Below are 228,541 nucleotides of genomic sequence, written 5' to 3' on the forward strand. Positions count from 1 at the left end.
CAGCGGGCTGCGGCAGCTCGCTCTCGGTGGTGCCGCGGCGGGTGTGACGTACGCCCTGGGCAGTCTGTTCGGTGCGGCCGTAGGATGATGGCTCGATCACCTATGCGAGGGACCGCATAAGTAGTCGTTACCCGGCGGTTTCGATTCCTTAACCACTGGGCATGAGCCGTAAGCGCCGCAGGCAATGACGCCTGCTCCGCACTTCTCGCGGCAGATCACGATCTCTGCCGCGAACCCGGGCCGACGGTCATCGATCTGTCCGCTTAGGTCCCGCTTGGGTCCCCCCGCCTTCCACCGCTGAGCGCGGTACCCCCGCCGCGACCCCGTGGTGTCCGCATGTTGGAACGCAGTATCCGGTTCCCGAGAATCGCTCCATCATGTAACCTGCACGAAATTTTGCACCAACAGAGGGCCAACGTCGTCCCTCGGCAGATGTCTCCCCCCTGAGCCTCGAGGCCTGGGAGGGACCCCCCGCCCCGACGACGACGGGAGAGCCGATGCGTACGCCGCGCCAGCCGTCCCAGCACTCCACGAACGACCAGAAGTGGTCCTTCATGGATGCTCGCCCTGCTGCGCAGGGTATGTACGACCCCCGCAACGAGCACGACGCCTGTGGCGTCGGCTTCGTGGCCACCCTCACCGGCGAGGCGAGCCACGCGCTGGTCGAGCAGGCGCTCACCGTTCTGCGCAACCTGGAACACCGCGGTGCCACCGGATCCGAGCCCGACTCGGGTGACGGCGCGGGCATCCTCTCCCAGGTCCCGGACGCCTTCTTCCGCGAGGTGGCCGGATTCGAACTTCCCGCAGCCGGCGCGTACGCGGTAGGCATCGCCTTCCTCCCCGAGGACGGCACGGCCGACGCCGTCTCACGTATCGAGACGATCGCCGCCGAAGAGGGCCTCACTGTCCTCGGCTGGCGCGAGGTCCCGGTCGCCCCCGAGCTCCTCGGCGCCACCGCCCGCTCGACGATGCCCGCCTTCCACCAGATCTTCGTGAGCGACGGCGAGAGCCAGGGCATCGCCCTCGACCGCACCGCGTTCGTGCTGCGCAAGCGCGCCGAGCGCGAGGCCGGGGTCTACTTCCCGTCGCTGTCCGCGCGGACCATCGTCTACAAGGGCATGCTGACCACCGGCCAGCTGGAGCCCTTCTTCCCGGACCTGTCCGACCGCCGCTTCGCCTCCGCGATCGCGCTCGTGCACTCCCGGTTCTCCACCAACACCTTCCCGAGCTGGCCGCTCGCCCACCCGTACCGCTTCGTCGCGCACAACGGCGAGATCAACACGGTCAAGGGCAACCGCAACTGGATGGTCGCCCGAGAGTCCCAGCTCGCCTCGGACCTGTTCGGGGACAAGGGACTTGAGCGGATCTTCCCCGTCTGCACGCCGGACGCCTCCGACTCGGCCTCCTTCGACGAGGTGCTCGAACTCCTGCACCTCGGCGGCCGCTCGCTCCCGCACTCCGTGCTGATGATGATCCCGGAGGCGTGGGAGAACCACGACTCCATGGACCCGGCCCGGCGCGCCTTCTACCAGTTCCACTCCACGATGATGGAGCCCTGGGACGGCCCCGCCTGCGTCACCTTCACCGACGGCAGCCAGGTCGGCGCGGTCCTCGACCGCAACGGTCTGCGCCCCGGCCGCTACTGGGTCACCGACGAGGGCCTCGTCGTCCTCGGCTCCGAGGTCGGCGTCCTCGACATCGACCCCGCCAAGGTCGTCCGCAAGGGCCGCCTCCAGCCCGGCAAGATGTTCCTCGTCGACACCGTCGAGCACCGCATCATCGAGGACGACGAGATCAAGGCCGGCCTCGCCGCCGAGAAGCCCTACGCCGAGTGGCTGGAAGCCGGCGAGATCGAGCTCTCCGACCTGCCCGAGCGCGAGCACATCGTGCACACCCACGCCTCGGTCACCCGCCGCCAGCAGACCTTCGGTTACACCGAGGAGGAGCTGCGGATCATCCTCGCGCCGATGGCCAAGGCCGCCGCCGAGCCGATCGGTTCGATGGGCACGGACTCGCCGATCGCCGCGCTCTCGCAGCGCCCGCGTCTGCTGTTCGACTACTTCACCCAGCTGTTCGCCCAGGTCACCAACCCGCCGCTGGACGCGATCCGCGAGGAACTGGTCACCTCCCTGCGCTCCTCCCTCGGTCCGGCGAGCAACCTGCTGGAGCCGACGGCCGTCTCCTGTCGCAGCGTCACCCTGCCCTTCCCGGTGATCGACAACGACGAGCTGGCCAAGCTCATCCACATCAACGCCGACGGCGACATGCCCGGCATGAAGGCCGCGACGCTGTCCGGCCTGTACCGGGTCTCCGGCGGCGGCGAATCCCTCGCCGCCCGCATCGAGGAGATCTGCACCGAGGCCGACGCCGCCATCGAGAACGGCGCCCGGCTGATCGTCCTGTCGGACCGCCACTCGGACGCCGAGCACGCGCCGATCCCCTCGCTGCTGCTCACCGCCGCCGTCCACCACCACCTCATCCGCACCAAGCAGCGCACCCAGGTGGGCCTGCTGGTCGAGGCCGGTGACGTCCGCGAGGTCCACCACGTCGCCCTGCTCATCGGCTTCGGCGCCGCCGCGGTCAACCCCTACCTGGCCATGGAGTCCGTCGAGGACCTGGTCCGCGCCGGCACCTTCCTCCAGGGCATCGAGGCCGAGCAGGCCATCCGCAACCTGATCTACGCGCTCGGCAAGGGCGTCCTGAAGGTCATGTCCAAGATGGGCATCTCGACCGTCGCCTCCTACCGCGGCGCCCAGGTCTTCGAGGCCGTCGGCCTGGAGAAGGCCTTCGTCGAGAAGTACTTCAACGGCACGACCACCAAGATCGGCGGCGCCGGCCTCGACGTCATCGCCAAGGAGGTCGCCGCCCGGCACGCCAAGGCCTACCCGGCCTCCGGCATCGCGCCCGCGCACCGCGCCCTGGACATAGGCGGCGAGTACCAGTGGCGCCGCGAGGGCGAGCCCCACCTGTTCGACCCGGAGACGGTCTTCCGCCTCCAGCACTCGACGCGCTCCGGCAGCTACGAGATCTTCAAGAAGTACACGGACCGTGTGAACGAGCAGTCCGAGCGGCTGATGACGCTGCGCGGCCTGTTCGGCTTCACCTCGGACCGCCCCTCGATCTCCCTCGACGAGGTCGAGCCCGTCTCCGAGATCGTCAAGCGCTTCTCGACCGGCGCCATGTCGTACGGCTCCATCTCCAAGGAGGCGCACGAGACCCTCGCCATCGCCATGAACCAGCTGGGCGGCAAGTCCAACACCGGTGAGGGCGGCGAGGACGCGGACCGGCTGTACGATCCGGCCCGCCGCTCCAGCATCAAGCAGGTCGCCTCCGGCCGCTTCGGTGTCACGAGCGAGTACCTCGTCAACGCCGACGACATCCAGATCAAGATGGCGCAGGGCGCCAAGCCCGGCGAGGGCGGCCAGCTGCCCGGTCACAAGGTCTACCCGTGGGTGGCCAAGACCCGTCACTCGACCCCGGGTGTCGGTCTGATCTCCCCGCCGCCGCACCACGACATCTACTCCATCGAGGACCTGGCTCAGCTGATCCACGACCTCAAGAACGCGAACCCGCAGGCCCGCATCCACGTGAAGCTGGTCTCCGAGGTCGGCGTCGGCACGGTCGCCGCGGGTGTCTCCAAGGCCCACGCGGACGTCGTCCTCATCTCCGGCCACGACGGCGGAACGGGCGCCTCCCCGCTGACCTCCCTCAAGCACGCGGGCGGACCCTGGGAGCTCGGCCTCGCCGAGACCCAGCAGACCCTGCTGCTCAACGGCCTGCGCGACCGCATCGTCGTGCAGACCGACGGCCAGCTCAAGACGGGCCGCGACGTCGTCATCGCCGCGCTGCTCGGCGCCGAGGAGTTCGGTTTCGCGACCGCGCCGCTCGTCGTCTCCGGCTGCGTCATGATGCGCGTCTGCCACCTGGACACCTGCCCGGTCGGCATCGCCACGCAGAACCCGGTGCTGCGCGAGCGGTTCGCCGGCAAGGCCGAGTACATCGTCAACTTCTTCAAGTTCATCGCCGAAGAGGTCCGCGAGATCCTCGCCGAGCTCGGCTTCCGCACCATCGAGGAGGCCGTCGGCCACGCCGAGAACCTCGACGTGGAGCGCGCCATCACCCACTGGAAGGCGCAGGGCCTGGACCTGTCCCCGCTCTTCTACGTGCCCGAACTGCCCGAGGGCGCGGCGCTGCACCAGGTCATCGAGCAGGACCACGGCCTGGAGAAGGCGCTCGACAACGAGCTGATCAAGCTGGCCGCCGACGCGCTGGCCGCGGACTCCGCGACCGACGCCCAGCCGGTCCGCGCCCAGGTCGCGATCCGCAACATCAACCGCACGGTCGGCACCATGCTCGGCCACGAGGTGACGAAGAAGTTCGGCGGCGCGGGCCTGCCCGACGACACCATCGACATCACCTTCACGGGCTCGGCGGGCCAGTCCTTCGGCGCCTTCCTGCCGCGCGGTGTCACGCTGCGCCTGGAGGGCGACGCCAACGACTACGTCGGCAAGGGCCTCTCCGGCGGCCGGGTGATCGTCCGTCCCGACCGGGGCGCCGACCACCTCGCCGAGTACTCGACCATCGCGGGCAACACCATCGCGTACGGCGCGACGGGCGGCGAGCTCTTCCTGCGCGGCCGCACCGGCGAGCGCTTCTGCGTCCGCAACTCCGGCGCGACGGTGGTCTCCGAGGGCGTGGGCGACCACGGCTGCGAGTACATGACCGGCGGTCACGCGGTCGTCCTCGGCGAGACGGGCCGCAACTTCGCGGCCGGCATGTCCGGCGGTGTCGCGTACGTGATCGACCTCGACCGCGACAACGTGAACGTCGGCAACGTGGACGCCGTCGAGCAGCTCGACGACACCGACAAGCAGTGGCTGCACGACGTCGTGCGCCGGCACGCGGAGGAGACCGCTTCGACGGTCGCCGAGAAGCTGCTCGCCGAGTGGCCCGTGTCCGTGGAGCGCTTCAGCAAGATCATTCCCAGCACCTACAAGGCAGTGCTCGCCGCCAAGGACGCCGCCGAGCGAGCCGGACTCAACGAGTCCGAGATCACCGAGAAGATGATGGAGGCGGCGACCAATGGCTGATCCCAAGGGCTTTCTGAACCACGGCCGTGAGGTCGCCAGGTCCCGGCCGGTCGAGGAGCGTCTCAGGGACTGGAACGAGGTCTACGTTCCGGGCTCGCTGCTCCCGATCATCTCCAAGCAGGCCTCGCGCTGCATGGACTGCGGCATCCCGTTCTGCCACAACGGCTGTCCGCTGGGCAACCTGATCCCCGAGTGGAACGACTACGCGTACCGCGAGGACTGGCAGGCCGCCTCCGAGCGCCTGCACGCCACGAACAACTTCCCGGAGTTCACGGGCCGGCTGTGCCCCGCCCCGTGCGAGTCGGCGTGTGTGCTCGGCATCAACCAGCCCGCCGTGACCATCAAGAACGTCGAGGTCTCGATCATCGACAAGGCGTGGGACACGGGCGACGTCGCCCCGCAGATCCCCGAGCGCCTGTCGGGCAAGACCGTCGCGGTCATCGGTTCCGGTCCCGCCGGTCTCGCCGCCGCCCAGCAGCTCACGCGCGCCGGTCACACGGTCGCGGTCTACGAGCGCGCCGACCGCGTCGGCGGCCTGCTGCGCTACGGCATCCCCGAGTTCAAGATGGAGAAGCGGCACATCAACCGCCGCATCGAGCAGATGCGCGCGGAGGGCACCCGCTTCCGCACGGGCATCGAGATCGGCCGCGACCTCAAGGCGACGGACCTGCGCAAGCGGTACGACGCCGTGGTCATCGCCGCCGGCGCGACGACCGCCCGTGACCTCCCCGTCCCCGGGCGGGAGCTGAACGGCATCCACCAGGCCATGGAGTACCTGCCGCTGGCCAACAAGGTGCAGGAGGGCGACTTCGTGGCGCCCCCGATCACGGCCGAGGGCAAGCACGTCGTGGTCATCGGCGGCGGCGACACGGGCGCGGACTGCGTGGGCACCGCCCACCGCCAGGGCGCGGCCTCGGTCACCCAGCTGGAGATCATGCCGCGGCCGGGCGAGGAGCGGAACCCGGGCCAGCCCTGGCCGACGTTCCCGATGCTCTACAAGGTCACCTCCGCGCACGAGGAGGGCGGTGAGCGGGTCTACTCCGTCAACACCACCCACTTCGAGGGCGACGAGGACGGCAACGTCCAGTGGCTGCACCTCGTCGAGGTAGAGTTCACCGGCGGCAAGCTGAACCAGAAGCCGGGCACGGAGCGCAAGATCCCCGCCCAGCTGGTGACCCTGGCCATGGGCTTCACCGGCACGGACGTCGAGAACGGCGTGGTCTCGCAGTTCGGCCTGGAGCTCGACGAGCGCGGCAACATCGCCCGCGACGCCGACTTCGCGACCAACGTTCCCGGCGTGTACGTCGCCGGTGACGCGGGCCGCGGCCAGTCCCTCATCGTCTGGGCCATCGCGGAGGGCCGCTCGGCCGCCCGCGGTGTCGACCGCTTCCTCACCGGAGCGAGCGACCTGCCGGCCCCGATCCGCCCGACGGACCGTTCGCTGATGGTCTGACCCCTGGAACCGTGACCTGACGGTCACTCCAAAAACGTCCCGTACAAAGGCGTACGGAACACGAGACGGCGCCTGCCTCACTGTCCCCGACCGGACGACCTGGCAGGCGCCGCCGCATGCCCGCGTGCTTCCTGGGGGCGGACTCGCCCAGGGGTAGGAGAAGTTCACCGCGGTGCCGTCGGCGCGGGCACCCGTCCTGCCGCGCGGGCAGGGGAATCGGGCATGCGCGAAGGCGGCGGTGCTCGCCGAGGCGGAGGTGGCGAGGCGGAGGTGGCGAGCCAGGCGGGTGCCCGGGCCGAGCCCAGTGCGCCGGGTCGGGCGCGGCGAGCCCGGCGGTCCGACCGTGCCGGTCGGACGCGGCGGGGTCCCGTGCTACGGCACGCGGTAGGTCTCGCCGTACACCTTCCACTCCAGCGGTGTGTGCAGGTCGAGGTTCCCGTCGTACAGGAACTGGCGCTGGGCCGTGTCGATGCGGGTGGTGTCCCGGTCCGGGTTCTTGGACTTCATCGCCTTGCGGCGGATGTCCAGGAAGATGTCGAGGTACGACTTCTCCTCGCCGCCCTCGGACGGGAGGTCCGCCTCGCGCATGGCGCGGTCGCGCAGGCCGTAGAAGCTGTTGTCGCTGGTGCCGGGACCGTGCAGCACCATGGCGTCGTAGTAGATGAACTGGCCGAGCGTGCCGAGGCCGTCGAGCTTGGCGAGCCGGACGGCGGGGTCGAAGTACACCCGGTCGCGTTCGGAGTCCTGGGCCTCGCGGAAGGCGGCGACCGTGGCCTCGTGGCGCCAGGCCGCGGGGAAGCCCGGGTCCAGGCCCTCGTGGGAGTCCGTGCCGTCGACCTCGCGCAGGGCCGGGAGATAGCGGGCGAGCCCGTTGTCCGGGTGCGCCTTGGTGTACCGCTCGACGAGGGTGAGCAGATCGTGGGTGCCGGTGCAGAAGCCGACGATGCCCGCCGTGTAGCCCTGGCCGTCACCGATGTCCTCGACGTAGCCGTACGCCTCGTGCCACTTCAGCGTGGAGTTCTCGGCGCTCGCCACGAGCTGCTGGGCCAGCTCCTTCTTCTTGGGAGCGGCGAGGCCCGGCGGCAGATCGGCGACGACCTCGTCGTCGGCCGCCCGCTCGGCGTCCGCCTTGGCCTTGGCGCGGGCCTGCTGCGACACGGACGCCGGGCGCTTGGCGTCGGCCGTGGCCGGGTGCTCGGGCGTGGCGAGGTAGACCGCCGCCGTGACCAGCACGGGGACGACGGCGAACATCAGGCAACCCGCTCGTTTCATGACGCACAGAGTACGCAGGGACGGCGTACAGGTGTGCAGCCCGGGTAGGCCACACGTGCGCAGGCCCGCTCCACACCGTGCGCCCCTGGATACGCCACGCGTGCGCCCCCGGAGCGCGACAGGCTCGGCGTCCGGAACAGGGCCACCGGACGCTGCCCGCAGCGCGGGCGCGGCGGCCCGTGGAGCCTGCCGCACCCGCCGTCCGTCCCGCTCTCCGGCCCTTGGGGCCGCCGTCCGGGCTCTCCGCCTCCGTCCCCGGGGTGGGCGGCCCGCGCTGCCCACCCGCACCCTCGGGGCATGCCCGCGGCCCCTGCCGCGGAGGGTCCGGCGGCCGCCGCCCGGTGCCGGGCTGCACGGCACCGCTCCGCAGTGCCGGGCTACACGGCACCGCTCCGCAGTGCCGAGACCTTCAGCACCGCGAGAACGACCAGCAGCGTGAGAAGCCCCACGCACACGGCCGCGTGGATCGGCGCCCGCCGGCGGTCCCGGGGAGCGTAGGCGAAGGCCGCTGTGACGACACCGCCCGCCAGCAGGCCGCCCAGGTGGCCCTGCCAGGACGTGAGCCCCGCCGAGATCAGCAGCCAGATCAGCAGGCCCGCCATGAAACGGTTGACGTTCCCCATGTCCGCGCCGAGCCGGCGGGTCATCACGTAGTACGCGGCACCGAGGCCGAAGATCGCGCCCGACGCGCCGACCGCGGCCTCGTCCGGTGCGATCAGCAGCACGAGGACCGAGCCGCCGAGCGTCGACAGCAGATACAGGGAGAGGTAGCGGACCCGGCCGAGCTGGGTCTCGACCATCCTGCCGATGTTCCACAGGGCGAACATGTTCATCACGATGTGCGCGATCCCGAACGTGCCCTCGGTCGGCGGCATGTGCAGGAACGCACCGGTCAGCAGCCGGTACCACTCCCCGTCGACGACACCCTCCGGGTGGTAGTCCGGGGTGTGCACGGCCTGCCAGAGATAGTGCGCCCCGTCCGTGCCCACCAGGCCGGCGCCGAGCATCTCGAAGCGGTCCACGACCGACGAGCGCACCAGCTCGGCCAGATAGGCCAGCACGTTGAGGCCGATGAGGACGTACGTCACCACGGGCACCGTCGAGATCCGGCCGCCGAAGGCGGTGCGGGCCTGCCGGACGGACTTCGCGCCCTCCTTCACACACTCCACGCACTGGTGGCCGACGGCCGCCTCGCGCATGCAGCCGGGACATATGTAGCGGTCGCACCTGGTGCAGCGCACATGGGACTCCACCTTGGGATGGCGGTAGCAGGTGGTGACGGCGGACTCGGACTCCACGGCCGGCTCCTCGGAACACGGGGGCAAGGGAAACAGCGAGCCGGTGGGGACGGCGATGATCAAAATATCCAACCGGCCCGTCGGTCGGGAACGGCAGGGTCCGTGAAGCGGCGGGGCCCGCACCGTGACGTAATCTCGGCGTTCCGAACCCTCGCGCGACGGGAGCCCCGCATGGCCGGAATCAGCCTCACCAAGGTCGAGGAGACCGCGCCCGCGCTGGTCGGCCCGTACAAGAGCGCCGGGGTCTCCCTCACCAAGCACGGGCTGAGCGGGCAACAGGCCGCCGTGTACCTGGTCGTCGACTACTCGGGGTCGATGAAGCCGTACTACGACGACGGCAGCGTGCAGGCCCTCGCCGACCGTGTGCTCGGTCTGTCCGCCCATCTCGACGACGACGGAACCGTCCCGGTCGTCTTCTTCTCCACGGACGTCGACGCGGTCACCGACATCGCGCTCGACAACCACCGGGGGAGGATCGAACGGATCGCGGCCGGGCTCGGACACATGGGCAGGACCAGCTATCACCTCGCCATGGACGCCGTCATCGACCACTACCTCGACAGCGGCTCCAAGGCCCCGGCCCTCGTCGTCTTCCAGACCGACGGGGGGCCGATCAACAAGCTCGCCGCCGAACGGTACTTGTGCAAGGCCGCCCGGCTGCCGCTGTTCTGGCAGTTCATAGGGTTCGGTGACCCGGGCAGCCGGCAGTTCGAGTTCCTGCGCAAGCTCGACGAGTTGGCGGTGCCGCGGAAACGGGTCGTCGACAACGCCGGTTTCTTCCACGCCGGTTCGGATCCGCGGAAGGTGAGCGACGAGGAGCTGTACGACCGGCTCGTCGCGGAGTTCCCGCGGTGGCTGTCGGCCGCGCGGGCCCACGGGATCGTCACATGAGCGCACACCTCCTGCCCGCCGCGGGACGGACCGCCGTGCCCTGGAGGAACGGCGGCGGGGTCACCCGGGAGATCGTCGTCCGGCCCGAGGGCGCGGACATGTCCGGCTTCGCGTGGCGGGTGAGCCTCGCCGACGTCGGCGCCGACGGGCCCTTCTCCTCCTTCACCGGGGTGGACCGGATCCTCACCATGGTCGAGGGCGCCGGGATGGACCTGACCGTCGGGCAGGACCGCCGGCTCGTCGACACCCCGTACGTGCCCCACCGCTTTCCCGGTGACCTGCCCACCGGGTGCCGGCTGCTCGGGGGGCCGGTCGTGAACCTCAACGTCATGTGGAACCGGGGTGGTTCGCCGGTGCCCGGCGTCGACGTGCTGTTCCCCGAGGACGGGGTGCCCGTGCCGGGCGGGCCGGCCGTGCTGGTCGTCGCGCTCGGCGACTCCGCGGAACTCGCGGGGCTGTCCCTCGGGCGCTACGACGCCGCGCTGCTCACGGCGGAGTCCGCCACACTCCGGGGGGTCGGACCCACCGCGTTGATCCGCGTCGGCCCATAGACGTCTTGCGCCCCCTCCGCCCCTACCCGTTCCGCACCGGGGGCGCTGCCCCAAGCCCCGGCTCCTCAGACGCCGGAGGGGCTGGACTTCTCGCGTCCGGCGCTGGAAAGTTCCAGCCCGTCCGGCGATCGAGGACGAGGCCGTCAGGCCGAAGCGGGCCCGGGGGCGCAGCCCCCAGGTACGGGAAGGGAAGGGCGGAGGGGGCGAGGCAACTCCCTTGGCCTGTCGCACCGTTGGCTTCCGGCGAGGGGCGTGCCACCCTGAGGGCCGAGGGGGCGGGCGAATGAGTTTGAGTGAGCGGCGGCGGGCCGAGACGGCCAAGGGGGAGCGGCTGGCCGACTGGGCCGACGGACGGCTGGGCCTCTACACGCTGGCCAAGGCCAATATGCGCAAGGTCTTCCCGGACCACTGGTCGTTCATGCTGGGCGAGGTCTGCCTCTACAGCTTCCTCGTCCTGATCATCACCGGCGTCTATCTCACCCTGTTCTTCGAGCCCAGCGGCGTCGAGGTCGTCTACCACGGCTCCTACGGGCCGCTGAACGGCATCGTCATGACGCGGGCGTACGAGTCCACGCTCGACATCAGCTTCGACGTGCGCGGCGGACTGCTGATCCGGCAGATCCACCACTGGGCGGCGCTCGTCTTCCTCGCCGGGATGCTCGTACACATGATGCGGGTGTTCTTCACCGGCGCGTTCCGCAAGCCGCGCGAGGTCAACTGGCTCTTCGGCTGGACCCTGTTGATGCTCGGCCTCATCACCGGCCTGACCGGCTACTCGCTCCCCGACGACCTGCTCTCCGGCACCGGCGTCCGCTTCGCACAGGGCGCCATCCTGTCGATCCCCGTCGTGGGGACGTACATCTCGTTCTTCCTCTTCGGCGGGGAGTTCCCGGGGCACGACATCATCCCGCGGTTCTTCCCCATCCACGTCCTGCTGCTGCCGGGCATCATGCTGGGCCTGGTGGTCGCCCATCTGATCCTGGTCTTCTACCACAAGCACACGCAGTACCCGGGGCCCGGACGGGACCAGAAGTCGGTCGTCGGCATGCCGTTCATGCCGGTCTACATGGCCAAGGCAGGCGGCTTCTTCTTCCTGGTCTTCGGCGTCCTGTCGATCATGGGCGCGATCGCCACCATCAACCCCGTGTGGGCCTTCGGGCCCTACCGCCCCGACCTGGTGACCACCGGCGCACAGCCCGACTGGTACCTCGGCTTCTCCGAGGGACTGATCCGGGTGATGCCGGGATGGGAGATCAACGCCTTCGGCCACACACTCCAGTTGGGCGTCTTCATCCCCTTCTCGCTCTTCCCGCTCATCATGGCCGCCATCGCCGTCTACCCGTTCATCGAGGCCTGGGTCACCGGCGACCGGCGCGAGCACCACATCCTGGACCGGCCGCGCAACGTGCCCACGCGCACCGCGCTCGGCGTCGCCTGGCTCACCCTGTACGCCGTCCTGCTGGTCGGCGGCGGCAACGACCTGTGGGCCACCCACTTCCATCTGTCGATCAACGCGATCACCTGGTTCGTCCGCGTCGCCGTGTTCGCCGGACCCGCGCTCGCCTACGTCGTCACGAAGAGGATCTGCCTCGGGCTGCAACGCGCCGACCGCGACAAGGTGCTGCACGGACGCGAGTCCGGCACCATCAAGCGCCTGCCGCACGGCGAGTACGTCGAGGTCCACGAACCGCTCACCCCGGCCCAGCGGTTCACCCTCACCCAGCACGAACAGGCCCCGCCGTACGAGGTGGGCCCGCTGGTCGACGCGAACGGCGTGGTCCGCCGGGTCGGCCCGGCCCGGAGGCTGCGCGCCCGGCTGGCGCGCGCCCTGTACGGGCCCGGCACCCGGATCCCGAAACCGACCGCCGAGGAGTACCGGGAGATCACGAGCGAGGACCACCACCACTGAGACCGGCCAGCGCCTCGGCCCTGCACTCGGCCGGGGTGCCCCAGGCCGTCCGCAGGGCGCGGGCCCTGGTGAACCAGAGGGACAGGTCGTACTCGGCCGTGTAACCGATCGCCCCGTGCAGCTGCAACGCCGTCCGGGCCGTGGCGTACGCGGCCTCGCATGCTGTGACCTTCGCGGCGGCCACCTCGGCCGGGGCCATCGACAGGGCGGCCCCGAACAGCAGGGGACGCGCGAACTCCAGGGCGATCGTCGCGTCCGCGAGCCGGTGCTTGACCGCCTGGAACGAGCCGACGGGAACCCCGAACTGGGTGCGCTGCCCGACGTACGCGACGGTCCGGTCGAGGAGCGCGAGACCGACGCCGAGGGCCTGGGCGGCGGTGGCGAGCCGGGCCCAGGTCAGGGCCCGGCGGGCGGCACGGGTGACCTGCGGGCCGGTGGCGAGGAGTTCGCCACCGGCCTCGGGCAGGGCGAGCCGCCGGGAGGGGTCCACGGACGCGCGCACCGGCCCGTGTCCGGGCGCGCGGCGCAGCGTCTCGCCCTCCACGACGAGCAGCGCCGCCGCCGCGTCCGCGTCGAGCGCGTACGCGCCGGCCGGGGCGAACGTCGCGACGCTCTTGCCCGAGGCCAGCCCCGGCAGCAGCCGCTCGGCCGGGCCCGTCTCACCCAGGTCGCCCAGCTCGCTCAGCAGGACGGCCGCGGCGACCGTCTCCACCACCGGGCCCGGCACCGCGTGCCGACCCGACTCCACGAAAGCGACGGCCAGTTCGACGGGCAGGAGTCCCACACCCTCGTACGCCTCCGGGACGGCCAGCGCGAAGACGCCCGCCTCGGCGAGCCGCGACCACAGGGCCCGGCCGGGCGCGTGGTCGCCGGTGGCCCACGCCCGCACGGCCGAGGGAGTGTCCGCGGACGCCAGCATCGCGTCCAGGGAGGCGGCGAAGGCGCGCTGCTCGGCGTCGAGGAGGAAACGCATCAGCGGCGGCCCTTCGGGAGGCCGAGCAGCCGCTCGGCGATGATGTCGCGCTGGATCTCGTTGGTGCCCGCGTAGATCGGGCCCGCGAGCGAGAAGACATGGCCCTCGGACCATTCGGTGTCCGCCAACTCGCCCTCGGGACCCAGCAGATCGAGTGCCGTCTCGTGCAGCGCGATGTCGAGCTCCGACCAGAACACCTTGTTCAGACTGGACTCCGGACCGATGTTCTCGCCCTCGAGGAACCGGGAGGCGTTGGCGTAGGTGAACAGCTGGTAGGCGCGGGCGCCGATCACCGCGTCGGCCACCCTGTCGCGCAGGGCCGAGTCGGACGGATCGCCGTGGGTGCGCCACAACGCGGCCAGCCGGTCGGCGGCCGCCAGGAAACGACCCGGCGAACGCAGCGTCAGCCCCCGTTCGTTGCCCGCCGTCGACATGGCCACCCGCCAGCCCTGCCCCGGCTCGCCGATCACGTCCTCGTCCGGCACGAACACGTCGTCCAGGAACAGCTCGGCGAAGGCCGGCCTGCCGTCCAGCCGGCCGATGGGGCGGACCGTCACGCCCGGCGCGCGCAGGTCGAACATCAGATACGTCAGGCCCTGATGGGGTTTCGGCAGGCCGGGCTCGCTGCGGAACAGGCCGAAGGCACGGTCGGCGAACGCGGCCCGCGACGACCAGGTCTTCTGTCCGCTCAAGCGCCAGCCGCCGTCCGCGCGCACGGCCCGCGAGGTCAGCGAGGCCAGGTCCGAACCCGCCTCCGGCTCGGACCACGCCTGCGCCCAGACCACCTCGCCGGTCGCCATCGGCGGCAGCACACGCTCCCGTTGCTCCGGGGTGCCGTGGTCGAAGAGGGTCGGCGCGAGCAGGCTGACGCCGTTCTGCCCGACCCGGCCGGGCGCGCCCGCCGCGTGGTACTCCTCCTCGAAGTCCAGCCAGCGCACGAGGTCCGCGTCCCGGCCGCCGTACGCCGACGGCCACGACACCACCGACCAGCGGTCCGCCGCCAGTTCGGCCTCCCACCCCCGGTGCGCGGCGAACCCCTCCGCGGTCTCCAGGGAGGGCAGCGGCACCGCCGGGACATGCGCGTCCAGCCAGGCGCGGGCCTCGGCGCGGAACGCCTCGTCGGCGGGGGAGCGGGTGAGATCCATCGACGGCACCTTTCGGCGGCGGACTCCGGACGGAGGTGGGCCCGGACGGCGGTCGGCCCGGACGGCGGTCGGCTCCGGGAGTGACGGCAACCTTCCCTAACAAGTGTTTGGTAGGTTAGCTTGGGGTCATGAGCGACGTCGAGAGTCCGGCGTACATACCCGGGCACGGGCTGCTGAAGGGCCGCACCGCCGTCATCACCGCCGCCGCCGGCGCGGGCATCGGCGGGGCCACGGCCCGCCGGTTCCTGGAGGAGGGCGCGCGTGTGCTGATCAGCGACGCGCACGCACGCCGGCTCAAGGAGACCGCCGGCACCCTCGCCGGGGAGTTCGGCGCCGAGGCGGTCGCCGCCCTGCCCTGCGACGTCACCGAGGAGGACCAGGTCCAGGCCCTCTTCGACACCGCCGCGGAGCTCCACGGCCGACTCGACATCGTCGTCAACAACGCGGGCCTCGGCGGCACCTCACCCCTCGTCGACATGACCGACGAGCAATGGTCGAAGGTCCTCGACGTGACACTGAACGGCACCTTCCGGTGCACCCGGGCCGCGCTGCGACGGCTCAAGGAGCGCGGTGACGGCGGAGTCGTCGTCAACAACGCCTCCGTCGTCGGCTGGCGCGCCCAGTCCGGACAGGCCCACTACGCCGCCGCGAAAGCGGGCGTCATGGCGCTCACCCGGTGCGCCGCGATCGAGGCCGCCGCCTACGGGGTGCGGGTCAACGCCGTCTCGCCCAGCCTCGCCATGCACCCGCACCTGGTGAAGGTGACCACCCCCGAACTGCTGGAGGAACTGACCGCCCGCGAGGCCTTCGGCCGGTACGCCGAGCCCTGGGAGATCGCCAACGTGATCGTGTTCCTCGCCTCCGGCTACTCCTCGTATCTCACCGGCGAGGTCGTGTCCGTGAGCAGCCAGCACGCATAGGACCACAATGACCGTGTGCCTACCAAGAAGAAGCCCCAGGTGACCGCCACCCCGGAGCGCCGCCGCGAACTGCTCGGCACCGCCGCCGAGGTGTTCGCCGAGCAGGGCTACAACGCCACCACCGTACGCAAGATCGCGGACGAGGCCGGGATGCTCGCGGGCAGTCTCTACTACCACTTCGACTCCAAGGAATCGATGCTGGAGGAGATCCTGCGGACCTTCCTCGACGAGCTCTGGGACGGCTACGACACCGTCCTGGACGCCGGACTCGGCCCCCGGGAAACCCTGGAGGCCCTGGTCACCGAATCCTTCCGGGAGATCGACCGGCACCGCGCGGCCGTCGCGATCTACCAGAAGGAAGCCCGGCACCTCGCCGCCCAGCAGCGGTTCGCCTTCCTCGCCGACTCGCAGCGCAACTTCGAGAAGGCGTGGCTGAGCACACTGGAACGCGGTGTCGACGCCGAGGTCTTCCGGGCCGACCTCGACATCCGCCTCACCTACCGGTTCGTGCGCGACACCGTGTGGGTCGCCGCCTCCTGGTACCGGCCCGGCGGTCAGCACAGCCCGGAGGAGATCGCCCGGCAGTACCTGTCGATGGTGCTCGACGGCATCTCCGTCCGCGAGGAGCCGTAAGCGCACCACTCACGTCCGCGAGGGAGTCGTCATGGCCGAGGCCTACATCGTCGAAGCGGTCCGCACGCCCGTCGGGCGGCGCAGGGGAGGGCTGAGCGGAGTCCACCCGGCCGACCTCGGCGCGCACGTCCTCACGGCGCTGGTCGAGCGGTCCGGCGTGGACCCGGCGGCCGTCGAGGACGTCGTCTTCGGCTGCCTGGACACGGTCGGGCCGCAGGCCGGGGACATCGCCCGCACCAGCTGGCTCGCGGCCGGACTGCCCGAGGAGGTGCCGGGGGTGACCGTCGACCGGCAGTGCGGGTCGTCCCAGCAGGCCGTGCACTTCGCCGCCCAGGCGGTCCTGTCCGGCACCCAGGACCTGGTCGTCGCCGGCGGCGTGCAGAACATGAGCCAGATCCCCATCGCCTTCGCCTCCCGCCAGGCCGCCGAACCGCTCGGCCTCACCGAGGGACCCTTCGCGGGCAGCGAGGGCTGGCGGGCGCGCTACGGCGACCAGCCCGTCAACCAGTTCCACGGCGCCGAGCTGATCGCCGCCAAGTGGGGCATCAGCCGCCGCGATCAGGAGGAGTTCGCCCTCCGCTCCCACCGGCGGGCGATCCGCGCCGTCGACGAGGGCCGCTTCGCGCGCGAGACCGTCGCCCACGGCGAGGTCACGGCCGACGAGGGCCCGCGCCGGGACACCTCACTGGAGAGGATGGCGGCACTGAACCCGGTCGTCGAGGGCGGCACCATCACCGCCGCCTGCTCCTCCCAGGTCTCCGACGGCGCCGCCGCGATGCTGCTCGCCTCCGAGCGGGCGGTCCGCGAACACGGCCTGACCCCCCGCGCCCGTGTGCACCACCTCTCGGTGCGCGGCGAGGACCCCGTCCGGATGCTCTCCGCCCCCATCCCGGCCACGGCGTACGCCCTGAAGAAGACCGGCATGTCCATCGGCGACATCGATCTCGTCGAGATCAACGAGGCGTTCGCCCCGGTCGTCCTCGCCTGGCTCAAGGAGACCGGCGCCGACCCGGAGAAGGTCAACGTCAACGGCGGCGCGATCGCCCTCGGTCACCCCCTCGGGGCCACCGGCGTGCGGCTGATGACGACCCTGCTGCACGAACTGGAGCGCACGGGCGGCCGGTTCGGACTCCAGACGATGTGCGAGGGCGGCGGGCAGGCGAACGTGACGATCATCGAACGGCTCTGAGGAACCGACGTCCACCCCTGCCGGCCCGGGCGCTCACCCGTCCGGGCCAGCGGGGGCGTCCCCTGCCGTGAGGGCCTGGTCGCCCGTGCGGGGAAGGGCGTCGAGCGTCGCGCGGGCCTGTGCCATCACCCGATCGACCAGCTCCGCGCACGACGGCAGATCCTCGATCACTCCCGCGACCTGACCCGACGCCATCACCCCGAGATCCGTCCGGCCGTCCACCATCGACGACTTGAGCAGCATCGGCGTGTTCGCGGCGAGCAGGACCTGACTCCACGACAGGTCCCTGCCGTGTTTCATGGCGAGGCCGTCGCTGATCATCCGGGACCAGGAGAGGCCGGAGATCCGCCGGAACCCGGCCGCGCGGCGCACGGCCCGGACGAGGGCCCGCGTGCGGCCCGCCCGCTCCATCGCGTCGACGAGCTCACTGCGGAGCATGCGGTGCGGCAGCCCGTCGACGGCCGTCGTCAGCGTGACGTCCTTGACCGTCGCCGCCAGATACCGCGCCTTCACCGCGTCGGGGACGGTCGAGTCGGAGGTCAGCAGGAAACGCGTGCCCATCGCTATGCCCGCCGCCCCGTAGGCCAGCGCCGCCACCAGCCCCCGCCCGTCGTGGAAGCCGCCCGCCGCCACCACCGGGATGTCCACGGCGTCCACCACCTGCGGCAGCAGCACGCTCGTCGCCACCTCTCCGGTGTGACCGCCGCCCTCGCCGCCCTGCACGATCACCGCGTCGGCGCCCCAGGCGGCCACCTTCTCGGCGTGCCGCCGGGCGCCGACCGACGGCACCACGATCACGCCCGCCTCCTTCAGCTCGGCGATCAGCTCGCGGGAGGGGGCGAGCGCGAACGACGCGACCCGCACGCCCTCGTCGACGATGATCCGCACCCGGTCGCCGGCGTCCCCGGCGTCGGCGCGCAGATTCACGCCGAAGGGCCGGTCCGTACGGGACTTGACCTCCTTCACGGCGTCACGGAGCTGGTCGAGGGTCATCGTCGCGGAGGCCAGGATGCCCAGCGCGCCCGCGTTCGCCGTCGCCGAGACCAGGCGGGGCCCCGCCACCCAGCCCATGCCGGTCTGCACGATGGGATGCCTGACCCCGACGAGCCCGGTCAGCGCGGTCTCCATCAGCACCCGCCCCCGCCCGGACCACCGGGGAGGCCCCGGCCCCGAGTACGGCTGCCGCCGCCGGACGCCTCCCGGTCCTGTGCGGCGCCGGTCCCGCCGGACGGCATCCGGTCCCGTGCGCCGCCGGTCCCGCCAGGTGTCTCCCGGTCTCGTCCGGTGTTCGTCCCGCCAGGCGTCTCCCGGCCTCCCGCGCCGCGCCCCGGGTCGGGTACCTCCCGATCCCGCAGGCTCTTCGGGTCGAGCACCGCGCGGATCAACTCCAGCTCCTCCGCGGTCGGTTCGCGGGTGAACGGGACCTCGTCCGGGATCGTCAGCTCGAACCCCGTGGCCTCCCGGACCTGCTCGGGGGTGACGCCCGGGTGCACGGAGGCCAGCCGCATCGAATGGTCGGGCGTCGCGAAGTCGAGGACGGCGAGGTCGGTCACCACCCGGGGGAGGCGATGGAAGCGGGTGGCGCTCGGCCCCGCGGCGGCGGCCCGGTCGTACCCCACCCCGCACACCATGTCGACCCGCTCCACGAAGACGCGCGGAGAGTGCTTCGGGATCCAGTAACTGGTCGGATTGTTGAGGGTGTTGACCGGGGCCCCGCGCACACCCAGCAGCTGGCGCCGGGGCCGGGACCAGTCGCCGACGCAGGAGATGTTCTGGTTGCCGAAGCGGTCGATCTGGCTCGCGCCCATCATCACGTGCCGCCGCCCGCCGGTCACCGCCGTCAGATGCCCGCGGTACGGCAGCCAGCCCTCGGTGGTGCCGCCGGGGCCGACGAGCAGCGCCTCGCCGTCGGTCAGCAGCAGATCGGGCGAGAAGGTGCTCCGGGCCAGCCGGGCGCCGATGGACGGGATCAGGCCCATGGGGCTGGCGAGCACCTCGCCGTTGTCCCGCCAGGCCTCGGCACAGGCGATCACGCAGTACTCGGCTCGACCGACGCTCACTGGTCCCGCTCCTTCCGCCAGGCCTGGACGGCCCCCTGATAGGCGTGTTCGTCGCCGCCGAGGAAGCGCTCGGCGAACTCGGTGTACGGCGTGGTCGCGTACAGCTTCTGGAAGGCCTCGTCCCGCCCGTAGTCCGGGACGCACGAGGTGAAGTGCGCGCCGCTCGGCGTCTCCACCACACCCGTGACGGCCGACCGCCGGAGCAGCAGGGTCTGCGGCGCGGCCTCCTTGGTCAGCTCCGCCGTGTCGACGATCCGCTCGCAGGAGACGTACGCCGTGTCCGCGGCCTCGCAGAACAGGTCGTCGAAATACGGGTCCGGTCCCAGGTACTGGCCGTTGCCGAGCCGGTCCGCCCGGTTCATGTGGACCAGCGCCGCGTCCAGGCGCAGCGCGGGCATGGCGACCAGCTCCTCCCGTATCCCGGTGGCCGCGTCGGGATAGGGCGAAGTGACCGTCCTCAGCTCCGGGTTGACCCGCATCACGTCCGAGCCGAGCCCCGCGCGCACCGGGAGGAACGGCAGCCGGTTCGCCGCGGCGTGCAGCCCCCACATGAACATCGCCTCGTCGACCTCCGTCAGCTCGAACGCGCCACGCTCACGGGCCGCGCGGTAGTGCGGTTCGAGCGGGATGGAGTCGAGGGTCGCGAAGGCGGTGACCAGGGTGCGGATCCGTCCGGCGGCGGCGAGCAGGCCGACGTCCGGGCCGCCGTACGCGACGACGGTGAGATCGGTGATCCCGGTGCGGAGCAGCGCTCTGACCAGGGCCATCGGTTTGCGGCGTGAGCCCCAGCCGCCGATGCCGAGGGTCATCCCGCTCTCCAGGCGGCCCACGACGTCCCGCACCGACATGGTCTTGTCGCTCACCGGTGGGCCTCCTTGCCGAAGGTGTCGCGGACGCGGTCGGCGATCCCGCTGAGATTGGCCTCGAAGGTGAAGCCCTGCTCGAAGCGGTAGCTGCGGCGCACGTCGACGGGATCGATGCCGTTGATGGCGGCCTTGGCCAGCCGGATGAGATGCCCGTCCTTGGCGGCTATCTCGCGCGCCAGTTCCAGCGCGGCCGCGGGCAGTTCCCCGCGCGGTACGACCCTCCACACCGAGCCGTGGGTGTGCAGCTCGGCCGCGGTCGCCGTGCGCGAGGTGTAGTACAGGGCGCGCATCAGGTGCTGCGGGACGAGACGGGCCAGATGCGTGGCGGCGCCGAGTGCGCCCCGGTCCAGCTCGGGCAGGCCGAAGGTGGCGTCCTCGCTCGCCACGATCGCGTCCGCGTTCCCCACGAGCCCTATGCCGCCGCCCAGGCAGAAGCCGTGCACCGCCGCGACGACGGGGACCTCGCAGTCGTACACCGCGGCGAAGGCCTCGGAGCAGCCTCGGTTGGCGCCGATCAGCGCGCCGTGACCGGTGGTGTCGCGCTGCATCTCCTTGATGTCGACGCCCGCGTTGAAACCGCGTCCCTCGGCGGTCAGGACGACGCAGCGGATCCCGGGGTCGCGGCCGGCCGCGCGCACGGCGTCGGCGAGGTCGAACCAGCCCCGCACCGGCAGCGCGTTCACCGGCGGGTAGTCGACCGTGACGACGGAAATCCCCTTTTCCGGGGACGAGGTGGAGACACCCATGGGCACATCAGCTACCTTTCCACCAAACGTTTGTTAGGTGTCATGCGAAGCTAGCAGCGATCGCAGCCGCGCGGGAGGCCCTGTGGACAACGTGGACACCATGGATCGCCGAGGCGCCGGCGTGGACCTCGGCGGCCGGACCGTCGTCGTCACCGGCGGCACCCGCGGGGTCGGGGCAGGAATCGCGCGGGCCTTCGTGGGGGCGGGCGCGCAGGTCGTGGTCTGTGCGCGCCGACCGCCGGAAGTCTCCCTGGAAAAGGTCGACTTCGTCCCCGTCGACCTGCGCGACCCGGCCGCCGTGCGCGCCTTCTTCGACGCCCTGCCCCGGCTCGACGTCCTGGTCAACAACGCGGGCGGCGCTCCCTACCGGCCCCTCGCCGAGGCGGACGCCGAGCGGCACGCCCGCGTGATCGAGCTCAACCTCACCGTCCCGCTCACCGCGTCGCTCGCCGCCCACGAGCACCTCAGGCGTGCCCGGGGTTCGATCGTGATGATCGGCAGCGTGAGCGGGTCGCGCCCCTCGCCCGGCTCGGCGGCCTACGGCGCGGCCAAGGCGGGACTGGAGAACCTGGCCCGCTCGATGGCCGTCGAGTGGGCGCCGGAGATCCGGGTCAACACCCTGGTCGTCGGCATGGTCCGCACCGAACTGGCCCATCTGCACTACGGCGGCGAGGACGGCATCGCCGCCGTCGCCCGTACCGTCCCGCTGGGCCGCCTCGCCCAGCCGTCCGACGTCGGCGGGGCCGCCGTCTTCCTCGCCTCGGACGCCGCCGCGTACATCAGCGGCGCCTCGATCCTCGTCCACGGAGGCGGGGAGCGGCCCGCCTTCCTGGACGCCGCCACCGCCAACAAGGACCAGCAGGGAGACGTGGGATGAGCGCACGATTGCTGTGTGAGGGGCGGGTCGTGATCGTCACGGGCGCGGGCCGCGGGCTCGGCAGGGCGCACGCGCTGGCGTACGCCGCCGAGGGCGCCCTGCTCGTCGTGAACGACCTCGGCGTCGGCCTCGACGGCACCCCCGGACCGGACAGCCCCGCCCGGCAGGTGGCCGAGGAGATCCGCGCGGCGGGTGGCGAGGCGGTGGCCCACGGCGGCGACATCGCGACGACCGAGGGCGCCGCGTCCCTCGTCCGCACCGCCCTGGAGACGTACGGGCGGCTCGACACGCTGGTCAACAACGCCGGGTTCCTGCGCGACCGGATGCTGGTCAACCTCGACGAGGACGACTGGGACGCGGTGATGCGGGTCCATCTGAGGGGGCACTTCCTGCCCCTCAAGCACGCGGCGGCGCACTGGCGGGCGGAGGCGAAGGCGGGCCGCGCGCCCGACGCCAGGGTCGTCAACACCAGCAGCGGAGCGGGCCTGCTGGGGTCGGTCGGGCAGGGCAACTACAGCGCCGCCAAGGCCGGCATCGTCGGGCTGACGCTGGTCGCGGCGGCCGAGATGGGACGCTACGGCATCCAGGTCAACGCCATCGCCCCGGCCGCCCGCACCCGGATGACCGAGCGGACCTTCGCCGACACCATGACCGCCCCCGGCAGCGGATTCGACGCCATGGCACCCGGCAATGTCTCGCCGCTGGTCGTCTGGCTCGGATCGGCCGCGAGCGCCGGGGTCACCGGACGCGTCTTCGAGACCGAGGGCGGCCGGATCACCGTGATGGAGGGCTGGCGGCCGGGCCCGAGCGCCGACAAGGGGTCCCGCTGGAGCCCGGCGGAGGCCGGCGAAACGGTCCGCAAGCTCCTGACGGAGGCGGAGACTCCGGGGGCGGTGTACGGAACCGGGTAGGGACGGGGGCGGGGCGGGGATTTCGGGTGTACGGCACCCCGCCAGGGAGGGAGAGCGGGAGGGGGAGAGGGAAGGGGAGGCGGGATTCCGGGGCTGCGCTCCGCGGGGGCGGAGGCGGTGAATTCGGGGCGGTACGACGGTGCTTCGGGGGACGCGGGCGGGTGCTCCGGCTCGGTCGACGGCACGCGGTGCGGACTCGGTGAATCCCGTCCTGGGAGCGGCGCGTGACGTCGTGCCGCCCCTGGACGCCCAGAGCTTCAGCGCCTGGGGCGTGCCGCGTCCGCCTCCAACAGAGCGGCGATCTCCGCATGGCCGGTCTCGAGGTCGTCGCCGGCGAAGGGGCGGCCCTCGGCGTCGAGGAACTGGACCTCGACGATGACGCCCTCGGGGGACGGCCGGCGGTGGGTGACCGAGGGGTGGCCGGGGCCGTGCGTGCGGGTCAGGCCCGCCAGGAGTTCGGCTTCGAGGTCGACGCCGAGCAGGCGGCGGGCCTCCGCCAGCGCCTCGGCCCGCGCGCCCGCCCCGTGCGCGAGCAGGGCCCGTACGCAGCCGACGGAGCCCCGGTGCGCGGCCGTCACGAGCGGAGGCTCGCCGGCGGGTCCGGGCCGGTCCGGGTCCGCGCCCGCCGCGAGGAGCGCCTTTGCCACCGAGGTGTGGCCCCCACGCAAGGCCCAGGTCAGGGCGGTTAAACCGAACTCCTCCACGGTGTTCGGGCCGGCCCCGGCCGCGAGCAGGGCGTGGACCACCTCCGTGTGGCCGCCGCAGGCCGCGCCGCACAGCGGGGCGTCCGTGCCCAGGCTGAGGCGGTCGGGGTCGGCGCCGGCGGTCAGCAGCAGCCGTACCATGCCGGGCTGGTCGCTCACCGCCGCCAGGTACAGAGCGCTCTGGCCGTCCTCGTCGACCGCCTCGGCGCTCACCCCGGCGCGCAGCAGCCGTACGACCGCGTCCTCGTCCCCCTCGTACAGGGCGGGGAAGAGACGTGCGGCGGGGTCGTTCGTGCTCATCCTTCGACCCTCGCTCACCAGGGACACGCGAGGCAAAGGCTTTTGGGGTGTTCCGCCTCACCCCGCCCTCGGGGTCATCCCTCCGCACGGGGCGCCCACGAGCGGCACCCCGCCTCTCCGCCGTGATCGGCCGGAGAGTCCTAGGTGTCGCACTCCAGCACCGTCCGGCACAGCGCGCACCGGGCTCGTACCCTGCCGCGCACCGGCACCCTGATGCGCTGGTGGCAGGTCGGGCACGGGAAGGACACGCGCAGCGGGCCGCGGTCGTCGGGCGCGAAGGCGTAGGGGACGCCGGAGTGGTCGGGGGTGCCGTGGTCCTGCGCGTGGCGGCGGTCCCGGGCGTAGCGGCGGCGGCCGGCCCAGCCCGCTGCGGTCAGCGGGGGCTGCTGCTCGTCGCGGCGGGCCCGCGCCATGCCCTTGGCGTACGCGGTGTACGCCTGCGGGCTGGTGAACCACACCGAGGGGTCCTCGCCGAAGACCAGGGCGCGCTTGGCGAGGACGTATCCGAACTCCTCGGGTGTCAGATAGCCGAGCTTCTGCGAGGACGCGGAGTCCTCGCGGTAGGCGTCGAGGAGCAGCCAGCCCGCGCCGAGGTAGGCCGCGGCCGTGTCGGTGAGGATCTCGGTGTCGCGGGTGCCGGGGAACGAGAGGTCGAGGCGGTGCAGATAGACGTGCATCACCTCGTGGGCGAGGGCGGCGCCGATGTCCTTGCGGTGAGTTCGGAAGCGGTCGTTGAGCTCGATGAAGTACTCGGGGCCCGCGGCGAGTTCGACGTGGGCCGCGTGGGTCATCTCACGGAAGCCGACGATCATCCGGGCGTCCGGCAGCCGGTAGTGCCGCACCATCTCGCGGGCCACGCGCTGGGCGCCCAGATGCAGGTCGTCGCCGTCGGCGAAGGCCACGTCCGCGGGGGCCACGCTGGTCGCGAAGGTGTGGATGGTGTCGTACGAGAGCCGTTTGTAGAGCGCGGTGATCGAAGCCCGCACCGTGTCCAGATGCGGGTAGCCGTGCTCGACGGGTCCGCCGTTCGCCACGTCCGCACCCCCAGAAGACGCCGGAACTCCTCTCCACTGTAAGCGGGGTTCCTTCCGGCGGCGGGGGCCGCGGGCCCGGGCGGGGCGGTGTCTGGCCGGATTGCGGCTCTTGCCCGCTCCGGCGGCCGGTCCTCATAATCCCCACCAGCTTGGCAGGAGCATGCCATGAAGCGTTTCTGTGCGTCTGCCGTGCGGACAACCCCCCACGAAAGGAAGCGCGTTGAAGTCTCTCAAGAAATACGGCGTCATCAGAAGACTGCTCACGGTCGGCGCGGTCGCCCTCGCCGCCGTGTCCCTCCAGCCGCTGACCGCGCACGCGGCACCCGCTCCCGTCGTCGGCGGCACGCGCGCCGCGCAGGGCGAGTTCCCGTTCATGGTCCGCCTCTCCATGGGCTGCGGCGGAGCCCTCTACACCAAGAGCATCGTCCTGACCGCCGCGCACTGCGTGAACGGCTCGGGCACCAACACCTCCATCACCGCCACCACCGGCGTCGTGGACCTGCAGAGCAGCAGCGCCGTCAAGGTCAAGTCGACGAAGGTGCTCCAGGCCCCCGGCTACAACGGCAAGGGCAAGGACTGGGCCCTCATCAAACTCGCCAAGCCCGTCGAGCAGCCCACCCTGAAGGTCGCCACCAGCACCGCCTTCAACAACGGCGACTTCACCGTGGCCGGCTGGGGCGCCGCCCGCGAGGGCGGCGGACAGCAGCGTTACCTGCTCAAGGCCACCGTCCCCTTCGTCGACGACGCCACCTGCAAGCAGGCGTACGGCAGCGATCTCGTCCCCGGTGACGAGATCTGCGCCGGATTCGTCGCCCAGGGCGGCGTCGACACCTGTCAGGGCGACTCCGGCGGCCCCATGTTCCGCAAGGACGACACGGGCGCCTACATCCAGGTCGGGATCGTCAGCTGGGGCGAGGGCTGCGCGCGGCCCGGATACCCCGGCGTGTACAGCGAGGTCTCGACCTTCGCGGCCGACATAGCCAGGGCCGCCGCCGGACTCTGACACCCGCCGGACGATCCACCGGCGCCAGCACCGGCGCCGGCAGCACCAGCGCCGGCCACCGGTGCCAGTACGCGCGGCGCCCGCGACACCGGTCGCGGGCGACCGCCGCGCGGTGCCGTACCGGGAGGCGCGGACGCCCGCGGGTGAGCGGGTGGGCCGCGTACGGGGAGCGGCACCGCGCACGGGGAGCTGGCGGGCGGGAAAATGGGTTCGGCGCCCGGCCCCGGCGTTGGCATACTCGCCGCCATGACCAGCCGACACCACCAGCCCGTCCCCGCGTCGTTGCTGATCGGGGCCAAGGACGCCGCCCTGCAACAGCGCCTCGACGACGAACTCACCGCCTTCAACGCGACGGCGACCGGTGCCGGTGACCCCGAGCCGCTCTCGGTCCGGGTGACCGACGCCGACGGAGAACTCGTCGGCGGGCTCACCGCCTGGGTTTGGGGCAGCTGCTGCGCCGTCGACATGCTGTGGGTACGGGCCGACCAGAGGCACGCGGGCTGGGGCAGCAAACTGCTCCGGGCGGCCGAGGAGGAGAGCGTCCGGCGCGGCTGCGCCGAGATGATCGTCTCCTCGTTCACCTTCCAGGCCCCCGACTTCTACCGCGGGCACGGCTACCGGGAGACCGGCCGCACGGACGGCATCCCGGGCGGTCACCAGGACGTGCACTTCCACAAGACGCTCACTGGTGGACAGCCGTAGGGGCGTTCCCGGCCACCGGACGCCCGGCGGAGGTCCATCGGAAACCGACCGGATGTCCGGCGGAGGTCCACCGGAGACCCACCGGATGTCTGGCGGAGGTCCATCGGAGACCCACCGGACGCCCGGCGGAGGTCCACCCGACGCCCGCCCGCCGGCCGAACAGGGCGCCCGGTCCTAGGAGTTCGCCTCACGCGTTCGCGCGGCCCGCAGCCCGCGGCACCGGTGAGACCGGGTCGGGCCTGCGCAGGACCGGCGGCGACAGCACCGCCGACGTCGCGTCCCGCTCACCCGACGCACCCGACGCACCCGACGCACCCGACGCACCCGACGCACCCGACGCACCCGACTCGTTCGCGGCGTCCGGGACCGCCCGGCCGGCCGTCTCGAACTCCAGCACCCACACGTCGTTGACGCCCTCGCGCAGGACCGGACCGGGCACGTACAGCGAACGCTGCGGCCCCACGGACCAGTAGCGGCCCAGATTGAACCCGTTGATCCACACGAACCCCCGCGTCCAACCCGGGAGTTCGAGGAAGGCGTCCCCGGCGCCGCTCACCTCGACCGTGCCGCGGTACAGCCCAGGGGAACCGTCTCCCGGCAGCCCCCCGAACGGCACCCGCCCGACGTCCCCGTCCAGCGCGTCCAGCCGCAGCCCCCGCGCCCGCACCCCGTGCAGATACTGCCGCTCGTGCAGCACACCCCCGGTGATGCCCTTCGACTCGCCCGACCGCGGACCGTAGTTGACCCGCCCGAGCGACTCCACCCACAGCTCCACACGCGCGTGCCCCGCGACCGGCTCCTCGAGCCGCGGCTCGTCCTCCGTGAGCACCCCGGCCCGCACCCCGTCCACGTACACGACCGCCAGATCCCGCAGCCCCCGCACCGACAGCGGGTACGGCTGCCGGGGTCCCGGCACCCTCACCTCGTACTTGACCAGCCCCCGGTCCACGCCCAGTTCCTCGAACGTCGGCGGCACGGCGTACTCCGCCCCGACACCCCCCGCCGCCTCCAGCACGGCGTCCGCCGAGGCCCACCCGTGAAGACCGACCGTCGCGGACGCGCCCAGCCGGGCCGGCGCCGACGGCGGATCGGGCAGCGGGCCCTCCGCGTACGCGGCGAGAACCTCCCGGAAGCGCCAGAACTTCTCGGTCGGGCGCCCGAGTTCATCGATCGGGGCGTCGTAGTCGTAGGACGTGACGTCCGGCTCCAGCGAACCGTCGTGCAGCGCGCCACCGCCCCGGTTGGCGCCCGCCCAGCCCGCGAAGTTGGTCCCGCCGTGCGCCATGTACAGATTGACCGACGCCCCGCACTCCAGGATCTCCCGCAACTCCCTTGCCGCGTCCCCCGGATCGCGTACGACATGACCGGCGCCCCAGTGGTCGAACCAGCCGCACCAGAACTCCATGCACATCAGCGGCCCCACGGGCCGGTGCCGCCGCAGCACCGCGAACGCCTGGCGCGCACCCGAACCGAAGTTCGCCGTCGCCAGGACACCGGGCACCGAGCCGCCCGTCAGCATGTGATCCTCGGGGCCGTCCGACGTGAACAGCGGAACACTCACCCCCTCGGCACGCAACAGCTCCGCCAGCCACCCCAGATACACCCCGTCCGAGCCGTAGCTGCCGTACTCGTTCTCCACCTGCACCATCAGCACCGGACCGCCGCGGTCGACCTGCCGCGACACGATCTCCGGCAGCAGCACACGGAACCAGCGCTCCACCTGCCCCCGGTACTCCGCGTCCCGGGTCCGCGGCCGCCCCGTCAGCCAGTACGGCAGCCCGCCGTTGTCCCACTCCGCGCAGATGTACGGACCCGGCCGCACGATCGCCCACAGCCCCGCCGCGCGCGCCGCGTCCAGGAAACGGCCCAGCGCGGCCACATCCCGCACCTCGCCGGGACGCGGCTCGTGGAGGTTCCACGGAACGTACGTCTCCACACAGTTCAGCCCCAGCGCCCGCAGCATCCCCAGCCGGTGCGCCCACTGCTCCTCGTGCACCCGGAAGTAGTGCAGCGCGCCGGACAGCAGCCGCACCGGGCGCCCGTGCAGCAGAAAATCGGTGTCCCCCACCGCGAACTCGCTCATGGCCACACCATCACCCCTGGCGGCGGGCGCGTCCATGGACAAAGATCGTCGCTGATTGGACGGAACGAAGAGACCGACCGGGCGGGACGAACACGGATGTACCAGACCTGGACGCGCTACCTCACCCCCGGCCCCGTCCACCTCCGCCTCGGCCTCGCCTGCCTCGGCGTCGGCCTCCAGCACGGCGAACTGCCCGCCGTCGGCCCCCGCACCCTCGACCACCACGTCGCCGTCCTGATCAGCGAGGGCAGCGGCTGGTACCGCACCCCCGACGGACGACACCACCCGGTCACCGCGCCCGCCCTGATCTGGCTCACCCCCGGCACCCCCCACCACTACGGGCCCGACCCCGCCTGGGACGAGTGCTTCGTCGACTTCACCGGACCCGCCACCACGACGTACACCGAACTCGGCTTCATCGAACCCGGCCGGCCCGTCGTACCCCTCTCCGACGCGGCCGGCGCCCGCACCGTCGTCGCCCGCATCGCCCGCGCCGCCCGCCGCGGCAACCCCCTCCTCGAGGCCGAGACCGGCGCCGCCGTCCACGAACTCCTCGTCGCCCTGCGCCGCGCCCGCGCCGACCTCGCCCCCGACGGCGACGAAGTCCTCCAGGCCCTCGCCCGCGACGCGTTCAAGCCGATGTCCGTCGCCGACCACGCGGCCCGGCACGGCATGACCCCCGCCGAACTGCGCACCGCCGTCCGCCGCGGCGCCGGACGCAGCCCCAAGGACTACCTCCTCGGCATCCGCCTCGGCCACGCCAAGGAACTCCTCGCCGCCACCGAACTTCCCGTCGCCGCCGTCGCCCGCCGCGTCGGCTACGACGACCCCGCCTACTTCTCCCGCCTCTTCACCCGCCGCGTCGGCACACCCCCCGCCCGCTTCCGCGAACAGCAGCGCCGCACCGCCCCCGGCGACTGGAACGACCGCGTCCCGGACCCCGACGATCCGCCCATGATCGAACCCCGACGGGCCACGTAGGGTTGACTTTCATGACCACCAGCAAGCCCCAGGAAGTCGATCCCGCCGTCAGCACGGAACTCGCCCGGCTGCGCGACAGCATCGACAACATCGACGCCGCCGTCGTCCACATGCTCGCCGAACGCTTCAAGTGCACCCAGCAGGTCGGCCACCTCAAAGCAGCCCACCAGCTGCCGCCCGCCGACCCCTCCCGCGAGGCCCACCAGATCGCCCGGCTGCGCCGCCTCGCCGAGAGCGCCAAACTCGATCCGGCCTTCGCCGAAAAGCTGCTCACTTTCATCATCGCCGAGGTCATCCGGCACCACGAGCGCATCGCCGACGACGCGGGCGGCGACACGGCCGAACCGGCCGACACGGCCGACACGGCCGACACGGGGGAGTGACACCGGCGGACCGCGGCGCGCACCCCGTGCAGCGCGCTCCCGCGCAGTGCACCACCGCGCAGTTCCCGCCGAACACGCCGCGCCGGTCCCCGCCGCCGAGGACCTCCGCCACCACCACGGGCACGCGTCGGACGTCCCTACGGGCATAAGCTGGTACGTCCAAACGAGGGGACGCCGGGCCATGCCGTCGGATGCCAAGATCCTCATCGTCGACGACCACGAGGACACCCTGTACGCCCTGGAAAGCGCCCTGGCCCCGCTCGGCTACCGGGTCGGGCGCGCCACCGGCGGCGACGAGGCACTCAAGGAAGTCCTGCGCGGCCAGGTCGCCCTGCTCCTCCTCGACGTCCGTATGCCCGGCGTCGGCGGCCTCGACGTGGTCCGCTACATGCGGCGCGTCGAACAGACCCAGCACATCCCCGTCATCCTGCTCACCGGCTTCGGCCCGGACACCGAACTCACCGCCACCGCGTTCGCCCTCGGCGTCGCCGACCTCCTCATGAAACCGGTCGACCCCTGGGCCCTGCGCACCAAGGTCCGCTACCTCTACGAAGCCCACCGCCGCCACCAGGCCCTCGAAGAGGAACTGCGCGAACTGCGCGCCCTCGTCAAGGAACACACCCCGGACCCCGCCCTCGCACACCCCGACGCGCACATCCCCGGCCGCCGCCGGTCCCCACAGGACCCGCGCCCACAGGACCCGCGCCCGCCGCGGGACGGCGACCGCATGGAACAGGGCCGCACGCCGTAACCGCAGCCTGTGACCAGGCGGCGACAAAGCGCGTATACCGGACCACCTCTGTGTCCCGTCTGCCGTATCGGGCAGCATGTGCTCATGTCCGTACTGACGCGCGACGAAGCGCAGACCCGTGCCAAGCTCCTCGATGTCCACCACTACGGGATCGAACTCGACGTGACAGGAGGGGACGAGACCTTCGACTCCCTCACCGTCATCCGGTTCACCACCCGCGCCGACGCGGACACCTTCGTCGAGCTGAAGCCCGCCGAACTGCGCTCCGTCACCCTCGACGGCCGGCCCCTCGACCCCAAGACCCTCGACGAGAACCGGCTGCCCCTCAAGGGACTCACCGCCGGCGAGCACGAACTGCGCGTCGACGCCTCCATGCGCTACTCCCGCACCGGGGAGGGCATGCACCGCTTCACCGACCCCACCGACGGCGAGACCTACCTCTACACCCAGCTCTTCATGGAAGACGTCCAGCGCGTCTTCGCCGCCTTCGACCAGCCCGACCTCAAGTCCGTCTTCGAGCTGACCGTCACCGCACCCGAAGGCTGGACCGTCCTCGCCAACGGCGTCACCGAACACCTCGGACACGGCCACTGGAAGGCCGCGCCCACCCCCCTCATCTCCACCTACCTCGTCGCCGTCGCCGCCGGCCCCTGGCACTCCGTACGCACCGAGCACCGCGGCCTCCCCTTCGGCCTCCACTGCCGCCGCTCCCTCGCCCCGTACCTCGACGCCGACGCCGACGAGATCCTCGACATCACCCGCTCCTGCTACGACCGCTACCACGAGAAGTTCGACGAGCCCTACCCCTTCGACTCCTACGACCAGGCGTTCGTCCCCGAATTCAACGCCGGCGCCATGGAGAACCCCGGACTCGTCACCTTCCGCGACGAGTTCATCTACCGCTCCGCCGTCACCGACACCGAACGCCAGACCCGCGCCATGGTCATCGCCCACGAGATGGCCCACATGTGGTTCGGCGACCTCGTCACCCTGCGCTGGTGGGACGACATCTGGCTCAACGAGTCCTTCGCCGAGTACATGGGCTACCAGACCCTCACCGAAGCCACCCGCTTCACGGACACCTGGGTCGACTTCGGCGTAGCCCGCAAGTCCTGGGGCTACGACGCCGACCAGCGCCCCTCCACCCACCCCGTCGCCCCCGACCCCGACTCGGTCCCCGACACCGCGTCCGCCATGCTCAACTTCGACGGCATCTCCTACGCCAAGGGCGCCTCCGCCCTGCGCCAGCTCGTCGCCTGGCTCGGCGAGAAGGACTTCCTCGCCGGCATCAACACCCACTTCGCCCGCCACAAGTTCGGCAACGCCACCCTCGCCGACTTCATCGACAACCTCGCCTCCGCCACCGAACGCGACGTACACGCCTGGGCCGACGCCTGGCTGCGCACCACCGGCGTCGACACCCTCAGGCCCGCGATCACCGAAGCCGACGGCCAATGGCAGCTCACCGTCGACCACGAGGGCAGCCGCCCCCACCGCATCGCCGCCGGCGCCTACGACACCGTCCCCGGCGAGAGCGACCGCCTGGTCCTGCGCGACCGCTTCGAACTCGACGTCCCCCAGGCCGGCCCCGCGGACCCCCGCCCCGGCCGCCGCCCCGACCTGCTCCTCCTCAACGACGGCGACCTCTCCTACGCCAAGGTCCGCTTCGACACCAAGTCCTTCCAGACCGTACGAGCCGCCCTCTCCGGCCTCCCCGACCCCCTCACCCGGGCCGTCGTCTGGAACGCCCTGCGCGACGCCGTACGCGACGGCGAACTCCCCGCCATGGCCTACATCGAAGCCGCCCGCACCCACCTGCCGCACGAGACCGACCTTGCCCTCGTCCAGGGCGTCCTGTCCTTCGCGACCCTCCACGTCGCCGACCGGTTCCTGCGCCCCGAGGAACGCCCCACCGCCCTCGCCACCCTCACCGCCCTGTGCCGCGACCTCATCCGCCGCACCGAGGACGGCTCCCACCCCGGCCTGCGCCTCACCGCCGTACGCCACTTCATCGACGTCGCCGCCCACCCCGACACCATCAGCGCCTGGTTCTCCGAGGGCACCGTCCCCGGCGGCCCCGAGCTCGACCCCGAACTGCGCTGGCGCATCCTCGGCCGGCTCTCCGTCCTCGGCGCCGTCGACGACGCGGTGATCGACGCCGAACTCGTCCAGGACCCCAGCGCCACCGGCCAGGAAGGCGCCGCCCGCTGCCGCGCCGCACTGCCCGACCCGGAGGCCAAGCGCGCCGCCTGGGACGCGATGTTCGCCACCGACGACCTCTCCAACTACCTGTTCACCGCCACCGCCCAGGGCTTCTGGCAGCCCGAACAGGCCGACCTCGTCCGCGCGTACGTCGAGCGATACTGGCCCGACGCCGTCGCCGTCGCCGGACGGCGCGGCCCCGCCATCGCCGAAGCCGCCGGCCGCTGGGCCTTCCCCGCCCACGCCGTCTCACCCGAGACCCTCGCCCTCGGCCAGGCCTGCCTCAGCGACGCCGACCCCATCCCGGCCCTGCGCCGCAAACTCACCGACCAACTCGACGACCTCGCACGGGCCTTGCGGGTGAGGGAGGCCTAGACCCCGGGGAGGCCTGGACCCGGGCCCCTGGACCCAGGGAGGCCTGGAGCCAGGGGGCCCGGACCCCAGGGGAGACCCAACCCCAGGGGCCCCGGCCGCTGCCCCGAACCCCGCTCCCCGAACGCCGGAGAGGCTGACCCGCAGCCTCTCCGGCGTTCGCGTGCACGGCCGTTCAGGCCCGGCCACCCCGAACGACCCCTGCGACAGGGCCCGGCACACCGCCCAACCCCACAATTCCTCCGTACGGCAGTACCCCCACAGGGGGCCGAATCGTTGTCCTTGGCGGGCACACCTGCCCAAAACGCGTACACGCCGGGGACGTACCCCGCCGCGCGTCCACCGGAGGACACCCATGAGCACGCCGCCCCTCGCCTCAGGCCCCCAAGGCCCCCACGCACTGCGGCCCCTGCTCGACACCGTCCTCGACGCGCTCACCCAAGGCACCGCCGCACGCGGCGGACCCCTCCCCGCCGGAGGACCGGAACAGGTCGCCCGGCGCCTCCGAGACGCCGCCGGCGACCTCCTGCCCCAGCACGGCAGCGACGACGCCCTGCACACCCTCGTACGCGCCCTCGCCGAAGGCGCCGCCGACCCCGCCGACCCCCTGTGCGCCGCCCACCTGCACTGCCCGCCCCTCGCCGTCGCCACCGCCGCCGACCTCGCCGCCTCCGTCCTCAACCCGTCCCTCGACTCCTGGGACCAGGCGCCCGCCGCCTCCGAACTCGAAGCACTCCTCACCCAGACCCTCGCCCACGAGGTCCACGGCACCGGCAGCGACGCCCTCGTCACCACCGGCGGCACCGAGTCCAACCAACTCGCCCTCCTCCTCGCCCGCGAGAAGCACGGCAGCGTCCAACTCGTCCACGGAGCCAACGCCCACCACTCCCTCCACCGCGCCGCCTGGCTCCTCGGCCTCCCCGAACCCGTCGTCGTCCCCGCACCCGCCGGCACCCTCGACCCCGCCGCCCTCGACAGAGCCCTCACCGACCTCCACGGCCCACTCCTCGTCGCCGCCACCGCCGGCACCACCGACGCCGGACTCATCGACCCCCTGCCCGGCATCGCCGACCTCTGCGCCACCCACGGCGCCCGCCTCCACATCGACGCCGCCTACGGCGGAGGCCTCCTCTTCAGCGACCGGCACCGCACCAAACTCGACGGACTCGCCCGCGCCGACACCGTCACCCTCGACCTGCACAAACTCGGCTGGCAGCCCGTCGCCGCCGGACTCCTCGCCGTCCGCGACCCCGCCGACCTCACCACCCTCGGACACCGAGCCGACTACCTCAACGCCGACGACGACACCGAAGCCGGCCTGCCCGACCTGCTCGGCCGCTCCCTGCGCACCACCCGGCGCCCCGACATCCTCAAGATCGCCGTCACCCTCAAAACCCTCGGACGGCACGGCATCGGCGCCCTCGTCGACCAGGTCTGCGCCCACGCCCAGGAACTCGCCGACCTCACAGCCGCCCACCCCGGCTTCGAGCTCTACGACCGGCCGGTCATCAGCACCGTCCTGTTCCGGCCCACCGGCGCCACCGACGACACCGTCGCCGCCGTACGCCGCACCCTCCTGAACGAAGGCCGCGCCGTCCTCGGCCGCGCCACCGTCGACGGCCGCCGCTGGCTCAAAGCCACCCTCCTCAACCCCCACACCCGGCCCGGCGACCTGGCCACGCTCCTGAAACTGGTGGAAGGACACACCCCCCGATGAGCCCGACGCCCCACCCCCAGCGCCCCGCCGCCGAAACACCCCGCGACCTGGTGGGCATCGGCATCGGCCCCTTCAACCTCTCCCTCGCCGCCCTCGCCCAGCCCCTCACCGAACTCGACACCGTCTTCTACGAACAACGCCCCGGCTTCGACTGGCACCCCGGCCTCCTCATCGACGGCGCCACCCTCCAAGTCCCCTTCCTCGCCGACCTGGTGACCCTCGCCGACCCCAAGAGCCCCTGGTCCTTCCTCAACTACCTCAAGGACCGCGACCGCCTCTTCCCGTTCTACTTCGCCGAGCGCTTCCACATCCAGCGCGCCGAATACGACGCCTACTGCCGCTGGGTCGCCGACAACCTCCCCGGACTCCGCTTCGGACACCAGGCCGACGCCGTCCGCTGGAACCCCGAACACCAGCTCTTCGAAGTCGACTTCACCGAACTCGACACCGACGGCGAAGCCCAGGCCCTCGGCCGCACCTACACCCGCAACATCGTCCTCGGCGTCGGCACCGCCCCCCACATCCCCGAACCGCTCAAACCACTCGTCGAAGCCCCCGGCGTCCCCGTCATCCACGCCGCCGACTACCTCAAACACCGCGAGCAGTTCCTCACCGCCGAACACATCACCGTCATCGGCGCGGGCCAGTCGGGCGCCGAAGTCTTCCTCGACCTCCTGCGCAACCGCCCCACCGGACACGAGAACATCCACTGGCTCGCCCGCACCGAAGCGTTCGCCCCGATGGAGTACTCCAAACTCGGCCTCGAACACTTCACCCCCGACTACACCCGCTACTTCCACGCCCTCACCGAACCCGTCCGCGACCGGCTCGTCGCCGCCCAATGGCAACTCCACAAAGGCATCGACGCCGACACCATCGCCGCCATCCACGACGAGCTCTACCGCCGCACCCTGCACGGCGGCTGGCCCGACGCCGTCCTCACCCCCGCCGTCACCGTCCGCACCGCCGGACGCGTCGCCACCACCAAAGTCGAACTCCACCTCGAACACGGCCAACAGGGCACCCGCACCCGCCTCACCACCGACGCCGTCGTCCTCGCCACCGGCTACCGCGAACGCCCCATCGCCCCCCTCCTCACCGGACTCGACCCCTACCTCCGCCGCGACCAGGCCCAACGCCCCAGCATCGACGACCAGTTCCGCCTGATGCTCGACCCCTCCGTCACCGGCCGCGTCTACGTCCAGAACGCCGAACTCCACACCCACGGCGTCGGCGCCCCCGACCTCGGCCTCGCCGCCTGGCGCAGCGCCACCATCCTCAACTCCCTCACCGGCAAAGACCCCTACCCCCTCCCCGGCCGAACCGCCTTCACCACCTTCGGCCTGGAACGGACCCCCCGCATCCCCTCCGCCCGCCAGGGCCAGGAAACCCGGACACTCACCCCCCTCGTCCCCCTCATCCCCCTCGTAGAGGGCAGGTGACAGCGGCGGAACAACCCCGGCCCCAACGCCGACGGCGCCGACGCGAAAAACCGCGCCGACGCCGTCAACCCAACCCCGCCCGCCCTAGAACACGGGCGTACCGTCACGCGTCAGCTTCCAGTCCACCGACGCGAACTCCTTCGGGTCCAGCGAACCCTTCGCCGTCACCCACTCCGCGATCCGCGTCCGGATCTCCGTCGACTCCGACCACACCTCGGTCGCCGAAGCCACATGCGGGAACGCACCGCCACCATTGGCACGGTAGTTGTTCACCGCGAACACGAACTGCTGCGCATCGTCCAGCGCCGCACCGTTGTACGACAGATTCTTGATCCGCGAACCCTCGGCCTGCGCGATGTCGATGTCGTACCGCAGCCCCGACACATAGTCGTAGTTGTAGTCCGGACGATTGTTCGCGTTCGTCAGCTTCTCCGTGTCGATCACCGCACCCGCGGCCGTCTGCACGAAGTAGTTCGCCGAGTACTCCAGGTACGCCCGCACCTGCGCACCCGTCATCACCTTCGCCACCAGCGTGTTGTCGTACACGTACAGGCTCGACAGATCCCGGATCGTCACATCCCCCGCCGGGATCTCCGACGTCCGCGAGAACGGCGACGCCTGCGCGATCACCGGCAGCGACGCGTACTGCGTCCCCACCAGCGCCGCCTTGACCACGTCCTCCTGCACCTTGGTGATCAGATCGATGATCGGAGCGTCCTTGTAACGCGCCTCCACCGTCGTCAACGTCTCCGTCGCCGTACCGACCACCTGGTTGACGTACGCCACCACCACATCGTGCTCGTCCTTCAGCAGCCGCGTGATCTTCGGGTCGTCCGCCACCGAATTCGTGTTGCGCACCGACGCAGCCACCGACTCGACCGTCCAGCGCCCCTTCTCGAAGACCAGCTCGAAGTCGAACACCGACAGCCGCTCCGCGTACGCCAGCGGCTCCGACAGCACGACCGTCTTCCCCGACGCCGTGTTCGTGACCTTCAGCTCCGGGATCTCCAGATGCGCGTGACCCACCAGGATCGCGTCGATCCCCGGCACCTGCTGAGCCACCAGCGCCGCCGAGTTCTCCACATACGGCAACTGGTCACCGTACGACGACGTCCCCGACGAACCGGAATGCGCCGACACGACCACCACGTCCGCACCCATCGACCGCAGCTTCGGCACCCACTTCGCCGCCTGCTCCTCCAGCCCCGGGAACGTCAGCTTGCCCTGCACATACGCCTTGTCCCAGATCGCGATACCCGGGTTCGTCAGACCCAGCACCGCCACCTTCACCGGCGGCGCACCATGGACATGGAACTTCTTGATGAAGTACGGAGGGAACGCCGGCTTCAGCGTCTTCGCGTCCAGCGCGTTCGCACCCAACAGCGGGAAACGGCACTGCGACTCGAACTTCCGCAGCGTCTCGATGCCGTAGTTGAACTCGTGGTTCCCGAGCGCCACCGCGTCATAGCCGATCGCGTTCATCGCCTGCGCCATCGGGTGCACCGGACCACCCTTCGCGGTGATCGGATCCACCTTCGCGTAGTAGTACGTCAGCGGCGTGCCCTGGATCGTGTCACCCGCGTCGAGCAGCAGCGTGTTGCAACGCCCCTTCTCCTCACGGATCTCGTTCACCAGCGTCGAGATCCGCGCCAGACCCTGCGCGTTGCCCGCCTTGTCCGAGTACTCCGCGTCCTTGAAGTAGTCCCAGTTGAAGACGTGACCGTGCAGGTCGGTCGTGCCCAGCACCGTCAGCGAGTACCGCTTCACCGGCTTGGCACCACCCTTCGCCTCCGCGGCCTGCGCCGCCGGAGCCGCGCCCGCACCCGCGAGCGCCACCCCCGCACCCGTCACGGCGGACTTCTTCAGGAACTTGCGGCGGTTCAAGGGCATGTCTGGAACTCCTCGGGAAAGGTCGATGACGCGCGTAGATTCTGACCCCAACACCGGCCCCCGCAACAGGCCCAGGAGGTTTCCATTTGATGACCTGACGGCACCACACACCCCCCGCCCAGTGACAGAGTGGGACGTATGACCCCCAACTCGGACCCCGGTTTCCCCTCCACCCCCGACACCCGACCCGAACCAGCCGCCGAACAGACCCCACCCGCCGTCCCCTACGGCACCCCCGACACCCCCCGCATCGCCGTCCGCGGCGAAGCCCACCTCGAAGTCGACCCCGAGATCGCCCGCATCGGCATCTCCATCAGCGCCCGCGGCAAAGACCGCCGCGAAGCCCTCGCCGACCTCACCCGCCGCAACACCCTCGCCCTCGACCTCGTCAAGACCTACGGCGACGCCGTCGAACGCCTGGAAACCGGCGCCTTCACCATCAGCCCCGAACTCGGCCGGCACGGCCGCGGAGAACGCGTCCGCACTTACCACGGACACGTCCACATCAACGCCGAACTCACCGACTTCACCGCACTCGGCGAACTCACCACCGCCCTCGCCGACCTCGACCTCACCCAGGTCGACGGCCCCTGGTGGGCCCTCCGCCCCGACTCACCCGCCCACCGCGACGCACGCCGGCAAGCCGTCCGCGAAGCCGTCCAACGCGCCCGCGAATACGCCGAAGCCCTCGACACCACCCTCACGGCACTCGTCGAACTCGCCGACATCGGCGCCGAAGACACCCACCCCTACGCCCTCGCCGCCCAGTCCACCCGCTCCACGCGCAGATCCGCCTACGGCGGCGGCACCACCGAGGACGAACCCGCCCCCCTCGACCTCGAACCCCAACGCCAGCACGTCCACGCCCAGGTCAACGCCCGCTTCACCATGGCCCCACCCCGGCTCTAGCCACTCACGGAAGAATCACGGAAAGTCACCGGCCGGCTCTGCCAAGCACCCACCGCACGACCGACGGATACTGGACGGAAACCGGACAGATGAACGCACCCACGCGCCCCGGGGAGCCGCTCCCCGCTCATCGGAGCACCCCGGCGCACAATTCAACAGTTGTCAATAACCCTTCACGCAAAGGTTGTTGAGTAGTCATGCGCGACCAATTCTCTACCGACCGGTAAGGCCTAGGCTCGAACCATGCGCCGAGCAAAGATCGTCTGTACATTGGGCCCCGCCACCGACTCGTACGACCAGATCAAAGCCCTGGTCGAAGCCGGAATGGACGTAGCCCGCTTCAACCTCAGCCACGGCACCCACGCCGAACACGAGGAGCGCTACCGGCACGTCCGAAAGGCCTCCGACGAGACCGGCCACAGCGTCGGCATCCTCGCCGACCTTCAAGGCCCGAAGATCCGACTCGGCCACTTCACCGAAGGCCCCGTACTCCTTGAACGCGGAGACACCTTCACCATCACCGTCGAAGAAGGCGCCGAAGGCGACCGCCAGACCTGCGGAACCACCTACGACGGACTGGCAACGGACGTCACTCCCGGTGAACGCATCCTCGTCGACGACGGCAAAGTCTGCCTCGAAGTCACCACCGTCGAAGGACCCCGCGTCCACACCACCGTCGTCGAAGGCGGCATGGTCTCCGACCACAAAGGCCTCAACCTCCCCGGCGTCGCCGTCTCCGTCCCCGCCCTCTCCGAAAAGGACGAAGAAGACCTCCGCTGGGCTCTGCGCACCGGATTCGACGTCATCGCCCTCTCCTTCGTCAGAAGCGGCAAGGACATCGACGCGGTCCACCGCATCATGGACGAAGAAGGCCGCCGCCTTCCCGTCATCGCCAAAGTCGAAAAACCCCAGGCCGTCGACAACATCGACGACATCGTCGCCGCCTTCGACGGCATCATGGTCGCCCGCGGCGACCTCGGCGTCGAAATGCCCCTCGAACAAGTCCCCATCGTCCAGAAGCGCGCCATCAAACTCGCCAAACGCAACGCCAAACCGGTCATCGTCGCCACCCAGATGCTCGACTCGATGATCGACAACTCCCGCCCCACCCGCGCCGAAGCCTCCGACGTCGCCAACGCCGTCATCGACGGCACCGACGCCGTCATGCTCTCCGGCGAAACCAGCGTCGGCAAATACCCCATCGAAACCGTCAGGACCATGGCCCGCATCGTCGAAGCGGCCGAAGAAGACATCCTCGCCAAGGGCCTCCCGCCCCTGACCGAACGCAACAAACCCCGCACCCAAGGCGGAGCCGTCGCCCGCGCCGCAGCCGAAATGGGCGACTTCCTCGGCGCCAAATTCCTCGTCGCCTTCACCCAGTCCGGCGACACCGTCCGCCGCCTCTCCCGCTACCGCTCCCCGATCCCCCTCCTCGCCTTCACCCCCACCCCCGCCACCCGCTCCCAACTCAACCTCACCTGGGGCGTCGAAACCTTCCTCGGCCCCCACGTCGACTCCACCGACGCCATGGTCGACCAGGTCGACGAACTCCTCCTCAAGTACGGCCGCTGCGCCAAGGGCGACATCGTCGTGATCACCGCAGGCTCCCCGCCCGGAGTCACCGGCTCCACGAACCTGGTCCGCGTCCATCACATCGGCGAGGACGACAGCCCCAAGTAGCCGGCGGGCCTTCTCCGTCGCCGGGTCAGTACTTGGGGCCCACGTGGGCGTCCATGAGGGCTACTGAGGCTTTGCGGGCGATGGAGATGTTGCGGGAGTTCGGCTGTTTCCAGTCGACGCCGACCGCGTCGAGTGTGTCGGTGAAGAGGCGCATGATGTCGGACGACTTGTTGGTGAAGAAGTACCGGGGATACTCGTAGCGCTTGGGCTCGCCACCGACAAGTCGTGTGGTCCAGTTGGTGATGCGACACCCGTCGGAGTGGATGAGCCCCCGGACGAATTCCCAGGGGTGGGCATCGACGATGCGCTGCTGCCAGGGCTCCAGGGTGATCTTGCGATCGTGCTTCTTGCCTGGGCCGTGCTGAGGGAACAGGCAGGGCCAGTGCTTGCTGGAGCAGGTGACGTACTGGCAGCCCTGGCTCCGGACGCGGAAGATTTTGTTGTCGGGGCGCATGAGTTGCATCGCTGACGCGCAGGCCTCGATGAGCCCGGGCCACGCGTCGGCACAGGCGATGCGCAGGAAATGGACACCTCGCCGCGAGGTGCTGATGCAGCCGTCTCCTAAGTAGAGCCCCAGAAGATAGGCGTAGGCGGCAGGATCATCCGGTGGTTCAGGGGTGACGCGACACCTGGGGCATGGTCGTGAGCGGTTGCCGCTCAGAGGCTCGATACGTGACTGCCAGGAACGGATCGCGGCTCGGGAGGCGCCGGTCTCCTTGCTCACCGAGTTGAGACTGCGCCCCTGTGCAACGAGTGCCAGCGCTCGCTTGCGTGTGCCCATGTCGTACATATGGCCACTCTGTGGACAGTGCGGGTGCGACACTCAGCAAAAAGCGGATGTTCACCAGAATGGGAACATCCGCTTTCATCTAGCAACCTTGACATCCAAGGAAAAGTACCCCGAGTCGGATTCGAACCGACGCTGTATGGGTTTTGAATCCATTGCCTCTACCGCTGGGCTACCGGGGCTTCCTCTGAAACAGAGAGTAGCGATCACCCGCCGTGCCCTCACCTTACCGCAGCTAGGTAGGCTCTTGGGAGCAGTACCCCGCCCTGAACGAGGAGCCCCCGTGACCGCCCCCGAGTCGCCCCAGCCCGTAGACGCGCCCGACGACGACAAGTCGCACGTGCCTCCGCTGACGACCCGTGTCGTCATCGCCGAGGACGAGGCGCTGATCCGTCTCGACCTCAAAGAGATGCTCGAGGAAGAGGGCTACACCGTCGTAGGTGAGGCGGGTGACGGTGAGCAGGCCGTCGAGCTGGCCCGGGAGCACAAGCCGGACCTGGTGATCCTCGATGTGAAGATGCCGAAGCTCGACGGCATCTCCGCGGCGGAGAAGATCGCCGAGGAGTCCATCGCCCCGGTCCTGATGCTCACCGCGTTCTCGCAGCGCGACCTGGTCGAGCGGGCCCGTGACGCGGGTGCGATGGCGTACCTGGTGAAGCCGTTCAGCAAGAGTGACGTGGTGCCGGCGATCGAGATGGCGGTGTCGCGGTTCGCGGAGCTGAAGGCGCTGGAGGGTGAGATTGCGGATCTCACACAGCGTCTGGAGACGCGGAAGCTGGTGGACCGTGCGAAGTCGGTTCTGCAGACGGAGTACGGCCTGACGGAGCCGGCGGCGTTCCGCTGGATCCAGAAGACGTCGATGGACCGTCGTATGTCGATGCAGCAGGTCGCGGAGGCGGTCATCGAGGACGCCGAGGAGAAGAAGGCGTCGAAGGGCTAGTTCCGCGCCCTGTCGAGGAGAGTGTCGAAGGGCTCTCGTCCGCGTCGTGTCCGCGGATGAGAGCGGACGGAAGAGGCCCGCACCCCTGACGGAGGTGCGGGCCTTTTCGTGCGACCGGTGGGGTCGCGGGGAGTGTCAGTCCTCGCCGAGGTACGCCTTGCGGACGGACTCGTCGTGGAGCAGGTCCTGGCCGGTGCCGGAGAGGACGATGCTGCCGACCTCCATGACGTGTGCCTGGTCGGCGAGGGAGAGCGCCGCCTGGGCGTTCTGCTCGACGAGCAGGATGGTCGTGCCGGACGCCTTGAGTTCGGCGATGGTGGCGAGGATCTTCTGCATCATGATCGGCGAGAGGCCCATGGAGGGTTCGTCGAGCATGAGCAGTTTGGGCTGGGACATGAGGGCGCGTCCCATGGCGAGCATCTGCTGTTCGCCGCCGGAGAGGGTGCCTGCGGCCTGCTTACGGCGCTCTCCCAGGATGGGGAAGAGGTCGTAGGCGCGCTGGATGTCCTTCTCGATGCCCGCCTTGTCGGTGCGGAGGAACGCTCCGAGCTGGAGGTTCTCCGTGATGGTGAGGCGGGGGAAGATGTGGCGTCCCTCGGGGGAGTGTGCGAGTCCGAGGGCGACGATCTTGTGGGCGGGGACGTTGGCGAGGGGCTGGCCGTCGAAGAGGATGCGGCCTCCGCTGGGCTTGAGGAGCCCGGAGAGGGTGCGCAGGGTCGTCGTCTTGCCGGCGCCGTTGGTGCCGATGAGGGTGACGATCTGGCCGGCTTCGACGGTGAAGGAGATGCCCTTGACGGCTTCGATCTTGCCGTAGGCGACCTTGAGGTCTTCGACCTCGAGCAGTGCGGTCACTGGGCGTTTCCTTCCTTGCTGGTGCTGCTGCCCTGTGCGTCGGAGTCGTCGGACGCGGCGGGTGTCTCGGGGGCGTCGGAGTCGTCGGCCTCGGGGGCGTCGGCTGTTCCTTCGGCCTCGGGGGCTTCCTCGGTTTCCGCGGCTTCCGTGGTCTCTTCGGCTTCCTCGGCCGGGGTGGCTTCCGCCGTGTCCTCGGCGTCGGCGGCTTCCTCGGTGTCCGTGGTTACCGCGTCGGGGGTCTCGTCGGCTTTGGCCGCTCCCGCGGCTTCGGCGGCTTCGACCTCGGCGAGTTCTTCTTCGCCGGGGGCGCCCTCGAAGGGGGTGCCGAGGTAGGCGGCGATGACGCGCTCGTCGCCCTGGACGACGTCGGACGTTCCCTCGACGAGCTTTTCGCCCTGGACGAGGCAGGCCACGCGGTCGGACAGGTTGAAGATGAAGCGCATGTCGTGCTCGATGACGAGGACGGCGATGCCCCGGTCGCGGATGGCGAAGACGAGTTCTTCGGTCGCGCGGGTTTCCTGGGGGTTCATGCCGGCGGTGGGCTCGTCCAGGAGGAGGAGGCCCGGCTCGCTCGCCATGGCTCGCGCGATCTCCAGCTTGCGCTGCTCGCCGTAGGGGAGGTTGCGGGAGAGGTGGTCGGCCTTGTGGGCGAGACCGATGAACTCCAGCAGTTCCATGGCGCGTTCGCGGGAGGCCGCCTCCGCCTTGCGGAAGCCGGGGCCGCGGAGGAGGGCGGACCAGAGGCCTTCCTTGGTGCGGGTGTGGCGTCCGACGAGCACGTTTTCCAGGACGGTCATGTTGGCGAAGAGCCGGATGTTCTGGAAGGTGCGGGCGATGCCGGCGCTGGTGACCAGGTGCGGCTTCGGGGGCAGCACCGTGCCCTTGTAGGCGACCTTGCCCTCGGTGGGGACGTACAGACCGGTGAGGCAGTTGAAGAAGGTGGTCTTGCCCGCGCCGTTGGGGCCGATGAGGCCGACGATCTCTCCGGCGTTGACGGTGAGGTCGACGTTGCGTACGGCGGTGAGGCCGCCGAAGCGCATGGTGACGCCGGTGGCTTCGAGGACGGGGCTGGGGGCTGTGGTGGTGGTCATGTTGGTTACGCCCCTGCCTTGGTGACGCCGACGGTGGAGTCGGGCAGGCCTTGTTCGGGGATGTGGACGGTTTCGTCGCCCTCGTGGAACTCGAGCTGGCGGCGGCGGTTGGCGATGATGCCTTCGGGGCGGAAGCGCATGAGGATGACGAGCGCGATGCCGAAGGCGAGGAGCTCGTACTCCTTGAGGAAGCTGAGCTTCTCGGGGAGGAGGTAGAGCAGGGTGGCGCCGAGGATGGGTCCGTTGACCGTGCCCATGCCGCCGAGGACGACCGCGGCGAGGAGGAACGCGGAGTTCGGGGGCACGGAGCCGGCGAACTGGTACGGGGCCGGGTTGACGCTGTAGCCGACGTGGGCGCTGACCGTTCCGGCGAGGCCGGCGAGGGAGGCGCCGAGGGCGAAGGCGATGAGCTTGACGCGGAAGCCGTTGATGCCCATGGCGGTGGCGGCGGTCTCGTCCTCGCGGATGGCGATCCAGGACCGGCCGATGCGGGAGTCGGCGGCGCGGTTGAACACCACGACGACGAGTCCGGTGATGAGCAGCATCAGCAGGAAGTAGTTCGCGAATCGGCCGAGGGTGATGCCGCCGATGGCGTGTGCGGCACCGAAGTTGAACCCGAAGATGTCGAGGTCGGGGATCATCGAGATGCCGTTGGGGCCGTTGGTGATGTTGGGTCCGGAGACGCCGTCCATGTTGTTGACGGCGATGCGGAAGATCTCTCCGAAGCCCAGGGTCACGATGGCGAGGTAGTCGCCGCGCAGTCGCAGGGTGGGGGCGCCGATGAGGACGCCGAACACGAGCGATGCGGCCATGCCGGTGAGCATGGCGGCCCAGAAGGGGAACTGGACGCCGGAGAAGCGGGAGAACTCGGAGCCGGATACGAGGGCTGCGGCGTAGGCGCCGACGCCGAGGAAGGCGACGTATCCGAGGTCGAGGAGTCCGGTGAGGCCGACGACGATGTTGAGGCCGAGGGCGACGGTTCCGACGACGAGGATGTTCACGCCGAGGTTGGCGTTGTGCTCGTTGTTCTCGACGAAGGGGAAGACCGCCGCGGCGAGGAACGCCATGGTGGTGGCGAATCCCTTGTGGCGGGCGTTCAGTTGGGCGAAGCGGTCGAAGAGTCCGGCGGTGAGCAGGGCCCAGGTGCCGAAGACGACGAGGAGCAGGTAGCCCAGGAACGTTTCGCTTGCGTCGGGGTCGACGCCGATGCCGTAGGTGAAGACGATCAGCGCGAGGGCGGTGGCGCCGGTGATGACGAGGCGCTCGTGCCAGCCGGCCATTTTGGCGGCCGGGGGGATGAGGTCGGGCTTGGTGACGTAGTCCTTGAAGGTGTCACCGGGCTTGGGGAGTGCCAGGGTGCCGAGGAGGGCGATCAGGGAGCCGACGGCGGCGACGTAGGCGCCGGGTTCGAGTGCGACGAGGCCCTTGAGGTCGACGGCGATGGCGATGGCGCTGAACCAGCTGACGGCGAACGCGGAGGTGGCGGCGAGGACGACGGGCTGGGTGGCGCCCGCCGGGTTGAGCCAGCCGAGGCCGCGGACGTTCCAGAGGGTCAGGGTGAAGAGGAGGGTGAGCGCGCCGGCGACGAGGGCCAGGATCTGGAGTCCGGCCGGGGAGCCGTAGTAGGTGAGGTCCCCGGGGAAGTCGGACGTGTAGGTCCAGGACATGAACGTGCTGGCGATGGTGGCGATGGCGCCGAAGGCGATGAGGGCGCGGGCGGCGCTCTCGGGGAGTGCGATGAGGCCGCGCTCGGTGGTGGTCTCGGTGGTTGCCATGGTGCTCACGCCCTGTCCGCGACGCGTTCGCCGACTAGGCCTTGTGGCCTGAACAGCAGTACGAGGATGAGGAGTACGAAGGCCCAGACGGAGGACCAGCCGCCGCCGCCGAGCTGCTGCATGCCCGGGATGCCGTCGATGTAGCTGGTGGCCATGGTCTCGGCGAGGCCGAGGACGAGGCCGCCGATCATGGCGCCGTAGATGTTGCCGATGCCGCCGAGGACGGCCGCGGTGAAGGCCTTGAGGCCCATCTGGAAGCCCATGTCGTACTTCACCGTGCCGTAGCGCAGGCCGTAGGCGACGGCTGCGACGGCGGCGAAGAAGCCGCCGATGGCGAAGGCGATGACGATGATGCGGTTGGTGTCGATGCCCATGAGCTGTGCGGTGTCAGGGTCCTGCGCGGTGGCCTGCATGGCGCGGCCGGTGCGGGAGAGGCTGACGAACAGGGCGAGGGCCGCCATGCAGAGGGGGGCGGCGATGATGACGAAGACGCTGCCGCTCTGGATGCTGACGGAGCCGATGTGCAGGGGCCCGAAGGGGAGCTGCGGGAACGTGATGTCGGTCTTGGCGTCCGGGTACCCGTTGAAGACGACCTGCTGGAGGGCGAGGGACAGGCCGATGGCGGTGATGAGGGGTGCGAGGCGTGGTGCTCCGCGCAGTGGTCGGTAGGCGAAGCGTTCGGCCCCGACGGCGATGAGGACGGAGACGATTCCGCCGCCTATCAGCATCGCTGGGAGGGCTATCCACATGGATGTGCCGTTTGGCAGAACGTAGAGGTAGACCGTGAGTGCGCCGAAGCCGCCGGTCATGAAGATCTCGCCGTGGGCGAAGTTGATGAGCTGGACGATGCCGTACACCATCGTGTAGCCGATGGCGATCAGCCCGTACATCGAGCCGAGGAACAGCCCGTTGGCCAGCTGCTGCGGCAGGGTGTTCACCGCATGGCCTCCATGTGGTGGGGAGAGTTGAGCAGGGCGTATGAAGCGGGCCGCGCGGTGACGTGTGGTCGTGGCCGCGCGGCCCTGAGGTTGTGCTGAGGGCCTGTCCGGCGGACGGTCCGGGCGTGCGGTGCCGCTGGGGCGCCGTGCCTGGATTCGGACCTGTCCGCCGGAGTGGCCCGGGTGGGGCGGATCAGCCCTTGGCCGTACCGCTCTTGACGGCCTTCCACTTGCCGTCGACGACCTGGTAGACGGTGAGCTGCTTGTTGTTGGTGTCGCCGTACTCGTCGAAGGAGACGGGGCCGGCGATGCCGTCGAACTTGGTGTTCTGGACCTCGGCGACGATCTTGGCGCGGGCGCCGTCCGGGATCTTGCCGTCCTTCACGACCTTGCCGATGGCCTTGATGATGGCCGTGGCGGCGTCGTAGGAGTAGCCACCGTAGGTGCCGTAGTCGCCCTTGAGGCCGGAGGCCTTGTACTTCTTGATGAAGTCGGCGGCGGAGGGCAGGGAGTCGACCGGCTGGCCGACCGAGGTGACGAGGTCGCCCTCGGAGGTCTTGCCGGCGGTCTCGATGTAGGTCGGGGTGAACATGCCGTCACCGCCGAACAGCGGGACCTTGACTCCGCCGTCCTTGAGCTGCTTGGTGAGCTTCTCCGACTCGTCGTACTGGCCACCGTAGTAGACGAGGTCGGCCTTGGAGTTCTTGATCTTGGTGACGAGGGACGAGAAGTCCGTGTCGCCGGTGTTGACGTGGTCCTCGCCCGCGACCTTGCCGCCGGCCTTGGTGAAGCCGGCCTTGAAGAGCTTGGCGAGGCCGGCGCCGTAGGTCTGCTTGTCGTCGACCACGTACACCTTGCGCTTCTTCAGCGTGTCGTAGGCGTATTCGGCCGCGAAGCCGCCCTGGAGGGCGTCGGTGGTGGCGGTGCGGAAGTAGGTCTTGAACGGGCGGGTCTTCTCGGTCTGCCAGTTCTTGCCCTGGGTGAGCTCGGGCGCCGTGTTGGACGGCGAGATCTCGACCAGGCCGGCGGTGTCGAAGACCTGCTGCATCTGGGTGGCGACGCCGGAGTTCAGCGGGCCGACGACGCCGAGGACCTTCTCGTTCTGGACGAGCTGGGTGGCGTTGGCCTGGCCGGAAGCCGGGATGGCCTTGTCGTCGAGCGCCTTGACCTTGAAGGTCACGCCGGGAACGGTGTTGTTCTTGTTGGCGTCGTCGACGGCGATCTGGACGCCGCCCTGGATGCCGAGGCCGGTGGCGGAGTTCTGACCGGTCAGCGGGGCGTCGACGCCGATGATGATCTCGGTCTTCTTGTCGCTGCCCTTGCCCTCGCCGCTGTCGTCGCGCGAGCCGCAGGCGGTCAGCGTGAGTGCTCCCGTAGTGAGCACGGCGGTGAGTATGACCATGGAACGCTGTCGCACGTTGAATCCTCTCCCTGGCGCGGCACCCCAGGGTGGGGGCCGTGTGTCTCGCCGGGCCGTACTGGATGAAGCAGGGCCGTGCAGTGACGCGCCCGGCGGCGCGGTGACTGGCCGTGACTATAAGCGCAGGTAGGGGCAGTGGGCAGCGGCGTCGGGAAGGCTGTGACGCTCTTGTTATGCGGGGGGAGCCCTCGGGGGTGTGGGGCGGACGATCGGAGCATTTCGGTGTGCCGGTCGCAGGCGGTTGCGTGTTCGCATGCTGAGAACGCCCTGATCCGGGTTCGTGGCGGAGAGCGGAAGCCGGGGGTGCGGCGCCGTGGAGGTGCGCCGCGGGGGGCGTGGTGCGGGGCGCCTCGCGGCGTGGGCATTGCTTCGTTACGGCAGAGGTAACCGAGTGTTACTGCCGTGTGAGGCGGTCGCGGGTGTCCTGGCCGGGTGAAGTGGGTGTGGGGGAGGGCGGGTTGGGGAAGCGGAGGGCGCGCAGGTCGGCCCACGGGTAGTGGGGGTAGGTGTCGCCGAAGAGAAAGCTTTGCTGTTGCTGTGCTGTCTTGTTGCTGATGGGCAGGTCGAGGCGGGGGAGCTCGATGGCGGGCGGCCGGCCGCGCGCACTCGTATACGGAGATGCGTACCGTGATCATGCGGGGATTTCCGGCCCTTACTGTCAGTGGCAGCCGGAGTGTGGTGGTGGCGCTCAACTGGGTTGTTCCGGCGCCCACTTGGTGGACTGTGACGGGGGTGCCGCGGGGCGATGTCGACCTCGAAGCGGAAGGGGTGGGCTCGGGGCCGAGGCCCTTGTGATGGAGGGTGGTGACACTGGCGGACCGCGGGTGGGGGTCCGGGGGTGGCCCGGGTGGACGGGGCGCGGGGTGAGTGGGCGGCCGTTGCGGTCGCGATGATGATCGGGCCCGCGGGCGCGTACCCCGCCGGTGGCTCCGGAGCGACGGGTGGCGTACGCGGGCGAGGCGCCGGTGCGAACGCGGGAGTGCGGGCCAACGGGCGCCGAGGCGTGCGGGGTTCGACCTCGGCACGTCGGCGGGGCGTCCTGGTGGGGGCCGCCGGCTTCGTCCGGGTGCTGCGGCTCGACGGGCCCGATGCCGGTCATGTCTCACGCCGGCCGGAGAGCGTGGCTCCGCCAATGGGCTGTGCGGGGTGGGGAGTTGGGTGCCCGAGGTGCGCCCCCGAGGCGGGCTCCCGTGGCCGGGTCCCCGAGGCGGGCTCCCTGTGGCCGGACCCCCGAGGCCGGGCTCCCGAGGTGGGTCCCCCGAGGCGGGCTCCCATGGCCGGGCTCGCTAGGTGGGCTCCCCGTGGCCGGACCCCTGAGGCCGGGCTCCCGAGGTGGGTCCGCCGAGGCGGGCTCCCCATGGCCGGGCTCCCAAGGTGGGCTCCCGAGGCCGCGCCCCCGAGATGGGCTCCCCGAGGTGGGATCCCGAGGCCGGGCTCTCGAGATGGCCCCCGTGGCCGGGCCCCCGGGGTGGGATCCCGAGGCCGGCTTCCCGGGCTGGGAGTCCGGAGGGGGCTGGGCGCCCCGGGAGGCGGACGCTCCCACCGCTCCCCTCCGGGTCGCCCCTGTGTGTTCCCGCCGCCCGGGGGCGGTTCCCTCCCTCGGGCGGCTCTTGAGGGCCCCTCGGGCGTCCCGTGAGGCCCCGGGGCGCCCCGGAGGGGAGCGGCCCGGTCCCCGGGGTGTCAGCTCTGGGGTGCGTCCTTGAGGATGCAGGTGAGGCGGGCGCTGCAGACGCGCTTGCCGTCCTCGTCGGTGATGGCGATCTCGTACGTCGCCGAGGTGCGGCCGCGGTGGACGGGGGTGGCGACGCCGGTGACGAGGCCGGAGCGGACGCCGCGGTGGTGGGTGCAGTTCAGGTCGACGCCGACGGCGATCTTGGAGATGCCGCCGTGGAGCATGGCCCCGACGGAGCCGATGGTCTCGGCGAGGACGGCGGAGGCTCCTCCGTGCAGGAGGCCGTAGGGCTGGGTGTTGCCCTCCACGGGCATGGTGCCCACGACGCGGTCCGCGGAGGCTTCGACGATCTGGACGCCCATGCGGTTGCCGAGGTGGCCCGCGGAGAACAGGGCGGGCAGGTCGACGCCGAGGGCGGCGTACTCGTCGAGGACCTCTTGCGGGAACTTCACGGTGTGCTGCTCGCCCATGGGGCCTGGCTCCGTTCGTCGTCGACCACTTCGTCGTGGTTTCTCCGACTGAGCGAACGCTCAGTCGGCTGTCGATTGTTCCAGACGGACGACCACGGACTTGCTGGCAGGGGTGTTGCTGGTGTCGGCGGTCGCGTCGAGGGGGACCAGGACGTTGGTCTCCGGGTAGTAGGCGGCCGCGCAGCCCCGGGCGGTCGGGTAGTGCACGACGCGGAAGCCGGGCGCGCGCCGCTCCACGCCGTCCTTCCATTCGCCGACCAGGTCGACGTACGAGCCGTCCGCGAGCTTCAGCCGGCGGGCGTCCCCGGGGTTGACGAGGACGACCCGGCGGCCGTTCTTGATGCCCCGGTATCGGTCGTCGAGTCCGTAGATGGTGGTGTTGTACTGGTCGTGGGAGCGAAGGGTCTGCAGCAGCAGGCGGCCCTCGGGCAGCTCGGGGTACTCGACGGGCGCGGCGGTGAAGTTGGCCTTGCCGGTGGCCGTCGGGAAGCGGCGCTCGTCGCGGGGGGCGTGCGGGAGGGCGAAGCCGGCCGGGTCGGCCACGCGGGCGTTGAAGTCCTGGAAGCCGGGGATCACGCGCGCGATGCGGTCGCGGATGCTCGCGTAGTCCTTCTCGAACTCCTCCCAGGGGGTGCGGCTGCGTTCGCCGAGGACCCTGCGGGCGAGGCGGGCCACGATGGCGGGCTCGGACAGCAGGTGCGGGCTCGCGGGCTCCAGGCGGCCCCGTGAGGCGTGGACCATGCCCATGGAGTCCTCGACGGTCACGAACTGCTCGCCGCTGCCCTGGAGGTCGCGCTCGGTGCGTCCGAGGGTGGGCAGGATGAGGGCACGCGCGCCCGTGACGGCGTGCGAGCGGTTCAGCTTGGTGGAGACGTGCACGGTCAGCCGGGCGCGTCGCATGGCCGCCTCGGTGACGTCGGTGTCGGGGGACGCGGAGACGAAGTTGCCGCCCATGGCGAAGAACACCTTGGCCTCGCCGTCGCGCAGCGCGCGGATGGCCCGTACGACGTCGTAACCGTGTTCGCGGGGCGGGGCGAAGCCGAACTCCTTCTCCAGGGCGTCGAGGAAGGCCGGGGCGGGGCGCTCGAAGATGCCCATGGTGCGGTCGCCCTGCACGTTCGAATGACCGCGCACCGGGCAGACGCCGGCTCCCGGGCGGCCGATGTTGCCGCGCAGGAGGAGGAAGTTGACGACTTCCCGGATCGTCGGAACGGAGTGCTTGTGCTGGGTGAGGCCCATGGCCCAGCACACGATGGTGCGCTCGGAGGCGAGGACCATGGTCAGGGCCTCGTCGATCTCGTCGCGGGTGAGGCCGGTCGCGGTGAGTGTCTCGTCCCAGTCGGCGGCGCTCGCGGCCCGGGCGAAGTCCTCGAACCCGTGGGTGTGTTCGGCGACGAACGTCTCGTCGACGGCGCCCTCGGTGGCGAGGATCAGCTTGTTCAGCAGGCGGAAGAGAGCCTGGTCGCCGCCGAGGCGGATCTGCAGGAAGAGGTCGGTGAGCGCGGCGCCCTTGATCATGCCCTGGGGGGTCTGCGGGTTCTTGAAGCGTTCCATGCCCGCTTCGGGGAGCGGGTTGACCGTGATGATCCGGGCGCCGTTCGCCTTGGCCTTCTCCAGGGCCGAGAGCATGCGCGGGTGGTTCGTGCCGGGGTTCTGCCCCGCGACGATGATCAGGTCCGCCCGGTAGAGGTCGTCGAGCAGGACGCTGCCCTTGCCGATGCCGATGGTCTCGGAGAGGGCGGAGCCCGACGACTCGTGGCACATGTTCGAGCAGTCCGGCAGGTTGTTCGTGCCGAGTTCGCGGGCGAACAGCTGGTAGAGGAAGGCGGCCTCGTTGCTGGTGCGGCCCGAGGTGTAGAAGAGGGCCTCGTCGGGGGAGCCGAGCGCCGCGAGTTCCTCGGCGACGATGCCGAAGGCGCGTTCCCAGCCGATGGGCTCGTAGTGGTCGGCGCCCTCGGGGAGGTACATGGGGTGGGTGAGGCGTCCCTGCTGGCCGAGCCAGTAGCCGCTGCGGCCGGCGAGGTCGGAGACGGGGTGCGCGGCGAAGAAGTCCGGGGTCACCCGGCGCAGGGTGGCCTCCTCGGCGACGGCCTTCGCGCCGTTCTCGCAGAACTCCGCGGTGTGCCGGTGCTCCGGCTCGGGCCAGGCGCAGCCCGGGCAGTCGAAGCCGTCCTTCTGGTTGACGCGCAGGAGGGTGAGGGCGGTGCGGCGCACGCCCATCTGCTGCTGGGCGATGCGCAGGGTGTGTCCGATGGCGGGCAGCCCGGCCGCGGCGTGCTTGGGTTCGGCGACCTGCGGCGCGTCCTGGACCGGATCGCTTTTCGGCGGCTTGCTGGCCATCGCTGAACCCCTTCGCGTGCGCACCTCGGTGTGCGTCTCCTCGTACCCCTTCGATCCTCGCACGCGCGGCCGACAGCGAAGGCGGGGGGCCGTGGGAGCGCGGGCCGGGCGGGAGCGTGCCGGGCTGCGAGGGCTCTCGATGTCAGTGGGGCGTGGCAGGATCGGGGGCGTGGCAGAAACAGCATCGAAGAAGACCGAGAAAACCGCAGGTACGGGCCGTCCGCGGCTGATGCTCATGGATGGGCACTCGCTGGCCTACCGCGCGTTCTTCGCGCTGCCCGCCGAGAACTTCACCACCGCGACGGGCCAGCCGACGAACGCCATCTATGGTTTCGCGTCGATGCTGGCGAACACGCTGCGCGACGAGTCGCCCACGCACTTCGCGGTGGCGTTCGACGTATCGCGCAAGACCTGGCGCTCCGAGGAGTTCACCGAGTACAAGGCGAACAGGTCGAAGACCCCGGACGAGTTCAAGGGGCAGGTCGAGCTGATCGGCGAGGTGCTGGACGCGATGCACGCGCAGCGGTTCGCGGTGGACGGTTTCGAGGCCGACGACATCATCGCGACGCTCGCCACCCAGGCCGAGGCCGAGGGCTTCGACGTGCTGATCGTCACCGGCGACCGCGACTCCTTCCAGCTGGTCTCCGAGCACACGACGGTGCTGTACCCGACGAAGGGTGTCTCCGAGCTGACCCGGTTCACTCCGGAGAAGGTCTTCGAGAAGTACGGGCTGACGCCGGCGCAGTACCCCGACTTCGCGGCGCTGCGCGGCGACCCGTCGGACAACCTGCCGGGCATCCCCGGGGTCGGCGAGAAGACGGCCGCGAAGTGGATCAACCAGTTCGGTTCGTTCGCGGAGCTGGTCGAGCGCGTCGACGAGGTCAAGGGCAAGGCCGGGCAGAACCTGCGCGACCACCTGGAGGCGGTGAAGCTCAACCGCCGTCTCACCGAGATGGTCAAGGACGTCGAGCTGCCCCGGACGGTCGCCGACCTGGAGCGGGCCGCGTACGACCGTACGGCCCTCGCGATGGTCCTGGACACCCTGGAGATCCGTAACCCCTCGCTGCGCGAGCGGCTGCTCGCGGTGGACCCGGGGGCCGCGGAGGCCGAGGAGACACGGCCCGTCGCCGAGGGCGTCGAGATCGACGGCACGGTGCTGGGCGCGGGCGAGCTGAAGCCGTGGCTCGCCGAGCACGGCACGGCGGTTCTGGGCATGTCCACGGTCGACTCGTGGGCGCTGGGCACAGGTGCCGTCGCCGAGGTGGCCCTCGCGGCCGGTGCGGGCGCGGCTGCCTGGTTCGACCCGTCCCAGCTGGACGAGTCCGACGAGAACGCGTTCGCGACGTGGCTCGCCGACCCCGCGAAGCACAAGGTCATGCACAGTGCCAAGGGCGCGATGCGGGTCTTCGCCGAGCACGGCTGGACCATCGAGGGCGTGACCATGGACACCGCGCTGGCCGCCTATCTGGTCAAGCCGGGCCGCCGTTCCTTCGCGCTGGACGCGCTGTCCCTGGAGTACCTGGGGCGGGAGCTCGGCCCCGCCGCCGCGGCCGACGGCCAGCTCGCCTTCGGCACGGACGAGCAGGCCGAGGCCGACGCGCTGATGACGCAGGCCCGCACGATCCTCGACCTGGGCGAGGCGTTCGGGGAGAAGCTCCAGGAGGTCGGCGCGGCCGACCTGCTGCGCGACATGGAGCTGCCCACGTCCAGCCTGCTGGCCCGCCTGGAGCGGCACGGCATCGCGGCGGACAGGGCGCACCTGGAGGCCATGGAGCAGATGTTCGCCGGGGCCGTGCAGCAGGCGGTGAAGGAGGCGCACGCGGCCGCGGGGCACGAGTTCAACCTCGGCTCGCCCAAGCAGCTCCAGGAAGTCCTCTTCGGCGAGCTGGCCCTGCCGAAGACCAAGAAGACCAAGACGGGCTACACGACGGACGCGGACGCCCTGGCCTGGCTCGCGGCGCAGACCGAGAACGAACTGCCCGTGATCATGCTCCGCCACCGGGAGCAGGCCAAGCTGCGTGTCACCGTCGAGGGCCTGATCAAGTCGATCGCCGCGGACGGCCGCATCCACACCACCTACAACCAGACGGTCGCGGCGACGGGCCGTCTGTCGTCGACCGATCCGAACCTGCAGAACATCCCGGTGCGCACGGACGAGGGCCGCGCGATCCGCCGCGGCTTCGTGGTCGGTGAGGGCTTCGAGTCCCTCATGACCGCGGACTACAGCCAGATCGAGCTCCGGGTGATGGCCCATCTGTCCGAGGACGAGGGCCTGTTGGAGGCGTTCGCCTCCGGCGAGGACCTGCACACCACCGTGGCCTCCCAGGTGTTCTCCGTGGAGCGGTCCGCGGTCGACGCCGAGATGCGCCGCAAGATCAAGGCGATGTCGTACGGCCTCGCCTACGGGCTGTCGGCCTTCGGCCTCTCCCAGCAGCTGAACATCGAGGCGGGCGAGGCCCGTGCGCTGATGGACACGTACTTCGAGCGCTTCGGCGGCGTGCGGGACTATCTGCGCCGGGTGGTGGACGAGGCCCGCGCGACGGGCTACACCGCGACGCTCTTCGGGCGCCGCCGTTATCTGCCGGATCTCAACAGTGACAACCGGCAGCGCCGCGAGGCGGCCGAGCGCATGGCGCTCAACGCGCCCATCCAGGGCACGGCCGCCGACATCGTCAAGATCGCGATGCTCAATGTGGACCGGGCGCTGCGCGAGGCGAAGCTCACCTCCCGCATGCTCCTCCAGGTCCATGACGAAATCGTCCTGGAGATCGCTCCCGGCGAGCGGGAGAGGACCGAGGAGCTGCTGCGCCGCGAGATGGCGTCCGCCGTCCAGCTCCGGGCACCGCTGGACGTCTCCGTCGGTTCGGGCCCGGACTGGGAGTCCGCGGCGCACTAGCGTCCGCGGGGGCGGCTCACCGCCGCCTTCGGCCTACGGGCGCGGGCCCGGCACCGTGAGGTGCCGGGCCCGCGTGCCCGTACAGCCGCGGCCGCGGCCACGGAGGATGCGCCCCGGGGCGGTTTCCGCGCTCCCACGCGCTTTCCGCGCTTTCCGTGGTTCCGGAGCGAACCGTCACTCGCGTGGCCCTCGCAAAGGGGCCGGGCGCCGAAGGGGCCCGTAAGGATGCGGGCATGGGTATACGCACGCTCCACCGCCGTACGGCCATGGCCACGACTGTCGTGGTCGCGACCGTGACGGTGACCGCGGCCGTCGTCCCGGCGCTGTTCGCGCCGGTACCCGCGATCGCCGCGGAAGCGGGCACCGCCCAGCTGCCCGCGGTCACCCGTTCCCCCCACGAACGGGACCGCACCGCCCGGACGTCCCGCGGCCTGAGGGCGGCGCTGTCGGCACGCCTGGGCGCGCCCTCCGGCATACTGCGCGGCCCGAAGGCGCGCATCGAGGACGGTGGGCAGCCCCGGGCCGCGCACGGCCGGCGCGTGCACGGCACCGGAGCCTTCACCGGTCCCGCCCGTACCTATCGCATCGTCGTCCTGTCGTACGACAACCCGAAGACAGCACATTCGAAGACGGTGCATCCGAAGACAGCACATCCGAGGACGGCCCACCCGGCGGCGGCGCACGGGATCCGCGCGATCGAACGCATCGCCCGGGCCGTGCACCGCGGCCTCAGCCGTGGACGCGGTCTGCTCCTGGGGCCCGGCTCGCCGTCCGGGGCATGATCCGAACGGCAGCCCCGGGTCAGCGGGCAGCGGGACGGCTCGGCTCCGGGCGGGACGCCGCCGGGCCGGGGCGAGCGGGGGCGGGACGCCACACCCTGACGGCGGCGGCGTACAGAGAAAGGCCGAGGACCAGGCCCGCGCCGCCGCCGAAACACAGCGTCGGAATCAGCTCCCACGGCTTGGCGACGGACCCCCAGTACGCCCACCAGCGCAGCGCCCGCTGCACCGCCGCCACCAGCGCACAGCACCCGATCACCGCACCGGCCAGCCATCGGTCGGCGGCCGACAGCACGGGCACGCCCACGGCCGGCCCGTGCGGCGTGCGGCGCAGCGCCAGCACCACGAACGTCACGATCACAATGGCCGCCACCGCCGAACTGCCGTACTGGACGTACCAGTAGAGCGGCGAGCCCGCGAGGTCCCGCCCGAGGACGGGGAGGAGCCGCGTCCCCCACCGGTCGTGATGCGTGAACGCGTCCCACACCACATGCGTCAGCGCGCCGACCGCCGCGGAGACATACCACCGCAGAACCATCGGCGCGCGTACCGGCTCGCGCGTGGCCCCACAGCGCAGGAGCCGCGCCGTGCGCCCCTGCCGTGCCACAGGCATCAGTGCCACCAGCGGTTCGCGCAGCACCAGCCAGGCGCCCACCAGCACCCACGCGATGAGCACGTCGACGGTGAACACTCCGGTGAACGCGTGGGTGAAGCTGCCGAACTCCATCGCCCCGGGCAGCACGCTCGCCGCGTAGTAGGTCAGGTCGGGAGCGAAGGAGCCGGCCACGAGAACGGCGGGAATCAGTCGGCCGCGACCGGTTCCGTCCCCGCGTACGGCGGGCAGTACGGCCGCCGCGTGACTGAGAGTGAAGGGCAAGTCGTCTCCCTGCGGCTGCTGTTGGCCGGGTATGTCCGGCCCGTTGATCACTGGCGGCCAGTATGCGGGACGACGGCTCATGGCCAACTGGTGAACACCGGGCGCGAACGGGTCCCCGGGCGAAGGAAGTTGTCGTAGGGTCGCCTGGGTTGCCGCGCCGGGGAGCACAACCAAAGCGGCAACAAAACGATCAGAGATGTGAGAGACGGCGGGGTGGTCCGGTCGTCGGTGGGAGGGGTTCAATCGATGGCGGCGCAATTCGGCAGGAGGCTGCGCAAGGGCGCGGCAACCACCGCTGTGGCCGCGGCCGCGGTCGCGGCTCTGTCCGCCTCCCAGGCCCCGGGAGCGACCGTCGACGACCACGGCAGACAGTCGGCCGGTGCCGACACGGGCCAGGACGTGAGCGACACGGGCGACGGAACCGCGACCGGCAACTCGCGCTACTTCACCGATCTTCCGCCGCTCGAGAGCCCGAACCCCGCGCCGACCACGGGGGGTGGCGCACCCGCCGCCGCGGGCTCCGCCGAGGCGGGCATCCCCGCGACGGTCCTGGACGCCTACAAGCAGGCCGAGGCGTCGCTGCGCGAGTCCAAGCCCACCTGCAACCTGCCCTGGCAGCTTCTGGCCGCCATCGGCAAGGTCGAGTCGGGCCAGGCCCGCGGCGGCCGCGTCGACGCGAACGGCACCACCCTGTCGCCGATCCTCGGCCCGGTCCTCAACGGCAACGGCTTCGCCAGCATCAAGGACACCGACAACGGCGCGTACGACGGCGACAGCACGTACGACCGCGCGGTGGGCCCCATGCAGTTCATCCCCTCCACGTGGGAATGGTCGGGCCGCGACGGCAACGGCGACGGCAAGAAGGACCCCAACAACATCTACGACGCGGCGCTCGCCGCCGGGCACTACCTGTGCCGCTTCGACCACGACATGTCGGTCCAGTCGCAGATGAACGCCTCGATCCTCAGCTACAACAACTCGACGGCGTACCTCCACACCGTCCTGTCGTGGCTGCAGTACTACCGCAAGGGCACGCACGAGGTGCCGGACGGCACGGGCACGCTGCCCTCGCACAACAGCGACGGCACGACCACACCGAGCCCCACGCCGCCGGTGCCCTCCCCGCCGGCCGGCCACACGCCGGCCGGCGGCGGTCCGAAGAACCCCGCCCCGAAGCCGACCCCGCCCGCCCCCTCGACGCCGCCCGCCACCCCGACCCCGCCCGCGACCCCGCCCCCGACGACCCCGCCCACCACCCCGCCGACGCCCACCGAGACCGTGGACCACCTGGCGGACGCGGACACCGGGAAGCTCACGGCGACGGCGGGCGACACGTTCGCGCACAAGGTCGTCGTGCGCACCGAGGACGACGACGACAAGGCCGTGGCCAAGGTCCGCGTCCGGTTCACGATCATCGGGGACACGGACGCCGTCTTCACCGGCGGCGAGAGCGTCGCCACCGTCGTCACCGACAAGCTCGGCACCGCCACCGCGCCCGCGCTAGTGGCCGGGGAGAAGACCGGTGACTTCACCGTCCGCGTCACCGTCGTGGGCCGCGTCATGTCCGGCCTCGACTACACGGCGACCGTCACCGCGCGCCAGGCCGACACCCTGGCCCGCACCACCGACACCGCGCTGACGTGCGTGCCGGGCGGCGAGTTCGCCGACCAGGTCGAGCTGAAGGCCACCTACAAGGGCGCCGCCGCGGGCAAGGTCGCCGCCACCGCGACCCTCCTCAAGTCCGCCGACGACGCCACCGAGAACGACAAGGGCCCCTACTTCAAGGACGCCGACGGCAAGACCGTACGCACCCTCACCACCCTGACCACCGACGCGGACGGCCTGCTCAAGCTGCCGAAGCTGTACGCCGACGACACCACCGGCACCTACCTCCTCCGCATCACCACCACGGGCGGGGCGACCCTGACCGTCGAACTGACGGTGGCCGCCGCCGCCTCGTAGCCCCGCGCCGCCACAGCGCGGCCCGTGCGCGCCCCGGGGCGCCCCTCCGCTCACGCCGGAGGGGCGCCCCGCTCCGTTCCCGGTCCGATCCCGGTCCGTTGTGTGTGCGACGTGTTCTCATCTCGGCCCGCCGTTGCTACGGTGCCGGACCTGACGATGTATCAGCTCCTGGCCCCGGGAGGCCCGCATGCGTGCCCTCATCGCCGCCGCGACCGGTCTCGCCGTGGCGCTCGCGCTGGTCCTGACCATCACGGCCATGGGCTCGCCGGCCGGCCACACCTCGCCGAAGCCGATGCTCACCACCGTCCCCAAGCACCCCTGACGCACGCACCGGGAGGGCCGTCGAGATGCGCCGCAAGGCAAGCCTGATCCTGCTCGCGCTCGCCGTGTTCTTCGCGGCGCTGTCCCCGCTGCTGCGCTGGTACGCCTTCCCTCGCCTGGCCAAGATCCCGGCGAACCAGTACCAGGACATGGTTCTGGAGGCGAAGGACGCCACCCTCCTCGACTACGGCACCATGAAGGCCAGGAAGGTCTCCAAGGTCACCGTCGTGCAGACCCTCAAGGGCAACGTGGAGGCCTCCGAGAGGATCGAGCGGACCGCGGGCCGTGACGTCGTCGTCTGGGACTCCCTCTCCTATGTCCAGGGCCCCGACGGGAAGATGGTCTCCAAACTCCCCGAGCGCTACATCTTCGACGCGCACAGCCAGGACCCCGTCCACGCCACCGGCGAGTCCGTCGACGGCGACCCCGTCACCCGCCAGGGCATCGAGTTCAAATGGCCCTTCCGGACGGAGAAACGGGACTACGAGTACTTCGACGCGCAGACCCGCACCTCCGCGCCCATCCACTACAAGGACACCCGGACCTTCCGGGGCGTCGAGGTCTACTACTTCGAGCAGACCATCCCCTGGACGAAGGTGAAGTTCCCCAAGGTCATGCCCGTCCAGGGCATCACCCCGGAGTCCGTCGCCAAGACCGGCACCACCCGCTGGTACACCACCGTCCGCCGGTTCTGGGTCGAGCCGGTCACCGGAGCGCCCGTCTACGGCGAGGAGATCCACAAGGAGGAACTCCGCGGCGGCACACTCCTGGGCGACCGGGACAAGGTGACCGCCTTCGCCGGACACGTGAAGATGCGGGAGGACTACATCAGGCACACCGTCGACCTGGTCAAGTCGAACCGCACCCTGGTCCTGATGATGACCTCCTACCTCCCCTGGGGCTTCCTGCTCCTGGCCGCCGCCCTGCTGTCCCTCTCGCTGTACCTGGAGGCCCGGAGCCGCAGGCCCGGTGACGCGGCACCCGCTCCGGCGGCCGACCCCGAGCCCGTCAGCGCCTGAGCCGAGCGTTCGTGAACCGCGTCGGCTCGGCCGTCGCCGGGTCCTCGGGCCACGGATGCTTGGGGTACCGGCCGCGCAGCTCGGCCCGTACGCCCTTGTAGCCGTCCTTCCAGAAGGACGCGAGGTCGGCGGTGACCGCGGCGGGCCGGCCCGCGGGGGAGAGGAGGTGCACGAGAACGGGCACGCCGGCCACGGCGGGCGACGCGTGCAGCCCGAACATCTCCTGCAGCTTCACGGCGAGCACCGGCTGTCCGGGATCGGCGTAGTCGACGCGGATCCTCGACCCGCTCGGCACCTCGATCCGCTCGGGCGCGAGCTCGTCGAGCCGGGCCGCCTCCCCTGTCCCCCAGGGCAGCAGCCGGGCCAGCGCCTGCCCGGCGTCGATCCGCCCCAGGTCCGCCCGACGCCGGGCACGGCTCAGCTCCGGCTCCAGCCACTCCTCCACGCGCGCGTGGAGCGCCTCGCCCGAGACGTCCGGCCACGGGTCACCGAGCCGCCGGCGCAGGAACGCGAGCCGCTGCCGCAGCACCCCGGCGTCCGGCGACCACCGCAGCAGACCGAAGTCCTCCTCCCGCAACCCTTCGAGCAGCGCCTCCCGTACGAGCCCGGGGTCCGCGTTCCGCAACGGCCGCACGGCCAGCTCCACCGCCCCCAGCCGCTCCACCCGCCGTGCGACGACATCGCCCTCGGCCCAGTGGACCTCGTCGCACTCGGAGTACAGACCGTCGGCGGCCCGCCGTGCCGTCCGCTCGTCGATCACGGCCGCGAGCCGCACGCGCGCGTGCCCCCTGCCGACGGGACGGTCGGCGACGGCCACCGCGAGCCAGGGAGCACCGCGCAGGACGGAACCCTCACCGACGTCGGCCCGGGTTCCGTTGACCATGAGGTGGGAGCCGCCCTGCACATGGGCGAGGCGCTCGGGGAACGCCAGCGCGGCGACCAGCCCGACGACCCGGTCGTCCCCGAGCTCCCGCGCCCCGCCGTCCGCCGGGGCGCGGTCACCGTCGCCTCCGTGCCCCGGCCCCCCGGCGCGTGTCGTCGGAGAAGAAGGGGAGCCGGAGGCGGCCCCGGCGCCGGCCGCCGCGGAGCGAAGACGGCGCGACTCGGTGCGCCAGCGGGCCGCGTAGGCGTCGCCCCCGCGCCGGGCGGTGCGCCAGGCGGCGGCCAGGTCGTCGCCGTACTCGCGCGGGGGCTCCTCGCTCAGCAGGGCGACCACGTCGGCGGCCCGCGCCACGCCCACCACCGGGGTCGCGTCCAGCAGCGCCCGGGCGAGCCGGGGGTGCAGACCCAGGCGGGACATGCGCGCACCGCGTTCCGTGGCCCGCCCCGCGGCGTCGACCGCGCCCACGGCCGACAGGACGGCCCGCGCCGCCGCCATCGCCCCGCCCGGCGGCGGGTCCAGCAGGGCCAGTCCCGTCGCCTCCGGATCGCCCCAGCAGGCCGCCTGGAGGGCGAACGCCGTCAGATCAGCCACCTTGATCTCGGGGGCCGGGAACCGCGTCAGACGGCCGTCCTCCGCCTCCGCCCAGCACCGGTACACCGCGCCCGGCGCCTCACGCCCGGCCCGCCCCGCCCGCTGGCGTCCGGCCGCCTGCGAGGCCCGTACGGTCGCCAGGGCGCTCAACCCGCGCGCGTGGTCCACCCGCGGCTCCCGCGCCAGTCCCGCGTCCACGACCACCCGCACCCCGGGAACGGTCAGGGACGACTCGGCCACCGAGGTCGCGAGGACCACCCGGCGCCGCGCACCGGGTGCGAGCACCGCGTCCTGCACGGCGGCCGGAGCCCGTCCGTGCACCTGAAGCACATCGATGTCCCCGAGACCGCCCAGCTGCCCGGCGACCCGCGCGATCTCCCCGACCCCGGGAAGGAAGCACAGGACATCCCCCGAGCGCTCGGCCAGAGCGCGCCGCACCGTGGACGCCACATGCGTCAGCAGCGCCGGGTCCACCCGCATCCCGTGCGGCGGCCGTACGGGGCGCGCGGGCGGCGACCACACCACCTCGACCGGGTACGAGACACCCTCCGCCTCGATCACCGGCGCGTCGCCCAGCAGCCGCGCCCAGCCCCCGGCGTCCGTCGTCGCGGACGCGGCGACCAGCCGCAGCTCGGGCCGGAGCGCGGCCCGCACGTCCAGCAGGAACGCGGCCACCGTGTCGGCGTCCAGATGCCGCTCGTGGCACTCGTCGAGCACGACCACGTCGACGCCCGCCAGCTCCTGGTCCCGCTGCAGCCGCTGGAGCAGGACCCCGGTCGTGACGACCTCCACGCGCGCGCGGGGGCCGACCACCCGCTCCCCGCGCACCGTGAAGCCGACGCTTTCGCCGACCTGCTCGCCCAGCAGCCACGCCATCCGCCGCGCGGCGGCCCGGGCCGCGATCCGCCGGGGCTCGGCCACCACCACCCGGCGCGCCGGGCGCCCGTCGTCCAGGAGACCCGCCAGGGCCAGCGGCACCAGCGTCGTCTTACCGGTGCCGGGCGGCGCCACCAGCACCGCGCTGCCGTGCCCCTCCAGGGCATCGTCCAGACCGGGCAGGGCACCACGTACGGGCAGCACGTCCAGGGCGTCGTAACGGATCACGCCCCCAGTCTCGTACGGGCGTCAACTCGTGCCGGCGTCGAACCGGCCGCCCACGAGCCCCGGGACGGCCCTTCGCGCGGGCGGGGCGGGTCGCGCCATCGGTACGACGGGCCACGCGCGCGGGCGGTACGCGTGCGCCCTCGTACGCCCACGCGCGCGTGCCTCTTTACCCGTGCCTTTTTGCTCGCGGCCGTTCAGGCCGCAGCCCCGCACTCGCGGGGCTGCGGCCTGAAGTCCTTACGTCAGTCCCGCTCGCAGACGAAGATCGCCGTGCCCGGAATGAGGTTGCCGCGCAGCGGGGACCAGCCGCCCCACTCCTGGGTGTTCCAGGCGGGCCACTCCGGCTCGACGATGTCGACCAGGCGGAAGCCGCCGGCCACCACGTCGCGGACCCGGTCGCCGACCGTCCTGTGGTGTTCGACGTAGACCGCGCGGCCCTCGTCGTCCTGCTCCACGTACGGAGTGCGGTCGAAGTAGGACGCGGACGCCGTCAGGCCTTCGGGACCCGGCTCGTCCGGGAACGCCCAGCGGACCGGGTGCGTGACGGAGAAGACGAAACGGCCGCCCGGGCGCAGCACCCGGTGGACCTCCCGCAGCACCAGGACCGGGTCGGCGACGAACGGCAGCGCGCCGTACGCCGAGCACGCGAGGTCGAAGGAGCCGTCGGCGAAGGGCAGCGCACTGGCGTCCGCCTCCACCAGGGGCACGGTGCCTCCGATGCGCAGGGCGTGCTGGAGCTGGCGGTGGGAGAGGTCCAGGGCGACCGGACGCGCGCCCTGCCCGGCCAGCCAGCGCGAGCACTGTGCCGCGCCGGCGCCGATCTCCAGGATGTCCTTGCCCTTGAGGTCCTCCGGAGGGCCGAGCAGTTCGGCCTCCACCTCGTCCAGGCCCTCGGGGCACCACACGAATCGGTCGTCGCCGAGGAATGTGCCGTGTTCGATCTGGTAGTCGTCCGCGTTCCGGTCCCACCAGCCCCGATTCGCCCGGGAACTCTCGATGAGGTCCGCATCACGTCGGGTGGCTTCCGGTTCGAACGGTTCGGGCTCTTGGATGATCGGCTCCCTCGTCGTACTCTTCCGTCCAACCCGTCTCGGGCGTGTCACGAAAGAGGCGTCCTACTGCCCGCGTGGCCTTGTGAGACAGGTCTTGTGCCGGGATTGCGGCGATCCGCCCCGGGTGTGCGCCTTCGCGCATTGACCCTGCCCGGCTGCCCCCGTATGCTACAAGTTGCGCTGCGGGCCTGCGCTCCTCAGACGTAGCAGGCTGCGCTCGCATCTGTATGTATGTCCCCTCGGTTTTCGAGGCGCCTCCGGCTTGGCCGGGTTTGGCGCTTCCTTGGCTGTCCGGCCTTCTACAGAGCGAAACGGGCTCCCGGCGTAAGCAGTACCTACGACTCACTGTCCGTACCGGAGCCCTTTCCCACATGACGAGCAGCACCGAGACCACCTCTACCACGCCGCAGGTAGCGGTCAACGACATCGGTAACGAGGAAGCATTCCTCGCCGCGATCGACGAGACGATCAAGTACTTCAACGACGGCGACATCGTCGACGGCGTCATCGTGAAGGTCGACCGGGACGAGGTCCTGCTCGACATCGGTTACAAGACCGAAGGTGTCATCCCGAGCCGCGAGCTCTCGATCAAGCACGACGTCGACCCGAACGAGGTCGTCAAGGTCGGCGACGAGATCGAAGCCCTTGTTCTCCAGAAGGAGGACAAGGAAGGCCGCCTGATCCTCTCGAAGAAGCGTGCCCAGTACGAGCGCGCCTGGGGCACCATCGAGAAGATCAAGGAAGAGGACGGCATCGTCACCGGCACCGTCATCGAGGTCGTCAAGGGTGGACTCATCCTTGACATCGGCCTCCGTGGCTTCCTGCCGGCTTCTCTCGTCGAGATGCGCCGTGTCCGCGACCTCCAGCCCTACGTGGGCAAGGAGCTCGAGGCCAAGATCATCGAGCTGGACAAGAACCGCAACAACGTGGTCCTGTCCCGCCGTGCCTGGCTGGAGCAGACCCAGTCCGAGGTCCGCCAGACGTTCCTCACCACCCTCCAGAAGGGTCAGGTCCGTTCCGGCGTCGTCTCCTCGATCGTCAACTTCGGTGCCTTCGTGGACCTGGGTGGCGTCGACGGTCTGGTGCACGTCTCCGAGCTCTCCTGGAAGCACATCGACCACCCCTCCGAGGTTGTCGAGGTCGGCCAGGAAGTCACCGTCGAGGTCCTCGACGTCGACATGGACCGCGAGCGCGTCTCGCTGTCGCTCAAGGCGACGCAGGAAGACCCGTGGCAGCAGTTCGCCCGGACGCACCAGATCGGTCAGGTCGTCCCGGGTAAGGTCACGAAGCTCGTCCCGTTCGGTGCGTTCGTCCGTGTGGACGAGGGCATCGAGGGTCTGGTCCACATCTCCGAGCTGGCCGAGCGCCACGTGGAGATCCCGGAGCAGGTCGTCCAGGTCAACGACGAGATCTTCGTCAAGGTCATCGACATCGACCTCGAGCGCCGCCGCATCAGCCTCTCGCTGAAGCAGGCCAACGAGGCCTTCGGTGCCGACCCGGCGTCGGTCGACTTCGACCCGACCCTGTACGGCATGGCCGCGTCGTACGACGACCAGGGCAACTACATCTACCCCGAGGGCTTCGACCCCGAGACCAACGACTGGCTCGAGGGCTTCGAGTCCCAGCGTGAGGTGTGGGAGACGCAGTACGCCGAGGCGCAGCAGCGCTTCGAGCAGCACCAGGCTCAGGTCATCAAGTCCCGCGAGGCCGACGCGCAGGCCGAGGCCGAGGGTGCCAGCACCTCCAGTGCGGCTCCGGCTGCCTCCGGTGGCGGCGGTTCCTACTCCTCGGAGTCGGACGACAACTCCGGCGCCCTGGCGTCGGACGAGGCGCTTGCCGCCCTCCGCGAGAAGCTCGCCGGCGGCCAGAGCTGAAAGCTCTCCGCTAGCAAGTAGCTGAAAGAAGTGGGCCCGCACCGATTCGGTGCGGGCCCACTTCCATGGGGGGCGTTCTCCGGGAGCGCGTCAGGGCGTCACCGCGATGTTGGTGAGCCCCTTGCCGCCCGTCACCGTGTTCGAGGCGTACACGGTGGTCCTGCAGTCCGTGCCGTAGTTGGTGACGTTGACCGCCAGTCGCTTGTCGCCCGTGGCGCCCCGCAGGTCCGAGGTGTTGCCCCGGAACACCGTGCCGCAGCCCCAGCCGGGCTGCTGGGTGTGGGTCTCATAGCCGTCGTTCGTGGTGGCGGTGCCCTTGTTGTTCTCGACGAGTACGTCGTTGCCCTTCACGTCGACCCAGGAGTCGTCGTAGTTGGCACCGGTCAGGCCGCTGCCGTCGAAGGTGTTGCCGGTGACGCGCGCCCCCGTGGTGCCCTCCTTGATGTCGACGTTCTCGCCGCCCACGTCCGGCCCGATCGTGTTGCCGGTGATCTGGATGCGGTCGCTCTTGTCCGAGGTTCCGCCGGCCGTGCCCACGTACACTCCCTCGCCCATGCCGCGGCCGTCGTTGCCGGTGTCGTAGATCGTCGAGTTCCTGATCACGCCGTCCGTGCTGGAGTTGCGGAAGTGGACGCCCTCCATGTCGAGTCCGTGGACGGTGACCCTGTCGACGACGACACCCTTCGCCGAGTCGATCATGATGCCCTTCTGGCCGCCGGTGACGGTGACGCCCTGGACCGTCCAGTACGAGGCGCCGTTGAGGTGCAGTCCATAGCCGCCGCCCGCCGTGAGGACGGCCTTCGGGGAGCCGCTGAGGGTGATGCGGGAGCCCGCGCCCGCGGCCGTCGTCGCCTTGAAGTTGCCGGTGTACGTGCCGTCCGCGAGGTGGATCGTGTCGCCGGGGGCGGCCGAGGTGAGGGCCGACTTCAACTGGGCGGCGGTGGATACCTCGATGACCTGGGCCGCGTTCGCCGAAGGCGCTGCCGCCAGTGCCCCGGCCGTGACCGCCGTCGCGCCGAGCAGGGGGATGAGAAGCGTGCGTCGGATGCGCATGTGGGGGGTGACCTTCCCGTCGGTTCGCAAGAAATATGTTCTCGTACATGAACTCCGGGTGCCTATCTGAACGTAGAAGGGTTGCGGGGCCGCGTCAAGGTCTGGACCAGGCCGGTGTGCGGGGAGAGAAACGTGGCGGATACACGAGTAACTGCAGGGCCGTAACAGGCCGTTGCCAGGATCCCCGGGTCATTCAAGATCGTGAGGGGAGTCGAAGGCATGGCAGCACACGAGCGATCGACAGCGGCGAGCCGGCGGGCGTTCCTGCGAAACGTCGGTCTGACCGGCGGCGCGGGCGCCATGTTCGCCACCATGGGAGCCCTCGGCCTCGCGCCCACCGCGCAGGCCGCCCAACGCGAACAGCCCTTCCGTGCACCGAAGTCGGGCGATTTCACGCTCTCCGGGAGGGGAGCCGCGAAGGTCGTGATCGTAGGCGGCGGCATCGCCGGTCTCGCCTCCGCCTACGAGCTCGGCAAGGCGGGCTACGACTGTACGGTCCTGGAGGCCAGAGACCGCACCGGCGGCCGCAACTTCACCGTGCGCGGCGGTGATTCGACCACCGACCTGTACGGCAATAAGCAGACGGCCCGGTTCGGTGAGGGCCAGTACATGAACGCGGGCCCGGCCCGCCTCCCGCAATGGATGGTCACCCTCGACTACTGCCGGGAACTCGGCGTCCCTGTCGAAGTGTTCACGAATACGAACGCGGACGCGTACATGTACAACGAGTCGGCCGGCATGACCAAGCCCATGCGCCACCGGACCGCGAAGGCCGATGTCTACGGCTACGTCTCCGAGTTGCTGGCCAAGGCCACCGACAAGGGCGCCCTGGACAAGGAGCTGACGGCCGCCGACCAGGAGAGGCTCGTCGAGTTCCTCAAGGACTTCGGCGAACTCGGCGACAAGCTCACCTATGAGGGAGGCCCGCGCCGCGGCTACACCACCGTCCCGGCGGCCGCCGGAACCCCGGGCGTGCTCCTCGGTGACGTCCCGAGCGCCTCCGAGGTCTTCGCCTCCGGCGTCGGCCGGTACTTCTCCTTCGAGTTCGAATTCGACCAGGCGATGCTGATGTTCCAGCCGGTGGGCGGCATGGACCAGATACCCAAGGCGCTCACCAGGGCGATCGGGGCCCACCGCATCCGCACCGGAGCGGCGGTCTCCCGGATCACCGACAGGGGAAGCGGCGTCACCGTCACGTACACCCAGGGCGGGCGCACCAGGACCCTGGACGCCGACTTCTGCATCGGCGCCCTGCCGCCCAACATCCTCGCCAGGATCCCGCACAACCTCGGCTCCGGCGTCCAGAGCGCCCTGGAGGCGATCACCCCGCAGTCCGCGGGCAAGATCGGCCTCGAATATCGGTCCCGCTGGTGGGAGCTCGACCACCGGATCTACGGCGGCATCACCGAGACCGACCTGGACGTCACCCACATCTGGCACCCCTCGTACGGCTTCCACGGCCGGCGCGGAGTCATGATCGGCTACTACAACTACGGCTCCGACGCCGACTCGTACGCGAAGCTCACCCCCAAGGAGCGCGAGAAGCGCGCGGTGGCCGCCGGCGTGAAGATCTACGGCGAGAAGTACCGCACCGAACTCGACTCGTCCTTCTCCCACCACTGGCGTCAGACACCGCACCTGGAAGGTGCCTGGCACAACACCCCCGGCGGACCCGACGACGTCCGCTACAAGCCGCTGAACCGGCCCACCGGGCGGGTCTACTTCGCGGGCGACTGGCTCAGTTACGCCGACGCCTGGCAGCACGGCGCCTTCACGTCCGCCCGCAAGGCCGTCACCGCGCTCCACGCGCGCGTGCTGTCCTCGTAACACAGGTGTGCTGTGCTGGGAGCGGTCCGCCGACGGTGCCCTCACCGTCCCCGGAACTCCTTCCAGCCGCTCGTGGAGGCCGAGAGACCGGCACGAGGCAGCGGTGCGGAGCACGGGACGGGAATGTCCGTGCTCCGCACCATGTTGTGCAGTACGAACACGAGGAGGAGCGGTCACAGTGCTTGATCCGCAGGGTTTGTACGCATGGGAGCCGAAGGGCCTGGCCGTGGTCGACATGGCGCTCGCCCAGGAGTCGGCCGGTCTTGTCATGCTCTACCACTTCGACGGATACATCGACGCGGGCGAGACCGGCGACCAGATCGTCGACCGGGTGCTCGACTCGCTGCCCCACCAGGTCGTGGCCCGCTTCGACCACGACCGTCTCGTGGACTACCGGGCCCGCCGCCCGCTGCTGACGTTCAAGCGGGACCGCTGGACCGAGTACGAGGAGCCGACACTCGAGGTCCGGCTCGTCCAGGACGCCACCGGAGCGCCCTTCCTGCTGCTGTCGGGGCCCGAACCGGACACCGAGTGGGAGCGCTTCGCCGCCGCCGTCCAGCAGATCGTGGAACGGCTCGGCGTCCGTCTCTCCGTGAACTTCCACGGCATCCCCATGGGCGTCCCGCACACGCGCCCCGTGGGTCTCACCCCGCACGGCAGCCGCACCGACCTGGTGCCCGGCCACCGCAGCCCCTTCGACGAGGCGCAGGTCCCCGGAAGCGCCGAGTCCCTCGTCGAGTACCGCCTCATGGAGGCCGGTCACGACGTCCTCGGTGTCGCCGCGCACGTGCCCCACTACATCGCCCGCTCCCCGTACCCGGACGCGGCGCTGACCGTCCTGGAGTCCATCACGGCCGCGACCGGTCTGGTGCTTCCGGGTATCGCGCACGCCCTGCGGACCGAGGCGCACCGCACCCAGACGGAGATCGACCGGCAGATCCAGGAGGGCGACGAGGAACTCGTCGCGCTCGTCCAGGGTCTTGAGCACCAGTACGACGCCGCGGCGGGCGCCGAGACCCGCGGCAACATGCTCGCGGAACCGGTGGAGATCCCCTCGGCGGACGAGATCGGCCAGGAGTTCGAGCGATTCCTCGCGGAGCGCGAAGGCGAGGGCTGACCCCTCTTCCCGGGCTCCCGGACATCCGGATGCCCGGGGCGCTCCCTGGCGGACGGCCCGTCAGTGCCAGGCCCTAAGCTGCGGACATGCTGAAGGTGGGCCTGACCGGTGGTATCGGCGCCGGCAAGAGCGAAGTGTCACGGCTGCTCGTCGAGCACGGCGCGGTGCTGATCGACGCGGACAGGATCGCGCGCGAGGTCGTCGCGCCCGGAACTCCCGGGCTGGCGGCGGTCGTCGAGGCCTTCGGCGAGGACGTACTCGCTCCGGACGGCAGCCTCGACCGGCCGAAGCTCGGCTCGATCGTCTTCTCCGACCCGCAGAAGCTCGCCGTCCTGAACGCGATCGTGCACCCCCTGGTCGGCACCCGCTCGCGCGCACTGGAGGACGCCGCCCCCGGGGACGCCGTCGTCGTCCACGACGTGCCCCTGCTCGCGGAGAACGGCCTGGCCGCGCTGTACGACCTCGTGATCGTCGTCGACGCCCGCCCCGAGACCCAGCTCGACCGCCTCGTCCGCCTGCGCGGCATGACCGAGGAGGGCGCCCGCGCCCGCATGGCCGCCCAGGCCCCGCGCGACAAGCGCCTGGCGATCGCGGACGTCGTCATCGACAACGACGTACCCCTGGAGGAACTGGAGCGGCGCGTACGGGACGTATGGGCCGATCTCGTGAGCAGGGCCCGCCGGCCCCAGGAATAGCGGCCCTCGCCAGGGGCGTTGAACCCTTGCAGCGAGGGAAGGACTCTGCCGTGCCCGAGACCAGCGGATCGACCGGACGTACTCCGGAGACGCACGTCATCGACTTCCGCGCCGCCGAGCAACTGCTCGCCGCGCGGGACCCGCGGGGCGCGGTGAAGCTGCTCGACCCTGTCATCGCCGCGCATCCCGAGAACACCGCTGCCCGGCTGCTGCGCGCGCGTGCCTTCTTCGCCGCCGCGCAACTGCGCCCCGCCGAGCTGGAGTTCACGATCGTCCTGGAGCGCGAGCCGGACAACGCGTTCGCGCACTTCGCGCTCGCCCGGACCTACGAGCGCCAGCGACGCCCGGAGCAGGCGATGCGCCACTTCAGACTGGCGGCCGCGCTCGACCCGAAGCCGCAGTACCTGAAAGCGGCACGGTTCGACGCGTAGCAGGTCCACGCCGGGAGGCCGGTACGCGGCGGAGGGCTTCGCGGCTCCTCGCGCGCGACGCCGCCGATTCGGGGCGGCCGCCCGGCCGCTTCAGGGGTGCGACGGCCTCGACGGGCGGCGGCGCTCCGGCGGCCGGTACGGAGACCGGTCGTCCACGGGCTCGTACGGCGGGACGTCACGGCCGGGCTGATAGTGCGGGCCCTGCCTGATGTGCCGAAGGATCATGGTCATGTCGACGGTGACGATCACCCAGAGCAGGCCGCACGCGGCCGCCCATCCCGGCCGCCCGGCCAGGGCGAACGCGACCGTCCCGAAAATGGCCCAGATCAGGCCCCAGACACTCAGCCAGAAGCGCATCCGCAGAGCACTCCGCGCTGTCACCGGTTCACTGCCCGTACGCATCAGGATCACCACTCCTACAGGGAAACGTACTCTTCGTGGTGCACGTTCACCAAGGGAGAGCGGTCCGGACGGCGGCCGCCGGGGGAGGCGACGGTGCTGCTGAAGGCGCTGCGGGCGGACGCGAGGCTCGCCGAATGGCTGAGGGACCTGGAGGGTGAGTGCCCCGCCCCGCGGGAAGCGGCGCTCCCGGACGCCGACACGCTGCCGGACGTCCTGCTCGACCTGTCCGTGCCCCACGAGCACATCAACGAACTCGTCGCGCTGCGCGACCGGTTGGCCGCGGACCCGGAGGCCATGACCCTCCTCGCGCGCTGCGTCACCCGCTTCGTCCGGGACATGGGAGAGATTGGCAAGGGCTGGGAGCCGCCCGCGTTCCCCGCGACGACGGGAGCGCTCGGACGCTGCTTCCATCTGTACGTCTTCGTCGCGGCGCTGCCGCACGTCCGCGCCCATCACCGTGAGCGCGGTGTCCCGGAGGACGTCTCCCGGCACACGCTCGCCGACCTCGGCCGGCATGTGTCCGTGCACCACAGAAGGGCCGGCGGCCCCGGACTGCTGTTCCCCTGGTGGACGGCCCTGCACTTCCACGGTGAGCTGTTCCAGCTCGGCCGGCTCCAGTTCCAGCGGGCGCTGCTGGGGCGGCGCACGGGCCGTGCCGTCGCGGCGGCGGGGCTGGACCTGGGCCCCGGCGACCCCTGCCTGAGCCTGCACATCACCGACTTCCGCGGCCCCCTCTCCCCGTCCGCGTGCGACCGTTCGCTCGCCCTGGCCCGGGAGTTCTTCGCCCGCCACTACCCCGACGAGCGCCACGAGGTCGCCGTCTGCAACTCATGGCTGCTCGACCCGCAGCTCAAGCGGTATCTGCCGGCCGACTCCAACATCATCCGCTTCCAGGACCGCTTCGACATCGACCGCGAGGAGACGAGCCCGGACGACTCGGTGCCCGTCGGCTTCGTCTTCGGCGATCCGGAGCTCCCGCTCGACGAACTCCCGCGGCGCAACAGCGTCGAGCGCGCGGTGGTGGACCACCTGCGGTCGGGCGGACATTGGTACGGAGGGCGCGGCTGGTTCGCGCTGTAGTCCGTCCCGCCGTGGCCGGGCCGTGGACACGGCTCCCGATCGGACTGGTGTCCCTCGAACATGTCACCCGAACGAGTGATGAGGGGAGGGAACGGGCCTACGGAAGCCGTCCGTTGGACGGGTATGAGGATCGAGAAGCGTCAGGGATACGAGGGCACGGGACCCGGTGCCATCACACCGGACGGCTGCGCGGTCGAGCTCTACACCCGCCTGCCCGTCGGAACCGAACCGGACATCATCACCGCCGCGGTGCCCGCCGCCGCGCATGTCCTGGAGCTGGGCAGCGGGGTCGGGAGGATGACCCACCCGCTCCTGGAGCTCGGGTTCACGGTCACGGCGGTGGACGAGTCCGCCGAGATGCTGGAGCACGTCCGCGGGGCGCGCACGGTACACAGCACCATCGAGGACCTGGATCTCGGTGAGACGTTCGACGTGGTGCTGCTGACGTCGTTCCTCATACACGCCGGGGACGTGCGGGTGCGGCGGGCGCTGCTGGACACCTGCGTCCGCCATGTCGCCGACGACGGCTGCGTGCTGTTCCAGCGCGAGGGCGAGGACTGGCACACCGACGTGCCGCGCGAGCGCATCGACCCGTCCGGTTTCGCCGTACGGATCGTGTCGGCCGAGCCCGTCGGGGACGGGGTCGACTCGGTGCGCGCGGAGTACGTGTTCCCTGACGCCACCTGGACCCAGACGTTCCTGTCCCGCCCGCTGACGAAGGACGCGTTCGAGGAGGCCCTGGGGGAGGCGGGCCTGAAGGTGGACCGATATCTGACGGACGACGGGGTGTGGGTGAGAGCGGTGAAGGGGTGAGCGGTCCGGCGCAAGGGGAAGGGGACCGCCGGGGAGGCCCGGCGGCCTGGTGAGCCTGCGGAGCGGGCCCGTGCCGCACGGGCGGCACAAACTCCGCTCCGCACCGATGAGTTCCCGACCGGCCCCCGGTCTATCTCCGTGAAAGCAGCAGCCACCGCTTCACACAGGAGACCACCGTGTCCGAGACCACCCTTCCCCTCGCCACCACCGCTCAGGCCGCCGCCACGCCCCGCTCCCGCCGCGCCCGTATCTCCCTGACCGTCCTGCAGGTCGTCCTCGGCCTCTTCTACGCGTTCGCGAGCGCTCTTCCCAAGCTGATCGCCCACCCCTCGGCCACGGAGTCCTTCGACAAGCTGGGCTGGGGACACACGGGCATGTACATCATCGGCGCGCTCGAACTGGCGGGAGGCATCGCCCTGTTGATCCCGCTGCTGGATTCGGTGGCCGCGGTGGCGCTCAGCGCACTGATGGCCGGTGCGTTCATCGTCAACGTCACCGTCGTCCACGGCCCGTACGTGGCGACCCCGCTCATCCTGATCCTGCCGCTCGCCCTGATCGCCTGGGCCCGGCGCGGCCACACAACCGAACTGCTCCGCCTGGTGCGCCGGCGGGTGGGACGCCAGGTGTGACGACGCGGGAAGGACGAAGGGCTCCCCCGGGACCGGGGGAGCCCTCGACGTCGTACGACGGCATGTCGGCCTTCCGGAGGTTCAGGAGCCCGAGGTGCCGGAGGAACCCGACGAACCGGAGGAGCGGGGACCGGCCCAGGGAGGACCGCTCCAGCGGGGACCGGCCGAGCGGCGGGAAGCGCCCGCCGACCCGGTCGCTCCCGTCGTGCCGGTGGACGGGCCGGCGGAGCTGACCGGGCCGGACGAGCCCGTCTGCATCCCCCGCAGACGCTCCAGCTCGCGGCGGTCCCGCTTGGTCGGGCGCCCGGCACCCCTGTCCCGGAGGCCCGCCGGGGCCACGGCCTCGCGCGGCGGAGGCGGCGGGCTGTTGTCGACGTAGCACTCGACGGCGACGGGCGCACCGACCCGCTTGCGGATCACGCGCTTCACGACCACGACCCGTTCCCGGCCCTCGTGCCGCAGGCGCACCTCGTCGCCCACACGTACCGAGTACGCGGGCTTGACGCGCTCGCCATTGACCCGAACATGCCCGCCCCGACAGGCCGTGGCACCCATCGAACGGGTCTTGACGAGACGGACGGACCAGATCCAGCTGTCGACCCGCACGCTCTCGCCGCCGGCGGGCCCGGCAGCGGCGGCGGCCCTGGCGGCGGAAGCGGCCCCGGCCGTGGCCGCGGCGGCCTCCGTGTCGCCCGAGCCGCGCGCGTCGCCGGCACCCGCGCTCTTCATCTCCCCGTCAGCACCCTGAGAAGCCATGTCTCGACTCTAATGCCCGCGCTCCGGCGCACCGCATGCCTTTTCCGTCGCACGGAGCACCCCGGATGGGTCGTCCCCCCGAGTACGCCGAGGCCGGCGAGTGAAGCCGCCCGGTGGGGGACCGGGCGGGACCGGGCGGGGGCGGGCGGGTCGTACGGTGGTGGCGTGGACAGCGGCGATCCGAACGAAGAGGGTCCGGAGGTTTCACCTGGTCCGGAGGTTCCACCCGGTCCGGCGGTTTCACCTGGTCCGGCTGTTTCGGCTGGTCCGGAGGTTTCACCTGGTCCGGCTGTTTCCCCCGGTCCGGCTGTTTCGGCCGGACCAGGTGTTTCGGCCCCTCCGGACGAAGGTCTGTCCCGCCCGGCGGATCTCGCCGTGCTGGACGCTCGGATCGCCGGCTGCCGGGCCTGCCCGCGGCTCGTCGCGTGGCGTGAGGAGGTTGCCGCCACCAAGCGCGCCGCATTCGCCGACCAGACGTACTGGGGGCGTCCGGTGCCCGGGTTCGGCCCGGCCGACGCCTCCCTCCTCGTCGTCGGGCTCGCGCCCGCCGCGCACGGCGGGAACCGGACCGGGCGGATGTTCACGGGGGACCGGTCGGGCGACGTGCTCTACGCGGCGCTGCATGACGTCGGCCTCGCGTCGCGGGGGACCTCGGTGAGCGCGGACGACGGACTGGAGCTGTACGGCGTACGCGTCACCTCACCCGTGCACTGCGCGCCGCCCGCCAACAAGCCGACGCCCGAGGAGCGGGACACCTGCCGGCCCTGGCTCGTACGGGAGCTGGAGCTGCTGCGGCCCACGCTGCGGGCGGTGGTCGTCCTCGGGGGCTTCGGCTGGCAGGCCGCCCTGCCCGCCTTCTCCGGGGCGGGGTGGACGGTGCCCCGGCCGCGTCCGGTGTTCACGCACGGGGCACGGGTGACGCTCGCACCGCGGCCGGAGCCGGACGCCGCGGTTTCCGTCTCCGACTCCTCCTTCATCGAGCTCTTCGGGTGCTTCCACGTCAGCCAGCGGAACACCTTCACCGGGCGGCTCACGCCCGCGATGCTGCGGGAGGTACTGGGCACGGCGGCGGAGGCGGCGGGGGTGACGACCCGCACACCGTCGGGTTAGCCTCGCGCGATGGGTCTGTATCCGGAGATCGAACCGTACGACCACGGCATGCTCGACGTCGGCGACGGCAACCGTCTGTACTGGGAGGTCTGCGGGAACCCCGACGGCAAGCCCGCGGTCATGCTGCACGGCGGTCCGGGCTCCGGCTGCGGTCCTCGGTACCGGCGCTACTGCGACCCCGACACGTACCGGATCGTGCTGCTCGACCAGCGTGGCAGCGGCCGCTCCACGCCGCACGCCGCCGTGTACGGGACGGACATGGCCGTCAACACGACGGCCCATGCGATCGGGGACCTGGAGCTGCTGCGGCAGCACCTGGGTATCCGGCGGTGGCTGGTGTGGGGGGTGTCGTGGGGGTCGGTGCTCGGGCTGCGGTACGCGCAGACGTGCCCGGACGTCGTCTCCGAACTGGTGCTGACCGCGGTGGCCACCGGCTCGAACGCCGAAGTGGCCTTGCTGACCAGGGGACTTGGACAGTTCTTTCCCGAGGCGTTCGAGCGGTTCCTCGCCGAAGTGCCCGAGCGGGAGCGGCACGGCAACCTCGCCGCCGCGTACAACCGGCTGCTGGAGTCGCCCGACCCCGAGGTGCGGGCGCGGGCGGCGCGGGCCTGGACCGACTGGGAGACGGCGACCGTCCCGGCGCCCCCGCGTTCGGTGGAGCGCTACGAGGATCCCCGCTTCCGGATGGGCTTCGCCCGCACGGTCACGCACTACTGGGGCAACGACCACTTCCTCGGGGACGGCAACGACGAGGGTGTCGTGATTCGCGACGCGCCCCTGCTGAAGGGCATCCCGGGGACCCTCGTGCAGGGCAGCCTCGACTTCGGGAATCTGCTGGGCACGGTGTGGCGGCTCCACCATCGCTGGCCCGGCAGCGAGTTGACCGTCGTGGACGACGTGGGGCACACCACGGGGGCGGCCGGTGTGGTGGACGCGCTGGTGGCGGCGACGGACAAGTACGCCTCGCGTCAGTGAGCCGGCTCGGCCTCGGGCACGACGGCGGTCGCCGTGATCTCCACGAGCTGGCCGGTGTATCCGAGGCAGGCCACCCCGAGCAGGGTCGAGGAGTGCGGACCGATGCTCAGCCCGGACGCCTCGACGACGTTCCAGACCGCGGACAGTACGGCGGGTTCACCGCTGACGACGTACACATCGGTCGACACGACATGGGCCATGTCGCTTCCCACAGCACGTAGTTGCTCGTCGAGGTTGGCCAGCACCTGCTCGGCCTGCCGTACGGGATCGCCCGCGCCGACCAGCTTCCCGTCGGCGTCGAGCGGCACGGACCCGGCGAGGAAGGCCAGCTTCGTCCCCGCCTCGACGACGGACGCGTGCGCGTAGACGGGCGGCGCGAAGAGGCTGGGAACGGTGACGCGCTGGACCATGGAGGTCTCCCTGTCGATGGGGCGAGGGACAACCTGCCGATGATGCGGGTTCGGCGCGGGCGCCCGCATCCGAATTACCGCCCGGTACCCGGAAGGCCGAACGGAAGCAGAGCCACCTGGCCGGACGGGCCGGGCGGCGGCGGGGCGCCCCGGTTCGACATGCGCCGGGGCGGCCCGGGTCAAGCCGGTAGCGACGTGGGCCGGGGCGGCCCGGTTCAAGCCGGTGGCGACGTGGACCAAGGCACCCCTGCCGTTGGATACCGGGTCGACGCCGGTGCCACTCCGGCAGCATCCTCGTCCCATGCACACCGAGAAGCGGAGGTCCGTGCCGGTGAACGCGGACGACGAGAAGTTCCTCGCGGACGTCGCCGACCGGCTCGCCGCCCTCCCGGCCGTCCGGGCCGTGGCCCTCGGCGGTTCCCGGGCCGAGGGCACCCATGGTCCGGACAGCGACTGGGACCTGGCGGTCTACTACCGGGGCGGCTTCGACCCCGACGACCTCAGAGCCGTCGGCTGGCCGGGGGAGGTCTCCGAGATCGGCGGCTGGGGCGGCGGAGTGTTCAACGGCGGTGCCTGGCTGACCATCGACGGGCGTCGGGTCGACGTCCACTACCGGGATCTCGACGTCGTCGAGCACGAGGTGGCGGAGGCGCGGTCCGGCCGCTTCCGCGTCGAGCCCCTCCTCTTCCACCTCGCCGGAATCCCCACCTACCTGATCGTCGCCGAACTCGCCGTCAACCGCGTCCTGCGCGGCGACGACCTGCCGCGCCCCCGTGTCTACCCGCCCGAGCTGCGCGCCACCGCCCCCGCACGCTGGTACGGCACCGCGCGGGCCACCCTCGCCTACGCGAAGGCCCACCACGCGCCCGCCGGCCGGCTCACGGAGGTGGCGGGAGCCCTGGCGACAGCCGCCATGCAGACCGGTCACGCGGTGCTGGCGGCGCGCGGGGAGTGGGTGACGAACGAGAAGAGGCTGCTGGAACGGGCGGGACTGCGCGGGGTGGACGACCTCGTGACGGGCGCGCGGCCGGATCCCGGATCCCTTGTCGCCGTCGTCTCCGACGCCGAGGCGTTCCTCGGTGCGGCGGTGGAGTCGGAGCCGTTCTCTCCGCAGGGGTGAGGGAGTTGTCTCCGAAGAGTTGAGGACGTTGCCGCCGCGGGGCAGAGGGTGCCTCTCTCGGGGCCGGTCCGAACGGGGCGGGAAGCGCGCGGGGAACCGTCGGGGGCGAATAACCCTTCGAGTGATCCGGGCCGACGCTGCTACGGTCACCGACGTGGCGAAACTCAATCAGATCATCGCAGTGGAGAAGGGCATCAAGTCCAAGTCCCATCAGGACCTGACGGCTGCTCATCATGGCCTGCAGAAGCCGGCGTTGCTCGCCGGCATCTCGCGGACGTATCAGCCGAAGGACGAGGAGGGCGAGCAGCTGCCGCCCGAGTCGACCCGGGTCCAGGTGCAGGCCGAGGACGTGCTGCGGGACACCGCGGCCACCCTCACCCGGCTGTTCGACGTGACCGCCACCAAGGACTGGGCCAACTGCACGGCGAGGGCCGATGTGTCGGTGGACGGGCGGGTGCTCGTCGCCCAGGTGCCGGTCTCGTATCTGCTGTTCCTCGAGAAGCAGCTCACCGATCTCAACACCTTCGTGCGGAAGCTGCCCGTCCTCGACGCCTCCGAGTCCTGGGTACAGGACCCGTCCACGGACGCCTGGAAGACCGAGCCGGTGCGGACCCTTCGTACGAAGAAGGTCCCCCGGAACCACGTCAAGGCCGAGGCCACCGAGAAGCACCCGGCCCAGGTCGAGGTGTACTACGAGGACATCCCCGTCGGGTACTGGACCACCGTCAAGTTCTCCGGCGCCCTGCCCGCGCGGCGCGTGAACGAACTCCTCGACCGCGTCGAGAAGTTGCAGCAGGCGGTCAAGTTCGCCCGCGAGGAGGCCAATGGCGCAGACGTCGTCGACCAGCGTGTCGGGGACGCGGTATTCGGCTACCTGTTCGCACAGGGGTAGCCTCTGAAACTCCCCGGCCACCACGCACCACGGCCGGGGTGCGCGAGGAGCGCAAGCTGAACCTGAAGCTTGTCGTGAATGCACGGTTCCAGTGGAGGTTCGAGTCCTCCCCGCGGCACCAAGCGGCACTCCGGATCCACGGAGTGTCCACGCGCCGCGGTAGCCCAACTCGGCAGAGGCAGACCGTGATCAATCTCAGACTCTTGCTCCAGACTCAGTATTCGCCGCCGATCGCCGGATCAACCGGGCCCAGGCCCCAGTACGTCGAGATGCTGGTTCAAGTCCAGCCCGCGCAGCTCGATGCGTGGTGGTCCAAAGGCAGGACGCGGCGACATAACGACTGACCTGGGTCCTCAAGCGTGCCGGCGTGCGACATGGTGGCATCACAGGGTCCGGGGGCCGGCTACGCCCTCGGACCCGCTCCCTCGCCCCGCGCGCGACCGCACCCTCCCGGCCCGGTGACTCTCACCTCGCCATCGCGCGGACCCAGTGCCGCGCGGAACCGTCGCCGTACGGGACCCGTCGCCGCGCGGACCCGCTGCTGCCGCGCGCCTCGCCGCGGACGTGTTCCACACGGTGACCGCCTCCGCCGAGAACACGGTCCTCCTGCGGAGTTTCACATCGTGGAAACGCCCACGTTCTCTCTCCGTGCACACCGCGCACTACCCTGGTAACGACACGAGCCCGGCCGACGTCGCCCGAAGGCACCCTCCGCCCTCGCCCGACAGGAGCCCCGTGCGCCGCCTCACCCGTCTAGCCGTACCACCCTGGCTCGCCCATGCCCTGCGCGCGCAGCGCGGACCCGTCCCCTGGAACGCGGTCCTGCGGGGAGCCCTCGCCGCCGGGCCGCTGCTGCTCGTGGCCGTACTGAGCGGTCGTACCTCCCTCGGAGTGGTCGCCGCACTCGGCGCCATGCTGGCGGGGATCAACGACCGGCCGGGGAGCCGGCGGGTCGCCGTCGAACGGCTCGGGGTGCCCGCCCTCGCCGGGGCCGCCGGCCTGCTCCTCGGGTCGTACGCGGGACAGCACACCGGCGCCGTGACGCTCACCCTCGTCCTCACCGCGCTCGGACTGCTCGCCGGAGCCGTCAGCGCGATCGGCCCCGTCGCCTCCGGGGCCGGAACCCAGCTCCTGGTCACCTCGGCGATCGGCGCCGGGATGCCGCTGCCCGAACCGGGATGGGAGCGCGCGCTCTTCTTCCTCGGCGGGGCCGGCTGGCTGCTCGCGGTGCGACTCGCCCTGCCGACGACCGCGGTGAACCCCGGGGACTACCGGTTCGACGGGGAGCGGGACGCCGTCGGCGGTGTGTACGACGCCATCGCCCGGCTGCTGCTCGCCGCGGGCGGACCCGACGCGACCCGGCGGCGTGTCGCGCTGACCGCCGCCCTCGACCACGCGCAGGACGCGCTCACCGGGCCGCGCATCCGGCGATACGCCAGTTCCGCGGCCGAGCGGCGACTGCACGCGCAGTACGCCGCCGCGCTGCCGCTCGCCGAGGCCGCGACCGCGCTCGCCTGGTCGGGCGAGGCCGTGCCCGCGCGGGCCGCAGAGGGCCCCCGGCGGCTCGCCGTCGCCGTCCGGACCGGTGCGCCCACCGGGCCGCTGCCGGCGCCCGCCGTCCCCGGCACCCGGTCCGGCCCGCACGGGAGCACGTCCGTCGTGCCCGCGCTGCGCGCCCTCCACGACGCCCTGCTGGGCGCCGCCGAAGCCTTCGACCGCGGCTTCGGGAACGCCCTGCACACCCGGCGGCGCACCGCCGGCTCCCTCGTACGCACCGCTCTCGGTTCCGCGGGGCGCGAGTACGGGATCCGGGTCGCCCTCTGCTTCGGCGCGAGCGTCGCCGTGGCCCAGGCCCTGCACCACGCGCGCTGGTACGGCAACCACCCGCACTGGTACTGGCTCCCCGCGACCGCCGTCTTCCTCGTCAAGCCCGATCTCGGGCCGCTCGCCTCGCGCGTGCTGTGCCGGGCGGCGGGAACCGTCCTCGGCGCGGTCGCCTTCGCGGGGCTCGCCGTGCTGCTGCCGCGGCCGGAGGGACTCGTCGCCCTGGTCGCGGTCAGCGGCGCCCTCATCCCCGTCGCCACCCGGCACTTCGCCGCGCAGACCGCCGTCGTCACGGTCCTCGTCCTCGCCCTGGTGATGGTCGGCGGCGAGCCGCAGGCCTCCTGGAACCGGATCGTGGAGACCCTGCTGGCCTGCGCGATCGTGCTGCTCGTCGGACATCTGCCGACACTCGGCCAGCGTGGCGGGACCGTGCGGGCGAGGCTCACCCGGGCCGGCGAGGCGGCGGACGTCTATCTCGCCCATGTGCTGAGCGACGGTACGGCCCGCGACCGTACGGGCCGCTGGGTCCTTCGCCGTGAGGCCTATCGCGCGCTCGCCGAGGCCCGGGCCGCGATCGACCTCGCCGCGGCCGAACTCCCCGCCCTGGCACGGCACTCCGAGGGCACCGACGCGGTCGCGGCCACCCTGGAACGGCTCGTCGACACGACCACGGCGTGCGCCGTGCAGCTCGACGACACCGGCCGGCTCACGCCCCGGCACGCCGACCGGATCACCGAACTCCTCGGCGAACTCGCCGAGCGCCGCGAGCACGCGGGTCTCCGGGCGGCGCCCACGCGTCCGGTCGCGGTGTGACGCCCACGGGACCCGGCGCGGTACGGAAGCGGATCCAGGAGTACGCACCTGACCCGACCGGTCCAGAAGAATCTTGGTGATACGCCGATGAGTTCTGCTTCTCCCGCGGGTCCACCACAGCGTAGGCACCGTTCCGTAGGAGGAGCACATGACGCTTCCGCAGATCGTCTCGCGTGAGCAGTGGCGCGCAGCGCGCGAGGAACTGCTGGTCAAGGAGAAGGCCGCCACCCGCGCGCGCGACGCTCTCAACGCGGAGCGGCGCGGACTGCCGATGGTCGAGACCGACAAGCGGTACGTCTTCGAGAGCGGCGAGGGGAAGGCGACGCTGCTCGACCTCTTCCGGGGACGGGACCAGCTCGTCGTCTACCACTTCATGTTCGCTCCCGAGTGGGACGCGGGCTGCCGCAGCTGTTCGGGCTTCCTCGACCAGATCGGGCACCTCGCCCATCTGCGGGCCAGGGGAACCGAGTTCGCCGCGGTGTCCCGGGCGCCGTACACGAAGATCCTTCCGTTCAAGGCCCGGATGGGCTGGACGGTGCCCTGGTACTCGTCGTACGACAGCGACTTCAACTACGACTTCCAGGTGTCGTTCGGCGGGGACGAGCCCTACGAGCGGCCCGGGGTGAGCTGCTTCCTGCGGGACCGCGACCGCGTCTTCCACACGTACTCCACGTACGAACGCGGGCTCGACGGGCTCGGCTCCACGACCTCCCTGCTGGATCTCACCGCGCTGGGGCGCCAGGAGGAGTGGGAGGAGCCCAAGGGGCGCGCATCCGTACGGGGAGCGCCCGCGGGCAGTGAACGCGTCCGGTACCACGACGAGTACGAGGACTGACACCACGCGTACGGGCCTGCCGCTTCCGTCACGCGGGACGCGCCGCGTCCCTCACAGCGGGCCCGGGACGGAGTGTCGACTTCGTCTCAGTACCGTCACTACCCGAGCCGTTCACCCCATGGCAGGCGTTTTACTCTCCAGAGCAGCGCGACATGGAGGTACAGGGTGAACGGGCGAATGGTGCTGGAGCGCTTTCCGGCCGGCGGACCGCGCGGGTCGTGGCCCGCGGAGGAGTTCGCACAGGCGCGCCGTCAGGAGGGCCAGGCCGCGGAGGTCGTCATGGATCTCGCCTCCGACGCGTTCCTGGTCGTCGTGGGCGGTGCCGACGGCGTGGAGTGAGGTCCGTGCCGGACCGGCCGCGCCGGGGCGCGGGTATCCGGGGCACCCGTGGGCATCTTTCCGTAAGCCGCTCGTCCGCAGTGAGGCGCTCGTCCGCAGTGAGCGGTCGTCCACCGTGGGCCGCTCGTCCGCAACGAGCTCGCCCGCAACGGGCAGAGGCCGTGCGGGTCCCTGCGGCCCCGCCGTGAGGCCGGGCGCCCGGTGAGCCCCCCCCCGCGGGCCCCCGCCCGGCTCACGCGCTGATCGGGCGCGACCAGACAGGTGTCGTCCCCGTGACCCGGCACAGGGCCAGATACAGCGGTATCGGCGGGGTATACGGAAGCGTGCCATCCGGTTTGTGGATGAGCCCGGGAATCCGGGGCGAGTCCGGTACGACAGCCCCCGCGACATAGTGGGCGGGCGACGGCCACTCCAGAGCGACGTCGGAGTCGGAAGGAACGATCCACCACCAGTGCGCCGGGTCCGCGTAGACACAGCCCACGCGCGGCAGCCTCGGCAGCAGCAGCGGTCCGAACCGGGCGGGCACCGACACCGCGTCACAGCCCAGCGGCACCTTCATGCCCTCGGGAACAGGGAGGCGCCTGAGCGGCCCGGGCGCGGGCCGTCCGCGCTTCATCCGGACCAGTGTGTCCAGGCTCAGGACCTGCGCGGCGGACCCCGCCGCCGACGTACGGCTCACAGGCTCCCCCGATCCAGGTCTCGATTCCCGTCCCGATCCAGACTCCGGGCGGAGGGAGTCCGGGGGACCCCCACGGTTCCCGCCCCCCAGAACCCCTCCGCACCCGTGCCCCGGCCGTCGTTCGGGGGCTTCTTCGCACTCCAGCCCAGATCCCCCCGCGGACCGGTGTCCGCGTGGGCGGTGTCATCGGCCCGGCCTGCCGAGCGCGCGAGCTCCGCCCACACCAGCAGGCCGGGCCCGGTGTCCTGGGCCCCCCAGGCCCTGGACACTGCCGCGACGAGAAGCAATCCCCTCCCGTGCTCCTCGTCGGGCCGTTGCGGGGAGGGAAGCGGCTCGCCCGGAGCGCGTCCCTCGTCACACACGGCTATGCGCACCAGGTCGTCCGCGTCCTGCAGCTCGCAGACGACGCGTTGCCCGGCGGCGTGCACGATCGCGTTGGTGACCAGCTCCGAGACCACGAGGGTCGCCGTGTCGCAGGTGTCCTCGCACACCGCCCAGCCGGACAGGCGGGACCGGGTCAGGCGTCTCGCCTGAGCCACGGAGCCCGGGTGTGCGGCCAGCTCGAAGCGGAAGCGGCGCTCGGCTGTCGTGCCCGGGTGGTGCCCCGTGGCGGCACGGAGACCGAACCGGTCTTCGGCGGCGTCTGTTCCTAACGGCGCGGACGGAATCACGGTTGCCACTATCGCCCCGCCGTGAACACTTGGCAAGTGTCACTCTGAAAAATGCAGAGTGCCGTGTGACGCCGTGGGGGCGCGTGGCACACTGCTCGCAACAGCAAGCCGAGCGGCGCCAGTTGGGATCGTCGAGGAAGACGAGGAAGAACCCGGACGGCGCCGCCCGGGCTGTCCGGACTCAGTGGAGGTGGGACGTGAGCGAACCGCGCTCCGCGCCGACGGTCGGTCAGGTCGTCCTCGGCCGGCGACTGCTGGACCTGCGGGAACGCGCGGGTCTCAAGCGTGAGGAGGCCGCGCGGATCCTGCGCGTCGCCCCCGCCACGGTCCGCCGCATGGAGATGGCGGAGGTCTCCCTCAAAATTCCGTACCTCCAGCTCCTGCTGAAGTCGTACGGCGTGGGCGACGAGGAGGCCGAGGTCTTCGTCCAACTGGCCGAGGACGCCAACAAGCCCGGCTGGTGGCAGCGGTTCCACGACATCCTGCCCGACTGGTTCTCCATGCACGTCAGCCTGGAGGGCGCGGCCGCCCTCCTGCGCTCGTACGAACCCCACTTCGTCCCCGGCCTGCTGCAGACCGAGGACTACGCCCGCGGCGTCCTGAAGGCGGGCGCCATCGGGCAGACCAGGCCCGAGGACATCGAGCGCCACGTGGCGCTGCGCATGCAACGCCAGGACCTGCTGACACGTGACGACGCACCCCGGATCTGGGCCGTCATGGACGAGACGGCGCTGCGCCGCACCATCGGCGGCCCCGAGGTGATGCGCGCGCAGATCGACAAGCTGCTCCAGGCCACGAAGCTGCCCAACGTGACGTTGCAGGTGATCCCGTTCTCCTCGGGTCCGCACCCCGGCACGTACGGGCCCTTCGTGCTGTTCCGATTTGCCATGCCGGAACTCCCGGACATGGTCTACAGCGAGTACCTGACCGGCGCCGTCTACCTGGACGCGCGCTCCGAGGTGGCGACCCACCTGGAGGTCATGGACCGCATGGCGGCTCAAGCCGCTACGGCACATCGCACGAAGGAGATCCTCCGGGATCTCCGCAAGGAGCTGTGAATGGAACGCATCAAGCCGGAACGCATCAACTCGCGAATAGGCAACGTGCGCATCTACAACGGAATGCCCGCCCGTGAACTGGGCAGCGAGGGCTGGCACAAGCCGTGGAGCGGCGGAAACGGCGGCAACTGCCTGGAGGCGATGAAACTCGCCGACGGCCGTATCGCCGTGCGCCAGTCGGCGGACCCGGACGGACCCGCCCTCATCTATACGCCCGGCGAGATGACGGCGTTCATCCAGGGCGCGAAAGCGGGAGAGGCGGACTTCCTTCTCTCCTGAACGACTTGAGTTCTCTTTTCCCCGACTTTCCTGAATTTGGTTCTGAGTTGATCACTTACTACGGCGCGGACTTACGGAGACCGTCATGACCGGGCAGACCCCCATCGAGATGGACACGAGCAAGCCGCATCCCGCGCGGATGTACGACTGGTATCTCGGCGGCAAGGACAACTACCCCGTCGACGAGGAAATGGGCCGGCAGATGCTCGCCCTCGACCCGAGGGTGCCGGTGATGGCCCGGGTCAACCGCGCCTTCATGCACCGTGCCACACGCTGGCTGGCCCAGAACGGTGTGCGGCAGTTCCTCGACATCGGCACCGGCATCCCGACCGAGCCGAACCTCCACCAGATCGCCCAGGCCGTCGCACCCGACGCACGGGTCGTGTACTGCGACAACGACCCGATCGTGCTGGCCCACGCGGCAGCCCTGCTGCGCAGCTCGGACACGGGAGTGACCGAGTATCTGCAGGCCGACGTGCGGGACCCGGACGCCATTCTCGACGGGGCCAGGAAGATCCTGGACTTCGACCGGCCCGTGGCGCTCTCCCTCGTGGCGCTGCTCCACTTCGTCTCCGACGCGGACGGCGCGCACGACCTGGTCGGCCGCCTGCTGTCCGAACTGCCCTCCGGCAGCTACCTGACGGTCACCCATGCCACCGCCGACTTCACCCCCGAGGAGTCGGCGGCGGCGATCGAGAAGCTCAAGGCGGCGGGCGTCACCCTGGCACTGCGCTCCCGCGAGGAGTTCAGCCGCTTCTTCGACGGCCTCGACCTGGTCGAGCCGGGCGTCTCGGTGGTCCACCAGTGGCACCCGGAACTGGGCGAGCCGGTGCCGGGCCAGGACGACGGCGTCATCCCCGGGTACGGGGCGGTGGCACGCAAACCGTAGGTTTTTCGAGGCAGTCGCGTACCCCGCCGTCGCGTCTCCCGGGTACCGGGACGCGGCGGCGGGGTGCGGGCCTTCAGGGGGCGGGTCCTCCACGGTGCGATGCGACGGGACGGCAAGAGGACTGCCTTGGCGTCGGCCGGCCGTCGGCGCGACACCGGGTCGAGCGCGCTCAGCCGGGCGGCAGTACGTCGCACAGCGCGTCCAGCGCCGCCCCGTAGGCATGTTCCGCGGGCGTCGCGTACCCGACCACCAGCCCGTCCGGCGCGGACATCGCCGCCCCCGGGTGCCGGAACTCGGCGAGCCCGTCGAGCGCGACCCCCTGCCAGACGGCCGCCTTGACCGCCGACCGCTCGGTCCCCGGCGGCAGCCGCAGTACCGCGTGCAGCCCGGCCGCGATCCCGGTGACCTCGACGTGCGGCGCCCGCGCGGCGAGCGTGGCCACCAGCCGGTCGCGCCGTCCCCGGTACCGCTGCCGCATGCGCCGCACATGACGGTCGTACGAACCGGAGTCGATGAAGTCCGCGAGCGTCAGCTGGTCCAACGCGCTCGCCCACGCCTCCCGTTCGCCCTTGGTCTCCAGCACGGGATCGACGAACCGCTCCGGAAGGACCATCCAGCCGAGCCGCAGCGCCGGTGACAGGCTCTTGCTGACCGAGCCGATGTGGATGACCCGCTCCGGGTCCAGCCCCTGCAACGCGCCCACGGGTTTGCGGTCGTAGCGGAACTCCCCGTCGTAGTCGTCCTCCAGGATCACCCCGCCCCGCGCGCGTGCCCAGTCGACCACCGCCGCGCGCCGCTCGGCGTGCAGCGGGCCGCCGGTCGGGAACTGGTGCGCGGGCGTGAGCAGTACGGCCCGCTCCCGCCCCAACTCGTCCACCAGCGCGCCGTCTTCGTCCAGCGGCAGGGGCACGGTCCGTACGGAGGCGTCGGCCAGGAGCTGCCGGTGGAAGCCGAGACCGTACGACTCGACCGCCAGCGGCCCCCGAAGGACCTGCGGGAAGAGCAGGCGCAGGGCATGGGCGAAGCCCGAACAGATCACGATCCGTCCGGGCTCCGTGCGCACCCCGCGAGCCCGTGCCAGGTACTCCGCGAGTGCCTCCCGCAGCTCCGCCCGCCCGGCCGGATCACCGGGCCCGAAAGCCTCGTTGGGTGCCTGCTGGAGGGCCCGGCGAGCGGACGCCAGCCAGGCGGCACGTGGGAACGACGACGCGTCCGGAGTGCCCTGCCGCAGGTCGTGCCGGGGACCACGCGCGCGGGGCGCCTTCTTGGGCACGCGCGCGGGAGCCCCCGGCGCGGCGGCGCCCGCCCGTCGCCTCCCGCGCGGGGGAGTCACCCCCGCGGCGACCCGGGTGCCCGAGCCCTGCCGGGCGGTCAGCCAGCCCTCGGCGACGAGCTCGGCGTACGCGTCGGCGACCGTGTTGCGCGCGACGCCGAGGTCCGCGGCGAGCGACCGGTACGGCGGCAGCCGGGTGCCCGGCACGAGCCTCCCGCTGCGTACGGCCTCGCGCAGCGCGCGGGTCAGCGCGGCCCGCCGCCCGCCGGGACCCGACAGCTCCAGGTGCAGATCGGCACCGATCCGCTCCGCAGAATTGACCCATGATTCCGCCATGGAAATGCACCCTACAGCCGGTCTATCCGGCCCGTAGATTCATGGTCATGACGACGAACGCGAACACCACGACGGACACGAACGCGAACACCACGACGAACCCGGGCACCACGACGGACACGAGCACCGCGGCGGCCGCCGCTGGTGCCGCCGGAGCCGTCGGCGCCGGTGGGACGGCCGGGCCCGGAGCCGCCGGAGCCGCCAGGCTCGACCTCGCGAAGTCCGCCCCGAAGGTCTTCCGCGCCCTCATCGGCTTCGACGCGGCGGCCCGCGAGGGACTCGACCCGGCCCTCGTCGAACTGATCCAGATCCGCGCCTCGCACCTCAACCACTGCGCGTACTGCCTCCACATGCACACCAACGACGCCCGTAAGGCCGGCGAGAGCGAGGACCGGCTGCACATGGTCGCGGTCTGGCGCGAGGCCCGTCATTTCTTCACGCCGAAGGAGCGGGCCGCCCTCGCCCTGACCGAGGCGGTGACCCTGGTCGCCGACGCGGGTGTGCCCGACGACGTCTACGCCGAGGCGGCAGCCCACTTCGACGACCAGGAACTGGGCCACGTCCTCGCGCTGATCTTCGCGATCAACACCTGGAACAGGGTCGCCCTGTCGACGGCGAAGGTGGCCGGCACGGACCAGCGCCGCTGAGACGCCGTCCGGCCGGGGTCCGGCCCGCGCCTCGCGGGCGGTTCTCGGTGCTGATCTCGGCGCTAAGCGGTCATCGGGCGGTCGTACGGTCCGATCGGGGCCGGCAGCCGCAGACGCGCCGACCCGCTCAGTGCCCGGTCCACGGCCGCGGCGACCGCCCGGCCCTCGGCGATCGCCCACACGATGAGCGACTGGCCGCGTGCCGCGTCCCCGGCGGCGTACACCCCGGGGACGTTCGTGGCGAAGTCCGCGTCCCGGGTGATCGTGCCGCGCGGCTCGAGTGCCAGTCCCAGCTGGTCGATCAGGCCGTCGTGCCGGTCCGGGCCCGAGAAGCCGAGGGCGAGCAGCACGAGGTCGGCGGGCAGGGCCCGTCCCGAACCGGGGACCGGGCGGCGCCGCTCGTCGACCTCGACGAGATGCAGCGAGCTCACCCGCCCTTCAGCGTCTCCGTCGAAATGGAGCGTGGACGCGGCGAACAGCCGCGCATCCGCGTCCGCGGCGGGTGCCGTCCCCAGCGTGCCGGCCTCCTCGTGCGCGGCGGAGAGCCGGTAGATCTTCGGATACGTCGGCCACGGCTCGACGTCCTCGTCGCGCTCGGCCTCCGGCTGCGGATAGATGTCGAGCTGGGTCACGGACGCGGCACCCTCGCGCACGGCCGTCCCCAGGCAGTCGGCTCCGGTGTCACCACCGCCGACGATCACCACATGCCTGCCCGCCGCGGACAACGGGGAGACCTCCAGATCTCCCTCGCACACCCGGTCGGCCAGCGGAAGATACTCCATCGCCTGGTGAATGCCGGACAACTGCCGCCCGGGCACGTCCAGTTCGCGCCAGGCCGTGGCCCCCAGCGCGAGAATCACGGCGTCGTAGCGGGCCTTGAGCTCGGCCGCCCCTATGTCGGTGCCGATCGCCGTCGACGTACGGAACTTGGTCCCCTCCGCGCGCATCTGGGCCAGCCGCCGGTTCAGGTGCCGCTTCTCCATCTTGAACGCGGGGATCCCGTACCGCATCAGGCCGCCGATCCGGTCGGCCCGTTCGTACACGGCCACCGTGTGCCCGGCCCGGGTCAACTGCTGTGCCGCGGCCAGCCCGGCGGGCCCCGATCCGACGATCGCGACCGTCCGCCCCGAGAGCCGGTCCGGCGGACGTGGCGGTGTGAACCCGTCCTCCCAGGCACGGTCGGCGATGGCGACCTCGACGTTCTTGATGGTGACCGCGGGCTGGTTGATGGCCAGCACACAGCCCGCCTCGCACGGCGCGGGGCACAACCGCCCGGTGAACTCGGGGAAGTTGTTCGTGGCGTGCAGCCGGTCGCTCGCCGCCCGCCAGTCGTCGCGCGAGACGAGGTCGTTCCAGTCGGGGATCAGGTTGCCCAGGGGGCAGGCGTCATGACAGAAGGGGATGCCGCAGTCCATGCAGCGGTCGGCCTGTTTCTCGATGATCGGCAGCAGGGCTCCGGGAACGTACACCTCGTTCCAGTCCCGCACCCGCTCCTCGACGGGCCGGCGCGGATTCTCCTGGCGCGGTGTGGTCATGAAACCCTTGGGATCGGCCATGGCCGTCTCCCTCATGTACGCGTACCTGTGCGGGGCCGCACGGCCGTCGGCAGCCGTGATCGGCCGCGGAATCCGGACAGCACTCCCTTCCCGCCACGATACGTCGCCTCCGCACGCGGCGCCGCCCCGGACGACGGTACGTGCGGAGGCTTCGACCAGGGCTCGGGCCGGGGCCGGACGAGGGCGGGCGGACGGCTCAGGCGAGGGCGAGCGTGTACGACACCGCCGCGGCGGCCGAGGCGACCGTGCGCACGTGATTCCACATCGTCCACTCGCGCACATAGGTGGGCCAGTAGACGGCGGCCTCCGGTGTCCCGGACTCCAGCTTCAGCAGTGCGTCATTGCGCGGGACGTTCGCCGCGATCGTCACCCCGAACGAGCCGAACAGATACAGCGCGCTGCCGAGCAGCAACTCCACCGTCCCCTCGTCCGGCAACAGCACGAACGTCACCACCGCCAGCACCGCGCTCAGCACCGCCGACCCCACGAACACCAGCATGAACGGGGGGCGGACCGCGGCGACGTTGATCGCGTTCATCGCGGCGACCCCCTGCGCCGGCGGCAGCTTCGCGAGCGCCCTCATCACGAAGGTCGAGAAGCCGCAGAACACCCCCGCCACCAGCCCGCAGCCGAGCACCCCCAGCAGCGTCAGCACGAAATACGGTCCGTCGATCATGTCCACTCCCGCGTCGAAACCGCCAAGCCCAAGATCCTGCACAGCGCCAACCGTCACCACAAGTGAAATCCGCTACGACGGCAGTCGCCATGGCCGAGCGACGCGGACACATACGCGACCGTCCACCACCCGTCGCGGTGACGGCACATCTCCGCCTCCACGGCCCGGGTGCCCGGTCCGGCCCATCCGCTCGGCGGTTGAGCGGACCCCGGCCGCTGCCCGCTCACGCCCGCGCGGCCCGGGCCGCTGTCCGCTCACGCCCGCGCGGACCCGGGCCTCTGTCCGCTCACGCCCGCGCGGCCCCGGGACTCTGTCCGCTCACGCCCGAGCGGTGATGTCCTCGCGCCATTCCCAGAGCCTCGTGTCCACCGTGGCCGCGATCCGGCGGCGCGCCTCGTGCCGCGGAACGCCGCTCATCAGCAACTGGTCGTACGGGGTCTCCATGTGCCGTACGGACGCGCGGACCGCCGCGGTCACCGCCGCCTCGGACAGCGCGCGGCCCGCCGAGCTCCGCCCGACCCGCCCGCTGCCGCGCACCGAGGCGTGTGCGGCGATCGCTCGCGCCCGGTCGGCCGGACAGTGCGGAAACAGCCGGCGTATCTCCCGCGCGAACGCGTCCGTGAAGCGGACGTCCTCCGCCTCCCGGCGCCGCGCGTCCCGTGCCCGGCGTCGCCGACGTGCCTCCGCGTCCGCCAGGCACCGCTCCTCGGCCCGGGCGAGGGCCGCCTCCTCGACCAGGACGCCCTGCCGCTCGTACCGGCCCCGCCGCCGGTTGAACCGCAGCACCACGGCCGACAGTGTGCTGCCCTCCCGCGATCTGCGTGTCAGCGCGGTGTCGCCGCGAGCCAGGAACACCAGGTGCCCGAGATCCACGCAGTCCAGACACCGAGGTGCCCCCTCCTCCAGCACCAGCAGGGGGAGCGGCCCGCTCCGGCACTCGGCACAGTGCCGCTTCTTGAGCGGCTGGACGACGAGAGGCCCGTTCCGGTACGGGGGAGCAGCGATCGGTGCCATACGCGGTTCCTTCCCTGCACCGGCCCGACATCTACGTCGTCCGACGGTGCCTTCGCGCGACCAGCGCCCCGGCCACGCGATCCCGGCCGCTCCCGCTCGCCGCGGGCATCGCCCGCCGGGCCCCTTCCCGATCGCTGCATCATGGGCCCTGTGCGACTCGAAGCGATCACCTGGGAACGGCTCGGCGACCTCCTCGCCGACCGCCTGCTCGACCTGAAACCGGACGATGGCAGCCCCTGGCCACGCATCGCCTTCGACGGAGCCCCGGCCGCCCGCCCCGGCGAACTCGCGCACCGCGTCTCCGAGGCGCTGCGCGTACGCGGCCGTTCCTCGCTGGTCGTCGGCGCGGAGGGCTTCCTGCGTCCCGCGTCGCTCCGGTTCGAATACGGCCACCAGGACGTCGACGCCTATTACGACGGCTGGTTCGACACCGGCGCTCTCTGGCGCGAGGTCTTCGGTCCCCTCGAACCCGGCGGCGACGGCAGGCTCCTGCCCGACCTCTGGGACCCCGCCACCGACCGGGCCACCCGTAGTCCCTACGTCCAACTCCCGCCCGGCGGAATCCTGTTGCTCCACGGCCCCCTCCTCCTGCGTCACTGGTTCCCATTCGATCTCAGCGTCCACGTACTCCTCTCCCCGGGCGCCCTGCGCCGCCGTACCCCCGAGTCGGAGCACTGGACCCTCCCCGCTTTCGCCCGCTACGAGAGCGAGGGGGACCCGGCCGGCGCGGCCGACATCCTGGTGCGCGCCGACGACCCCCGGCACCCCGCGTGGAACGGCTGATCACGAAGGCCGGCCCCGCCCCTCGCCGCGCCCCAGGTGCGTAGCCCCAGGGGCGCGGCGAGAATGTAGGGCGCCGGGACTAGCGGTGTGTTCCGCGCCGCGCCGGCCGTCCGGCACCGGGAGGTACTACATGACCACCGCCGGAGACATCATGCATCGTGGTGCCCAGTGGATCCCCGCCCACGAGACCCTGGACCGCGCCGCCCAGCTGATGCGCGAGCTCAACGTGGGTGCCCTGCCCATCAGCGACGAGAACGAACGCCTCTGCGGCATCCTCACGGACCGCGACATCGTCGTCGGCTGCGTGGCCATGGGCCACGACCCCGCACGGGTCACCGCGGGCGAGATGGCCCAGGGCACACCGCGCTGGATCGATGCGGACGCCGATGTCGGCGAAGTGCTCCAGGAGATGAAGGGGCACCAGATCCGCCGGCTTCCGGTGATCGAGAACAAACGACTGGTCGGCATGATCAGCGAGGCCGACCTCGCCCAGCACGTCAGCGACGAACAACTCGCCGCCTGGGTCGAGAGCGTCTACGCGAGGGGTGCGAGCAGCGCGACGGGCTGAACCCGTCGATCCTCCCGACCCGACCCGACTGACCCGGCCTGACTGACCCGGCCTGACTGACCCGGCCCGACTCGAACGACCCCGACCCCACCGACCCCGACCCGGGCGAATCAGTCCGAAGGCAAGCGAAGCGAGTCACCCGCTCTCGTCTACGCGTCTCCGGCTCTGCGGAGTACGCGACGCGCTCTCTCGTCCGGCCGGCCGTGCCGGGCGAGAGACGTGTCAGAGCCAGCCGTTGCGCCGGAACCCCCGGTAGAGGACGAGACAGGCGATGGATATGACGCCGATGACGATGGCGTAGCCGAACCTCCAGTGCAGTTCGGGCATGTTGTCGAAGTTCATGCCGTACACGCCGCAGACCATGGTCGGAACGGCGATGACCGCCGCCCACGCCGTGATCTTCCGCATGTCCTCGTTCTGCGCCACCGTCACCTGCGCGAGATGCGCCTGCAGGATCGAGTTGAGCAGTTCGTCGAAGGCGGCTATCTGCTCGGTGACCCGCAGCAGATGGTCGGAGACGTCCCGGAAGTACGCCTGTATCTCCGGGTCGACCACACGGATCGGCCGGGTCGCCAGCTCCTGGACCGGCCGGGCGAGCGGGACCACCGCCCGCTTCAGTTCGAGGAGTTCGCGCTTGAGCTGGTAGATGCGGCCCGCGTCCGCGCGTGCGCCGTCCTCGGCGAACACATCGGCTTCGACCTGGTCGATGTCGGCCTGGACCGAGTCCGTGACGTTGACGTACTCGTCGACCACGTGGTCCGCGATCGCGTGCAGGACCGCGGCCGGCCCCTTGGACAGCTGCTGCGGATCGGACTCCAGCTCCTCGCGCAGCGGGCCCAGCGACCCGTGTCGTCCGTGCCGCACGGTGATGACGAAGTCCGGCCCGACGAACAGCATGATCTCGCCGGTGTTCACCACTTCGCTGGTCGCCGTCAACTCCGTGTGCTCCACGTAGCAGACCGTTTTGAAGACCGCGAACAGGGTGTCGCCGTACCGCTCCAGCTTCGGGCGCTGATGCGCCTCGACGGCGTCCTCGACGGCGAGGGGATGGAGGTCGAAGAGTTCGGCGATGCCCGCGAACTCCAGGTCGGTCGGCTCGTGCAGGCCGAGCCAGACGAATCCCTCGTCGCGCTTGCGGATCCGCTCCACTGTGTCGACCAGATCGCGGCCCTCGGGGATCCTGGCGCCGCTCTGGTACGCCACGCAGTTCACCACCGCGGAGCCCAACGGCGACCGGGCGGGGTGGCTCAGGTCGACACGGGGTCGCCGCCGTGTCAGCCGCGCCACCTTGCGGAGGCCGTCGACCGCACCGAGAGCCGTCACCTTCCGCAAATTCCCTGCCATGGACATCTGGATCTCCTCGCGTGGATCTCCTCGGGCCGCACTCTGCGCCTGGCGGGCCAGTCTGCCAGGCCTGATCGGACACTGGAAAAGGCTGTGGGAACGGAACATTCCGTTCCGTGATGCGGGACACTCGGACAGCTCAGCGGCAGGTGGTGGCGCATGGCGGGGCGTGGCGCCGAGGACGGCACCCGTCGGGTGACGCGGGTGCCGACAACGGGAGCGTCGGCGATTCCGGACAAGCGGGTCAACTGGGATGATCTCCCCATGACGCAAGCCGACGGGTATCTCCTCGACAACCAGCAGACCGAGGCGGGACAGCGTTTCGACGCCTTCGCCACGCTCTTCGACCCCACGACGTTCAGGCACCTGGAGCGCTTCGGCGTCGGGTCCGGCTGGCGCTGCTGGGAGGTCGGGGCGGGCGGCACGTCCGTCGTGTCCTGGCTCGCCAAGAAGGTCGGTCCGACGGGGAAGGTCGTCGCGACCGACATCGACACCTCGTGGGCGGCGTCCGTCGCCCGCTCGCCCGTCGAGGTCCGCGTCCACGACGTGGGCGCCGAGGAACCGCCGGGGGAGGGCTTCGACCTCGTGCACGCCCGGCTCGTCCTGGTTCATGTGCCGGACCGGGAGCGGGCGTTGCGGTCGATGATCAAGTCCCTGCGGCCCGGCGGCCGAATCCTGGTCGAGGACGCCGATCCCGCCCTGCAGCCTCTGCTCTGCCCCGACGAGTACGGCCCCGAGCAGCAGCTGGCGAACCGGCTGCGCCAGGGTTTCCGCAAGCTGCTCGCCGAGCGCAGTGCCGACCTCGCCTACGGTCGCAAACTCCCGCGGCTTCTCCGGGAGGCGGGGCTGAGGGGCGTGGAGGCCGACGCGTACTTCCCCGTCACCTCACCCGCCTGCGCCACCCTGGAATCCGCGACGATCCGTCAGATCCGCGACCAGCTCGTCACAACGGGCCTGGCCACCCAGGAGGAGATCGACCGGCACCTGGCGAACGTCGCGGCCGGTTCCATGGATCTGGCGACCGCACCGATGATCTCGGCTTGGGGGCGCAAGAACTGAACGCGATGCGGGAGTCGGGCATGGGGTACCCGGGGCGCGACCTCATGCGGGTCAGGCGTTCAGCGAACCCGCGTCTTTCCTCCTCCTCCTCGCCGTCGACTTCCCGACGGCGGTCTTCCGCCGACCCGCTCCACCGCCTTCGCCCCGGCCGCGCACCCCGCCGTCGCCGCCTCCTCGGAGCCGGCGCCCGCGAGCAGTGCGGCGAGGAACGCGCCGGTGAACGCGTCACCGGCGCCCGTCGTGTCACGCGGCGTCGCGGGCAGCGCCGGGACATGGGCCCGGACGGTTCCGGAACGGGCCACCAGGGCCCCGGCGCCTCCCTGTTTGACGACGGCCAAGGGGAAATGGCGGCTCAGCTTGGCCGCCGCGTCGGCAGGATCGGGCAGCCCCGTCAGCAGGCACGCCTCGTCACGGCTGGGCAGCAGGACGTCCACACCCTCGGCGAGTTCGAGGAAGCGGTCCACGCCCAGCTCGGTGAGGAACCCCGCCGACGCGGGGTCGAGGCTCACCGGCACCCCCCGCGCCCGCGCCGACTCCAGTGCCGCCGACACCAGCGCCCGGCTCGGCCCGGAGAAGAACAGGTAGCCCGACAGATGCAGCCGCGCGACCCCGTCGAGCATCGCGGGCGACCAGTCGTCCGGTGCGAGCCGAAGAGACGCCCCGCTGTCCGTGAGGAACGTGCGCTCGGCCGACGCGCCGGTGTCCACCAGGCAGATCACTGTTCCGGTCGGTGCTTCCGGATCGGTCACCAGGAGGGGCCGTACGCCGCTCGCCGCGAGTTCGCGCTCGTGCCACGCGGCGGAGTCGCCGCCCACCCGGCCGAGCAGCCGCACGTCGTCACAGCCCTCGTACGCGGCCCAGCACGCGACATTGGCGCCGGCGCCGCCCGGCACGGTCCGGATGACGGCGGCCGTGTCGGTGCCGGCCGCCAGCGGCCCGCGATGCCGGGCCACGACGTCCGTGACCACGTCCCCGACGACGAGCAGCGCGCCCGCGGCATCCCCCGCGTCCCCTTCCGCCCCCGAGCGGTCCACCCCGCTCACGCCACGCCCCGGGTCGCCCCGATCCCTGCCGCTCACGCCCCCGCCCAGGCCGCCGCGATCCGCCCCGCGAGGCGTACGTTGCCGCGTACCGCCGCCAGATTGGCGCCGAGCGAAGCGCCGTCCGTGTGCCGGACCAGATAGCCGAGCAGGAAGGGCGTCACCGCCTGTCCGGTCACGCCCTCCGCCTCGCACGCGTGCAACGCGTCGGCGAGCACGCGCGCGTGGAGCTCGGGATCGAGCTGCTCCTCCTCGGGGACGGGGTTCGCGACGATGAGCGACGACTCGGGGGCGTCCAGCGCGTCCTGGGCGCGCATCACCTGCGCCACCTGTTCGGGGGAGTCCAGGGTCCAGTCCACGGGGTGTCCCGAGTCGGACAGATAGAAGCCGGGGAACCGGTCCGTGCCGTACCCGGCCACCGCCACGCCCAGCGTCTCCAGACGCTGCAGCGTCGCCGGCACGTCCAGGATCGACTTGACGCCCGCGCACACCACCGTGATCCGGGTGCGCGCCAACAGGCCCAGATCGGCGGACTCGTCCTGGGTCACCGTCCACTCGCGGTGCACACCGCCGAGCCCTCCCGTCGCGAACACCCGTACCCCCGCACGGGCCGCCAGCAGGGCTGTCGCGGACACGGTCGTCGCCCCGCTCGCCCCCGCGGCCACCGCGAGCGGCAGGTCGCGGTGCCCCAGCTTGCGGATCCCGTCCTCGTTCGCGACCCGTTCCAGCTGTTCCTTGTCCAGACCGACCCGCGGCCGGCCGTCGAGCACGGCGATCGTCGCGGGTACCGCGCCCTCCTCCCGGACCACATCCTCCAGTTCGAGCGCGACCTGCAGATTGCGCGGGCGGGGCAGCCCGTGCGCGATGATCGTCGACTCCAGGGCCACCACCGGCCGGCGCGCGTCGAGCGCCTCCCGCACCTCATCGGACACCACGATCACGCGCCTGCCTCCTGTCGTCGGTCGACGTTCCCCGTCCCTGGATCTCTGGCGAGCGGCGCGCCCGGCCAAACCCTTGCGACCTGCGGCGTACGACACCAGCCTGGGTGCATGACGGACAACTCGCCATGTCTCGACCATGTCGTTCTCTGGGTACGTGATCCGGTCGCCTCGGCCGACTTCTACGAGAAGGCGGTCGGCCTGGAGTCCCTGAGGGTCACCGAATTCGCCGCCGGAACGGTCCCCTTCCCCTCCGTACGTCTCAACGAGGAGACCGTCTTCGACCTCGCCCCCCTGGCTCTGGCGCCGGGCATGAACATGGTTCCCGGGGGTGCCGACAGTGCCGGCCACCCGGTCAACCATGTGTGCGTGGCCCTCGCGAGAGACACGTTCGACGCGCTGCGGGCCCGCCTGGAGGAACGGTCGGTCCCCGTCTCGGACTTCTCGTACGACTCCTTCGGAGCCCGCGGAATGGCCAGGCGCAGCTTCTACTTCCGTGACCCGGACGGGAATGTCTTCGAGGCCCGGCACTACGAGTAGCCCCCGCCTGCCGGGATCCCGTCCTTCGGCGGGAGATCGCCGGTGAAGGAGAGCGGAACGGCCTCCCGTCCCACAGGGAGACCCTCGCCGCCCGGGGCGGGAGGCCAGCCCCTAGGGTGTCCGCTCATGACCATGAACTCCCAGGCCACGCCCTCCTTCGCCGTGCACATTCCCGACGCCGAACTCGAACCCGAGCCGCTGGATCCGGCCCAGATCGTCTCCGGCGACCCCGCCGTGACGGGCAAGGTGCTCTGGGAGTCCGCCGACGGCAAGCAGCTGCGCGGCATCTGGCAGATCACGCCCGGCGTGGTGACCGACACCGAGGCGAACGAGCTCTTCGTCGTCGTCAGCGGCCGCGCCACCATCGAGGTGGAGGGCGGCGACGTCATCGAAGTGGGGCCCGGCGACGCGGCGTTCCTGCGCGAGGGCGACCGGACGACGTGGACCGTCCACGAGACGCTTCGCAAGGCGTACCACATCAGCCTCTGAGGACCCCGGGGAAGGCTCCCGCCGCCACCTCAGAACAGTGGCTCCGGGAGCACCCCTTCCAGTGCCAGCAGCTTCCGCTTGGTCTCCAGGCCGCCCCCGAAACCGCCGATGCCGCCGTCCCTCTCGACCACGCGATGGCACGGCACCACGACCGGCAGCGGATTCGAGCCCATGGCGACCCCCACGGCCTGCGCCGCCCCGGGCTGGCCGACCCGCGCGGCCAGGTCGCCGTAGCCCACGACGGAACCGAACGGAACACCCGAGTTCAGCTCGCGCAGCACCTGGCGGTTGAACCCCGAGATCAGCGACCAGTCGAGCGGCAGGTCGAAGTCGTGCCGCTCGCCCGCGAAGTACGCCTCGACCTGGCGTATCGCCTCGGCCAGCAGGGGTGACCCGGGCGCCTCGACGGGCTCGCTGCCCAGCCGGGACGTGAGCCGCTCGAGCGCCTTGCCGCGCACCGCGTCCGACGCGTGGAAGACGACGTTGACCAGGCCGGCGGGTGTCGCCGCGAGGAACAGCGGACCGATGTCGGTGCCGAGGACGGTCCACACGACCTGCTGCTCGTACTGCCCGTGGCTGTTCATGCGCTCCACCGTACGGCCCGCCACCGACAACGCCCGTGGCGCGGACACCGGCACCCGTCCGCGCCACGGGCGAGGGCGCTATTCCAGGGCCTCGCGGACCACGTCGGGCGCGTTCGTGATGACGCCGTCCGCGCCGAAGCCCGCCATGCGCAGCGCGGTGGCCGCGTCGTCCACGGTCCAGGCGAAGACCTTCATCGGGCCGTGCGGACCGTGGAGGGCGTGCACCGCGGAGACGTAGTCGGACGACAGCGACGTATGGTCCGGGTTGATCTGGTCGGCGAACTCCGCGTACCGGGGCAGCCGCGCGAGCGGAGGTGTCCCCAGGAAGGCCGTCGTGATGCCGGGCCGCAGATCGTGCACCGTCCGGACGCTGCCGGCGCTGAAGCTCTGGACGATCAGCCTGTCCCTGAGGTGCACCGGGTCGAGCCAGCCCTCGTTGCTCAGGAGCTTGAGGGTCTGTCGCTCGATGCCGGGATAGAGCTCGGGGTTCTTGATCTCCAGGACGAGCTTCTGATGGTTGCGGGAGAGGCGTTCCATGTACTCCCGCAGCGTCGGCACCCGCTCGCCCGCGAACTCCGGATCGAACCAGCTCCCGGCATCCAGGCGGGCGATCTCGGCCGCGGTGAAGTCCTTGACCCTCCAGGGACTTCGGCCGGGATAGACCTCCTCGACGTCGGTCGTGCGCGCCAGCGAGGCGTCGTGAAGGACGACCAGCTGACCGTCGCGGGTGCGCTGGACGTCGTTCTCGACCCACTCGAACCCCAGGTCGGCCGCGCGGTCGACGGCGGCCAGGGTGTTCTCGGGCGCGTAGGCCGACGCGCCGCGGTGGGAGACGACCAGCGGAGCCGTGCTCCGGCTGTCGGCGCTGGCGTGCGGGCCGGGCAGTATGAAAGCGGTTCCCCCAAGAAGCGCGGCGGTCGTGGCGGCGGCAACGCGCGCGTGCATGCCTTCTCCTCGCGTAGGGCGATCACGGTCAGTACAAGATTGACAGCAGAGAGTCGCCGAAGAGTGGAAGCGAGATGGCCGCGGATTGAATGGAGTTGTCCAAGTCCGCTCACTGGCGCCGCACAAGTGAGGAGAGGTCGTGATTCTTTGCCGGATTATCGTTCGACCATTCCGGTGGAGGTCATACTCTCTGCCTCGACCCGGTCCGCTCCGGTGGTCCGGAAGGCGGGGGTAGTTCGGGTATTTCCAGGAGTAACGGGGCGGGAAGGGCAGCCGCGCATGCAGGGCACGGTCGACGGCTTCACCTACGGACTCGTCACACCGCTGGTGGCGTACTTCATGGCTTGCCTGGGCGGAGCGCTCGGACTTCGCTGCACCACCAGATCCATGCTCGTCGCCGGTCCCTGGCGGGCCGGCTGGCTCGCGCTCGGCTCGGTCGCGATCGCCTCCGGCATCTGGACGATGCACTTCATCGCGATGATGGGCTTCACGGTCGAGGAGACCCCGGTCCACTACGACAAGCCGACCACGTTCGCGAGTCTGGGCGTCGCCGTCCTGATGGTCGGCGCCGGGATCTTCATCGTCGGCTACCGGGGTGCCACCGGGACGGCGCTCTTCACCGGAGGGACCGTCACGGGCCTGGGTGTCGCCTCGATGCACTATCTGGGCATGGCCGGGATGCGGCTCAACGGGAAGCTCGAATACAACACCCTCACCGTCTCCGCCTCGGTCGTCATCGCCGTCGTGGCCGCGACCGCCGCCCTCTGGGCGGCGGGACAAGTGCGTGGATTCCTCTGGAGCGTGGGCGCGAGCCTGGTCATGGGGCTCGCCGTCAGCGGGATGCACTACACAGGCATGGCCGCCCTCAGCGTCCATCTGCACGGCTCGACCGGCGCCGGCCCGGCCGGGGACTCGGCGGCCGCACTCCTCGCGCCCATGATGATCGGCCCCTTCGTGTTCCTCTGCCTGGCGGGCGTCGTCGTGATGTTCGACCCGCTGATGGTCATGGGCAAGCCCGACTGGAGCCCCGCGGAGATCAAGCGGCCGGGCGTTCCGGCCCATCCCGTCGCCACGCACGTCGTCGGCCGCCGTCCGGCCGTGCACCCCGTGCAGGAGCGTGGGCACCGCCGCTCCCGAACCCCGCAGAGCCGCTGATCCCGCCCGGTTGTCAGTGCGGGGTCGTACGGTGGATTCCATGCGGCCCGTATCCAAGATCGAACGTTCGGTGGCGCCTTTCGAGGTCGTCAGCTCCTTCCAGCCGGGCGGCGACCAGCCCACGGCCATCGCCGACCTGGAGAAGCGCATCCGCGCAGGTGAGAAGGATGTCGTGCTGCTGGGCGCGACCGGCACCGGCAAGTCCGCCACCACCGCGTGGATGATCGAGAAGCTCCAGCGCCCCACGCTCGTCATGGCACCGAACAAGACACTGGCCGCACAGCTGGCCAACGAGTTCCGTGAGCTGCTGCCGAACAACGCCGTCGAGTACTTCGTCTCGTACTACGACTACTACCAGCCCGAGGCCTACGTCCCGCAGTCGGACACCTATATCGAGAAGGACTCCTCGATCAACGAGGAGGTGGAGCGCCTGCGCCACTCCGCGACCAACTCGCTGCTCACCCGCCGCGACGTCGTCGTGGTCGCCTCGGTGTCCTGCATCTACGGCCTCGGTACTCCGCAGGAGTACGTGGACCGGATGGTCAGCCTGAAGGTCGGCGACGAGATCGACCGCGACGACCTGCTGCGCCGCTTCGTCGACATCCAGTACACGCGCAACGACGTGGCCTTCGCGCGCGGCACCTTCAGGGTCCGCGGCGACACCATCGAGATCTTCCCGGTCTACGAGGAGCTCGCCGTCCGCATCGAGATGTTCGGCGACGAGATCGAGGCCCTGTCCACGCTGCACCCGCTCACCGGTGAGGTCATCACCGACGACAACCAGATCTACGTCTTCCCGGCGTCCCACTACGTGGCGGGTCCCGAACGCATGGAGCGCGCCGTCAACGACATCGAGAAGGAACTGGGGGAGCGACTCGCCGAGCTGGAGAAGCAGAGCAAGCTCCTGGAGGCCCAGCGCCTGCGCATGCGCACGACGTACGACATCGAGATGCTCCGCCAGATCGGCTCCTGCTCCGGCGTGGAGAACTACTCGATGCACTTCGACGGCCGTGAACCCGGCTCCCCGCCGAACACGCTGATCGACTACTTCCCGGACGACTTCCTGCTCGTCATCGACGAGTCGCACGTCACCGTCCCGCAGATCGGCGCGATGTACGAGGGCGACGCCTCCCGTAAGCGGACCCTTGTCGACCATGGCTTCCGGCTGCCGTCCGCTCTGGACAACCGCCCCCTGAAGTGGGAGGAGTTCCAGAAGCGCATCGGCCAGACCGTCTATCTCTCGGCGACCCCGGGGAAGTACGAGCTCTCCCGCTCGGACGGCTTTGTCGAGCAGATCATCCGCCCCACCGGTCTCATCGACCCCCAGGTCGTCGTCAAGTCCACCGAGGGCCAGATCGACGACCTGGTGCACGAGATCCGGCAGCGCACCGAGAAGGACGAGCGCGTCCTGGTCACCACGCTCACCAAGAAGATGGCCGAGGACCTGACCGACTACTTCCTGGAACTGGGCATCCAGGTGCGCTATCTGCACAGTGACGTCGACACCCTGCGCCGCGTCGAGCTGCTGCGCGAACTGCGTGCCGGCGAGTTCGACGTCCTGGTCGGCATCAACCTGCTGCGCGAGGGACTCGACCTTCCCGAGGTCTCCCTGGTGGCGATCCTCGACGCCGACAAGGAGGGCTTCCTGCGCTCGGGAACGTCCCTGATCCAGACCATCGGCCGCGCGGCGCGCAATGTCTCCGGCCAGGTCCATATGTACGCGGACAAGATCACCCCGGCGATGGAGAAGGCCATCGAGGAGACCAACCGCCGCCGGGAGAAGCAGATCGCCTACAACAAGGAGAGGGGCATCGACCCGCAGCCCCTCCGCAAGAAGATCAACGACATCGTGGCGCAGATCGCCCGCGAGGACGTCGACACCGAGCAGCTCCTCGGCTCCGGCTACCGCAAGACGAAGGACGGCAAGGGTGCCAAGGCCCCCGTCCCCGCGCTGGGCGGCAAGGCGAATCGCGCCGCCAAGTCCGCCAAGGGCAAGGAGACCGTGCCGACCGACCGCCCCGCGGCCGAACTCGCCGGTCAGATCGAGGAGATGACGGAGCGGATGCGCGCCGCCGCTGCCGATCTCCAGTTCGAGATCGCTGCCCGCCTGCGCGACGAGGTGTCCGAGATGAAGAAGGAGCTGCGGCAGATGAAGGAGGCGGGCATCGCCTGACGGTCACCGCGGTGGCGCCGGACCTCGGTCGATGCGCGCTGTGTTGCAAGACCGACACAAAGTGCGCCCCAGGGTTCGGCGCTGTCAGTGCCCCTGCGTAGGGTTCTGCTCATCCGCGGATTCCGCGGCAACAGGGGACAGTTCGAGAGGGGAACAGCGCGTGACGGTCAACATGACCAAGGGTCAGGCCATCAGTCTGCAGAAGAACGACGGGGGCACGCTGACCGCGGTCCGTATGGGACTCGGTTGGCAGGCGGCCCCCCGGCGCGGCCTGTTCGGCTCGCGCACCCGGGAGATCGACCTCGACGCCTCCGCCGTGCTGTTCGCGGACAAGCAGCCCGTCGACGTGGTGTTCTTCCGTCACCTCGTCAGCGACGACGGCTCCGTGCGGCACACCGGTGACAACCTGGTCGGCGGCGTGGGTCAGGGCGGCGACGACGAGGCCATCCTCGTCGACCTGCAGCGCATCCCGGTCCACATCGACCAGATCATCTTCACCGTGAACTCCTTCACGGGCCAGACCTTCCAGGAGGTGCAGAACGCGTTCTGCCGCCTGGTCGACGAGACCAACGGCCAGGAACTCGCCCGCTACACGCTGGCGGGCGGCGGCCAGTACACGGCCCAGATCATGGCGAAGGTGCACCGCGCCGGAACCGGCTGGCAGATGACGGCCCTCGGAACGCCGGCCAACGGCCGCACGTTCCAGGACCTGATGCCCTCGATCCTGCCGCACCTGTAGGCAGCCGGCGCACACGCACGAAGCGACATAGGGGGACAAGACGATGACGGCCGAGCTGGTCAGGGGGCAGAACCACCCGCTCTCCCAGGTCCGTCTCGAGGTCCGTGTCTCGGCCGGGAAGCCGATCGTGGCAGGGGCCACGCTCAGCGACGAGCAGGGCAGGGTCCGAGGCGTCGAGTGGGTGGCCCATCCGGGCGCGCCCACGCTGCCCGGACTCGAGGTCTCCAAGCAGGCGGCGGCCGATCACCGCCTGGCCTTCGACCTGGACGCCCTGCCGCCGGCCGTGCACCGGGTCAGCGTGCTGCTCGCGCTGCCCACGGGGGTCGGCGGTCCGGTCCGGTTCGGGGCCGTCGCCGCCCCCTTCGTCGCGGTCACCGGCCTCGACGGTTCCGAGGTCGCCAGCTACACCCTCACCGGCCTGGACGCCGAGTCCGCCGTCGTGGCCCTGGAGCTCTACCGCAGGCAGGGCGCCTGGAAGGTCCGCGCGGTCGGCCAGGGCTACGCGGGCGGCCTCGCCGAACTCCTCACCGACCAGGGACTCCCCGAGGCCCGGCAGCTCGCCGGAACCATCAACGAGGCGGTGGCCCAGGGCCTGGCCCGGTCCGTGGCGGCGCCCCCGCCGCGCACGGCGGAGGGGGACCGGTCACGGCAGACGGCCACCTCGGCGCCGGGGCCGGATCAGCCGTACGCCGGGCCCGGACCGCAGGGCGCCCCCGGGAGCGTGACACCGCAGCAGTCCCCGTACGACACGCCCGGTCCGCAGGGAGCCACGGCGCCGCAGACGGGCGGTCCGGTGGGCCCCGCGCAGCCCGACCCCTCCACCGTCACCCAGCCGACGTCACCCACCGTCGGCGGTCCCGTCGACTACAGCCACCCCGGCCGGCAGACCGCCGCCCCGCCGCCACCCCCGCCGACCGCGCCGCCGGCCCAGCCAGGGCAGCCGGCCCAGCCCGTCGCGGGAGACGCGACCGGCTGGTCCATGGAGGAGCGGCTGTACAACCAGGTGTGGGGGATGTTCGAGGACCTGGCCAGGACCGTCGCCGCGTACCGCAGCGCCGTCGACTTCGCCGACTCGCGTATGGAGAAGGAGCTCGACCACGTCCTCTCCGACCCGCGCAGCCGGATCGGCGGGCAGGGCGACGCCGCGCGCGACGCCGCCCGCGCCAAGCACGCACTCCTCGTGGACCAGGCCCGGGCCGCCCTCGACCGGGACCTCGCCCAGCTGACCGCCGAGGCCGAGGTCGTGGAGCCCGCGCTGCCGTTGGCATACGCGAGCTGGGACAACCCCGTCTGGCACGGTTACCGCGTGCCCATGGAGATCCCCATGGCACTGCGCCTCGGCCAGCTGCGTCTGCCCGAGAGCGAGAACCTGAGCATCCCGATGCTGATGCGCCTGCCGCTGGAGCGCGGCCTGTGGATCGACAGCGGTCGCGCCTCCCTGGACGGCACGCTCGCCGACTCCGACCAACTGCGCCGCCTCGCCATGGACACCGCCGTGGCGCACGCCGCCCGGCTGCTCGCCGCGTATCCCGCGGGCGAGTTCACCGTGCACGTCATCGACGCGGCCGGTGCCGGAGCCTCGTCCCTGTCACCTCTGGTGCAGTCCGGGGTGCTCCACAGCCCGCCGGCCGTGGGTGCCGCGGGTGTGGCGGACGTACTGGCCCGGCTCACCGAGCGCGTCGACCTGGTGCAGATGGCGTTGCGCGGGGGCGCGGCCGACTCGCTGCCGCCGGGCCTCGACCCCGCCGAGCAGCTGCTCATCGTCAACGACTTCCCGCACGGCTTCGACGACCGCGCCGTGACCCAGCTCCGCTACCTGGCGGACGAGGGGCCGGCCGTCGGCGTCCATCTGATGATGGTGGCCGACCGCGAGGAGGCAGCCGCGTACGGACCGCTGCTCGACCCTCTCTGGCGGTCGCTGCTGCGGATCACGCCGGTGCCCGACGACCATCTCGCCGACCCGTGGGTCGGACACGCGTGGACGTACGAACCCTCGCTCGTCCCCGCGAACAGTCAGGTGCTCCAGCAGGTCCTCGCCCAGGTGGCGGCGGCCCGCCGGTCCTGGAACCGCTGACTCCGACCTCCTTCGGGCACCCCTGGGCACAGGGGCTCAGGGCGCTTTACCAAGCACCGGTAAAGCGCCCTGACCAGGCAACTTGGTCTTTCTTTTACTAATCCCTTTACCTTCCCTTGGTGGTTCGGGTACTCTTTTTCCATACGGAGGGGAGTACTCCCTACCTGCTGCGGCGTACCCGTCAATACGGATCAGACCAGATCCCGGGGCGTCGACCCGCGGGCTCCGGGCGCACCCAGCGCCCCGGCAGCCGCGGGTGGAAGAGACCTCCGGTAGCGCGACGACGCTGAATCTGCCGTTACGAACTGCCGGAGGCGCAGTGGATGTTTCCCTGACCCTGTGGGTCCTGACCATCGTGGGACTGGCCGCACTGATCGCGGTCGACTTCTTCATCGGCCGCAAGCCGCACGACGTATCGATCAAGGAAGCCGGAATCTGGACCGTCGTCTGGATCGCCCTGGCCGGGCTGTTCGGACTCGGACTGCTCCTCTTCTCCGGCGGTGAGCCGGCCGGAGAGTTCTTCGCCGGATTCATCACCGAGAAGTCGCTGAGTGTCGACAACCTCTTCGTCTTCGTCCTGATCATGGCGAAGTTCGCCGTGCCCTCGAAGTACCAGCAGCGCGTGCTCCTCGTGGGCGTCCTCATAGCCCTGGTCCTGCGCGCGATATTCATCGCCGCGGGAGCCGCGATCATCGCGAACTTCGCGTGGGTCTTCTACATCTTCGGCGCGTTCCTCATCTACACCGCCTGGAAGCTGATCCAGGAGGCACGTGCGGACGAGGAGGACGAGGAGTTCGAGGAGAACAAGCTGCTCAAGGCGGCCGAGCGGCGCTTCGGCGTGGCCGACCGCTATCACGGCACCAAGCTGTGGATCCGGGAGAACGGCAAGCGCGTCATGACGCCGATGCTGGTCGTCATGCTGGCGATCGGCACCACCGACGTGCTCTTCGCGCTCGACTCGATCCCCGCGATCTTCGGCCTGACCCAGGACCCGTACATCGTCTTCACCGCCAACGCGTTCGCGCTGATGGGTCTGCGACAGCTGTACTTCCTCATCGGAGGCCTGCTCAAGAAGCTGGTCCACCTCAGCTACGGCCTCTCGGTCATCCTGGGCTTCATCGGCATCAAACTCGTCCTGCACGCACTCCACGAGTCCGGCGTCCATGTTCCCGAGATCTCCATCCCGGTCTCCCTCGGTGTGATCTGCGCGGTCCTCGTGGTCACCACGATCACGAGCCTGACCGCCACCAGGAAGCAGGCGGCGCGCGAGCGGGCCGAGAGTGCTCCGAAGGAAAGCATCGACGTCTGACCACGTCGAACCGAGGAAAACCAGCCCCGGGAGCGGTGCGTGACGAATGGCCGGCCACCGCTCCCGGTGCTTGCTCGGATCCCGCGCGTCTCCCGCCCGGACGGATCAACTGGCCGCGCTGTGCGGCAGGCCGCCGGCCTTCACGGACTGCGATGTACAGGAGATGACCGAGCTGAAGTAGCCGACCGTTCCCGGGGGCGGACTCGTTCGCCGCGCTTCCGGAGCGAGCCCCGCGCCGCCGGAGTGCGGGTCACGCTCTCGACTGCGACGATCGCGTCATGATCGTTCGGCTCCGGGCACTCGCTGGGCAGTGGACCGCCGTGGTGCCCGTGATCGCGGTGGTGCTGCTGGCCTTCACCTGGGGGCGCGACCTGCCCGCCGCGATGGTCGCCCTGGTGACATTGGTGCTCGCGGGCTCCGTGCTCGCCGCGGTGCATCACGCCGAGGTGGTCGCCCACCGGGTGGGTGAACCCTTCGGTTCCCTCGTCCTCGCCATCGCGGTCACGATCATCGAAGTCGCCCTCATCGTCACCCTGATGGCGGACGGCGGCGACAAGAGCTCGACACTGGCCCGCGACACCGTGTTCGCGGCCGTGATGATCACCTGCAACGGCATCGTCGGGGTGTGTCTGCTCGTCGCCTCACTGCGCCACGGGCTCGCCGTCTTCAACGCGGAGGGCACCGGAGCCGCCCTGGCGACCGTCGCCACACTGGCCACACTCAGCCTCGTCTTCCCGACCTTCACCACGAGCAAGCCGGGCCCGGAGTTCTCCACCGCGCAGCTCACCTTCGCCGCACTCGCCTCCCTGGTCCTGTACGCCCTGTTCGTGACGACCCAGACCGTCCGGCACCGGGACTACTTCCTGCCGATCACCCGGCACGGCCAGGTCATCGACGCGGACGACCACGCCGACGCCCCGACCGCTCGCATGGCCGGAATCAGCCTGGGACTGCTCGGTCTGGCCCTGGTCGGTGTGGTCGGCCTGGCCAAGGGGGTGTCGCCCACCATCGAGTCCGGGGTCGAGGCGGCCGGTATGCCGCACTCCGTGGTCGGTGTGATCATCGCGTTGCTCGTGCTGCTCCCCGAGACCATCGCGGCCCTGCGGTCCGCCCGCCGCGACCGGGTGCAGACCAGTCTGAACCTCGCCCTCGGCTCCGCGATGGCCAGCATCGGACTGACCATCCCCGCGGTCGCCCTGGCCTCTCTCTGGCTGTCGGGACCACTCGTTCTCGGCCTCGGACCGACCGAGATGGTTCTGCTCGCACTGACCGTGGTGGTGAGCGCTCTGACCATCGTTCCCGGGCGGGCCACCCCGCTCCAGGGAGGCGTCCATCTGGTCGTGTTCGCCGCCTATCTGGAGCTGGCCGTCAACCCCTGACCAAGTCACTCGGCGGCTCGTACGACCGCCAGGCGAGGCACCGGCCGGGTCTCCGGGAGCAGCGCGAAGCACCCCAGGCTCAGCAGCGCGATCCCCGTCAGATAGGCGGCCACGCCCCACGGCACGCCTTCCCCGCTCGCCACCGCCGTCGCCACGATCGGGGTGAGCGCGCCCCCGAGGACCCCGCCCAGGTTGTATCCGACGGCCGCGCCCGTGCAGCGTACCCGCGGCTCGTACAGCTCCGGCAGATACGCGGCGATCACCGCGAACATGGTGATGAACGCGATGAGCGCCACCAGGAATCCGAGGAACATCAGCAGGGGTTCGCCGGTCGACAGCAGTCCGATCATCGGGAACATCCACAGCGCGGCCCCCGCACAGCCCGCCATGCACAGCGGCCGCCGGCCGTAGCGGTCTCCCAGCAGGGCCACCAGGGGCGTCAGACATCCCTTCACCACCACGGCGGCCATGATGCAGGTCAGCATGACGGTGCGGCTCACGTCGAGCCGTTCGACGCCGTAGGCGAGCGCCCAGGTCGTCACCGCGTAGAACACGGCGTATCCGACGGCGAGTCCGCCGGCCGTCAGCAGGACGAGCCTCCAGTGGCCGCGGACCACCTCGGCGAGCGGCACGCGCGCGTGGTCCCCCATCTCCAGGAACCGCGGGCTCTCCGCGAGCGAACTGCGCAGCCACAGCCCCGCCGCCGCGAGCACTCCCGCCGCCCAGAACGGCACCCGCCACCCCCACGCCGCGAACTGCGCGTCGGACAGCGTCGCCGACAGGGCCAGCATCACGCCGTTGGCCAGCACGAACCCGAGGGACGGGCCGATCTGGGGAAAGCTCGACCACAGCCCGCGCCGCTCGGCGGGCGCGTGTTCGACCGTCAGCAGCACGGCCCCTCCCCACTCGCCGCCGAGTCCGAGCCCCTGCAGAAAGCGCAGCACCAGAAGAAGCACGGGAGCGGCGACACCGATGCGGTCGTACGTCGGAACACAGCCGACGGCGACGGTCGCCGCGCCGGTCAGCAGCAGCGAGGCCACCAGAACGGGCCGCCGCCCGCGCCGGTCCCCGATGTGCCCGAACAACACCGAGCCCAGCGGACGGGCGACGAATCCGACGCCGAACGTCGCGAAGGCGGCCAGCGTCCCCGCCAGCGGCGAGAAGGTCGGGAAGAACAGCGGCCCGAGAACCAGCGCGGTCGCGGTCCCGTAGACGAAGAAGTCGTAGAACTCGATGGCGGTCCCGGCGAGCGAGGCGGCCGCGAGCCGCAGCATGGAGGGTGCCCTTACGGTGCGTACGTCGTGCATGCCGGGTCAACTACCCACAGTGACCGGCGGTTACGGGGGCGCGCGGGAGTGCGGCGTGCGTCAGTAGGTGACTGTGATGCGCCGGGCCGGGCCGTCGACGCGGATGAGCCCTCCATAGGGGATGACGATCTGCGGATCGGTGTGACCGAAGTCCACATCGAAGACGACCATCGTGTCCGGGGCATACACATCGATGGCCCGGAGCACCGCTTCGCGCTGGTCGCGCGCGTAATGGGCCCTGGCCTCCGGTTCAAGAGGTTGCTCGAACGACCACGCCTTCGGGCGGCCCATGAGGAGCGCCGGGAAGCGTCGCAGCAGGCCGCGCTCGCCCATGCTGCGCAGGATCCAGAAGACGTCGTCCGCCCTGGGCATGTCCTCCGAGGTCTCCAGGAACAGGACGTGACCGTCGTACACGGAAGGGTCCCGGGCGATCTCGCGGTCGGCCATCAGCAGCCAGGACAGGATCTCGATGTTGCCGCCCCAGGAGCGGCCCTCGACCACCCGGTCGGGGCGGAGCCAGGTCCAGCCGGCGCCCGGTTCGGTCCGCGGCTCGGAGACGAAGCTCTCCGGCTTCTCCCAGGGCGCGTCGACCTCGCGGAAGCGGTCGGCGGGGCGCAGTTCGTACGGCCCGGAGGTGAACAGGGCGGCCCGCAGCGACTCCGCGGTCAGGGGGTCCATGGCGCCGGGCCGGCCGAGCTCGCACATCACCGTCGCGCCGTGATAGCCGACGATTCCGGCGTTCCAGAGGTGCACGAGCAGGTTCGTGTTGTCGCTCATGCCGAAGAACGGCTTCGGGTTCGCGCGGATCAAGTCCCGGTCCAGCAGCGGCAGCACGGTGATCTGGTCGTCGCCCCCGATGGACGCGATGACCGCCTTGACGGTCGGATCGGCGAACGCCGCGTGGATGTCGTCGGCCCGCTCCTGCGGCGTCGAGCCCATCTTCCGGGTCGTCGGATACTCGACCGGCTCGAGGCCGTACTCCTTGCGCAGCCGCTCAAGGCCCAGCTCGTACGGGAGCGGGAGGAGGCCGGGCAGCCCGCTGGACGGCGAGATCACGGCGATCCGGTCGCCGGGCACGGGCTTGGGAGGGTACGCGGGCGTCGTCATGGCGAGAGCGTACGAGCCGTCACCCTTTCGCCGCATCGTGATAAACCGGGTCCGAGCAGCGGTCCTTGACGGGCCGGAAGACCTGAAGGACCGGAGGAAACGTGCCCCGCACCCTCGCCAACGCCCCGATCATGATTCTCAACGGACCCAACCTGAACCTCCTCGGGCAGCGGCAGCCGGAGATCTACGGTTCCGACACGCTCGCGGACGTGGAGGCGCTGTGCGCCAAGGCGGCGGCCGCGCACGGGGGCACGGTGGACTTCCGGCAGTCCAACCACGAGGGCGAGCTGGTGGACTGGATCCACGAGGCCCGCCAGAATCACGCGGGGATCGTCATCAACCCGGCCGCCTACTCGCACACGTCCGTCGCCATCCTGGATGCGCTCAACACCTGCGACGGACTTCCCGTGGTGGAGGTCCATATCTCCAACATCCACCAGCGCGAGGAGTTCCGGCACCACTCGTATGTCTCGCTGCGGGCCGACGGGGTCATCGCGGGCTGTGGCGTGCAGGGGTACGCGTTCGCGGTGGAGCGGGTCGCGGCGCTCGCGGGCACGGGGCGGGCGGACACCTGACCGCCGCAGGCGGGGCGTCCGCCCGCGCCGAGGAGCGGGATTCCGCCCGAGGCCTCGGACGCCCGGGCGTCACAGACGCCCCGCCTCCACGATCCGCTTGAGGAAGCGTCGCGTGCGCTCCTGCTGAGGGTCCCCGAAGACCTGCTCGGCCGTGCCGCGTTCCAGGATCACACCGCCGTCCAGGAAGCAGACCTGGTCCGCGACCTCGCGGGCGAAGCCCATCTCGTGCGTGGCCAGGACCATGGTCATGCCGTCCTCCTTCACATCACGGACGACATTGAGGACCTCGCCCACCAGTTCGGGGTCCAGGGCGGCGGTGATCTCGTCCAGGAGAAGCAGCTTGGGGCGCACGGCCAAGGCGCGGACGATCGCGGCCCGTTGCTGCTGGCCACCGCTCAACCGGTCCGGGTACTCGTCCGCCTTGGCACCGAGCCCGAGCCGTTCCAGCAGCTCACGCGCGTGCGCCTCGGCGTCAGCGCGGCCCACGCCGTGCACCCGGCGCGGGGCGAGGGTGATGTTCTCCAGGACGGTCATGTGCGGGAAGAGGTTGTAGGCCTGGAAGACGACGCCGATCCGCCGGCGCACCGCGTCCTGGTCGGCCCGCGGGTCGGTGATCTCCTCGCCGTCCAGCCAGATCGCGCCGTCGTCGATCTCCTCCAGGAGGTTGGCGCAGCGCAGCAGGGTGGACTTGCCGGAGCCGGACGCGCCGATCAGCGTGGTGACCGTGTGCGGGGCGACCTCCAGATCGACGTCCCGCAGCACGAGCGAATCGCCGAAGGTCTTGCGGACGGACTCCATCCGCAGCATCGGACCGTCGGGAACGGTGGCCTTGCTCATACGGTGCCTCCCTGGCTGCGGCGCCGGTCCATACGGGCGGTGACCCAGTCGGTGAAGCGCGTCATGGGGATGGTCAGCGCCACGAAGAGCAGCGCCGCGACGATGTACGCCGTGTAGTTGAGGCTGCGGCCCACGATGATGTCCGCGGAGCGCATCGCCTCCACCGCGCCGCCGATCGAGACGAGGCTGGTGTCCTTCTGCAGGGACACCATGTCGTTGAGGAGCGGCGGGACCTGACGGCGTACGGCCTGCGGCAGCACCACATGGCGCAGGGTCTGCCGGGTCGTGAGGCCCAGCGAACGAGCCGCTGCCCGTTGCGAGGGGTGCACGGACTCGATGCCGGCGCGGACGACTTCGGCGACGTACGCCGAGTACGTCAGCACCAGGCCCGTCCCGCCGAGCAGGACGGGGTCGTTGGTGACGCCCTGCAACTGGAGCGCCGGTACGCCGAACACGACGATCGACAGACAGATGATCAGCGGCAGACCGCGGAAGAAGTCGGTGTACGCCGTGGCGAGGGCGCGCACCGGCCAGTACATGGGCCCCCGCAGCGTGCGCGCCACGGCTATCAGGGTGCCGAGCACCAACACCACGACACCGCACACGACGAACAGCCGGAGGTTCAGCCACAGGCCTTCGAGGACCTTCGGGAAGGCCTCACGCGCGAACGACGGGTCGAAGAACGTCTCCTTCGTGCGCGGCCAGCCCGGCGCGTCGACGACGACGAGGTACAGCACCACGGCCGTGGCGAGCGTGGAGAGGGCGGCGACGGCGGCGGAACGGCGGGCCCGCCCGCGCCGGTGGCGCTCGCGCTCGATCCTGCGCCGCGACGGGACGTACGCGTCGCGCCCGCCGGGCCTGTCCCCTTCGGGCATCTCCCCTTCGGCGGCTTCCTCTCCCGACTCCTCCTTCATCGCCGTCACTTGAGCACCGGGGCGTCGACGGCCTCGGACAGCCACTGCTCCTCGATCTTGGCGAGCGTGCCGTCCGCGCGCAGGGTGTCCACGGCCTTCGTCACGCAGGAGGTCAGTGCGCTGCCCTTGTCCAGGACGAGCCCGAACTGCTCGGGCGTACCGCCCCGGTTCTCGAACTGACCGACGATCCTCGCGTCGGTCACCTCGGCGGCCGTGATGTAGAAGGCGGTCGGCAGATCGGTGACGATGGCGTCCACCTGACCGTTCTTCAGCGCCGACTTGGCCTGGTCGTTCTTCGCGTACGCGGCCGGCTCCCGGTCCGGCTTCACCACGTCGTCGATGTAGTTCAGGCTGGTGGTGCCGACCTGGGCGCCCAGCTTCAGACCCTTGAGGTCCGCGAGGCTCGTCGCCTTCGCGGCCTTGGAGCTCTTCAGCGCGATCACGGCCTGGCGCACGTCGTAGTAACCGGACGAGAAGTCCACGGCCTTCTTGCGCTCGGCGCTGATCGACACCTGGTTGATGTCGAAGTCGAAGGTCTTCGCACCGGGCGCGAAGGCCTTGTTGAAGGGCACGCTCTGCCAGACGACATCACCGTCGGCGTAGCCGAGCTGCCGCGCCACGGCGTACGCCACCGCCGACTCGAAGCCCTTCTTGTTGGCGGGCTTGTCGTCCTTGAACCACGGCTCGTACGCGGGTTCGTCGGTGGCGACCGTGAGTTTGCCGTCGGTCCGCGTGCTCAACGAGCCCTTGGCGCAGGTCTCGGCGGTGCTCCCGGAAGCCTTGCCGGACGCCTTCTCCTCCGGCTGCGGTGCGCAGCCCACGGCGAGGGCGAGGAGGGCGACGGTTCCGGCGGACGCGGCACGGCGCAGGGCGCGTTGGGGTCGATGCATGGCGGGAGAGTGGCAGCGAACCCCGCCGTTTGTCCAGGTCACAGCGGTAATTGTCCGCATGGTGGGAACGTGTGTTGCAGTCCCGTGAACACTTCCGCCACAGCCGCCCCACGCACGCGATCCTGCCGTCTGTCGCGGGGGCGGAAGGGCTGGGCCGGGGCCGCCGGCCGAGGGCGGGGATCGACGGGCCGGCGGCCCTGCCGCGCAGGAGCCGTCATCCCGCGCGGGGCCGCTTCCAGTGGACTGCACCAGTGCGGGATCGGGGGAGCGCGCGCGTGAGACCGGCGCGTGCGCTCGGTTCACACGGGGCGCGCACGTGAGGCGTCACGCCCCGCGTGCCGCCCCGCGTTCGCGTTCACCAGCCCCGTGCGCGCCACTCCGGCAGATGGGGCCGCTCGGCACCCAGCGTCGTGTCGTTGCCGTGGCCGGGGTAGTCCCATGTCTCGTCCGGCAGTACGTCGAAGATCCGGGTCTCCACGTCGTGGAGGAGACGGGCGAAGGCCTCCGGGTCCTTGCGCGTGTTGCCCACCCCGCCGGGGAACCACAGGTCCTGGAGCAACACATCACCCACGGCCGTTCATGATCGCGGCTGTGGTGATTCTCCGTGGCTTTGGCACGGAAAGTGATCCAGACCCCCGGTTCAGCGACCGCCGACAGGGGAATTCGCGCCTCTGGGCCACTCGACCCCGATTGTGCGGGAGTGCAGCGCGAAGCGCCCGTCCCTCCGGGGTAGCCGGGGGCGGGCGCTTGCCTGGGGGATCACTACTGGAGCTTCAGGCCCTCGGGTGAGGTGAGGCCCTTGTCGGGGTGGGCGCGGAACGTCGCCGTCCACGTGGTGGGCGGGCACGTCGTGCCGTTGGGGTGCTGCTCCGTCAGTTTGGCCCGAGTGCTGTCCTCGACGACCGTGTCACCGCTTTTCACGGACGTCACGGTGACCCGCACCGGAACGGTGGACGCACCGACGTCGTCGCGGAGTTGGACCGGCAGCGTGGCGAACGGGTCGTCGGGACTGCCCGATGCCCGATCCTTCTGCGCCTCGGTGGCCACGGTGTCGGGCTTGGTGCCGTCCTCCGTGTCCTCGGCGGGCTGCCCGCTGCCTTCGTCGGCGGGGGCTTGAGCCACCTGGATCGGGGCGGACGCCTCGTCGGCCGAGGCAGCCTCCACGACCGGCGCGACCAGGTCACCTGTCGGCGGGTCGATGTAGGACGGGGCGAAGGCGTCGGGGCTCTCCGCCGTGCGGGCCTCGGCCTGCTCCAGGGCATAGGCCTGGGCGGGTTCCGACTCCTGCATGTCGTCGTCCGTGCCCCCCTCGATGACCTCGACGCGGTCGACGATCGCCGAGACCGGTTCGGCCTCCGGCGGGGCGTACGACCCGCTGAAGCGGGCCCCGATCTGCCGGCCGGCGCTGCCGGACAGGGAGGAGGTGTCCCACAGCAGCTTCGGTGCCGAGCCGCTGCTGAGCGGCACCGGCCAGGTGACGGTGGTGCCGTCGGCGCGGGTGACCTGGGAGGCCGGGATGACCTGCCACGGGTCGGCGGAAGTTGCCCGGTGGAGGAAGGTGACGTCCGTCAGCGAGGCCGGGACGCTGACTGCGAGATCGCCCGAGCCGATGAGCACCTCGCCGTTGGCGGGTGCGGTCACGGCGGCCCGTCCGACGTGGAAGGCGCGCTTGGTCTCGGCCGAGACGTTGCCGGCCCGGTCGGTGGCGGTGAGCTGGTGGCTTCCTTCGGTGGTTGGGGTGATCGGCAGCGCCACCGGGCCGCCGGTGGTGGTGACGGTCTGCGCGGTGCCGCCGTCGACCGCGTACGTCAGGCTGCGGGTGTCGGTGCCGTCGGGGGCAGGGTGAACGTCCCGGTCACCTGTGCTCCGTCGGCCCAGGCGTCCGACGGGTAGGCCGCGGAGGTCACGGCCGGGGCGCCGGGCGCGGTGGTGTCGACGTTGAAGCCGCGGTGATGGGTCGTCGACCACAGCCCCGCCTTGTCCTTGGCGGTCGCGTGCACCCACCAGGTGCCGTCTGTGCGCCCGGACCAGTTCACGCCGGCCGTCGCCTGCGTGACGGTGGTTCCGGCAGCGGTCGTGGGGCTCTGGTCGAGACTGGCCGTCGCGGTACCGGGCTTGGAGTTGTAGGTGACCGTCAGGGAGGACTCGTAGGTGGCATTGTGCGAGCCGTCAGTCTGGTTCGCCGAGTAGTAGCGGCGCCAGGTCAGCGGGTCCGTCTCGTCGACGGCCGCGATCCGCACACCGTAGTTCGGCTGGCCATCGGCCCAGGCTTGGAGGATCCCGTCGATGTCCCGGGACGTGCCCGGCCGGGCAGCTGGAGTTGTAGCCCTTGGCCGCGGTGGAGGTCACGGCACCGGTCGACGTGGTCGTCGGCTGCTCGGCCCAGGTGATGGCCGACGAGTCCCAGGCCGAGGTGATACGGCGTACCTGATTGCCGGCGCCGCTGGTGCTGCACGTGGGCGAGTAGTACGAGTACAGGCGCAGGTCCGTGTCCAGGATGTGCTTGCCGGCGTACTTCGCCACGTCGAACTTCAGGTACGAGCGGGCCTTCTCGGTGCCGTTGTAGGTACCGGCCTTCAGCTCGGTCGAGCCGCGCTGCGAGGTGAGGTGGTCGTCGTACTGGACCCAGGTGTCGGTCACCGGGCCGAGCAGGGAGTCGGTCGGATCGATGGTGACCGGGTACTCCAGAGCGGGGTCAAGCAGCCTGACGTCAGCTGGCGGCCCGTCGGCGCGACGCCCAGGCACGCCGCCGAACTTCCTGCCGCATGCCTGGCTTGGCAGCCGCACCCGGACTGCGGTCGTCAAGGTCCAGGACGGGTTTCCCTGCTCACCGCCCGCCCCGACTTCGCAGTCAACGCCGTCGCCCCTTCTTGTGCCGCCCAACGGGACAACAGACACCGCACGCAGACGTATCCGCGGGATCCGCACACGCCTCGCCGCGCCGGGCCCGGGGTGCTGCGCAGCGGGGTGGTGCTTCAGGTGCTGTCGTCGAAGGCGGAGTGTCATACGGAGTTGTCGGAGGTGCCTCGCTCTACGAGGTGGAGGCACCCCCGGCCTGACGAACGGTCCGGGGGAGTGCTCGTCAATGGATTCCCGGCAGGTATGGATCCGATTGTGTCCGCGATGCCAGGGAGCGACGGAAAGCAAGTTCCCACCCGTTGGCGCACCACCACGACAACTACTCACGTACTCAAGTACGCGTACTCATGTGCGGCCGCAGGGCACCCTCGAAGATGTGCTCATGGCGCGAACCTCCGGTGAGGAAACGGCGAATGCCCACCTCCGAAGAGGTGCGTTGCGGCCTTCTCCTCCCCCGCTCGTGGCGGGCCCGGCATCCAGTCGTCGCCCTGTTCGCCACAGCTGCTCCTCAGGGGCAGAGCGCCCGGGCCAGTCGGCCTCCGTACCCCCAAGGGGACTCCCTCTTTGCCGAAAGAGACATGCATGAGTCGCGACCTGCACATACGAGCTGCCACTCCCGAGGACCTGGTCTGGATCCACGAGTTGAGGCACCGTGTGTACGCCCAGGAGCTCGGTCAGCACACGCCGCAACCGGACCGACGGTTGTACGACGCACTGGACGGCGACAACGTCTACCTCGTCGCGGCCCGGGGGCCGGTCCGCATCGGCTTCGTCAGCCTGACCCCGCCGTGGCTGGGCCGCTACGGCTTGGACAAGTACCTGACCCGCGACGAACTGCCGCTGTTGTCCGAGGGGGGACTCTTCGAGGTACGCATCCTCACCGTGGAGCCGCGCTGGCGCGGCACCGCGGTGGCACCACTTCTGATGTACGCGGCCCTGCGCTGGATCTCCTCCCGGGGAGGCCGCACGGTGGTGGCGATGGGCCGCACCGAACTGCTCGGCATGTACCTGGCGGTCGGCCTGCGGCCCGTCGGACGCACCGTCCGCAGCGGTGCGGTGACCTTCGAGGTACTGACGGGCGAGGTGGCCGGGCTGACGCAGGTGGCCGCCACTCGGTATCGCACCGTCCTGGAGCGGTTCGGCTCCGTGGTTGACTGGCAGTTGGACATGGAATGGGCGCCCGGGCCGGACGGCTGTGAACACGGCGGCGCCTCCTTCACCGCTATTGGAACGGACTTTCGCACGTTGCACCGGCGCCACGAGGTCGTCGCTGCCGACGTGCTGGACGCCTGGTTCCCGCCCGCTCCCGGGGCAGGTGCGGCGCTCACGGAAGACCCGGCCTGGTCCGCCAGAACCTCGCCTCCCACCGGCGCCGAGGGCCTGCTGTCGGAACTCGCGAAGGCCCGGGCGCTGCCGGTGGAGACGCTCGTGGCCGGGGCCGGCTCGTCGGACCTGATCTTCAGAGCGTTCGACCGGTGGCTGACCCCGGAGAGCAGGGTGCTTCTGCTGGACCCGGGGTACGGCGAATACGCCCATGTCACCGAGCGCGTGATCGGGTGCCGAGTGGACCGCTTCCGGTTGCACCGGAGGGACGGGTGGCGGATCGACGTCGCCCGGATGGCCTCTGTCGTCGGGGCGGGTCGTTACGACCTGGTGGTCGTGGTCAACCCGAACAACCCGACCGGACGCCACGCATCCGCCGCCGAACTGCGCACCCTGATTGCGGCCGCCCCGGCCGGGACCCGCTGGTGGATCGACGAGGCCTACCTCGGCTACGTGGACCTGGCGGAGTCGCTCGCCCCACTGGCCGCGGTGGACCCGCGGGTCGTGGTCTGCACCTCGCTGTCCAAAATGTACGCGCTGTCCGGCGTGCGGGCGGCCTTCCTGGTGGCCGAACCCGCGACCGCGGCACTGCTGCGCCGGTGGACGCCGCCCTGGGCGGTGAGCCTTCCGGCGCAACTCGCCGCCGTGGCCGCCCTGCGGGACCCCGCGTACTACCGCTCCTGCTGGCTCCGCACCCACACCCTGCGCCGTCAACTGGCCGCCGACCTAGCCCGGGTGGCCGACACCGGCGTGGTCGAAGAGGGCGTTGCGAACTTCCTCAACATCACCCTGCCGTACGACGGACCGAGCGCTGCCCGCCTGGTGCGGGAGTGCCGCCGGCACGACGTCTACCTGCGCGACCTGTCGCCGCTCTCGCCGCAGTACGAAGGGCGCACCGTACGCGTCGCGGTCAGGGACGCGGCGGAGAACGCGCGCATCGTAGCGGCGTACGGAGCCGCGCTGGAGACGCTGCGACCCGGCTCGCTCTCGGGGCAGTCCGCCGGGTCCCCGGCCGATGTCGCCGCCGGCCACGCCCGGTGATCAGCGTCGCCTCCCTCGCGCCCTTCCTCGGCGGGGCCCTGGCGCTCGGCGGGATCGCCGCGGCACTCTCCGGGCGCCGCGAACTGCTGGTCCGTTGGTGTTGCTGGGCGGTCGGAGTGCCCCTGGTCGCCGGAGCGTTCTGGTGGGGCAGCCCGGGGGTGACGGCCCTCTCGCTCGTGGTCGGGGTGGTCGCGGCGATGGAGTTCGGCGGGCTGATGGGTCTGTCCCGGCCGGACAGGGCGGTACTGGCCGCTGCCGTCTCCGGCGTGGTGCTGACCTCCTGGCTGGCCCCCGGACACGAGGTGCGGGCGGTGGCGGTCGGCGCGCTGGCCATCGCCGCGGTCCCGCTGCTGGCCGGTGACTCCACCCACGGTCTGCGCCGGCTCAGGGCCGGTCTGCTCGGGCTGGTCTGGCTGAGCGTGCTCGCCGCCCTGGCACCGCTCGGCGCGACCGCGCTCGCCCTGTTCGTCGCTGTCTCGGTGGGTGACATCGTCGCGTACTTCGCCGGTCAACGGCTGGGCGGGCCACGGCTGTCACCGCTCTCCCCGGCCAAGCGATGGAGCGGAACCCTCTCCGGTGCCGTGGCCGCCCTCGGTGTGCTCGCCGCGCTGTCCGCGCTGAGCCTGCCGATGGCGGTCGCGGTGGCGGTCGGCGCCCCGGCGGGGGACCTCCTCGAATCCATGGTCAAGCGAGGAGCGCAGGCGAAGGACTCCGCTCACTGGCTGGCCGGCTCCGGGGGCCTGCTCGACCGAATCGACTCACTCCTCCTCGCCTTGGCCATCCTTCTCCTCCTGCGCTGACTCACTTGTGTTTTATGGTCTGGCCTGATCGCGTTCGGTGATCGTCTCGGGTCGTTTCACGGTTTTGCCTACGTCATAGAGGGTGGCAGGCCGCCTGTTCTTGGAACCGAGCGGCTTGGACCACACTGGTTGCGTGGTCCAAGCCCACCTGGTCACGGATGGTCGGCTGTCTCGGCTGTGTCGCCTGCCGCGCCAAGCTCGACGGATACCGATGGAGCCGAGAGCGAGAACCGCGCCGGACGCCACCGTCCGTGGGGCATGACGCTCCCCGAGCGCCGACGGGCCTGAACGCGCGTCCGCCCCCGCTCGGTTTCGAAACGGGGGCGGACGTCGTTGGACGGTTACCAGCCCCGTGCGCGCCACTCCGCAAGGTGGGGCCGCTCCGTGCCGAGGGTGGTGTCGTCGCCGTGGCCGGGGTAGATCCACGTCTCGTCGGGCAGGACGTCGAACAGCTTGGTTTCCAGGCCGTCCATCAGGGAGTTGAACTCCTCCGGACATGTTGTCCGGCCAGGGCCGCCCGGGAACCCGCACGTAGGGGGCAACCATGGCCAACTGGAAGATCATCGGCAGCATCATCGGAGGCGTACTGGTCTTCGGCGTCATCGGCAATGCCATCAACTGCAACAACCCGGCCAGCAAGGCCGCGAGTCCGACACCCCGGCCGCTGACAGCAAGCAGAGCGCAGCCGTCGACGACAAGACGCCCGCCGAGAAAGCCACCGTCCTCGACTTCACCGGCTAGTCCGTGAACACAGCCCGCGCCGCCCTCGACGACAGCACCTCGATCACCGTGGAGGACGCGTCCGGCGACGACCTGCTCGTGTTCGGCGAGTCGAACTGGAAGGTGTGCAGCCAGACGCCGGCCGCTGGGACCAAGCTGAACAGGCAGCCCGTTGCGCTGACCGCGGTCAGGTTCGAGGAGGGCTGCTCCTGAACGCGCTGAGGCCCCGGAGTCACCCGCCCCCGGGGCCGCCTCCGTAGACGCTCCGCTACAGGTCACCGAGAACTTCTTTGCGGGCGGCCTCGGCCTTTCGGTTGAGGGCGTTCATCATCGCCGCGATCGTGAACAGCACGCCCAGCGTCAGGAACACCGCCTGCGCGACCCCAGCTCCTACCCGTTCTCCCTCGTCGGCCGGATCTTCTTCTGGCAGGTCGCGGCCCGTCCGGACTGGACTTGGTGGGGCACGGCCTCGATCCTCGGCGCACGCACGATCATGACCGCCAGCCACGTGGTGCCGTGGGGGTTCGTCGAACTGGAAGGCGCTGTTCGTGCCGGCCTGCTACGACGACGCTTCGGTCCACGGAGCGTGGGCCGCCTCGTGGATGACCAACGCCCAGGGATTCAGCAGTCCCTTTCAAGGTGACGACATGGCGGTCATGCGTCTGGACGTTCTACCCGGCAACAGCCTCGGCTTTTCGGGTTCCGGACGTACGCCAGCGACTGGGAGGACCTGAGCGTCCGGACGCTGCCGGGCTACCCGTGGGACAAGGACTCCGGCAACCGGCCCTGGCTACACCTGAACTTCCCGATCATCGACGACGACAACGACGGCTCCGGTGTCGAGCTGGAGTACCAGGCCGACACAGAGGGCGGCCGGAGCGGTGCGCCAGTGTTCGCGTGGTTCAGCGGATCACCCGATGCCGTCGGTACTCACTCCGGAGGCGAAGACAACTTCGGTGAGCCGCGTCAGAACGTTGCCGACGGCGACAATGCGCTGACCAACCAGTTGCACTGGGCGCGTAGCAACTGGCCGTGAATCCCTGTTCTGATTGTCGCCGCGCTCGCTTGGTCTGAGGCCCTCGCAGAGCCATAGGGGTGGTTGGCCCAGCGACTGACTACATGTCGCCCGGCGACATGGTAACCCTGACATATCACCCCACGCCCGACCTGAAAGGTCCCAGCGCATGCGATGCCACAGCCACGGCGGACCGAAGTGCCAATTCATCCCTCCGCACATTCTCAATCACATTGCGAAAGCCACGGGAGTGGACACCAGGGAGCCGCACCCGGCCACCCTGTCGGCGACCGCGAGTGCGCAGTTCCGGGACCAGAGGGCACGGGCTGCCATCGACCTCGCAGCGTTGACGACGCCCCGTCCGGGGAAATCCGACCGCGTGATTCACGACTCCAAGAACCAGTGGGACCTGGCCTTGGCCGTTCAGGTCCGCGGAGAGAGCGACCCGGCAGTCGCCAGCCCCAAGAACGCAAACACGGCATACGACCACGTCGGAGAGGTTCGATCTTTCTACATCGAATCCTTCGGCCGTGACAGCATCGACAACCGAGGCATGAGCATCAACGTCTACGTCAATTTCGGCGTCGACTTCGACAACGCCTTCTGGGACAGCGAGAACATCGTTCTGGGGAACGGCGACGGAATCATCTTCACGGATTTCAGCAAGTCTCCCGACGTCATGGGGCACGAGCTGACGCACGGCGTCGTGCAGTACACCGCCAACCTCGACTACCAGGGCCAGTCCGGAGCCCTGAACGAGCACTTCGCCGATGTGTTCGGGAGCTTGATCGAGCAGCGCATGCGGAAGGAGGACGCTGGGACCGCCAACTGGCTCGTCGGTGACGAGGTGATGGCGGAAGAGCTGTTCGGCGAGGCCCTTCGGTCGATGGCTCACCCCGGCACCGCCTACGACAACCCCATCATGGGGAAGGACCCGCAGCCCGCGCACATGAGCAAGTACTTCCCGGGCCCCGAGGACAACCAAGGCGTACACATCAACAGTGGTATCCCGAACCGGGCGTTCTATCTGGTGGCGTCCGAGATCGGAACCGCCCACGCCGGTCAGATCTGGTACGCGGGGCTGCAGAATCTCTGGTCGACCGCGAAGTTCGAGGACGCGGCCGTTGTGCTCAGCGCGCAGGCGCGAATTCTCGCTCGTGAGAGCAAGGTGCCAAGGCATGCCCCGCAAACGGTGCGATCGGCATTCCGGGATGTCGGAATCATCTAGTCTCGATCGTTCATGAGGGCCCGTCAGCTTACTGACGGGCCCTCATGAACGATCGAGGTCAAATCGTGTGCCGTGGATGGATCGGGATCGGTGACAGCAAATCCCGTTACGCAAGGTAATCGAACGGCGACTTCCTGTTTCTCGCCAGAAAAGAGGGTTCGGACGGATGTGGTTCAATAGGCAAATATCTATGACTCTACGCGTCCGAGGAACTGATCTTGAGTACTGTTTCATCGCCGGATTCACTGTCCTCGTCCGGGGCCCTGGCCGGAACTCTCAACAATAATCACATAAAGATCCAGGCTGCCTGTTGGTCGTGCGACAGCCTGGTGAGAAAGTTCGTGCCGCACAGGAGCCGGTTTCACCAGTATTTCCACTGGAACTGCGACACCTGTGAAGTCGCGTGGGAGGGACCTGGTTCTCAGGCTCAGAGCGTGCCTGAGACCGGACCGCGGAGTGATTTTCCGTAGCGGACCGTTTCTGGGCGGCCCCGCGTAGATGAACAGATCACCAGCCTCGGGATCTCCACTCTGCCAACTGCGGCCTCTCGGCCCCGAGCGTCGTGTCGTTCCCGTGGCCCGGATAGATCCACGTTTCGTCAGGCAGCGGGCCGAACACCTTCTCTTCCAGTCCGTCCAGCAGACTCGTGAAGTCCACCGGATTTGTTGTCCTTCCAGGACCGCCCGGGAAGAGGCAGTCGCCCGTGAACACGTGAGGATGGCCGTGCGGGTCGTCGTAGACGAGGGCGATCGAGCCCGGCGTGTGCCCGACCAGATGGCGCGCGGTGAGTTCCACGTTCCCCACCCTGACCGTGTCGCCGTCATCGAGGGGGACGTCGGTCGGCACCGGGATGCCGTCGGCGTCGTCGCGGCCCGCGTAGGTGCGCGCGCCCGTGGCGGCCACGACCTCGGCGAGCGCCTGCCAGTGGTCGCCGTGCTGATGAGTGGTCACGAGGGACGCGATGCCGTCGTCACCGATCAGGGTGAGCAGCGTCGAGGCGTCGTTCGCCGCGTCGATCAGGAGCTGCTCGTCGGTGGCCCGGCAGCGCAGCAGATAGGCGTTGTTGTCCATCGGACCGACCGCGACCTTGGAGATCATCAGGTCCTGCAGCTCGTGCACGTCGGCAGGGCCGCCGACCTTCACCGCTCCGCTGTACGTCATGACGGCAGCCTATAGCGGAGGAAGGGCCGGAAGCGGACCGCCGTGGACCGTCAGGCCGGTGCCGTCGCGGCGGCCGCAGAGCCAGCCGAGCAGATCGGCCGCCGGGCCCCGCACCGCGATCGGTCCGCCCGCGGCGCCCCCGCCCGTGGTCCACACCCGGCCGTCGCCGGCGTCCAGCGCCGTGGAGGGCACGTCCTTGTGCCCGCCGAAGCGCTCCGCGAGGAAGTCGATCTCCCGGGTCACGAACTCCTCCGGCAGATCCTCGAGCTCGTATCCGATGCCCAGATCCACATGGTGGAGATCGACCTCGACCCACCGCCGGAACGGCACCCGGGCCGCTGAGTCCGTGACCCCGTTGCGCAGCTCCACCGTGCGGGACCAGTCCGCGGGAGCGGCTCCGGTCTCCCCGAAGCGGGCCGCGCTCTCGCGCAGGTCCGCCAGCTGCGCGTCCAGCGGGCGCGGGGCGTCCCGCGCGATGTCGGCGTCCCGGGTGCTCGCCGAGGCGTACATGGGTCGTCCGTCCAGGACGTTCACCAGGGCGTCCGCGTTGCGGGCGAGGTGGGCGAGCACGTGCCCGCGGCTCCAGCCGGGAAGCCGTGACGGCTCGGCCACGGAAGCGTTGTCCAGCTTGGCGACTGCGGTGAGCAGCCGTTCCGTCGCGTCACGTACAGATGCCAGGTCGCGCACATGATCAATCATGAGGCCGACCCTAGCTCTGCCACACGTTCGGGTGAAGGCGGTCGGCCACCCCCGTAAATCGAATGCACGTGCTATACGCTCGGTGGCGGCGTCGGGCATGCTGGACGGTCCGGGATTGTTGTGAACCAGGGAAAGCAACCGGCGCTGTCAGTGGCTCCCCCTAGTCTGAGGAAGACGGGGGCCTGCGGCCCCTGTCACCACTCTCAAGAAAGGTGCGGACCGGCGTGGCCGACCGTCTCATCGTCCGTGGAGCGCGCGAGCACAACCTGAAGAATGTCTCGCTCGACCTCCCGCGCGACTCGCTCATCGTCTTCACGGGCCTGTCGGGGTCGGGCAAGTCCTCCCTCGCCTTCGACACGATCTTCGCCGAGGGCCAGCGGCGCTACGTGGAGTCCCTGTCCTCGTACGCCCGGCAGTTCCTCGGCCAGATGGACAAGCCGGACGTGGACTTCATCGAAGGTCTCTCCCCGGCCGTCTCCATCGACCAGAAGTCGACCTCGCGCAACCCGCGCTCGACGGTCGGCACCATCACCGAGGTCTACGACTACCTCCGGCTGCTCTTCGCGCGCATCGGCAAGCCGCACTGTCCCGAGTGCCGCCGGCCCATCACCCGCCAGTCGCCGCAGGCCATCGTCGACAAGGTTCTGGAGCTGCCGGAGGGGAGTCGCTTCCAGGTCCTGTCGCCGCTGGTGCGCGAGCGCAAGGGGGAGTTCGTCGACCTCTTCGCCGACCTTCAGACCAAGGGGTACAGCCGTGCCCGGGTCGACGGCGAGACGATCCAGCTCACCGAGCCGCCGACCCTGAAGAAGCAGGAGAAGCACACCATCGAGGTGGTCATCGACCGCCTCACGGTGAAGGACTCCGCCAAGCGCCGTCTCACCGACTCCGTGGAGACCGCGCTCGGCCTCTCCGGCGGCATGGTCGTGCTCGACTTCGTCGACCTCCCCGAGGACGACCCCGAGCGCGAGCGCATGTACTCGGAGCACCTGTACTGCCCGTACGACGACCTGTCCTTCGAGGAGCTGGAGCCCCGCTCCTTCTCCTTCAACTCGCCCTTCGGCGCCTGCCCCGAGTGCACCGGTATCGGTACGCGCATGGAGGTCGACCCCGAGCTGATCGTCCCGGACGAGGAGAAGTCCCTCGACGAGGGCGCCATCCACGCCTGGTCGCACGGACACACCAAGGACTACTTCGGCCGTCTGATCGGCGCCCTCGCGGACGCGCTGGGCTTCCGGACCGACATCCCCTTCGCCGGTCTGCCGCAGCGCGCCAAGAAGGCCCTGCTCTACGGCCACAAGACGCAGATCGAGGTCCGCTACCGCAACCGGTACGGGCGGGAGCGTGTGTACACCACGCCCTTCGAGGGGGCCGTCCCCTTCGTCAAGCGGAGGCACAGCGAGTCCGAGAGCGACGCCAGCCGTGAGCGCTTCGAGGGCTACATGCGCGAGGTGCCCTGCCCCACCTGTCAGGGCACGCGTCTGAAGCCGCTGGTCCTCGCGGTCACCGTCATGGAGAGGTCGATCGCCGAGGTCGCCGCCATGTCCATCAGCGACTGCGCCGACTTCCTCGGGAAGCTGAAGCTCAACGCGCGCGACAAGAAGATCGCCGAGCGCGTCCTGAAGGAGGTCAACGAACGCCTGCGCTTCCTGGTCGACGTCGGCCTCGACTATCTGTCGCTGAACCGCGCGGCGGGCACCCTCTCCGGCGGCGAGGCCCAGCGCATCCGCCTGGCCACCCAGATCGGCTCCGGACTCGTCGGCGTCCTGTACGTCCTCGACGAGCCCTCCATCGGTCTGCACCAGCGTGACAACCACCGGCTGATCGAGACCCTGGTCCGTCTCCGCGACATGGGCAACACGCTCATCGTCGTCGAGCACGACGAGGACACCATCAAGGTCGCCGACTGGGTCGTCGACATCGGCCCCGGCGCGGGCGAGCACGGCGGCAAGGTCGTGCACAGCGGCCCCTTGAAGGAACTCCTCGACAACGCCGAGTCGATCACCGGCCAGTACCTGTCGCGCAAGAGGCAGATCCCGACGCCGGACATCCGCCGCCCCGCCGACCCGGGCCGCAGGCTCACGGTGCACGGCGCCCGCGAGAACAACCTCCAGGACATCGACGTGTCCTTCCCGCTGGGCGTTCTCACGGCCGTCACCGGTGTGTCGGGCTCCGGCAAGTCGACGCTGGTCAACGACATCCTGTACACGCACCTGGCCCGCGAGCTGAACGGCGCGAGGAACGTACCGGGCCGGCACACGCGCGTGGACGGCGACGACCTCGTCGACAAGGTCGTGCACGTCGACCAGTCGCCCATCGGCCGCACGCCCCGCTCCAACCCGGCGACGTACACCGGAGTCTTCGACCACGTCCGCAGGCTGTTCGCCGAGACCACCGAGGCGAAGGTGCGGGGCTATCTGCCCGGCCGCTTCTCCTTCAACGTCAAGGGCGGCCGCTGCGAGAACTGCTCCGGCGACGGCACCATCAAGATCGAGATGAACTTCCTGCCGGACGTGTACGTCCCCTGCGAGGTCTGCCACGGGGCGCGCTACAACCGGGAGACCCTGGAGGTCCACTACAAGGGGAAGTCCATCTCCGAGGTCCTGGACATGCCGATCGAGGAGGCCCTCGGCTTCTTCGAGGCGGTGCCGGCGATCGCCCGTCACCTCAGGACGCTCAACGACGTCGGCCTCGGCTACGTCCGGCTCGGCCAGTCCGCGCCGACGCTGTCCGGCGGTGAGGCGCAGCGCGTCAAGCTCGCCAGCGAGCTCCAGAAGCGCTCCACCGGCCGCACCGTGTACGTGCTCGACGAGCCGACCACCGGTCTGCACTTCGAGGACATCAGCAAGCTGATCACGGTGCTGTCCGGTCTGGTCGACAAGGGCAACACGGTCATCGTCATCGAGCACAACCTCGATGTCATCAAGACCGCGGACTGGGTCATCGACATGGGTCCCGAGGGTGGCAACGGCGGCGGTCTCGTGATCGCCGAGGGCACGCCCGAAGAGGTCGCCAGTGTCCCCGCCAGCCACACCGGCAAGTTCCTGCGGGAGATCCTCGGCGCCGACCGGATCAGCGACGCCGCTCCCGTGAAGGCCCCGCGCAAGACCGCGGCCAAGAAGACGGTCGCGGCCGGGACGACGGCGAAGAAGACGGCCACGAAGACCGTCAACAACACGCCCACCAAGAAGGCGGCCGTGGCGAAGAAGACCGCCACGAAGCCGGTGGCCGCCAAGAAGGCGACCCCCGCGAAGAAGACCACGCGGGCTCGCAAGGCCTGAACCGGCCGGTCCGACGAACCGGTTGACCGAACAGGCGGCCTGTACGGGCCTGGACCGACGGAACGGTCCGGGCCCGGCAGCCGCCGAGAACGCGGCACGACACGGCGCCCCGCGGGAACTTCCCGCGGGGCGCCGTGTCGTGTGCGGCCAACCGGCCCGCCACCACGGTCGAGGACCGGCGGGGGCGGCGGCCGGGCGTTCCCGTGGGCCTCTACAGGGCGCCGACTTCGGAGGCGTACGGCGGTTCGGCTCCGGCGCGGGAGCAGGTGACGGCGGCCGCGCGGGCCGCGAAGCCCAGAAGCTCGGTCCAGCCCCGGGCGCCCAGTTCCGCCAGTGCGGTCGGGGACAGGGCGTTCCTGGCGGCCAGACCGTGCAGCAGGGCCGCGTTCACGGTGTCGCCCGCGCCGATGGTGTCCACGACGTCGACCGATTCGCAGGGCACGGAGTGGACCGAGCCGTCCCGGGTGAACGCGGTGAGTCCGTCGCCGCCCTGGGTGATCACCACGGCCGAGGGGCCGGAGGCCAGCCACTCGCGCGGGGTGCCGCCGAGCCACCGGGCGTCCTCCTCCGACAGCTTGAGCAGGGACACCGACGGCAGCCAGCTCTTGAACCGGGCGCGGTAGGCGTCCGGGTCGGGGATCAGGCCGGCGCGGATGTTCGGGTCGAGTGCCGTGAAGACGCCCTGCGCCCAGGCGGCCCGCATCAGCTCCTCGTAGGCGCTCGCGCCCGGTTCCAGCACGAGGGAACAGGTACCGAAGGACACCGCCCGGGCGGCGTCGGGGAGTCGGTCCGGGGCCGAGAAGAGGCGGTCGGCCGTGCCCTCGACGTAGAAGGAGTAGGCGGCGGAGCCGTCCGTACCGATCGTGGCGACGGCCAGGGTCGTCGGTTCGCCGCCGCGCTGCACCGAGGACACGTCGACGCCCGCGTCGCCCAGCCCGCTCAGAAGTGCCTCGCCGAACGCGTCGCGCGAGACGCGGGAGCAGAAGGCGGTGGGGGAGCCGAGGCGGCCGAGTGCCACCGCCGTGTTGTAGGGGCCGCCGCCGAGACGGGGCAGCAGGCCCGCAAGGGCTCCCGCTCCCTGCGGAACCAGATCGATCAGGGCCTCACCGGCGACGACGATCACGACTCGGGTCCTTTCCTCGGTGCCTCGGGACTTTCGGGGCGTACGGGGTTCTCGGGGCAGCCGCACGAGGTGCGGTGGACGAAGGCGGAGGGCAGCCGGACGGTGCGGCTCTCCAGGCGCGGCGAGGCCAGCCGTTCCAGGAGCAGTCGGACGGCCCTCGCGCCGACCTCCTTGCTGGGCTGGGCGATCACGGTGAGCCGGGGAGTGAACAGATCCGCCCAGGAGAAGTCGTCGAAGCAGCACAGCGCCAGGTCGTCGGGCACGGACAGGCCCCGGTCACGCAGGGCGCGCAGCGCGCCGATGGTCATGGCGTTGTTGGCGGTGACGAGCGCGCTGGGCGGCACCCCGAGGGACAGCAGCCGGTGGGTGGCCTCGTCGGCCGTCTCCGCCCGGGAGTCGCCGTGCGCCACGAGCCGTTCGTCGTACGGGAGTCCTGCCCGCGCGAGGCCGTGCCGGTAGCCGGTGATCCGCTCGGTCGTGGTGCTGAGGCCGGGCAGACCCGCGACCAGTCCGATCCGCCGGTGCCCTCGTTCGGCGAGATGACCGACCAGGCTCGCCATGGGGCCGGTGTTCTCGGCGCCGACCTGGTCATGGCGGAAGCCGCTCCCGGCGGGAGGGTCCACGAGCCGGTCCAGGAAGACGGTGGGTACGTCGTGCCGCGCCAGGTAGCGCAGAAGCCCGGCCGGGGTCGCCGACGGCGCGATGATCATTCCGTCCACGCGCCGCTCGTGCAGCAGCTGGGCGACCTTGCGCTCGTGCTCCGGGTCGTCGTGCGGATCGGCGATCAGCAGGCCGTAGCCGTGTTCCAGGGCACCGGCCTCGACGCCCTGGAGGATCTCCGTGAAGTACGGATTGCTGATGGCCGACACCGCGAGCCCGATGGACCGCGTACGGGAGGTGACGAGCGAACGGGCGAGGGTGTTGGGCGTGTAGCCCAGCTCGTCGATCGCGTCGAGAACGGCCTGGCGTGTCTGCGGCAGCACCGGCCGTGTGCCGTTGAGGACGTGCGAGACGGTCGCGATGGACACGCCCGCCCGCCGGGCCACATCGACCATCGTCGCCATGGCGCTCCCTCCCTGGAACTCGGGCGCTCGCACCCGAACGGGACCCGGTGGTTCGCCCGCGAAGGTATCCCATCCGGCAGCTGACGTAAACGCTTACGCTTATCGATGCGTAAGCGTTTACGTCCAGGGTCGCGCGGGGTCCACCCCGCCTGGAGCGGAATGATCTGTACCGGTATCGTCGATGCGCGACTCCTCGGTGTCCCGCCGGTGGAATGTCCGCTGCCGCGCTCGGCGGAGTCGCCGCGAAACCGCCTCGACCAGTGGAGATGCCATGTCCGGCCGTCCGACCGCGAGCCGCCGTACCGTCCTGCGGGGAGCGGCGCTCACCCCGGTCGCCGGGCTCGGCCTCGCCGCGTGCTCCGGCGGCAGCGGTGGCGGAGGCCCCGCGACGCCGACCGCCCCCGTCGTCCTGGGCGCGGAGAGCGAGGTCGCCAAGGGCGGTGCTCAGCTCTACCAGGACCAGAACGTCGTGGTCAGCCGCGCCGGGAACGGTTCGCTCAAGGCCTTCAGTTCCATCTGCACCCATGCGGGGTGCGCCATCAACAAGCTGGAGGGCACGACACTCGTGTGCCCGTGCCACGGCAGTGAGTTCGACGCCACGACGGGCAAGGTGCTGCGGGCGCCGGCCACCGTTCCGCTCGACGAGCTGTCCGTCGAGGCGAAGGACGGGAAGATCGTCGCCGGGCCGGGCGCCTGAGCCGAGGCGCGGGCCGGACCGGCCCAGCGACCGCGCCCGGGCGGGCGGTCACTCCCAGTCCCAGCCGATCCCCACGATCCCCGACCGCACGCGCGGCTCGACCAGGTGCACCGAGCGGTGGCGGCCGCTCAGCGCCAGTTCCTGGCGGCCACTGCGCGGCGCGGCCGCCGAGTGCTGGGTGAAGCGGTGGCAGCGCACGGGCAGCGCGTTCTCCGTGAAGTGCACCTGGAGCGCGTACTGTCCGCCCGCGAAGCCGAATCCGCGGACGTACTCGCTGGACGTCCCCGCCGTACCGTCCTCGAAGCCGTAGCGGAAGAGGAACGTATCGCCTGCCCGCAGCCGGGTGTCGAAGAGCAGTTCGGCGACGAGCACACCGGTGTCGCGGTGCCAGAGCACCCGGCCCGTACGGCAGTTCTCCAGGGCCCGGACCGTCGTACGCTCCGGCGCGCATCCGGGGTCGCCGTGGTGGATGGCCATATAGCGGTCCACGCCGTCCTTGTGGGCGCGCACTATGTGGTGCGACTCGCGGCCCAGCAGTTCGCGATGGGGGCCTATGTGGACCCGCTCGTGATGGCCGATGGTGTGCAGACCGCCGTCGAGCGGAGACTCCAGCTCGGTCAGGAGCCGTTCGAGGACACCGGAGGCCTCCACCAGGGAGCGGTACGAACGCCCCGTCGGACGCTCGGGGTCCGAGCGCTCCTCGGCCTTGGCCAGCAGCCTGATCAGCGACTCGTCGGGCAGCTGGAGGATCTCCTCCAGGGCGCGCACGGCCCGCAGCGACTCGGGCCGCTGGGGGCGCCGGGCGCCCTGCTGCCAGTAGCTCAGGCTCGTCACCCCGACCTTGACGCCGTAGCGCGACAGATGGTGCTGGACGCGTTGCAGCGGCAGTCCGCGGGCGGCGATCGCGGCGCGCAGCGCGACATGGAAGGGGCCGCCCCGCAGGGCCGTCTCCAGTTCCGCCGTGGCGACGTCCGCGTGCTGTGTGCCGTGCCGCATGCAGGGGGCCTTTCTGTGGATGTTCACTACGGCTGGTCAGGCCGTTCGTGCGGGTCGTCGGGGCCGCCCGGTGAGCGCGCGGGCGCTGTTCACCCGCGGGTTTCGCCGTTCACGCCCCGAGTTCCCCCGCATTGAAGCGTGTTGACCAAGTCCCGACAACACCTGATGCTCAACATGCCTCGCCGCGGCCCCGGACGTGCTCTGTCCCTCCTGGACCGCACCCGGGAGCAACCCGATGCACGACGGACGACGACTTGTCGCTCTCGCCGCGGTTCTGGCCGCCCTGGGTGCCGCCCCGGCGGACGCGGCCGCCGGGCGCGCGGACGGCCGCCCCGGTGCGCCGGTGCGCGCGGACAGGACCCCGGGCACCACGTCCCCGCGGCTCGGCGCGGCGGCCGGACAGGGCGCACCGCGGAACGGGCGCGGAGCCTACCGGGACGGCCGGGGCCCGGGCGAGGACAAGGGAGCCGGGCGAGCAGGGGCCCGTACCGACGGTGCCGACCGGACCGATCCCTCCGTCGTGGCCGCGTCCGCGATGGCCGGCGCGGGATCTCTTGTCGCGCTCGTCCCGAGCGTTTCGCGGGCCCTGCTCCGACGCCGCGGCCGACATCGCGAGGGCTCTGCCTCCGTCCACAGGCGGGCCGGGAGCCGACCGCGCTGTCGGCCCGCGCCAGTAGGGTGTGTGGCATGGCCGACCCCTCCAGCTACCGCCCCAAGCCGGGACAGATCCCGGACTCTCCCGGGGTGTACAAATTCCGCGACGAGCACCGCCGGGTGATCTACGTCGGAAAGGCGAAGAGCCTTCGCCAGCGCCTGGCGAGCTACTTCCAGGACCTGGCGAATCTCCACCCGCGCACCCGCACCATGGTCACCACGGCCGCGTCGGTGGAGTGGACGGTCGTGTCCACCGAGGTCGAGGCCCTTCAGCTGGAGTACTCCTGGATCAAGGAGTACGACCCCCGGTTCAACGTCAAGTACCGCGACGACAAGAGCTATCCCTACCTCGCGGTGACGATGAACGAGGAGTTCCCGCGGGTGCAGGTGATGCGCGGCCACAAGAAGAAGGGCGTGCGCTACTTCGGTCCCTACGGGCACGCGTGGGCCATCCGCGACACCGTCGACCTGCTGCTGCGCGTCTTCCCGGTCCGCACCTGCTCCGCGGGCGTCTTCAAGAACGCCTCCCGCACCGGTCGGCCCTGCCTCCTCGGTTACATCGGCAAGTGCTCCGCCCCCTGCGTCGGACGGGTCACGCCGGAGGAGCACCGCGAGCTGGCCGAGGAGTTCTGCGACTTCATGGCGGGCCGTACGGGGACGTACATCCGCCGTCAGGAACAGCAGATGACGGACGCCGCCGAGGAGATGGAGTACGAGCGCGCTGCCCGGCTGCGCGACGACATCGAGGCCCTGAAGAAGGCCATGGAGAAGAGCGCGGTCGTGCTCGCCGACGCGACCGACGCCGACCTCATCGCCGTCGCCGAGGACGAGCTGGAAGCCGCGGTGCAGATCTTCCACGTGCGCGGCGGACGCGTGCGGGGCCAGCGGGGCTGGGTCACGGACAAGGTCGAGGCGGTCACCACCGGTGACCTCGTCGAACACGCGCTCCAGCAGCTCTACGGCGAGGAGACGGGCGACTCGGTCCCCAAGGAAGTGCTCGTCCCGGCGCTGCCCGAGCCGGTGGAGCCCGTTCAGGAGTGGCTCACCGCGCGCCGCGGGTCGAACGTGTCGCTCCGCATCCCGCAGCGCGGCGACAAGAAGGCGCTCATGGAGACCGTGCAGCGCAACGCGCTCCAGGCGCTCGGCCTGCACAAGACCAAGCGCGCCTCCGACCTGACCACCCGCTCGCGCGCCCTGGAGGAGATCGCCGAGGCGCTCGACCTGGACAGCGCGCCCCTGCGGATCGAGTGCTACGACATCTCGCACCTCCAGGGCGACGACGTCGTGGCGTCCATGGTGGTCTTCGAGGACGGGCTCCAGCGCAAGAGCGAGTACCGGCGCTTCCAGATCAAGGGCTTCGCGGGCCAGGACGACGTCCGCTCCATGCACGAGGTGATCACCCGCCGCTTCAAGCGCTACCTCGTCGAGAAGGAGAAGACGGGGGAGTGGACCGACGGCCAGGACGCCGCTTCGGAGCCCCTCGCCCCGGGAGCCCCGGTCTCCGGGACCCCCGCCTCCCAGACTCCGGCCTCCCAGACTCCGGTCTCCGGGACCCCGGTCTCCGGGACGCCGGTCTCCGGGACCGTAGTCTCAGGGGCCACGCTCTCCGAGGAGCCTCTCTCCATGAGTGCCTTCTCCGAGGACGACGGCCGCCCCAAGCGCTTCGCCTACCCTCCTCAGCTCGTCGTCGTCGACGGCGGCCGGCCGCAGGTCGCCGCCGCCCAGAGGGCCCTCGACGAGCTCGGCATCGACGACATCGCCGTGTGCGGACTCGCCAAGCGCCTGGAGGAGGTATGGCTGCCGGACGAGGACGACCCGGTGGTCCTGCCGCGCACCAGCGAGGGCCTGTACCTGCTCCAGCGGGTCCGGGACGAGGCCCACCGCTTCGCGATCACCTACCAGCGCGCCAAGCGGGCCAAGCGCTTCCGGGCGGGCCCCCTGGACGATGTGCCGGGCCTCGGCGAGTCGCGCAAACAGGCACTGATCAAACACTTCGGTTCGGTGAAGAAGCTGCGGTCCGCGACGATCGACCAGATCTGCGAGGTTCCCGGCATAGGCCGAAAGACGGCGGAGACCATCGCCGTGACCCTCGCCCAGGCGGCTCCGGCCGCACCCGCCGTGAACACGGCGACTGGAGAGATCATGGAAGACGACGAAGACGCGGCGCCCGGGACGACGGCGGGCACCGCGGAGGAGCCCGTGACCGCGGGCGCCTCGGACGAGCGACGGGGGCAGGAGACATGACCGAGAACGACGCGCGTGAAGCGGAACGTCCGGCGCAGGGCCAGGAAGAACACAAGGAAGCAAGCGAAGATCACGCGGAGCGGGAAGCACCACGGGAAGACGGAGCACAAGTGGGTACGGGCATCGAGACCGCGGGGACCGGAGTCCCGGACGCGGCCATTCCCGAGCTGGTGATCATCTCCGGCATGTCCGGAGCCGGCCGGTCCACGGCCGCCAAGTGTCTGGAGGACCTCGGCTGGTTCGTCGTCGACAACCTGCCGCCCGCCCTGATCCCCACCATGGTGGAGCTCGGTGCCCGCTCCCAGGGCAACGTGGCACGGATCGCGGTCGTCGTCGACGTGCGCGGCCGCCGGTTCTTCGACAACCTCCGCGAATCCCTCGCCGACCTGGAGTCCAAGCACGTCACCCGGCGGATCGTCTTCCTGGAGTCCTCGGACGAGGCCCTGGTGCGCCGCTTCGAGTCCGTGCGCCGGCCGCACCCCCTCCAGGGCGACGGCCGCATCGTGGACGGCATCGCCGCCGAGCGCGAGCTGCTGCGCGAGCTGCGCGGTGACGCCGACCTGGTCATCGACACCTCCAGCCTGAACGTGCACGAGCTGCGCGCCAAGATGGACGCCCAGTTCGCGGGCGAGGAGGAGCCCGAGCTGCGGGCCACCGTCATGTCCTTCGGCTTCAAGTACGGCCTCCCGGTCGACGCCGACCTGGTCGTGGACATGCGCTTCCTCCCCAACCCGCACTGGGTTCCCGAGCTGCGCCCCTTCACCGGCCTGAACGAGGAGGTCTCGGCGTACGTCTTCAACCAGCCCGGTGCCAAGGAGTTCCTCGACCGCTACGCCGAGCTGCTCCAGCTCATCGCCGCCGGATACCGGCGCGAGGGCAAGCGTTATGTGACCATCGCGGTCGGCTGTACCGGCGGCAAGCACCGCTCGGTGGCGACCGCAGAGAAGCTCGCCGCCCGTCTCGCCTCCCAGGGCGTGGAGACCGTGAAGGTGCATCGGGACATGGGGCGCGAGTGACCGGACGTACCACCCTGCGGCTGAACAGGCTGCGCCGGGAGACCCCCGGGGAACGCGCCGGCCGGCCGGTCGCGGCGCGCGGTGCCAAGCCGCGCCGCCGTGGCGCCCAGCCCAAGGTCGTCGCCCTCGGCGGCGGCATGGGGCTGTCCGCCTCGCTCGCCGCGCTGCGCCGGATCACCGGAGACCTCACCGCCGTCGTCACCGTGGCCGACGACGGCGGGTCCAGCGGGCGCCTGCGCGACGAGCTGGGCGTTCTCCCGCCCGGTGATCTGCGCAAGGCGCTGGCGGCGCTGTGCGGCGACGACGACTGGGGACAGACCTGGGCCCGGGTCATCCAGCACCGCTTCCAGTCCAAGGGCGACCTGCACGAACACGCGGTCGGCAATCTGCTGATCGTGGCCCTGTGGGAGCAGCTCGGCGACCACGTCCAGGCCCTGGACCTGGTCGGCAAGCTGCTGGGCGCGCACGGCCGGGTGCTGCCCATGTCCGCCGTGCCCCTGGAGCTCCAGGCCCTGGTCAAGGGGCACGACCCGGACCGGCCCGACGAGGTCGACACGGTCCGGGGCCAGGCGAACGTGGCGCTCACCACCGGTGAGGTCCAGTCCGTGCACGTCGTACCGCACGATCCGCCGGCCGTGCCCGAGGCCGTGGCCGCGGTCCTCGACGCGGACTGGGTGGTCCTCGGCCCCGGCTCCTGGTTCTCCTCGGTGATCCCGCATCTGCTGGTGCCCGAACTCCTGGACGCCCTCATCCAGACGAAGGCGCGCCGGGTACTCTCCCTTAACCTCGCCCCGCAGCCCGGAGAAACCGAAGGCTTCTCCCCGCAGCGTCATTTGGAGGTTTTGGGACGACACGCCCCTAAACTCGCCCTGGACGTGGTGCTGGCCGACGTGGCCGCCGTGCCCGACCGCGACTCTCTCGTCGACGCCGCCAAGCGGTTCGGCGCCGCGGTCGAGCTGGCGCCGGTGGCCCGGACCGACGGATCTCCGCGGCACGACCCGGAGCTGTTGGCCGCCGCGTACGACCGTATTTTTCGGATGCATGGAAGGATCGGCCCATGGCGATGACGGCAGCGGTGAAGGATGAGATTTCCCGGCTTCCCGTCACCCGGACGTGCTGCAGGAAGGCGGAGGTCTCCGCCATTCTGCGGTTCGCGGGCGGCCTTCACCTGGTGAGCGGCCGGATCGTGATCGAGGCGGAGCTGGACACCGCGATGGCGGCGCGCCGCCTGAAGCGCGACATTCTGGAGATCTTCGGCCACAGCTCCGAACTGATCGTGATGGCGCCCGGCGGACTGCGCCGAGGCTCGCGCTACGTCGTGCGCGTCGTCGCGGGCGGCGACCAGCTGGCCCGCCAGACCGGGCTCGTGGACGGCCGGGGCCGCCCGATCCGCGGGCTGCCGCCGCAGGTGGTCTCGGGGGCCACCTGCGACGCCGAGGCGGCCTGGCGCGGGGCGTTCCTGGCTCACGGCTCCCTCACCGAGCCCGGCCGCTCCTCGTCCCTGGAGGTGACCTGCCCGGGACCGGAGGCCGCGCTCGCGCTGGTCGGCGCCGCCCGCCGGCTGTCGATCGCGGCGAAGGCCCGCGAGGTGCGCGGAGTGGACCGCGTGGTCGTCCGCGACGGGGACGCGATCGGCGCGCTGCTGACCCGTCTCGGCGCGCACGAGTCGGTGCTGGCCTGGGAGGAGCGGCGGATGCGCCGCGAGGTCCGCGCCACGGCGAACCGGCTCGCCAACTTCGACGACGCCAACCTGCGCCGCTCGGCGCGCGCCGCCGTCGCCGCCGGGGCCCGCGTCCAGCGCGCCCTGGAGATCCTCGCCGACGAGGTGCCGGAGCATCTCGCCGCCGCCGGACGGCTGCGCATGGAGCACAAGCAGGCCTCCCTGGAGGAGCTCGGCGCCCTCGCCGACCCGCCGCTGACCAAGGACGCCGTCGCGGGCCGCATCCGCCGGCTGCTGGCGATGGCCGACAAGCGGGCCCAGGACCTCGGCATCCCCGGGACGGAGTCGAACCTGTCCGAGGAGATGGCGGACAACCTCGCGGGCTGACCCGGACCCCGCGGCGCGCCGTGCACGACGTGCGGAACGATCTGACGGAAGCTCAATACGCCGGTGCCGACACCCACTTGGGTGATCGGTACCGGCGTACCTCCTTCGGCGAGGCACCCTTGACTTGACCATGAAGTGTCATGAGCCTGGCATCTGTTCGCTGCTGTGGCGGACCAGTGCAAGGGGGGCTCATGAGACGAAGAGCGAGCGCGATCCTCGCTACCGGCGCGCTCCTGCTGGGCGGTGCGGCGATGGCGCCCATCGCCCGGGCGCAGGACGACAGTTCGCCCAAGCCCGACGCGAACGCCGTGAAGGTGTTCCGCGCGGAGGTCACGAAGCAGCAGGTACCCCTGCTGCTCGCGGCCGGCCAGGACGGTCACGAACTCGGCGACGCGACCTGGAAGAACGGCAGGAGCACGGTCGAGGTCTACGTCACGGACAAGCAGGCCCGGAAGCTGGAGAAGCAGGGCGTCGACCTCACCGAGCACACGCTCTCCGCCAGGGCCGAGAACCGGGTCGAGGACGCCGCCCAGGGAGTGTTCCGCCCGTACAGCGGGAAGGGCAACCTCCAGGAGGAGATCATCAGGACGGGTGAGGCCAACCCCGGCCTGACCAAGGTCGTCTCCATCGGCAAGACCACGAACGGCCAGGACATCCTCGCGCTCAAGCTGACCAAGGGCGCGAAGAAGTCCAAGGACGGCGCCAAGCCGTCGGTGCTGTACATGTCCAACCAGCACGCGCGCGAGTGGATCACGCCCGAGATGACGCGGCGGCTGATGCACTACTACCTGGACAACTACGCGACCGACAAACGCGTCAAGAAGATCGTCGACTCCACCGAGCTGTGGTTCGTGCTGTCCGCCAACCCCGACGGTTACGACTACACGTTCCAGGGCGAGGACACCCGGCAGTGGCGCAAGAACCTGCGGGACGTCAACGGCGACGGCGTCATCTCCACCGGTGACGGCGTCGACCTCAACCGCAACTTCGCCTACAAGTGGGGCTACGACGACGAGGGATCGTCGCCGAACCCCACCAGCGAGACCTACCGCGGCACGACTCCGGCCTCCGAGCCGGAGACCAAGGCCCTGGACGCCTTCGAGAAGCGCGTCGGCTTCGCGTACGGCATCAACTACCACTCCGCCGCGGAACTGCTGCTCTACGGGGTGGGCTGGCAGGTGGCGACGCCGACCCCGGACGACGTGCTCTACAAGGCGCTCGCCGGAACCCCCGAGAACTCGGCGATCCCGGGCTACCACCCCCAGGTCTCCTCGGAGCTCTACACCACCAACGGCGAGGCGGACGGCCACGCGGGCAACGTCAACGGCACGGCGATGTTCACCCCCGAGATGTCGACCTGCCAGACCGTGTCGGACCTCGACCCGAACGACGCCTGGAACGCGGCGGACTGCGCCTCCGTCTTCACCTTCCCGGACGACGAGAAGCTGATCGAGCAGGAGTTCGAGAAGAACGTCCCGTTCGCGCTCTCCGTCGCCGAGACCGCGGCCCACCCCGACCAGCCGTCCTCCTCGGTCGGCATCGCGGCCCCCGACTTCACCCCCGCCACCTTCTCCACGTCGTACTCCCGCGGCGCCGACCAGGAGATCTCCGTCGTCGCCCGCAGGTCCGTACGCGACAAGGAGCTCAAGTACCGCGTCAACGGCGGCCGTACGCACGACATGGCGCTCAGGCCCTGGCAGGGCGGCGAGACCTACGGCGGCGACGACAACCTCTACTTCGACGAGTACCGCGCCAAGGTCAAGGACGGCGACCCCGGCGACAAGGTCGAGGTCTGGTTCACCGGCGAGACCAGGAAGGGAAAGCCCACCTCCGGCCCGCACTTCACGTACACCGTGGCCGAACGGCCGCGGGCCGACGTGCTCGTGGTCGCCGAGGAGGGCGCGGCCGCCACGCAGGCGCAGACGTACGTCGACGCGCTGAAGGCCAACGGCAAGAAGCCCCTCGTCTGGGACGTCGCCACCCAGGGCGCGCCGGACGCGCTCGGCGTCCTCGGACACTTCGGGACCGTCGTCCACTACACGGGCGCCCTGCGGCCCGGCAACGCCACCCAGCTCCAGCTGCGGGCCTTCCTCAACGAGGGCGGCAAGCTGGTCGAGGCGGGCGAGCTGGCCGGCGGCAGCGTCGACCTCGGGGGCGGCACCCTCTCGAACGACTTCAGCCAGTACTACCTGGGCGCCTACTCCCGTACGTCCACCCCCGGCGCCAGCGGCTTCACCGGCTCGGGGAAGCTCGGCGGCGCCACGGGAACGCTCGGCGCCGCGCCCGGCAACCCGCTGAACGCGGCCGGCACCTACGGCGTCACCTCGGACTCGCTCGCCGCCACGCAGTACCCGCAGTTCGCCTCCAGCGCGGGAGCGGGCCAGTTCACCGGGACCGTCAACCCGTACGGGCCGTACGCGGGCTCGTACATGGCCGCCGCGGTCCACACCGACGACGCCTACAAGCGCCTCACCCGCACCGTCGACCTCACCGGGGTCGGCGCGGCCGACAAGCCGACGCTCCGTTCCCAGGTCCTGTGGGACACCGAGCCCGGCTACGACCACGCGGTCGTCGAGGTCCACACGACCGGCGCCGACGACTGGACCACGCTTCCCGAGGCGGGCGGCGCCACCTCGGCCACCGTTCCCACCGAATGCGAGGCCGGCTTCCTCGCCCGGGAGCACCCGTGGATCAAGCACTACCTGACCGTGGGCGCGGCCGGCTGCACCGGCACCGGCACCAGCGGCTCGTGGAACAGCCTCACCGGCGCCTCCAGCGGGTGGCAGCAGGTCGAGTTCGACCTGAGCGCGTACGCCGGCAAGTCGGTCGAGGTCTCGTTCAGTTACATCAGTGACCCGAGCGCGGGCGGCCACGGCCTCCTCGTCGACAACGCCTCCCTCGTCGTCGGCGGCACCGCCACCGAGACGGAGGGCTTCGAGTCGTCGCTCGGTGCCTGGAGCGTCGCCGGGCCTCCCGCGGGCAGCCCGGCCGTTCTGCGTAACTGGGCGCGCACGGGAGAGCTCTTCAAGACATATGGAGCGGTCACCACCGACGACTCCGTACTGCTGGGCTTCGGCCTGGAACACGTCACCGCGGCGGCCGACCGCGCGGCTCTGATCGGAAAGGCGCTCTCGGCGCTGCGCGGCTGACTGTGCGTGACCATCGCATGAACGGCTTGGGTGATCCGTACCCCTACTGGCGGGTACGGATCGCCCTGCCGTGTATGGCCCTACTCGATGTCACTCCGGGGCCTCCAGGGAGGTAGGGTCGGAGGCGGTCGGGGACATCCCATACAACTCGCCGACATCTGAGTCGGCGTACCTAACGAGGAGATCGGTTCGTGACGATCCGCGTAGGCATCAACGGCTTTGGCCGCATCGGTCGTAACTACTTCCGCGCGCTGCTGGAGCAGGGTGCTGACATCGAGATCGTGGCTGTCAACGACCTGGGTGACACCGCGACCACCGCCCACCTTCTGAAGTACGACACCATCCTGGGCCGACTCAAGGCCGAGGTGTCGCACACCGCCGACACCATCACCGTCGACGGGCACACGATCAAGGTCCTGTCCGAGCGCAACCCGTCCGACATCCCGTGGGGCGAGCTGGGCGTCGACATCGTCATCGAGTCGACCGGCATCTTCACGAAGAAGGCCGACGCCGAGAAGCACATCGCCGGCGGCGCCAAGAAGGTCCTCATCTCGGCTCCGGCCAAGGACGAGGACATCACGATCGTGATGGGCGTCAACCAGGACAAGTACGACCCGGCGAACCACAACATCATCTCCAACGCGTCCTGCACCACCAACTGTGTGGCGCCGATGGCCAAGGTTCTCGACGAGAACTTCGGCATCGTCAAGGGCCTGATGACGACGGTTCACGCGTACACGAACGACCAGCGCATCCTGGACTTCCCGCACTCGGACCTGCGCCGCGCCCGCGCCGCCGCCGAGAACATCATCCCGACCACGACCGGTGCCGCCAAGGCCACCGCCCTGGTCCTCCCGCAGCTCAAGGGCAAGCTGGACGGCATCGCCATGCGCGTCCCGGTCCCGACCGGTTCGGCCACCGACCTGGTCGTGACGCTGCAGCGCGAGGTCACCAAGGACGAGGTCAACGCCGCGTTCAAGAAGGCCGCCGATGACGGCGACCTCAAGGGCTTCCTGGCATACACCGAGGACCAGATCGTCTCCTCGGACATCGTCGGCGACCCGGCGTCCTGCACCTTCGACTCCTCCCTGACCATGGTCCAGGAGGGCAACACGGTGAAGATCCTCGGCTGGTACGACAACGAGTGGGGTTACTCCAACCGCCTCGTCGACCTCACGGTCTTCGTCGGCGGCCAGCTCTAACTCCCAGAGCAGGCACCTCGATGTGAGCCAGGGCTCGGGCAGCGCGACGCCGCGCTGTCCGAGCCCTGTGCTACGTAGTGATCGATCAGCCCTCTCGGATCTCAAGAGCCTTCCCTAGGAGTCCCTTTATGCAGACGATCGACGAACTTCTCGCCGAAGGCGTGGACGGCAAGCGGGTCTTCGTCCGCGCCGACCTCAACGTCCCGCTGGCCGACGGCCTCATCACCGACGACGGCCGCATCCGTGCCGTCCTTCCCACCGTCAAGGCGCTGGCCGCGGCGGGCGCCAAGGTGATCGTCGCCTCGCACCTGGGCCGCCCCAAGGGCGCCCCGGACCCGGCCTTCTCCCTGCTCCAGCCCGCCGAGCGTCTCGGTGAACTGCTCGGCGCGCCGGTCGCGTTCGCGCAGGACACGGTCGGCCCCGCCGCCCACGACGCGGTGAACGGCCTGGAGCCCGGTCAGGTCGCGGTCATCGAGAACCTCCGCTTCAACGCCGGCGAGACGTCCAAGGACGACACCGAGCGCGGCGAGTTCGCCGACCGGCTCGCCGCCCTGGCCGACGTCTACGTGGGCGACGGCTTCGGCGCCGTGCACCGCAAGCACGCCTCGGTGTACGACCTCCCGGCCCGTCTGCCGCACTACGCCGGCTACCTCATCGCCACCGAGGTCGGCGTCCTGAAGAAGCTCACCGAGGACGTCCGGCGGCCCTACGTCGTCGCGCTCGGCGGCTCCAAGGTCTCCGACAAGCTCGCTGTCATCGACCAGCTGCTCGGCAAGGCCGACCGCATCCTCATCGGCGGCGGCATGGCCTTCACCTTCCTCAAGGCCAAGGGCTACGAGGTCGGCAGCTCCCTCCTGCAGGAGGACCAGATCCCGGCCGTCACCGAGTACATGGAGCGCGCCGAGAAGCTGGGCGTCGAGCTGGTGCTCCCGGTCGACGTCGTGGTCGCCCCCGGATTCCCGGACCTGAAGGCCAAGGCGCCCACCGAGCACACCGCCGTCGACGCGGACCACATGCCCGAGGGGCAGCTGGGCCTGGACATCGGCCCGAAGACCGGTGCCCTGTACGCAGCCAAGCTCTCCGACGCCGAGACCGTGTTCTGGAACGGTCCCATGGGCGTCTTCGAGCACCCCGACTACGCCGAGGGCACCAAGGCGGTCGCCCAGGCCCTCGTCGAGTCCAAGGGTTTCACCGTCGTCGGCGGTGGTGACTCCGCAGCCGCGGTGCGCACCCTCGGCTTCGACGAGAACGCATTCGGCCACATCTCGACCGGTGGCGGCGCCTCCCTCGAATACCTCGAGGGCAAGACGCTCCCCGGCCTCGCCGCACTGGAGGACTGACCTACATGAGCACGCGCACGCCGCTGATGGCGGGCAACTGGAAGATGAACCTCAACCACCTCGAGGCCATCGCGCACGTCCAGAAACTCGCCTTCGCCCTGGCGGACAAGGACTACGAGGCCTGCGAGGTCGCCGTCCTGCCGCCCTTCACCGACCTGCGCTCCGTGCAGACCCTGGTCGACGGCGACAAGCTCAAGATCAAGTACGGTGCCCAGGACCTCTCGGCGCAGGACTCCGGTGCCTACACCGGTGAGATCTCCGGCTCGATGCTGGCCAAGCTGAAGTGCACGTACGTGGCCGTCGGCCACTCCGAGCGCCGGCAGTACCACAACGAGACCGACGAGGTCGTGAACGCCAAGGTCAAGGCCGCCTACAAGCACGGTCTGACCCCGATCCTGTGCGTCGGCGAGGAGCTGGACGTCCGCGAGGCGGGCAACCACGTCGCGCACACCCTCGCGCAGGTCGAGGGCGGTCTCAAGGACATCCCGGCCGAGCAGGCCGAGTCCGTCGTGATCGCGTACGAGCCCGTCTGGGCCATCGGCACCGGCAAGGTCTGCGGTTCCGACGACGCGCAGGAGGTCTGCGCCGCGATCCGCGCCAAGCTCGCCGAGCTGTACTCCCAGGAGCTGGCCGACCAGGTCCGCATCCAGTACGGCGGCTCGGTGAAGTCCGGGAACGTCGCCGAGATCATGGCGAAGCCGGACATCGACGGCGCTCTGGTCGGTGGCGCGTCGCTCGACGCCGACGAGTTCGTCAAGATCGTCCGGTTCCGCGACCAGTAAGTATGCGGTAGCGGCGATTCGTCGTACCCTTGCGGGGGTCTGGTGCCATCGCACCGGGCCCCCGTCGTCCATCCAGTTCCGAGGAAGTTGGTCCAGCCGTGGTTTTGGGGTTCTCGATCGCCCTGATCGTCTTCAGCCTGCTGCTGATGCTGCTGGTGCTGATGCACAAGGGAAAGGGCGGCGGCCTGTCCGACATGTTCGGTGGCGGCATGCAGTCGTCCGTCGGCGGCTCCTCGGTCGCCGAGCGCAACCTCGACCGCATCACCCTGATGATCGGTCTGCTCTGGTTCGCGTGCATTGTCGTGCTCGGCGTGTTGATGAAGATCAACAACTGATCACCGCCCTACATCGGTACGGCAGCACAACTGCACATTACGCAAGCACATTCCGCACGTAAGGCCCCATGTCCGGTACGCGCCCTCAGGCGCGGCCTATCATGGGGCTTGCGTCTAGGGGTGGGGATGTAACTCCAATCACTGGACGCGCGTTGGGCCTTACGTAGACTGAGGCGGCTCGCAGCGAAGCGTCACGCCGACTCGCTTCGCGGCACCATCACGCAGGGAGTTACGACCGTGGCAAGTGGCAACGCGATCCGAGGAAGCCGGGTCGGGGCGGGGCCGATGGGTGAGGCCGAGCGCGGCGAGTCCGCGCCGCGGCTGCGCATCTCCTTCTGGTGCTCCAACGGGCACGAGACGCAGCCCAGCTTCGCCAGCGACGCGCAGGTCCCCGACACCTGGGACTGCCCGCGCTGCGGCTTCCCCGCCGGACAGGACCGGGACAACCCGCCGGACCCGCCGCGCACCGAGCCGTACAAAACGCACCTCGCGTACGTGCGGGAGCGGCGCAGCGACGCGGACGGTGAGGCGATCCTCGCCGAGGCGCTCGCCAAACTGCGGGGCGAAATCTAGGAGTTGAGAACCGGCCGGGCGCCCACAGGTGCCTGGCCGGAGCTGTTTCAGGCGGCTTCGCGACCGGGGCACCGCCCCGTCGCCGGGGTTGCCGCGCCCGTATGCCCGTGCCGCGCCCGTATGCTCGTGCCGCGCCCGCATGCCTGTGCCGCGGACGGTTTCTCGTGTCGCCCCCGCCTACCGGTGAGCACGGTCGGGAACGTCGTCCGTCAGGTCACGCTGATGCAGTAGCGCGGCCCGGAATCCATGATGGGCCGTATCCGCTCGGCATTCCGCACGGCCTCCCCTCGGGCGCCCCGCCCGGTGCTCTGCGGGGAGGGGTGGGCGCGGCAGCCAACGGGCTCCGCGGCCGTGCCCTGTTCGCGGCCGTACTCCGCGCCCCCGCCGTCATCGCGCTGATACCTGTGGTCCAGCGGGACGTATCTGTTGTTGAACCGGAGGACGGGGCTACGACAGCTCACGTCCAGCCCTGATCAATTAGGTTGGGACCGGCAGCGGGGCAAGGTACGCAGCAGCACAGGCAGGAAAGAAGGCGGAAGTCCGAGATGAACGCAGAAAGCCGTACCCGGCTCAACCACACGTCCGAGTGGGCCGCTCTGGCCGAGCACCGCGACGAGCTCGCGGACACCCATCTGCGCGACCTGTTCGCGGCCGATCCCGGACGCGGCTCCGGGTACTCGCTCCAGGTCGGCGATCTGCACGTCGACTACTCGAAACACCTGGTCACCGACGAGACGCTGCGGCTGCTGCGCGAGCTGGCCGCGGCGACCGATGTGTTCGGGCTGCGGGACGCGATGTTCCGGGGCGAGAAGATCAACGTGACCGAGGACCGCGCGGTGCTGCACACGGCGCTGCGGGCGCCGCGGGACGCGGTGGTGGAGGTCGACGGGGAGAACGTCGTGCCGGCCGTGCACGCGGTCCTGGACAAGATGGCGGGTTTCGCCGGGCGGGTCCGTTCGGGTGAGTGGACCGGGCACACCGGCAAGCGCATCAAGAACGTGGTGAACATCGGCATCGGCGGCTCGGACCTGGGTCCGGCGATGGCCTACGAGGTGCTGCGTTCGTTCACCGACCGCGGTCTGACCCTGCGGTTCGTGTCGAACGTGGACGGCGCCGACCTGCACGAGGCGGTGCGGGACCTGGACCCGGCGGAGACGCTGTTCATCATCGCCTCGAAGACGTTCACCACGATCGAGACGATCACCAACGCCACCTCCGCGCGGTCGTGGCTGCTGACGGAGCTGAAGGCCGGTCAGGAGGCGGTGGCGCGGCATTTCGTGGCGCTGTCGACGAATGCCGAGAAGGTCTCGGACTTCGGGATCGACACGGCCAACATGTTCGAGTTCTGGGACTGGGTCGGCGGCCGTTACTCCTACGACTCGGCGATCGGTCTGTCGCTGATGATCGCGATCGGTCCGGACCGGTTCCGGGAGATGCTCGACGGTTTCCACCTGGTCGACGAGCACTTCCGCACGGCTCCTGCCGAGGCCAACGTGCCGCTGCTGCTGGGTCTGCTGGGCGTCTGGTACGGCAACTTCCACGACGCGCAGTCGCACGCCGTGCTGCCGTACTCGCACTACCTGTCGAAGTTCACCGCCTATCTCCAGCAGCTGGACATGGAGTCCAACGGCAAGTCCGTGGACCGTGACGGCAATCCGGTGGAGTGGCAGACGGGTCCGGTGGTGTGGGGCACGCCCGGCACCAACGGCCAGCACGCGTACTACCAGTTGATCCACCAGGGCACCAAGCTGATCCCCGCCGACTTCATCGCCTTCGCGGAGCCGGTCGCCGACCTGCTGCCGGGCCTGGTCGCCCAGCACGACCTGTTGATGGCGAACTTCTTCGCGCAGACCCAGGCGCTGGCCTTCGGCAAGACGCCGGACGAGGTGCGTGCCGAGGGTGTGCCCGAGGAGCTGGTGCCGCACAAGACGTTCCAGGGCAACCACCCCACGACCACGATCCTGGCGAAGGAATTGACCCCTTCGGTCCTCGGTCAGCTGATCGCTCTCTACGAGCACAAGGTGTTCGTCCAGGGCGCGATCTGGAACATCGACTCCTTCGACCAGTGGGGCGTCGAGCTCGGCAAGGTGCTCGCCAAGCGCGTCGAACCCGCCCTCACCGACGGCGCCGACGTGCCGGGGCTGGACGAGTCGACCAAGGCGCTGGTCACCAAGTACCGGGAGCTGCGCGGCCGTTAGGCGCGAATGCGGGGAAGCGGGCGGCGGGAGTCCGTCCGCTTCCCGTAAGATCCCCGGCGATCACGTCGTCGATCGTTCGGGGGAGCGGAAGTTGGCCGGCTCACGGGGGAGATGGACGAGCGACACACTGACGGCGGGCTCCCTGCTGCGGCCCAAGCAGGTGGCGAAGGCCGTGTTCCACCCGGCATGGATCCCGGAGTCGGTCGATCCGTCGGTGGAGCGGCTCAAGCGCGTGCGCATCGTCGCCGGAGCGGTCGCGGCGTTCGGTGTGTACACCTTCGTGCAGGGCAGGTTCGACTTCACGGAAGTGCTGGAGAACATGCTGACGGCGTCCGCCGTTCTGCTGTTCATCACGCCGCTGACCGTGGGCGTGATGCTCTTCGTGTGGCGGCGCACCGGCACCGTCCGGCAGCTGCGGAGCCCGCTCCTCAACTCGCTCAAGCTGCTGCTGCTCTTCATCGGCCTGGTCGTGCTCACGGTGTTCCTGTGGCAGCTGTCGACCTCTCTCGGCGGCATCGCACTCGCGCTGCTGGGTCTGACGGCGCTCTGGCTCACCGGTTTCCTGGTCTACGGAGCGGTGCAGCTGTCCGGGAACTTCTTCGGGTCCGCGGCCGTGCACCGCTGTCTGCCGCCGCTGCTGGCCACGGTGACCACCTGGCTGATGGCCATTCCCGACCTGGTCACCGGTGATCTGCACGGGCTCAGCTTCACCATGGGCATCGTCTTCATCCTGGGCGCGCCGGTCACGGTCACCGCCATAGCCGCCCTGGAGATGAACCGGCTCCGCCGCCGCTACGGGATCAGGCTGGGCGCACACCCCGCGACCCTGCCGGCGCCGCGCCCCGCTGGCCCGCCCGCGTACCCGCCGCCCGGCTTCGTTCCGCCGTGGGGGACACCCTCCGGGCCCGGGAACCCGTACGCCCCCCATCCACACGGCAGCCCGTCGGGCCCGTTTCCGCAGGGCGGTCCGTACGCCCCCCACCCCCAGGGGAACCCGCCCGCGCCCGGCACGCGGCAGAACCCGTACGGGCGAGGACCGTACGGGAGCTGACCGGGATCAGGCCGCCGCGCTGAGGGTGTCCGCCGGCCGGCGGCGGGCCGCTCGGGCGGCCGGCAGGGCGGCGAGCGCGGCGGCGCCCAGCACGGCGGCGCCGCCGAACAGCAGCAGAAGCGGGGCGGACGGTCCTCGCGCGACGCCCGCGCCGATGCCGCTCGACCTGCCCTGGGCGTCGATCAGCCAGTGCGCGAGGGGCAGCCCCAGAGCCGTGCCGACGAGGACCGCGGCGAAGGCCGTGCACCCCGTGGCCGTCACGGTGATCGCGGTGATCTGCCGCGGCGTCAGCCCGATCGCCTTCAGCGCCAGCAGATCCCGCTCGCCCTCGCGGACCGTGCCGCCGATCGCGGTGAGCAGCTCGATGAGCCCGATCAGGGCCAGTACCGCGATCAGTCCCACGACGACTCCGCGCAGCGCTGAGAGCCCGTCGGCGGGGTTGGTCACGGCGTGCACGTCGAAACGTCCGTGCGCGGCGGTGGCCAGCTCCGTGGCCACCCGGTGGGGGTCCGCGCCCGGGCGCAGCCGCAGCTGGTAGAGGGTCGGCCGGAGTTCCGGATCGTTCTCACGGAGAGTGTCGAGCGAGGTGGAGATGACCCGGCCGCCGTTCTCCGGCTCGATGCTCCGCCCCACGATGTGCAGGATCTGCGGCTGAGCGCCCACGGTCACGCGCACCCAGTCGCCGACCCGCACGTCCAGCAGGTCGAGCAGGCCCTGACCGGCCACCGCCTCGTCGGGGCCGCGCGCCGGGCGGCCCTCGGCCAGCGAGAACGGGTAGGGGTCCTGGCGTGTGCCGAGGCCGCGCAGCGCGATCGTGCCGGTCTGGCCGGGGACCAGGGCGGGCACCTGGATGCCCGGGTGGACGCCGGTGACCTGCGGGTTCCGGTCGAGCAGGGCCCGTACGCCGGAATCGCTCAGAGTCCCGTCCGGCCGGACGGTGAGCGCGGCCGCGAGACCGAGCTGCTCGGGCCTGCTGTGAAAGCGGTCGATGGTCGTCCAGGCGCTCATGGCCACCACGATCAGCAGCAGGGGCAGCGCGAGGCGGGCGACCGTGGCCGACGAGCGCGTCCGACGGGTGAACGCCTTGTGCCAGCCCAGGACCAGCGCGGACGGCAGTCGCAGGCCCAGCGCCGCGCGTGCCGGACGCGGCAGCCCGCCACCGAGCGGTGCCGCGGCGCGCAGCCCCGGCACCGGTGACACCCGTCCGGCCCGCCACGCGGCGAGCCCGGTCGTCGCGGCGATGAACAGCACCGCGCCGGCGGGCACCGAGACGAGCGCCGCTGTGTGTCCCGGCAGTCCCTGCCACACACCGACCGCGTCCCCGAGACGCCCCGGGACCCGGCTGCCCAGCGCCTGCGTGAGCGCGCCCGCGAGCACGGCGCCCAGCAGCGCGAACGCCACGTGCTGGAGCAGGAAGATCCGTACCACCTGGCCCGGCGTGAAGCCGATCGCCTTCAGCACCGAGATGTCCCGCAGATGGCCACGGATACGGGTGCCGATCGCACCGTGCACGGCGAGCCCGGCGGCGACCAGCGCGCCCAGGCCGAACAGGCCGAGAACCTGCCCGAGCAGCCGGTTGTCGCCCTGCGCCTCGGCCCGCGCCTGCTGCCAGGAGGAGACCTCGGTGACCGCCCCGGCGCCGAGCAGGGTGACGGCCCGCTGGACCGCGTAGTCCGTGTCGCCGGGATCGGTCAGCCGCAGCCCGATCACCTGCCCGGCGCGTCCGGCGGTGTCCCGCACCGCCGACGGGAGCGCCCACACCAGGCCCGACCGCTCGCCCGGGCTGTACCGGGGCTCGGCGCTGTCGGCCACGCCCAGCACGGTCAGCTCCCGGGCGGTGCCGGGCACGGTGAGGGTGTCGCCCGGTTCGGCCCACAGCGCCCGGGCGAGGCTGCTGTCCAGCACCACGCCGTCCGCCTCGCTGGGGTCGAGCCAGCGTCCGGAGGTGAGCAGCGGGCGCCCCGTGGCGGGCTGCTCGGTGGCGCCGCGCAGTTCGACCACGGCACGGGTTCCCCGTGACTCGACGGCGGTCGCAGCCGTGGGGTAGGGGCCCGCGACGGAGTCCACGCCGTCCACGTCGGCGAGGCGGTGCGCGTCCGAGGACGGACCGGTGTGGATCCACACGTGCGCGCCGTGCGACTGGGTGAAGACCCGCTGCCAGGGGTTGGTCGCGTAGCCGAACAGCGCGCTGGCCAGCAGCAACGAGGCGACGATCCCGGCGGTGGCGAGCACGATGAACAGCGCCTCACCCCGGTGGGTGCGCAGATCGGCGTGCGCCCAGCGCAACGTGGCACGCATCCCGGCTCAGCCTCTCGGCTCGCGGGCGAAGCCGGTAAAGGGAGCGAAGGGGGTGACGGGGGGCGCGGAGGGCAGGGAGCCGAAAGAGAGGTTGCGCATGTCGGTTCAGTCCTTCAGTTCCAGCACGCCGGATATCCCCAGGCCCCGCGACGGCGTGCCGTCGAGTTCCGCGTCGTCGGCGATCCGGCCGTCGAAGAAACTGATCACCCGGTCGGCGGCGCTCGCGAGCCGCGCGTCATGGGTGACCAGCACGATCGTCTGGCCGCGCTGGTGGAAACGGGACAGCAGCCGGGTCACCTCGCGGGTGCCCTTGCTGTCCAGGCTGCCCGCGGGCTCGTCGGCGAGCAGCAGGGGCGGATGGTTGACTAGCGCCCTCGCCAGTGCGACGCGCTGCTGCTCACCGCCGGACAGCTCGCCCGGCATGCTGCGCTCCTTGCCCTGAAGGCCCAGCTCGGCGAGCAGCTCTTCGCGCTCGGCGCGCGCCTTCCTGGGGGAGACCCCGGCGAGCAGGGCGGGCAGCTCGACGTTGTCGGCGACCGACAGGTTCGACACCAGGTTGAAGAACTGGAACACGATGCCGATGCGGCGCCGGCGCTCGACCGCCCAGCGGGCCTCGCCGTATCCGTCCGTGCAGACGCCGTCCAGCCAGATGCTGCCGGAATCCGGCCGCTGGAGCCCGCCGAGCAGATGCAGCAGGGTCGACTTCCCGGCGCCGGACGGGCCGGTGACGGCCACGAACTCGCCCCGCCGTACGGAGAGGTCGACGCCGCGCACGGCGTGTGCGGGAGCCCCTTCGCCGTAGTGGGTCTTGACCAGGTTCTCGGCGCGCAGCACAGCGGTCTCCCCGGCACGCGGCGAAGGGCTCTCGGGCTGCGCCGACGGGTTCTCGGCGCGCGGTTCGGGAGCGGTGCGGCTCATCCCTGCTCCTCCAACTCCTCCTGGCAGCGTTCCAGCCAGTCGAGATCGGCCTGCAGGTGCAGCATGGCGCCCTCGATGAGCAGCTGGGAGATGCGGTTGTCCCGGTTCTCGGTCGTGGCGAGCTTCGACAGTTCGCGCATGGTGTTCAGATACCGGCGCCGCTGCTTGTTGATCAGGGCGATCTGGTCGGCGAGACCCGTCCGCGGCGCGAGCGCGAGCTTCATGAAGAACTCGTCCCGCACCCGCGGTTCGTCCGCCGTCTCCTCGTACCAGGCGCGCAGCGCCTCACGCCCGGCGTCGGTGAGGTGGTAGATCTTCTTGTTGGGCCGGCTCGACTGCTCGACTTCCTCGCCCTCGATCAGTCCCGACTTCTCGAGGCGGCCGAGCGTCACATAGATCTGGCCGACGTTCGGCTGAGGGTACGCGGAGCCCAGCAGTTGCTCAAGGCCCTGCTTGAGCTCGTAGCCATGGGCCGGGCCGCGCGCCAGCAGGGCCAGGAGGGGCAGCCGCACTCGTGCTCTCCTCCCCCTCTTCTCTCTCTTTTTCTCGGTTCGCCCTCGGGGCGTCCCGGCCGCTCACGGCATGCTCTTCATATGTTGCGGGCCCATGTGCCGAACACCCATGAGCCGGAGGCCAATGTGCCGCAGGCCCTAGTATCGCCCATACCTAACAGGTATACATGGCCTCTGACTCCGGGCGAAGGTGCCCGGTGCCGGTGTACAGGGAGGAACCTATGCGGTGGATACGCGCCGCCGGTAGGGGCCTCCTGGTCGTCGCGGTGGTCCTGTCCGGTTACGTCGCCTCGGGTTCGCCCGCCGACAGGGCGCGCGGGGGCGGACGCGGTCCGCTGACGCTGGCCACCGCCGGTGACCTCACCAGCTATCTCGGGCCGCTGCTCGACGACTGGAACCGCGCGCACCCCGGCGAGAAGGTCACCCTCGTCGAACTCCCCGACTCCGCGGACGAGACCCACGCGCAGATGACCACCGACCTGCGCGGCGGTGACCGGAGCCGCTTCGACGTCCTCAACATCGATGTCGCGTGGACCTCGGAGTTCGCCGCTGCGGGCTGGATCTCCCCGCTGCCCCGCGACCGCTTCCCGCTCGACGGCTTCCTGCCTCCGGTGGTCGACACGGCGAGGTACGACGGGAGGCTGTACGCCGTCCCGTACGTCACCAACGCCGGTCTGCTCCTCTACCGCAAGGACATCCTGGCCAAGGAAGGCGTCGCGCCGCCGCGCACCTGGGCCGAGCTGGAGAAACAGGCGAGGACCATCGCGCCCAAGTACGGACTCGACGGATACGCGGGCCAGTTCCTGCCCTACGAGGGCCTCACCGTCAACGCAGCCGAGGCGGTCTACTCGGCGGGCGGCACGATCCTCGGCGACGAGGGCGAGCGCGTCACGGTGGACTCCGCGGCGGCCCGCGAGGGCATCGGCTTCCTCGCCGACGGCGTCCGCGACGGCTGGATACCGAGGAAGGCGCTGACCTACAAGGAGCAGGAGTCCAAACAGGCCTTCCAGGACGGCCGTCTCCTCTTCCTGCGCAACTGGCCCTACGCCTACGTCAGCGCCTCCGCCCCGGGATCCGCCGTCGCGGGGAAGGTCGGCGCGGTTCCGCTGCCCGGCCCCGACGGGCCGGGGACGAGCGTGCTCGGCGGTTCGAACCTCGCGGTCAACGCGCGGGCCGAGCACCCCGATTCCGCCGCGCGGCTGATCGCGTACCTCACGAGTGAGCGGGTGCAGCGGCAGGTCCTCACCAAGGGCGCGCTGCCGCCCGTACGGGCCGACCTGTACGAGGATCCGGAGCTGGTCCGGGAGTTCCCGTACCTGCCGACGCTGCGTGCCGGTGTGCGCGCCGCGGCGCCGCGCCCCAAGAGCCCCCGCTACGACCAGGTGAGCCTCGCCGTGCAGGCCGTGGTGCACGACGCGATGGCCGGGCACCAGACGCCCGAGGCCGCCGTGCGCCGGCTGGCGCGCGAGCTGGCGGACATCTCGCGCCGGGGCTGAGCCCTTTCCTCGTCGCATTCAGCGACCCCTTCCTAGTTACATGTTAGGTAACGCCGCCGTCTCATCTCGGACGTGCAGGGCCAAAAAATGGGCATTTAAAGGGGCAGCTTTCCGCTACGTCCTGCCTACTCGTTGACATCTCCGCGACATGCCTACCTAACATGCATGCATAACCGAAGGCACGCACAGACAGGTCAACGGGTGACGCTCAACACGCACCGCTGGTGGCGCGACGCAGTGATCTACCAGGTGTACGTCCGGAGCTTTCTGGACAGCACCGGGGACGGCATCGGCGATCTCGCCGGCGTCCGGGCCGGACTGCCGTATCTGAAGAAGCTCGGGGTCGACGGCATCTGGCTGAGCCCCTTCTACCCCTCGCCGCAGCACGACCACGGCTACGACGTGGCCGACTACTGCGATGTGGACCCGCTCTTCGGCGACCTCGCCGAGTTCGATCTGCTGATGACGGACGCCCGGCGCCTCGGCGTCCGGGTGCTCCTGGACATCGTCCCCAACCACTGCTCCAGCGAGCACCCGTGGTTCCGTGAGGCGCTGGACCCGGCGCCCGGCGGCACCGCCCGCGCCCGCTTCCACTTCGCCGACGGCCGGGGACCGGACGGCGCCGAACCGCCCAACAACTGGCACGCCATGTTCGGCGGCCCCGCCTGGAGCAGGGTCACCGAGCCGGACGGCACCCCCGGACAGTGGTACCTGCACATGTTCACGCCGGAGCAGCCCGACCTGAACTGGCGCAACCCCGAGGTCGGCGCCCACTTCGACCACGTACTGCGCTTCTGGCTCGACCGGGGCGTCGACGGCTTCCGCATCGACGTGGCCGCCGGGCTCTACAAGCACCCCGGCCTGCCGGACTCGCCCGACCCCGAGGCCGACGCCCGCACCCGCGACTCGGTCAATCCGCTCGCCTGGAACCAGCCGGAGGTGCACGACGTCTGGCGCCACTGGCGGTCCGTGTGCGAGGAGTACACCGCCGAGGACGGCCGGGAGCGGCTGCTCGTCGGCGAGGTCTCCGTGCCGACCGCCCGCGAACACGCCCGGTACGTACGCCACGACGAGCTGCACCAGGCCTTCTTCTTCGACCTGCTGAGCGCGCCCTGGAACGCCGACGCCTTCCGCAAGGTCATCTCCGAGGCCATGCAGGACATCGCCGGCACCGGCTCGACGGTCACCTGGGTGCTCAACAACCACGACCAGGTCCGCACGGTCACCCGCTACGGCGAACTGGGCACCGAGGGCAGCGGTCTGGGTGCCGCCCGCGCCCGCGCCGCCGCGCTGCTGATGCTGGCACTGCCCGGAGCCGCGTACATCTACCAGGGAGAGGAGCTCGGACTGCCCGAGGTCGTCGACCTTCCCGACGACGTGCTCACCGATCCGATATTCCGCCGCACCGGAAGCCGCGCACGCATCCGCGACGGATGCCGGGTGCCGCTGCCGTGGTCGGGGCACGCCTCGCCGTTCGGCTTCACCTCGGGTGCGGAGAGCGCCAAGCCGTGGCTGCCGCAGCCCGCCTACTTCGCCGAGTACGCGACCGACCGCGCCCTCGCCGACACCCGCTCCTTCTGGCACCTCTACCGCGACGGACTCCAACTGCGCTCCGGGCTGCCCCAGTTGGGGGAGGGAGAACTGCGCTGGCTGGACACCCAGCCCGGTGTCCTCGGCTTCGTCCGCGGCGACGGCCTGGTGTGCGCCGTCAACTTCGGCTCGGCACCCGCGCCCGCGCCGGTCTCCGGAACCCCGCTGCTCTCCAGCGGCCCCTGCGCGCCCGGCGTCCTGCCCGGCTCGACGGCCGCCTGGTGGATCAGCGACTCCACCAACCCCTGAGCCCTCCGGCCGAGTCCGAGCCCACGGCCTTCCCACCGAGCCCCACTTTCCTTCCAGCACTCCTTGACGCTCCGTCACTTCCCATTTCCCCGAAGGGACATCAACGATGATGCGACGACGTACGACCCTGCTCGCGAGCTGCACCGCCCTCGCCCTGGCACTCGGCGCGACCGCCTGCGGAGGCGGCCCCGTCTCCGCGGGCGGCGGCGACAAGTCGCTCGACGGCCAGACGATCACCGTGGCCGGTGTCTGGTCCGGCAGCGAGCAGAAGAACTTCCAGAAGGTGCTGGACGCCTTCACCGAGAGGACCGGCGCCAAGACGCAGTTCGTCTCCACCGGCGACAACGTCTCCACCGTGATCGGCAGCAAGATCGAGGGCGGCAAGGCCCCCGAGGTGGTGATGGTCCCGCAGGTCGGCGTGCTCCAGCAGTTCGCGAAGCAGGGCTGGCTCGAGCCGCTGTCCAAGACCGCCGGAGCCGCGGTCGACGCCAACTACGCGAGCGTGTGGAAGAACTACGGCAGCGTCGACGGCACGCTGTACGGGCTCTACTTCAAGGCCGCGCACAAGTCCACCGTCTGGTACAGCCCCGACGCCCTCGACCAGGCGGGCGTCGAGCCGCCGACGACCTACGACGCGATGCTGAAGGCCGGGCACACGGTCTCCGACTCGGGCCTCGCCGCCTTCTCCGTCGCCGGACAGGACGGCTGGACCCTCACCGACTGGTTCGAGAACATCTACCTCTCCCAGGCCGGGCCCGAGAAGTACGACGCCCTGGCCACCCACAGGATCAAGTGGACGGACCCGACGGTGGTCGAGGCCCTCACCACCCTCGGCAAGCTCTTCAAGGACAAGCAGCTGATGGCCGGGGGCCAGAAGGGGGCCCTGAACACCGACTTCCCGGGCTCCGTCGAGAAGGTCTTCGGGCCCAAGCCCCAGGCCGGCATGGTCTACGAGGGCGACTTCGTCGCCGGGGTCGCCAAGGACCAGTTCGGCAGGAAGATCGGCGAGGACGCGAACTTCTTCCCCTTCCCGGCGGTCGCCGGCGGCAAGGCCCCCGTGGTCAGCGGCGGCGACGCGGCCGTCGTCCTCAAGGACGGCAAGAACCAGAAGGCCGCCATGCGGTTCCTGGAGTACCTGACGACTCCCGAGGCGTCCGCGGTCTGGGCCGGTGCGGGCGGCTTCCTGTCCCCGAACAAGAAGCTCGACCTCGCCTCCTACGGTGACGACGTCACCCGCGAGACCGCCAAGTCCCTCGTCGCGGCCGGGGATTCGGTCCGCTTCGACATGTCCGACCAGGCCCCGGCCGCGTTCGGCGGCACCAAGGGCGCCGGTGAGTGGAAGATCCTCCAGGACTTCCTGCGCGACCCGTCCGACCCGAAGGGGACCGCGGCCGAGCTCGAGAGCGCGGCGGCCAAGGCGTACCAGGGCTGATCACCATGACCGCCACACTCCTCAAAGAGGCGAGCCCGCCGCCGGTCAGCATGGCCGACCGCCGGCGGCGGGCCCGGCGGCGCGGCCGGATCGTCGCCCTCGCCTTCGCCCTCCCTGCCCTGCTCCTGCTCGGCGCGCTCGTCGTCTACCCCGTGCTGTTCTCCGTGGGCCGCAGCTTCTTCGACGCCTCCGGCACCCGGTTCGTGGGCGGTGACAACTACACCGAGATGTTCCGCGACCCCGCCACGATCAAGGCCGTCCGCAACACGGCGATCTGGGTGGTCGTCGCACCGACCCTGCTCACGGGTCTCGGCCTCGTCCTCGCCGTCCTCGTCGAGAAGGTGCGCTGGGCGACGGCGTTCAAGCTGCTGCTCTTCATGCCGATGGCGGTCTCCTTCCTCGCCGCGGGCATCATCTTCCGGCTCGCCTACGACGAGGACCCCGACAAGGGCGTGCTGAACGCCGCCGCCGTCTCCGTGCACGACGCCTTCACGGGAACCTCGACGTACCCGACCGCCCGCGCCCGCGACGGCCAGGGCCTCACCAAGGGCACCGACGGCTCGTACGGCACGACCGCTCCCACGTCGCCCGGCCACACCGTCGCCCTCGGCCTGGTCGGCGTACTCCCCGAGGACCTGCCGCAGGGCGCGCTGCCCGCCTACGCCGCCGCCCGGCACCCGGCGGCGTCCGACGAACTGCGCGGTGCCGTCTACCTGGACTTCACCCGTGGCGGGGGAGGGGAGCAGGGCAAGGCCGACCGGAGGGAGAACGGACTGCCCGAGATGACGGTCGAGGCGGTACGGGACGGTCACGCGGTCGCGAGCACCACCACCGCGGCCGACGGCTCCTTCCGCTTCCAGGACCTCGGCCCGGGCCCGTACACCGTGCGGCTGCCCGCGTCGAACTTCGCCCCGCCGTACGAGGGCGTGTCCTGGCTGGGACCCGCGCTCGTCACGCCGGCCGTCATCGGCGCCTACCTGTGGATCTGGACCGGCTTCGCCATGGTGCTCATCGGCGCGGGGCTCGCCGCGCTGCCGCGTGACGCGCTGGAGGCGGCCCGGATGGACGGGGCGAACGAGTGGCAGATCTTCCGCCGGATCACGGTCCCGCTGCTCGCACCGGTGCTGACCGTCGTCTTCGTGACCCTCGTCATCAACGTGATGAAGGTCTTCGACCTCGTCTACATCATCGCGCCGGGCCCGGTGCAGGAGGACGCCACCGTACTCGCCACCCAGATGTGGCTGGTGTCGTTCGGCGGCGGCAACAACCAGGGCCTCGGCAGCGCCCTCGGTGTCCTGCTCCTGCTCCTGGTGATCCCCGCCATGGTCTTCAACGTCCGCCGCTTCCGAGGGAGTCACCGATGAACGCGCTCAGGCGAGGGCTCGGCAGCAGCCTGGTGCAGGCGCTTCTCGTCGTCGTGGGCCTGGTGTGGCTCACCCCGCTCGCGGGCCTGTTCCTGTCCTCGCTGCGGTCGGCCCAGGACACCGCGCGGGGCGGCTGGTGGACCGCGCTGAAGAGCCCCGGGCAGCTGTCCTTCGACAACTACTCCGCCCTGCTGGGCAACGCGGGGATGACACAGGCGTTCTGGAACACCGTCCTGATCTCCGTCCCGGCGACCGTCCTCGTCGTCGTCATCGCCGCGCTCGCCGGATACGCCTTCGCCTGGCTGGACTTCCCGGGGCGCGACGCGATCTTCCTGCTGGTGGTCGCGCTGCTGGTGGTGCCGGTGCAGATAGGCCTGCTGCCGGTGGCCAAACTCTTCGGGCAGCTCGGGCTGTTCGGCACGATCCCCGGCGTCGTCCTCTTCCACGTCTCCTACGGCCTGCCCTTCGCGATCTTCCTGCTGCGCAACTACTTCGCGGAGATGCCGAAGGAGATGCTGGAGGCCGCGCGCATGGACGGGGGGAGCGAGTGGCGCATCTTCACCCGGCTGGTGCTCCCGGTGGGACGGCCGGCCATCGCCAGCCTCGCCATCTTCCAGTTCCTCTGGGTCTGGAACGACATGCTGGTCGCCCTGCTCTTCGCCGACAGCTCCGCACAGCCGCTCACGGTCGAACTCCAGTCACAGATCCGGCAGTTCGGAAGCAACATCGATGTGCTGGCCCCGGGGGCGTTCCTGTCCCTGGTGGTTCCGGTGGCGGTCTTCTTCGCCTTCCAGCGGCACTTCGTCCAGGGGGTGATGGCGGGGTCGGTGAAGTGACGGCGGGCCCGCCGCTTCGCTCCTGTCCGTTCGCGGAGTTCCGCTCGGGCCCCGCACGTCGAACGCCGGAGAAGCCGAGGATCGGCTTCTCCGGCGTTCGACGGAGCGACTCCGGTCAGGCGGAAGCCGGCGGATAGAGCGAGCGTGGCAGCTGGGACGCGGCTGCCGCGTCCAGGAGCCACAGGGTGCGTGAGCGGCCCCGGGCTCCGGCGGCCGGGGCCTGGATCTCGCCCGCGCCGGACAGGGCGATGACGGCCGCCTGCGCCTTGTCCTCGCCGGCCGCGAGCAGCCACACCTCGCGGGCGGAGCGGATCGCGGGCAGGGTCAGCGAGATCCGGGTCGGCGGCGGCTTGGGCGCTCCGTGCACGCCGACGACCGTCCGCTCCGTCTCCCGCACCGCGGGCAGCTCCGGGAAGAGCGAGGCCACGTGGGTGTCCGGACCGACGCCCAGCATCAGGACGTCGAAGGAGGGAACCGAACCGTGGTTCTCCGGCCCGGCGGCCTTGGCGAGCTCCGCCGCGTACGCCGCCGCCGCCGCCTCCACATCGACGCCGTACGGACCGTCGGACGCCGGCATGGCGTGCACCCGCGCCGGATCCAGCGGCACCGCGTCGAGCAGGGCCGCGCGGGCCTGTGTGTCGTTGCGGTCGGGGTCGCCTTCGGGGAGGTACCGCTCGTCGCCCCACCACAGGTCGAGGTGCGCCCAGTCGACGGCGTCCCGGGCGGGCGCGGACGCGAGCGCCGCGAGGAGCCCGTTGCCGTTGCGCCCGCCGGTGAGCACGATCGAGGCGTAGCCGCGCGAGGCCTGCGCGTCCACGATCTTCGTGATCAGCCGCGCCGCCGCGGCCTCGGCCATCAGTTCCTTGTCGCGGTGGACGACGAGCTGCGGAGTGTTCACTCGGCGGCCGCCCTGTCCGCCGCGGCCTTCTTGGCGAGCGCCTTCTCGGCCACCCCCGCGGGGGACTCCTTGACGACCGGCGCCGCCTTGGTGGCGGTCGCGGTACCGCCCGAGGACCCGCCCTCGGCGGTGTGCGCCGCGGCGGTCAGCCGGTCCACGCCGTAGCGCAGCGCCGAGGCGTAGGTGTCGTCCGGGTCGAGACGGCGCAGCTCCTCCGCCATCAGCTCGGCCGTGTCGCGGCGCTTGAGCGCCACCGCGCGGTCGGGCTGACCCTGGATGGACAGCGTCGCGAGCGTGCCGTCGGCGCGGTCCAGGACGATCGGGCCGCAGCTCGTGTCCAGCCGGACCGCGGTGAGGCCGGGGCCCGAGGACAGCGAGCGCTTGACGGGGACGTCCAGCCGGTCCGCGAGCCACATCGCGAGCAGCTCGCAGCTCGGGTTGAACTCCTCGCCCTCCACCTCGACCGCGTCCACGTCGCAGGTGACCTGGTCCAGGGCCGCGGCCAGCATCGAACGCCAGGGTGTGATGCGGGTCCACGACAGGTCCGTGTCCCCGGGGGTGTAGGCGTCGGCACGGGCGTTGAGCTCCCGTACCGGGGCCTCGGCGGCGTAGGTGTCGGTCACGCGGCGCTGGGCGAGCGAGCCGAGCGGGTCCTTCGCCGGGTCGAGCGGCGCGTTCACCGGCCACCAGACGACGACGGGCGCGTCCGGCAGCAGCAGCGGCAGGACGACCGACTGGGCGTGGTTGATCACCTCGCCGTACAGGCGCAGCACCACCGTCTCGCCGGTGCCGGCCTCCGCCCCGAGCCGCACCTCGGCGTCGAGACGCGACTTCGTGCGGTCGCGCGGCGAGCGGGAGACGCGCTTGATGACCACGAGGGTGCGCGAGGGGTGCTCGCGCGAAGCCTCGTTGGCGGCCTTCAGGGCGTCGTAGGCGTTCTCCTCGTCGGTGACGATGACGAGGGTGAGCACCATGCCGACGGCGGGGGTACCGATGGCGCGGCGGCCCTGCACGAGCGCCTTGTTGATCTTGCTGGCCGTGGTGTCCGTGAGATCGGTCTTCATGGGCGACGCCAGCTCCGTCCGTCTCGCTCGAGCATTTCGTCGGCCTCGACGGGACCCCAGGTGCCCGAGGCGTACTGCGCGGGCTTGCCGTGCTTGTCCCAGTACCGCTCGATCGGGTCGAGGATCTTCCAGGACAGCTCGACCTCCTCGGTGCGCGGGAAGAGGTTCGAGTCACCGAGCAGCACGTCGAGGATCAGACGCTCGTACGCCTCCGGGCTGGACTCGGTGAAGGACTCGCCGTAGGCGAAGTCCATCGAGACGTCCCGGATCTCCATGGAGGTGCCGGGCACCTTGGAGCCGAAGCGGACCGTGACGCCCTCGTCGGGCTGGACGCGGAAGACGATCGCGTTCTGGCCCAGCTCCTCCGTCGCCGTGTGGTCGAAGGGGGAGTGCGGGGCGCGCTGGAAGACGACCGCGATCTCGGTGACGCGGCGGCCCAGACGCTTGCCGGTGCGCAGGTAGAACGGGACTCCCGCCCAGCGGCGGTTGTCCACCTCCACCTTGATCGCGGCGAAGGTGTCCGTCTTCGACTTGGGGTCGATGCCGTCTTCCTGGAGGTAGCCGACGACCTTCTCGCCGCCCTGCCACCCCTCCGCGTACTGGCCGCGGACCGTGCTCTTGCCCAGGTCCTTCGGCAGCCTGGTCGCGCCGAGCACCTTGGTCTTCTCCGCGGCGAGCGCGTCCGCGTCGAAGGACGAGGGCTCCTCCATGGCGGTCAGCGCCATCAGCTGGAGCAGGTGGTTCTGGATGACGTCACGGGCGGCGCCGATGCCGTCGTAGTAGCCGGCCCGGCCGCCGATGCCGATGTCCTCGGCCATGGTGATCTGCACGTGGTCGACGAAGGACCGGTTCCAGATCGGCTCGAACATCGTGTTGGCGAAGCGCAGGGCCAGGATGTTCTGGACCGTCTCCTTGCCCAGGTAGTGGTCGATGCGGAAGACCTGATCCGGGGCGAAGACCTCGTGGACGATCGCGTTGAGATCCTCGGCGGACTCGAGGTCGTGGCCGAAGGGCTTCTCGATGACCGCGCGGCGCCAGGAGCCGTTCGACTGGTCGGCCAGCTTGTGCTTCTTCAGCTGCTGGATGACCACCGGGAACGCGGACGGCGGCACGGACAGGTAGAAGGCGAAGTTGCCGCCCGTGCCCTGGGCCTTGTCCAGCTCGTCGATGGTGGAGCGCAGCCGCTCGAAGGAGTCGTCGTCGTCGAAGGTGCCCTGGACGAAGCGCATGCCCTGGACGAGCTGCTGCCAGACCTCCTCGCGGAAGGGGGTGCGGGCATGCTCCTTGACCGCGTCGTGGACCTCCTGGGCGAAGTCCTCGTGGGCCCACTCGCGACGGGCGAAGCCGACGAGCGAGAAGCCCGGCGGCAGCAACCCCCGGTTGGCGAGGTCGTACACGGCGGGCATCAGCTTTTTGCGTGACAAATCGCCCGTGACGCCGAAGATGACCAGGCCCGACGGCCCCGCGATACGCGGGAGCCGTCGGTCTGCGGGGTCACGCAGCGGGTTGCTGCTCGACAAGATTTCAGCCCTCCGAAGGGGCGAGGCGCTGAAGCTCCGCCTCGGTCGACTTGAGCAGGTCGTTCCAGGAGGACTCGAACTTGTCGACGCCCTCGTCCTCGAGGAGCTGGACCACGTCGTCGTAGGCGATCCCGAGCTTCTCGACGGCGTCGAGCTCGGCGCGGGACTGCTCGTACGTGCCGGCGATGGTGTTACCGGTGATCTGCCCGTGGTCCTCGGTGGCCTCGAGCGTGGCCTCCGGCATGGTGTTCACGGTGTTCGGCGCGACCAGCTCGTCGACGTACAGGGTGTCCTTGTACGCCGGGTCCTTGACGCCGGTCGAGGCCCACAGCGGACGCTGCTTGTTGGCCTGCGCCCGGTCGAGGGCGGCCCAGCGGTCGGAGGAGAAGACCTCCTCGTACGCCTCGTAGGCGAGCCGGGCGTTGGCGAGGCCCGCCTTGCCGCGGGCGGCCTTGGCCTCGGGGGTGCCGAGCGCGTCGAGCCGCTTGTCGATCTCGGTGTCCACGCGGGACACGAAGAAGGACGCCACGGAGTGGATCTTCGAGAGGTCCAGGCCGCGTTCCTTGGCCTTCTCCAGGCCCGCGAGGAAGGCGTCCATCACCTCGCGGTAGCGCGCGAGCGAGAAGATCAGCGTGACGTTGACGCTGATGCCGAGGCCGATGACCTCGGTGATCGCCGGCAGACCCGCCTTGGTGGCCGGGATCTTGATCAGGGTGTTCGGGCGGTCCACCAGCCACGCCAGCTGCTTGGCCTCGGCGATGGTCGCCGTGGTGTTGTGCGCCAGGCGCGGGTCGACCTCGATCGAGACCCGGCCGTCCTGGCCGCCGGTCGCGTCGAAGACGGGGCGCAGGATGTCGGCGGCGTCGCGGACGTCCGCCGTGGTGATCATGCGGATGGCCTCTTCGACCGTGACCTTGCGGGCGGCGAGTTCGGAGACCTGCTGCTCGTAACCGTCTCCGCTGCTGATCGCCTTCTGGAAGATCGACGGGTTGGTGGTGACGCCCACGACGTGCTGCTGGTCGATCACTTCGGCGAGGTTGCCGGACGTGATCCGCTTGCGCGACAGGTCGTCCAGCCAGATCGCGACGCCTTCCTCGGAGAGGCGCTTGAGTGCGTCTGTCATGGAAATTCCATCTCCTACGTGTCGTATGTTCAGCGTCAGCTCTGGGCTGCGGCGATCGATTCCCGGGCGGCGTCGGCGACGTTCTCGGCAGTGAAACCGAATTCGGCGAACAGCGTCTTGGCGTCCGCGGAAGCGCCGAAGTGCTCCAGCGAAACAATGCGTCCGGCGTCCCCGACGAATCGGTGCCAGGTGAGACCGATTCCCGCCTCGACCGAGACGCGGGCCTTCACCGACGGCGGCAGGACGCTGTCCCGGTACCCCTGGTCCTGCTCGTCGAACCACTCCACGCACGGCATGGACACGACCCGTGTGGGGATGCCCGCGGCCTGGAGCTGCTCGCGCGCCTCGACGGCCACGTGCACCTCGGAGCCGGTGCCGATGAGGATGACCTCGGGCGAGCCGCCCTCGGCCTCGAACAGCACGTAACCGCCCTTGGCGGCGTCCTCGTTCGACTCGTACGTCGGCACGCCCTGGCGGGTCAGCGCGAGACCGTGCGGGGCACCCTTGCCGAACACCTTGGTGTACCGCTTGAGGATCTCGCGCCAGGCGATCGCCGTCTCGTTGGCGTCCGCGGGACGGACGACGTTGAGGCCGGGGATGGCGCGCAGCGAGGCGAGGTGCTCGACCGGCTGGTGCGTCGGACCGTCCTCGCCGAGGCCGACCGAGTCGTGCGTCCAGACGTAGGTCACCGGCAGGTGCATCAGGGCCGACAGGCGGACCGAGTTGCGCATGTAGTCGGAGAACACCAGGAAGGTGCCGCCGTAGACGCGGGTGTTGCCGTGCAGCGTGATGCCGTTCATCTCCGCGGCCATGGAGTGCTCGCGGATGCCGAAGTGGATCGTGCGGCCGTACGGGTCCGCCTCCGGCAGCGGGTTGTCCGCCGGGAGGAAGGAGCTGTTCTTGTCGATGGTGGTGTTGTTCGAGCCGGCCAGGTCGGCGGAGCCGCCCCACAGCTCGGGGATGACCGCGCCGAGGGCCTGCAGCACCTTGCCGGACGCGGCACGGGTGGCGACACCCTTGCCCGCCTCGAAGACCGGGAGCTTCTCCTCCCAGCCGGCCGGCAGCTCGGTCGCGGCGATGCGGTCGTACTCGGCGGCGCGCTCCGGGTTGGCGGTGCGCCAGGCGGCGTACCCCTTCTCCCACTCGGCCTTGGCCTGGGCACCCCGGTCCAGGGCCTGGCGGGTGTGGGCCAGCACCTCGGCGGCGACGTCGAAGGACTTCTCCGGGTCGAAGCCGAGGACGCGCTTGGTGGCCGCGACCTCGTCGTCGCCGAGCGCCGAGCCGTGCGCGGCCTCGGTGTTCTGCGCGTTCGGGGCGGGCCAGGCGATGATCGAGCGCATCGCGATGAACGACGGCTTGTCCGTCACCTTCTTCGCGGCCTCGATGGCGTTGCAGATGGCGTGCGGGTCGAGGTCGCCGTCCGGCTTCGGGGCGATGCGCTGCACATGCCAGCCGTAGGCCTCGTAGCGCTTGGCCGTGTCCTCGGAGACCGCGGTCTCGGTGTCGCCCTCGATCGAGATGTGGTTGTCGTCCCACAGCAGGACCAGGTTGCCGAGCTTCTGGTGCCCGGCCATGGAGGAGGCCTCCGCGGAGATGCCCTCCTGGAGACAGCCGTCACCGGCGATCGCGTAGATGAAGTGGTCGAACGGGGACTCGCCCTGCGGCGCGTCCGGGTCGAACAGGCCACGCTCGTAGCGGGCGGCCATCGCCATGCCCACCGCGTTGGCGACACCCTGGCCGAGCGGACCGGTCGTGGTCTCCACGCCGGGGGTGTGACCGTACTCGGGGTGACCGGGGGTCCTGCTGCCCCAGGTCCGGAAGGACTCCAGGTCCGCCAGCTCCAGGCCGAACCCGGCCAGGTAGAGCTGGGTGTAGAGGGTCAGGGACGAGTGGCCGGCGGACAGCACGAAGCGGTCGCGTCCAACCCAGTCGGTGTCCGCCGGGTCGTGCCGCATCACCTTCTGGAAGAGGGTGTAGGCGGCGGGCGCCAGGCTCATGGCCGTACCGGGATGGCCGTTGCCGACCTTCTGTACGGCATCGGCGGCCAGGACGCGGGCGGTGTCGACGGCCCGCTGGTCCAACTCGGTCCACTCGAGGTCTGTTGTGGTCGGCTTGGTGCTCACCCTGGGTCAGGGCTCCTCTCCACATGTCACACATGTCGAATTGCCGGTGCACTGGGCGCCCCGGCCGTTGTCGAGCCTACCCCCGTAAGTACGTGCGTTTTTTCGAGTCATTCCAGACTGCCGGGACTCGTCGGGATCCGCCTCCCGACTGGGACGTTCCGTGTTCGACACGTGAATACGGAGCCGCTCGTCCGAGTGCTCAATCGAGTGGCGACCGGCTCTTCCAGCGGCGCCGCTCAACACGAGCCCACCCCCGCGAATGCCGGGGTCTGGGCAACGTCTACAGTGGCGTGGTACGCGCGAGCCTTTACGGGGAGTTCACACCCGGAGGCTTGCTGGGATGTCTCTGTCAGGGGTGTGCGTGACGGCCGTCGAATCCCGTCCAGCCGGTGTGCTCGGGACGAGCAGCAGCCGGGGCCAGCGGCCATTCGGGGCCCGTGTCAAGGCGTTCGTGGCGCTGACCAAGCCGCGGATCATCGAACTGCTGCTGATCACCACCGTTCCGGTGATGTTCCTTGCCGAGCAGGGCGTGCCCGACCTGACGCTGGTCCTCCTCACCTGCCTCGGCGGGTATCTGTCCGCGGGCGGCGCCAACGCGCTGAACATGTACATCGACCGCGACATCGACGCCCTCATGGAGCGCACCTCGCAGCGCCCGCTGGTCACCGGCATGGTCAGCCCCCGTGAGTGCCTGGCCTTCGGTATCGCCCTGGCCGTCGTGTCGACCCTGCTGTTCGGTCTCGCCGTCAACTGGCTGTCCGCCTGGCTGTCGCTCGGAGCGCTCCTCTTCTACGTCGTCGTCTACACGATGATCCTCAAGCGCCGTACGTCGCAGAACATCGTGTGGGGCGGCATCGCCGGCTGTCTGCCCGTGCTCATCGGCTGGTCGTCGGTCACGAACTCCATGTCGTGGGCGCCGGTCATCCTCTTCCTCGTCATGTTCTTCTGGACGCCGCCGCACTACTGGCCGCTGTCCATGAAGGTGAGGGACGACTACGCGCGCGTGGGCGTGCCGATGCTGCCGGTCGTCGCGAGCAACAAGGTGGTCGCCCGCCAGATCGTCATCTACAGCTGGGTGATGGTCGCGGTCTCGCTGCTGCTCACCCCGCTCGGCTACACGGGTTGGTTCTACACCGTGGTCGCGCTCGGCGCGGGCGGGTTCTGGCTGTGGGAGGCGCACGGCCTGCAGAACCGTGCCAAGTCCGAGGCGACGGGCGGCAAGCTCAAGGAGATGCGGCTGTTCCACTGGTCGATCACCTATGTGTCGATCCTCTTCGTGGCCGTCGCGGTGGACCCCTTCCTCCGTTAGACACGGCTTGCCGCTGGGTGGTGGGGGTGCCCGCTGCCCGAGCGGGGCCGAGAGCCCCGGGGAGCGTGGTCAAAGCCACGCACCCCTCCCGTCGCCGATTGATCTACCCGTCGGTAGCATCCTGGCCATGGCAGACACCCAGCAGAACGACGAGACCCCCGGCGCCGTCCAGGACCCCAAGGCCGAGCGCGCCGCAGCCAAGCTCGCCCAGCGGATCGCCGCCTTCTCCAAGGCGCACGGCGGGGCCGAGGCGCAGGTCGCCTACATCGGGCAGCGCGGCGCCCGCATCGTGCTCGTCGGCGAGGACGGCGGCTGGGGCGACATCGTGGCGGACAGCTACGAGATCGCCGAGAGCGCTGTGACGAAGGCCGGGATCACCGTTCACGAGGCGTTCGACGGTGAGTTCGCGGCCAAGGTGAAGACGGGCCCGTACGAGTGGAAGCGCATGGCGGGCATCCAGGTCGGAGGACCCTCGAACGGCTGACGCTCTCCGGCGCGCGACGGGTCACCCGTCGCACGGACGGCCGACAATCATCGGCTGTTCGCACGGGGTGTGCGGGACCAACACCTGACACCCGGCTCAACCGTTAGGACCTGAAAAGGAACGGTCCAGTCGCGGGGAGTCCGGATGATCGAAACGCCGTCCCTGGTGGACCAGTACTGCCACGGCGTACTGCGGACGGAGCTGGGCCTCGGCACGTTCGAGGCCCACCTCGCCAGAACCGAGGGGCCCCCGGCCCCCGGCACCACCTTCTTCGACACCCAGACCGGGTTCGCCGTACGACGCTGGTGTCCTCCCCTGCTCGGGCTCGAACCGCACTGCACGCCCGCCCGCTATCTGGCCCGGCGCCGCGAACTCGGCGTACTGGAATCGGGCCGCCGACTGCTGCGCGGCAGCGGCATCACCACGTATCTCGTCGACACCGGACTGCCCGGCGACCTGACCGGGCCGGACGAGATGGCCTCCACGGGAGCCGCCGGGGCCCACGAGATCGTCCGTCTGGAACTGCTCGCCGAACAGGTCGCCGACACCTCCGGAACGGTCGAGTCCTTTCTCGCCAATCTCGCCGAGTCCGTCCACGGGGCCGCCGCGACCGCCGTGGCCTTCACCTCCGTGGCGGGCGCGCGGCACGGCCTGGCACTGGCGCCCGCACCGCCGGGGCCGGGGGAGGTACGGGGCGCGGCGGGCCGCTGGCTGGCGGGCCGCCGGGTGGGCGGCACCCTCACCGACCCCGTTCTGCTCCGCCATCTGCTGTGGATCGCCGTCGCGTCCGGCCTGCCCCTCCAGCTGCACGCCGGACTCGGCGAGCCCGGCCTGCGCATCGACCGCACCGACCCCGTCCTGTTCACCGACTTCGCCCGCGCCACGGCCGGCCTCGGCACCGACCTGGTCCTCCTGCACGGCTACCCGTACCACCGGCACGCGGCCCACCTCGCCGGAGTGTTCCCGCACGTGTACGCCGACCTGGGCGCCGCCCTCGTCCGCACCGGCGCGCGGGCGGCGGCCGTCCTCGCCGAGATCCTGGAACTGGCCCCCTTCGGCAAGCTCCTCTTCTCCAGCGGAGCACATGGCCTGCCCGAACTCCATGTGATCGGAGCACGCCTCTTCCGCGAGGCGCTCGCACGGGTGCTCGGCAACTGGGTCGCTGAAGGGGCGTGGTCGCTGGCCGACGCGCAGCGGGTCGCGGCTCTGATCGCGGCGGGGAACGCGCGGCGGGTGTACGCGCTGGAGTGAGGCGACGGCCCTCGGTGGGCGCCCTGGCGGGCGTGGTCGCGGGAACCGCCGCGTGCCCCCTTCACCGGAGTGCCGGGCGGCTACAGACTGTGCGGATGACCGACGAAGCCACCGCCCGGTTGCTCGACCGTTTCGTCGCCGAGCTGCGCGCCCTCGACCCGGTCGCCGTGTGGGCCCATGGGTCGCTGGCCGGCGGCGACTACCAGGAGGGACGCAGCGATCTCGACCTGATCGCCGTGCTGGACGACCCCCTCCGGCTCGGCACCGTACGCGAACTGGTCCGGCTGCACCGGCGGCTGCGTGCCGACGAGCCGCTGGCCGGGCAGCTGCACTGCAGCTATCCGACGCCCGGGACGGCGGCCGACGCCGGGACGTCGTACATCACCTGGGCCCACAACGGTCTGATGCGCCGGCCGGTCACCCCGGTCACCCGCCGTGAGCTGCACGCCTTCGGACGCGTCCTGCACGGCGGACCGCCGGCGGACCTGCTGCCGCCGGTCCCGGACCCCGAGCTGCGCGCCTTCGTCGTCCGGGACCAGAAGGAGTTCTGGCGCCCCGCGGTGGACAAGGCCGCGCTGTGGACACGGGACGTGTGGGTCTGCCTGGGCACGATCACCTTCGCGCGGGCGACGGTGACGCTGCGGGACGGGCGGCTGATCTCCAAGGGAGAGGCCCTCGACCTGCTCCCCGGGCTCGGGGCGCCGGTGGAGGTGGTCGACGACATCAGGGAACGGCGCTACGGGAATCCCGCGCCGCCGACACCGGGGTGGGCGCACCGCAGGGGCGAGCTGACCAGGAACTTCCTCGGTCCCGCGATCGACGGCCTGGTGACCGCCCACGCGGGGGCCACGCGCGCGTGAGCGCCGATTCCGCCGATTCGGGGGCTACGCGCGGGTGAGCGCCGATTGCGTCGCGGGACCCGGCAGGTCCGCCACGACCTCCGGACGCTCGCGCAGGGCCAGCAGGACGCGCACCACCCCGATCCACACCAGGCAGGAGCCGAGCATGTGCAGGGCGACCAGAGCCTCGGGCAGGTCGGTGAAGTACTGGACGTAGCCGATGACGCCCTGGGACAGCAGGATCAGGAACAGGTCACGGGTGCGCCGCAGGGGACCGACGGGAGCGTCCACCGCCTTGAGGACGAACCAGAGGGCGAAGGTCAGCGTGACGACGATCCAGGCCAGCACGGCGTGCAGCTTGGTGACGTTCTCCCAGCTGACGGCCATGCGGGCGACCTCACTGGAGTCGCCCGCGTGCGGGCCGGCACCGGTGACGACCGTGCCGACCGCGATGAGCAGGACGGCGGCGGTGACCAGGAACCACACGAGCTGCTGCACCGACTTGCCGACGAGCGGACGCGCTGCCGCGTCCCCTTCGCGGGTGCGCTGCCACAGGAGCGCGGCGACGGTGATGAGCGCGGTGGAGAGCAGGAAGTGGGCGGCGACCGTGTAGGGGTTCAGGCCGACCAGGACGACGACGCCGCCGAGGATCGCGTTGCTCATGACGATCCAGAACTGGGCCCAGCCCAGCCGGGTGAGGCTCCGCCGCCACGGCTTCTGCGAGCGGGCGGCGATGATCGCCCATCCGACGGCGGCGCACAGGACGTACGTCAGCATGCGGTTGCCGAACTCGATGGCGCCGTGGAAGCCCATCGCGCTCGTCGCCGTGAGCGAGTCGTCGGTGCACTTGGGCCAGGTCGGGCAGCCGAGGCCGGAGCCGGTGAGCCGCACGGCACCGCCGGTGACGACGATGACGACCGCCATGACGAGCGCGGACAGGGCCGCGCGCCGCACCGTCCGGGAGGTCGGGGTCCAGCGTTCGGCGATGAAGGCGAGAGGGCTGCGCACCGCGCTGAGGGCGTCGGCTCGGGTCAGGTTCGGCACGCGCACCATCGTAGGGGGCCGCTTGTGCACGCTTTCACGAGGGTCCGCCCCGCGGCAGTGCGTTCGGTCACTCCCAGCGGAAGAACCGGCCGGCCGCGCCGAGTCCCACGACCGCCCAGACGGCCAGGATCCCGAGGTCGGCCCAGGGCGTCCCGGCGCCGTGCTGGAGCACGTCCCGCAGTCCGTCGGAGAGCGCCGAGATGGGCAGCAGACCGAGAACGTCCTGGACGCCCGCCGGGAACTTGTCCATCGGCACGATCACCCCGCCGCCGACCAGGAACAGCAGGAAGACGAGGTTGGCGGCGGCCAGCGTCGCCTCGGCCTTCAGCGTGCCCGCCATGAGCAGGCCGAGTCCGGAGAAGGCCGCGGTGCCGAGGATCAGCAGGAGCAGGACGGCGAGCGGGTTGCCGTGCGGCGACCAGCCCAGCGCGAAGGCGATCACGGTCAGCAGGGCCACCTGAAGGATCTCCGTGACCAGGACCGACGCCGTCTTCGCGGTCATCAGACCCCAGCGGGGGAGCGGGGAGGCGGCAAGCCGCTTCAGGACGCCGTACCGGCGCTCGAAGCCCGTGGCGATCGCCTGGCCGGTGAACGCCGTCGACATCACGGCGAGCGCCAGGATGCCCGGCGCGAGGAAGTCGACCGCCTCGCCCTTGCCGGTGTCGATGATGTCGACCGAGCTGAACAGGACGAGCAGGAGCGTCGGGATGATGACCGTGAGGAGGAGCTGCTCGCCGTTGCGGAGCAGCATCTTCGTCTCGAGCGCGGCCTGCGCGCCGATCATGCGGGGCAGCGGGGCGGCACCCGGCTTCGGGGTGTACGTGCCGGCGGTGGTCACGGACCCAGCTCCTTGCCGGTCGGTTCCAAGCTGTGCCTGCGTCATCAGCGCAGCTCCTTGCCGGTCAGTTCGAGGCTGTGCCCTTCCGGGGGGCAACCCCCGGACCCCCGGCCGGTCTGCGGTCGAGCCTCGTTCATCAGCGCAGCTCCTTGCCGGTCAGTTCGAGAAAGACGTCTTCCAGGGTGTGGCGTTCGACCGAGATCTTCTCCGGCATGACGCCGTGCTGGGCGCACCAGGACGTGACCGTCGCCAGCAGCTGCGGGTCGACCTTGCCGCCCACGCGGTAGGCCCCCGGTGTCAGCTCGGCCGCCGTGCAGTCCGCCGGGAGGGCCTTCAGCAGGGAGTTCACGTCGAGACCGGGGCGGCCGCTGAAGCGCAGGGTGTTCTCCGCGCCGCCGCGGCACAGCTCCTCGGGGGAGCCCTGGGCGATGACCCGGCCCGCGTCGATGATCGCGACGTCGTCGGCGAGCTGCTCGGCCTCGTCCATGTAGTGCGTGGTGAGGATCACGGAGACGCCGTCGGAACGCAGGTCGCGGACCAGGTCCCAGGTGGCGTGGCGGGCCTGCGGGTCGAGGCCGGCGGTCGGCTCGTCCAGGAAGACCAGCTCGGGGCGGCCGACGACCGCCATGGCGAGCGCGAGGCGCTGCTGCTGGCCGCCCGACAGACGCCGGTACGTCGTCCGGCCGCAGCCCTCCAGGCCGAGCCGCTCGATGAGCGTGTCGACGTCCAGGGGATGGGCGTGCAGTTTCGCGACGTGGCGGAGCATCTCGTCCGCCCGGGCGCCCGAGTAGACGCCGCCGGACTGGAGCATCACGCCGATGCGGGTGTGCAGCTCCCCGGACTGTCTCACCGGGTCGAGGCCCAGGACGCGCACGGTGCCGGAGTCCGGCTTCCGGTACCCCTCGCAGGTCTCGACCGTGGTCGTCTTGCCGGCGCCGTTGGGTCCGAGTACGGCGGTGATGCCCGCCGTGGCCGCCAGGTCGAGGCCGTCCACCGCGGTCTTCGTGCCGTACCGCTTCACCAGGGCCTGGACCTGGACCACGGGCTCGCTTCGCATGAGGCGCAAGTCTAGGGACGTCCGCGCGTGCCGGAACCGCCGGGGGCCGCATCCACGTACAGGTCCCGCGGCCGGTGCAGCGGCAGCCACCGCTCCGCGTACGCCACCGCGTCGGCCACCGGGAACAGCCGCGCCCGGGCGGCGCCCACGGTGCCCCGTACGACGGGACGGTCCCGCTCGAAGTCGGTGCCCAGCTCCTCGAACAGCTCGGAGGTGATCGACACCTCCCGGACCTTCTCCCAGCCCGTCGGGGACGGCCGTCCGACCTCGACGACGGGCGAGGGAACCCGGTATTCGGCCAGGTGGAAGCTGGTGCAGGTGCTGTAGCCCGCGCCGAGCAGCAGGACGCGGGCGCCGCCGGCCTCCAGGCGGGCCAGCGGGCTGCGCTCGCCGAGGCGGCAGTCGGGCGCGTGCCCGTCCACGACCGCCGCCGCGCGCGGGCCGAGTGCCGCGAAGGAGGTCTCCGGGTGCGCGCTGCGCAGGGCGCCGGGCCAGGTGCGGACGGTCTCGGGTATCACGCCGACGCCGCGGGAGGGCGTCACGCGGGGGTCGTAGGGGGGCATGGTCGCCCGGATGGCCGGCCACCACTCCTCGGGCACCGGCGGACGGCTCCACAGCGCCGGATCGGAGAGGTCGCCGGACTGGGTCGGCACCACCAGGGTGCCGTGTGGACCGAGTGCGTCGAGCAGTCCCTGGACAACGGCCACGGGGCCGCCGTTCACCCATCCGAGGGCACTGAGCGAGGAGTGCACAAGAAGCGTCTCCCCGGGCTGTACGCCCAGCGCGCGCAGGTCCCCGGCGAGGGTGTCCCGGGTGACGAGTGGGCCGGTCGGAGGGGGTGTCGACATGGTTCCGGAGTCTCCCCGAGAGCGTGCCCGGACGCCACCGAATTGATCGATCAAAGATCGTTTGCGCAGGTCACCTTAGGTATACCTAAGTGATGCAGCGCACCGATCACTCCGGAGGGTGCGGCTTGTCAGGGCCTGAGGAATTACGCAACAATGGCGTTGTGAAATACGTTGGCGAGGCTCGGGAGACCCCCGCGGGGGCCCCGCAGGAGGAACTCGCGACCGGTGAGCGCTCGACGCGCAACCGGGTCGCGCGGTCCATCCTGGACCACGGCCCGTCGACCGTGGCCGACCTCGCGGGCCGGCTGGGGCTGACCCAGGCCGCCGTACGACGTCATCTCGACGCGCTCGTCGGCGACGACGTCGTGGAAGCACGTGAGCAGCGGGTCTACGGAGCACGCACGCGTGGCCGTCCCGCCAAGGTGTTCGCCCTGACCGACTGCGGCCGGGACGCCTTCGACCAGTCCTACGACAAGCTCGCCGAGGACGCACTGCGCTGGATCGCCGAGCGCGAGGGCGGCGACGAGGCGGTCCTCTCCTTCGCCCGCGCCCGGATCGCCGCGCAGGCCGGGGCGTACCGAGCGGCCATCGAAGCCGCGTCCCCCGAGGAGCGCACGGAAGCACTGGCCAAGGCCCTGAGTGCCGACGGGTACGCTGCCACGGCGCGCAGCGCACCGGTCGGCGAGCAGCTCTGCCAGCACCACTGCCCGGTCGCCCACGTCGCCGAGCGGTTCCCGCAGCTGTGCGAGGCGGAGACGGAGTTCTTCTCCCAGCTGCTCGGCACGCACGTCCAGCGGCTGGCCACCATCGCCCACGGCGACGGGGTGTGCACGACGTTCATCCCCAAGATTTCGCAATCCACTCACAACGCATCTGCAAGCACCGCCGGGAGGAACCCCGCATGACGCTCCCCATCGAGGAGACTGCCCACCCTGAGCTCGAGGGTCTGGGTACGTACGAATACGGCTGGGCCGACTCCGACGTGGCCGGTGCCTCCGCCAAGCGCGGCATCAACGAGGACGTCGTCCGCGACATCTCCGCGAAGAAGAGCGAGCCGGAGTGGATGACCAAGCTCCGCCTGAAGGGCTTGCGCCTCTTCGGGAAGAAGCCCATGCCCAACTGGGGTTCGGACCTGTCGGGCATCGACTTCGACAACATCAAGTACTTCGTGCGCTCCACGGAGAAGCAGGCGGAGTCCTGGGAGGACCTGCCCGAGGACATCAAGAACACGTACGACAAGCTCGGCATCCCGGAGGCGGAGAAGCAGCGCCTCGTCGCCGGTGTCGCGGCCCAGTACGAGTCCGAGGTCGTCTACCACCAGATCCGCGAGGACCTGGAGGAGCAGGGCGTCATCTTCCTGGACACCGACACCGCCCTCAAGCAGCACCCGGAGCTCTTCAAGGAGTACTTCGGCACGGTCATCCCGGTCGGTGACAACAAGTTCGCGTCGCTGAACACCGCCGTGTGGTCCGGTGGCTCCTTCATCTACGTGCCGAAGGGTGTGCACGTCGAGATCCCGCTCCAGGCCTACTTCCGTATCAACACGGAGAACATGGGCCAGTTCGAGCGGACGCTGATCATCGTCGACGAGGACGCCTACGTCCACTACGTCGAGGGCTGTACGGCGCCGATCTACAAGTCGGACTCCCTGCACTCCGCGGTGGTCGAGATCATCGTGAAGAAGGGCGCCCGCTGCCGTTACACGACCATCCAGAACTGGTCGAACAACGTCTACAACCTGGTCACCAAGCGCGCCGTGGCGTACGAGGGCGCGACCATGGAGTGGATCGACGGCAACATCGGTTCCAAGGTCACCATGAAGTACCCGGCCGTCTACCTGATGGGCGAGCACGCCAAGGGCGAGACCCTGTCCATCGCCTTCGCGGGCGAGGGCCAGCACCAGGACGCCGGCTCCAAGATGGTCCACATGGCGCCGAACACCTCTTCGAACATCGTGTCGAAGTCGGTGGCGCGTGGTGGCGGCCGTACGTCCTACCGCGGTCTCGTCGAGATCGGCGAGGGCGCCCACGGCTCGAAGTCCAACGTGCTGTGCGACGCGCTGCTCGTCGACACCATCTCCCGCTCGGACACCTACCCCTACGTGGACGTCCGCGAGGACGACGTGTCCATGGGCCACGAGGCGACCGTCTCCAAGGTCTCCGAGGACCAGCTCTTCTACCTGATGAGCCGTGGTCTGACGGAGTTCGAGGCGATGGCGATGATCGTGCGCGGCTTCGTCGAGCCGATCGCCAAGGAACTGCCCATGGAGTACGCCCTCGAGCTCAACCGGCTGATCGAGCTCCAGATGGAAGGCTCGGTCGGCTAAGCGCCGGCCGCCGTATCCATCAAGCCACTCACGCAAGAAAGCGAGCAGACCGACAGCCATGGCTGAGGCTCTTAACATCCCGGTGGGCAGCACGACCGCCGGCCAGATCGCGGTGGCCGCCGAGTCGACCGTCGCCACGCGCATGAGCGCGCCCCCCTCCTTCGACGTGGCGGACTTCCCGGTCCCCCACGGCCGCGAGGAGGAGTGGCGGTTCACCCCGCTGGAGCGACTGCGCGGGCTGCACGACGGCACCGCCGTCGCGACCGGCGAGGGCGTGCGGATCGACGTGACGGCCCCCGAGGGCGTCTCCGTCGAGACGGTCGCCCGTGACGACGCGCGGATCGGCAAGGCCGGCACCCCGGTGGACCGCGTCGCCGCCCAGGCGTACTCGGCCTTCGAGAAGGCCGGTGTCGTCACCGTCCCCAAGGAGACGGTGCTCACCGAGCCCATCCGGATCGCCGTGCACGGCGAGGGCGGGGTCGCCTACGGCCACCAGGTCATCGAGCTGGGAGCCTTCGCCGAGGCCGTCGTCGTCATCGACCACACCGGTGACGCGGTGCTCGCCGCCAACGTCGACTACGTCCTCGGTGACGGCGCCAAGCTGACCGTCGTCTCCGTCCAGGACTGGGACGACAAGGCCGTGCACGTCGGCCAGCACAACGCGCTGATCGGCCGCGACGCCACCTTCAAGTCGTTCGTGGTCACCTTCGGCGGCGACCTCGTACGCCTCCACCCGCGCGTCGCCTACGCCGGCACCGGCGGCGAGGCCGAGCTCTTCGGCCTGTACTTCACGGACGCCGGCCAGCACCAGGAGCACCGCCTCCTGGTCGACCACAACACCCCGCACTGCAAGTCGAACGTGGCCTACAAGGGCGCGCTCCAGGGCGAGGGTGCCCACGCGGTGTGGATCGGTGACGTTCTCATCGAGGCCAAGGCCGAGGGCACGGACACCTACGAGATGAACCGCAACCTGGTTCTGACCGACGGCGCCCGCGTCGACTCCGTGCCGAACCTGGAGATCGAGACCGGCGAGATCGTCGGCGCCGGCCACGCCTCCGCGACCGGCCGCTTCGACGACGAGCAGCTCTTCTACCTGATGGCCCGCGGCATCCCGGCCGACGAGGCCCGGCGTCTGGTGGTCCGCGGCTTCTTCGCCGAGCTGGTCCAGCAGATCGGTGTCGACGACATCGAAGAGCGCCTTCTCGTGAAGATCGACGAGGAGCTGGAGGCGTCGCTCTGATGCCCGGCACCTTCGTGCGCGTCTGTGGGCTGAGCGAGCTGGAGGAGAACACCCCGAAGCGGGTGGAACTCGACGGCACGCCGGTCTCGGTCGTGAAGGCCGAGGGGGAGGTGTTCGCGATCAACGACATCTGCTCGCACGCGAACGTCTCGCTCTCCGAGGGCGAGGTGGAGGACTGTCAGATCGAGTGCTGGCTGCACGGCTCCGCGTTCGACCTCCGCACCGGCAAGCCGTCCGGCCTTCCCGCGACGCGCCCCGTCCCCGTATACCCCGTACAGATCGAAGGGGACGACGTGCTCGTCTCCCTCAACCAGGAGTCCTGAGGAACCCATGGCAACGCTTGAAATCCACGACCTGCACGTCACCGTCGAGGCCGACAACGCCACGAAGGAGATCCTCAAGGGCGTCGACCTGACCGTGAAGCAGGGCGAGACGCACGCCATCATGGGCCCCAACGGCTCGGGCAAGTCGACCCTCGCCTACTCGCTCGCGGGCCACCCGAAGTACACGATCACCGGCGGCACCGTCACCCTCGACGGCGAGAACGTCCTCGAGATGTCCGTCGACGAGCGCGCCCGCGCGGGCCTGTTCCTGGCGATGCAGTACCCGGTCGAGATCCCCGGCGTCTCGGTCTCCAACTTCCTGCGCACCTCCGCCACCGCCGTCCGCGGCGAGGCCCCCAAGCTGCGTACGTGGGTCAAGGAGGTCAAGGAGACCATGGAGCGCCTCTCCATGGACCCGGCCTTCGCCGAGCGCAACGTCAACGAGGGCTTCTCCGGCGGTGAGAAGAAGCGCCACGAGATCCTTCAGCTGGAGCTCCTCAAGCCGAAGATCGCGATCCTCGACGAGACCGACTCCGGCCTGGACGTCGACGCCCTGCGCGTCGTCTCCGAGGGCGTCAACCGCGTCCGCGAGACCGGTGAGGTGGGCACCCTGCTCATCACCCACTACACGCGCATCCTGCGCTACATCAAGCCCGACTTCGTGCACGTCTTCTCCGGCGGCCGCATCGTCGAGTCCGGCGGCGCCGAGCTCGCCGACAAGCTGGAGAACGAGGGCTACGAGTCGTACGCACTCGACGCGAAGGGTGGCGTATCCGCGTGACACAGCTGCCGGGCCTCCTCGACACCGAGGCGATCCGCAAGGACTTCCCCATCCTGGACCGTCAGGTCCACGACGGTAAGAAGCTGGTGTACCTGGACAACGCGGCGACCTCGCAGAAGCCGCGCCAGGTCCTGGACGCTCTGAACGAGTACTACGAGCGCTACAACGCCAACGTCCACCGCGGTGTGCATGTGCTCGCCGAGGAGGCCACGGCGCTGTACGAGGGCGCGCGCGACAAGGTCGCCGCGTTCATCAACGCGCCGAGCCGCGACGAGGTGATCTTCACCAAGAACGCCTCCGAGTCGCTCAACCTCGTGGCCAACATGCTGGGCTGGGCCGACGAGCCCTACCGGGTCGACCACGAGACCGAGATCGTCATCACGGAGATGGAGCACCACTCCAACATCGTCCCGTGGCAGCTGCTGTCGCAGCGCACCGGCGCGAAGCTGAAGTGGTTCGGCCTCACCGACGACGGCCGCCTCGACCTGTCGAACATCGACGAGGTCATCACGGAGAAGACGAAGATCGTCTCCTTCGTGCTGGTCTCGAACATCCTGGGCACCGTGAACCCGGTCGAGGCGATAGTGCGCCGCGCCCAGGAGGTCGGTGCCCTGGTCCTGATCGACGCGTCGCAGGCCGCGCCGCACATGCCCCTCGACGTCCAGGCCCTCCAGGCCGACTTCGTGGCCTTCACCGGTCACAAGATGTGCGGTCCGACGGGGATCGGCGTCCTCTGGGGCCGCCAGGAGCTCCTCGAGGACCTTCCGCCGTTCCTCGGCGGCGGCGAGATGATCGAGACCGTGTCGATGCACTCGTCGACGTACGCCCCGGCACCGCACAAGTTCGAGGCGGGCACCCCGCCGATCGCGCAGGCGGTCGGTCTGGGCGCGGCCGTCGACTATCTCTCCGCCATCGGCATGGACAAGATCCTCGCCCACGAGCACGCGCTCACCGAGTACGCGGTGAAGCGGCTCGCGGAGGTCCCCGACCTCCGGATCATCGGCCCCACCACGGCCGAGGACCGGGGCGCCGCGATCTCGTTCACGCTGGGCGACATCCACCCGCACGACGTGGGCCAGGTCCTCGACGAGCAGGGCATCGCGGTCCGGGTCGGTCACCACTGCGCCCGTCCGGTCTGCCTGCGGTACGGAATTCCTGCGACGACACGAGCGTCGTTCTATCTGTACTCCACGCCGGCCGAGATCGACGCTCTGGTCGACGGCCTGGAGCACGTACGGAACTTCTTCGGCTGAGGGGCTGGCTGGGAACGTGAAGCTGGATTCGATGTACCAGGAAGTCATCCTGGACCACTACAAGCACCCGCACGGGCGCGGTCTCCGGGATGGCGACGCCGAGGTGCACCACGTCAATCCCACGTGCGGTGACGAGATCACCCTGCGCGTGAAGTACGACGGCGAGCGGATCGAGGACATCTCGTACGAGGGGCAGGGCTGCTCGATCAGCCAGGCCTCGGCCTCCGTACTGAACGACCTCCTGGTCGGCAAGGACGTGTCCGACGCGCAGAAGATCCAGGAGACCTTCCTGGAGCTGATGCAGTCCAAGGGCCGGATCGAGCCCGACGACGCGATGGAGGAGGTGCTGGAGGACGCGGTCGCGTTCGCCGGTGTCTCCAAGTACCCGGCCCGGGTCAAGTGCGCCCTCCTCAGCTGGATGGCGTGGAAGGACGCGACGGCCCAGGCTCTGGGCGAGAGCGCCGAGAGGAAGACGGCATGAGCGAGAACACTGTGACATCGGAGGAGACCGCTGTGACGGCGGACGAGACCGCTGTGGCGTCGGGCGAGATCCTGACGACGAAGCCGGCCTCCGAGGAAGAGGTCCGCGAGGCGCTCTATGACGTCGTCGACCCCGAGCTGGGCATCGACGTCGTCAACCTCGGGCTCATCTACGGCATTCACATCGACGACGCGAACATCGCGACGATCGACATGACCCTGACGTCCGCGGCCTGCCCGCTCACCGACGTCATCGAGGACCAGGCCAAGTCCGCCACGGACGGCCTCGTCAACGAACTGCGCATCAACTGGGTGTGGATGCCGCCGTGGGGCCCGGACAAGATCACGGACGACGGCCGCGAGCAGCTTCGGGCGCTCGGCTTCAACGTCTGAGTCCCCGGGGCTTCGGCACTTCGTAGGTCGGTGCCTGGGTACGCGGGTACCTCGGTACCTCGCATGGGGCGGCACCTTCGGGTGCCGCCCCATCGTGCTTTCCTCGGCGGGACGCTCGGGGCCTCAGGCCCAGCCCCGCACCAGACGGAACGCCGAGTCCGCCCGGTAGAGCCTGCTGTCCTCGGAACGCTCCAGGCGGAGCTGGAAGTTGCGGTGCCGCAGGAATCGGCCCGGGTAGTTGACCGCCTCCAGCATGACGGCGCCCGAGGAGGACGCGCGGGGGCAGAAGGTGGCGTCCTTCCGGAAGAGGCTGGAGCCGTCGTAGCGGTCGGCGCGCAGGACGAAGTCGCGATGGCGCAGGTAGGAGCCGTCGGTGGTGGTGAAGGAGTAGCAGGAGGAATTCGCCAGTCCCGCGACCACCTTGAAGCTGGCGGCCCGCCGGGTCGCGGCCGAGCTGCCCGGGCCCACCGGGTCGAGCCGGACCTTTCCGTCGCTCAGATGCCAGAAACGGTCGGGGTAGTTGACCGCCTGGACCGACTTCCACGAGGAGGCCGGCCGGGGCGGGGAAGCGGCGCCGGAGGCGGCGGGCGCGGACGTTCCGGGGACGGAACGGCTGGCGGAGCCCTGATCCGACGGCCCTGGCGAGGCGGAGCCGGTCGAGGCGGAATCCGGTGAGGCCGAGTGCGCGGTCCCGGGCGAGGACAGTGCGTTCTTGCCCACCGGGGCCGTGGTCGCTCCGGCGGGCGCCGTGGGGGCGCCGGGGAGGAAGGGGTTCGTCGTGTCGGCGAGGGTCCTGTTGTCCGCCCGAGTCCGTGATGGATCGTCAGAACGGTTGCTCTGTACGGTGATCACGGTCACGGCGGCGATGGTCACGGCCACCGCGAGCCCCCCGGCCAGCCAGAGCCGGCGTGTCCCGGGCAGCCTGCCCTCGTCACCGGCCCTCTCCCAGGACGCCCGGGGTACGGGAACGAGATCGGTGGTCACCGGGTAGGGCGCGCCGTGCGGGGTGGGGCGCCAGGGCGCCAACTCCCGCGAGGGGCCGGGCCGGTCGGGCCCGGACCCGGGCGTCACTTCGGGCATACGCGTTCCTAAAGGGGGAGGGTGAGCGCGCGAGAGGGCGACACGAGGTGAGGAGAGTGCCGGCACACGGAGCGGGAGCGGTCGTGGAGGCCCGGTGTGCGACTGGTGAAACAGTAGTGGAACCGGTGACTTCTGAGCAGTCGTTTCCCGCAGCGATACCGGTGAATTACCAGGCGGTACAGGGGAGTTGTCCGACAGTGCCGGGCAATCGCACGAAGTCGGGCGCTGCGTGCGGGTGCGGGTGCGGATGCGGTCGGTGGCGGGTGTCCTCGCCCTCGGGGCGCGCCGGGCCGGCGTGGGGCAGGGCGAGGACGTCGGCCGGGTCGTCCTCGCCGATCCCGAGGGCGACGAGTTCCGTGTGCAGCGGCCGAAGGCGTCGCTAGTGGACCGGGCCGGGCCCACCCGGAGCGCCCGGCGCCGCCGGCCCACCGGGCGTCTCCGGAACCCCGGCCACGCGTATCAGCACGTCCGCCAGGCCCTCCCGGCGGATGCGCTGGTCGATGTACAGCAGATTCGTCACCAGGGGCATGAACACCATGGAGAACAGCTGGGTGACGATGGCCGAGATCACCGTGAGCACCAGGTAGGGCCCGAGGTCGGGCACGGTCTGGCTGAAGGCGTCCGCGATGTCCGTGGGCGGCGGCGCGGAGGGGTCGTACGGCTGCGGGCTCGGCATGGCGAACATGAGCGGCAGCCGGAGCACGAGCGACCCGATGACCACGATCAGGCCGCCGAGCAGTGAGATGCCGAAGGTGCGCCACCACGCGCCGCGCATCAGCCGCACCGAACGCCGCATCGCCGTCAGGGGGGACGCCGCCTCCAGCACGGCGGCGGCCGGGGCGAAGCTGAACAGGACGTACAGCCAGACCGTCAGCGGTACCGAGAGCAGCAGGAGCAGGAAGGCGATCCCGGCGGGCAGGAACGGCTCGGAGGCCAGGGACGCGAGCAGCGTCATGAGCAGCAAGGCGAACAGCGCCGTCGGAATCACCATGATCAGGCTCATCAGCAGCGTCACGCCGAGTACGGAGGGGGTGCGCGGCCAGGCGCGCCGCCAGACGGCTCCGATGCGGGCCCGCCGTCCGAGTACGGCCTCGTGCAGGGTTGCCGCGGACGAGGCCTGCATGAAGGCGTTGGCCACCAGCGTGGCCAGCATCCCGACGACCCACAGGGCCCCGAACGTGATGAGGACGGGCCGGGCGTCGGCCCACTCCGCCGAACCGGAACCCCTGAAGAGCCGGTGCAGATGGTCCGCCTCCGAGGCGTAGGCGATGCCCCCCAGGCCCACGGTCAGGGCCACCAGGACCAGGCAGGCCAGCGAGGCGAGCCCGAACAGCGGCCGCGCGTAACGGCGCATCGTGACGAAGGCACCGCCGAGGACCGTGTCCACGCCGAGCGGGGCGAGGGGGATCACCCCGGGCTTGGGCGGTGGCGGTGGCGGCGGCATCCAGCCCCAGCCGCCCGGAGGACCTCCGTACGGCCCCGACGGTCCCCACCCAGAACTGTCCGACATGCCTCGTGCGCTCCATTGCTTTCGGGAATCTGTGCGATTCCGGCCCCCACTGTGATCGCGAACGATATCCGGTGGGGTGCATGGTGCCCATGGGGTTTGCGGGATCGCTTTGTGTACGGGTGTACGTATCGATGTGTACGCTCGTACGCATGGGATACGTACTGCTCGCCGGAGCCATCGCGGCGGAGGTCGGCGCGACCACCGCGATGAAGTACACGGAAGGCTTCAGCAGGCTGTGGCCGTCGCTGCTGACCGTCCTCGGATACGTCGTCGCCTTCGCGCTGCTCGCGCAGACCCTGAAGACCGTCTCGGTCGGCACGGCCTACGCGATCTGGGCGGGCGTCGGCACCGCCGCCATCGCGGCGATCGGCATGCTGTTCCTCGGCGAGGGGCTCACGGCCGCGAAGGCCGCCGGGATCGCGCTCATCATCGGCGGAGTCGTGCTGCTGAACCTGGGCGGGGCGCACTGATGGCCGCGCCCGGCGCGGCGGACGGCGGCCTGTGATGGCGCGCCGGTACGACCCCGAGCGGCGGCAGCGGATCATCGACGCGGCGATCCGCGTCGTCGGCGCCAAGGGCATCGCCGGGCTGAGCCACCGCTCCGTCGCCGCCGAGGCCGACGTGCCGCTCGGCTCCACCACGTATCACTTCAGGACCCTCGACGAACTCATGGTCGCGGCCCTGCGCCAGGCCAACGAGGGCTTCGCCAAGGTGCTCGCCGCGCGCGGCGCCCTGGAGGACACCCGGGCCGACCTGGCCGCCGAGCTCGCCGGGCTGATCGGCGAGTGGCTGGCCGGTGACCGGACGGGCGTGGAGCTGGAGTACGAGCTCTACCTCGCCGCCCTCCGCAGACCCGCCTTGCGTCCGGTCGCCGCCGAGTGGATCGACAGCCTCGTCGAGCCGCTGGCCCGGCGCACGGACCCGGTCACCGCGCGGGCGCTCGTCGCCCTGCTCGACGGGATCTGCCTCCAGGTGCTGCTGACGGGGACGTCGTACGACGAGGAGTACGCGCGCGAGGTGCTGGCACGGGTCCTGCCGCCCGGTACCTGAGACGTCCCGCGTACCGGTTCGCCCGGGCGGGCCCCGCCAAGTTAGGTTTCACCCATGACCGACACGACTGCTTCTCGTACCACCGGCGCCGTCGCCGCCGGGCTCGCCACCCTCACCGCCGACGGCACCGTTCTCGACACCTGGTTCCCCGCCCCCGAACTGTCCGCCGAGCCCGGCCCGGCCGGTACCGAGCGGCTGTCCGCCGAGCGCGCCGTGGAACTGCTCGGCGAGGGAGCCGCGCAGGCGATCGGCCCCGACGCCCGCCGGGGCGTCGAGGTGGTCGCGGTCCGTACGGTCATCGCGTCGCTGGACGACAAGCCGCTCGACGCGCACGACGCGTACCTGCGTCTGCACCTTCTCTCGCACCGCCTGGTCAAGCCGCACGGCCAGAACCTGGACGGTGTGTTCGGACTGCTCGCCAACGTCGCCTGGACCTCGCTGGGCCCGGTCGCCGTCGACGACGTCGAGAAGGTCCGGCTGAACGCCCGCGCCGCCGGCCTGCACCTCCAGGTGACCTCCATCGACAAGTTCCCGCGCATGACGGACTACGTCGCGCCCAAGGGTGTCCGCATCGCCGACGCCGACCGGGTCCGCCTCGGCGCGCACCTCGCCGAGGGCACGACCGTCATGCACGAGGGCTTCGTGAACTTCAACGCGGGCACGCTCGGCACCTCCATGGTCGAGGGCCGTATCTCCGCCGGTGTCGTCGTCGGCGACGGCTCGGACATCGGCGGCGGCGCGTCCACCATGGGCACCCTCTCGGGCGGCGGCAACGTCCGCATCACCATCGGCGAGCGCTGCCTCGTCGGCGCGGAGGCGGGCGTCGGCATCGCCCTCGGCGACGAGTGCGTGGTCGAGGCCGGGCTCTACGTCACCGCCGGCACCCGCGTGACGATGCCCGACGGAGACATCGTCAAGGCCCGCGACCTGTCCGGGGCGTCGAACATCCTGTTCCGCCGCAACTCGGTCACCGGGACCGTCGAGGCGCGCCCGAACAACGCGGTCTGGGGCGGCCTGAACGAGGTCCTGCACAGCCACAACTGATCATCGACGGCCGTGACATGCGGCCGTCCCCCCGATCACCGCTCCGAACCGCTGCCGAGCTCTCGGCGGGTGGCGGCGCTGGTGGTCGTGGAGCGCCCTCCCCGGCCCGAGCAGGGCCCGGGAGGGCGCTCGTGCGTCCGCCGGAGGCGGGCGGACGCACGATGCCGGGTCAGAGGGTCGTGGCGAACTCCTCGAGAGCCTCGAAGTCCGTCTCGCGCAGGCCGAGTCGGGGGTCGACGTTGCGCAGCAGAGCGGGTGCGTGATGGTGGGCGGCGACGAACGCCTCGTCGGCCGGGCTCTGTTCGTCGTCCACCCAGGCGAAGGAGCGGCCCGCGGCGTGGGCCACGATGCGTTCCGTCTTCCAGTGGACGCCGTCGGGGCGCTCGGCGAACAGGGCGCCGGTGAAGTCGACGTAGGGGAGTTCGGGGAGGCCGATCACGGGGGCGATCCAGCGGTTGGCGGCGTCCATCCAGGTGGTGGCCCAGCACAGGTCGTAGCCGAGGGCGAGCAGGGCGCGGCCGTGGCCGGGATGGAGCCAGACGCGCAGCGGCCGGCCGGGTTCCAGGGTGACCCGGATCGTCGTGTACCCCTCGGGCCGGCGCTCCCTCTGGGCCGCGTACGGGTTCAGGGGGCCGTCGACGTCGAGATACAGCAGCGGTCGGCTCACCTCGACAACGTACGGCAGGAACGGCGCGGGGTCGCGGGACATCCGGGTCCTGGGCGGGGCCCGGGGACGCGCCTCACCCACGGGTCTGAAATCTTTCTCACCTCGGCAGGCATAGAAGCGGACGTGCGCGGGCGTCACCAGGTGCACAGAGGCCGGGCGCAGGGTCCGCCGGGGAAGAGAAGGTGACGATGGATGCCGAAGGGCAGGAGAGTTTCAGAGAGTTCGTGGCGAATCGGTCGTCCGCGCTGCTGAGGACGGCCGTGCTCCTCAGCGGCGGGGACCGGCACGCGGCCGAGGACCTGCTGCAGACCGCGCTGGTCAAGGCGGCGGCCCGCTGGAACCGGATCGACGACCGGGAGGCGTACGTACGGCGGATCCTCTACCGGCAGCAGGTCAGCCGCTGGCGGCTGAAGTGGCGGAGGCGTGAACTGAGCGTCGCCGAAACGCCGGAGACGCGTAGCGGGGCGGGTACCGCGGCGGACGCCACGTCGGCCGCCGAGCTGCGCCTCGTGATGCGTGGGGCGCTGGCCCGGCTCACCGACCGGCAGCGCACCGTGCTCGTGCTGCGCTACTTCGAGGATCTGCCGGAGTCCGAGGTGGCCCGGGTCCTGGGGTGTTCCGTGGGGACCGTACGGTCCACGACGCACCGCTCGCTGGCCCGGCTGCGCACCCTCGCCCCCGAACTGGAGCTGCTGGGCCCCGCCCGGGCCGAGCAGCGGCCGTCCCGTGACTTCTCGCCCGTGGAGGTGCGTCCGTGAACGTCGATGACCTGGTGCGCGACGCGCTCCACGAGGAGGCCGCGGACAGCATGCCCGCGCCCTCGTACCTCGCCGACCGGGTACTGGCCGTCCGGCGCCGCAGCCGGACGCGCAGGCTCGCGTCGCTCGCCGCGACCACCGCCGTCGCGGTGGCCGTCGCGGTGGCCGTCCCTCTCCTCGGCCGGGGCGGGCACGAGGCGCGCCCCGCGAGCGAGATGAACGCGAGCGACATCATCGGGCACCCCGACCAGTCGCCGCCGAAGGACCTGATCGCGGCGGGAGACACGGTGCTGTCCGCCTTCTACGTCCACAGGAACGTCAAGCAGTCGAACGGCGACATCGTCCACCAGCGTGTGTACGGGCTCCTCGACCAGAACACGGGCAGGTACGAGAAGGCCGAGTGGGCCTACCTGGACGTCGCACCGGGCTCCCGCACCGCGGCGGTGCTGGAGGGCGAACTGCCCGCCAAGCGCATCGGGCTGCTCGACCTGATCACGGGCAAGGTCGACCGCTGGATCGCGCTGGACCGGGGCGTCGCGGGCGTGTCCTTCTCTCCGGACGGCACGAAGCTCGTGGCGACGACCTACGCCAAGAACCCCGACCGCGGGTTCGCGGATCACAAGGAGAGGGTCAACGGCAAGGAGATTCCCGGACCGGTGCCGAGCCGTACCGGATTCACCGTCGTGGATGTGGAGTCAGGCAAGGCGGTCTGGCACGAGGCCCCGTTCCAGACCGATGAGATGGGATTGCCGGGCAACTCGCGCGAGGACTTCGACTGGAGCCATGACGGCACACTCGTCTACGCGGACACTCCGGTGAAGCCCTTCCGCCAGTACTACAGCCTGAACGGCGACCGGGCCGACTGGCCGTCGGACGAGAAGGTCGCCGTATCGGTGCAGGCGGGGGTCTCGCCGGACGGGAAGCTCGCGGCCGGCGATTTCGCGGGCCGCGGGACCACGATCGCCGCCGCCGTCCTGGACCCGCACACCGGCAAGCAGATCACCACCGTGCCGGTGCAGCAACTCCTCGCCTGGGCCGACAACAAGCGCCTCATCGGCTGGGGCTGCGAGCCCAAGAGGTGCTCCGGCAAGGGTGAGTTCCGCAACCAGTTGCTGCTCGTCACCATCGGTACCGACAAGGTCGTACCGCTGAGCGGCTTCCGCGGAGCGAGCGCCGACTACCCGGGCCGCTGGACCCCGGTCTTCAGCTCGCGCTGACCGACTCCTCGTACGCCGCCCGTGGCCCGTCGACCGTCTCCCGGCCGACGGGCCGCAGCGGTGCGTGGCCAGGTCCCCGCGGGCGGACCGGGCAGCCCCAAGCCGTCCCCGGCAGTCCGGCGGACACCGTCAACTCGGCCGGACGGAAGGTCTGTTGCCGACGGCGGGACGCGGACATCCGGACGAGCCGAGGGGATCTTTGTCGTCTCAGGCATAGCGGGGCGGGGGCGGACGCGTCACAAGGAGTACAGGGGTCGGGCACAGGGTCCGCCGGGGAAGAGAAGGTGACGATGGATGCCGCAGGGCAGGAGAGTTTCCGGGAGTTCGTCGCGAACAGGTCGTCCATGCTCCTCAAGACGGCCGTACTGCTGAGCGGTGGGGACCGGTACGCGGCCGAGGATCTGCTGCAGGACGCCCTGATCAAGGCCGCCGACCGCTGGAACCGGATCGATGACCCCGAGGCCTACATACGGCAGATCCTGTACCGCCGGCAGGTGAGCCGCTGGCGGCTGAAGTGGCCGCGCCGGGAACTCAGTGTCGCCGAGCCGCCGGAGGCGACGTCGGGCGGGGACGCCCCGGCCGACGCCGAACTGCGCGTGGTGATGTGCGGCGCGCTCGCCCAGCTCACCGCGCGGCAGCGCACCGTCCTGGTGCTGCGCTACTTCGAGGATCTGCCGGAGATGGACGTGGCCCGGCTCCTGAGCTGCTCGGTCGGGACCGTCCGCTCCACGACGCACCGCTCGCTGGCGCGACTGCGTGCCCTCGCCCCCGAACTCGCCGCACTCGGCCCGGACGACTCCGAAGCCTGGCCGTCCCGTGACTTCTCGCCCGTGGAGGTGCGTACGTGAACGTCGAAGAGCTGGTACGCGACTCGCTCCGGTGGAAGGCCACCGAACAGCCCCCGCTGGGGCCGCACTTCGCCGACCGGGTGCTGACCGTCAGACGGCGCCGCCGGAACCGTACGTTCGCGACCGTCGCCGCGGCCACCGCCGCTGTCGTCGCCGTCGCCGTCGCGGTACCGCTGCTGGGCCCCGGCAAGGACGACGCGGGCCTCGCGACCGAGACGAACCGGAGGAACTTCACCGCCCACCCGGACCGGTCGCCGGCCAAGGACACCACCGCCCATCCGGACCAGTCGCCGCCCAAGGACGGGACCAAGGACGATGGGCGCCTCGCGACCGAGATGAACGCGAGCGACATCATCGCCCACCCGGACCAGTCGCCGCCTAAGGACCTGATCGCGGCGGGGGATTCCGCGCTGGCCGCCTACTACACCCGGGCCAGGGTCGAGAAGTCCGCGACGGTCGCCGTCTACAACCGCACCTACCACCTTCTCGACCAGAGGACCGGCAAGTATGTGAAGTCCACCAAGTGGTCGTTCGTCAGCGTGGCCCCCGGGATGCGGACCGCCGCCGTCCTGGAGAGGGAACTGCCGACCAAACGGATCGGCCTGCTCGACCTGCTCACCGGCAGGATCGAGCGCTGGATCCCGGTGGACCGGGGAGTCGCGTCGGTCGAGTTCTCACCCGACGGCCACAAGCTCATCGCGACGGCGTACGAGAAGAATCCGGATCTTGTCTACAAGGTGGACTACGACGGGAACGGGGACGGCAAGAAGAACGACTGGACGACGCACTTCGGCGACGCGCACCGGACCGGCTTCTACATCGCGGACGTGGACTCCGGCACGACCTCCTGGAGCGAGGTCCCCGACCGGGAGGACGTCGACACCCGCCAGGACTTCCGGTTCAGCCGCGACGCCAAGCTGGTCTACTCGGGACTCACCACCGAGCCCCACGACCAGTTCTACGACCTCAAGGGCAACAAGGTCGCCACGCCCGCGATCGAGAAGTACGTGCACTGGTACTTCGACGCGCGCCTGTCCCCGGACGGCAAGCTCGCCGCCGGTGAATTCGCGGGTGGGGCGAAGACGACGGCATCGGAGATCAACGACCCCTACACCGGCAAGCGGGTGGCCAAGGTGCACGGGCAGAACCTGCTCACGTGGGTCGGCAACAACCGGCTGATCGCCTGGGACATCGCGCCCGGCACGAACGAGTTCCACAACCGGCTGATGCTCATCACCGTAGGCAGTGACAAAGTGGTCCCGCTCAGCGGCTACCGCAAGGGCGACGACGATGCGGGCGGTCGCTGGACTCCGGTCTTCGCGCATCGCTGAGGCGGCACGGTCTTCGCGCATCGCTGAGGCGGAGCTGAAGCGCTGAGCGCCGGGCGCTGAAGGTCGGGCGCTGAGCGTCCGGCGCAGGGCCGAGGGGCGGGACCGGGGGAGGCGCGCCCTCGCCCGTCGGGACGGAAGGGGGCGGACGGGGGTCGGCCCCACCCGTCAGGACACCTCGGCCGCCAGCCGTTCGTACGCCGCCAGCAGCCCGTCGACCGCCTCGCGGCCGGCGGGCCGCAGCGGCGCCCGCACCGGGCCGCCGGGCAGCCCGAGGGAGCCGAGCACCGCCTTCGCCGTGACCGCGCCGGGCAGACCTGCCGACATCATCGACTCGACCAGGGGAAGCACCTGCCGCTGGTGGCGAGCGGCCCCGGCGGTGTCCCCGCCGTCGAACGCGTCCAGGATCGACCGGAACTGACGGGGCGCCACATTGGCGACCGTGCTGATGTACCCGGCCGCACCGACCGCGTACAGCGCGAGGACGTACTCGTCGCAGCCCGCGTAGTACGCCAACTCCGTGCGGGCCAGCACCTTCTGGGTACCGAGGAGGTCGTACGCGCAGTCCTTGACCGCCACGATCCGCGGATGCTCCGCCAGCCGGATCATCGTCTCCGGCTCGATCCGGGTCCCGGTGCGCCCCGGGATGTCGTACAGCACGATGGGCAGCCCCGAGGCGTCCGCGATCTCCCGGAAATGAGCCTCGACCGCGTCCTGCGGAGGCCTGCTGTAGTACGGCGCGACCACCAACAGCCCGTCCGCGCCCGCCTTCTCGGCCGCCAGGGCCAGTTCCACGGTGTGCCGGGTGTCGGCCGTCCCGACCCCCGCCACGATCGCCGCCCGGTCACCGACGGCCTCCCGCACCGCCCGCACCAGCGCGGCCTTCTCGGCGTCCGTCGTGGTCGGCGACTCGCCCGTCGTCCCGGAGAGCACGAGCCCGTCGCAGCCCTCGGCCACCAGCCGCTCGGCGAGCCGCTGCGCGCCGCCGACGTCCAGCGCGCCCGCCTCCGTGAACGGCGTGATCATCGCGCACAGGGCACGGCCGAAGGCGGGGACGGACCGCGTCGCGCGCGGGGCGGCCGGGGAAGCGGCGACGGTGGCGGGGGTGGTCGGGGGAACGGTCCTCGGAACGGTCATGGAAGTAGTCTCGGCCGCCCCACTGTGAAGCTCCACTTAATTCTTCTACGAGGTACAGGCAATGGATGCTACGCATTTTGGGGGCGGAGACGAAGACGGAGCCGAGGACGGGGACCGCCGCGGGGCGGCCGGGTCCGCCGGAGCCGGGGTGAGGCACTGGTGCCAAACCGGCCCGTCATGGGTCACCATGGCGAGGACGGCAGTCGTCGGCAGAGCGGGAGGCGTCATGAGGCTCGGCAAGGCACTCGCCACCGGAGTCGCGGAAGAGCAGGCCCACACGCACGAGGAGGCGTTCGAACTCCCCGAGATCATCGAGGAGTCGGAGGCTTCCGTGCCCGAAGAGGTTCCGGCCGGACGATGAGGCTGCGGCTCCCCGAGGAACGTCCGACGGAGCCGCCGACCGGATACAAGATCGCCCACCCGGTGCTGTCCCAGGACGGCACCCGGGCCGGGTTCACCGGCGTATCGCTGGGCGGCGCGCTGCCGTACGGAGTGCTGGACGAGGCGCGCTGTGTCTACGGACGGCGGCACCGCGCGCCGCACCGCCGCTGCGACTGCGGCTTCCACTGCGTGCACGACTCCGCCGCCGCCGAGGCGATGCTGTGCACGGCCGAGCACCGGGCGGCCGTCCTTCTCGAAGTCGGCGTCCTCGGCGCCTACATCCGCTTCGAGCGGGGCTTCCGCTACGCCCGCCAGCGGGTGCGCACCGCCACCGTCGGCCCCTGCGCCTGCGGCGCCGTGGCCGGAGCGCTGGCCGACGCGGGCTGGGGACGTCCGGGCTGGCGCGCGCTGACGGCCGCCTGCGCGGGATGCGTTCGGGGTCGTACGTCCCTCTCGCTCGCCTCCTTCGCGCGGCTGGCCGGTGAGGGCCTGCGGGTCCGGGCCACCGGCGCCGCCGTGGTCGCCACGGCCGGTTCCGGGGTCTCCGAGCTGGTCGCCGAGGCGGCGCTGCTCCAAGCCCGACTCGACTGGTTCCAGAGCCAGTTGGCCCGTCTGGTCGACCCGGGCCCGCAGGGATAGCCCGGGCGGCTCCGGGTACCCGTGCCTCCGCGAGCGAGTGAAGGCGGGGGCCTCTCACCGTGAGCCCGCTCCGAGGGCGGTACAACGGCCATCGAGGGCGCCGTTGAGGCCCCGTCCGAGGAGCCGGAGGGGAGCGATGCGGCGGCGAACCGGACACCGGTTCGCCGCCGCATCGTGTGCCGTCCTTCCCGTCCCGGCGTCACACCCGCCCGGCGGTGTCTCGTTCGGCTCCCCCGCGCATCGGCGTGATTCCCGTCTCCACCTTCTCCCGGGCCGCGCGCAACGCCCGCAGACGCGGGGGCCACTTGCGGGTGTCGCGGGGCTCGACGTAAGGCTCCTCGGAGGGGAGCCTGCCGTGGGTGATGGCCCGCTGGCGGGCGAGTTCCGCGTCGAACTCCAGGCCCAGGAGGATGGCCAGGTTGGTGAGCCAGAGCCACACGAGGAAGATGATGGCGCCCGCGAGCGTGCCGTACGTCTTGTTGTAGGAGCTGTAGCCGGCGGCGTAGACGGCGAATCCCGCGGACGCGGCCAGCCAGATCACCGTGGCGACGACACTGCCGGGGCTGAACCAGCGGAAGCCGCGGCCGGAGACGTTGGGAGCGGCCCAGTACAGCAGGGCGATCATCAGCTCGACGAACACCAGCAGGACGGGCCACTTGGCGATCGACCACGCCGTGATCGCCGCGTCGCCGAGCCCGATCGCGGTGCCGGCCCGCTCGGCCAGCGGCCCGGTGAACACCACGATGATCGCGCTCCCGGTGAGGAGCACCATCAGCGTGAGGGTCAGCGCCAGCCTCAGCGGTGTGACCTTCCAGACCGGACGGCCCTCCGGCAGGTCGTACACCGCGTTGGACGCGCGGATGAACGCGCCGACGTACCCGGACGCGGACCACAGCGCCATGAACAGTCCGACGATCGCGAGCACGCTGCCGGTACCGCCGCTGTCGCCCAGTTGCGTCACCGCGTCCCGCAGGATCTCGCGGGCCGGGCCCGGCGCCAGGTCCCCCACGTTGTCGAGGAGCCTGTTCGTGACGCGCTGCCCCAGGACGCCCAGCAGGGACACCAGCAACAGCAGGGCGGGGAACAGCGACAGCACGCCGTAGTACGTCAACGCGGCCGCGCGGTCGGCGAGTTCGTCGTCCCGGAACTCCTTCACCGTGCGCCACGAAACGGCCCACCAGGCCCGCGCGGGCAGCCGGGCGGGGCGGTCCTTCTCGGCGGACCCCGCCGTCTCCGAGTCCGTGCCCGTGTCCGTGTCCGTGCCCGTGTCCGTGTCCGGAAGAGCCTGCCGCGTCGATTCCGGTCGCTTCTCGTCCATGACCGGCGTGTTGCCCGAATCCGGCCGATGAAGCCCCCGGGGGGCAGCCGGGCCGGGGAATTCCGGCCGCCCGCCGACCCCGGCCGCCCCGCCCGGCCCCGCCAACCCCGGCTGCCCCGCCAACCCCAGCTGCCCCGCCCGGCCCCGCCGACCCCGGCCGCCCCGCCCCCTCCCCACACCCCCGGCCGCCACAGAACGGCGACTCGCCGACGACTCGTGTCGTCTGGACAAAAAAAGTTTTCGGTGGGACGGTAGAGTCATGTTGGACGTGACCGTGATCGAGGACGCCGAGGCCGCCGCCGTGTCGCTGGACCCCATAAGGGCCCGGCTGCTGGCCGAGCTGGCCACGGGACCCGCGTCGGCCGCCATGCTGGCCGGCCGGGTCGGCCTGCCCCGGCAGAAGGTGAACTACCACCTCAAGACGCTGGAGCGGCACGGCCTGGTCGAACTGGCGGGCGAGCGCCGCAAGGGCAACGTCACCGAGCGGCTGATGCGCGCGACGGCGGCGTCGTACGTCATCTCGCCGCTCGCGCTGGCCGCCGTGCAGCCGGATCCGGACCGCTTCCGGGACCAGCTGTCCGCCCGCTGGCTGCTCGCGCTCGGCGCCCGGCTCGTCCGGGACGTCGGCTCGCTCATCACCGGCGCCGCGAAGGCCCGCAAGCGGCTGGCGACGTACGCGCTCGACGGCGAGGTGACCTTCGCCTCGGCCGCCGACCGGGCCGCGTTCATCGACGAGCTGACGGCCGGGGTCGGCGCGCTCATCCGCAAGTACCACGACGGGGACGCGGACGGCGGGCGCCCGCACCGGATCGTCCTCGCCGTCCACCCCACGCTCAAACCCGAGGCCGCGGCCGGACCCGAAGCCGTGGAAGCCCCCGCGGACGGCGAAGCCGCCCACTGATCACCCAGGAGTCATGATCATGCCCAAGGAATTCGAGATCGCGCGCGAGTACGAGGTCGACGCCTCGCCGGACCAGATGTGGGACGCGATCACCAGCGGCAGCGGCGGCTGGCTGTGGCCCATGGAGTACGAGCCCCGCGAGGGCGGGGCCGGCCCCTTCGGCAGCACCATCACCGCCTGGGACCCGCCGCACCGGCTGACCGTGCGCAGCGAGGACGTCGGGTTCCCGACGCAGAGCCTCAACCAGATCGACCACACCATCGAGGCCCGCGACGAGGGCCGGCGTTCCTGGGTGCGGTATGTGCACAGCGGCATCTTCACCGACGACTGGGACAACCAGTACGACGGAGCCGACAAGCACACCGACTTCTACCTGCACACGCTGCGCGAGTACGTGACCCACTTCGCGGGCCGCCCGGTCGCCTTCGCGACCTTCGAGGGACCCGGCGCGTCCACGGCCTCCGACGCCTTCGCCGCCGTCGGGCAGGCCCTCGGCCTCGCGGACGACACCGCCGAGGGCGCGCGGATCCGGGCCCAGGGACCCGGCGGCCAGGTCTTCGACGCCGTGGTCGACTACCGCAACCCGTACTTCATCGGGCTGCGCACCGACAACGCGCTCATCCGCTTCTTCGGGCGCAACCGCTGGGGCGCTCCGGTCGGCATCAGCCTCCACGACTTCGCGCCCGACGCCGACGCCAAGGGCAATGAGACCGCCTGGAAGGGCTGGCTCGACGGAGTCTTCGCCGGCTGACCGGCCCGGCGGGACTCCTCCGCGCAGGCGAAGAGCCCGGCCCCCCGGACGACGGGGCCGGGCTCTCGCGTACCCGAGCGACTACGGACGGAACCGCAGCACCTGCGGGTCGTGGTCGCTGATCTGGTCGGAGAACTCCGAGTTGATGTGCACGCTGTCGTACTCCAGGTCGCAGCCCTTGCGGATCGACGGGCTGACCAGGATCTGGTCGAGGACCTGGGCGTTGCCCTGGTAGTCGTACGTGTAACGCTCGCTCTTCGGCAGCGACTTGATCGCCGACCAGAGCTCGCCGTCGCCCTCCAGGATCTTTGCCGTGTCGGAGAACTCGAAGTCGTTGATGTCGCCGAGCGTGATGACGTCGGCGTTCTTCTGCGACTTCAGGATCTCGTCGACGAAGGCGTTCACCGCGGTCGCCTGGGCGTGCCGCTGGACCTCCGAGCTGCGCGCCGGGGGCTGGTACTGCGAGGTCAACCCCTGGTCGCCGCCCTTGGAGTTGAGGTGGTTGGCGATCACGAACACCGTCTGGCCGCGGAAGACGAACTCGCCCGCGAGCGGCTTGCGGCTGCTCTTCCAGGCCGTGTCGGCCGGGTCGACGCGGCCGGGGGACGCGGTGAGCTGCGCCTTTCCGTGCACCTTCGTGACACCGACGGCGGTCGTCGAGTCGCCGCCCGCGCGGTCGGTGAAGGAGACCCGCTCGGGGTTGAAGAGGAAGACCTGGCGGATGTTGCCGCCGGGCTCGCCGCCGTCCTGGTCGTTGACCGGGTCGATGGAACGCCAGTCGTACGCCGGGCCGCCCGCCGCGACGATCGCGTCGATCAGCTTCCGCACCGTCTGGTCGGCGGAGACCGTGCCGTCGTCCGTCGCGCCGTTGTTGTCCTGGATCTCCTCCAGGGACACGATGTCGGGCGACTTGAGGTTGTTCACGATCGCGGACGCGTGGGCGTCGAACGTGGCGTCGCCCGGGTCCAGGTTCTCGACGTTGTACGTCGCCACCGCCAGCTCGCCGCGCGACTGCTTCCGCGTCGTCTCGCGCTCCAGGCCGCCCTTCTCCAGGGTGCCCAGCTGGTTGGCGACGAGGGTGTAGCCGCCGAACTGGTTGTAGTCGAGCGGGCCAGCCGTGGTGCCGGTGAGCTTGTCGCCGACGTTCGCGGTCGGGAAGTCGGCCGTCGCTCCCAGGGACTGGATCTGTATCCGGCCCGTGTTCTGCGAGGTGTACGAGCCGTACACCGTGCCGCCGCGGTGGGTGGCGTGCTCGCGCGGCTTCACCGTGACCCACAGCTCCGTGTACGGGTCGGTGGCGGTGACCACACGGGCGTCGGCGACCTGGACGTTCATGCCCTCGAGGGACTCGTAGTAGTCCAGGGCGTACTTCGCCGGCTCCAGGGTGAGGCCGTTCACCGAACCGCTCGCGGCGGTGTCGCCGGCGGGGGCGTAGGTGTTCGGCACGGACCTGGCGTCGACGACCGTCGCGGCCGGGACGGCGTTGCCGCTGGAGACGACGGTGACCGTCGGCTTGGTGATCTCGGTGACCGCCTGGTTGCCGCTGGTGGCACCGCCCGGGACGTACTCCGAGACCGTGCCCGTCACCGTGACCGAGTCGCCGACGGCGACCTTGGGGGCGGAGCTGGTGAAGACGAACACGCCCTCACTGGTGGCCGGGTCGGCGTCCGGGGCGGAGTCCTGGAGCCAGAAGCCCTTGGACGAACCGTAGGTCCGCACGCCGGTGACGATGCCGGCCACGTCCGTGACCTTCGCACCCGCGAGCGGGGAGGTCCGGGTGGTGCCCTGGATGTCGTGGATGTGGACGGTGTCCGCGTGGGCCGGTGTGGTGAGCACCACGGCGGAGATGGTGGAACAGACCGCGGCGACGGTCAGCGCGCCGATGCGCGCGGTTCTCTTGCTCGGCAAGGGAATCCCTCCGGGGACGTTCATGAGCGCCGGGACGAGGGTGGACTGTGGGGGGAGCGCGACCTGCGTGCGGGCCGGTGACGCGCGTAGAAGTGGGCGGACCGCACGGCCGTTGAACTTCTACGCGCGTCAATCTCGTGTGTGGTGAGGGGAGTTGTCAAGGTTTCAGCGGTGTACGAGACCTGTCGGACACATGAACCGGGCGGCATGGGTGGAAATCCGTCTAGGCTGAGCCGTTGGCACGGATCGCCCGGGCCGCCTTCGGATTCCCGAGTCCGCCGGCGCCCCGCGGGATGCGATGCCCGCCGCGGTCGACGGTGCCCGCCACCGTTCGGCGCGGCGTCGGGCGAAAACCCCGCCCGAACCGCTTGCCCTGCTCGTCGTGGTTGTTCGGAGGAGAACTCAGCCGATGTCAGACAGCTCTTCCCTGCCGCCCGTGCGGCTGCTCTCCGAGGCGCAGCTGGCGCGGGACGCGCTCGCCGCGCCGCTGCTCTCCCGCGCCGCGCGGCTGGCCCGCTGGGCGGGCCCCGGCACCCGGGTGGGGGCGGGTGGCGAACTCGTCGAGGAGCAGCTTCCCGAGGCGGCCGGCGTCCTCGGCCTGTCCGGCGACGACGCGGCCGCCTTCGCCGGCGAGGCCTGGCGGGTGGCCGTCGACACCGGGCTCGTCGAGATCGTGGACGAGCAGGAGGGCACCGTCGAGGCGGGCGAGGACCTCGCCGTGCTCACCTCCGGCGCCCCGCAGGACGTCCTCGGCGTCTGGCTCGGCGCGCTCGACACCGTGCTGGCCGACGCGAGCGTGCCCGACCTCGACGATCTCGTCGAAGCCATGGGCGAGGACGGCGAGATCGACCTCTCCTCCCTGGACTGGGACCCGGAGGCCGAGGCCGAGTTCCTCGACGGGGTGCTCGGCAATCTGTATCTGCTGACCGTCGGCGAGAACGCGCCCGGCGAGGTCCCGGTGCCGCTGCCCGCGCTCGCCGCCTCGATGATCGTGCCCGACGACATGGGAGAGCCCACCAACGACGTCCTGGAGCAGGTCTCGGACGCCATGATGCGGCTCGACGACCAGTTCCGGCTGCTGGAGCCCATCGGCCTCGTAGACTTCCAGCCCGTCGACGAGGCCCTGATGGCGGACGCCGACGAGGAGCCGGCCGCCCCCGTCGACGACTTGGACGTATCGCGGTACGGCGTGGTCCGCCTGACACCGCTCGGTCTGTACGGACTGCGCGCCCGGCTGACCGAGGCGGGCTTCTCCGCCCCCGCGGTGGGCGAACTGGCGGACAAGGGCGCGGACACGCTCCTGGACGGCACGGCAGGCTTCCCCCCGGCCGCCGCCCAGGCCGAGATCGAGCAGTGGCTCGCCCGGCGCGAACCGCTCGCCGCCGCCCGGGAACTGCTCTCCGCGGCACGCGGAACGGACCCGGGCGCCCCGCTGCGCCGCCTGCACTGCCAGCAGGCTCTCTCGCTGGTCGGCACGGAGGCCGAGCCCGCGCTGCGCGAGGTCCTCGACAACGCCGAACTGGGCGGTCTCGCCCGCGTCTGGCTCTCCGAGCAGGGCGCGCCCGACGTGCCCGCGCCGTCCGAGGCGATGGTCTTCTGGCTCACCATCGACACGGTGGCGGCACAGCTCGCCGCCGAAGGGAACTCCACCGAACTCCAGGCACTGGTCGAGGGGCTGGCCCAGCAGCACAGCGGCTTCTTCGACTCGGCCTGGCGGGTCGATCACCCCGCCGCCCCGGACGTCCTGGAAGCCATGGGCCGCCTGCACCCCGACAAGAAGGTCGCCAAGGAAGCCCGCAAGGCCGCGTTCAAGGCACGGTCGCAGCAGGCGGGGTGAGCCGCCGGTGACCCCGGGCGCCCGGCGCCCGGACGGACTGTTGCCCGGAGGCAGGGGTTCCCCTGTGCCGGTCGGGTGGATTCACGCAAGCGGGACCCCTGAAGTCGGCGTGCGTTCAACTCGCGTTCAGACGGGGGCGGGACCGTGTGGCCGCAACCGAGGCCGCCACCGCCCCCCACGACAGTCCGAGTTCACCGTCACAGGAGACATCACATGTCGCTCACCCGCAGGGACTTCGCCAGACAGTCCGCGATCACCGGTGCAGGCGTGGCCCTGGTCGGCAGCGTCGGCGCCCTCGCCACCGCCCCCAACGCCCTCGCCGCCACGGAGACGGACACGGACGGCGCGGCCGGGGAACCGGTGGCCGCCGGGCACGGCGGCGTCGGCTACGGTCCGCTGGTCACCGACCCGAAGGGCCTGCTCTCGCTGCCCGCAGGGTTCTCCTACCGCGTCATCACCCACAGCGGCAGGACCAAGCTGGAGTCGGGCGAGTTCACGCCCTCCAACCACGACGGAACGTCCACCTTCGAGGGCCCGCGCGGCGCCACCCTCCTGGTCAACAACCACGAGCTCGCCGGCCCCCGCGCCAACTGGCCCTACCCGGTGCCGCTCACCGAGGGTCTCGTCTACGACCCCGCCGCCGCGGGCGGCTGCACCGTCGTCGAGGTGCGCCGGGACAAGGTCGCCGAGTGGGTCGGCATCGCCGGCACCGCCACCAACTGCGCGGGCGGCAACACCCCTTGGGGCACGTGGCTGACCTGCGAGGAGACCGAGGACAAGGCCGGCACCAACGGCTTCACCAAGGACCACGGCTACGTCTTCGAGGTCGACCCCGAGGACCGCCGCCGCAACCGGAACCCCAAGCCGATCAAGGCGCTCGGCCGCTACGCGCACGAGGCCGTCGTCGTCGACCCCAGGCGTGGCCGCCTCTACCTCACCGAGGACGCCTCGAACCCCAACGGCCTGCTGTACCGCTGGACGCCCCCGCAGGGCTTCGAGCACGGCCACGGAAAGCTCCGCACCCTCGCCGACGACGCCGGATCGCTCCAGGCCTTCAAGTGCTTCGACTCCGGCGGCAAGTTCGTCGACGACCTCTCCCGCGCCACGAAGATCGGCACCGTGTACGGCGTGGACTGGGTCGACGTCCAGGACCGTGACGCCAAGACCGTGTCCGTCCGCAAGCAGTTCACCGCCGGCCAGGTCACCCGCGCCCGCAAGCTCGAGGGCATGTGGTGGAGCGACGGCGGCGTCTACATCGTCTCCTCCTACGCCCGCACCGAGAGCCCCGGCCAGGCGCACGACGGAGCGGTCTGGTTCTACGACCCCAAGCGCCGCACCCTGACGCTGAAGGTCCTCATCGGCGTGAACCCCGACCCGTCCGTCGACGGCGCCTTCGACGGCCCCGACAACATCACCGTCTCCCCGTACGGCGGCCTCGTCATCGCCGAGGACGGCGAGGGCGTCCAGCATCTCTTCGGCGCCACCGAGAGCGGCCGCACGTACCCGATCGCCCGCAACGAGCTCAACATCGGCACCGCCGAGGCCCCGGAGTACAGCGAGTTCACCGGCGTCACCTTCTCGCCCGACGGCAGGACCCTCTTCGCCAACATCCAGGTGCCGGGCATCATGCTCGCCATCACCGGCCCCTGGAAGCGCCAGAAGCGGGGCTGAACTCCCGCCGGTTCCCCGGCGATTTAATTCGCTCGCCCGACTCGCGGCCGCCCTCCTAAAGTAATGCCTGTCCAGGTGCGAAGGCAGGACCTACTTCCACTCATAATGGGGCGGCCGCGGGTTCGAGTCCCGTCACCGGTACAACGCGCCGGTGTAGCTCAGGGGTTAGAGCACCTACGTCGGTTCCGCCGACCTGAACTCTGGACACCACAACTTCACGCACCTCCCGGTGCGCGGGCCGCGGCTACTTCTCTCTCAAAGAATCCACGCCGCAGCCGAATTGATCTCGGGAGGCGCAGCTCATGGTGGGTGCCCGGTGCGCAGGCAACGGCTACTTCTATTTGGGATCAGAGGGTTGCGGGTTCAAATCCCGTCATCGACTTCGGGTCGGTGTAGCTCAATCGGTAGAGCATCTGCGCAAGTCCGTCGCCGACTTCTGACCTCGGGCACCCTCCATTCGCTGTGCCTCCCTCCGAAACGCGACTTCACCGTCGTAGAACGAATTCGGGGGAATTCACCATGGCACGCTTCAACACCAAGGCCGCGAAGGCCCAGCCCACTTCCCGCGTGACGTCCACCGGCCGTGTGCTGCGGACGCACCAGGGCGGCCGGGGCCAGGAGCGCGACGCGCGCTCCGAGCTCTTTCTTCTGGCGATCGCCAATTTCGTGTCGCAGCAGACCTTCTACGAGGCCGGCGCGGCTCGCGACGACCGGTTCGCCGAGCTCGTGCGCGAGCTCGCCGTCACCGACCCGTCCTGGACCGCCGCCCTGCTCGGCTGGCTGCGCGGCGAGGGAAACCTGCGCACCGCCTCGCTCGTGGGCGCCGCGGAGTACGTGAAGGCGCGCCTCGACGCGGGCGCCACCGACGGCCCCGCCAACCGGCAGGTCATCGCCTCCGTGCTGCGCCGTCCGGACGAGCCGGGTGAGCTGCTCGCCTACTGGACGTCCCAGTACGGCCGCAACGTGCCCAAGCCCGTCAAGCGGGGCGTCGCCGACGCCGTACGACGTCTCTACAGCGGCAAGTCGCTCCTGAAGTACGACACCGCCTCCAAGGGGTACCGCTTCGGCGACATCCTCAACCTCGTGCACGCGGCGCCGGACCCCGGCAAGGCGTGGCAGGGCGACCTGTTCCAGTACGCGCTGGACCGGCGCCACAACCCGGACACGGCTGTCGTCCCCACGTCGCTGCCGGTGCTCGTCGCCCATCGCGATCTGATGGCGCTGCGGCCGGACGAGCGGCGCGCGGTCGTGACCGGCGCGCACGGCGCCCAGCGTCTGGCGGACGCCGGCATGACGTGGGAGGCGCTGGCCGGCTGGCTGCAGGGACCGATGGACAAGGCGGCCTGGGAGGCCGTGATTCCGTCCATGGGTGCGATGGCGCTCGTCCGCAACCTGCGCAACTTCGACGCGGCGGGGGTCAGCGACGAGGTGGCGGCTCAGGTCGCCGCGAAGATCAGCGACCCGGCGGAGGTCGCGCGCTCGCGGCAGTTCCCGTTCCGCTACCTGGCCGCCTACCAGCACGCGCCGTCGCTGCGCTGGTCGTACCCGCTGGAGCAGGCGCTCGGCCACTCGCTGGCCAACGTGCCCGCGCTGCCCGGCCGGACGCTGGTGCTCGTGGACCGCTCGGGCTCGATGTTCTACTCGCGGCTGTCCGACCGCTCGGAGCTCAACCGGGCCGACGCGGCGGCGATCTTCGGCACGGCGCTCGCGCTGCGGGCGGCGGACGCGGATCTCGTCGAGTTCGGCACCAGCAGCAAGCGGGTGAAGTTCCGCGAGGGCGAGTCGGTGCTCAAGGTCATCGAGCGGTTCGGCGACCTCGGCGGCACCAACACCAGCGAGGCCGTCCGCGCGCACTACAGGAAGCACGACCGGGTCCTCATCGTCACCGACGAGCAGGCCACGTACAGCCACTACGGCGACCCGACCGAGCAGGTCCCGGCGCACGTACCGGTCTACACCTGGAACCTCGCCGGATACCGCGCGGGCCACGGCCCGTCGGGCAAGAGGAACCGGCACACCTTCGGGGGGCTCTCGGACGCGGCCTTCCGGATGGTGCCGCTTCTGGAGTCGGCGAGGGACGCGGACTGGCCCTGGGTCTGAGCGAGGGCCGCGGACCGGACCTGGGCCTGCGCGACGACTCCGGCTTCCGGGCCGCGGCGACGCGTACGGTCCCTGGATCTGATCGGCACGTGCGGCCCGCACCTCGGTGCGGGCCGCACGCTGGTGTCCGCCGGGTGCGACGAGAGCGGGTCCTAGACGGCGCGCTCGCGTTCCTTGCCCGTGATCACGAACGCCGACAGCAGCAGGGCGGCCAGGGCGATCAGGGAGCCGACGCCGAACGCGCGCGCCGAGCCCTCGACGAGGATCTCCGACCGTGAGCCGTGTGCGTGCCGGGTCGCCGTGCCGAAGACCGTGACCAGAACGGACAGTCCGAGGGTGCCGCCCAGCCACTGGAGGGTCTGGAGCAGTCCGGAGGCGGCGCCCGCCTCGCGCGGCCCGATGCCCGCGAGAATGGTCGCGTTCAGCGGCAGGAAGCTCAGGCCTACGCCCAGCCCCATCAGCAGCAACGGGCCGAGCAGTCCGGACAGATAGCCGTCGCCGGGGTCCAGCAGCCACAGCCGGCCGGCCGCGAGGGCGATCAGTGCCATGCCGGTGAGCAGGACCGGCTTCGCACCGAAGCGCTGGAGCAGCCGCGGCACGAGACGCACGGTCGTGAACATCATCAGAGTCATCGGCAGGAAGGCGAAGCCGGTGCGCAACGGGCTGTATTCCAGGGCCTGTTGGCTGATGAGGGTGAGAAAGTAGAACGCGCCGAACATGCCCGCCGGCAGCAGCAGGACACCCGCGTAGCCGCCCGCCCGATCGCGGTCGGCGAAGAGCCGCAGCGGCATGATCGGCTGCTCCGCGCGCGCCTCCACCAGGGTGAAACCGACGAGCAGGGCCGCCGCCGCGCTGAAGCCCAGCATCGCCTGGGTGTCGCTCCAGCCCTCCTCCGAGGCCCGGATGAACCCGTAGACCAGTGAGGTCATGCCCGCCGTGCCGGTGAGTGCGCCCGCCGCGTCGAACCGGCCCGCGTGACGCGGCGTCTCTGCGGCGACGCGCGGGAGGGCGGCGGCGACCGCGATGCCGATCGGCACGTTGATCAGCAGGGACCAGCGCCAGGACGCCCACGAGGTGAGCATGCCCCCGAGGATCAGGCCGATCGACGCGCCGATCCCGGCCATCGAGGAGTAGACCCCGAGGGCGTGGTGGCGGCGCGGGCCCTCGGGAAAGCTGGTGGTGATGAGGGCGAGGGTGCTGGGGGCGATGAGCGCGGCGCCCACGCCCTGGAGCGCGCGGGCCGCCAGTAGCCAAGAGCTCTCGGTGGCGATGCCGCCGAGCAGGGAAGACGCCGCGAAGATCAGGGCGCCGGCGGTGAGAGTGCGGCGGCGGCCCGCGATGTCGCCGATCCTGCCGCCGAGGAGGAGCAGGCCGCCGAACGCGAGCGTGTACGTGTTGAGGACCCAGGACAGGCCGGTGGGGGTGAAGTCCAGGTCCCGCTGGACGTCCGGCAGCGCGACGTTGACGACGGTGGAGTCGACGCCGACCATCAAGTAGGCGGCCACGATGACGAGGAGGGTGGTGGCCGGGCTGGTGCGGTGGGGTGGTTCGGAGGATTTCGGGGGCCTGTCGGCGGGGGGTGTTCCGGCGGTGGGTGGTGGCGTGGACGGGGTGGACGGCGTGGACGGGGTGGACATGGAGTGCTCCCGGTCTGGCGTCCCCGGTACGGTGCGGGTGGGCAGCACGGACTGCCCGCCGAGATAAGCGGGGACTGTCTCCGTTTAACCCTCGTTAAGATACGGAGAGGGTCCCCGGTTCGCAAGGAGTATCTGAATGGCCCAGGTCAAGCCGATGCGGGCGGACGCGCGGCGGAACTACGAGCGGTTGCTGAAGGTGGCGGCCGAGGCGTTCGCCGAGCATGGGGAAGGCGCCTCGCTCGACGACATCGCCAAGCGGGCGGGCGTCGGGTCGGGCACGCTGTACCGGCATTTCCCGACGCGGCAGGCGCTGCTGGAGGCGGCCTACGTCGACCGGATCGAGGCGCTCGGGGCGCGGGCCGACGAGCTCGCGAAGGAGCTGCCCCCGGGTGAGGCGCTGGCGGAGTGGCTCTATGAGCTGTGCGTCGGCACGATCGAGGTGCGCGGAATGAAGGCCCTGCTGGGCTCGGCCGTCACGGACGGCAGCAAGGCCGCGCTCACGGCTTGCGGCACTTCCATGAAGGGGGCGGCGGCGCGGCTGGTCGAGGCGGCGCAGCGGGAGGGAACTCTGCGTCAGGACATCGAGCCGATCGAGGTTCTGCGGTTGGCTCACGGGGTTTCCACGGCTTCGGAGCTGGCGAATGGGCAGGGTGAGCAGATTCGCCGGTATCTGTCCCTGCTGACGGAGGGGTTGCGGCCGTAGGCGGGTCGCCGGTGCCGGGTGCGGGTGCGTCTGTGGTCCCGCGTGCGGGGTCCGGTCCGGTCCAGTTCTTTCGGTGCGGGCCGGTGGGTGGGTCGGGGCCGTGCCGGTACATCCCAGTCCGTCGCCGCTGGATCAGACGTGGGCTACCTGTGCGAACTGTCGCTCGATCCGAACGTAAGCGACGGACATAGGGATGTACCGGCACGGCCCCTCCCGTGCGATGTCCGCTGCGGGTGCGTGGGGGCTTGGGGGCGCCCCACCGGTGCACCTTTCGGCTGCGGGCGCGTTTCCTCTTTTCAGTCCCGGGAAGTTCCAGCCCCTCCGGCGTTTGAGGAGCGGGGGCTGGGGCGGAGCCCCGGGGTGGGTCGGGTAGGGGTGGAGGGGGCGGAAGGGGTTTGGGGTGGGTACGGCGAAGGCGGCGGTCCCGGGGGGTGGGGTCGCCGCCTTGTGGGTGGGTGTGGAGTCAGCCCACCGGGGTGGGCCGGTCAGAGGGACTGGGCCGCCGGTTTCACCATGCCTCGGACTGTGCGGGACTTGACGAAGTCGCCCAGGGCCGTCATTTCCCATTCGCCGGAGAACTGCTTGATCAGCTTGGCCATCATGACGCCCGTCTGGGCCTCGGCGTTGGTGAGGTCGAAGCGGACGAGTTCCTCGCCGGTGGCGGCGTCGAGCAGGCGGCAGTACGCCTTGGCCACCTCGGTGAACTTCTGGCCGGTGAAGGAGTTCACCGTGAAGACGAGACCGGTGACCTCCTGGGGGAGGCGGCCCAGATCGACGGTGATCACCTCGTCGTCCCCGCCGCCCTCGCCCGTGAGGTTGTCGCCGGAGTGCTTGATCGCGCCGTTCACGATGGAGAGCTTGCCGAAGTAGCAGCTGTCGATGTGGTTGCGCTGCGGGCCGTACGCGATGACCGAGGCGTCCAGGTCGATGTCCTTGCCGCGGTACGCGGGCTCCCAGCCGAGGCCCATCTGGACCTTGGCGAGGAACGGGCTGCCGCCCTTGACCAGGGAGACCGTCTGGTTCTTCTGGAGGCTGACCCGGCCCTTGTCGAGGTTGATCTTGCCGGTGGCGGCGGGGGGCGCCGGAGGTGCCGGGGGAGCGGCCGGGGCCGGCGGGGCGGTGAGGCGGGGGTCCGCGGCCGGGGCCGGGGGTGTGACCGGGGGCTGCGCGGCGGGGGCCGCCGGCTGGGCGGCCGGGGCCGGCTCCTCCACGCTCACGCCGAAGTCGGTGGCGATGCCCGCCAGGCCGTTCGCGTAGCCCTGTCCGACCGCGCGGGCCTTCCACGCGCCGTTGCGGAGGTAGACCTCGACGATCACGAGGGCCGTCTCGGTGCCCAGCTGGGGAGGGGTGAAGGTGGCCAGGACAGAGTTGTCGTCCGCGTTGCGGATCGTCGCGGTGGGTTCGATGCCCTGGAACGACTGGCCCGCGGCGTCGGGGCTCGCGGTGACGACGATCTTCTCGATGCCCGGGGGAACCGCGGCCGTGTCGACCGTGATCGCGTCCGGTGCCGTGCCGCCGCCGGAGCGGTAGGTCACACCGGGGCCGGTGGGCTGGTTGTAGAAGATGAAGTCCTCGTCGGAGCGCACCTTGCCGTCGGCGGTGAGCAGCAGGCTCGACACGTCGAGCCGCACCGGGGCGGTGACGTCCACCGTCACGCGGGAGACGGGGAGAGGGATGTTCGAGCCGGGGGTCATAGCTGTCATGACTGGGGTAACGAGCAAAGGCGCTTTACCGTTCCCTTACCCAAGAGTGAGTTGCGGGGGCGTAGGATCTTCCGCCCCCGCCGCTCGTGTCGGCATCTAGGGCACGACGACGATCTTCCGTCCCACGCCTGAGGCGAACTGTTCCAGCGCCTGGGGGTAGCCGGCCAGCGGGAGGCGGTCGCTGATGAAGACCGACGGGTCGAGGACGCCCGCGGCGAAGAGTTCCGCCGCGCGTTCGAAGCTGTGCAGGACGGCCATCGAGCCGGTGATGGTGATCTCCTGGTTGTAGACGCGGTACGGGTCGATGGTGACCCGGGTCGCGTAGTCGGCCACGCCGAACTGGAGGAAGGTGCCCGCCTTGGCCACCCGGTCCAGGCCGTCCTGGATCGCCGCCGCGTTGCCCGTCGCGTCGACGACCACGTCCCAGCCCTGGGGGCGGTCCAGTTCGTCGGCGCTCGCCGCCGACGCGGAGACGCCGAGCAGCCGGGCCGTGGCCAGCCGCTCGGGGTTCACGTCGACGACGTCCACGCTCGCCGCGCCGGTGCGCTTGGCGAGCTCCAGCATCATCAGGCCCATCGTTCCGGAGCCGTAGACGAGGACGTGGGCGCCGAGCCGGGACCGCAGGACGTCGTAGCCGCGGACGGCGCAGGAGAGCGGTTCGATCAGGGCCGCGTCCTGGGTGCCGACGTGCTCGGGAAGCTTCACGCAGTTGGCGACGGGGGCGGTGGCGTACTGGGCGGCGCCGCCCGCGGTGGTCACGCCGATCGCGGCCCACCGTTCGCAGAGGTTGTTGTGGCCCGTACGGCAGTACCGGCATTCGTGGCAGTACAGGGAGGGGTCGACGGCCACCCGGTCGCCGACCGTGAGCTCCGTGACCCGGGTGCCGACGCCGACCACCTCGCCCGCGAACTCGTGGCCCGGCACGATCGGCAGCTTCGGCGCGAACTCGCCCTGGAGGATGTGCAGATCGGTGCCGCACAGGCCGCAGGCGGCGACCTCGACCACGACCTCGCGGGGGCCCGGCGTCGGGTCCGGGACCTCGGCGACGACGGCGCGGCCGACGGACTCGATGACTGCGGCCTTCATTTCACGGCTCCCAACGACAGGCCCTGGACCAGCTTGTCCTGGGCGGCGAACCCCGCGGCGAGCACCGGCAGGGAGACGACGAGCGACGCGGCGCACACCTTCGCCAGGAACAGGCCCTGGCTGGTGATGAATCCGGTCAGGAAGACGGGGGCGGTCTCGGCGACCACCCCCGTGAGCACCCGGGCGAACAGCAGCTCGTTCCAGCTGAAGATGAAGCAGATCAGGGCCGTCGCCGCGATACCGGGGAGGGCGATGGGGGCCACGACGCGGGCCAGCACGGTCGGCAGCCGCGCGCCGTCGATCTGCGCGGCCTCGATCACCGCGACCGGTACCTCGGCGAGGAACGACTGCATCATCCACACCGCGATCGGCAGGTTCATCGAGGTGTAGAGGATGACCAGCAGCCAGATGTTGTCGAGCATGCCGGTGTTCTTGGCGAAGAGGTAGATCGGGAGGAGGCCCGCCACCACCGGCAGCATCTTCGTCGACAGGAAGAAGAACAGGACGTCCGTCCACTTCTTCACGGGGCGGATCGAGAGCGCGTACGCCGCCGGGAGAGCCAGCAGCAGGACGAGGAGGGTGGAAGCCACCGACGCCACGGTGGAGTTGATCAGCGAGGGCCAGGGGCTCGCGCCGCCGCCGGTGCCGAAGAACTCCCGGTAGCCGTCGAGGGTCAGTGCCGCGCCGAAGGACGGCGGGTTCTTCGCGGCGTCCGACTCCGAGTGGAAGGACGTCAGCGCCATCCAGGCGATGGGCAGGAAGAACACGACGCCGAGCACCCAGGCCGCCAGGCCCAGGCCGGCTCCTCCGGCACGGCGGGGGCGGGTGTGTGTCGCGGTCGCGCTCATCAGCGGGACACCTCCTCGCGGAACAGGGACGACACCACGCGCAGGGCGAAGGTCGCGATGACGATCGAGCCGATGACCACCAGGACGCCGGCGGCCGAGGCGAGGCCGTTCTCGTGGGCCTGGTAGAAGCTCTGGTAGACGGTGTAGGGCAGGTTGGCGGTGCCCAGGCCGCCGGAGGTGAGGGTGAAGACCGCGTCGAAGTTCTGGACGATGTAGATCGAGCCGAGGAGCGCGCCCAGTTCGAGGTAGCGGCGCAGGTGCGGCAGGGTGAGGTGGCGGAAGACCTGCCAGTCGTTCGCGCCGTCCACCCGGGCCGCCTCGATCTGCTGGTGGTCACGGCTCTGGAGGCCGGCGAGCAGGATCAGCATCATGAACGGCGTCCACTGCCAGACCAACGATGCCTCGACCGCGAGCAGCGGGGTGCTGGAGATCCAGTCGGGCTGAGGGCCGCCGACGTAGTGCAACAGCCCGTTGAGCAGGCCGTATTCCGGGTTGTAGAGCACGTGCTTCCAGAGGAGGGCCGCGGCGACCGGGACCACCAGGAAGGGCGCGATCAGCAGGGTGCGGACGATGCCGCGCCCCCGGAACCTCCGGTCCAGGAGCAGGGCCAAGGCGAGGCCGAGGACCAGGCTGACCAGGACCACGGTGACGGTCAGCAGGATCGTCGTCCAGACGGAGTGCCGCAGGTCGGCGTCGGTCAGGACGTCCGAGTAGTTGCCGAAGCCGGTGAAGCGGCGGGCCTTCGGGTAGAGCGCGTTCCAGTCGAAGAACGAGATCACCAGCGTGGCCACGAAAGGCAGTTGGGTCACCGCGATCATGAAGATCAGGGCCGGGAGCAGGGGGCCGCGGCGGGCCCAGGCGCGCAGCCGGGCCGACGGTTGTCCGTGAGTGCGTACGGGAGGAGCGGCCACACGGGCCGTTGTCGTGGCGGTCATCGGCCCTCGTACTCCTCGGAGATCTTCTCGGCGAGTTTCTGGGACTTGCTCAGGGCCGAGTCGACGGACTGGCGTCCGGCGATGGCCGCGCTGATCTCCTGCGAGACCTTGGTGCCGAGGTCGGTGAACTCGGGGATGCCGACGAACTGGATGCCGGGCGCCGGGCGCGGCTGGACTCCGGGGTCACGGGGCCGGGCGCCCTCGATGGCCTCGCGGGTCATGTCCTGGAAGGCCCCGGCCTCCTCGCGGTAGGCGGCGTTGGTGTACGTCGAGGCGCGTTTGCCCGCGGGGACGTTCGACCAGCCGGTGGTGTCGCCGACCAGCTGCTCGTACTCCTTGCCGGAGGCCCAGGAGATGAACTTCCAGGCCTTGTCCGGGTTGTGCGAGGCCTTCTGGAGTCCCCAGGCCCAGGTGTAGAGCCAGCCGGAGGACCCGGTCTTCTCGACCGGCGCGGGCACGTAGCCGAGTTTGCCCTTGACCGGGGAGTCCTTGGCCTCCAGCAGGCCCGCGGCGGACGTGGCGTCGTACCACATGGCCGTCTTGCCCTGGGTCATGTTGTTGAGGCACTCGGCGAAGCCGGACTGGGCCGCGCCGGACTCGCCGTGCTCGCGCACGAGGTTCACGTAGAACCTGGTCGCCTTCTCGAACTCGGGGGAGTCCAGGCGTGCTTTCCAGTCCTTGTCGAACCAGGTGCCGCCGAAGGTGTTCACCACGGTGGTGAGCGGGGCCATGACCTCGCCCCAGCCGGGCAGTCCGCGCAGGCAGATGCCCTTCATGCCGGACTCGGCGCCGTCCGCCCGGGCGGCGAGATCGCCGACCTGCTGCCAGGTGGGGTGCGCGGGCATCTTCAGGCCCTTCGCGGCGAACACGTCCTTGCGGTACATCAGGAACGACGATTCGCCGTAGAACGGCTGCCCGTAGAGCTTCCCGTCGTCGGCGGTCAGCGACTGCCGCATGGGCCTCAGGATGTCCTGCTCGTCGTACGCGCCGTCCTGGGCGACGTACGAGTCCAGCTCGTGCAGCCAGCCGTTGCGGGCGTAGATCGGTATCTCGTAGTTGGACAGTGTGGCGACGTCGTACTGGCCCGCCTGGTTGGCGAAGTCCTGGCTGATCTTGTCGCGGACGTCGTTCTCCGGCAGGACGGTGAAGTTCACCTTGATGCCGGTCTCTCGGGTGAAGTGGGCCTTGGTGAGTTTCTGCAGCTCGACCATCTGCGGGTTGTTGACCATCAGGACGTTGATGGAGTTCCCGCCGGAGCCCGTCCCGCCCGCTCCGGTCCAGCAGCCGGAGAGGAGCGGGGTGAGCAGCGTCCCTGCGGCGGCCGCGGCGAGCAGTGCGCGCGGCCTCCGTCGGCTCGGGGTTCGCATGGATCACTCCTGGAGGAATGGGTAGATAAGGGGTGGATCAGGGCGTAGGGGTGCCCCGGAGTCGGTGAGTTGGGCCGTCACATGCGGTGGAGAAGGGGAGGTGAGGAGGTGGTGGGTCGGGTTGTCAGGGGTGTCAGACGCGGATGACCTGGGGGCCCTGGAGCGAGTAGCGGTGTGCCTCGGACGCCGGGAGCAGCGTGCTCGTGACGATCGCCTCCAGGGCGCTGATGCCGGCGAACCGGCAGAAGCTGACGGCGCCGAACTTGGTGTGCACACCGGCGAAGACGGTGCGCCGGGAGGCCCTGATCGCCTGTGCCTTGACCTCGCTGACCGCCGGGTCGGGGGTGGTGAGGCCGTGTTCGCGGGAGATGCCGTTGGCGCCGATGAACGCCAGGTCGATGACGAAGCCGGCGAGCATCTTCGTCGTCCAGTGGTCGACGGTCGCGAGTGTGCCGGGGCGGACCCGGCCGCCGAGCAGCAGGACGCTGGTGTTCTCGGCCTCGGCGAGCGCTCCGGCCGTGGCGAGCGAGGCGGTGACCACGGTCAACGGCCGGTCCCTGGGCAGCGCTTCGGCGATGAGCTGCGGGGTGAACCCCTCGTCGACGAAGACCGTCTCGGCGTCCCCGGTCAACTCGGCCGCGGCGGCGGCGATACGGCGCTTCTCGGGCACGTGGCTCGTGGTCCGGAAGGCGAGCGTCGTCTCGAAACCGGCGCTCTCCACGGGGTAGGCGCCGCCGTGGGTGCGGCGCACCAGGCCGTGGTCCTCCAGGGTGCGCAGATCGCGTCGTACGGTCTCCTTGGCGACGCCCAGTTCGCCGGCGAGTCGGGTGACGTCGACCGAGCCCGTGCGGCGCGCGGCCCGGACGATCTCGCGCTGCCGTTCTTCCGCCGTCATCGCCGTCATGGCCGTCACCCCCTCCCTCGCGCTCCGTCGCGCACTGCCCGTTCGGGCCCGGTGGAGCCCTTGAGGGAAGTTCTACAGCGGGTATCGGCCACTGACCAGGCCTGTTGCATGCCCGATGCTGCCCGGCTGTGCCCGTTCGACGCCGTGGCTGCCCGCGGCGGACCTGGGGCGGAGCGGGTGGGGAGGGGAGTTCGGGCAGGGCCCGTGCCCGAACACGGGAGCGGGCGGGCCCGTTCGGTGCCCGCCCGCCGTCCCGCTTCCCGCCGCGTCAGTACGGCCAGATCGGCGGGTGTGTCGTGAAGTGGCCGCCCAGGTGGGCGTGGTCCGGGTTGTCGGGGTCGAGGTCGCCCTGCTCGGCGATGAGCTTCTCGGCGTACGGCTCGGAGTCGTCGCGCGGTTCGTAGCCGAGGGCCCGAGCGGTCGAGAGGTCCCACCACAGGCGGGTGTTGGCGGACGAGCCGTGGACGACCGTGTGCCCCACGCCGTCGGCGGTCAGGGCCGCGTGGAAGAGGCGGGCGCCGTCCTCGGGGCTCATCCAGACCGAGAGCATGCGGACGCTGGTGGGCTCCGCGAAGCAGGACCCGATGCGTACCGAGACGGTCTCCAAGCCGTGCTTGTCCCAGTAGAACTGCGCCAGGTCCTCGCCGAAGGACTTGGACAGGCCGTAGAAGGTGTCCGGGCGGCGCGGGGTGTCGATCGGGATCAGGGGATCGTCGCCCTGCGGGCGCGGGGTGAAGCCCACCGCGTGGTTGGAGGAGGCGAAGACGACACGGGGCACGCCCTCCTCGCGCGCCGCCTCGTACAGGTTGTACGTCCCCTCGATGTTGGCCTTGAGGATCTTGTCGAAGGAGGCTTCCAGGGAGATGCCCGCGAGGTGGATGATCGCGTCGACGCCCCGCACGGCCTCGCGCAGCGCCGCCCGGTCGGCGAGGTCCGCGGTGATCGCGTCGGGCTCGCCCTCGACCGGGAGCACGTCGAGCAGGCGCAGCTCGTAGCCGTACCGCGGCAGCAGCCCGCGCATCAGGGTGCCGAGTCCGCCGGCGGCGCCGGTGAGCAGAACGGTGCGGGGTGCGGGCATGCGGGGGTCTCCTCGGTGCGGGCCGATGCGCCCTGGCGGGAACTCCGCCGGGCGGCCGTATGCGTGTACGACATTCACATCCGTGGACACGCTAAGGATCGCTGACGTGCTGCGTCAAGTGTCGCGCGGAGGGGTGAAATCCGCCTCCGTGTTGCGGGTTTGTGTGCTTGACCGGCCCCGAGGTGGCGGCTTAGCGTGGGCGTGTTCAGAAATATAGACGTGGATCAGAAACGTGCACTCGGTGGGCACCTTTTTAGGGAGAGTCCGTGACGTCAGCCCCTCTTGCCGCTCGGCTGAGCATCCCCAGCGGGCCGCTCTTCTTCCCCGTCACCGCGTACGGCCCCGACGGCTCCGTCGATCTCGACGTCTACCGGGAGCATGTGCGGCGCGGCGTCGAGGCCGGAGCCGCGGCCGTCTTCGCGTGCTGCGGCACCGGTGAGTTCCACGCGCTCACCCCCGAGGAGTTCGAGGCGTGCGTGCGGGCGGCCGTGGAGGCGACCGCGGGCCGGGTGCCGGTGGTCGCGGGCGCCGGATACGGGACCGCCCTCGCCGTGCGCTACGCAACGCTCGCGGAGGCCGCCGGGGCCGACGGACTGCTCGCCATGCCGCCGTATCTCGTGGTGGCCGGGCAGGAGGGTCTGCTGCGGCACTACCGGGAGATCGCCGCCGCCACCTCCCTGGACGTCATCGTGTACCAGCGGGACAACGCCGTCTTCACCCCCGAGAGCGTGATCGAGCTCGCGCGCACCGAGGGGATCATCGGCTTCAAGGACGGGCTCGGCGACCTGGACCTGATGCAGCGGATCGTGAGCGCCGTACGCAGCGAGGTATCCGGCGACTTCCTCTACTTCAACGGCCTTCCGACGGCCGAACTGACCGGACTCGCCTACCGGGGCGTGGGCATCACGCTCTACTCCTCGGCGGTCTTCTGCTTCGCCCCCGAGGTCGCGCTCGCCTTCCACCGGGCGCTGAACACCGGGGACGACGCGACGGTGAACCGGCTGCTGGACGGCTTCTACCGGCCCTTCGTCGACCTGCGGGCGCAGGGGCGCGGCTACGCGGTCGCCCTCGTCAAGGCGGGCGTCCGGCTGCGCGGACTGGACGTGGGCGAGGTGCGGCCCCCGCTGAACGAACCGACCGAGGACCACCTCAAGCAGCTCGCGCAGCTGATCGACCGCGGGTACGCGCTCCTCGAGGAGGGCAAGTGAGGACGTCCGCTTTCCTGTACCCCTGGGACGTCAACGGGGACCCGGAGGCCGCGTCCAGGACGGCCGCGCTCGGCGTACGCCAGGTGACGCTCGCGTCCGCGTACCACTCCACCCGCGCGGCGACGCCCCGCCACCCCCGGCACCGGATCGTGACGGCCTCGCACGCCGCCGTGCTCTACCCGGTGGACGAGAGGCGCTGGCAGGGGCGCGCCCTTCGCCCGTACCCGGCGGGGGACTGGGCGCCGGGCGACGCGTACGGCGAGGCCGCCGCCACGCTCGCCGGGGCCGGTCTCGACGTCCACACCTGGGTGGTGCTCGCACACAACTCCCGTATGGGGGAAGACCATCCGTCGACCTCCGTCGTCAACGCCTACGGGGACCGCTATCCCTGGGCCCCCTGCGTGGCCCAGCCCGCCACCCGCGCCTACCTCGCCGACCTCGCGGCGGAGGCCGCGGTCCGGCCCGGGGCGGCCGGCACGGAACTGGAGTCGCTCGGCTGGTACGGACTCGCCCATCTGCACGCCCACGACAAGATCGGCGGGGTGGCGCTCGGAGACGCCGGGCAGTACCTGATGTCGCTCTGCTTCTGCGCCGCGTGCGGGCACGGGTACGGGAGCCAGGGCCTCGACGCGGAGGAGCTGGCCGCCGCCGTGCGCGGGGCGCTGGAGCCGGTGTGGCGGGGGGCGCCGTCGGACGGGGGCTGGACCGGTGTCGAGAAGCTGCTCGGGGCGGAGACCGCCGGGGCCACCCGGATGTGGCGTGACGGGGTGGCCCGGTCGCTCCAGGAAGAGGTGGTCTCGGCGGTCCGCGCCGCCGCGCCCGCCGGCTTCCAGGTGCTCCTGCACGCCGATCCGGTGTCCTACCACTGCGGCGCCAACGCCGGGGCCGATCCCCGGCACATCCTGTCCGTGGCCGACGGGGTGGTCGTGCCGTGCACCGCGGGCGCCGGACCGCTGACCCCGTTCGCGGAGGCGGTGGAGGCGGGCGCGCGGGGGCGGGTCCTGGCCGCCAACTTCACCGTGGTGTCGGGGATGGGGGGCCGTCCGGAGACCCTGGCGGCGGACGTGGCGCACGCGGTCGGGCTGGGGGCGACGGAACTGCGGCTGTATCACGCCGGGTTGGCCTCGGAGCGGGACCTGGAGACGGTCCGGGAGGTGCTGGTGCGGCTCGGCTAGCGGAGATTCCGCCGCGCCCTCAGTCCGCCGCCGGGGCAGGGGCGGCCCGGAGCAGCGGGCCCAGGGTCACCAGCCGGATCAGGCCCAGCGCGGGGAGCAGGACGCGGTGGTCGACGAGTTCGACCAGGCCCGCCCCGAGGGCCAGGCCGATGGCGTTCGGGGCGTACAGAAGCGTGTTCGCGGTGGCGGAGACGCGGCCCAGAAGGTGGGCCGGTGTCTCCCGCTGGACCGCGGTGAACACGGCGATGAGCGGGCAGGGCAGCCCGACCCCCACGGCCGCGCCGGCCGCGAGGGCCACCGCGTCGTCCGGAACGGCCCGGAGGACGACCGCGACGGCGGTGAGGGCGATCCCGCAGACGGCGAAGCGCTGTTCCCCCAGCCGTCGCAGCAGCGTCCCGGACATCAGCCCGACGGCGACCGAACCGGCGCCCTGCGCGACGTACAGGACGCCGGCGTACGTGGGGGAGTGGCCGAGCCCCTCGGCCACGGCGTAGACCGTCGCGCCGTTGATCCCCGCGAGGAGCATGGTCGTACCGCCGGCGAGGACCAGGACCCGGAGCCGGGGGTTCCGCCGGAGGTGGCGGACGCCTTCCGCGGTGCGGGTGCGCAGGCTCCCGGCGTCCGGGCGGCTTCGGCGGCGGCAGCCGCGGGCACGGCCTTCCGCTCGCCGCGCGCCACCACGCGGCCGTTCGCCGCCCAGGACGGCGGACGTCCGGACCGGCGGGGTCTCGCGGACTCTCAGCAGTGCGTACACCCCCGCCGCCAGCGCGAAGGTCACCGCGTCCAGGAGCGCCACCCGCGCGCCGCCGTATGCGGCGTAGAGACCCGCCCCGGCGAGCGGGGCCACCAGTTTCATGCCCTCGTTGGCCGTCATGCGCAGGCCGTTGAGGTCGCCGAGGAGACGCTCGTCGATCGCGCCGGCCAGCAGCGCGGACTCGGCGGCGTCCTGGACCACCTCCGCCGTGCCGTAGACCAGGAGCACCGCGAACAGGATCCACAGGCGGCCCTGCCCGTCCACGGTGAACAGGACGGGCAGGAGCGCGGCCAGGACCAGATTCGTCCCGATGAGCAGGGGGCGGCGGCGGGTCCGGTCGGCGAGGGTGCCCAGGGCGGGGCCGATCAGCGTGGGGGCCCAGAGGGCGAAGACGCAGAGCGCCGCCAGACCGTCCGAGCCCGTCAGATCCTTGACCCAGATGCCTGAGACCAGCCACATCGCCGACGTCCCGAAGCCGGAGACGACCACTCCGGTCAGATACAGACCGGCGGTGCGATCGCCCAGAACCCGCGTCACTGTCCATGTCATGGCAGGTGATCGTGGTTCTAAGGCGGGCCCGAGGGGATCGGGCAACCGCCTTAGACACGGGCGCCGCCGGGGGCCGCCGGCGGACGACGGCTCAGCCGCTCGCCCCACGGACCGGGGTGTCGCCGGGGCCCGGCGCGGGGCGCCGGGCCGCCGGTCAGCCGCTGAGTTCGCTCGGCCGGTCAGCCGCTGAATCCGCTCTGCTGGTCAGCCGCCGTGCCCGCTCGGCCGGCCCCGGTCCCGGCAGCCCGCACCTCCGCGATCCTGCGGGCCCCGCCCGGGGCTTCTCAGTCCTTCAGCAGCGCGCAGACGAAGTTCTCCTCGACCTTGCGCAGCTTCTTGAGCAGTTCCGGCTTGCCCGCCTCGTTCACCTGGGTGGTGAGCGAGAAGGTCAGTGACCGTCGGCCGTCCGGGGTGGCGGCGATCAGCTGGGTGTAGCCGGGGAAGTTGCCGGTGTGGCCGAGGACCACTCCGCAGCGGGTGGAGTAGCGGAAGATCGCCGCTCCCGCCTTGTTCTTGCCGGGTCCCGCCGGTTCCGAGGCCCCGTCGATCCAGCGGCGCTGCTCGCGCAGGGTGGCCTTGGAGATCAGGGCGCCGCCCGCGTAGCCGCGGATGAAGCGGGTCAGGTCCGCCGGAGTCGAGACGATCCCGCCCGACGCCCACACGCCCGACGCGCTGAGCACCTCGCTGACGTCCTCCGGGGGGTTCGGCGGCTGGACGTCGTAGCCGTGCATGTACGGCTCGGGCAGCTCGTAGCCCTGCGGAAGGCTCGTGTCGCGCAGGCCGAGCGGCCGGTAGACGAGCCCGCGCAGCAGCTGCTCGTAGCGCTTGCCGGTCGCGGCCTCGGCCATCAGCGCGACGGCGATGTTGTCGGAGTTCGAGTACAAGTACCGCGAGCCCGGCCGGAACAGCAGCGGCTCGTCGGCCACGTAGTCGAGCAGCCGGCGCGAGTCGAAGTGGTGACGCGGATCGGCGTTGAGGATCTCGAGGAACTCGGGACTCCTCGTGTAGTCGGGCAGCCCGCTGGTGTGGTTCAGCAGCTGGCGCAGCGTCACGGCGTGCCACTGCCGCGGCAGGGACGGCAGCCGGCGGCCGATGGTGTCGTCGAGGGAGAGCGCGCCCCGGTCCACCAGGCCCAGCGCCACGGCGCCGCTGAACGCCTTCGCGGTACTGGCGATCCGGGTGTGGTCGTCCGGCCGGATCGGACGTCCGCTCTCGAGGTCGGCGACTCCGGCGCGCAGGACGCGCGACACGCCCTCCCGGCGCAGGACGGCGATGACACCGGGCGGGCCACCCGGGCTGCGCACCAGCTCCTCGAGCTGTTCGCGCAGCGCGCGGTCCTGGTCGCGGCCGGCGGAGCCGGCGTCGGCGTCGGCCGGTGCGGACACGATGCCGGTCAGACAGGCGGCGGCCAGCAGCGCGCTGAGCGGCAGACGCAGCCGGGGGCGGCGGGGCAGTTGCATGGGGTTCTCCCGAGTCGGACGGTGGCCGGGGCACGCCCAGCTTCGGGCCCGGGCGATCCACCCGCCTGCGCCGCTGCTGCATACGGAGGAGCGGGCCGCCCGGTGTTGGGCCGTCCGGCTGTCCTGGTGCGCGGGCCCCGGTTCGGGGAACCGATGAGTTTCGGGTGCGGGCGCGGTCTACCCCGCAGTGGACTCGAGTTCTGAGGAGAATCCGATGACCGGCCAGACTTTCGACCTCGGGCCGCAGGCCCTGATCGTGGCGCGCCTCGCGGACGCGGTCAGGGACGACCGGCTCGACGGCGCGACCCCGTGTCCGGACTACGCGGTGCGCAACATCCTGGGGCACCTGGCCGGACTGTCCGTCGCCTTCCGCGACGCCGCGCGCAAGGACCTGGGCGCGACGACCGACACGAGCCCGGACTCCGCCGTCCCCGACCTCGGGCCCGGCTGGCGCGAGGCCCTGCCGAAGGCGCTCGACGAACTCGGCGACGCCTGGCGTGACCCGGCCGCCTGGACCGGGATGACCCGGGCGGGCGGAGTGACGCTGCCGGGCGCGGTCGCGGCGGCCGTGGCCGCCGACGAGCTGGTGGTGCACGGCTGGGACCTCGCGCGGGCCACCGGCCAGGGGTACGAGCCCGACGCGGTCGCCCTCCAGGCCTCGTACGAGTTCCTCAGCGCCGCGGCCGAGGACCCGACCCGGGGCGGCGGCATCTTCGGCCCCGTCGTCCCGGTGCCCGACCAGGCGCCCCTCCTCGACCGCGTGATCGGCCTCAGCGGCCGCGACCCCGGCTGGAAGCCGTAGCGGGGACAGCGGGAGGCGGAGCGCCGTGAGGCGCCTTCGCCGCATTGCGGAAGCACATGGATCCGGCGCCTCTGGAAGCGCCCTGGATCTCCCGTCCCCACGCGGACCGGCCGCGCCGGCCTCCTGCCCGTGCTGTACGGGTCCGGGCGCACGACGGCCCGGCTCCCGGGTCGGTGATCTCCGAGTCGGGACTCGTGCCGGCGTGCGTCCGTACCGAGGTGGTACGGGCCGCTCGCCGGACGCGCCGCGCGGCGCGCGCGTGCTCCGGGGGCGTGCGCCCTGCCCCGCCCTCGTCGAGCGCGCCATCGGCGCAGGCCCGTTCCCCTGAGGGACCCGACCCGGCCTCCGTCGCGAAAGCGAACCCCGGCGCACTGTGCTCCCGAGGCCGGGGGCAGGGCCCGCTGTCACGCGCGGGCCGGCACGCCGTGGCACGTCACGTGAACTTCCTTTGTCGGAAGCGTTGACGAAACACGGTCACGCTCCTACCTTCAACGCGTCGTACTTCGTACGTCATATATGAGACGCGATATGCGAGATCCGGGATCGATGTCCGCGATTCGATGCCCGGCTCCCGTGATCCGAGACGTGAGACCAGAGAGGCGCGCATGACCTCTGTGCCCACCCCGATTCCGTCCCGCACGCAATTCGTGCTGGAGGGGATCAAACACCGCATCCTCACCGGGCAGTTGACCCCAGGGCAGGCCCTGGTCGAGACCGACCTCGCCGCACAGTTCGGAGTGTCGAAGACACCCGTGCGCGAGGCGCTCAAGACCCTGGCCGGCACCGGGCTCGTCGTGATGAACCAGTACAAGGGCGTCACGGTGCGCATGGTGGACGCGGACATGGCGCGCGAGGTGTACGACGTGCGACTGCTCCTCGAACCCGAGGCGCTGCGCCGGGCGGTGCGCCGCGGAGCCTCCCTCGACGCCGCCCGTGACGCGCTCACCCGTGCCGACGACGCCGCCGACACCGCCGAACGATCCCTGGCCAACCGGGAGTTCCACCGCGCCCTGTACGTGCCCTGCGGCAACCCGCTGCTCGCCCGGATGCTCGACGAGGTGCGCGACCAGGCCGCCCTCGTCTCGGCGGTCGCCTGGGCCGCTGATCCCTCCTGGGAGCGGGAGGCGAGCGAGCACCGGGAGATCGTGCGGCTCGCCCTCGCCGGCGACGCCGACGGCGCGGCGGCGGCACTGCACGCGCACATCGCGTCGTTCGTGCGACGGGCCTTCCCCCAGGGCCAGGAAGAGGGCGGACAGGAATGACAGCGACCTTCGAGACCCAGCGGGCGGCTCTCGCCGAGGTCGTGGCGATCCCGGTGACCCCGTTCGCCGAGGACGGCACGATCGACCGGGACACCCACCGGGCCCTGCTGCGCCGGCTGATCGACGGCGGCGTCCGCACCCTCACCCCCAACGGCAACACCGGCGAGTTCTACGCCCTCACCCCCGAAGAGCGGCAGCTCGTCACCGAGTTGACCGTCGAGGAGGCCGGCGACCGGGCGGTCGTCCTCGTCGGCGTCGGGCACGACGTGCCGACCGCGGTGGCCTCGGCGCGGCACGCCCGCGCGCTCGGCGCACCGATGGTGATGGTCCATCAGCCCGTGCATCCCTACGTCTCGGAGAGCGGGTGGGTCGACTACCACCGGGCCATCGCCGAGTCCGTGCCGGAGCTCGGCGTCGTGCCGTACATCCGCAACCCGGTGCTCGCGGGCTCGCGGCTCGCCGAACTCGCGGACGCCTGCCCGAACGTCATCGGCGTGAAGTACGCCGTTCCCGACGCGGCGCGCTTCGCGTCCTTCGCCCGGGACGCCGGGCTCGAACGGTTCGTCTGGGTGGCCGGACTCGCCGAGCCGTACGCTCCGTCGTACTTCTCGGCCGGCGCCACCGGCTTCACCTCGGGCCTGGTGAACGTCGCTCCGGCCGTCTCGCTGAACATGATCGAGGCGCTCCGGTCCGGCGACTACCCGGCCGCGATGAAGGTCTGGGAGCAGATCCGCCGCTTCGAGGAGCTGCGCGGCGCGAACGCCTCCGCGAACAACGTCACCGTGGTCAAGGAAGCCCTGTCGTCGCTCGGCCTGTGCCGCCGCGACGTCCGCCCGCCGAGCAGGCCGCTGCCCGAGAGCGAGCGCTCCGAGGTCGCCGCGATAGCCGCCGGATGGTCGCTGTGAAACGGCCCGAGGACCTGAGAAGCCATCAGTGGTACGGCACCGACGGGCTCCGTTCGTTCAGCCACCGGGCCCGGACCCGGCAGCTCGGCTATCTCCCCGAGGAGCACCTGGGCAAGCCGGTCATCGCGATCCTCAACACCTGGTCCGACATCAACCCGTGCCATGTTCACCTGCGCGACCGAGCGCAGGCCGTGAAGCGGGGCGTGTGGCAGGCCGGCGGATTCCCGCTCGAATTCCCGGTGTCCACGCTGAGCGAGACCTTCCAGAAGCCGACCCCGATGCTCTACCGCAACCTCCTCGCGATGGAGACCGAGGAACTGCTGCGGTCGTACCCGGTGGACGGGGCCGTGCTGATGGGCGGCTGCGACAAGACCACACCCGCGCTGCTCATGGGGGCCGCCTCCGTCGATCTGCCGACCGTCTTCGTGCCCGCCGGGCCGATGCTCCCGGGCCACTGGCGCAACGAGGTCCTCGGCTCCGGCACCGACATGTGGAAGTACTGGGACGACAAGCGCGCCGGTCTCATCGGGGACTGCGAGATGACCGAGCTGGAGAGCGGGCTCGCCCGGTCGCCGGGCCACTGCATGACGATGGGCACCGCGTCCACGCTGACGGCGGCCGCCGAGGCGCTCGGGGTCACCGTGCCGGGCGCGTCGAGCATCCCCGCCGTCGACTCCGGACACGACCGGATGGCAGCCGCGGCCGGGCTCAGGATCGTCGAACTGGTCCACAAGGACCGGACGTTGTCCGACATCCTCACCGCGGAGGCCTTCGCTGACGCGGTGACGACGGTGCTCGGTCTCGGCGGTTCGACGAACGCCGTGATCCATCTGATCGCCATGGCAGGGCGCGCCGGCGTCACCCTCACGCTCGACGACTTCGACCGGACCGCCCGGACCGTGCCCGTGCTCGCGAACGTCAGGCCCGGTGGACGGACGTATCTCATGGAGGACTTCCACTTCGCCGGCGGCCTGCCCGGATTCCTGTCGCGGATCCCCGATCTGCTGCACCTGGACCGGCCCACGGTGTCCCACGACAGCATGCGCGAGCAGCTGGAGAGCGCCCGGGTGCACGACGACGACGTCATCCGCACCCGCGAGAACCCGGTCGCGGCCGAGGGCGGAGTGGCCGTCCTGCGCGGCAACCTCTGTCCCGACGGGGCCGTCATCAAGCACATCTCCGCCGAACCGCAACTGCTCAAGCACACCGGTCCCGCGGTCGTCTTCGACGACTACCGCACGATGCAGCGGACCATCAACGACCCGTCGCTCGGTATCACCGCGGACAGCGTCCTCGTGCTGCGGGGCTCCGGCCCCAAGGGCGGGCCGGGTATGCCCGAGTACGGGATGCTGCCCATCCCCGATCACCTGCTGAAGCAGGGCGTCCGGGACATGGTGCGGATCTCCGACGCCCGGATGAGCGGCACCAGTTACGGCGCGTGCGTGCTGCACGTGGCGCCCGAGTCGTACGTCGGCGGCCCGCTCGCCCTCGTGCGGAGCGGGGACACGATCACCCTCGACGTCGAGGCACGGTCACTCCAGCTCAACGTGGACGACGCGGAGCTGGAGCGCAGGCGGGCCGAGTGGACACCGCCGCCCGTCCGGTACGAGCGCGGCTACGGCGCGCTCTACAACGAGCAGATCACCCAGGCCGACACCGGCTGCGACTTCGCGTTCCTGGCCCGGCCGGGCAAGGTGCCGGACCCGTACGCGGGCTGAACGACCCACGGCCGAGACCCACTTGGCCGGATCGCCCGAACGGTCAGTATTCCGAACCACCAGATCTCCCGAACGGCCAGACCCCCGAACACCGTACGCGAGGCGCTCGACCTCTGAGCATCGAGCAAGCGCTTCCTACGGACCACGCACGTGCTCCACGGCACCCGCTAGAACGGAGAACTGTCATGGCCCAAGCCGCAGCCGTGGCGAAACCGCCCGCGCCACCCCGGCGGCGCCGTGCTTCCGCGACCCCGCGCAGGCTGCCGTATCTGCTGATCGCCCCGGCGGCGCTGCTGATGCTGGGCTTCATCGCCTACCCCGTCATCAGCGTCTTCTACTACAGCCTGCAGAACTACAACCCCACCAAACCGTGGCGCAACGGCTACGCGGGCTTCGACAACTTCGTGCACGCCTTCACCGACGACCCCCAGTTCTGGGACACGCTGACCTTCAGCGCGAAGTGGGTCGTCGTCGAGGTGGGGCTTCAACTGCTCTTCGGACTGGCGCTCGCGCTGATCGTCAACCAGACCTTCGTCGGGCGGGCGGCAGGCCGCGCGCTGGTCTTCTCGCCGTGGGCCGTCTCCGGGGTGCTGACCTCGGCGATCTGGGTGCTGCTCTACAACTCCCAGACGGGCATCACCCGTTACCTCGCCGACGCCGGCATCGGCTCGTACGGGACCAGCTGGCTGTCGGACACCTCGACCGTCTTCCCGGCGGCCGTGGTCGCCGACCTGTGGCGCGGTGTCCCCTTCTTCGCGATCCTGATCCTCGCCGATCTCCAGTCCGTCTCCAAGGACCTCTACGAGGCCGCCGAGGTCGACGGGGCGAGCCGCGTCCGCCAGTTCCTGCACATCACGCTGCCGCACCTCAAGGACGCGATCATCCTCTCCACGCTGCTGCGCGCGGTGTGGGAGTTCAACAACGTCGACCTGCTCTACACGCTGACCGGCGGCGGACCCGCGGGCGAGACGACGACCCTCCCGCTCTACATCGCCAACACCAGCGTCGACGCCCACAACTTCGGCTACGCGTCGGCCCTCACCACGGTCGCGTTCGTGATTCTGCTGTTCTGCTCGATCGTCTATCTGCGGCTGAGCAAGTTCGGAGGCGGGGACAAGTGATCACCAAGGACGCCGAGACGGCCGCTCCGGCCGCACCCGCCCCCACGGCCGACGAACCCCGCCCGGACGAGCGGAAGAAGAAGCGCCGGGCCTGGGACGAGGCCCCGCGCTGGCAGATCTACGTCCCCCTCGGCATCTACCTGCTCTTCACCCTGATCCCCTTCTACTGGATCCTGCTCTTCGCGCTGCGCCCGGCCGGGTCGACCTCGCTCGTGCCCTGGCCCATGACCTTCGAGCACTTCGACAAGGTGTGGACCGAGCGCAGCTTCGGGACCTACTTCCAGAACAGCGTCCTCATCGCCGTCGCCACCCTGGTGATGACCACGCTCGTCGCCCTCGCCGGCGGCTACGCGCTCGCCCGTTTCGACTTCAGGATCAAGCGCGGCTTCATGCTCGCGCTGCTCTGCTCGCAGTTCGTGCCGGGCGCGCTGCTTCTGGTCCCGCTCTTCCAGATCTTCGCCGAGCTCCGCATGATCAACTCGCTGGCCAGTGTCATCATCGCCGAGACGGTCTTCCAGCTGCCGCTGTCGATGATCCTCATCAGCGGGTTCATCAGGAACGTGCCGTACTCCCTGGAGGAGGCCGCCTGGGTGGACGGCTGCAACCGCTTCGACGCCTTCCGGATCGTCGTCCTCCCGCTGCTGCGGCCCGGGTTGATCGCCGTCGGCTCCTTCGCCTTCGTGCACGCCTGGAACCACTTCCTGTTCGCCCTGATGTTCCTCAGCGACCAGAGCAAGCAGACCATCCCCGTCGGCCTCAACACCCTGCTGAGCTCCGACAGCGTCGACCTGGGCGCGCTCGCCGCGGGCGGCATCATCGCCGCCGTCCCCGTGGTCGTCGTCTTCGCCTTCATCCAGAAATGGCTGATCACCGGATTCAGCGCGGGGGCGGTGAAGGGATGACGCCCGCCTCGCCCACCGACCGTGCCGGGCACGGAGCAGGTCCGCGGAACACACCCGCGGGCCGCCCGGCGAACACGCCGCCCGCCGGACTCCCGCTGCCCGTCGTCCTCGCCGGCGCCCGGGGCCACGGCGGCTGGCACCTGAACAACATCCGCCGTCTCCAGGACAAGGGCCTGGTGCGCCTCGCCGGCGTCTGCGAACTGACCCCGCTCACCGCGGAGGAACTGGACGGGCGGCACGTCGAGCAGTCCGCCGACTTCGGGGCCCTGCTCGACTCCACGGGCGCCGCGGTCGCGGTGATCTGCACCCCCATCCCCACCCACACCGACCTGGCGCTGACCGCCGCGCGCAGAGGCGTACACCTGCTCCTGGAGAAGCCGCCCGCGCCCTCCTACGCCGAGTTCCGGCGGATGGCAGACGGGGTCGCGGCGGCCGGAGTGGTCTGCCAGATCGGCTTCCAGTCGCTCGGCTCGCACGCCGTGCACGCCATCAGGGAGCTGATCGGCGAGGGCGCGCTCGGCCGGGTGACCGGCATCGGCGGGGCGGGGGCCTGGGCACGCGACGAGGCGTACTACCGGCGCGCGCCCTGGGCGGGAAAGCGCCACCTGAACGGCGTGGACGTCGTCGACGGTGTCCTGACGAACCCGCTGGCCCACGTCGTCGCCACGGCCCTCGCGCTGGACGGCTCGACCCGCGCCGAGGACGTCACCGACATCCGGACCGAGCTGCTGCGCGCCAACGACATCGAGTCCGACGACACCTCGTGCGTGCGGATCACGACCACCGGGGGCCGGATCACGGTCGCCGCGACGCTCTGCGCCGAACAGCCCGGTGAACCGTATGTCCTGGTGCACGGCACGGGCGGCCGGATCACCTTCTGGTACAAGCAGGACCGGGTGCTCGTGCAGCGGTCCGGGCGCGGACCCGAGGAGATCGAGTACGGCCGCACCGACCTGCTGGAGAACCTGGTCGGGCATCTGACGGACGGCGCCGAACTGCTGGTCCCGCCCGAGTCGACGGGCGCCTTCATGAAGGTCGTCGAAGCGATCCGGCAGGCACCCGACCCGGTCGAACTGCCCCCGGACACCTGGGAGCTGCTCCCCGGCGAGCGGCGCCGTGCGGTGCGCGGCATCGACGGATTCGTCGCGGCGGCCGCCGACACCCTCGCCCTCTACTCCGAGCTGGGCGCCTCCTGGGCGCTCCCGAACGAGGTGAGCACCCGATGAACAACGAGTCGCTGGTCCTCCGGGTCACCGGACGTCCCGTCGGCCGCTACGTCACCCGGCCCGCACTGCCCGCCCGGCTCTCCCCGCGCCCGTATCTGCACCCCGTCACCACCCTGGCCGGCACGGCCGTGACCGAGCTCAGCCCCGCCGACCACGCCCACCACCTCGGCGTCGGTGTCGCCGTACCCGACGTCGAGGGGCACAACTTCTGGGGCGGGCGCACCTACGTCCGCGACCAGGGGCCGACCGAGCTCGACAACCACGGCGCCCAGCGGCACGCCGCCTTCCAGCTGCGCGACCCCGACGGCTTCGTGGAGGAACTGCGCTGGGTGGCCGCCGGCGCCGAGCTGCTGCGTGAACGCCGTACGGTCGCGGCCGTCGAACTCACCGACTCCGCCTGGGCGCTGGACTTCACCTTCTCCCTCACGAACATCACCTCGCGCGCCCTGTCCCTCGGCAGCCCGGCCACCAACGGCCGGCCCGGCGCCGCGTACGGCGGCTTCTTCTGGCGGGCCCGCAAGGAGGCGGACACCCCGCGCGTGTTCACCGCCGACGCCGAGGGCGAGGAAGCGGTGCACGGACGCCCCGCCGACTGGCTCGCCCTCGCGGGCGCCGGCTGGACACTCGTCTTCGCCGCCGCCACCGGCACCACGCGCCGCGACCCGTGGTTCGTCCGCACCGCCCAGTACCCGGGCGTCGGCTCCTCCCTCGCGCACGAGAACCGGCTCACCGTCGAGGCGGGCGACACGCTCGTACGCCGGGTCGTCACCGTCGTCGCCGACGGCGTCCTCGACCGGGACGGGGCGGCCGCCCTGGTACGCAAGGCGGTGAGCCCCTGATGGCCCTGCCCTCCGCCGACCTGGGTGACGGCACCTACCGCAACCCGGTCCTCGACGCCGACTGGTCCGACCCCGACCTGCTGCGCGTCGGCGACGACTTCTACCTCACCGCCTCCAGCTTCGGCCGCGCCCCCGGTCTGCCCCTGCTGCACTCCCGGGACCTGGTCAACTGGACGCTGGTCGGGCACGCCCTCCAACGCCT

General features: G+C 70.9%; 198 protein-coding genes, 1 tRNA gene and 4 pseudogenes (2 of these 203 cut by a window edge). 121 read left to right on the forward strand and 82 right to left on the reverse strand.

What is annotated here, in order from left to right:
• From OOK38_RS22940 to OOK38_RS22950, 3 genes are all read left to right on the forward strand, one after another.
• On the forward strand, positions 1–88 hold the 3' end of the coding sequence (locus OOK38_RS22940) for a VIT1/CCC1 transporter family protein (protein ID WP_266757666.1). The gene continues 644 nt to the left of window position 1, outside the view; the window shows 88 of its 732 coding nt (coding positions 645–732); its start codon lies beyond the left edge, outside the window; its stop codon occupies positions 86–88.
• Between the two features lie 409 nt (positions 89–497).
• On the forward strand, positions 498–5,090 hold the full coding sequence (gene gltB, locus OOK38_RS22945) for a glutamate synthase large subunit (RefSeq protein ID WP_266757664.1): 4,593 nt from the start codon (positions 498–500) through the stop codon (positions 5,088–5,090).
• Positions 5,083–6,543: a glutamate synthase subunit beta gene (locus tag OOK38_RS22950; RefSeq protein ID WP_266757662.1), complete on the forward strand. Its 1,461-nt coding sequence runs from the start codon at positions 5,083–5,085 to the stop codon at positions 6,541–6,543. The genes gltB and OOK38_RS22950 overlap by 8 nt, the downstream gene beginning before the upstream one ends.
• 372 nt (positions 6,544–6,915) lie before the next feature.
• Here the strand turns inward: OOK38_RS22950 and OOK38_RS22955 are convergent, their stop codons facing one another.
• Positions 6,916–7,815, reverse strand: a complete 900-nt coding sequence (locus tag OOK38_RS22955) for a chitosanase (protein WP_266757660.1) — start codon at positions 7,813–7,815, stop codon at positions 6,916–6,918.
• A 377-nt stretch (positions 7,816–8,192) separates the two neighbouring features.
• Positions 8,193–9,113, reverse strand: a complete 921-nt coding sequence (locus tag OOK38_RS22960; RefSeq protein ID WP_266848772.1) for a rhomboid family intramembrane serine protease — start codon at positions 9,111–9,113, stop codon at positions 8,193–8,195.
• Between the two features lie 171 nt (positions 9,114–9,284).
• Here OOK38_RS22960 and OOK38_RS22965 point away from each other — a divergent pair, with 171 nt between their 5' ends.
• The 3 genes from OOK38_RS22965 to OOK38_RS22975 all read left to right on the forward strand — a co-directional run bounded on the left by OOK38_RS22965 (position 9,285) and on the right by OOK38_RS22975 (position 12,464).
• The gene (locus OOK38_RS22965) at positions 9,285–10,004 is read left to right on the forward strand and encodes a VWA domain-containing protein (RefSeq protein ID WP_266757656.1); all 720 of its coding nucleotides are present in this window, start codon (positions 9,285–9,287) and stop codon (positions 10,002–10,004) included.
• Entirely contained in the window at positions 10,001–10,555 is a 555-nt protein-coding gene (locus OOK38_RS22970) for a HutD family protein (protein WP_266757654.1), read from the forward strand. Before OOK38_RS22965 ends, OOK38_RS22970 begins: the two co-directional genes overlap by 4 nt.
• A 283-nt stretch (positions 10,556–10,838) precedes the next feature.
• Positions 10,839–12,464 carry a cytochrome bc complex cytochrome b subunit gene (locus OOK38_RS22975; protein WP_266757652.1) on the forward strand — a complete coding sequence of 542 codons (1,626 nt, stop codon included), beginning with the start codon at positions 10,839–10,841 and terminating at the stop codon, positions 12,462–12,464.
• Here OOK38_RS22975 and OOK38_RS22980 read toward each other — a convergent pair.
• Together OOK38_RS22980 and OOK38_RS22985 are read right to left on the reverse strand one after the other, a co-directional pair.
• Positions 12,439–13,437 carry an acyl-CoA dehydrogenase family protein gene (locus OOK38_RS22980; protein ID WP_266757650.1) on the reverse strand — a complete coding sequence of 333 codons (999 nt, stop codon included), beginning with the start codon at positions 13,435–13,437 and terminating at the stop codon, positions 12,439–12,441. The genes OOK38_RS22975 and OOK38_RS22980 overlap by 26 nt on opposite strands.
• Positions 13,437–14,582, reverse strand: coding sequence for an acyl-CoA dehydrogenase family protein (locus OOK38_RS22985; protein WP_266757648.1), 1,146 nt, complete (start codon positions 14,580–14,582; stop codon positions 13,437–13,439). The genes OOK38_RS22980 and OOK38_RS22985 overlap by 1 nt, the downstream gene beginning before the upstream one ends.
• Positions 14,583–14,710: 128 nt before the next feature.
• Here OOK38_RS22985 and OOK38_RS22990 point away from each other — a divergent pair, with 128 nt between their 5' ends.
• Genes OOK38_RS22990 through OOK38_RS23000 form a run of 3 tightly spaced genes read left to right on the forward strand, consistent with a single transcriptional unit; the run spans position 14,711 to position 17,324 of the window.
• Positions 14,711–15,502 carry an SDR family oxidoreductase gene (locus OOK38_RS22990; RefSeq protein WP_266757646.1) on the forward strand — a complete coding sequence of 264 codons (792 nt, stop codon included), beginning with the start codon at positions 14,711–14,713 and terminating at the stop codon, positions 15,500–15,502.
• 15 nt (positions 15,503–15,517) lie between these two features.
• Positions 15,518–16,135 carry a TetR/AcrR family transcriptional regulator gene (locus tag OOK38_RS22995; RefSeq protein WP_266757644.1) on the forward strand — a complete coding sequence of 206 codons (618 nt, stop codon included), beginning with the start codon at positions 15,518–15,520 and terminating at the stop codon, positions 16,133–16,135.
• A gap of 31 nt (positions 16,136–16,166) precedes the next feature.
• Positions 16,167–17,324 (forward strand): acetyl-CoA C-acetyltransferase, encoded by a 1,158-nt coding sequence (locus OOK38_RS23000; RefSeq protein ID WP_266848774.1) that lies wholly within the window; start codon positions 16,167–16,169, stop codon positions 17,322–17,324.
• A 33-nt stretch (positions 17,325–17,357) separates the two neighbouring features.
• Here the strand turns inward: OOK38_RS23000 and OOK38_RS23005 are convergent, their stop codons facing one another.
• The 4 genes and pseudogenes from OOK38_RS23005 to OOK38_RS23020 all read right to left on the reverse strand — a co-directional run bounded on the left by OOK38_RS23005 (position 17,358) and on the right by OOK38_RS23020 (position 20,996).
• On the reverse strand, positions 17,358–18,452 hold the full coding sequence (locus OOK38_RS23005; protein WP_266757640.1) for a nitronate monooxygenase family protein: 1,095 nt from the start codon (positions 18,450–18,452) through the stop codon (positions 17,358–17,360).
• 209 nt (positions 18,453–18,661) lie between these two features.
• A pseudogene (locus OOK38_RS23010) lies at positions 18,662–19,384 on the reverse strand (CoA-transferase subunit beta); the annotation flags it as partial.
• Entirely contained in the window at positions 19,381–20,247 is an 867-nt protein-coding gene (locus OOK38_RS23015) for a CoA transferase subunit A (protein ID WP_266848776.1), read from the reverse strand. The pseudogene OOK38_RS23010 and the gene OOK38_RS23015, both read right to left, overlap by 4 nt.
• Positions 20,244–20,996: an enoyl-CoA hydratase family protein gene (locus OOK38_RS23020; protein ID WP_266757636.1), complete on the reverse strand. Its 753-nt coding sequence runs from the start codon at positions 20,994–20,996 to the stop codon at positions 20,244–20,246. Before OOK38_RS23020 ends, OOK38_RS23015 begins: the two co-directional genes overlap by 4 nt.
• Positions 20,997–21,117: 121 nt before the next feature.
• Between OOK38_RS23020 and OOK38_RS23025 the strand changes: the two genes are divergently transcribed.
• On the forward strand, positions 21,118–21,873 hold the full coding sequence (locus OOK38_RS23025) for an SDR family oxidoreductase (RefSeq protein ID WP_266765635.1): 756 nt from the start codon (positions 21,118–21,120) through the stop codon (positions 21,871–21,873).
• Positions 21,870–22,784: an SDR family oxidoreductase gene (locus OOK38_RS23030; RefSeq protein WP_266757634.1), complete on the forward strand. Its 915-nt coding sequence runs from the start codon at positions 21,870–21,872 to the stop codon at positions 22,782–22,784. The genes OOK38_RS23025 and OOK38_RS23030 overlap by 4 nt, the downstream gene beginning before the upstream one ends.
• A gap of 257 nt (positions 22,785–23,041) precedes the next feature.
• Here OOK38_RS23030 and OOK38_RS23035 read toward each other — a convergent pair whose 3' ends face one another.
• A complete protein-coding gene (locus OOK38_RS23035) occupies positions 23,042–23,788 on the reverse strand; it encodes an ankyrin repeat domain-containing protein (protein WP_266757632.1) in 747 nt (248 codons plus the stop codon).
• 140 nt (positions 23,789–23,928) lie between these two features.
• Entirely contained in the window at positions 23,929–24,822 is an 894-nt protein-coding gene (locus tag OOK38_RS23040) for a hypothetical protein (RefSeq protein WP_266757630.1), read from the reverse strand.
• 220 nt (positions 24,823–25,042) lie between these two features.
• Between OOK38_RS23040 and OOK38_RS23045 the strand changes: the two genes are divergently transcribed.
• Together OOK38_RS23045 and OOK38_RS23050 are read left to right on the forward strand one after the other, a co-directional pair.
• Entirely contained in the window at positions 25,043–25,825 is a 783-nt protein-coding gene (locus OOK38_RS23045; protein WP_266757628.1) for a trypsin-like serine protease, read from the forward strand.
• A 246-nt stretch (positions 25,826–26,071) separates the two neighbouring features.
• Positions 26,072–26,527 carry a GNAT family N-acetyltransferase gene (locus OOK38_RS23050; RefSeq protein ID WP_266757626.1) on the forward strand — a complete coding sequence of 152 codons (456 nt, stop codon included), beginning with the start codon at positions 26,072–26,074 and terminating at the stop codon, positions 26,525–26,527.
• A 187-nt stretch (positions 26,528–26,714) separates the two neighbouring features.
• On the opposite strand, the gene OOK38_RS23055 is transcribed toward OOK38_RS23050, so the two are convergent.
• A complete protein-coding gene (locus OOK38_RS23055) occupies positions 26,715–28,610 on the reverse strand; it encodes a beta-galactosidase family protein (protein WP_266848777.1) in 1,896 nt (631 codons plus the stop codon).
• A gap of 96 nt (positions 28,611–28,706) precedes the next feature.
• Here OOK38_RS23055 and OOK38_RS23060 point away from each other — a divergent pair, with 96 nt between their 5' ends.
• The 6 genes from OOK38_RS23060 (at position 28,707) to OOK38_RS23085 (ending at position 36,458) form a co-directional block, all read left to right on the forward strand.
• Positions 28,707–29,591, forward strand: coding sequence for an AraC family transcriptional regulator (locus OOK38_RS23060; protein WP_266757622.1), 885 nt, complete (start codon positions 28,707–28,709; stop codon positions 29,589–29,591).
• Positions 29,592–29,602: 11 nt separating this feature from the next.
• Positions 29,603–29,974: a chorismate mutase gene (locus tag OOK38_RS23065; protein WP_266848778.1), complete on the forward strand. Its 372-nt coding sequence runs from the start codon at positions 29,603–29,605 to the stop codon at positions 29,972–29,974.
• Positions 29,975–30,155: 181 nt separating this feature from the next.
• Positions 30,156–30,725, forward strand: a complete 570-nt coding sequence (locus OOK38_RS23070) for a two-component system response regulator (RefSeq protein WP_266757618.1) — start codon at positions 30,156–30,158, stop codon at positions 30,723–30,725.
• An 84-nt stretch (positions 30,726–30,809) separates the two neighbouring features.
• A complete protein-coding gene (gene pepN / locus OOK38_RS23075) occupies positions 30,810–33,302 on the forward strand; it encodes an aminopeptidase N (protein WP_266757616.1) in 2,493 nt (830 codons plus the stop codon).
• Between the two features lie 352 nt (positions 33,303–33,654).
• A complete protein-coding gene (locus OOK38_RS23080; protein ID WP_266757615.1) occupies positions 33,655–35,016 on the forward strand; it encodes an aminotransferase class V-fold PLP-dependent enzyme in 1,362 nt (453 codons plus the stop codon).
• Complete coding sequence (locus tag OOK38_RS23085; protein WP_266757613.1) at positions 35,013–36,458, forward strand: lysine N(6)-hydroxylase/L-ornithine N(5)-oxygenase family protein; 1,446 nt, start codon at positions 35,013–35,015, stop codon at positions 36,456–36,458. Before OOK38_RS23080 ends, OOK38_RS23085 begins: the two co-directional genes overlap by 4 nt.
• Before the next feature lie 84 nt (positions 36,459–36,542).
• Here OOK38_RS23085 and OOK38_RS23090 read toward each other — a convergent pair whose 3' ends face one another.
• Entirely contained in the window at positions 36,543–38,348 is a 1,806-nt protein-coding gene (locus tag OOK38_RS23090) for a bifunctional UDP-sugar hydrolase/5'-nucleotidase (protein ID WP_266757611.1), read from the reverse strand.
• A gap of 138 nt (positions 38,349–38,486) precedes the next feature.
• Here OOK38_RS23090 and OOK38_RS23095 point away from each other — a divergent pair, with 138 nt between their 5' ends.
• Positions 38,487–39,257 carry an SIMPL domain-containing protein gene (locus tag OOK38_RS23095; RefSeq protein ID WP_266757609.1) on the forward strand — a complete coding sequence of 257 codons (771 nt, stop codon included), beginning with the start codon at positions 38,487–38,489 and terminating at the stop codon, positions 39,255–39,257.
• Between the two features lie 243 nt (positions 39,258–39,500).
• Entirely contained in the window at positions 39,501–40,937 is a 1,437-nt protein-coding gene (gene pyk, locus OOK38_RS23100) for a pyruvate kinase (RefSeq protein ID WP_266757607.1), read from the forward strand.
• A 25-nt stretch (positions 40,938–40,962) separates the two neighbouring features.
• On the opposite strand, the gene OOK38_RS23105 is transcribed toward pyk, so the two are convergent.
• Together OOK38_RS23105 and OOK38_RS23110 are read right to left on the reverse strand one after the other, a co-directional pair.
• Complete coding sequence (locus OOK38_RS23105) at positions 40,963–41,727, reverse strand: helix-turn-helix domain-containing protein (RefSeq protein ID WP_266757605.1); 765 nt, start codon at positions 41,725–41,727, stop codon at positions 40,963–40,965.
• 106 nt (positions 41,728–41,833) lie between these two features.
• Positions 41,834–41,906, reverse strand: a tRNA-Leu gene (locus tag OOK38_RS23110).
• A 101-nt stretch (positions 41,907–42,007) separates the two neighbouring features.
• Here OOK38_RS23110 and OOK38_RS23115 point away from each other — a divergent pair.
• Positions 42,008–42,664, forward strand: coding sequence for an ANTAR domain-containing response regulator (locus OOK38_RS23115; RefSeq protein WP_266757604.1), 657 nt, complete (start codon positions 42,008–42,010; stop codon positions 42,662–42,664).
• 135 nt (positions 42,665–42,799) lie between these two features.
• Here the strand turns inward: OOK38_RS23115 and OOK38_RS23120 are convergent, their stop codons facing one another.
• The 7 genes from OOK38_RS23120 to OOK38_RS23150 all read right to left on the reverse strand — a co-directional run bounded on the left by OOK38_RS23120 (position 42,800) and on the right by OOK38_RS23150 (position 53,222).
• Positions 42,800–43,516, reverse strand: a complete 717-nt coding sequence (locus tag OOK38_RS23120; RefSeq protein ID WP_266757602.1) for an ABC transporter ATP-binding protein — start codon at positions 43,514–43,516, stop codon at positions 42,800–42,802.
• Positions 43,513–44,607: an ABC transporter ATP-binding protein gene (locus OOK38_RS23125; RefSeq protein ID WP_266757600.1), complete on the reverse strand. Its 1,095-nt coding sequence runs from the start codon at positions 44,605–44,607 to the stop codon at positions 43,513–43,515. Before OOK38_RS23125 ends, OOK38_RS23120 begins: the two co-directional genes overlap by 4 nt.
• Positions 44,608–44,612: 5 nt before the next feature.
• Positions 44,613–46,382, reverse strand: coding sequence for a branched-chain amino acid ABC transporter permease (locus OOK38_RS23130; RefSeq protein ID WP_266757598.1), 1,770 nt, complete (start codon positions 46,380–46,382; stop codon positions 44,613–44,615).
• Positions 46,383–46,387: 5 nt separating this feature from the next.
• The gene (locus OOK38_RS23135) at positions 46,388–47,320 is read right to left on the reverse strand and encodes a branched-chain amino acid ABC transporter permease (protein ID WP_266757596.1); all 933 of its coding nucleotides are present in this window, start codon (positions 47,318–47,320) and stop codon (positions 46,388–46,390) included.
• Positions 47,321–47,513: 193 nt separating this feature from the next.
• Positions 47,514–48,722, reverse strand: a complete 1,209-nt coding sequence (locus OOK38_RS23140; protein ID WP_266765634.1) for a branched-chain amino acid ABC transporter substrate-binding protein — start codon at positions 48,720–48,722, stop codon at positions 47,514–47,516.
• A 1,698-nt stretch (positions 48,723–50,420) separates the two neighbouring features.
• A complete protein-coding gene (locus OOK38_RS23145) occupies positions 50,421–50,882 on the reverse strand; it encodes a PaaI family thioesterase (RefSeq protein WP_266757594.1) in 462 nt (153 codons plus the stop codon).
• A gap of 60 nt (positions 50,883–50,942) precedes the next feature.
• Entirely contained in the window at positions 50,943–53,222 is a 2,280-nt protein-coding gene (locus tag OOK38_RS23150; RefSeq protein WP_266757592.1) for an FdhF/YdeP family oxidoreductase, read from the reverse strand.
• Between the two features lie 169 nt (positions 53,223–53,391).
• Here OOK38_RS23150 and polA point away from each other — a divergent pair, with 169 nt between their 5' ends.
• Both polA and OOK38_RS23160 read left to right on the forward strand, forming a co-directional pair.
• Positions 53,392–56,118 (forward strand): DNA polymerase I, encoded by a 2,727-nt coding sequence (polA, locus tag OOK38_RS23155; RefSeq protein WP_266757590.1) that lies wholly within the window; start codon positions 53,392–53,394, stop codon positions 56,116–56,118.
• A 233-nt stretch (positions 56,119–56,351) separates the two neighbouring features.
• Complete coding sequence (locus OOK38_RS23160; protein ID WP_266757588.1) at positions 56,352–56,900, forward strand: hypothetical protein; 549 nt, start codon at positions 56,352–56,354, stop codon at positions 56,898–56,900.
• Positions 56,901–56,919: 19 nt separating this feature from the next.
• Here OOK38_RS23160 and OOK38_RS23165 read toward each other — a convergent pair whose 3' ends face one another.
• A complete protein-coding gene (locus OOK38_RS23165; RefSeq protein WP_266757586.1) occupies positions 56,920–57,774 on the reverse strand; it encodes a DUF4184 family protein in 855 nt (284 codons plus the stop codon).
• Between the two features lie 246 nt (positions 57,775–58,020).
• Between OOK38_RS23165 and OOK38_RS23170 the strand changes: the two genes are divergently transcribed.
• The 3 genes from OOK38_RS23170 to OOK38_RS23180 all read left to right on the forward strand — a co-directional run bounded on the left by OOK38_RS23170 (position 58,021) and on the right by OOK38_RS23180 (position 61,076).
• Positions 58,021–59,736, forward strand: coding sequence for a lytic transglycosylase domain-containing protein (locus OOK38_RS23170; protein WP_266757584.1), 1,716 nt, complete (start codon positions 58,021–58,023; stop codon positions 59,734–59,736).
• 187 nt (positions 59,737–59,923) lie between these two features.
• The gene (locus OOK38_RS23175) at positions 59,924–60,058 is read left to right on the forward strand and encodes an SPW_0924 family protein (RefSeq protein ID WP_266757582.1); all 135 of its coding nucleotides are present in this window, start codon (positions 59,924–59,926) and stop codon (positions 60,056–60,058) included.
• A 25-nt stretch (positions 60,059–60,083) separates the two neighbouring features.
• Positions 60,084–61,076, forward strand: coding sequence for a DUF3068 domain-containing protein (locus OOK38_RS23180; protein ID WP_266757580.1), 993 nt, complete (start codon positions 60,084–60,086; stop codon positions 61,074–61,076).
• Here OOK38_RS23180 and hrpB read toward each other — a convergent pair.
• Together hrpB and OOK38_RS23190 are read right to left on the reverse strand one after the other, a co-directional pair.
• Complete coding sequence (gene hrpB, locus OOK38_RS23185) at positions 61,066–63,654, reverse strand: ATP-dependent helicase HrpB (protein WP_266757578.1); 2,589 nt, start codon at positions 63,652–63,654, stop codon at positions 61,066–61,068. The genes OOK38_RS23180 and hrpB overlap by 11 nt on opposite strands.
• A 242-nt stretch (positions 63,655–63,896) precedes the next feature.
• Positions 63,897–64,757 (reverse strand): class I SAM-dependent methyltransferase, encoded by an 861-nt coding sequence (locus OOK38_RS23190; RefSeq protein ID WP_266757576.1) that lies wholly within the window; start codon positions 64,755–64,757, stop codon positions 63,897–63,899.
• 320 nt (positions 64,758–65,077) lie between these two features.
• Here OOK38_RS23190 and rpsA point away from each other — a divergent pair, with 320 nt between their 5' ends.
• Positions 65,078–66,580 (forward strand): 30S ribosomal protein S1, encoded by a 1,503-nt coding sequence (gene rpsA / locus OOK38_RS23195; RefSeq protein WP_266757574.1) that lies wholly within the window; start codon positions 65,078–65,080, stop codon positions 66,578–66,580.
• Between the two features lie 90 nt (positions 66,581–66,670).
• On the opposite strand, the gene OOK38_RS23200 is transcribed toward rpsA, so the two are convergent.
• Positions 66,671–67,633 (reverse strand): right-handed parallel beta-helix repeat-containing protein, encoded by a 963-nt coding sequence (locus OOK38_RS23200; protein ID WP_266848780.1) that lies wholly within the window; start codon positions 67,631–67,633, stop codon positions 66,671–66,673.
• Between the two features lie 300 nt (positions 67,634–67,933).
• Here OOK38_RS23200 and OOK38_RS23205 point away from each other — a divergent pair, with 300 nt between their 5' ends.
• The 4 genes from OOK38_RS23205 to OOK38_RS23220 all read left to right on the forward strand — a co-directional run bounded on the left by OOK38_RS23205 (position 67,934) and on the right by OOK38_RS23220 (position 71,703).
• Entirely contained in the window at positions 67,934–69,460 is a 1,527-nt protein-coding gene (locus OOK38_RS23205) for a flavin monoamine oxidase family protein (RefSeq protein ID WP_266765633.1), read from the forward strand.
• Between the two features lie 178 nt (positions 69,461–69,638).
• Positions 69,639–70,577, forward strand: a complete 939-nt coding sequence (locus OOK38_RS23210) for a PAC2 family protein (protein ID WP_266757570.1) — start codon at positions 69,639–69,641, stop codon at positions 70,575–70,577.
• Between the two features lie 86 nt (positions 70,578–70,663).
• The gene (gene coaE / locus OOK38_RS23215; protein WP_266757568.1) at positions 70,664–71,272 is read left to right on the forward strand and encodes a dephospho-CoA kinase; all 609 of its coding nucleotides are present in this window, start codon (positions 70,664–70,666) and stop codon (positions 71,270–71,272) included.
• Positions 71,273–71,322: 50 nt separating this feature from the next.
• Positions 71,323–71,703 carry a tetratricopeptide repeat protein gene (locus OOK38_RS23220; protein ID WP_266757566.1) on the forward strand — a complete coding sequence of 127 codons (381 nt, stop codon included), beginning with the start codon at positions 71,323–71,325 and terminating at the stop codon, positions 71,701–71,703.
• Between the two features lie 90 nt (positions 71,704–71,793).
• Here OOK38_RS23220 and OOK38_RS23225 read toward each other — a convergent pair whose 3' ends face one another.
• The gene (locus OOK38_RS23225; RefSeq protein ID WP_266757564.1) at positions 71,794–72,105 is read right to left on the reverse strand and encodes a DUF6343 family protein; all 312 of its coding nucleotides are present in this window, start codon (positions 72,103–72,105) and stop codon (positions 71,794–71,796) included.
• 93 nt (positions 72,106–72,198) lie between these two features.
• On the opposite strand from OOK38_RS23225, the gene OOK38_RS23230 reads away from it, so the two are divergent.
• The 3 genes from OOK38_RS23230 (at position 72,199) to OOK38_RS23240 (ending at position 74,627) form a co-directional block, all read left to right on the forward strand.
• Positions 72,199–73,185, forward strand: a complete 987-nt coding sequence (locus OOK38_RS23230; RefSeq protein ID WP_266757563.1) for an acyltransferase domain-containing protein — start codon at positions 72,199–72,201, stop codon at positions 73,183–73,185.
• 123 nt (positions 73,186–73,308) lie between these two features.
• The gene (locus OOK38_RS23235) at positions 73,309–73,998 is read left to right on the forward strand and encodes a bifunctional 2-polyprenyl-6-hydroxyphenol methylase/3-demethylubiquinol 3-O-methyltransferase UbiG (protein WP_266757561.1); all 690 of its coding nucleotides are present in this window, start codon (positions 73,309–73,311) and stop codon (positions 73,996–73,998) included.
• Between the two features lie 176 nt (positions 73,999–74,174).
• The gene (locus OOK38_RS23240) at positions 74,175–74,627 is read left to right on the forward strand and encodes a DoxX family protein (RefSeq protein WP_266757559.1); all 453 of its coding nucleotides are present in this window, start codon (positions 74,175–74,177) and stop codon (positions 74,625–74,627) included.
• Positions 74,628–74,708: 81 nt separating this feature from the next.
• Here the strand turns inward: OOK38_RS23240 and OOK38_RS23245 are convergent, their stop codons facing one another.
• On the reverse strand, positions 74,709–75,383 hold the full coding sequence (locus tag OOK38_RS23245; protein ID WP_266757557.1) for an RNA-binding S4 domain-containing protein: 675 nt from the start codon (positions 75,381–75,383) through the stop codon (positions 74,709–74,711).
• Positions 75,384–75,734: 351 nt separating this feature from the next.
• On the opposite strand from OOK38_RS23245, the gene OOK38_RS23250 reads away from it, so the two are divergent.
• Together OOK38_RS23250 and pip are read left to right on the forward strand one after the other, a co-directional pair.
• Positions 75,735–76,493 (forward strand): uracil-DNA glycosylase, encoded by a 759-nt coding sequence (locus OOK38_RS23250; RefSeq protein ID WP_266765632.1) that lies wholly within the window; start codon positions 75,735–75,737, stop codon positions 76,491–76,493.
• A 9-nt stretch (positions 76,494–76,502) separates the two neighbouring features.
• Positions 76,503–77,468 carry a prolyl aminopeptidase gene (gene pip, locus OOK38_RS23255; protein WP_266757555.1) on the forward strand — a complete coding sequence of 322 codons (966 nt, stop codon included), beginning with the start codon at positions 76,503–76,505 and terminating at the stop codon, positions 77,466–77,468.
• Here pip and OOK38_RS23260 read toward each other — a convergent pair.
• A complete protein-coding gene (locus tag OOK38_RS23260; protein WP_266757553.1) occupies positions 77,462–77,878 on the reverse strand; it encodes a RidA family protein in 417 nt (138 codons plus the stop codon). The two genes, pip and OOK38_RS23260, sit on opposite strands and share 7 nt — an antisense overlap.
• A gap of 301 nt (positions 77,879–78,179) precedes the next feature.
• On the opposite strand from OOK38_RS23260, the gene OOK38_RS23265 reads away from it, so the two are divergent.
• The 5 genes from OOK38_RS23265 (at position 78,180) to OOK38_RS23285 (ending at position 83,701) form a co-directional block, all read left to right on the forward strand.
• A complete protein-coding gene (locus OOK38_RS23265) occupies positions 78,180–78,998 on the forward strand; it encodes a nucleotidyltransferase domain-containing protein (protein ID WP_266757551.1) in 819 nt (272 codons plus the stop codon).
• 154 nt (positions 78,999–79,152) lie between these two features.
• Positions 79,153–79,890: a hypothetical protein gene (locus OOK38_RS23270; RefSeq protein WP_266757549.1), complete on the forward strand. Its 738-nt coding sequence runs from the start codon at positions 79,153–79,155 to the stop codon at positions 79,888–79,890.
• Positions 79,891–80,625: 735 nt separating this feature from the next.
• Complete coding sequence (locus OOK38_RS23275) at positions 80,626–82,527, forward strand: FUSC family protein (protein ID WP_266757547.1); 1,902 nt, start codon at positions 80,626–80,628, stop codon at positions 82,525–82,527.
• A gap of 148 nt (positions 82,528–82,675) precedes the next feature.
• Positions 82,676–83,362, forward strand: coding sequence for a DUF899 domain-containing protein (locus tag OOK38_RS23280; RefSeq protein WP_266848782.1), 687 nt, complete (start codon positions 82,676–82,678; stop codon positions 83,360–83,362).
• Between the two features lie 165 nt (positions 83,363–83,527).
• Positions 83,528–83,701, forward strand: a complete 174-nt coding sequence (locus tag OOK38_RS23285) for a hypothetical protein (protein ID WP_261703432.1) — start codon at positions 83,528–83,530, stop codon at positions 83,699–83,701.
• A 232-nt stretch (positions 83,702–83,933) separates the two neighbouring features.
• Here OOK38_RS23285 and OOK38_RS23290 read toward each other — a convergent pair whose 3' ends face one another.
• Positions 83,934–84,317: a hypothetical protein gene (locus OOK38_RS23290; protein ID WP_266765631.1), complete on the reverse strand. Its 384-nt coding sequence runs from the start codon at positions 84,315–84,317 to the stop codon at positions 83,934–83,936.
• Between the two features lie 59 nt (positions 84,318–84,376).
• The gene (locus OOK38_RS23295; RefSeq protein ID WP_266757544.1) at positions 84,377–85,087 is read right to left on the reverse strand and encodes an ATP-binding protein; all 711 of its coding nucleotides are present in this window, start codon (positions 85,085–85,087) and stop codon (positions 84,377–84,379) included.
• Between the two features lie 161 nt (positions 85,088–85,248).
• Here OOK38_RS23295 and OOK38_RS23300 point away from each other — a divergent pair, with 161 nt between their 5' ends.
• The 3 genes from OOK38_RS23300 to OOK38_RS23310 all read left to right on the forward strand — a co-directional run bounded on the left by OOK38_RS23300 (position 85,249) and on the right by OOK38_RS23310 (position 87,277).
• Positions 85,249–86,109, forward strand: a complete 861-nt coding sequence (locus OOK38_RS23300; protein WP_266757542.1) for a helix-turn-helix transcriptional regulator — start codon at positions 85,249–85,251, stop codon at positions 86,107–86,109.
• Positions 86,110–86,388, forward strand: coding sequence for a DUF397 domain-containing protein (locus OOK38_RS23305; protein ID WP_266757540.1), 279 nt, complete (start codon positions 86,110–86,112; stop codon positions 86,386–86,388).
• Positions 86,389–86,473: 85 nt separating this feature from the next.
• Complete coding sequence (locus OOK38_RS23310; RefSeq protein WP_266848784.1) at positions 86,474–87,277, forward strand: SAM-dependent methyltransferase; 804 nt, start codon at positions 86,474–86,476, stop codon at positions 87,275–87,277.
• Between the two features lie 169 nt (positions 87,278–87,446).
• On the opposite strand, the gene OOK38_RS23315 is transcribed toward OOK38_RS23310, so the two are convergent.
• Entirely contained in the window at positions 87,447–88,886 is a 1,440-nt protein-coding gene (locus OOK38_RS23315) for a PLP-dependent aminotransferase family protein (protein WP_266757537.1), read from the reverse strand.
• 47 nt (positions 88,887–88,933) lie between these two features.
• Between OOK38_RS23315 and OOK38_RS23320 the strand changes: the two genes are divergently transcribed.
• The gene (locus tag OOK38_RS23320) at positions 88,934–89,533 is read left to right on the forward strand and encodes a carboxymuconolactone decarboxylase family protein (RefSeq protein WP_266757536.1); all 600 of its coding nucleotides are present in this window, start codon (positions 88,934–88,936) and stop codon (positions 89,531–89,533) included.
• Positions 89,534–89,595: 62 nt separating this feature from the next.
• On the opposite strand, the gene OOK38_RS23325 is transcribed toward OOK38_RS23320, so the two are convergent.
• The 3 genes from OOK38_RS23325 to OOK38_RS23335 all read right to left on the reverse strand — a co-directional run bounded on the left by OOK38_RS23325 (position 89,596) and on the right by OOK38_RS23335 (position 92,779).
• Complete coding sequence (locus OOK38_RS23325; RefSeq protein WP_266757534.1) at positions 89,596–91,089, reverse strand: glutamate synthase subunit beta; 1,494 nt, start codon at positions 91,087–91,089, stop codon at positions 89,596–89,598.
• Positions 91,090–91,285: 196 nt separating this feature from the next.
• Complete coding sequence (locus OOK38_RS23330) at positions 91,286–91,765, reverse strand: DUF1772 domain-containing protein (protein WP_266757532.1); 480 nt, start codon at positions 91,763–91,765, stop codon at positions 91,286–91,288.
• A gap of 318 nt (positions 91,766–92,083) precedes the next feature.
• On the reverse strand, positions 92,084–92,779 hold the full coding sequence (locus tag OOK38_RS23335; protein ID WP_266757530.1) for a DUF2293 domain-containing protein: 696 nt from the start codon (positions 92,777–92,779) through the stop codon (positions 92,084–92,086).
• Between the two features lie 141 nt (positions 92,780–92,920).
• Here OOK38_RS23335 and OOK38_RS23340 point away from each other — a divergent pair, with 141 nt between their 5' ends.
• Positions 92,921–93,562 carry a uridine kinase gene (locus OOK38_RS23340; RefSeq protein WP_266757528.1) on the forward strand — a complete coding sequence of 214 codons (642 nt, stop codon included), beginning with the start codon at positions 92,921–92,923 and terminating at the stop codon, positions 93,560–93,562.
• A gap of 130 nt (positions 93,563–93,692) precedes the next feature.
• A complete protein-coding gene (locus tag OOK38_RS23345) occupies positions 93,693–94,130 on the forward strand; it encodes a CBS domain-containing protein (protein WP_266757526.1) in 438 nt (145 codons plus the stop codon).
• A gap of 222 nt (positions 94,131–94,352) precedes the next feature.
• Here OOK38_RS23345 and corA read toward each other — a convergent pair whose 3' ends face one another.
• Positions 94,353–95,480, reverse strand: coding sequence for a magnesium/cobalt transporter CorA (corA, locus tag OOK38_RS23350; RefSeq protein WP_266757524.1), 1,128 nt, complete (start codon positions 95,478–95,480; stop codon positions 94,353–94,355).
• A 258-nt stretch (positions 95,481–95,738) separates the two neighbouring features.
• Here corA and OOK38_RS23355 point away from each other — a divergent pair, with 258 nt between their 5' ends.
• Complete coding sequence (locus tag OOK38_RS23355) at positions 95,739–96,533, forward strand: methyltransferase domain-containing protein (protein ID WP_266757522.1); 795 nt, start codon at positions 95,739–95,741, stop codon at positions 96,531–96,533.
• 59 nt (positions 96,534–96,592) lie between these two features.
• Here the strand turns inward: OOK38_RS23355 and OOK38_RS23360 are convergent, their stop codons facing one another.
• Both OOK38_RS23360 and OOK38_RS23365 read right to left on the reverse strand, forming a co-directional pair.
• Complete coding sequence (locus OOK38_RS23360; RefSeq protein WP_266757521.1) at positions 96,593–97,576, reverse strand: carbohydrate kinase family protein; 984 nt, start codon at positions 97,574–97,576, stop codon at positions 96,593–96,595.
• A gap of 32 nt (positions 97,577–97,608) precedes the next feature.
• Positions 97,609–98,514 carry a pseudouridine-5'-phosphate glycosidase gene (locus OOK38_RS23365; protein ID WP_266757519.1) on the reverse strand — a complete coding sequence of 302 codons (906 nt, stop codon included), beginning with the start codon at positions 98,512–98,514 and terminating at the stop codon, positions 97,609–97,611.
• A 108-nt stretch (positions 98,515–98,622) separates the two neighbouring features.
• Here OOK38_RS23365 and OOK38_RS23370 point away from each other — a divergent pair, with 108 nt between their 5' ends.
• Both OOK38_RS23370 and OOK38_RS23375 read left to right on the forward strand, forming a co-directional pair.
• Positions 98,623–99,051 carry a VOC family protein gene (locus OOK38_RS23370; RefSeq protein ID WP_266757517.1) on the forward strand — a complete coding sequence of 143 codons (429 nt, stop codon included), beginning with the start codon at positions 98,623–98,625 and terminating at the stop codon, positions 99,049–99,051.
• A 126-nt stretch (positions 99,052–99,177) separates the two neighbouring features.
• Positions 99,178–99,540 carry a cupin domain-containing protein gene (locus OOK38_RS23375; RefSeq protein ID WP_266757515.1) on the forward strand — a complete coding sequence of 121 codons (363 nt, stop codon included), beginning with the start codon at positions 99,178–99,180 and terminating at the stop codon, positions 99,538–99,540.
• A gap of 29 nt (positions 99,541–99,569) precedes the next feature.
• Here OOK38_RS23375 and OOK38_RS23380 read toward each other — a convergent pair whose 3' ends face one another.
• On the reverse strand, positions 99,570–100,124 hold the full coding sequence (locus tag OOK38_RS23380; protein WP_266757513.1) for a methylated-DNA--[protein]-cysteine S-methyltransferase: 555 nt from the start codon (positions 100,122–100,124) through the stop codon (positions 99,570–99,572).
• A 78-nt stretch (positions 100,125–100,202) separates the two neighbouring features.
• Positions 100,203–101,069 (reverse strand): glycerophosphodiester phosphodiesterase family protein, encoded by an 867-nt coding sequence (locus OOK38_RS23385; RefSeq protein ID WP_266757511.1) that lies wholly within the window; start codon positions 101,067–101,069, stop codon positions 100,203–100,205.
• A gap of 279 nt (positions 101,070–101,348) precedes the next feature.
• Here OOK38_RS23385 and OOK38_RS23390 point away from each other — a divergent pair, with 279 nt between their 5' ends.
• The 6 genes from OOK38_RS23390 (at position 101,349) to OOK38_RS23415 (ending at position 109,898) form a co-directional block, all read left to right on the forward strand.
• Positions 101,349–102,224: an MHYT domain-containing protein gene (locus OOK38_RS23390; protein WP_266757509.1), complete on the forward strand. Its 876-nt coding sequence runs from the start codon at positions 101,349–101,351 to the stop codon at positions 102,222–102,224.
• Between the two features lie 40 nt (positions 102,225–102,264).
• Positions 102,265–104,397: an excinuclease ABC subunit UvrB gene (gene uvrB / locus OOK38_RS23395; RefSeq protein WP_266848786.1), complete on the forward strand. Its 2,133-nt coding sequence runs from the start codon at positions 102,265–102,267 to the stop codon at positions 104,395–104,397.
• A gap of 160 nt (positions 104,398–104,557) precedes the next feature.
• The gene (locus OOK38_RS23400) at positions 104,558–105,136 is read left to right on the forward strand and encodes a TerD family protein (RefSeq protein WP_266757505.1); all 579 of its coding nucleotides are present in this window, start codon (positions 104,558–104,560) and stop codon (positions 105,134–105,136) included.
• Between the two features lie 43 nt (positions 105,137–105,179).
• Positions 105,180–107,210, forward strand: coding sequence for a TerD family protein (locus tag OOK38_RS23405; protein ID WP_266848788.1), 2,031 nt, complete (start codon positions 105,180–105,182; stop codon positions 107,208–107,210).
• A gap of 319 nt (positions 107,211–107,529) precedes the next feature.
• Entirely contained in the window at positions 107,530–108,519 is a 990-nt protein-coding gene (locus OOK38_RS23410) for a TerC/Alx family metal homeostasis membrane protein (protein ID WP_266757501.1), read from the forward strand.
• Between the two features lie 278 nt (positions 108,520–108,797).
• Complete coding sequence (locus OOK38_RS23415; RefSeq protein WP_266757499.1) at positions 108,798–109,898, forward strand: calcium:proton antiporter; 1,101 nt, start codon at positions 108,798–108,800, stop codon at positions 109,896–109,898.
• A 5-nt stretch (positions 109,899–109,903) separates the two neighbouring features.
• Here OOK38_RS23415 and OOK38_RS23420 read toward each other — a convergent pair whose 3' ends face one another.
• Together OOK38_RS23420 and OOK38_RS23425 are read right to left on the reverse strand one after the other, a co-directional pair.
• Entirely contained in the window at positions 109,904–111,205 is a 1,302-nt protein-coding gene (locus tag OOK38_RS23420; RefSeq protein ID WP_266848790.1) for an MFS transporter, read from the reverse strand.
• 60 nt (positions 111,206–111,265) lie between these two features.
• Positions 111,266–112,312, reverse strand: a complete 1,047-nt coding sequence (locus tag OOK38_RS23425; RefSeq protein WP_266757496.1) for a S66 peptidase family protein — start codon at positions 112,310–112,312, stop codon at positions 111,266–111,268.
• Between the two features lie 101 nt (positions 112,313–112,413).
• Between OOK38_RS23425 and aroQ the strand changes: the two genes are divergently transcribed.
• Positions 112,414–112,887 (forward strand): type II 3-dehydroquinate dehydratase, encoded by a 474-nt coding sequence (gene aroQ / locus OOK38_RS23430; RefSeq protein ID WP_266757495.1) that lies wholly within the window; start codon positions 112,414–112,416, stop codon positions 112,885–112,887.
• A 69-nt stretch (positions 112,888–112,956) separates the two neighbouring features.
• On the opposite strand, the gene OOK38_RS23435 is transcribed toward aroQ, so the two are convergent.
• The 7 genes and pseudogenes from OOK38_RS23435 to OOK38_RS23465 form a co-directional block, all read right to left on the reverse strand.
• Entirely contained in the window at positions 112,957–113,724 is a 768-nt protein-coding gene (locus tag OOK38_RS23435) for an amino acid ABC transporter ATP-binding protein (RefSeq protein WP_266757494.1), read from the reverse strand.
• Complete coding sequence (locus OOK38_RS23440; RefSeq protein WP_266757493.1) at positions 113,721–114,647, reverse strand: amino acid ABC transporter permease; 927 nt, start codon at positions 114,645–114,647, stop codon at positions 113,721–113,723. Before OOK38_RS23440 ends, OOK38_RS23435 begins: the two co-directional genes overlap by 4 nt.
• Positions 114,644–115,528, reverse strand: a complete 885-nt coding sequence (locus tag OOK38_RS23445; RefSeq protein WP_266757492.1) for an ABC transporter substrate-binding protein — start codon at positions 115,526–115,528, stop codon at positions 114,644–114,646. Before OOK38_RS23445 ends, OOK38_RS23440 begins: the two co-directional genes overlap by 4 nt.
• 355 nt (positions 115,529–115,883) lie before the next feature.
• Positions 115,884–116,069: pseudogene (locus OOK38_RS23450) on the reverse strand (MBL fold metallo-hydrolase); the annotation flags it as partial.
• Positions 116,070–116,290: 221 nt separating this feature from the next.
• Positions 116,291–117,283 carry a hypothetical protein gene (locus OOK38_RS23455; RefSeq protein ID WP_266757491.1) on the reverse strand — a complete coding sequence of 331 codons (993 nt, stop codon included), beginning with the start codon at positions 117,281–117,283 and terminating at the stop codon, positions 116,291–116,293.
• A gap of 53 nt (positions 117,284–117,336) precedes the next feature.
• Positions 117,337–117,768, reverse strand: coding sequence for a hypothetical protein (locus tag OOK38_RS23460; protein WP_266757490.1), 432 nt, complete (start codon positions 117,766–117,768; stop codon positions 117,337–117,339).
• A complete protein-coding gene (locus OOK38_RS23465; RefSeq protein ID WP_266757489.1) occupies positions 117,698–118,273 on the reverse strand; it encodes a DNRLRE domain-containing protein in 576 nt (191 codons plus the stop codon). The genes OOK38_RS23460 and OOK38_RS23465 overlap by 71 nt, the downstream gene beginning before the upstream one ends.
• Positions 118,274–118,969: 696 nt before the next feature.
• Between OOK38_RS23465 and OOK38_RS23470 the strand changes: the two genes are divergently transcribed.
• Both OOK38_RS23470 and OOK38_RS23475 read left to right on the forward strand, forming a co-directional pair.
• Entirely contained in the window at positions 118,970–120,751 is a 1,782-nt protein-coding gene (locus tag OOK38_RS23470) for a histidinol-phosphate transaminase (RefSeq protein ID WP_266757488.1), read from the forward strand.
• On the forward strand, positions 120,748–121,551 hold the full coding sequence (locus tag OOK38_RS23475) for a phosphatidate cytidylyltransferase (RefSeq protein WP_266757487.1): 804 nt from the start codon (positions 120,748–120,750) through the stop codon (positions 121,549–121,551). The genes OOK38_RS23470 and OOK38_RS23475 overlap by 4 nt, the downstream gene beginning before the upstream one ends.
• A gap of 341 nt (positions 121,552–121,892) precedes the next feature.
• On the opposite strand, the pseudogene OOK38_RS23480 reads toward OOK38_RS23475, so the two are convergent.
• Positions 121,893–122,081, reverse strand: a pseudogene (locus OOK38_RS23480) (MBL fold metallo-hydrolase); the annotation flags it as partial.
• A gap of 14 nt (positions 122,082–122,095) precedes the next feature.
• Here OOK38_RS23480 and OOK38_RS23485 point away from each other — a divergent pair.
• The 3 genes from OOK38_RS23485 to OOK38_RS23495 all read left to right on the forward strand — a co-directional run bounded on the left by OOK38_RS23485 (position 122,096) and on the right by OOK38_RS23495 (position 124,514).
• Positions 122,096–122,299 carry a hypothetical protein gene (locus tag OOK38_RS23485; protein ID WP_266757486.1) on the forward strand — a complete coding sequence of 68 codons (204 nt, stop codon included), beginning with the start codon at positions 122,096–122,098 and terminating at the stop codon, positions 122,297–122,299.
• Positions 122,296–122,484: a hypothetical protein gene (locus OOK38_RS23490; protein ID WP_266757485.1), complete on the forward strand. Its 189-nt coding sequence runs from the start codon at positions 122,296–122,298 to the stop codon at positions 122,482–122,484. The genes OOK38_RS23485 and OOK38_RS23490 overlap by 4 nt, the downstream gene beginning before the upstream one ends.
• A 1,052-nt stretch (positions 122,485–123,536) precedes the next feature.
• A complete protein-coding gene (locus tag OOK38_RS23495; protein ID WP_266757484.1) occupies positions 123,537–124,514 on the forward strand; it encodes a M4 family metallopeptidase in 978 nt (325 codons plus the stop codon).
• Positions 124,515–125,021: 507 nt separating this feature from the next.
• On the opposite strand, the gene OOK38_RS23500 is transcribed toward OOK38_RS23495, so the two are convergent.
• Both OOK38_RS23500 and OOK38_RS23505 read right to left on the reverse strand, forming a co-directional pair.
• The gene (locus OOK38_RS23500; RefSeq protein ID WP_266757483.1) at positions 125,022–125,675 is read right to left on the reverse strand and encodes an MBL fold metallo-hydrolase; all 654 of its coding nucleotides are present in this window, start codon (positions 125,673–125,675) and stop codon (positions 125,022–125,024) included.
• 9 nt (positions 125,676–125,684) lie between these two features.
• A complete protein-coding gene (locus OOK38_RS23505) occupies positions 125,685–126,374 on the reverse strand; it encodes a maleylpyruvate isomerase family mycothiol-dependent enzyme (protein ID WP_266757482.1) in 690 nt (229 codons plus the stop codon).
• A gap of 224 nt (positions 126,375–126,598) precedes the next feature.
• Here OOK38_RS23505 and uvrA point away from each other — a divergent pair, with 224 nt between their 5' ends.
• Positions 126,599–129,652 (forward strand): excinuclease ABC subunit UvrA, encoded by a 3,054-nt coding sequence (uvrA, locus tag OOK38_RS23510; protein WP_266757480.1) that lies wholly within the window; start codon positions 126,599–126,601, stop codon positions 129,650–129,652.
• Positions 129,653–129,863: 211 nt separating this feature from the next.
• On the opposite strand, the gene OOK38_RS23515 is transcribed toward uvrA, so the two are convergent.
• Entirely contained in the window at positions 129,864–130,775 is a 912-nt protein-coding gene (locus OOK38_RS23515) for a carbohydrate kinase (protein WP_266757478.1), read from the reverse strand.
• Entirely contained in the window at positions 130,772–131,839 is a 1,068-nt protein-coding gene (locus OOK38_RS23520; protein WP_266757476.1) for a LacI family DNA-binding transcriptional regulator, read from the reverse strand. The genes OOK38_RS23515 and OOK38_RS23520 overlap by 4 nt, the downstream gene beginning before the upstream one ends.
• 271 nt (positions 131,840–132,110) lie before the next feature.
• Between OOK38_RS23520 and OOK38_RS23525 the strand changes: the two genes are divergently transcribed.
• The gene (locus OOK38_RS23525) at positions 132,111–132,536 is read left to right on the forward strand and encodes a Rieske (2Fe-2S) protein (protein WP_266757474.1); all 426 of its coding nucleotides are present in this window, start codon (positions 132,111–132,113) and stop codon (positions 132,534–132,536) included.
• Positions 132,537–132,584: 48 nt separating this feature from the next.
• On the opposite strand, the gene OOK38_RS23530 is transcribed toward OOK38_RS23525, so the two are convergent.
• On the reverse strand, positions 132,585–133,532 hold the full coding sequence (locus tag OOK38_RS23530) for a hypothetical protein (RefSeq protein WP_266757472.1): 948 nt from the start codon (positions 133,530–133,532) through the stop codon (positions 132,585–132,587).
• Between the two features lie 687 nt (positions 133,533–134,219).
• On the opposite strand from OOK38_RS23530, the gene uvrC reads away from it, so the two are divergent.
• The 12 genes from uvrC (at position 134,220) to OOK38_RS23590 (ending at position 150,123) form a co-directional block, all read left to right on the forward strand.
• Complete coding sequence (gene uvrC, locus OOK38_RS23535) at positions 134,220–136,430, forward strand: excinuclease ABC subunit UvrC (RefSeq protein ID WP_266757470.1); 2,211 nt, start codon at positions 134,220–134,222, stop codon at positions 136,428–136,430.
• A complete protein-coding gene (rapZ, locus tag OOK38_RS23540) occupies positions 136,427–137,446 on the forward strand; it encodes an RNase adapter RapZ (RefSeq protein WP_266757468.1) in 1,020 nt (339 codons plus the stop codon). Before uvrC ends, rapZ begins: the two co-directional genes overlap by 4 nt.
• Positions 137,443–138,513 carry a uridine diphosphate-N-acetylglucosamine-binding protein YvcK gene (gene yvcK / locus OOK38_RS23545; protein WP_266757466.1) on the forward strand — a complete coding sequence of 357 codons (1,071 nt, stop codon included), beginning with the start codon at positions 137,443–137,445 and terminating at the stop codon, positions 138,511–138,513. Before rapZ ends, yvcK begins: the two co-directional genes overlap by 4 nt.
• The gene (gene whiA, locus OOK38_RS23550) at positions 138,504–139,493 is read left to right on the forward strand and encodes a DNA-binding protein WhiA (protein WP_266757464.1); all 990 of its coding nucleotides are present in this window, start codon (positions 138,504–138,506) and stop codon (positions 139,491–139,493) included. The genes yvcK and whiA overlap by 10 nt, the downstream gene beginning before the upstream one ends.
• Before the next feature lie 191 nt (positions 139,494–139,684).
• Positions 139,685–142,642: a M14 family metallopeptidase gene (locus tag OOK38_RS23555; protein ID WP_266757462.1), complete on the forward strand. Its 2,958-nt coding sequence runs from the start codon at positions 139,685–139,687 to the stop codon at positions 142,640–142,642.
• Between the two features lie 191 nt (positions 142,643–142,833).
• A complete protein-coding gene (gene gap, locus OOK38_RS23560; RefSeq protein WP_266757460.1) occupies positions 142,834–143,844 on the forward strand; it encodes a type I glyceraldehyde-3-phosphate dehydrogenase in 1,011 nt (336 codons plus the stop codon).
• Positions 143,845–143,972: 128 nt separating this feature from the next.
• A complete protein-coding gene (pgk, locus tag OOK38_RS23565) occupies positions 143,973–145,184 on the forward strand; it encodes a phosphoglycerate kinase (RefSeq protein ID WP_266757458.1) in 1,212 nt (403 codons plus the stop codon).
• A gap of 5 nt (positions 145,185–145,189) precedes the next feature.
• A complete protein-coding gene (gene tpiA / locus OOK38_RS23570) occupies positions 145,190–145,966 on the forward strand; it encodes a triose-phosphate isomerase (protein WP_266757457.1) in 777 nt (258 codons plus the stop codon).
• Between the two features lie 98 nt (positions 145,967–146,064).
• Positions 146,065–146,301 carry a preprotein translocase subunit SecG gene (secG, locus tag OOK38_RS23575; RefSeq protein WP_261703385.1) on the forward strand — a complete coding sequence of 79 codons (237 nt, stop codon included), beginning with the start codon at positions 146,065–146,067 and terminating at the stop codon, positions 146,299–146,301.
• 237 nt (positions 146,302–146,538) lie between these two features.
• Positions 146,539–146,874 carry an RNA polymerase-binding protein RbpA gene (locus OOK38_RS23580; RefSeq protein ID WP_003957010.1) on the forward strand — a complete coding sequence of 112 codons (336 nt, stop codon included), beginning with the start codon at positions 146,539–146,541 and terminating at the stop codon, positions 146,872–146,874.
• Positions 146,875–147,419: 545 nt separating this feature from the next.
• On the forward strand, positions 147,420–149,072 hold the full coding sequence (gene pgi / locus OOK38_RS23585; protein WP_266757452.1) for a glucose-6-phosphate isomerase: 1,653 nt from the start codon (positions 147,420–147,422) through the stop codon (positions 149,070–149,072).
• Positions 149,073–149,163: 91 nt separating this feature from the next.
• The gene (locus tag OOK38_RS23590; protein ID WP_266757450.1) at positions 149,164–150,123 is read left to right on the forward strand and encodes a proline-rich domain-containing protein; all 960 of its coding nucleotides are present in this window, start codon (positions 149,164–149,166) and stop codon (positions 150,121–150,123) included.
• 6 nt (positions 150,124–150,129) lie between these two features.
• Here the strand turns inward: OOK38_RS23590 and OOK38_RS23595 are convergent, their stop codons facing one another.
• The 3 genes from OOK38_RS23595 to OOK38_RS23605 all read right to left on the reverse strand — a co-directional run bounded on the left by OOK38_RS23595 (position 150,130) and on the right by OOK38_RS23605 (position 153,851).
• Positions 150,130–152,421: an FtsX-like permease family protein gene (locus tag OOK38_RS23595; protein WP_266848792.1), complete on the reverse strand. Its 2,292-nt coding sequence runs from the start codon at positions 152,419–152,421 to the stop codon at positions 150,130–150,132.
• A 105-nt stretch (positions 152,422–152,526) separates the two neighbouring features.
• Complete coding sequence (locus OOK38_RS23600) at positions 152,527–153,339, reverse strand: ABC transporter ATP-binding protein (RefSeq protein WP_266757446.1); 813 nt, start codon at positions 153,337–153,339, stop codon at positions 152,527–152,529.
• A complete protein-coding gene (locus OOK38_RS23605; protein ID WP_266757444.1) occupies positions 153,336–153,851 on the reverse strand; it encodes a PadR family transcriptional regulator in 516 nt (171 codons plus the stop codon). The genes OOK38_RS23600 and OOK38_RS23605 overlap by 4 nt, the downstream gene beginning before the upstream one ends.
• Before the next feature lie 221 nt (positions 153,852–154,072).
• Here OOK38_RS23605 and OOK38_RS23610 point away from each other — a divergent pair, with 221 nt between their 5' ends.
• The 5 genes from OOK38_RS23610 to OOK38_RS23630 all read left to right on the forward strand — a co-directional run bounded on the left by OOK38_RS23610 (position 154,073) and on the right by OOK38_RS23630 (position 160,818).
• Complete coding sequence (locus OOK38_RS23610; RefSeq protein WP_266757442.1) at positions 154,073–155,347, forward strand: ABC transporter substrate-binding protein; 1,275 nt, start codon at positions 154,073–154,075, stop codon at positions 155,345–155,347.
• A 165-nt stretch (positions 155,348–155,512) separates the two neighbouring features.
• On the forward strand, positions 155,513–157,186 hold the full coding sequence (locus OOK38_RS23615) for an alpha-amylase family glycosyl hydrolase (RefSeq protein WP_266757440.1): 1,674 nt from the start codon (positions 155,513–155,515) through the stop codon (positions 157,184–157,186).
• Between the two features lie 106 nt (positions 157,187–157,292).
• Positions 157,293–158,618 (forward strand): ABC transporter substrate-binding protein, encoded by a 1,326-nt coding sequence (locus OOK38_RS23620; RefSeq protein WP_266757438.1) that lies wholly within the window; start codon positions 157,293–157,295, stop codon positions 158,616–158,618.
• A gap of 5 nt (positions 158,619–158,623) precedes the next feature.
• A complete protein-coding gene (locus OOK38_RS23625; protein WP_266757436.1) occupies positions 158,624–159,982 on the forward strand; it encodes an ABC transporter permease subunit in 1,359 nt (452 codons plus the stop codon).
• The gene (locus OOK38_RS23630) at positions 159,979–160,818 is read left to right on the forward strand and encodes a carbohydrate ABC transporter permease (protein ID WP_266757434.1); all 840 of its coding nucleotides are present in this window, start codon (positions 159,979–159,981) and stop codon (positions 160,816–160,818) included. Before OOK38_RS23625 ends, OOK38_RS23630 begins: the two co-directional genes overlap by 4 nt.
• 115 nt (positions 160,819–160,933) lie before the next feature.
• On the opposite strand, the gene pgl is transcribed toward OOK38_RS23630, so the two are convergent.
• The 5 genes from pgl to tkt are packed head-to-tail and all read right to left on the reverse strand — an operon-like array spanning position 160,934 to position 167,546.
• Complete coding sequence (pgl, locus tag OOK38_RS23635; RefSeq protein ID WP_266757432.1) at positions 160,934–161,716, reverse strand: 6-phosphogluconolactonase; 783 nt, start codon at positions 161,714–161,716, stop codon at positions 160,934–160,936.
• The gene (opcA, locus tag OOK38_RS23640) at positions 161,713–162,780 is read right to left on the reverse strand and encodes a glucose-6-phosphate dehydrogenase assembly protein OpcA (RefSeq protein ID WP_266757430.1); all 1,068 of its coding nucleotides are present in this window, start codon (positions 162,778–162,780) and stop codon (positions 161,713–161,715) included. Before opcA ends, pgl begins: the two co-directional genes overlap by 4 nt.
• Positions 162,777–164,303: a glucose-6-phosphate dehydrogenase gene (gene zwf / locus OOK38_RS23645; protein ID WP_323178849.1), complete on the reverse strand. Its 1,527-nt coding sequence runs from the start codon at positions 164,301–164,303 to the stop codon at positions 162,777–162,779. The genes opcA and zwf overlap by 4 nt, the downstream gene beginning before the upstream one ends.
• A 1-nt stretch (position 164,304) precedes the next feature.
• The gene (gene tal, locus OOK38_RS23650; protein ID WP_266757426.1) at positions 164,305–165,423 is read right to left on the reverse strand and encodes a transaldolase; all 1,119 of its coding nucleotides are present in this window, start codon (positions 165,421–165,423) and stop codon (positions 164,305–164,307) included.
• Between the two features lie 35 nt (positions 165,424–165,458).
• A complete protein-coding gene (gene tkt / locus OOK38_RS23655) occupies positions 165,459–167,546 on the reverse strand; it encodes a transketolase (protein ID WP_266757424.1) in 2,088 nt (695 codons plus the stop codon).
• A gap of 355 nt (positions 167,547–167,901) precedes the next feature.
• On the opposite strand from tkt, the gene OOK38_RS23660 reads away from it, so the two are divergent.
• From OOK38_RS23660 to OOK38_RS23675, 4 genes are all read left to right on the forward strand, one after another.
• Positions 167,902–168,855 carry a heme o synthase gene (locus OOK38_RS23660; protein ID WP_266765630.1) on the forward strand — a complete coding sequence of 318 codons (954 nt, stop codon included), beginning with the start codon at positions 167,902–167,904 and terminating at the stop codon, positions 168,853–168,855.
• Positions 168,856–168,982: 127 nt separating this feature from the next.
• Positions 168,983–169,339, forward strand: a complete 357-nt coding sequence (locus tag OOK38_RS23665) for a hypothetical protein (protein ID WP_266757422.1) — start codon at positions 168,983–168,985, stop codon at positions 169,337–169,339.
• A gap of 144 nt (positions 169,340–169,483) precedes the next feature.
• Positions 169,484–170,590 carry an amidohydrolase family protein gene (locus OOK38_RS23670; protein WP_266757420.1) on the forward strand — a complete coding sequence of 369 codons (1,107 nt, stop codon included), beginning with the start codon at positions 169,484–169,486 and terminating at the stop codon, positions 170,588–170,590.
• A 95-nt stretch (positions 170,591–170,685) separates the two neighbouring features.
• Complete coding sequence (locus tag OOK38_RS23675) at positions 170,686–171,450, forward strand: nucleotidyltransferase domain-containing protein (RefSeq protein ID WP_266757418.1); 765 nt, start codon at positions 170,686–170,688, stop codon at positions 171,448–171,450.
• Positions 171,451–171,474: 24 nt separating this feature from the next.
• On the opposite strand, the gene OOK38_RS23680 is transcribed toward OOK38_RS23675, so the two are convergent.
• The 4 genes from OOK38_RS23680 to OOK38_RS23695 form a co-directional block, all read right to left on the reverse strand.
• Positions 171,475–172,482 (reverse strand): heme A synthase, encoded by a 1,008-nt coding sequence (locus tag OOK38_RS23680; RefSeq protein ID WP_266757416.1) that lies wholly within the window; start codon positions 172,480–172,482, stop codon positions 171,475–171,477.
• Positions 172,483–172,540: 58 nt separating this feature from the next.
• Entirely contained in the window at positions 172,541–173,257 is a 717-nt protein-coding gene (locus OOK38_RS23685) for an ABC transporter permease (RefSeq protein ID WP_266765629.1), read from the reverse strand.
• Positions 173,258–173,447: 190 nt separating this feature from the next.
• On the reverse strand, positions 173,448–174,368 hold the full coding sequence (locus OOK38_RS23690; protein WP_266757414.1) for an ABC transporter ATP-binding protein: 921 nt from the start codon (positions 174,366–174,368) through the stop codon (positions 173,448–173,450).
• An 11-nt stretch (positions 174,369–174,379) separates the two neighbouring features.
• Positions 174,380–175,216 carry an aminoglycoside N(3)-acetyltransferase gene (locus tag OOK38_RS23695; RefSeq protein WP_266757412.1) on the reverse strand — a complete coding sequence of 279 codons (837 nt, stop codon included), beginning with the start codon at positions 175,214–175,216 and terminating at the stop codon, positions 174,380–174,382.
• Between the two features lie 161 nt (positions 175,217–175,377).
• Here OOK38_RS23695 and OOK38_RS23700 point away from each other — a divergent pair, with 161 nt between their 5' ends.
• From OOK38_RS23700 to OOK38_RS23735, 8 genes are read left to right on the forward strand one after another with little or no spacing between them, the layout of a single operon-like run.
• Complete coding sequence (locus OOK38_RS23700; RefSeq protein ID WP_266757410.1) at positions 175,378–176,121, forward strand: metalloregulator ArsR/SmtB family transcription factor; 744 nt, start codon at positions 175,378–175,380, stop codon at positions 176,119–176,121.
• Positions 176,118–177,542 (forward strand): Fe-S cluster assembly protein SufB, encoded by a 1,425-nt coding sequence (gene sufB / locus OOK38_RS23705; protein ID WP_266757408.1) that lies wholly within the window; start codon positions 176,118–176,120, stop codon positions 177,540–177,542. The genes OOK38_RS23700 and sufB overlap by 4 nt, the downstream gene beginning before the upstream one ends.
• Positions 177,543–177,600: 58 nt before the next feature.
• Positions 177,601–178,782, forward strand: a complete 1,182-nt coding sequence (gene sufD / locus OOK38_RS23710; RefSeq protein WP_266757406.1) for a Fe-S cluster assembly protein SufD — start codon at positions 177,601–177,603, stop codon at positions 178,780–178,782.
• Positions 178,782–179,105 (forward strand): bifunctional 3-phenylpropionate/cinnamic acid dioxygenase ferredoxin subunit, encoded by a 324-nt coding sequence (locus tag OOK38_RS23715; protein WP_266757404.1) that lies wholly within the window; start codon positions 178,782–178,784, stop codon positions 179,103–179,105. The genes sufD and OOK38_RS23715 overlap by 1 nt, the downstream gene beginning before the upstream one ends.
• A 7-nt stretch (positions 179,106–179,112) precedes the next feature.
• Positions 179,113–179,886: a Fe-S cluster assembly ATPase SufC gene (gene sufC, locus OOK38_RS23720; protein WP_266757403.1), complete on the forward strand. Its 774-nt coding sequence runs from the start codon at positions 179,113–179,115 to the stop codon at positions 179,884–179,886.
• Positions 179,883–181,139: a cysteine desulfurase gene (locus OOK38_RS23725; RefSeq protein ID WP_266757401.1), complete on the forward strand. Its 1,257-nt coding sequence runs from the start codon at positions 179,883–179,885 to the stop codon at positions 181,137–181,139. Before sufC ends, OOK38_RS23725 begins: the two co-directional genes overlap by 4 nt.
• A 16-nt stretch (positions 181,140–181,155) precedes the next feature.
• On the forward strand, positions 181,156–181,620 hold the full coding sequence (sufU, locus tag OOK38_RS23730) for a Fe-S cluster assembly sulfur transfer protein SufU (RefSeq protein WP_151470345.1): 465 nt from the start codon (positions 181,156–181,158) through the stop codon (positions 181,618–181,620).
• 53 nt (positions 181,621–181,673) lie between these two features.
• On the forward strand, positions 181,674–182,012 hold the full coding sequence (locus OOK38_RS23735) for a metal-sulfur cluster assembly factor (protein ID WP_266765628.1): 339 nt from the start codon (positions 181,674–181,676) through the stop codon (positions 182,010–182,012).
• Positions 182,013–182,135: 123 nt separating this feature from the next.
• Here the strand turns inward: OOK38_RS23735 and OOK38_RS23740 are convergent, their stop codons facing one another.
• The gene (locus OOK38_RS23740; protein WP_266757397.1) at positions 182,136–183,092 is read right to left on the reverse strand and encodes an AbfB domain-containing protein; all 957 of its coding nucleotides are present in this window, start codon (positions 183,090–183,092) and stop codon (positions 182,136–182,138) included.
• A 229-nt stretch (positions 183,093–183,321) separates the two neighbouring features.
• On the opposite strand from OOK38_RS23740, the pseudogene OOK38_RS23745 reads away from it, so the two are divergent.
• A pseudogene (locus tag OOK38_RS23745) lies at positions 183,322–183,480 on the forward strand (VOC family protein); the annotation flags it as partial.
• On the opposite strand, the gene OOK38_RS23750 reads toward OOK38_RS23745, so the two are convergent.
• On the reverse strand, positions 183,472–184,602 hold the full coding sequence (locus tag OOK38_RS23750; RefSeq protein ID WP_266757395.1) for a hypothetical protein: 1,131 nt from the start codon (positions 184,600–184,602) through the stop codon (positions 183,472–183,474). The pseudogene OOK38_RS23745 and the gene OOK38_RS23750 overlap by 9 nt on opposite strands.
• A 149-nt stretch (positions 184,603–184,751) precedes the next feature.
• Here OOK38_RS23750 and OOK38_RS23755 point away from each other — a divergent pair, with 149 nt between their 5' ends.
• The 3 genes from OOK38_RS23755 to dapD are packed head-to-tail and all read left to right on the forward strand — an operon-like array spanning position 184,752 to position 186,696.
• Positions 184,752–185,072, forward strand: a complete 321-nt coding sequence (locus tag OOK38_RS23755) for a multidrug efflux SMR transporter (RefSeq protein ID WP_266757393.1) — start codon at positions 184,752–184,754, stop codon at positions 185,070–185,072.
• 34 nt (positions 185,073–185,106) lie between these two features.
• Positions 185,107–185,652 (forward strand): TetR/AcrR family transcriptional regulator, encoded by a 546-nt coding sequence (locus OOK38_RS23760; RefSeq protein WP_266757391.1) that lies wholly within the window; start codon positions 185,107–185,109, stop codon positions 185,650–185,652.
• Positions 185,653–185,706: 54 nt separating this feature from the next.
• The gene (dapD, locus tag OOK38_RS23765; RefSeq protein ID WP_266757389.1) at positions 185,707–186,696 is read left to right on the forward strand and encodes a 2,3,4,5-tetrahydropyridine-2,6-dicarboxylate N-succinyltransferase; all 990 of its coding nucleotides are present in this window, start codon (positions 185,707–185,709) and stop codon (positions 186,694–186,696) included.
• A gap of 169 nt (positions 186,697–186,865) precedes the next feature.
• Here dapD and OOK38_RS23770 read toward each other — a convergent pair whose 3' ends face one another.
• The gene (locus OOK38_RS23770; RefSeq protein WP_323178850.1) at positions 186,866–187,363 is read right to left on the reverse strand and encodes a hypothetical protein; all 498 of its coding nucleotides are present in this window, start codon (positions 187,361–187,363) and stop codon (positions 186,866–186,868) included.
• 188 nt (positions 187,364–187,551) lie between these two features.
• On the opposite strand from OOK38_RS23770, the gene OOK38_RS23775 reads away from it, so the two are divergent.
• From OOK38_RS23775 to OOK38_RS23790, 4 genes are all read left to right on the forward strand, one after another.
• Positions 187,552–188,121 (forward strand): SigE family RNA polymerase sigma factor, encoded by a 570-nt coding sequence (locus OOK38_RS23775; protein ID WP_266757385.1) that lies wholly within the window; start codon positions 187,552–187,554, stop codon positions 188,119–188,121.
• Complete coding sequence (locus OOK38_RS23780; protein ID WP_266757383.1) at positions 188,118–189,338, forward strand: WD40 repeat domain-containing protein; 1,221 nt, start codon at positions 188,118–188,120, stop codon at positions 189,336–189,338. The genes OOK38_RS23775 and OOK38_RS23780 overlap by 4 nt, the downstream gene beginning before the upstream one ends.
• Before the next feature lie 290 nt (positions 189,339–189,628).
• Positions 189,629–190,186: a SigE family RNA polymerase sigma factor gene (locus OOK38_RS23785; RefSeq protein WP_266757381.1), complete on the forward strand. Its 558-nt coding sequence runs from the start codon at positions 189,629–189,631 to the stop codon at positions 190,184–190,186.
• On the forward strand, positions 190,183–191,517 hold the full coding sequence (locus OOK38_RS23790) for a WD40 repeat domain-containing protein (protein ID WP_266757379.1): 1,335 nt from the start codon (positions 190,183–190,185) through the stop codon (positions 191,515–191,517). The genes OOK38_RS23785 and OOK38_RS23790 overlap by 4 nt, the downstream gene beginning before the upstream one ends.
• A gap of 165 nt (positions 191,518–191,682) precedes the next feature.
• On the opposite strand, the gene dapA is transcribed toward OOK38_RS23790, so the two are convergent.
• Positions 191,683–192,687 (reverse strand): 4-hydroxy-tetrahydrodipicolinate synthase, encoded by a 1,005-nt coding sequence (dapA, locus tag OOK38_RS23795; protein ID WP_266757377.1) that lies wholly within the window; start codon positions 192,685–192,687, stop codon positions 191,683–191,685.
• 190 nt (positions 192,688–192,877) lie between these two features.
• On the opposite strand from dapA, the gene OOK38_RS23800 reads away from it, so the two are divergent.
• Positions 192,878–193,012: a hypothetical protein gene (locus tag OOK38_RS23800; RefSeq protein ID WP_266757375.1), complete on the forward strand. Its 135-nt coding sequence runs from the start codon at positions 192,878–192,880 to the stop codon at positions 193,010–193,012.
• Positions 193,009–193,671, forward strand: a complete 663-nt coding sequence (locus tag OOK38_RS23805) for a hypothetical protein (RefSeq protein ID WP_266757373.1) — start codon at positions 193,009–193,011, stop codon at positions 193,669–193,671. Before OOK38_RS23800 ends, OOK38_RS23805 begins: the two co-directional genes overlap by 4 nt.
• A 199-nt stretch (positions 193,672–193,870) precedes the next feature.
• Here OOK38_RS23805 and OOK38_RS23810 read toward each other — a convergent pair whose 3' ends face one another.
• On the reverse strand, positions 193,871–194,989 hold the full coding sequence (locus OOK38_RS23810; RefSeq protein WP_266757371.1) for a YihY/virulence factor BrkB family protein: 1,119 nt from the start codon (positions 194,987–194,989) through the stop codon (positions 193,871–193,873).
• Positions 194,990–195,248: 259 nt separating this feature from the next.
• On the opposite strand from OOK38_RS23810, the gene OOK38_RS23815 reads away from it, so the two are divergent.
• On the forward strand, positions 195,249–195,890 hold the full coding sequence (locus tag OOK38_RS23815) for a winged helix-turn-helix domain-containing protein (RefSeq protein ID WP_266757369.1): 642 nt from the start codon (positions 195,249–195,251) through the stop codon (positions 195,888–195,890).
• 19 nt (positions 195,891–195,909) lie between these two features.
• The gene (locus OOK38_RS23820) at positions 195,910–196,641 is read left to right on the forward strand and encodes an SRPBCC domain-containing protein (RefSeq protein WP_266757367.1); all 732 of its coding nucleotides are present in this window, start codon (positions 195,910–195,912) and stop codon (positions 196,639–196,641) included.
• 81 nt (positions 196,642–196,722) lie between these two features.
• Here the strand turns inward: OOK38_RS23820 and OOK38_RS23825 are convergent, their stop codons facing one another.
• On the reverse strand, positions 196,723–198,549 hold the full coding sequence (locus OOK38_RS23825; RefSeq protein WP_266757365.1) for an endonuclease/exonuclease/phosphatase family protein: 1,827 nt from the start codon (positions 198,547–198,549) through the stop codon (positions 196,723–196,725).
• Between the two features lie 409 nt (positions 198,550–198,958).
• Between OOK38_RS23825 and OOK38_RS23830 the strand changes: the two genes are divergently transcribed.
• The 3 genes from OOK38_RS23830 (at position 198,959) to OOK38_RS23840 (ending at position 204,157) form a co-directional block, all read left to right on the forward strand.
• Positions 198,959–200,386: a hypothetical protein gene (locus OOK38_RS23830; RefSeq protein WP_266757363.1), complete on the forward strand. Its 1,428-nt coding sequence runs from the start codon at positions 198,959–198,961 to the stop codon at positions 200,384–200,386.
• A gap of 213 nt (positions 200,387–200,599) precedes the next feature.
• Positions 200,600–202,057 carry an alkaline phosphatase PhoX gene (locus tag OOK38_RS23835; protein ID WP_266757361.1) on the forward strand — a complete coding sequence of 486 codons (1,458 nt, stop codon included), beginning with the start codon at positions 200,600–200,602 and terminating at the stop codon, positions 202,055–202,057.
• Between the two features lie 519 nt (positions 202,058–202,576).
• Positions 202,577–204,157: a TROVE domain-containing protein gene (locus OOK38_RS23840; protein WP_266757359.1), complete on the forward strand. Its 1,581-nt coding sequence runs from the start codon at positions 202,577–202,579 to the stop codon at positions 204,155–204,157.
• A 152-nt stretch (positions 204,158–204,309) separates the two neighbouring features.
• Here OOK38_RS23840 and OOK38_RS23845 read toward each other — a convergent pair whose 3' ends face one another.
• Positions 204,310–205,794 carry an MFS transporter gene (locus OOK38_RS23845; protein ID WP_266757357.1) on the reverse strand — a complete coding sequence of 495 codons (1,485 nt, stop codon included), beginning with the start codon at positions 205,792–205,794 and terminating at the stop codon, positions 204,310–204,312.
• A gap of 136 nt (positions 205,795–205,930) precedes the next feature.
• On the opposite strand from OOK38_RS23845, the gene OOK38_RS23850 reads away from it, so the two are divergent.
• Positions 205,931–206,497, forward strand: coding sequence for a TetR/AcrR family transcriptional regulator (locus OOK38_RS23850; RefSeq protein ID WP_266757356.1), 567 nt, complete (start codon positions 205,931–205,933; stop codon positions 206,495–206,497).
• Positions 206,498–206,982: 485 nt separating this feature from the next.
• Here the strand turns inward: OOK38_RS23850 and OOK38_RS23855 are convergent, their stop codons facing one another.
• The 7 genes from OOK38_RS23855 to OOK38_RS23885 all read right to left on the reverse strand — a co-directional run bounded on the left by OOK38_RS23855 (position 206,983) and on the right by OOK38_RS23885 (position 214,418).
• Entirely contained in the window at positions 206,983–208,191 is a 1,209-nt protein-coding gene (locus tag OOK38_RS23855; protein ID WP_266765627.1) for a TerD family protein, read from the reverse strand.
• A gap of 105 nt (positions 208,192–208,296) precedes the next feature.
• On the reverse strand, positions 208,297–209,286 hold the full coding sequence (locus tag OOK38_RS23860) for a zinc-dependent alcohol dehydrogenase family protein (RefSeq protein ID WP_266757354.1): 990 nt from the start codon (positions 209,284–209,286) through the stop codon (positions 208,297–208,299).
• Positions 209,283–210,134: a carbohydrate ABC transporter permease gene (locus OOK38_RS23865; protein ID WP_266757352.1), complete on the reverse strand. Its 852-nt coding sequence runs from the start codon at positions 210,132–210,134 to the stop codon at positions 209,283–209,285. The genes OOK38_RS23860 and OOK38_RS23865 overlap by 4 nt, the downstream gene beginning before the upstream one ends.
• Positions 210,134–211,069, reverse strand: a complete 936-nt coding sequence (locus tag OOK38_RS23870; protein ID WP_266757350.1) for a carbohydrate ABC transporter permease — start codon at positions 211,067–211,069, stop codon at positions 210,134–210,136. Before OOK38_RS23870 ends, OOK38_RS23865 begins: the two co-directional genes overlap by 1 nt.
• Positions 211,066–212,436, reverse strand: a complete 1,371-nt coding sequence (locus OOK38_RS23875; RefSeq protein ID WP_266757349.1) for a sugar ABC transporter substrate-binding protein — start codon at positions 212,434–212,436, stop codon at positions 211,066–211,068. The genes OOK38_RS23870 and OOK38_RS23875 overlap by 4 nt, the downstream gene beginning before the upstream one ends.
• A gap of 133 nt (positions 212,437–212,569) precedes the next feature.
• Positions 212,570–213,340 carry a DeoR/GlpR family DNA-binding transcription regulator gene (locus tag OOK38_RS23880; protein ID WP_266757347.1) on the reverse strand — a complete coding sequence of 257 codons (771 nt, stop codon included), beginning with the start codon at positions 213,338–213,340 and terminating at the stop codon, positions 212,570–212,572.
• Between the two features lie 268 nt (positions 213,341–213,608).
• The gene (locus OOK38_RS23885) at positions 213,609–214,418 is read right to left on the reverse strand and encodes an NAD(P)-dependent oxidoreductase (RefSeq protein ID WP_266757345.1); all 810 of its coding nucleotides are present in this window, start codon (positions 214,416–214,418) and stop codon (positions 213,609–213,611) included.
• A 266-nt stretch (positions 214,419–214,684) separates the two neighbouring features.
• On the opposite strand from OOK38_RS23885, the gene OOK38_RS23890 reads away from it, so the two are divergent.
• Entirely contained in the window at positions 214,685–215,626 is a 942-nt protein-coding gene (locus OOK38_RS23890; protein WP_266757343.1) for a 5-dehydro-4-deoxyglucarate dehydratase, read from the forward strand.
• Positions 215,623–216,801 carry a hypothetical protein gene (locus tag OOK38_RS23895; protein WP_266757341.1) on the forward strand — a complete coding sequence of 393 codons (1,179 nt, stop codon included), beginning with the start codon at positions 215,623–215,625 and terminating at the stop codon, positions 216,799–216,801. The genes OOK38_RS23890 and OOK38_RS23895 overlap by 4 nt, the downstream gene beginning before the upstream one ends.
• Before the next feature lie 19 nt (positions 216,802–216,820).
• Here the strand turns inward: OOK38_RS23895 and OOK38_RS23900 are convergent, their stop codons facing one another.
• Together OOK38_RS23900 and OOK38_RS23905 are read right to left on the reverse strand one after the other, a co-directional pair.
• Positions 216,821–218,104: an MFS transporter gene (locus OOK38_RS23900; protein ID WP_266757339.1), complete on the reverse strand. Its 1,284-nt coding sequence runs from the start codon at positions 218,102–218,104 to the stop codon at positions 216,821–216,823.
• Positions 218,105–218,388: 284 nt separating this feature from the next.
• A complete protein-coding gene (locus OOK38_RS23905) occupies positions 218,389–219,564 on the reverse strand; it encodes a serine hydrolase (protein WP_266757337.1) in 1,176 nt (391 codons plus the stop codon).
• 214 nt (positions 219,565–219,778) lie between these two features.
• On the opposite strand from OOK38_RS23905, the gene OOK38_RS23910 reads away from it, so the two are divergent.
• The 9 genes from OOK38_RS23910 to OOK38_RS23950 form a co-directional block, all read left to right on the forward strand.
• On the forward strand, positions 219,779–220,366 hold the full coding sequence (locus OOK38_RS23910; RefSeq protein ID WP_266757336.1) for a TIGR03086 family metal-binding protein: 588 nt from the start codon (positions 219,779–219,781) through the stop codon (positions 220,364–220,366).
• A 605-nt stretch (positions 220,367–220,971) separates the two neighbouring features.
• Positions 220,972–221,628, forward strand: a complete 657-nt coding sequence (locus OOK38_RS23915; RefSeq protein WP_266757334.1) for a GntR family transcriptional regulator — start codon at positions 220,972–220,974, stop codon at positions 221,626–221,628.
• Positions 221,625–222,533, forward strand: a complete 909-nt coding sequence (locus OOK38_RS23920; RefSeq protein ID WP_266757332.1) for a dihydrodipicolinate synthase family protein — start codon at positions 221,625–221,627, stop codon at positions 222,531–222,533. The genes OOK38_RS23915 and OOK38_RS23920 overlap by 4 nt, the downstream gene beginning before the upstream one ends.
• Complete coding sequence (gene araD, locus OOK38_RS23925) at positions 222,521–224,251, forward strand: L-arabinonate dehydratase (RefSeq protein ID WP_266757330.1); 1,731 nt, start codon at positions 222,521–222,523, stop codon at positions 224,249–224,251. Before OOK38_RS23920 ends, araD begins: the two co-directional genes overlap by 13 nt.
• A 185-nt stretch (positions 224,252–224,436) precedes the next feature.
• Positions 224,437–225,372, forward strand: coding sequence for a carbohydrate ABC transporter permease (locus tag OOK38_RS23930; RefSeq protein WP_266757328.1), 936 nt, complete (start codon positions 224,437–224,439; stop codon positions 225,370–225,372).
• Positions 225,369–226,274, forward strand: a complete 906-nt coding sequence (locus OOK38_RS23935; protein ID WP_266757326.1) for a carbohydrate ABC transporter permease — start codon at positions 225,369–225,371, stop codon at positions 226,272–226,274. Before OOK38_RS23930 ends, OOK38_RS23935 begins: the two co-directional genes overlap by 4 nt.
• Positions 226,271–227,500: a Gfo/Idh/MocA family protein gene (locus OOK38_RS23940; RefSeq protein WP_266757324.1), complete on the forward strand. Its 1,230-nt coding sequence runs from the start codon at positions 226,271–226,273 to the stop codon at positions 227,498–227,500. The genes OOK38_RS23935 and OOK38_RS23940 overlap by 4 nt, the downstream gene beginning before the upstream one ends.
• Positions 227,497–228,339: a PmoA family protein gene (locus tag OOK38_RS23945; protein WP_266757322.1), complete on the forward strand. Its 843-nt coding sequence runs from the start codon at positions 227,497–227,499 to the stop codon at positions 228,337–228,339. Before OOK38_RS23940 ends, OOK38_RS23945 begins: the two co-directional genes overlap by 4 nt.
• Positions 228,339–228,541 carry the 5' end (the start) of a glycoside hydrolase 43 family protein gene (locus tag OOK38_RS23950; protein ID WP_266757320.1) on the forward strand. The gene runs 1,363 nt beyond the window's last position, so only the first 203 of its 1,566 coding nucleotides appear in the window; it begins with the start codon at positions 228,339–228,341; the stop codon falls past the right edge of the window. The genes OOK38_RS23945 and OOK38_RS23950 overlap by 1 nt, the downstream gene beginning before the upstream one ends.

The sequence above is a fragment of the Streptomyces sp. NBC_00568 genome, assembly GCF_026341855.1.
Classification (GTDB): Bacteria; Actinomycetota; Actinomycetes; order Streptomycetales; family Streptomycetaceae; genus Streptomyces.

What these genes read in the sequence shown, in the direction of transcription:
- gltB (WP_266757664.1), top strand. Translation starts at nt 498, where the DNA reads ATGCGTACGCCGCGCCAGCCGTCCCAGCACTCCACGAACGACCAGAAG.
- OOK38_RS22950 (WP_266757662.1), top strand. Translation starts at nt 5,083, where the DNA reads ATGGCTGATCCCAAGGGCTTTCTGAACCACGGCCGTGAGGTCGCCAGG.
- OOK38_RS22955 (WP_266757660.1), bottom strand. Translation starts at nt 7,815, where the DNA reads ATGAAACGAGCGGGTTGCCTGATGTTCGCCGTCGTCCCCGTGCTGGTC.
- OOK38_RS22965 (WP_266757656.1), top strand. Translation starts at nt 9,285, where the DNA reads ATGGCCGGAATCAGCCTCACCAAGGTCGAGGAGACCGCGCCCGCGCTG.
- OOK38_RS22970 (WP_266757654.1), top strand. Translation starts at nt 10,001, where the DNA reads ATGAGCGCACACCTCCTGCCCGCCGCGGGACGGACCGCCGTGCCCTGG.
- OOK38_RS22975 (WP_266757652.1), top strand. Translation starts at nt 10,839, where the DNA reads ATGAGTTTGAGTGAGCGGCGGCGGGCCGAGACGGCCAAGGGGGAGCGG.
- OOK38_RS22980 (WP_266757650.1), bottom strand. Translation starts at nt 13,437, where the DNA reads ATGCGTTTCCTCCTCGACGCCGAGCAGCGCGCCTTCGCCGCCTCCCTG.
- OOK38_RS22985 (WP_266757648.1), bottom strand. Translation starts at nt 14,582, where the DNA reads ATGGATCTCACCCGCTCCCCCGCCGACGAGGCGTTCCGCGCCGAGGCC.
- OOK38_RS22990 (WP_266757646.1), top strand. Translation starts at nt 14,711, where the DNA reads ATGAGCGACGTCGAGAGTCCGGCGTACATACCCGGGCACGGGCTGCTG.
- OOK38_RS23000 (WP_266848774.1), top strand. Translation starts at nt 16,167, where the DNA reads ATGGCCGAGGCCTACATCGTCGAAGCGGTCCGCACGCCCGTCGGGCGG.
- OOK38_RS23005 (WP_266757640.1), bottom strand. Translation starts at nt 18,452, where the DNA reads ATGGAGACCGCGCTGACCGGGCTCGTCGGGGTCAGGCATCCCATCGTG.
- OOK38_RS23020 (WP_266757636.1), bottom strand. Translation starts at nt 20,996, where the DNA reads ATGGGTGTCTCCACCTCGTCCCCGGAAAAGGGGATTTCCGTCGTCACG.
- OOK38_RS23030 (WP_266757634.1), top strand. Translation starts at nt 21,870, where the DNA reads ATGAGCGCACGATTGCTGTGTGAGGGGCGGGTCGTGATCGTCACGGGC.
- OOK38_RS23035 (WP_266757632.1), bottom strand. Translation starts at nt 23,788, where the DNA reads ATGAGCACGAACGACCCCGCCGCACGTCTCTTCCCCGCCCTGTACGAG.
- OOK38_RS23050 (WP_266757626.1), top strand. Translation starts at nt 26,072, where the DNA reads ATGACCAGCCGACACCACCAGCCCGTCCCCGCGTCGTTGCTGATCGGG.
- OOK38_RS23055 (WP_266848777.1), bottom strand. Translation starts at nt 28,610, where the DNA reads ATGAGCGAGTTCGCGGTGGGGGACACCGATTTTCTGCTGCACGGGCGC.
- OOK38_RS23060 (WP_266757622.1), top strand. Translation starts at nt 28,707, where the DNA reads ATGTACCAGACCTGGACGCGCTACCTCACCCCCGGCCCCGTCCACCTC.
- OOK38_RS23065 (WP_266848778.1), top strand. Translation starts at nt 29,603, where the DNA reads ATGACCACCAGCAAGCCCCAGGAAGTCGATCCCGCCGTCAGCACGGAA.
- OOK38_RS23070 (WP_266757618.1), top strand. Translation starts at nt 30,156, where the DNA reads ATGCCGTCGGATGCCAAGATCCTCATCGTCGACGACCACGAGGACACC.
- pepN (WP_266757616.1), top strand. Translation starts at nt 30,810, where the DNA reads ATGTCCGTACTGACGCGCGACGAAGCGCAGACCCGTGCCAAGCTCCTC.
- OOK38_RS23080 (WP_266757615.1), top strand. Translation starts at nt 33,655, where the DNA reads ATGAGCACGCCGCCCCTCGCCTCAGGCCCCCAAGGCCCCCACGCACTG.
- OOK38_RS23085 (WP_266757613.1), top strand. Translation starts at nt 35,013, where the DNA reads ATGAGCCCGACGCCCCACCCCCAGCGCCCCGCCGCCGAAACACCCCGC.
- OOK38_RS23090 (WP_266757611.1), bottom strand. Translation starts at nt 38,348, where the DNA reads ATGCCCTTGAACCGCCGCAAGTTCCTGAAGAAGTCCGCCGTGACGGGT.
- OOK38_RS23095 (WP_266757609.1), top strand. Translation starts at nt 38,487, where the DNA reads ATGACCCCCAACTCGGACCCCGGTTTCCCCTCCACCCCCGACACCCGA.
- pyk (WP_266757607.1), top strand. Translation starts at nt 39,501, where the DNA reads ATGCGCCGAGCAAAGATCGTCTGTACATTGGGCCCCGCCACCGACTCG.
- OOK38_RS23105 (WP_266757605.1), bottom strand. Translation starts at nt 41,727, where the DNA reads ATGTACGACATGGGCACACGCAAGCGAGCGCTGGCACTCGTTGCACAG.
- OOK38_RS23125 (WP_266757600.1), bottom strand. Translation starts at nt 44,607, where the DNA reads ATGACCACCACCACAGCCCCCAGCCCCGTCCTCGAAGCCACCGGCGTC.
- OOK38_RS23130 (WP_266757598.1), bottom strand. Translation starts at nt 46,382, where the DNA reads ATGGCAACCACCGAGACCACCACCGAGCGCGGCCTCATCGCACTCCCC.
- OOK38_RS23140 (WP_266765634.1), bottom strand. Translation starts at nt 48,722, where the DNA reads ATGGTCATACTCACCGCCGTGCTCACTACGGGAGCACTCACGCTGACC.
- OOK38_RS23145 (WP_266757594.1), bottom strand. Translation starts at nt 50,882, where the DNA reads ATGGGCGAGCAGCACACCGTGAAGTTCCCGCAAGAGGTCCTCGACGAG.
- OOK38_RS23150 (WP_266757592.1), bottom strand. Translation starts at nt 53,222, where the DNA reads ATGGCCAGCAAGCCGCCGAAAAGCGATCCGGTCCAGGACGCGCCGCAG.
- OOK38_RS23160 (WP_266757588.1), top strand. Translation starts at nt 56,352, where the DNA reads ATGGGTATACGCACGCTCCACCGCCGTACGGCCATGGCCACGACTGTC.
- OOK38_RS23170 (WP_266757584.1), top strand. Translation starts at nt 58,021, where the DNA reads ATGGCGGCGCAATTCGGCAGGAGGCTGCGCAAGGGCGCGGCAACCACC.
- OOK38_RS23175 (WP_266757582.1), top strand. Translation starts at nt 59,924, where the DNA reads ATGCGTGCCCTCATCGCCGCCGCGACCGGTCTCGCCGTGGCGCTCGCG.
- OOK38_RS23180 (WP_266757580.1), top strand. Translation starts at nt 60,084, where the DNA reads ATGCGCCGCAAGGCAAGCCTGATCCTGCTCGCGCTCGCCGTGTTCTTC.
- rpsA (WP_266757574.1), top strand. Translation starts at nt 65,078, where the DNA reads ATGACGAGCAGCACCGAGACCACCTCTACCACGCCGCAGGTAGCGGTC.
- OOK38_RS23200 (WP_266848780.1), bottom strand. Translation starts at nt 67,633, where the DNA reads ATGCGCATCCGACGCACGCTTCTCATCCCCCTGCTCGGCGCGACGGCG.
- OOK38_RS23205 (WP_266765633.1), top strand. Translation starts at nt 67,934, where the DNA reads ATGTTCGCCACCATGGGAGCCCTCGGCCTCGCGCCCACCGCGCAGGCC.
- coaE (WP_266757568.1), top strand. Translation starts at nt 70,664, where the DNA reads ATGCTGAAGGTGGGCCTGACCGGTGGTATCGGCGCCGGCAAGAGCGAA.
- OOK38_RS23225 (WP_266757564.1), bottom strand. Translation starts at nt 72,105, where the DNA reads ATGCGTACGGGCAGTGAACCGGTGACAGCGCGGAGTGCTCTGCGGATG.
- OOK38_RS23235 (WP_266757561.1), top strand. Translation starts at nt 73,309, where the DNA reads ATGAGGATCGAGAAGCGTCAGGGATACGAGGGCACGGGACCCGGTGCC.
- OOK38_RS23245 (WP_266757557.1), bottom strand. Translation starts at nt 75,383, where the DNA reads ATGGCTTCTCAGGGTGCTGACGGGGAGATGAAGAGCGCGGGTGCCGGC.
- pip (WP_266757555.1), top strand. Translation starts at nt 76,503, where the DNA reads ATGGGTCTGTATCCGGAGATCGAACCGTACGACCACGGCATGCTCGAC.
- OOK38_RS23260 (WP_266757553.1), bottom strand. Translation starts at nt 77,878, where the DNA reads ATGGTCCAGCGCGTCACCGTTCCCAGCCTCTTCGCGCCGCCCGTCTAC.
- OOK38_RS23265 (WP_266757551.1), top strand. Translation starts at nt 78,180, where the DNA reads ATGCACACCGAGAAGCGGAGGTCCGTGCCGGTGAACGCGGACGACGAG.
- OOK38_RS23280 (WP_266848782.1), top strand. Translation starts at nt 82,676, where the DNA reads ATGACGCTTCCGCAGATCGTCTCGCGTGAGCAGTGGCGCGCAGCGCGC.
- OOK38_RS23290 (WP_266765631.1), bottom strand. Translation starts at nt 84,317, where the DNA reads ATGAAGCGCGGACGGCCCGCGCCCGGGCCGCTCAGGCGCCTCCCTGTT.
- OOK38_RS23305 (WP_266757540.1), top strand. Translation starts at nt 86,110, where the DNA reads ATGGAACGCATCAAGCCGGAACGCATCAACTCGCGAATAGGCAACGTG.
- OOK38_RS23310 (WP_266848784.1), top strand. Translation starts at nt 86,474, where the DNA reads ATGACCGGGCAGACCCCCATCGAGATGGACACGAGCAAGCCGCATCCC.
- OOK38_RS23315 (WP_266757537.1), bottom strand. Translation starts at nt 88,886, where the DNA reads ATGGCGGAATCATGGGTCAATTCTGCGGAGCGGATCGGTGCCGATCTG.
- OOK38_RS23320 (WP_266757536.1), top strand. Translation starts at nt 88,934, where the DNA reads ATGACGACGAACGCGAACACCACGACGGACACGAACGCGAACACCACG.
- OOK38_RS23325 (WP_266757534.1), bottom strand. Translation starts at nt 91,089, where the DNA reads ATGGCCGATCCCAAGGGTTTCATGACCACACCGCGCCAGGAGAATCCG.
- OOK38_RS23330 (WP_266757532.1), bottom strand. Translation starts at nt 91,765, where the DNA reads ATGATCGACGGACCGTATTTCGTGCTGACGCTGCTGGGGGTGCTCGGC.
- OOK38_RS23335 (WP_266757530.1), bottom strand. Translation starts at nt 92,779, where the DNA reads ATGGCACCGATCGCTGCTCCCCCGTACCGGAACGGGCCTCTCGTCGTC.
- OOK38_RS23340 (WP_266757528.1), top strand. Translation starts at nt 92,921, where the DNA reads ATGGGCCCTGTGCGACTCGAAGCGATCACCTGGGAACGGCTCGGCGAC.
- OOK38_RS23345 (WP_266757526.1), top strand. Translation starts at nt 93,693, where the DNA reads ATGACCACCGCCGGAGACATCATGCATCGTGGTGCCCAGTGGATCCCC.
- corA (WP_266757524.1), bottom strand. Translation starts at nt 95,480, where the DNA reads ATGTCCATGGCAGGGAATTTGCGGAAGGTGACGGCTCTCGGTGCGGTC.
- OOK38_RS23355 (WP_266757522.1), top strand. Translation starts at nt 95,739, where the DNA reads ATGACGCAAGCCGACGGGTATCTCCTCGACAACCAGCAGACCGAGGCG.
- OOK38_RS23370 (WP_266757517.1), top strand. Translation starts at nt 98,623, where the DNA reads ATGACGGACAACTCGCCATGTCTCGACCATGTCGTTCTCTGGGTACGT.
- OOK38_RS23375 (WP_266757515.1), top strand. Translation starts at nt 99,178, where the DNA reads ATGACCATGAACTCCCAGGCCACGCCCTCCTTCGCCGTGCACATTCCC.
- OOK38_RS23380 (WP_266757513.1), bottom strand. Translation starts at nt 100,124, where the DNA reads ATGAACAGCCACGGGCAGTACGAGCAGCAGGTCGTGTGGACCGTCCTC.
- OOK38_RS23385 (WP_266757511.1), bottom strand. Translation starts at nt 101,069, where the DNA reads ATGCACGCGCGCGTTGCCGCCGCCACGACCGCCGCGCTTCTTGGGGGA.
- OOK38_RS23390 (WP_266757509.1), top strand. Translation starts at nt 101,349, where the DNA reads ATGCAGGGCACGGTCGACGGCTTCACCTACGGACTCGTCACACCGCTG.
- uvrB (WP_266848786.1), top strand. Translation starts at nt 102,265, where the DNA reads ATGCGGCCCGTATCCAAGATCGAACGTTCGGTGGCGCCTTTCGAGGTC.
- OOK38_RS23405 (WP_266848788.1), top strand. Translation starts at nt 105,180, where the DNA reads ATGACGGCCGAGCTGGTCAGGGGGCAGAACCACCCGCTCTCCCAGGTC.
- OOK38_RS23415 (WP_266757499.1), top strand. Translation starts at nt 108,798, where the DNA reads ATGATCGTTCGGCTCCGGGCACTCGCTGGGCAGTGGACCGCCGTGGTG.
- OOK38_RS23420 (WP_266848790.1), bottom strand. Translation starts at nt 111,205, where the DNA reads ATGCACGACGTACGCACCGTAAGGGCACCCTCCATGCTGCGGCTCGCG.
- OOK38_RS23425 (WP_266757496.1), bottom strand. Translation starts at nt 112,312, where the DNA reads ATGACGACGCCCGCGTACCCTCCCAAGCCCGTGCCCGGCGACCGGATC.
- OOK38_RS23435 (WP_266757494.1), bottom strand. Translation starts at nt 113,724, where the DNA reads ATGAGCAAGGCCACCGTTCCCGACGGTCCGATGCTGCGGATGGAGTCC.
- OOK38_RS23445 (WP_266757492.1), bottom strand. Translation starts at nt 115,528, where the DNA reads ATGCATCGACCCCAACGCGCCCTGCGCCGTGCCGCGTCCGCCGGAACC.
- OOK38_RS23470 (WP_266757488.1), top strand. Translation starts at nt 118,970, where the DNA reads ATGAGTCGCGACCTGCACATACGAGCTGCCACTCCCGAGGACCTGGTC.
- OOK38_RS23485 (WP_266757486.1), top strand. Translation starts at nt 122,096, where the DNA reads ATGGCCAACTGGAAGATCATCGGCAGCATCATCGGAGGCGTACTGGTC.
- OOK38_RS23500 (WP_266757483.1), bottom strand. Translation starts at nt 125,675, where the DNA reads ATGACGTACAGCGGAGCGGTGAAGGTCGGCGGCCCTGCCGACGTGCAC.
- OOK38_RS23505 (WP_266757482.1), bottom strand. Translation starts at nt 126,374, where the DNA reads ATGATTGATCATGTGCGCGACCTGGCATCTGTACGTGACGCGACGGAA.
- OOK38_RS23520 (WP_266757476.1), bottom strand. Translation starts at nt 131,839, where the DNA reads ATGGCGACGATGGTCGATGTGGCCCGGCGGGCGGGCGTGTCCATCGCG.
- OOK38_RS23525 (WP_266757474.1), top strand. Translation starts at nt 132,111, where the DNA reads ATGTCCGGCCGTCCGACCGCGAGCCGCCGTACCGTCCTGCGGGGAGCG.
- OOK38_RS23530 (WP_266757472.1), bottom strand. Translation starts at nt 133,532, where the DNA reads ATGCGGCACGGCACACAGCACGCGGACGTCGCCACGGCGGAACTGGAG.
- uvrC (WP_266757470.1), top strand. Translation starts at nt 134,220, where the DNA reads ATGGCCGACCCCTCCAGCTACCGCCCCAAGCCGGGACAGATCCCGGAC.
- rapZ (WP_266757468.1), top strand. Translation starts at nt 136,427, where the DNA reads ATGACCGAGAACGACGCGCGTGAAGCGGAACGTCCGGCGCAGGGCCAG.
- whiA (WP_266757464.1), top strand. Translation starts at nt 138,504, where the DNA reads ATGGCGATGACGGCAGCGGTGAAGGATGAGATTTCCCGGCTTCCCGTC.
- OOK38_RS23555 (WP_266757462.1), top strand. Translation starts at nt 139,685, where the DNA reads ATGAGACGAAGAGCGAGCGCGATCCTCGCTACCGGCGCGCTCCTGCTG.
- pgk (WP_266757458.1), top strand. Translation starts at nt 143,973, where the DNA reads ATGCAGACGATCGACGAACTTCTCGCCGAAGGCGTGGACGGCAAGCGG.
- tpiA (WP_266757457.1), top strand. Translation starts at nt 145,190, where the DNA reads ATGAGCACGCGCACGCCGCTGATGGCGGGCAACTGGAAGATGAACCTC.
- pgi (WP_266757452.1), top strand. Translation starts at nt 147,420, where the DNA reads ATGAACGCAGAAAGCCGTACCCGGCTCAACCACACGTCCGAGTGGGCC.
- OOK38_RS23595 (WP_266848792.1), bottom strand. Translation starts at nt 152,421, where the DNA reads ATGCGTGCCACGTTGCGCTGGGCGCACGCCGATCTGCGCACCCACCGG.
- OOK38_RS23600 (WP_266757446.1), bottom strand. Translation starts at nt 153,339, where the DNA reads ATGAGCCGCACCGCTCCCGAACCGCGCGCCGAGAACCCGTCGGCGCAG.
- OOK38_RS23610 (WP_266757442.1), top strand. Translation starts at nt 154,073, where the DNA reads ATGCGGTGGATACGCGCCGCCGGTAGGGGCCTCCTGGTCGTCGCGGTG.
- OOK38_RS23615 (WP_266757440.1), top strand. Translation starts at nt 155,513, where the DNA reads ATGCATAACCGAAGGCACGCACAGACAGGTCAACGGGTGACGCTCAAC.
- OOK38_RS23620 (WP_266757438.1), top strand. Translation starts at nt 157,293, where the DNA reads ATGATGCGACGACGTACGACCCTGCTCGCGAGCTGCACCGCCCTCGCC.
- OOK38_RS23625 (WP_266757436.1), top strand. Translation starts at nt 158,624, where the DNA reads ATGACCGCCACACTCCTCAAAGAGGCGAGCCCGCCGCCGGTCAGCATG.
- OOK38_RS23630 (WP_266757434.1), top strand. Translation starts at nt 159,979, where the DNA reads ATGAACGCGCTCAGGCGAGGGCTCGGCAGCAGCCTGGTGCAGGCGCTT.
- opcA (WP_266757430.1), bottom strand. Translation starts at nt 162,780, where the DNA reads ATGAAGACCGATCTCACGGACACCACGGCCAGCAAGATCAACAAGGCG.
- tal (WP_266757426.1), bottom strand. Translation starts at nt 165,423, where the DNA reads ATGACAGACGCACTCAAGCGCCTCTCCGAGGAAGGCGTCGCGATCTGG.
- OOK38_RS23665 (WP_266757422.1), top strand. Translation starts at nt 168,983, where the DNA reads ATGGCAGACACCCAGCAGAACGACGAGACCCCCGGCGCCGTCCAGGAC.
- OOK38_RS23670 (WP_266757420.1), top strand. Translation starts at nt 169,484, where the DNA reads ATGATCGAAACGCCGTCCCTGGTGGACCAGTACTGCCACGGCGTACTG.
- OOK38_RS23675 (WP_266757418.1), top strand. Translation starts at nt 170,686, where the DNA reads ATGACCGACGAAGCCACCGCCCGGTTGCTCGACCGTTTCGTCGCCGAG.
- OOK38_RS23680 (WP_266757416.1), bottom strand. Translation starts at nt 172,482, where the DNA reads ATGGTGCGCGTGCCGAACCTGACCCGAGCCGACGCCCTCAGCGCGGTG.
- OOK38_RS23685 (WP_266765629.1), bottom strand. Translation starts at nt 173,257, where the DNA reads ATGATCGGCGCGCAGGCCGCGCTCGAGACGAAGATGCTGCTCCGCAAC.
- OOK38_RS23690 (WP_266757414.1), bottom strand. Translation starts at nt 174,368, where the DNA reads ATGCGAAGCGAGCCCGTGGTCCAGGTCCAGGCCCTGGTGAAGCGGTAC.
- OOK38_RS23695 (WP_266757412.1), bottom strand. Translation starts at nt 175,216, where the DNA reads ATGTCGACACCCCCTCCGACCGGCCCACTCGTCACCCGGGACACCCTC.
- sufB (WP_266757408.1), top strand. Translation starts at nt 176,118, where the DNA reads ATGACGCTCCCCATCGAGGAGACTGCCCACCCTGAGCTCGAGGGTCTG.
- sufD (WP_266757406.1), top strand. Translation starts at nt 177,601, where the DNA reads ATGGCTGAGGCTCTTAACATCCCGGTGGGCAGCACGACCGCCGGCCAG.
- OOK38_RS23715 (WP_266757404.1), top strand. Translation starts at nt 178,782, where the DNA reads ATGCCCGGCACCTTCGTGCGCGTCTGTGGGCTGAGCGAGCTGGAGGAG.
- sufC (WP_266757403.1), top strand. Translation starts at nt 179,113, where the DNA reads ATGGCAACGCTTGAAATCCACGACCTGCACGTCACCGTCGAGGCCGAC.
- OOK38_RS23740 (WP_266757397.1), bottom strand. Translation starts at nt 183,092, where the DNA reads ATGCCCGAAGTGACGCCCGGGTCCGGGCCCGACCGGCCCGGCCCCTCG.
- OOK38_RS23750 (WP_266757395.1), bottom strand. Translation starts at nt 184,602, where the DNA reads ATGTCGGACAGTTCTGGGTGGGGACCGTCGGGGCCGTACGGAGGTCCT.
- OOK38_RS23755 (WP_266757393.1), top strand. Translation starts at nt 184,752, where the DNA reads ATGGGATACGTACTGCTCGCCGGAGCCATCGCGGCGGAGGTCGGCGCG.
- OOK38_RS23760 (WP_266757391.1), top strand. Translation starts at nt 185,107, where the DNA reads ATGGCGCGCCGGTACGACCCCGAGCGGCGGCAGCGGATCATCGACGCG.
- dapD (WP_266757389.1), top strand. Translation starts at nt 185,707, where the DNA reads ATGACCGACACGACTGCTTCTCGTACCACCGGCGCCGTCGCCGCCGGG.
- OOK38_RS23775 (WP_266757385.1), top strand. Translation starts at nt 187,552, where the DNA reads ATGGATGCCGAAGGGCAGGAGAGTTTCAGAGAGTTCGTGGCGAATCGG.
- OOK38_RS23785 (WP_266757381.1), top strand. Translation starts at nt 189,629, where the DNA reads ATGGATGCCGCAGGGCAGGAGAGTTTCCGGGAGTTCGTCGCGAACAGG.
- OOK38_RS23800 (WP_266757375.1), top strand. Translation starts at nt 192,878, where the DNA reads ATGAGGCTCGGCAAGGCACTCGCCACCGGAGTCGCGGAAGAGCAGGCC.
- OOK38_RS23805 (WP_266757373.1), top strand. Translation starts at nt 193,009, where the DNA reads ATGAGGCTGCGGCTCCCCGAGGAACGTCCGACGGAGCCGCCGACCGGA.
- OOK38_RS23810 (WP_266757371.1), bottom strand. Translation starts at nt 194,989, where the DNA reads ATGGACGAGAAGCGACCGGAATCGACGCGGCAGGCTCTTCCGGACACG.
- OOK38_RS23815 (WP_266757369.1), top strand. Translation starts at nt 195,249, where the DNA reads ATGTTGGACGTGACCGTGATCGAGGACGCCGAGGCCGCCGCCGTGTCG.
- OOK38_RS23820 (WP_266757367.1), top strand. Translation starts at nt 195,910, where the DNA reads ATGCCCAAGGAATTCGAGATCGCGCGCGAGTACGAGGTCGACGCCTCG.
- OOK38_RS23830 (WP_266757363.1), top strand. Translation starts at nt 198,959, where the DNA reads ATGTCAGACAGCTCTTCCCTGCCGCCCGTGCGGCTGCTCTCCGAGGCG.
- OOK38_RS23835 (WP_266757361.1), top strand. Translation starts at nt 200,600, where the DNA reads ATGTCGCTCACCCGCAGGGACTTCGCCAGACAGTCCGCGATCACCGGT.
- OOK38_RS23840 (WP_266757359.1), top strand. Translation starts at nt 202,577, where the DNA reads ATGGCACGCTTCAACACCAAGGCCGCGAAGGCCCAGCCCACTTCCCGC.
- OOK38_RS23845 (WP_266757357.1), bottom strand. Translation starts at nt 205,794, where the DNA reads ATGTCCACCCCGTCCACGCCGTCCACCCCGTCCACGCCACCACCCACC.
- OOK38_RS23850 (WP_266757356.1), top strand. Translation starts at nt 205,931, where the DNA reads ATGGCCCAGGTCAAGCCGATGCGGGCGGACGCGCGGCGGAACTACGAG.
- OOK38_RS23855 (WP_266765627.1), bottom strand. Translation starts at nt 208,191, where the DNA reads ATGACCCCCGGCTCGAACATCCCTCTCCCCGTCTCCCGCGTGACGGTG.
- OOK38_RS23860 (WP_266757354.1), bottom strand. Translation starts at nt 209,286, where the DNA reads ATGAAGGCCGCAGTCATCGAGTCCGTCGGCCGCGCCGTCGTCGCCGAG.
- OOK38_RS23865 (WP_266757352.1), bottom strand. Translation starts at nt 210,134, where the DNA reads ATGAGCGCGACCGCGACACACACCCGCCCCCGCCGTGCCGGAGGAGCC.
- OOK38_RS23870 (WP_266757350.1), bottom strand. Translation starts at nt 211,069, where the DNA reads ATGACCGCCACGACAACGGCCCGTGTGGCCGCTCCTCCCGTACGCACT.
- OOK38_RS23875 (WP_266757349.1), bottom strand. Translation starts at nt 212,436, where the DNA reads ATGCGAACCCCGAGCCGACGGAGGCCGCGCGCACTGCTCGCCGCGGCC.
- OOK38_RS23880 (WP_266757347.1), bottom strand. Translation starts at nt 213,340, where the DNA reads ATGACGGCGATGACGGCGGAAGAACGGCAGCGCGAGATCGTCCGGGCC.
- OOK38_RS23885 (WP_266757345.1), bottom strand. Translation starts at nt 214,418, where the DNA reads ATGCCCGCACCCCGCACCGTTCTGCTCACCGGCGCCGCCGGCGGACTC.
- OOK38_RS23900 (WP_266757339.1), bottom strand. Translation starts at nt 218,104, where the DNA reads ATGACATGGACAGTGACGCGGGTTCTGGGCGATCGCACCGCCGGTCTG.
- OOK38_RS23905 (WP_266757337.1), bottom strand. Translation starts at nt 219,564, where the DNA reads ATGCAACTGCCCCGCCGCCCCCGGCTGCGTCTGCCGCTCAGCGCGCTG.
- OOK38_RS23910 (WP_266757336.1), top strand. Translation starts at nt 219,779, where the DNA reads ATGACCGGCCAGACTTTCGACCTCGGGCCGCAGGCCCTGATCGTGGCG.
- OOK38_RS23915 (WP_266757334.1), top strand. Translation starts at nt 220,972, where the DNA reads ATGACCTCTGTGCCCACCCCGATTCCGTCCCGCACGCAATTCGTGCTG.
- OOK38_RS23920 (WP_266757332.1), top strand. Translation starts at nt 221,625, where the DNA reads ATGACAGCGACCTTCGAGACCCAGCGGGCGGCTCTCGCCGAGGTCGTG.
- araD (WP_266757330.1), top strand. Translation starts at nt 222,521, where the DNA reads ATGGTCGCTGTGAAACGGCCCGAGGACCTGAGAAGCCATCAGTGGTAC.
- OOK38_RS23930 (WP_266757328.1), top strand. Translation starts at nt 224,437, where the DNA reads ATGGCCCAAGCCGCAGCCGTGGCGAAACCGCCCGCGCCACCCCGGCGG.
- OOK38_RS23940 (WP_266757324.1), top strand. Translation starts at nt 226,271, where the DNA reads ATGACGCCCGCCTCGCCCACCGACCGTGCCGGGCACGGAGCAGGTCCG.
- OOK38_RS23945 (WP_266757322.1), top strand. Translation starts at nt 227,497, where the DNA reads ATGAACAACGAGTCGCTGGTCCTCCGGGTCACCGGACGTCCCGTCGGC.